The sequence below is a fragment of the Pseudarthrobacter xylosi genome, assembly GCF_055412765.1.
In genome coordinates, this window is the sequence record NZ_JBVAYT010000004.1 from 1 (window position 1) to 225360 (window position 225360).

218 protein-coding genes and 4 tRNA genes (1 of these 222 only partly in view) are annotated in these 225360 nt (G+C 64.4%); 138 read left to right on the top strand and 84 right to left on the bottom strand.

Annotation, left to right across the window (positions count from 1 at the left end):
- Positions 1-271: 271 nt before the first annotated feature.
- Positions 272-703: a CBS domain-containing protein gene (locus ACZY1F_RS10010; protein ID WP_463941576.1), complete on the top strand. Its 432-nt coding sequence runs from the start codon at positions 272-274 to the stop codon at positions 701-703.
- A 112-nt stretch (positions 704-815) separates the two neighbouring features.
- On the opposite strand, the gene ACZY1F_RS10015 is transcribed toward ACZY1F_RS10010, so the two are convergent.
- Positions 816-1817 carry a LysM peptidoglycan-binding domain-containing protein gene (locus ACZY1F_RS10015; RefSeq protein WP_463941577.1) on the bottom strand — a complete coding sequence of 334 codons (1002 nt, stop codon included), beginning with the start codon at positions 1815-1817 and terminating at the stop codon, positions 816-818.
- 382 nt (positions 1818-2199) lie between these two features.
- Positions 2200-2934, bottom strand: a complete 735-nt coding sequence (locus ACZY1F_RS10020) for a potassium channel family protein (protein WP_463941578.1) — start codon at positions 2932-2934, stop codon at positions 2200-2202.
- Between the two features lie 71 nt (positions 2935-3005).
- Between ACZY1F_RS10020 and ACZY1F_RS10025 the strand changes: the two genes are divergently transcribed.
- Positions 3006-3575 (top strand): acyl-CoA thioesterase, encoded by a 570-nt coding sequence (locus ACZY1F_RS10025; RefSeq protein ID WP_463941579.1) that lies wholly within the window; start codon positions 3006-3008, stop codon positions 3573-3575.
- A 42-nt stretch (positions 3576-3617) separates the two neighbouring features.
- Here the strand turns inward: ACZY1F_RS10025 and ACZY1F_RS10030 are convergent, their stop codons facing one another.
- Positions 3618-4421: an ABC transporter permease subunit gene (locus ACZY1F_RS10030; RefSeq protein ID WP_463941580.1), complete on the bottom strand. Its 804-nt coding sequence runs from the start codon at positions 4419-4421 to the stop codon at positions 3618-3620.
- Positions 4418-5371: an ABC transporter ATP-binding protein gene (locus tag ACZY1F_RS10035; RefSeq protein WP_463941581.1), complete on the bottom strand. Its 954-nt coding sequence runs from the start codon at positions 5369-5371 to the stop codon at positions 4418-4420. The genes ACZY1F_RS10030 and ACZY1F_RS10035 overlap by 4 nt, the downstream gene beginning before the upstream one ends.
- 161 nt (positions 5372-5532) lie before the next feature.
- Here ACZY1F_RS10035 and trxA point away from each other — a divergent pair, with 161 nt between their 5' ends.
- On the top strand, positions 5533-5979 hold the full coding sequence (gene trxA / locus ACZY1F_RS10040; protein ID WP_463941582.1) for a thioredoxin: 447 nt from the start codon (positions 5533-5535) through the stop codon (positions 5977-5979).
- Positions 5980-6126: 147 nt separating this feature from the next.
- Here trxA and ACZY1F_RS10045 read toward each other — a convergent pair whose 3' ends face one another.
- Positions 6127-6405, bottom strand: a complete 279-nt coding sequence (locus tag ACZY1F_RS10045; protein ID WP_463941583.1) for a putative quinol monooxygenase — start codon at positions 6403-6405, stop codon at positions 6127-6129.
- Positions 6406-6508: 103 nt separating this feature from the next.
- Between ACZY1F_RS10045 and ACZY1F_RS10050 the strand changes: the two genes are divergently transcribed.
- The gene (locus tag ACZY1F_RS10050) at positions 6509-8185 is read left to right on the top strand and encodes an AMP-binding protein (RefSeq protein WP_463941584.1); all 1677 of its coding nucleotides are present in this window, start codon (positions 6509-6511) and stop codon (positions 8183-8185) included.
- A gap of 27 nt (positions 8186-8212) precedes the next feature.
- Here ACZY1F_RS10050 and ACZY1F_RS10055 read toward each other — a convergent pair whose 3' ends face one another.
- The 5 genes from ACZY1F_RS10055 to ACZY1F_RS10075 all read right to left on the bottom strand — a co-directional run bounded on the left by ACZY1F_RS10055 (position 8213) and on the right by ACZY1F_RS10075 (position 13054).
- A complete protein-coding gene (locus ACZY1F_RS10055) occupies positions 8213-8530 on the bottom strand; it encodes a hypothetical protein (RefSeq protein ID WP_463941585.1) in 318 nt (105 codons plus the stop codon).
- A 119-nt stretch (positions 8531-8649) separates the two neighbouring features.
- Positions 8650-10128 carry a C2 family cysteine protease gene (locus tag ACZY1F_RS10060; protein WP_463941586.1) on the bottom strand — a complete coding sequence of 493 codons (1479 nt, stop codon included), beginning with the start codon at positions 10126-10128 and terminating at the stop codon, positions 8650-8652.
- 83 nt (positions 10129-10211) lie between these two features.
- Entirely contained in the window at positions 10212-11018 is an 807-nt protein-coding gene (locus ACZY1F_RS10065; protein WP_463941587.1) for an ABC transporter permease, read from the bottom strand.
- Positions 11018-11986: an ATP-binding cassette domain-containing protein gene (locus ACZY1F_RS10070; RefSeq protein WP_463941588.1), complete on the bottom strand. Its 969-nt coding sequence runs from the start codon at positions 11984-11986 to the stop codon at positions 11018-11020. Before ACZY1F_RS10070 ends, ACZY1F_RS10065 begins: the two co-directional genes overlap by 1 nt.
- Positions 11987-12082: 96 nt before the next feature.
- Positions 12083-13054, bottom strand: a complete 972-nt coding sequence (locus ACZY1F_RS10075; protein ID WP_463941589.1) for a DNA-3-methyladenine glycosylase family protein — start codon at positions 13052-13054, stop codon at positions 12083-12085.
- Positions 13055-13185: 131 nt separating this feature from the next.
- Between ACZY1F_RS10075 and ACZY1F_RS10080 the strand changes: the two genes are divergently transcribed.
- From ACZY1F_RS10080 to ACZY1F_RS10100, 5 genes are all read left to right on the top strand, one after another.
- Positions 13186-13578, top strand: coding sequence for a VOC family protein (locus ACZY1F_RS10080; RefSeq protein WP_463941590.1), 393 nt, complete (start codon positions 13186-13188; stop codon positions 13576-13578).
- A gap of 43 nt (positions 13579-13621) precedes the next feature.
- Positions 13622-15007, top strand: coding sequence for a cystathionine beta-synthase (locus ACZY1F_RS10085; protein ID WP_463941591.1), 1386 nt, complete (start codon positions 13622-13624; stop codon positions 15005-15007).
- A gap of 15 nt (positions 15008-15022) precedes the next feature.
- Positions 15023-16180, top strand: coding sequence for a cystathionine gamma-synthase (locus ACZY1F_RS10090; RefSeq protein ID WP_463941592.1), 1158 nt, complete (start codon positions 15023-15025; stop codon positions 16178-16180).
- A gap of 93 nt (positions 16181-16273) precedes the next feature.
- Positions 16274-16762, top strand: a complete 489-nt coding sequence (locus ACZY1F_RS10095; protein WP_463941593.1) for a winged helix-turn-helix transcriptional regulator — start codon at positions 16274-16276, stop codon at positions 16760-16762.
- Entirely contained in the window at positions 16759-18090 is a 1332-nt protein-coding gene (locus ACZY1F_RS10100; protein ID WP_463941595.1) for an MFS transporter, read from the top strand. The genes ACZY1F_RS10095 and ACZY1F_RS10100 overlap by 4 nt, the downstream gene beginning before the upstream one ends.
- 101 nt (positions 18091-18191) lie before the next feature.
- On the opposite strand, the gene ACZY1F_RS10105 is transcribed toward ACZY1F_RS10100, so the two are convergent.
- Positions 18192-21353, bottom strand: a complete 3162-nt coding sequence (locus tag ACZY1F_RS10105) for a glycoside hydrolase family 2 TIM barrel-domain containing protein (protein ID WP_463941596.1) — start codon at positions 21351-21353, stop codon at positions 18192-18194.
- Between the two features lie 172 nt (positions 21354-21525).
- On the opposite strand from ACZY1F_RS10105, the gene ACZY1F_RS10110 reads away from it, so the two are divergent.
- Positions 21526-22137: a TetR/AcrR family transcriptional regulator gene (locus ACZY1F_RS10110; RefSeq protein WP_463941597.1), complete on the top strand. Its 612-nt coding sequence runs from the start codon at positions 21526-21528 to the stop codon at positions 22135-22137.
- Positions 22138-22224: 87 nt separating this feature from the next.
- On the opposite strand, the gene ACZY1F_RS10115 is transcribed toward ACZY1F_RS10110, so the two are convergent.
- From ACZY1F_RS10115 to ACZY1F_RS10130, 4 genes are read right to left on the bottom strand one after another with little or no spacing between them, the layout of a single operon-like run.
- Positions 22225-23433: an acyl-CoA dehydrogenase family protein gene (locus ACZY1F_RS10115; protein ID WP_463941598.1), complete on the bottom strand. Its 1209-nt coding sequence runs from the start codon at positions 23431-23433 to the stop codon at positions 22225-22227.
- A 9-nt stretch (positions 23434-23442) separates the two neighbouring features.
- Positions 23443-24981: an APC family permease gene (locus ACZY1F_RS10120; RefSeq protein ID WP_463941599.1), complete on the bottom strand. Its 1539-nt coding sequence runs from the start codon at positions 24979-24981 to the stop codon at positions 23443-23445.
- Between the two features lie 31 nt (positions 24982-25012).
- Positions 25013-26242 (bottom strand): glutathionylspermidine synthase family protein, encoded by a 1230-nt coding sequence (locus ACZY1F_RS10125; protein ID WP_463941600.1) that lies wholly within the window; start codon positions 26240-26242, stop codon positions 25013-25015.
- Between the two features lie 2 nt (positions 26243-26244).
- Complete coding sequence (locus ACZY1F_RS10130) at positions 26245-26850, bottom strand: Tat pathway signal protein (protein ID WP_463941601.1); 606 nt, start codon at positions 26848-26850, stop codon at positions 26245-26247.
- Between the two features lie 170 nt (positions 26851-27020).
- Between ACZY1F_RS10130 and ACZY1F_RS10135 the strand changes: the two genes are divergently transcribed.
- From ACZY1F_RS10135 to ACZY1F_RS10180, 10 genes are all read left to right on the top strand, one after another.
- A complete protein-coding gene (locus tag ACZY1F_RS10135; RefSeq protein ID WP_463941602.1) occupies positions 27021-27677 on the top strand; it encodes an MOSC domain-containing protein in 657 nt (218 codons plus the stop codon).
- Between the two features lie 407 nt (positions 27678-28084).
- The gene (locus ACZY1F_RS10140; RefSeq protein ID WP_463941603.1) at positions 28085-30322 is read left to right on the top strand and encodes a DEAD/DEAH box helicase; all 2238 of its coding nucleotides are present in this window, start codon (positions 28085-28087) and stop codon (positions 30320-30322) included.
- 235 nt (positions 30323-30557) lie between these two features.
- A tRNA-Thr gene (locus ACZY1F_RS10145) sits at positions 30558-30629 on the top strand.
- Between the two features lie 62 nt (positions 30630-30691).
- Positions 30692-30765, top strand: a tRNA-Met gene (locus ACZY1F_RS10150).
- Between the two features lie 169 nt (positions 30766-30934).
- Positions 30935-31492, top strand: coding sequence for a dihydrofolate reductase family protein (locus ACZY1F_RS10155; RefSeq protein ID WP_463941604.1), 558 nt, complete (start codon positions 30935-30937; stop codon positions 31490-31492).
- A gap of 74 nt (positions 31493-31566) precedes the next feature.
- Entirely contained in the window at positions 31567-32223 is a 657-nt protein-coding gene (locus tag ACZY1F_RS10160; protein WP_463941605.1) for an SDR family oxidoreductase, read from the top strand.
- A gap of 104 nt (positions 32224-32327) precedes the next feature.
- On the top strand, positions 32328-32474 hold the full coding sequence (locus ACZY1F_RS10165; protein WP_463941606.1) for a hypothetical protein: 147 nt from the start codon (positions 32328-32330) through the stop codon (positions 32472-32474).
- On the top strand, positions 32462-32758 hold the full coding sequence (locus tag ACZY1F_RS10170) for a hypothetical protein (protein ID WP_463941607.1): 297 nt from the start codon (positions 32462-32464) through the stop codon (positions 32756-32758). Before ACZY1F_RS10165 ends, ACZY1F_RS10170 begins: the two co-directional genes overlap by 13 nt.
- Before the next feature lie 132 nt (positions 32759-32890).
- Positions 32891-34597 (top strand): glycoside hydrolase family 13 protein, encoded by a 1707-nt coding sequence (locus ACZY1F_RS10175; protein WP_463941608.1) that lies wholly within the window; start codon positions 32891-32893, stop codon positions 34595-34597.
- Complete coding sequence (locus tag ACZY1F_RS10180) at positions 34597-35538, top strand: aldo/keto reductase (protein ID WP_463941609.1); 942 nt, start codon at positions 34597-34599, stop codon at positions 35536-35538. Before ACZY1F_RS10175 ends, ACZY1F_RS10180 begins: the two co-directional genes overlap by 1 nt.
- A 74-nt stretch (positions 35539-35612) precedes the next feature.
- Here ACZY1F_RS10180 and ACZY1F_RS10185 read toward each other — a convergent pair whose 3' ends face one another.
- The 4 genes from ACZY1F_RS10185 to ACZY1F_RS10200 form a co-directional block, all read right to left on the bottom strand.
- Entirely contained in the window at positions 35613-35951 is a 339-nt protein-coding gene (locus ACZY1F_RS10185; protein ID WP_463941610.1) for a YnfA family protein, read from the bottom strand.
- A 115-nt stretch (positions 35952-36066) separates the two neighbouring features.
- Positions 36067-36591 carry a GNAT family N-acetyltransferase gene (locus ACZY1F_RS10190; RefSeq protein WP_463941611.1) on the bottom strand — a complete coding sequence of 175 codons (525 nt, stop codon included), beginning with the start codon at positions 36589-36591 and terminating at the stop codon, positions 36067-36069.
- Positions 36588-36938, bottom strand: a complete 351-nt coding sequence (locus ACZY1F_RS10195) for an ArsR/SmtB family transcription factor (RefSeq protein WP_463941612.1) — start codon at positions 36936-36938, stop codon at positions 36588-36590. Before ACZY1F_RS10195 ends, ACZY1F_RS10190 begins: the two co-directional genes overlap by 4 nt.
- 140 nt (positions 36939-37078) lie before the next feature.
- Complete coding sequence (locus tag ACZY1F_RS10200) at positions 37079-37819, bottom strand: aquaporin (protein WP_463941613.1); 741 nt, start codon at positions 37817-37819, stop codon at positions 37079-37081.
- Between the two features lie 45 nt (positions 37820-37864).
- On the opposite strand from ACZY1F_RS10200, the gene ACZY1F_RS10205 reads away from it, so the two are divergent.
- The 7 genes from ACZY1F_RS10205 to ACZY1F_RS10235 all read left to right on the top strand — a co-directional run bounded on the left by ACZY1F_RS10205 (position 37865) and on the right by ACZY1F_RS10235 (position 43122).
- The gene (locus ACZY1F_RS10205; RefSeq protein ID WP_463941614.1) at positions 37865-38539 is read left to right on the top strand and encodes an arsenate reductase/protein-tyrosine-phosphatase family protein; all 675 of its coding nucleotides are present in this window, start codon (positions 37865-37867) and stop codon (positions 38537-38539) included.
- Between the two features lie 86 nt (positions 38540-38625).
- Positions 38626-39048 carry an arsenate reductase ArsC gene (locus ACZY1F_RS10210; RefSeq protein ID WP_463941615.1) on the top strand — a complete coding sequence of 141 codons (423 nt, stop codon included), beginning with the start codon at positions 38626-38628 and terminating at the stop codon, positions 39046-39048.
- A complete protein-coding gene (locus tag ACZY1F_RS10215; protein WP_463941616.1) occupies positions 39048-40478 on the top strand; it encodes an FAD-dependent oxidoreductase in 1431 nt (476 codons plus the stop codon). The genes ACZY1F_RS10210 and ACZY1F_RS10215 overlap by 1 nt, the downstream gene beginning before the upstream one ends.
- Complete coding sequence (locus tag ACZY1F_RS10220) at positions 40475-40897, top strand: arsenate-mycothiol transferase ArsC (RefSeq protein WP_463941617.1); 423 nt, start codon at positions 40475-40477, stop codon at positions 40895-40897. Before ACZY1F_RS10215 ends, ACZY1F_RS10220 begins: the two co-directional genes overlap by 4 nt.
- A 139-nt stretch (positions 40898-41036) precedes the next feature.
- Positions 41037-41900 carry an HpcH/HpaI aldolase/citrate lyase family protein gene (locus ACZY1F_RS10225; RefSeq protein ID WP_463941618.1) on the top strand — a complete coding sequence of 288 codons (864 nt, stop codon included), beginning with the start codon at positions 41037-41039 and terminating at the stop codon, positions 41898-41900.
- Between the two features lie 33 nt (positions 41901-41933).
- The gene (locus ACZY1F_RS10230) at positions 41934-42875 is read left to right on the top strand and encodes a DUF2797 domain-containing protein (protein WP_463941619.1); all 942 of its coding nucleotides are present in this window, start codon (positions 41934-41936) and stop codon (positions 42873-42875) included.
- Positions 42876-42897: 22 nt separating this feature from the next.
- Entirely contained in the window at positions 42898-43122 is a 225-nt protein-coding gene (locus ACZY1F_RS10235) for a DUF3188 domain-containing protein (RefSeq protein WP_463941620.1), read from the top strand.
- On the opposite strand, the gene ACZY1F_RS10240 is transcribed toward ACZY1F_RS10235, so the two are convergent.
- Together ACZY1F_RS10240 and ACZY1F_RS10245 are read right to left on the bottom strand one after the other, a co-directional pair.
- Positions 43112-44773, bottom strand: coding sequence for a SulP family inorganic anion transporter (locus ACZY1F_RS10240; protein ID WP_463941621.1), 1662 nt, complete (start codon positions 44771-44773; stop codon positions 43112-43114). The genes ACZY1F_RS10235 and ACZY1F_RS10240 overlap by 11 nt on opposite strands.
- Entirely contained in the window at positions 44770-45147 is a 378-nt protein-coding gene (locus ACZY1F_RS10245) for an ArsR/SmtB family transcription factor (protein WP_463941622.1), read from the bottom strand. The genes ACZY1F_RS10240 and ACZY1F_RS10245 overlap by 4 nt, the downstream gene beginning before the upstream one ends.
- 102 nt (positions 45148-45249) lie before the next feature.
- On the opposite strand from ACZY1F_RS10245, the gene ACZY1F_RS10250 reads away from it, so the two are divergent.
- The 3 genes from ACZY1F_RS10250 (at position 45250) to ACZY1F_RS10260 (ending at position 47331) form a co-directional block, all read left to right on the top strand.
- Complete coding sequence (locus ACZY1F_RS10250; RefSeq protein ID WP_463941623.1) at positions 45250-45714, top strand: FAS1-like dehydratase domain-containing protein; 465 nt, start codon at positions 45250-45252, stop codon at positions 45712-45714.
- Between the two features lie 2 nt (positions 45715-45716).
- Complete coding sequence (locus ACZY1F_RS10255) at positions 45717-46154, top strand: MaoC family dehydratase (protein ID WP_463941624.1); 438 nt, start codon at positions 45717-45719, stop codon at positions 46152-46154.
- Positions 46155-46263: 109 nt separating this feature from the next.
- Entirely contained in the window at positions 46264-47331 is a 1068-nt protein-coding gene (locus ACZY1F_RS10260; protein ID WP_463941625.1) for a UDP-N-acetylmuramate dehydrogenase, read from the top strand.
- Here ACZY1F_RS10260 and ACZY1F_RS10265 read toward each other — a convergent pair.
- Positions 47312-47827 (bottom strand): hypothetical protein, encoded by a 516-nt coding sequence (locus ACZY1F_RS10265; RefSeq protein ID WP_463941626.1) that lies wholly within the window; start codon positions 47825-47827, stop codon positions 47312-47314. The two genes, ACZY1F_RS10260 and ACZY1F_RS10265, sit on opposite strands and share 20 nt — an antisense overlap.
- A gap of 37 nt (positions 47828-47864) precedes the next feature.
- Here ACZY1F_RS10265 and ACZY1F_RS10270 point away from each other — a divergent pair, with 37 nt between their 5' ends.
- Positions 47865-48962: a winged helix DNA-binding domain-containing protein gene (locus ACZY1F_RS10270; protein WP_463941627.1), complete on the top strand. Its 1098-nt coding sequence runs from the start codon at positions 47865-47867 to the stop codon at positions 48960-48962.
- 92 nt (positions 48963-49054) lie between these two features.
- Here the strand turns inward: ACZY1F_RS10270 and asd are convergent, their stop codons facing one another.
- The 10 genes from asd to ACZY1F_RS10320 form a co-directional block, all read right to left on the bottom strand.
- A complete protein-coding gene (gene asd, locus ACZY1F_RS10275) occupies positions 49055-50197 on the bottom strand; it encodes an aspartate-semialdehyde dehydrogenase (RefSeq protein WP_463941628.1) in 1143 nt (380 codons plus the stop codon).
- A 93-nt stretch (positions 50198-50290) separates the two neighbouring features.
- Positions 50291-50509, bottom strand: coding sequence for an NF038396 family protein (locus tag ACZY1F_RS10280; RefSeq protein WP_463941629.1), 219 nt, complete (start codon positions 50507-50509; stop codon positions 50291-50293).
- A 1-nt stretch (position 50510) separates the two neighbouring features.
- Entirely contained in the window at positions 50511-51095 is a 585-nt protein-coding gene (locus ACZY1F_RS10285) for a dihydrofolate reductase (RefSeq protein WP_463941630.1), read from the bottom strand.
- Positions 51092-51895, bottom strand: coding sequence for a thymidylate synthase (locus ACZY1F_RS10290; RefSeq protein WP_463941631.1), 804 nt, complete (start codon positions 51893-51895; stop codon positions 51092-51094). Before ACZY1F_RS10290 ends, ACZY1F_RS10285 begins: the two co-directional genes overlap by 4 nt.
- 85 nt (positions 51896-51980) lie before the next feature.
- The gene (locus ACZY1F_RS10295) at positions 51981-52370 is read right to left on the bottom strand and encodes a GntR family transcriptional regulator (RefSeq protein ID WP_463941632.1); all 390 of its coding nucleotides are present in this window, start codon (positions 52368-52370) and stop codon (positions 51981-51983) included.
- Positions 52367-54025, bottom strand: a complete 1659-nt coding sequence (locus ACZY1F_RS10300; protein WP_463941633.1) for a hypothetical protein — start codon at positions 54023-54025, stop codon at positions 52367-52369. Before ACZY1F_RS10300 ends, ACZY1F_RS10295 begins: the two co-directional genes overlap by 4 nt.
- A 96-nt stretch (positions 54026-54121) precedes the next feature.
- A complete protein-coding gene (locus ACZY1F_RS10305) occupies positions 54122-55090 on the bottom strand; it encodes an NUDIX hydrolase (protein ID WP_463941634.1) in 969 nt (322 codons plus the stop codon).
- A 10-nt stretch (positions 55091-55100) separates the two neighbouring features.
- On the bottom strand, positions 55101-57350 hold the full coding sequence (locus tag ACZY1F_RS10310; protein WP_463941635.1) for an RNA degradosome polyphosphate kinase: 2250 nt from the start codon (positions 57348-57350) through the stop codon (positions 55101-55103).
- Positions 57351-57498: 148 nt separating this feature from the next.
- Complete coding sequence (mshD, locus tag ACZY1F_RS10315; protein ID WP_463941636.1) at positions 57499-58470, bottom strand: mycothiol synthase; 972 nt, start codon at positions 58468-58470, stop codon at positions 57499-57501.
- A gap of 240 nt (positions 58471-58710) precedes the next feature.
- Positions 58711-59409, bottom strand: coding sequence for a winged helix-turn-helix transcriptional regulator (locus tag ACZY1F_RS10320; protein WP_056344481.1), 699 nt, complete (start codon positions 59407-59409; stop codon positions 58711-58713).
- Between the two features lie 348 nt (positions 59410-59757).
- On the opposite strand from ACZY1F_RS10320, the gene ACZY1F_RS10325 reads away from it, so the two are divergent.
- From ACZY1F_RS10325 to ACZY1F_RS10350, 6 genes are all read left to right on the top strand, one after another.
- The gene (locus ACZY1F_RS10325; RefSeq protein ID WP_463941896.1) at positions 59758-60525 is read left to right on the top strand and encodes a permease; all 768 of its coding nucleotides are present in this window, start codon (positions 59758-59760) and stop codon (positions 60523-60525) included.
- A 171-nt stretch (positions 60526-60696) separates the two neighbouring features.
- The gene (locus ACZY1F_RS10330) at positions 60697-61311 is read left to right on the top strand and encodes a nitrobindin family protein (protein ID WP_463941637.1); all 615 of its coding nucleotides are present in this window, start codon (positions 60697-60699) and stop codon (positions 61309-61311) included.
- Between the two features lie 74 nt (positions 61312-61385).
- Positions 61386-62108 (top strand): flavodoxin family protein, encoded by a 723-nt coding sequence (locus ACZY1F_RS10335; protein WP_463941638.1) that lies wholly within the window; start codon positions 61386-61388, stop codon positions 62106-62108.
- Between the two features lie 51 nt (positions 62109-62159).
- On the top strand, positions 62160-63242 hold the full coding sequence (ygfZ, locus tag ACZY1F_RS10340) for a CAF17-like 4Fe-4S cluster assembly/insertion protein YgfZ (protein ID WP_463941639.1): 1083 nt from the start codon (positions 62160-62162) through the stop codon (positions 63240-63242).
- Complete coding sequence (locus ACZY1F_RS10345; RefSeq protein ID WP_463941640.1) at positions 63242-63679, top strand: ankyrin repeat domain-containing protein; 438 nt, start codon at positions 63242-63244, stop codon at positions 63677-63679. Before ygfZ ends, ACZY1F_RS10345 begins: the two co-directional genes overlap by 1 nt.
- 51 nt (positions 63680-63730) lie before the next feature.
- Positions 63731-65239, top strand: coding sequence for a DHA2 family efflux MFS transporter permease subunit (locus ACZY1F_RS10350; RefSeq protein WP_463941641.1), 1509 nt, complete (start codon positions 63731-63733; stop codon positions 65237-65239).
- 48 nt (positions 65240-65287) lie between these two features.
- On the opposite strand, the gene ACZY1F_RS10355 is transcribed toward ACZY1F_RS10350, so the two are convergent.
- The 9 genes from ACZY1F_RS10355 to ACZY1F_RS10395 all read right to left on the bottom strand — a co-directional run bounded on the left by ACZY1F_RS10355 (position 65288) and on the right by ACZY1F_RS10395 (position 73293).
- Complete coding sequence (locus ACZY1F_RS10355; protein WP_463941642.1) at positions 65288-66010, bottom strand: GNAT family N-acetyltransferase; 723 nt, start codon at positions 66008-66010, stop codon at positions 65288-65290.
- A 90-nt stretch (positions 66011-66100) separates the two neighbouring features.
- Positions 66101-67126: an ATP-dependent 6-phosphofructokinase gene (locus ACZY1F_RS10360; protein ID WP_463941643.1), complete on the bottom strand. Its 1026-nt coding sequence runs from the start codon at positions 67124-67126 to the stop codon at positions 66101-66103.
- A 96-nt stretch (positions 67127-67222) separates the two neighbouring features.
- Positions 67223-67855 (bottom strand): response regulator, encoded by a 633-nt coding sequence (locus ACZY1F_RS10365; protein ID WP_463941644.1) that lies wholly within the window; start codon positions 67853-67855, stop codon positions 67223-67225.
- Positions 67852-69111, bottom strand: a complete 1260-nt coding sequence (locus ACZY1F_RS10370; RefSeq protein ID WP_463941645.1) for a sensor histidine kinase — start codon at positions 69109-69111, stop codon at positions 67852-67854. Before ACZY1F_RS10370 ends, ACZY1F_RS10365 begins: the two co-directional genes overlap by 4 nt.
- A 64-nt stretch (positions 69112-69175) precedes the next feature.
- On the bottom strand, positions 69176-70042 hold the full coding sequence (locus ACZY1F_RS10375) for an ABC transporter permease (protein ID WP_463941646.1): 867 nt from the start codon (positions 70040-70042) through the stop codon (positions 69176-69178).
- Positions 70039-71001, bottom strand: a complete 963-nt coding sequence (locus ACZY1F_RS10380; protein WP_463941647.1) for an ABC transporter ATP-binding protein — start codon at positions 70999-71001, stop codon at positions 70039-70041. Before ACZY1F_RS10380 ends, ACZY1F_RS10375 begins: the two co-directional genes overlap by 4 nt.
- 149 nt (positions 71002-71150) lie before the next feature.
- On the bottom strand, positions 71151-71402 hold the full coding sequence (locus tag ACZY1F_RS10385) for a PspC domain-containing protein (RefSeq protein ID WP_463915402.1): 252 nt from the start codon (positions 71400-71402) through the stop codon (positions 71151-71153).
- A 3-nt stretch (positions 71403-71405) separates the two neighbouring features.
- Positions 71406-71699: a hypothetical protein gene (locus ACZY1F_RS10390; protein WP_463941648.1), complete on the bottom strand. Its 294-nt coding sequence runs from the start codon at positions 71697-71699 to the stop codon at positions 71406-71408.
- A 1-nt stretch (position 71700) separates the two neighbouring features.
- On the bottom strand, positions 71701-73293 hold the full coding sequence (locus ACZY1F_RS10395) for a PspC domain-containing protein (protein ID WP_463941649.1): 1593 nt from the start codon (positions 73291-73293) through the stop codon (positions 71701-71703).
- Between the two features lie 124 nt (positions 73294-73417).
- Here ACZY1F_RS10395 and ACZY1F_RS10400 point away from each other — a divergent pair, with 124 nt between their 5' ends.
- Positions 73418-74851 carry an ATP-binding protein gene (locus ACZY1F_RS10400; protein ID WP_463941650.1) on the top strand — a complete coding sequence of 478 codons (1434 nt, stop codon included), beginning with the start codon at positions 73418-73420 and terminating at the stop codon, positions 74849-74851.
- Positions 74848-75531: a LuxR C-terminal-related transcriptional regulator gene (locus tag ACZY1F_RS10405; protein WP_463941651.1), complete on the top strand. Its 684-nt coding sequence runs from the start codon at positions 74848-74850 to the stop codon at positions 75529-75531. Before ACZY1F_RS10400 ends, ACZY1F_RS10405 begins: the two co-directional genes overlap by 4 nt.
- Positions 75532-75681: 150 nt before the next feature.
- On the opposite strand, the gene ACZY1F_RS10410 is transcribed toward ACZY1F_RS10405, so the two are convergent.
- Positions 75682-76899 (bottom strand): pyridoxal phosphate-dependent aminotransferase, encoded by a 1218-nt coding sequence (locus ACZY1F_RS10410; RefSeq protein WP_463941652.1) that lies wholly within the window; start codon positions 76897-76899, stop codon positions 75682-75684.
- 275 nt (positions 76900-77174) lie between these two features.
- Between ACZY1F_RS10410 and ACZY1F_RS10415 the strand changes: the two genes are divergently transcribed.
- The 9 genes from ACZY1F_RS10415 to rplL all read left to right on the top strand — a co-directional run bounded on the left by ACZY1F_RS10415 (position 77175) and on the right by rplL (position 83767).
- Positions 77175-77247: transfer RNA gene (locus ACZY1F_RS10415), tRNA-Trp, on the top strand.
- Between the two features lie 81 nt (positions 77248-77328).
- Positions 77329-77613 carry a preprotein translocase subunit SecE gene (gene secE, locus ACZY1F_RS10420; RefSeq protein ID WP_254747011.1) on the top strand — a complete coding sequence of 95 codons (285 nt, stop codon included), beginning with the start codon at positions 77329-77331 and terminating at the stop codon, positions 77611-77613.
- Between the two features lie 117 nt (positions 77614-77730).
- Complete coding sequence (gene nusG, locus ACZY1F_RS10425; RefSeq protein ID WP_463941653.1) at positions 77731-78597, top strand: transcription termination/antitermination protein NusG; 867 nt, start codon at positions 77731-77733, stop codon at positions 78595-78597.
- A gap of 130 nt (positions 78598-78727) precedes the next feature.
- Complete coding sequence (gene rplK / locus ACZY1F_RS10430; RefSeq protein WP_141141219.1) at positions 78728-79159, top strand: 50S ribosomal protein L11; 432 nt, start codon at positions 78728-78730, stop codon at positions 79157-79159.
- A 142-nt stretch (positions 79160-79301) separates the two neighbouring features.
- The gene (rplA, locus tag ACZY1F_RS10435) at positions 79302-80009 is read left to right on the top strand and encodes a 50S ribosomal protein L1 (protein WP_160673153.1); all 708 of its coding nucleotides are present in this window, start codon (positions 79302-79304) and stop codon (positions 80007-80009) included.
- Positions 80010-80159: 150 nt separating this feature from the next.
- On the top strand, positions 80160-81278 hold the full coding sequence (locus ACZY1F_RS10440; RefSeq protein WP_463941654.1) for a GNAT family N-acetyltransferase: 1119 nt from the start codon (positions 80160-80162) through the stop codon (positions 81276-81278).
- Between the two features lie 8 nt (positions 81279-81286).
- Positions 81287-82405, top strand: a complete 1119-nt coding sequence (locus tag ACZY1F_RS10445) for a GNAT family N-acetyltransferase (protein WP_463941897.1) — start codon at positions 81287-81289, stop codon at positions 82403-82405.
- A gap of 304 nt (positions 82406-82709) precedes the next feature.
- Positions 82710-83309: a 50S ribosomal protein L10 gene (rplJ, locus tag ACZY1F_RS10450; protein WP_058931710.1), complete on the top strand. Its 600-nt coding sequence runs from the start codon at positions 82710-82712 to the stop codon at positions 83307-83309.
- Between the two features lie 80 nt (positions 83310-83389).
- Positions 83390-83767, top strand: coding sequence for a 50S ribosomal protein L7/L12 (rplL, locus tag ACZY1F_RS10455; protein ID WP_056344416.1), 378 nt, complete (start codon positions 83390-83392; stop codon positions 83765-83767).
- Positions 83768-83891: 124 nt separating this feature from the next.
- Here the strand turns inward: rplL and ACZY1F_RS10460 are convergent, their stop codons facing one another.
- Together ACZY1F_RS10460 and ACZY1F_RS10465 are read right to left on the bottom strand one after the other, a co-directional pair.
- Entirely contained in the window at positions 83892-84389 is a 498-nt protein-coding gene (locus ACZY1F_RS10460) for an aminoacyl-tRNA deacylase (protein ID WP_463941655.1), read from the bottom strand.
- A 16-nt stretch (positions 84390-84405) separates the two neighbouring features.
- Complete coding sequence (locus ACZY1F_RS10465) at positions 84406-85605, bottom strand: acetyl-CoA C-acetyltransferase (RefSeq protein WP_463941656.1); 1200 nt, start codon at positions 85603-85605, stop codon at positions 84406-84408.
- 223 nt (positions 85606-85828) lie between these two features.
- On the opposite strand from ACZY1F_RS10465, the gene ACZY1F_RS10470 reads away from it, so the two are divergent.
- The 9 genes from ACZY1F_RS10470 to ACZY1F_RS10510 all read left to right on the top strand — a co-directional run bounded on the left by ACZY1F_RS10470 (position 85829) and on the right by ACZY1F_RS10510 (position 103458).
- A complete protein-coding gene (locus ACZY1F_RS10470; protein ID WP_463941657.1) occupies positions 85829-86299 on the top strand; it encodes a hypothetical protein in 471 nt (156 codons plus the stop codon).
- Between the two features lie 295 nt (positions 86300-86594).
- Positions 86595-90104: a DNA-directed RNA polymerase subunit beta gene (gene rpoB / locus ACZY1F_RS10475; protein WP_463915389.1), complete on the top strand. Its 3510-nt coding sequence runs from the start codon at positions 86595-86597 to the stop codon at positions 90102-90104.
- 118 nt (positions 90105-90222) lie between these two features.
- Positions 90223-94122 carry a DNA-directed RNA polymerase subunit beta' gene (locus ACZY1F_RS10480; protein WP_354222843.1) on the top strand — a complete coding sequence of 1300 codons (3900 nt, stop codon included), beginning with the start codon at positions 90223-90225 and terminating at the stop codon, positions 94120-94122.
- A 333-nt stretch (positions 94123-94455) separates the two neighbouring features.
- On the top strand, positions 94456-94830 hold the full coding sequence (gene rpsL, locus ACZY1F_RS10485; RefSeq protein WP_011692814.1) for a 30S ribosomal protein S12: 375 nt from the start codon (positions 94456-94458) through the stop codon (positions 94828-94830).
- Between the two features lies 1 nt (position 94831).
- Entirely contained in the window at positions 94832-95302 is a 471-nt protein-coding gene (gene rpsG, locus ACZY1F_RS10490; protein ID WP_011692813.1) for a 30S ribosomal protein S7, read from the top strand.
- A 69-nt stretch (positions 95303-95371) separates the two neighbouring features.
- On the top strand, positions 95372-97486 hold the full coding sequence (gene fusA / locus ACZY1F_RS10495) for an elongation factor G (RefSeq protein WP_463915388.1): 2115 nt from the start codon (positions 95372-95374) through the stop codon (positions 97484-97486).
- Between the two features lie 245 nt (positions 97487-97731).
- Complete coding sequence (gene tuf / locus ACZY1F_RS10500) at positions 97732-98922, top strand: elongation factor Tu (protein ID WP_141141214.1); 1191 nt, start codon at positions 97732-97734, stop codon at positions 98920-98922.
- 153 nt (positions 98923-99075) lie between these two features.
- Positions 99076-103302: a hypothetical protein gene (locus tag ACZY1F_RS10505; protein WP_463941658.1), complete on the top strand. Its 4227-nt coding sequence runs from the start codon at positions 99076-99078 to the stop codon at positions 103300-103302.
- Between the two features lie 30 nt (positions 103303-103332).
- Positions 103333-103458, top strand: a complete 126-nt coding sequence (locus ACZY1F_RS10510; protein ID WP_255527485.1) for a hypothetical protein — start codon at positions 103333-103335, stop codon at positions 103456-103458.
- A gap of 75 nt (positions 103459-103533) precedes the next feature.
- Here ACZY1F_RS10510 and ACZY1F_RS10515 read toward each other — a convergent pair whose 3' ends face one another.
- On the bottom strand, positions 103534-104985 hold the full coding sequence (locus ACZY1F_RS10515) for a GH1 family beta-glucosidase (RefSeq protein ID WP_463941659.1): 1452 nt from the start codon (positions 104983-104985) through the stop codon (positions 103534-103536).
- A 461-nt stretch (positions 104986-105446) separates the two neighbouring features.
- Between ACZY1F_RS10515 and rpsJ the strand changes: the two genes are divergently transcribed.
- From rpsJ to map, 23 genes are all read left to right on the top strand, one after another.
- Entirely contained in the window at positions 105447-105755 is a 309-nt protein-coding gene (gene rpsJ, locus ACZY1F_RS10520; RefSeq protein ID WP_038464699.1) for a 30S ribosomal protein S10, read from the top strand.
- Between the two features lie 17 nt (positions 105756-105772).
- The gene (gene rplC, locus ACZY1F_RS10525; protein ID WP_160673120.1) at positions 105773-106423 is read left to right on the top strand and encodes a 50S ribosomal protein L3; all 651 of its coding nucleotides are present in this window, start codon (positions 105773-105775) and stop codon (positions 106421-106423) included.
- A 4-nt stretch (positions 106424-106427) separates the two neighbouring features.
- Entirely contained in the window at positions 106428-107051 is a 624-nt protein-coding gene (gene rplD, locus ACZY1F_RS10530; protein WP_463915384.1) for a 50S ribosomal protein L4, read from the top strand.
- On the top strand, positions 107048-107353 hold the full coding sequence (rplW, locus tag ACZY1F_RS10535) for a 50S ribosomal protein L23 (protein ID WP_018773664.1): 306 nt from the start codon (positions 107048-107050) through the stop codon (positions 107351-107353). The genes rplD and rplW overlap by 4 nt, the downstream gene beginning before the upstream one ends.
- 29 nt (positions 107354-107382) lie before the next feature.
- Positions 107383-108222: a 50S ribosomal protein L2 gene (gene rplB / locus ACZY1F_RS10540; protein WP_056344386.1), complete on the top strand. Its 840-nt coding sequence runs from the start codon at positions 107383-107385 to the stop codon at positions 108220-108222.
- 12 nt (positions 108223-108234) lie between these two features.
- Positions 108235-108516, top strand: a complete 282-nt coding sequence (gene rpsS / locus ACZY1F_RS10545) for a 30S ribosomal protein S19 (RefSeq protein WP_011775591.1) — start codon at positions 108235-108237, stop codon at positions 108514-108516.
- Positions 108517-108554: 38 nt separating this feature from the next.
- Positions 108555-108920, top strand: coding sequence for a 50S ribosomal protein L22 (gene rplV / locus ACZY1F_RS10550; protein WP_056344381.1), 366 nt, complete (start codon positions 108555-108557; stop codon positions 108918-108920).
- Positions 108921-109763 (top strand): 30S ribosomal protein S3, encoded by an 843-nt coding sequence (gene rpsC / locus ACZY1F_RS10555; protein ID WP_354250550.1) that lies wholly within the window; start codon positions 108921-108923, stop codon positions 109761-109763.
- Positions 109764-110180, top strand: coding sequence for a 50S ribosomal protein L16 (rplP, locus tag ACZY1F_RS10560; protein WP_056344375.1), 417 nt, complete (start codon positions 109764-109766; stop codon positions 110178-110180).
- 2 nt (positions 110181-110182) lie between these two features.
- Positions 110183-110512: a 50S ribosomal protein L29 gene (gene rpmC, locus ACZY1F_RS10565; RefSeq protein WP_463941660.1), complete on the top strand. Its 330-nt coding sequence runs from the start codon at positions 110183-110185 to the stop codon at positions 110510-110512.
- Entirely contained in the window at positions 110509-110817 is a 309-nt protein-coding gene (gene rpsQ, locus ACZY1F_RS10570) for a 30S ribosomal protein S17 (RefSeq protein ID WP_275212245.1), read from the top strand. Before rpmC ends, rpsQ begins: the two co-directional genes overlap by 4 nt.
- Before the next feature lie 772 nt (positions 110818-111589).
- The gene (gene rplN, locus ACZY1F_RS10575; protein WP_024366126.1) at positions 111590-111958 is read left to right on the top strand and encodes a 50S ribosomal protein L14; all 369 of its coding nucleotides are present in this window, start codon (positions 111590-111592) and stop codon (positions 111956-111958) included.
- A gap of 3 nt (positions 111959-111961) precedes the next feature.
- Entirely contained in the window at positions 111962-112321 is a 360-nt protein-coding gene (gene rplX / locus ACZY1F_RS10580; RefSeq protein WP_185261221.1) for a 50S ribosomal protein L24, read from the top strand.
- Positions 112321-112902, top strand: a complete 582-nt coding sequence (gene rplE, locus ACZY1F_RS10585; RefSeq protein WP_141141211.1) for a 50S ribosomal protein L5 — start codon at positions 112321-112323, stop codon at positions 112900-112902. Before rplX ends, rplE begins: the two co-directional genes overlap by 1 nt.
- 91 nt (positions 112903-112993) lie before the next feature.
- The gene (rpsH, locus tag ACZY1F_RS10590) at positions 112994-113392 is read left to right on the top strand and encodes a 30S ribosomal protein S8 (RefSeq protein ID WP_056344363.1); all 399 of its coding nucleotides are present in this window, start codon (positions 112994-112996) and stop codon (positions 113390-113392) included.
- Positions 113393-113410: 18 nt separating this feature from the next.
- On the top strand, positions 113411-113947 hold the full coding sequence (gene rplF, locus ACZY1F_RS10595) for a 50S ribosomal protein L6 (RefSeq protein ID WP_463941661.1): 537 nt from the start codon (positions 113411-113413) through the stop codon (positions 113945-113947).
- A gap of 2 nt (positions 113948-113949) precedes the next feature.
- Positions 113950-114333 carry a 50S ribosomal protein L18 gene (rplR, locus tag ACZY1F_RS10600; protein ID WP_056344358.1) on the top strand — a complete coding sequence of 128 codons (384 nt, stop codon included), beginning with the start codon at positions 113950-113952 and terminating at the stop codon, positions 114331-114333.
- Positions 114330-115070, top strand: coding sequence for a 30S ribosomal protein S5 (rpsE, locus tag ACZY1F_RS10605; RefSeq protein WP_056344356.1), 741 nt, complete (start codon positions 114330-114332; stop codon positions 115068-115070). Before rplR ends, rpsE begins: the two co-directional genes overlap by 4 nt.
- Before the next feature lie 3 nt (positions 115071-115073).
- Positions 115074-115280 carry a 50S ribosomal protein L30 gene (rpmD, locus tag ACZY1F_RS10610; protein ID WP_463915380.1) on the top strand — a complete coding sequence of 69 codons (207 nt, stop codon included), beginning with the start codon at positions 115074-115076 and terminating at the stop codon, positions 115278-115280.
- On the top strand, positions 115280-115774 hold the full coding sequence (gene rplO / locus ACZY1F_RS10615) for a 50S ribosomal protein L15 (protein ID WP_056344350.1): 495 nt from the start codon (positions 115280-115282) through the stop codon (positions 115772-115774). The genes rpmD and rplO overlap by 1 nt, the downstream gene beginning before the upstream one ends.
- 219 nt (positions 115775-115993) lie before the next feature.
- Positions 115994-117304 (top strand): preprotein translocase subunit SecY, encoded by a 1311-nt coding sequence (secY, locus tag ACZY1F_RS10620; protein ID WP_463915378.1) that lies wholly within the window; start codon positions 115994-115996, stop codon positions 117302-117304.
- Positions 117305-117309: 5 nt separating this feature from the next.
- Positions 117310-117879, top strand: a complete 570-nt coding sequence (locus ACZY1F_RS10625) for an adenylate kinase (protein ID WP_181037244.1) — start codon at positions 117310-117312, stop codon at positions 117877-117879.
- Between the two features lie 71 nt (positions 117880-117950).
- The gene (gene map, locus ACZY1F_RS10630; RefSeq protein WP_463941662.1) at positions 117951-118778 is read left to right on the top strand and encodes a type I methionyl aminopeptidase; all 828 of its coding nucleotides are present in this window, start codon (positions 117951-117953) and stop codon (positions 118776-118778) included.
- A gap of 94 nt (positions 118779-118872) precedes the next feature.
- Here map and ACZY1F_RS10635 read toward each other — a convergent pair whose 3' ends face one another.
- From ACZY1F_RS10635 to ACZY1F_RS10645, 3 genes are all read right to left on the bottom strand, one after another.
- The gene (locus ACZY1F_RS10635) at positions 118873-120219 is read right to left on the bottom strand and encodes an ABC transporter substrate-binding protein (protein ID WP_463941663.1); all 1347 of its coding nucleotides are present in this window, start codon (positions 120217-120219) and stop codon (positions 118873-118875) included.
- Positions 120220-120330: 111 nt separating this feature from the next.
- Positions 120331-121236 carry a carbohydrate ABC transporter permease gene (locus ACZY1F_RS10640; protein WP_463941664.1) on the bottom strand — a complete coding sequence of 302 codons (906 nt, stop codon included), beginning with the start codon at positions 121234-121236 and terminating at the stop codon, positions 120331-120333.
- Positions 121233-122213 (bottom strand): carbohydrate ABC transporter permease, encoded by a 981-nt coding sequence (locus tag ACZY1F_RS10645; RefSeq protein ID WP_463941665.1) that lies wholly within the window; start codon positions 122211-122213, stop codon positions 121233-121235. Before ACZY1F_RS10645 ends, ACZY1F_RS10640 begins: the two co-directional genes overlap by 4 nt.
- A 201-nt stretch (positions 122214-122414) precedes the next feature.
- On the opposite strand from ACZY1F_RS10645, the gene ACZY1F_RS10650 reads away from it, so the two are divergent.
- The 9 genes from ACZY1F_RS10650 (at position 122415) to ACZY1F_RS10690 (ending at position 128986) form a co-directional block, all read left to right on the top strand.
- Positions 122415-123395 carry a P1 family peptidase gene (locus ACZY1F_RS10650; RefSeq protein ID WP_463941666.1) on the top strand — a complete coding sequence of 327 codons (981 nt, stop codon included), beginning with the start codon at positions 122415-122417 and terminating at the stop codon, positions 123393-123395.
- A 179-nt stretch (positions 123396-123574) separates the two neighbouring features.
- Positions 123575-123796, top strand: coding sequence for a translation initiation factor IF-1 (gene infA / locus ACZY1F_RS10655; RefSeq protein WP_009358723.1), 222 nt, complete (start codon positions 123575-123577; stop codon positions 123794-123796).
- A gap of 68 nt (positions 123797-123864) precedes the next feature.
- Entirely contained in the window at positions 123865-123978 is a 114-nt protein-coding gene (gene rpmJ, locus ACZY1F_RS10660) for a 50S ribosomal protein L36 (protein ID WP_009358722.1), read from the top strand.
- A 176-nt stretch (positions 123979-124154) separates the two neighbouring features.
- Entirely contained in the window at positions 124155-124529 is a 375-nt protein-coding gene (gene rpsM / locus ACZY1F_RS10665) for a 30S ribosomal protein S13 (RefSeq protein WP_028275004.1), read from the top strand.
- Positions 124530-124580: 51 nt separating this feature from the next.
- Positions 124581-124982, top strand: a complete 402-nt coding sequence (rpsK, locus tag ACZY1F_RS10670; RefSeq protein ID WP_018769149.1) for a 30S ribosomal protein S11 — start codon at positions 124581-124583, stop codon at positions 124980-124982.
- 132 nt (positions 124983-125114) lie between these two features.
- The gene (locus ACZY1F_RS10675) at positions 125115-126125 is read left to right on the top strand and encodes a DNA-directed RNA polymerase subunit alpha (protein WP_056344331.1); all 1011 of its coding nucleotides are present in this window, start codon (positions 125115-125117) and stop codon (positions 126123-126125) included.
- A 77-nt stretch (positions 126126-126202) separates the two neighbouring features.
- Entirely contained in the window at positions 126203-126895 is a 693-nt protein-coding gene (gene rplQ, locus ACZY1F_RS10680; RefSeq protein WP_463941667.1) for a 50S ribosomal protein L17, sunset domain variant, read from the top strand.
- A 32-nt stretch (positions 126896-126927) separates the two neighbouring features.
- Entirely contained in the window at positions 126928-127821 is an 894-nt protein-coding gene (locus ACZY1F_RS10685) for a tRNA pseudouridine synthase A (protein ID WP_463941668.1), read from the top strand.
- A gap of 361 nt (positions 127822-128182) precedes the next feature.
- Entirely contained in the window at positions 128183-128986 is an 804-nt protein-coding gene (locus ACZY1F_RS10690; RefSeq protein ID WP_463941669.1) for a response regulator transcription factor, read from the top strand.
- A gap of 5 nt (positions 128987-128991) precedes the next feature.
- On the opposite strand, the gene ACZY1F_RS10695 is transcribed toward ACZY1F_RS10690, so the two are convergent.
- From ACZY1F_RS10695 to ACZY1F_RS10785, 19 genes are all read right to left on the bottom strand, one after another.
- Entirely contained in the window at positions 128992-129456 is a 465-nt protein-coding gene (locus ACZY1F_RS10695) for an Hpt domain-containing protein (RefSeq protein WP_463941670.1), read from the bottom strand.
- 92 nt (positions 129457-129548) lie between these two features.
- The gene (locus tag ACZY1F_RS10700; protein WP_463941671.1) at positions 129549-130433 is read right to left on the bottom strand and encodes a type II secretion system F family protein; all 885 of its coding nucleotides are present in this window, start codon (positions 130431-130433) and stop codon (positions 129549-129551) included.
- 7 nt (positions 130434-130440) lie between these two features.
- Entirely contained in the window at positions 130441-131373 is a 933-nt protein-coding gene (locus tag ACZY1F_RS10705) for a type II secretion system F family protein (protein ID WP_463941672.1), read from the bottom strand.
- Between the two features lie 6 nt (positions 131374-131379).
- Entirely contained in the window at positions 131380-132918 is a 1539-nt protein-coding gene (locus tag ACZY1F_RS10710; protein ID WP_463941673.1) for a TadA family conjugal transfer-associated ATPase, read from the bottom strand.
- Entirely contained in the window at positions 132919-134121 is a 1203-nt protein-coding gene (locus tag ACZY1F_RS10715) for a CpaE/TadZ family protein (protein WP_463941674.1), read from the bottom strand.
- Positions 134118-134888: a Flp pilus assembly protein CpaB gene (gene cpaB, locus ACZY1F_RS10720; protein ID WP_463941675.1), complete on the bottom strand. Its 771-nt coding sequence runs from the start codon at positions 134886-134888 to the stop codon at positions 134118-134120. The genes ACZY1F_RS10715 and cpaB (ACZY1F_RS10720) overlap by 4 nt, the downstream gene beginning before the upstream one ends.
- A 27-nt stretch (positions 134889-134915) precedes the next feature.
- Complete coding sequence (locus ACZY1F_RS10725) at positions 134916-135890, bottom strand: pilus assembly protein TadG-related protein (protein ID WP_463941676.1); 975 nt, start codon at positions 135888-135890, stop codon at positions 134916-134918.
- Entirely contained in the window at positions 135878-136267 is a 390-nt protein-coding gene (locus ACZY1F_RS10730) for a TadE/TadG family type IV pilus assembly protein (protein WP_463941677.1), read from the bottom strand. Before ACZY1F_RS10730 ends, ACZY1F_RS10725 begins: the two co-directional genes overlap by 13 nt.
- 83 nt (positions 136268-136350) lie before the next feature.
- On the bottom strand, positions 136351-136596 hold the full coding sequence (locus tag ACZY1F_RS10735) for a Flp family type IVb pilin (protein ID WP_463941678.1): 246 nt from the start codon (positions 136594-136596) through the stop codon (positions 136351-136353).
- A 483-nt stretch (positions 136597-137079) separates the two neighbouring features.
- Entirely contained in the window at positions 137080-137955 is an 876-nt protein-coding gene (locus tag ACZY1F_RS10740; protein WP_463941679.1) for a type II secretion system F family protein, read from the bottom strand.
- A gap of 11 nt (positions 137956-137966) precedes the next feature.
- Entirely contained in the window at positions 137967-138743 is a 777-nt protein-coding gene (locus ACZY1F_RS10745; RefSeq protein ID WP_463941680.1) for a type II secretion system F family protein, read from the bottom strand.
- A 176-nt stretch (positions 138744-138919) separates the two neighbouring features.
- The gene (locus ACZY1F_RS10750) at positions 138920-140404 is read right to left on the bottom strand and encodes a TadA family conjugal transfer-associated ATPase (RefSeq protein ID WP_463941681.1); all 1485 of its coding nucleotides are present in this window, start codon (positions 140402-140404) and stop codon (positions 138920-138922) included.
- Complete coding sequence (locus ACZY1F_RS10755; protein ID WP_463941682.1) at positions 140401-141606, bottom strand: CpaE/TadZ family protein; 1206 nt, start codon at positions 141604-141606, stop codon at positions 140401-140403. The genes ACZY1F_RS10750 and ACZY1F_RS10755 overlap by 4 nt, the downstream gene beginning before the upstream one ends.
- Positions 141603-142427, bottom strand: a complete 825-nt coding sequence (gene cpaB / locus ACZY1F_RS10760) for a Flp pilus assembly protein CpaB (protein ID WP_463941683.1) — start codon at positions 142425-142427, stop codon at positions 141603-141605. The genes ACZY1F_RS10755 and cpaB (ACZY1F_RS10760) overlap by 4 nt, the downstream gene beginning before the upstream one ends.
- A complete protein-coding gene (locus ACZY1F_RS10765; RefSeq protein ID WP_463941684.1) occupies positions 142408-143424 on the bottom strand; it encodes a pilus assembly protein TadG-related protein in 1017 nt (338 codons plus the stop codon). The genes cpaB (ACZY1F_RS10760) and ACZY1F_RS10765 overlap by 20 nt, the downstream gene beginning before the upstream one ends.
- The gene (locus ACZY1F_RS10770; protein WP_463941685.1) at positions 143412-143861 is read right to left on the bottom strand and encodes a TadE/TadG family type IV pilus assembly protein; all 450 of its coding nucleotides are present in this window, start codon (positions 143859-143861) and stop codon (positions 143412-143414) included. The genes ACZY1F_RS10765 and ACZY1F_RS10770 overlap by 13 nt, the downstream gene beginning before the upstream one ends.
- Positions 143862-143878: 17 nt before the next feature.
- On the bottom strand, positions 143879-144079 hold the full coding sequence (locus ACZY1F_RS10775; protein WP_463941686.1) for a Flp family type IVb pilin: 201 nt from the start codon (positions 144077-144079) through the stop codon (positions 143879-143881).
- Between the two features lie 164 nt (positions 144080-144243).
- Positions 144244-144444 (bottom strand): Flp family type IVb pilin, encoded by a 201-nt coding sequence (locus ACZY1F_RS10780; RefSeq protein ID WP_463941687.1) that lies wholly within the window; start codon positions 144442-144444, stop codon positions 144244-144246.
- A 271-nt stretch (positions 144445-144715) separates the two neighbouring features.
- Positions 144716-145339: a prepilin peptidase gene (locus tag ACZY1F_RS10785; protein ID WP_463941688.1), complete on the bottom strand. Its 624-nt coding sequence runs from the start codon at positions 145337-145339 to the stop codon at positions 144716-144718.
- A 339-nt stretch (positions 145340-145678) separates the two neighbouring features.
- Between ACZY1F_RS10785 and rplM the strand changes: the two genes are divergently transcribed.
- Together rplM and rpsI are read left to right on the top strand one after the other, a co-directional pair.
- Positions 145679-146122 carry a 50S ribosomal protein L13 gene (rplM, locus tag ACZY1F_RS10790; protein WP_058931751.1) on the top strand — a complete coding sequence of 148 codons (444 nt, stop codon included), beginning with the start codon at positions 145679-145681 and terminating at the stop codon, positions 146120-146122.
- A gap of 38 nt (positions 146123-146160) precedes the next feature.
- Complete coding sequence (gene rpsI / locus ACZY1F_RS10795) at positions 146161-146667, top strand: 30S ribosomal protein S9 (protein ID WP_056344277.1); 507 nt, start codon at positions 146161-146163, stop codon at positions 146665-146667.
- A gap of 60 nt (positions 146668-146727) precedes the next feature.
- Here rpsI and ACZY1F_RS10800 read toward each other — a convergent pair whose 3' ends face one another.
- Positions 146728-148449: a glycosyltransferase family 39 protein gene (locus tag ACZY1F_RS10800; protein ID WP_463941689.1), complete on the bottom strand. Its 1722-nt coding sequence runs from the start codon at positions 148447-148449 to the stop codon at positions 146728-146730.
- A 646-nt stretch (positions 148450-149095) separates the two neighbouring features.
- A complete protein-coding gene (locus ACZY1F_RS10805) occupies positions 149096-150313 on the bottom strand; it encodes a bifunctional glycosyltransferase family 2/GtrA family protein (RefSeq protein ID WP_463941690.1) in 1218 nt (405 codons plus the stop codon).
- A gap of 206 nt (positions 150314-150519) precedes the next feature.
- On the opposite strand from ACZY1F_RS10805, the gene ACZY1F_RS10810 reads away from it, so the two are divergent.
- Together ACZY1F_RS10810 and glmM are read left to right on the top strand one after the other, a co-directional pair.
- Positions 150520-151632 (top strand): acyltransferase family protein, encoded by a 1113-nt coding sequence (locus ACZY1F_RS10810; RefSeq protein ID WP_463941691.1) that lies wholly within the window; start codon positions 150520-150522, stop codon positions 151630-151632.
- 70 nt (positions 151633-151702) lie between these two features.
- Positions 151703-153064, top strand: coding sequence for a phosphoglucosamine mutase (gene glmM, locus ACZY1F_RS10815; RefSeq protein ID WP_463941692.1), 1362 nt, complete (start codon positions 151703-151705; stop codon positions 153062-153064).
- 68 nt (positions 153065-153132) lie between these two features.
- Here glmM and mscL read toward each other — a convergent pair whose 3' ends face one another.
- From mscL to coaA, 3 genes are all read right to left on the bottom strand, one after another.
- Entirely contained in the window at positions 153133-153522 is a 390-nt protein-coding gene (mscL, locus tag ACZY1F_RS10820) for a large conductance mechanosensitive channel protein MscL (RefSeq protein ID WP_463941693.1), read from the bottom strand.
- 92 nt (positions 153523-153614) lie between these two features.
- Entirely contained in the window at positions 153615-154484 is an 870-nt protein-coding gene (locus tag ACZY1F_RS10825) for a M15 family metallopeptidase (RefSeq protein ID WP_463941694.1), read from the bottom strand.
- 5 nt (positions 154485-154489) lie between these two features.
- Positions 154490-155455 carry a type I pantothenate kinase gene (gene coaA, locus ACZY1F_RS10830; protein WP_463915338.1) on the bottom strand — a complete coding sequence of 322 codons (966 nt, stop codon included), beginning with the start codon at positions 155453-155455 and terminating at the stop codon, positions 154490-154492.
- Positions 155456-155542: 87 nt separating this feature from the next.
- On the opposite strand from coaA, the gene glmS reads away from it, so the two are divergent.
- From glmS to ACZY1F_RS10875, 9 genes are all read left to right on the top strand, one after another.
- Positions 155543-157435, top strand: coding sequence for a glutamine--fructose-6-phosphate transaminase (isomerizing) (gene glmS, locus ACZY1F_RS10835; protein WP_463941695.1), 1893 nt, complete (start codon positions 155543-155545; stop codon positions 157433-157435).
- 135 nt (positions 157436-157570) lie between these two features.
- A complete protein-coding gene (locus ACZY1F_RS10840) occupies positions 157571-157918 on the top strand; it encodes a holo-ACP synthase (RefSeq protein WP_131131341.1) in 348 nt (115 codons plus the stop codon).
- Positions 157919-157955: 37 nt separating this feature from the next.
- Positions 157956-159524, top strand: a complete 1569-nt coding sequence (locus ACZY1F_RS10845; protein ID WP_463941696.1) for an NAD(P)H-hydrate epimerase — start codon at positions 157956-157958, stop codon at positions 159522-159524.
- A 116-nt stretch (positions 159525-159640) separates the two neighbouring features.
- Positions 159641-161896, top strand: coding sequence for a glycogen debranching protein GlgX (gene glgX / locus ACZY1F_RS10850; protein WP_463941697.1), 2256 nt, complete (start codon positions 159641-159643; stop codon positions 161894-161896).
- Positions 161893-164238, top strand: coding sequence for a malto-oligosyltrehalose synthase (gene treY, locus ACZY1F_RS10855; protein ID WP_463941698.1), 2346 nt, complete (start codon positions 161893-161895; stop codon positions 164236-164238). The genes glgX and treY overlap by 4 nt, the downstream gene beginning before the upstream one ends.
- Positions 164235-166025 (top strand): malto-oligosyltrehalose trehalohydrolase, encoded by a 1791-nt coding sequence (gene treZ, locus ACZY1F_RS10860; RefSeq protein ID WP_463941699.1) that lies wholly within the window; start codon positions 164235-164237, stop codon positions 166023-166025. The genes treY and treZ overlap by 4 nt, the downstream gene beginning before the upstream one ends.
- Before the next feature lie 89 nt (positions 166026-166114).
- Positions 166115-168784 (top strand): hypothetical protein, encoded by a 2670-nt coding sequence (locus ACZY1F_RS10865; protein ID WP_463941700.1) that lies wholly within the window; start codon positions 166115-166117, stop codon positions 168782-168784.
- 50 nt (positions 168785-168834) lie between these two features.
- Complete coding sequence (gene mgrA / locus ACZY1F_RS10870) at positions 168835-169872, top strand: L-glyceraldehyde 3-phosphate reductase (protein ID WP_463941701.1); 1038 nt, start codon at positions 168835-168837, stop codon at positions 169870-169872.
- A 159-nt stretch (positions 169873-170031) separates the two neighbouring features.
- Positions 170032-171117, top strand: coding sequence for an inositol-3-phosphate synthase (locus ACZY1F_RS10875; RefSeq protein ID WP_056344223.1), 1086 nt, complete (start codon positions 170032-170034; stop codon positions 171115-171117).
- 127 nt (positions 171118-171244) lie between these two features.
- On the opposite strand, the gene ACZY1F_RS10880 is transcribed toward ACZY1F_RS10875, so the two are convergent.
- The 3 genes from ACZY1F_RS10880 to mshA all read right to left on the bottom strand — a co-directional run bounded on the left by ACZY1F_RS10880 (position 171245) and on the right by mshA (position 175400).
- Positions 171245-172204: a DUF559 domain-containing protein gene (locus ACZY1F_RS10880; RefSeq protein ID WP_463941702.1), complete on the bottom strand. Its 960-nt coding sequence runs from the start codon at positions 172202-172204 to the stop codon at positions 171245-171247.
- Between the two features lie 129 nt (positions 172205-172333).
- Positions 172334-174022 (bottom strand): formate--tetrahydrofolate ligase, encoded by a 1689-nt coding sequence (locus ACZY1F_RS10885; protein ID WP_463941703.1) that lies wholly within the window; start codon positions 174020-174022, stop codon positions 172334-172336.
- 112 nt (positions 174023-174134) lie between these two features.
- A complete protein-coding gene (gene mshA / locus ACZY1F_RS10890) occupies positions 174135-175400 on the bottom strand; it encodes a D-inositol-3-phosphate glycosyltransferase (protein WP_463941704.1) in 1266 nt (421 codons plus the stop codon).
- 120 nt (positions 175401-175520) lie between these two features.
- Here mshA and ACZY1F_RS10895 point away from each other — a divergent pair, with 120 nt between their 5' ends.
- The gene (locus ACZY1F_RS10895; protein ID WP_463941705.1) at positions 175521-176045 is read left to right on the top strand and encodes a GNAT family N-acetyltransferase; all 525 of its coding nucleotides are present in this window, start codon (positions 175521-175523) and stop codon (positions 176043-176045) included.
- Here the strand turns inward: ACZY1F_RS10895 and ACZY1F_RS10900 are convergent.
- Positions 176042-177469 (bottom strand): family 4 glycosyl hydrolase, encoded by a 1428-nt coding sequence (locus ACZY1F_RS10900; protein ID WP_463941706.1) that lies wholly within the window; start codon positions 177467-177469, stop codon positions 176042-176044. The two genes, ACZY1F_RS10895 and ACZY1F_RS10900, sit on opposite strands and share 4 nt — an antisense overlap.
- A gap of 70 nt (positions 177470-177539) precedes the next feature.
- On the opposite strand from ACZY1F_RS10900, the gene ACZY1F_RS10905 reads away from it, so the two are divergent.
- The 6 genes from ACZY1F_RS10905 (at position 177540) to tsaD (ending at position 183000) form a co-directional block, all read left to right on the top strand.
- On the top strand, positions 177540-178631 hold the full coding sequence (locus tag ACZY1F_RS10905; RefSeq protein ID WP_463941707.1) for a PfkB family carbohydrate kinase: 1092 nt from the start codon (positions 177540-177542) through the stop codon (positions 178629-178631).
- A gap of 116 nt (positions 178632-178747) precedes the next feature.
- On the top strand, positions 178748-179986 hold the full coding sequence (alr, locus tag ACZY1F_RS10910; protein WP_463941708.1) for an alanine racemase: 1239 nt from the start codon (positions 178748-178750) through the stop codon (positions 179984-179986).
- Between the two features lie 17 nt (positions 179987-180003).
- Positions 180004-180621, top strand: coding sequence for a tRNA (adenosine(37)-N6)-threonylcarbamoyltransferase complex ATPase subunit type 1 TsaE (gene tsaE / locus ACZY1F_RS10915; protein WP_463941898.1), 618 nt, complete (start codon positions 180004-180006; stop codon positions 180619-180621).
- Positions 180621-181292 (top strand): tRNA (adenosine(37)-N6)-threonylcarbamoyltransferase complex dimerization subunit type 1 TsaB, encoded by a 672-nt coding sequence (gene tsaB, locus ACZY1F_RS10920; RefSeq protein WP_463941709.1) that lies wholly within the window; start codon positions 180621-180623, stop codon positions 181290-181292. The genes tsaE and tsaB overlap by 1 nt, the downstream gene beginning before the upstream one ends.
- A gap of 2 nt (positions 181293-181294) precedes the next feature.
- Positions 181295-181867, top strand: a complete 573-nt coding sequence (gene rimI, locus ACZY1F_RS10925) for a ribosomal protein S18-alanine N-acetyltransferase (RefSeq protein WP_463941710.1) — start codon at positions 181295-181297, stop codon at positions 181865-181867.
- Entirely contained in the window at positions 181864-183000 is a 1137-nt protein-coding gene (gene tsaD / locus ACZY1F_RS10930; protein ID WP_463941711.1) for a tRNA (adenosine(37)-N6)-threonylcarbamoyltransferase complex transferase subunit TsaD, read from the top strand. Before rimI ends, tsaD begins: the two co-directional genes overlap by 4 nt.
- A gap of 117 nt (positions 183001-183117) precedes the next feature.
- Here tsaD and ACZY1F_RS10935 read toward each other — a convergent pair whose 3' ends face one another.
- Positions 183118-184269 (bottom strand): glutamate--cysteine ligase, encoded by a 1152-nt coding sequence (locus ACZY1F_RS10935; RefSeq protein ID WP_463941712.1) that lies wholly within the window; start codon positions 184267-184269, stop codon positions 183118-183120.
- A 341-nt stretch (positions 184270-184610) separates the two neighbouring features.
- Here ACZY1F_RS10935 and ACZY1F_RS10940 point away from each other — a divergent pair, with 341 nt between their 5' ends.
- Together ACZY1F_RS10940 and ACZY1F_RS10945 are read left to right on the top strand one after the other, a co-directional pair.
- Positions 184611-186062 (top strand): glycoside hydrolase family 3 N-terminal domain-containing protein, encoded by a 1452-nt coding sequence (locus tag ACZY1F_RS10940; protein ID WP_463941899.1) that lies wholly within the window; start codon positions 184611-184613, stop codon positions 186060-186062.
- A 96-nt stretch (positions 186063-186158) separates the two neighbouring features.
- The gene (locus tag ACZY1F_RS10945; protein WP_463941713.1) at positions 186159-186989 is read left to right on the top strand and encodes a shikimate 5-dehydrogenase; all 831 of its coding nucleotides are present in this window, start codon (positions 186159-186161) and stop codon (positions 186987-186989) included.
- Positions 186990-187016: 27 nt separating this feature from the next.
- Here ACZY1F_RS10945 and ACZY1F_RS10950 read toward each other — a convergent pair whose 3' ends face one another.
- On the bottom strand, positions 187017-188258 hold the full coding sequence (locus tag ACZY1F_RS10950; protein ID WP_463941714.1) for a class I SAM-dependent methyltransferase: 1242 nt from the start codon (positions 188256-188258) through the stop codon (positions 187017-187019).
- A gap of 55 nt (positions 188259-188313) precedes the next feature.
- Between ACZY1F_RS10950 and ACZY1F_RS10955 the strand changes: the two genes are divergently transcribed.
- From ACZY1F_RS10955 to groL, 3 genes are all read left to right on the top strand, one after another.
- Entirely contained in the window at positions 188314-188697 is a 384-nt protein-coding gene (locus ACZY1F_RS10955; RefSeq protein ID WP_463941715.1) for a hypothetical protein, read from the top strand.
- Positions 188698-188908: 211 nt separating this feature from the next.
- Positions 188909-189202 carry a co-chaperone GroES gene (gene groES / locus ACZY1F_RS10960; RefSeq protein WP_056344177.1) on the top strand — a complete coding sequence of 98 codons (294 nt, stop codon included), beginning with the start codon at positions 188909-188911 and terminating at the stop codon, positions 189200-189202.
- A 77-nt stretch (positions 189203-189279) separates the two neighbouring features.
- Positions 189280-190890 (top strand): chaperonin GroEL, encoded by a 1611-nt coding sequence (groL, locus tag ACZY1F_RS10965; RefSeq protein WP_463941716.1) that lies wholly within the window; start codon positions 189280-189282, stop codon positions 190888-190890.
- A gap of 125 nt (positions 190891-191015) precedes the next feature.
- Here the strand turns inward: groL and ACZY1F_RS10970 are convergent, their stop codons facing one another.
- On the bottom strand, positions 191016-191618 hold the full coding sequence (locus ACZY1F_RS10970) for a dihydrofolate reductase family protein (RefSeq protein ID WP_463941717.1): 603 nt from the start codon (positions 191616-191618) through the stop codon (positions 191016-191018).
- A 63-nt stretch (positions 191619-191681) separates the two neighbouring features.
- On the opposite strand from ACZY1F_RS10970, the gene ACZY1F_RS10975 reads away from it, so the two are divergent.
- From ACZY1F_RS10975 to ACZY1F_RS10990, 4 genes are all read left to right on the top strand, one after another.
- A complete protein-coding gene (locus tag ACZY1F_RS10975) occupies positions 191682-193205 on the top strand; it encodes an ATP-dependent DNA ligase (RefSeq protein ID WP_463941718.1) in 1524 nt (507 codons plus the stop codon).
- Positions 193206-193309: 104 nt separating this feature from the next.
- The gene (locus ACZY1F_RS10980) at positions 193310-194962 is read left to right on the top strand and encodes a LuxR C-terminal-related transcriptional regulator (protein ID WP_463941719.1); all 1653 of its coding nucleotides are present in this window, start codon (positions 193310-193312) and stop codon (positions 194960-194962) included.
- A gap of 118 nt (positions 194963-195080) precedes the next feature.
- Positions 195081-195428, top strand: a complete 348-nt coding sequence (locus tag ACZY1F_RS10985) for a hypothetical protein (RefSeq protein ID WP_463941720.1) — start codon at positions 195081-195083, stop codon at positions 195426-195428.
- Positions 195425-196531, top strand: a complete 1107-nt coding sequence (locus ACZY1F_RS10990) for a flavin-containing monooxygenase (RefSeq protein ID WP_463941721.1) — start codon at positions 195425-195427, stop codon at positions 196529-196531. Before ACZY1F_RS10985 ends, ACZY1F_RS10990 begins: the two co-directional genes overlap by 4 nt.
- Here ACZY1F_RS10990 and ACZY1F_RS10995 read toward each other — a convergent pair.
- Positions 196500-197468: a DUF389 domain-containing protein gene (locus tag ACZY1F_RS10995; protein ID WP_463941722.1), complete on the bottom strand. Its 969-nt coding sequence runs from the start codon at positions 197466-197468 to the stop codon at positions 196500-196502. The genes ACZY1F_RS10990 and ACZY1F_RS10995 overlap by 32 nt on opposite strands.
- A gap of 140 nt (positions 197469-197608) precedes the next feature.
- Here ACZY1F_RS10995 and ACZY1F_RS11000 point away from each other — a divergent pair, with 140 nt between their 5' ends.
- The 5 genes from ACZY1F_RS11000 (at position 197609) to ACZY1F_RS11020 (ending at position 205362) form a co-directional block, all read left to right on the top strand.
- Positions 197609-199678, top strand: coding sequence for an acyltransferase family protein (locus ACZY1F_RS11000; RefSeq protein ID WP_463941723.1), 2070 nt, complete (start codon positions 197609-197611; stop codon positions 199676-199678).
- A gap of 218 nt (positions 199679-199896) precedes the next feature.
- The gene (gene guaB, locus ACZY1F_RS11005; protein WP_111906560.1) at positions 199897-201408 is read left to right on the top strand and encodes an IMP dehydrogenase; all 1512 of its coding nucleotides are present in this window, start codon (positions 199897-199899) and stop codon (positions 201406-201408) included.
- A gap of 209 nt (positions 201409-201617) precedes the next feature.
- Positions 201618-202958: a hypothetical protein gene (locus tag ACZY1F_RS11010; protein ID WP_463941724.1), complete on the top strand. Its 1341-nt coding sequence runs from the start codon at positions 201618-201620 to the stop codon at positions 202956-202958.
- Positions 202955-203473 carry a hypothetical protein gene (locus ACZY1F_RS11015; RefSeq protein ID WP_463941725.1) on the top strand — a complete coding sequence of 173 codons (519 nt, stop codon included), beginning with the start codon at positions 202955-202957 and terminating at the stop codon, positions 203471-203473. The genes ACZY1F_RS11010 and ACZY1F_RS11015 overlap by 4 nt, the downstream gene beginning before the upstream one ends.
- Before the next feature lie 41 nt (positions 203474-203514).
- On the top strand, positions 203515-205362 hold the full coding sequence (locus tag ACZY1F_RS11020) for an ABC transporter ATP-binding protein (protein ID WP_463941726.1): 1848 nt from the start codon (positions 203515-203517) through the stop codon (positions 205360-205362).
- Here ACZY1F_RS11020 and ACZY1F_RS11025 read toward each other — a convergent pair.
- Positions 205359-206006 carry a hypothetical protein gene (locus ACZY1F_RS11025; RefSeq protein ID WP_463941727.1) on the bottom strand — a complete coding sequence of 216 codons (648 nt, stop codon included), beginning with the start codon at positions 206004-206006 and terminating at the stop codon, positions 205359-205361. The genes ACZY1F_RS11020 and ACZY1F_RS11025 overlap by 4 nt on opposite strands.
- 201 nt (positions 206007-206207) lie before the next feature.
- Between ACZY1F_RS11025 and ACZY1F_RS11030 the strand changes: the two genes are divergently transcribed.
- The 7 genes from ACZY1F_RS11030 (at position 206208) to ACZY1F_RS11060 (ending at position 217146) form a co-directional block, all read left to right on the top strand.
- Entirely contained in the window at positions 206208-207344 is a 1137-nt protein-coding gene (locus ACZY1F_RS11030) for a GuaB3 family IMP dehydrogenase-related protein (RefSeq protein ID WP_463941728.1), read from the top strand.
- A 136-nt stretch (positions 207345-207480) separates the two neighbouring features.
- Positions 207481-209220, top strand: a complete 1740-nt coding sequence (locus ACZY1F_RS11035) for a glycerol-3-phosphate dehydrogenase/oxidase (RefSeq protein WP_463941729.1) — start codon at positions 207481-207483, stop codon at positions 209218-209220.
- Between the two features lie 45 nt (positions 209221-209265).
- Positions 209266-209754: a PTS sugar transporter subunit IIA gene (locus ACZY1F_RS11040; RefSeq protein ID WP_193342065.1), complete on the top strand. Its 489-nt coding sequence runs from the start codon at positions 209266-209268 to the stop codon at positions 209752-209754.
- Positions 209755-209872: 118 nt separating this feature from the next.
- Positions 209873-210724: an SURF1 family protein gene (locus tag ACZY1F_RS11045; RefSeq protein ID WP_463941730.1), complete on the top strand. Its 852-nt coding sequence runs from the start codon at positions 209873-209875 to the stop codon at positions 210722-210724.
- Entirely contained in the window at positions 210721-211221 is a 501-nt protein-coding gene (locus ACZY1F_RS11050) for a DUF3817 domain-containing protein (protein WP_463915302.1), read from the top strand. Before ACZY1F_RS11045 ends, ACZY1F_RS11050 begins: the two co-directional genes overlap by 4 nt.
- A 102-nt stretch (positions 211222-211323) precedes the next feature.
- Positions 211324-212913, top strand: coding sequence for a glutamine-hydrolyzing GMP synthase (gene guaA / locus ACZY1F_RS11055; protein WP_185261161.1), 1590 nt, complete (start codon positions 211324-211326; stop codon positions 212911-212913).
- A gap of 129 nt (positions 212914-213042) precedes the next feature.
- Positions 213043-217146: an AAA family ATPase gene (locus tag ACZY1F_RS11060; protein ID WP_463941731.1), complete on the top strand. Its 4104-nt coding sequence runs from the start codon at positions 213043-213045 to the stop codon at positions 217144-217146.
- Positions 217147-217164: 18 nt separating this feature from the next.
- On the opposite strand, the gene cpaB (ACZY1F_RS11065) is transcribed toward ACZY1F_RS11060, so the two are convergent.
- From cpaB (ACZY1F_RS11065) to ACZY1F_RS11075, 3 genes are all read right to left on the bottom strand, one after another.
- Positions 217165-217911: a Flp pilus assembly protein CpaB gene (cpaB, locus tag ACZY1F_RS11065; protein ID WP_463941732.1), complete on the bottom strand. Its 747-nt coding sequence runs from the start codon at positions 217909-217911 to the stop codon at positions 217165-217167.
- 99 nt (positions 217912-218010) lie between these two features.
- Positions 218011-218268, bottom strand: a complete 258-nt coding sequence (locus ACZY1F_RS11070) for an FmdB family zinc ribbon protein (RefSeq protein ID WP_463941733.1) — start codon at positions 218266-218268, stop codon at positions 218011-218013.
- A 118-nt stretch (positions 218269-218386) separates the two neighbouring features.
- On the bottom strand, positions 218387-219007 hold the full coding sequence (locus ACZY1F_RS11075) for a 5-formyltetrahydrofolate cyclo-ligase (RefSeq protein WP_463941734.1): 621 nt from the start codon (positions 219005-219007) through the stop codon (positions 218387-218389).
- A gap of 107 nt (positions 219008-219114) precedes the next feature.
- On the opposite strand from ACZY1F_RS11075, the gene galU reads away from it, so the two are divergent.
- The 8 genes from galU to ACZY1F_RS11115 form a co-directional block, all read left to right on the top strand.
- Complete coding sequence (gene galU, locus ACZY1F_RS11080) at positions 219115-220020, top strand: UTP--glucose-1-phosphate uridylyltransferase GalU (RefSeq protein ID WP_463941735.1); 906 nt, start codon at positions 219115-219117, stop codon at positions 220018-220020.
- 5 nt (positions 220021-220025) lie between these two features.
- Entirely contained in the window at positions 220026-220643 is a 618-nt protein-coding gene (locus ACZY1F_RS11085) for a GNAT family N-acetyltransferase (protein ID WP_463941736.1), read from the top strand.
- A 147-nt stretch (positions 220644-220790) separates the two neighbouring features.
- The gene (locus tag ACZY1F_RS11090) at positions 220791-221693 is read left to right on the top strand and encodes a hypothetical protein (protein ID WP_463941900.1); all 903 of its coding nucleotides are present in this window, start codon (positions 220791-220793) and stop codon (positions 221691-221693) included.
- 137 nt (positions 221694-221830) lie between these two features.
- A tRNA-Ala gene (locus ACZY1F_RS11095) sits at positions 221831-221903 on the top strand.
- Between the two features lie 89 nt (positions 221904-221992).
- Positions 221993-222556 (top strand): MBL fold metallo-hydrolase, encoded by a 564-nt coding sequence (locus tag ACZY1F_RS11100; RefSeq protein WP_463941737.1) that lies wholly within the window; start codon positions 221993-221995, stop codon positions 222554-222556.
- A 41-nt stretch (positions 222557-222597) separates the two neighbouring features.
- Positions 222598-223140 carry a PadR family transcriptional regulator gene (locus ACZY1F_RS11105; protein ID WP_463941901.1) on the top strand — a complete coding sequence of 181 codons (543 nt, stop codon included), beginning with the start codon at positions 222598-222600 and terminating at the stop codon, positions 223138-223140.
- A gap of 5 nt (positions 223141-223145) precedes the next feature.
- Positions 223146-224852, top strand: coding sequence for an ABC1 kinase family protein (locus ACZY1F_RS11110; protein ID WP_463941738.1), 1707 nt, complete (start codon positions 223146-223148; stop codon positions 224850-224852).
- 56 nt (positions 224853-224908) lie between these two features.
- Positions 224909-225360 carry the start of an ABC-F family ATP-binding cassette domain-containing protein gene (locus ACZY1F_RS11115; protein WP_463941739.1) on the top strand. It continues 1144 nt past the right edge of the window, so 452 of the gene's 1596 nt are visible here — the first part of the coding sequence; its start codon is at positions 224909-224911; the stop codon falls past the right edge of the window.

The following is a 225360-nucleotide window of genomic DNA, read 5'->3' on the forward strand; positions in this document are numbered from 1 at the left end:
ATGACTGTGTGAACGATGTCCCGACTCACCGGTGAAGTGTCAACTGTGAACGATGTCCCGACTCACGTGTGAACTATGTCGTGAAACTAGACACCTCATCTGCCACCCAACGAAAAGCCTCCGGAACCACCAGGTTCCGGAGGCTTTTTTGTGCTCGAAATCGGATAGAAACCGTCGTCGACAGCAGCGTTAACCCCGGCGTAGGCTGGCACCATCGGCGCATATGTCCCCGATGCCTTGCGTCGATACATCACTCGATGAAGGAGAACCAATGAGCGTTGTACGTGAATTTATGACCACGGAAGCACAGTGTATTAAGGAGCATCAGTCCCTCGCTGATGCGGCTCGGATGATGCTGGATCTGGATTGTGGATCGCTGCCGATCTGCGGCGATGACGGCAAGTTGAAGGGCATGATCACCGACCGCGACATTGTGCTGAAGTGCGTTGCTGCCGGCCGTGATCCCCGCGAGATGCTGGCCAGCGAGCTGGCCACCGGCAAGCCCTACTGGGTTGACGCCGATGCCAGTGTTGACGCCGCCATCGAAATCATGGAGCGCCACCAAGTCCGGCGGCTCCCGGTCATTGTCGATCACAAACTGGTGGGCATCATCAGCCAGGGCGATATTGCGCGCAACTACACCGAGGAGCGCGTGGGCGAACTGGTGGAGCACATTTCCGAACGCCACCCGATGTCCGCATAGTCGGACTAATTCCCGCATGGCCTTGTTCGCGGCTCCTTGCCCTAAGGGTTCGGAACCGCGAACAAGCTTCTGAAATGCTGGACCGCGAACTCGACGGGGCCGGACCTGCCTATCAGTTGAGCGCGATCAGCAGCATTTGGTTGGTCCCGGGGATGCAGGTCTGCAGGATGGCCCGGGGGAACCCGCCGAAAACAGCTATGACGTCGTTGGTGGTTCCCGGGTTGGGAACCTGGCCCCTGGCTGTCGCGGTGTACGTCCCGTAGCCCGGGATGCTGATGGTCTCGCCCACGCCGATGCCGGAGAAGCGCGCCCACCCGCCGCAGAAGTCGTGCTCCGTGATGAAGAGCGAGTAGCCGTCGTTGGGCGTGAAGTGGATTGGCCCGATGCACGCGTCCACCATGGACTGTCCGCCAGCGCCCGCGACATAGATGGTGCGGACAGCGGGTGCGGCCTGGACCGGCGCCGGGGCAGGGACGTAGGCCGGTGGAGCTGCAACGGGTGAAGCCGCGGCCGGCGCCGGGGCTGGAGCGGAAACTTCGACGGCGGGTCCCGTCAGCTTCAGCGATTGGCCCGGGACGATGACGCTGTAGAGGCCCAGCCCGTTGGCGGCCAGCATCGCGTTTGTGTCAACGCCGTACCGGGCCGCAATCCCACCCACTGTGTCGCCGGGAGCCACTGTGTAGAGGTTGGGGTCGCCCGCGGGGGCAGGAGCAGGTTCGGGGGCTGGTGGTGGGGGAGCCGGAGCCGGAGCCGGGGCCGGGGCCGCGGGCGCCGCGGCTGCGACTTCCGGCTGCGCGGTGCCGGCTGCGGCACCGTCAAATTCAACGGCCCCAACATAGGGCGCATCCAGGGGCACTGCGGCCAAAGGCCGGGCAACGCGCACAACTGGAGAGGCCGCCGTCGTAATGGCCCCTGGTGGCACCGACAGCTCTGCCGTGGGGACGGGGCCGGCCAACGCGCCGACGCCGAAGGCGGAAATCACGGCGGCTGTGGCCATGCCCGCCCACAGCTTGTTGCTGATCGGGAGCCGGCCCGGTACGAGTTCGGCCCGAGGGACGTCGGTTTCGAAACGTCGGCGGGGTGGTTCGGGAATTTTTGGACTCAACTGGTACATGGGTAGCCCATCGCAGGTCGGCCCGGCAGAGGCGAGGCGGCAAGGCCGCCGCGAACTGCAGATGCGGGACGGATCGAGGTGTGATGCGCTACGCGGTCCCGGTCTCTGAACCGAACCGCGCACGGAAGCGCATGATGGGAGCGCCCGCATACCCAGAAGATACGGATGTTCCACTATGAAGCGGCATCATCCACCCCAGCTCGGAGGATGCGCCGGCAACTTTATTTGGCCCTACGAATTTCGAGTCTAGGAAGCTGCGGCAGGGGCTGCACCAGTAGGCATTACCTGATTTTTGCCGCCGAATACTTGGCCCCGGGAAAGCATCTACTCGCTGTTCTGGAGGGGCTACTCGGTGTCGAGCCGCCCGGCCCGCCGGGCATTTCTACAAGGTGGGTCGGTCCTTGAGTTCGGCCACTTCGCGCCGCAGCGCAGCGATCTCCCTGACCAGTCCGGCCAGTTCTGCCCGCAAGGGTTCCTCGATGGACTCCGCGGCAGCTTCCGTGGACTCCTCAACGCGCTGGACCAGCCAGGAAGCGATGGATGCCGTGACCACACCCAGCACAGCGATGCCGCTCATCATGAGGGCCGCGGCAACCATCCTGCCGATCGGCGTCACAGGGTACATATCGCCGTACCCAACGGTGGTGATGGTGGCGATGGCCCACCACAGGGCGTCGCCGAACGTCAGGATCTTGGCGTCCGGGGCCGACTGTTCAACGTCAAGCACCGCCAGCGAGCCAACGAGTACCAGGAGCGCCGCCGACCCGGCCACGTAGGTTACCACCCGGCCCCTGAGCGTTTCGCCGATGGTCCGGTGCAGGACCGAAAGCAGCGTGACGAGCCGGAGCAGGCGCAGCGGCCGGAAGAACGGAAGAGCCACGATCAGGAGTTCATGCAGGTTCCAGAGGAACCAGCGGCGGCGCTCCCTGGCCAGCCACAGGTTCGCGGCGTAATCCAGGGCGAAGATACCCCATGTCAGCCACATCAGCGTCTCAAGCCATTCCGCGCCGCTGCCCTCGACCCGGCCAATCACCTGCCACGCATAGGCCGCCAGGAAAACCAGTGCCGTCCCCATCAGCGGCCACTCGGCCAGGTCCCGGTAGCGTTGTTGCGTCATGCGCCACATCCTACGTGGCTGCCCTGTTACTGCGGACTTGCCAGCAAGTTACTGATGGGTAACATTGGAGCATGCACCTGCTTCTGCGAACCCTCCTGATGCTGTTCACGTCCGCCCGCCGCTCCGCACTGACCATTTGGGACCCGTCGTCCCTGCCGCTGCGTGTCCTGCCCACCGACATCGATATCGCCATGCACGTCAACAACGGCATGTACTTTTCCCTCATGGACCTGGGCCGCTTCGACCTGATGGTCCGCAGCGGCGTGTGGAAGACGATGCGCCGGCGCGGCTGGACCCCGGTGGCGGCGGGGGAGACCATCGCCTTCCGGAAGTCGCTGCAGCTGTGGCAGCAGTACACCATCGAAACAAAGATCATAGGCCTGGATGCTAAGGCCATCTACTTTGAGCAGCGCATGGTGTCCGACGGCGAGATTAGCGCGCGTGCCTACATCGCCACCCGCCTGGTCAGCAAGGGCAAGCCAGTGAGCCAAGAGGAGATCCTGCGCGAGTTCGGGCAGCCACCGGAAGATCTGGTGCTGCCCGAATGGATCCACGAATGGCGCGAGACTAACGCCCTGCCCGGCAGCCGGACGCCGGCTCCGCACCTTTGGGACAGCCTCACCCGGGATAAACGCGCCTGACTGGGGATCACGGCCGCGCCTGACCGCCGGCCACCCGCACAGCTACGTGCCGACGTCGCGCCTGTTCACGGCCACCGCGGCCAAGGCCACGAGAGCTGCCGAAATTCCCCAGAGCCACCCGGCCGCCGCCCAGTCCGCACCGTTGGCCACCGGGGAATTCCCGTAGGCCCAGTGGTAGGGGCTCAGGTCCAGCAGCCACTCCACGTCCGCACTCTGCCGGCCCACGGCGTTGAAGACGTAACCGAGAACGCCGACGGCGGCTCCCGCGGCCAGTCCGTATGTCCGCCTGCCGGACATGGCCCCGGCGCATAGCGCGGCCGTTCCGCTCAACAGTGCCAGCCCGGCAAACAGCACTGCTGCGCCGAAGAGGTTCTCGGGCCGGATGGCCAGCTGGGCCGAATCATTGAGCAGCCGGACCAGCACAAAGACCAGGGCCGCGAGCAGCACCACGCGCAGTAACAGCGAGAGTGCGCGTTCCAGCACCACCTGGACCCGGGTCACCCCGTGGGCGAGAGTCAGCTCAAGTTGGCCGGATTCCTCGTCGCCGCCCACAGCGGCCGCACCCCAGCCGACAGAAGCGATGGTCATCAGCAGGAAACCGATGAGCCCGAACAGTGTGGCCTGCGTATACCCGGGACCGGTGGCAATCTGGTCGTAGTTCAGGGCCTTGGTCATCTCGGCCGGGAGGGCATCGATCATGTCCTGCATCTGCGCGCTCCCGCCGATGGACGGGTACAGCGGCAGGTAGAGGAACGTGGCGCCGGCCAGTCCGGCGGCCCACGCCACCGTGGAGCGCCAGGAGTCAAAGAAGGCCCGGCGGAACAGCGGCAGGGTGGTGGTGCTCATCGCGCGGCCTTTGCCGGCCCGGATACTGCGGGGTTCGCTTCTGCGGGACTTGAATACATCTTGAGGACCGACTCTTCAAGATCCGGTTCCTCCAGCACCAGATCCGTCAGTTCCAGCGTTCCGAGGGCCCTGACCAGCGGCTGGATGGCCCCCTCCACGGTGGCTGAAAGGGTGATGCTGCCGCCGGACTCCAGCACCTCAACATGCCCGACGCCGGGCACCCCACCCAGCAGCGCGCCGGCGTCGTGCGCTGTTATTCCGTTCGCGGTGAACCGGACCCTGCGCACCGCGCCTTCCCGGAGCCCCGTCACGGACTCGACGGCGATGATCCGGCCATCCCGGAGGATCGCCACCGTGTCAGCCGTCTGCTGGACCTCGCTGAGGACGTGGGAGCTGAGGAAGATGGTCTGGCCCTTGTGCTGCGCCTCGCGGACCATCGCATGGAATTCCTGCTGGACCAGCGGATCCAGGCCGCTGGTGGGCTCATCGAGCACCAGGAGCTCCGGATCGTGCATAAACGCCTGGACCAGGCCCAGCTTCTGTTTGTTGCCCTTGGACAGCTTGCGCGTGTGGCGGTCCAGGTCCAGTCCAAGCCGTTCGGCCAGGCCATCGATCCTGCCCGGGGCCACCGGGCCGCTGATGGCCTGGTAGTGCGCCAGGAGCGTCCGGCCCGTGACGCGGCCCTCGAGGAACAGCTCGCCCGGGAGGTAACCGATCCGCCGGCGGAGCTCCGGGCCGCCCGCCCGGGGGTCCTCGCCGAGGACGCGGACCTCGCCGGAGTCGGGGCGGATGATGTCCAGCAGGCAGCGCATGGTGGTTGTCTTGCCCGCGCCGTTGGGGCCGATTACGCCGAACACGGAGCCTGCCTCGACGGCAAAATCCACCCCGTGGAGCACCTCGCGCCGGCCGAATTTCTTGGTCAGGGACTGGGTGGAGATTGCCTGGGTCATGAAACCTCCTGTTTTGCGGCAGCCAGCGGCTGATCACCCCAAGGGTAGGCCCCGCGATGCCCGGTGTACACGGTCCCGCGGCCCTGTTCCCGATGACGCGGGGAGCGAACAGCGCGCACCTGGCCGGGACATCGGGCGGCGCCTCGCGTACCGTTGAAGGCATGGCTACCGTTGATATCACAGGTGAACAGTTCGCATCGACCATCGAAGGCAACGACATTGTCCTGGTGGACTTCTGGGCTGAATGGTGCGGTCCCTGCAAGCAGTTCGGGCCCACGTACAAGGCCGTGTCCGAGAAGCATTCCGACGTCCTGTTCACGAAGGTGGACACCGAAGCGCAGCAGCAGCTCGCCGCCGAGGCCGGCATTACGTCCATCCCCACGCTGATGGCGTTCCGCGAAAAGGTCCTGGTCTTCTCCCAGCCGGGTGCCCTGAACGCCCAGCAGCTGGAGCAGGTTGTTGACGCGGTGAAGGCCCTGGACATGGACGAAGTCCACGCCCACGTGGCGCGCTCGCAGGCAGAAGCCGCAGCGGCTGCGGAAACTAACCCGGCCACCGCCGGAAAGACGTCGGGCCCCCAGGACGGCACGCAGATCCCGGACGCGTGATACTTACTTAAGAGCAACGTGGGCCCACGCCCGCAGGGTCCCCTGGCCGAGCCTGCGAGGCTAGGGAGCGGGTGGGGAGGGTCACTTCCCGCCCAAGAACTTCGATTCGTTGGGCAGGAAGTGACCCCGCGTTTTTTGTGAGAAGGGTTACAGGCGAACCAGCTGCGCAGGCTCGGCCAGCAGCGCGCTCAGGGATTCGTTCAGGTCCTGGACGGCGGTGCCCTTGGAGTGCTTCGCAAGCAGTTCCTCGGATTCCCACTGTTCGGTGAGGACCAGCTTTTCCTCGGTTGCCTCGGTCAGCTCGTAGCGGATGCAGCCGGCTTCGTTGACCACCTCGTCGATGGCGATTTCCAGGGCGAGCTTCACACGGAAGAACTCGCCGTCGTTGGGGATGAACGTTGCCTGCAGGTCGATGGGTGCACTCATGGATTTCACAATACCGGGACCGGCATGCAGGCCCGCCCTGTTTACGCGCGGACACCCTCCTGTTGCGCTTCTCTTGCCAGGCTCCTGTTGGTAGCGTGCCAGCGTGCGCGCTTACACAGCCGGGGACACTGACGTCCCGCTCCTCGAGGAAACCATCGGCCGGAACTTCGAGCGGGTGGTGGCCCGGTTCCCCTTCCACGACGCGCTGATCGAGGCCGCGCCGGTTCCGGGCGCTGACGCCCGCCGCTGGAGCTACACAAAAATGAACGACGACGTCGATCGCCTCGCGCGTGCCCTCCTCGCCTCGGGCGTGGCCCAGGGGGACCGGGTGGGCATCTGGAGCCCGAACTGCGCCGAGTGGACGCTGCTGCAGTACGCCACCGCCAAAGCCGGCGCCATCCTGGTCAACGTGAACCCGGCCTACCGGAGCCACGAGCTGGAGTTTGTGGTGAAGCAGAACGGCATGCGGATGCTGGTCACGGCACCGTCGGACCGGAACAGCGACTATGTGGGGATGGCACGCCGGGCGCTCGCAGGCTGCCCGGACCTGCGGGAACTGGTGTTCCTGCCGGATTACGGCATGGACGGGCTCGACGCCGGTGACCCCCAACGTGACGGGGAACTGACGTACGCCGAGCTGCTCAAGCGGGCTGACGCCGTCGGGCATTCCGGCCTGAAGGCGCGGATGGCGGAGCTGGACCCGCACGATCCCATCAACCTGCAGTACACGTCCGGGACCACGGGCTTCCCCAAGGGTGCAACGCTGACGCACCACAACATCCTGAACAACGGCTACTCCATCGGTGAACTGCTGGGCTACACCGAGCACGACCGGGTGGTGATTCCGGTGCCGTTCTATCACTGCTTCGGGATGGTGATCGGCAACCTGGCCGCCCTCAGCCACGGTGCGGCCACCATCATCCCCGGCCGCGGCTTCACACCGGCGGCCGCGCTGGAGGCGGTCCAAGACTTCGGCGGGACGTCGCTGTACGGCGTGCCCACCATGTTCATCGCCGAGCTGGCGCTGCCGGACTTTGCCTCCTACGACCTGGCCACGCTCCGGACCGGTGTCATGGCGGGATCGGTGTGCCCCATCGACGTGATGAAGCGGGTGATCTCGGAGATGCACATGGTGGATGTGGCCATTTGCTACGGCATGACGGAGACCTCCCCGGTGTCCACCATGACCCGGAACGGCGACACTCTGCAGCAGCGTACCGAGACCGTGGGCCGCAGCATGCCAAGCCTGGAGAGCCAGATCGTGAACCCTGGCACCGGCGAGGTGCTGGAGCGCGGCGAGATCGGCGAGCTGTGCACGCGGGGTTACGCCGTGATGGCCGGGTACTGGGCCCAGCCGGACAAGACCGCGGAAGCCATCGACGCCCACCGCTGGATGCACACCGGCGACCTCGCCCGGATGGACGACGAGGGCTACGTGGTGATCGAAGGCCGGATCAAGGACCTGGTGATCCGCGGCGGCGAAAACATCTACCCGCGCGAGATCGAGGAGTTCCTGTACAGCCACCCGTCCATCCAGGACGTGCAGGTGATCGGGGTGCCCGATGCCAGGTGCGGCGAGGAGTTGATGGCCTGCATCATCCTCAAACCGGGCGCCGAACCGCTGGACGCGGCTTCAATTGCGGATTTCTGCCGGGGGAAGCTGGCCCACTACAAGATCCCGCGTTACGTGGACGTCCGGGAGAGCTTTCCCATGACCGTTTCCGGGAAGATCCGCAAAGTGGAGATGCGCGAGGAAGCCGTGGCCCGGCTGGGGCTCTGACTCCGGACACCAAGTCCGGCTGGGCTCCTAGCCCGGCTGAGACACGACGTCGAAGAGTGCCTCCTTATCGCAGATCGACGTGATGGTGATCGTGTAACCGTCGAACGTCACTTCCTGGCCGACGGTTAGGCCACGGAATTCCTTGGATGCAGGCTCTCCAGTGGCGAAGATGGCCACCGACACATCCACGGTGGCTGGGTCATCGTTCACGTGCGTACTGGACAGCCGTACCAGCGGTGTGGAGTCGGCGCCCAAGGGTGATGCCGGGAGCAGCGGAAAGGAGCCGTTGGCAGAGGGGACTATCCGGTACGCTCCGGCGTTTGTGCAGCTGGCGTTTAATGACATGGCAGGTTCCTTAGTGGCTTCTTGACGTTCCGATTCTGGCAGGGAAGAGGCGCAGGCGCTGACGGCAAGGACAAGGGGAACGAAAGCTACTGCAGCGATCCGGCGCCAGGGCTGCGGCATCAACGGCTCACCGTCGCGTCGTTGAAGAGCCTGTCGAACTGGTCCTTTGAGATGGACATGAGGGGTTCCTGGGGGCCCCAAGGATTCTGCAGAATAATGTTTCCTCGCTCGTCTGTTCCGGTGACAAAGTAGGCATGGCCGGCGTGGTATCCCTCTGGTGCGCCTTCCGGGGTTTCGCCAAGCGTCGTCACCAACGATGGCCTGCCTTCGCTGGCGGCGCTCCAGAGGACGCCGGCGTCGGTGGTCTGTTCGACGTTAGGGCCCGCCACGTACTTGAATGCGTCGGGTCCCCAGTTTCCTTCGATCGCCCGATAGTTGCCGGGTCCATGGGCAATATCGGGAGGAGCGCCTTCTTTTGTGCCATCCCGGGCGTCATCCTCGGTGTACACCTGCGCGAGGGCCTTTTCAATGTAGGCAGGCCAGTTACCGTCCTGCCCGGGCTTGGCGCCCAGCTGACCGCCGTTTGTATTTTCAGGCAGGTCAGCAGTGACAGTAACCCATTGTTCCTGCCCGTTCTTGTCGTACAAGAGGACGGAAACGCTTCCGTTGCCGTTGTCCGTGACGTGGTCCGTGGCCCAGGTTGGATCTGCATTGATCATGGCGCCGGCGGCTGCCAGAACCACGCAGTCTCCGTACTGGCCCTGACGGACGTCGTCCTTGCTGGGCTGCTGGCCGATGACGGGGGCGCTGGGGTCCATCCACTGATTCGTGGTGCTGGGGTCCGTACCTCCCGGCCTGGCCGCATCACCCATTGCTTCGCCGTCTGGCTGCGCCCAGGGGATCAGGCTCTTGAGGCGGTCCACCTGTTCCGGGGACGCCTTGGACAGCATCTGGTCGAGGAGCCGGTGTTTCTCGAACGGGGTTGTTCCCTCCCAGTTGAAAAGTCCTTTGCCGTCAGAGGCGGACCCTTCGGCCAACTGCTTGAGCTCGTTGTCCGACAAGGTTTTCAGGAATTGGTCCAGCTGCGCAGGCTTCAGCGCGGCAAGAGCATCGCGGAGCTCGTTGACGTCCTGGTCGTTGCCCTCAAAGAAGTCGTTGTTTTCACTGGCGTCCCTGACGAGTCTTTTGAGCTTGTCCAGCTCCTCGGTGCTGAGGTTCGCCTGCCCCTGGTCCGGATGCCGCGGAACGGAATGATCTACGCGGTCGGGCAGCCTGTCGAAGGCCCCCGCGCCTCTGACTGTGCCGAGCCCAACGCCGTTCTCGCCGCCGGCACCACTGGCTTTTTCCTGCTCCTCCGCGTGAACGGCCACAGCCTTGGCGGCTGCTGCCAGTGCCTCTATGACTTTCGCCAACAGGGCGCTGTGTGTCCTTTCCCAGTCGCTGCGGAAGCCGTCCGCGTCGGCACCCTTCCAGGTTGCGGAACTGCGCACGTCCCGGGACAGTGAATTCTTAGTACCCAAGAGTCGGGCCGATGAGACACCCAAGTGCTTGCTGAGCGCCCGCAGCTGGACCACGTCCGCCCCATAAATGCCTGCCATCGTTCCCCCAATATGCCGTTGCGGCTTCTCAAGAAGCCTATGTCACGGCACCGACGCAACGGATGGGGAGAACTGCCCGCCGCTCAGCGGAGGTTGCGGTTGATGGCCCGCACGCCCACAACGAGCCCGACGGCGGCCGTCACCGATGCGGCGAGGAGGCCCAGGAGCGTGTCGTTCCCGACGCCGCCGGCGAACAGTTCCCGCTCGGCGTTGACCAGGTAGGTCAGGGGGTTGAACAGGCTGGCGGTCTTCATCCAGTCCGGCCCGGCCTCGATGGGCAGCATGATGCCGGACAGGATCATCAGCGGGAAGAGCAGCGTCTGCTGCACACCCCAGAAGATCCACTCCTTGTTCTGCGATACCAGGGCCAGCGCGTAGGAGAGGGCTCCCAGCCCGATGCCGAAAATGCCCAGGATGACCAGGCCGAACAGCACGTGCAGCGGGTAGAAGACAAAGCCGAACGGGATGCAGACCAGGGCGATCAACAGCCCCTGCACCACCAGCGGCGCCCACTCCTTCAGCGCCCGCCCGATCATCAGGGAAGAGCGGGACAGAGGCGTGGCCAGGATCCTTTCGTACGAACCGGTCATCAGTTCGTACTGGAGGTTGGAGCCGGTCATGGACGTGCCGAACAGGGCAATCATGACCACGACGCCGGGCAGGAACCACTGGAGGGTGGATTGGCCGCCAAATGCCGGCGCCCCCACCGCCGCGCCGAGCAAGGGGCCGAAGAGCCCCAGGAACACGAGCGGCTGGATCAGCGAGAAAACCAGCGAGAACGGGTCCCGCAACGGCAGCAGCATCTCACGCCAGAACACGTACTTCGTGTCGCGAAGGACCTGGCCGAGGCTGGGTTTCCTCAGGACGCCCGGAGGGCTTTGCACAGCCATCAGCGGTCTGCTCCTTCACGCAGGTTGCGGCCGGTCAGTTCCAGAAACACGTCGTCCAGGGTGGGCGGTTTCAGCTCCAGGGACTGGGCGGGAGCGCCAGCGTCGTGCATCTCCTTCAGAAGCGCCGGCGCCAGCCGGGCACCTTCGGTGAGCCGGAGACGGAAGCGGACCACGCCGTCGGACGCGTTTTCAGTGATCTCACCGCCCGCGGCGGCCCGCCCCAGCAGCCCGCGCACGCCGGGGGCCGAATCCGCCGCCACTTCGACAGCGAGAAGGTCGCCGGCCAGGTTGGCCTTCAGCCTGGCGGCAGTGTCATCGGCGATGATCTGGCCGTGGTCAATCACGATCACGCGCTCGGACATCAAATCCGCCTCGTCCATGTAGTGCGTGGTCAGGACGATGGTGGTGCCGTGCTCGGCCCGCATCCGCATGACGTGCTCCCACAGGTTGGCCCGGTTCTGCGGGTCCATGCCGGTGGACGGTTCATCGAGGAACAGCAGCCGTGGCGAGTGCATCAGGCCCAGGGCCACGTCCATCCGCCGCCGCTGCCCGCCGGACAGCTTGACGACGGTGCGTTTGGCGAGGTCGGCCAGGTCCAGGGATTTCAGCAGTTCCTGCGCCCGGGCGGCGGCATCCATGGAGTTCATGCCGTAGAAGCGGCCCTGCATGATCAGTTCGTCGATGACCCGGAAGCTGTGGCCGCCGCCGTTGCCCTGGCCGATGTAGCCGATCCGGGCTCGCACGCCGGCCGGGTCCGCGGAGACGTCCACCCCTGCCACTGTCGCCGTGCCCGAGGTTGGCCGCAGCAGCGTGGTCAGCATGCGGAGGGTGGTGGATTTGCCCGCGCCGTTCGGGCCAAGGAACGCTACAAGCTCGCCCGGGGCAACATCGATGTCGACTCCCTTGACGGCTTCTACCGTTTCCTTCTTGACGACGAAAGTTTTGGTCAGCTTGTCTGTGTGGATCATGGGTGACTCCAGAGAACTCGCCAATTCCGGGGTTCTGGTGCGGGCTCCATGGCGCCACGCTATACCCGATCCGTGGCCCGAGTCCACGGAAATGCGTCAGTGCCGGCGGTGGTCCTGGATGGTCATCCGCGGCCCGAACGTCGGTTTACGGAAGCCGCTCAGCCCGATCATCCGGACCACCCGCTGCCGGTGCCCGGTCCACGGTTCAAGCAGGGCCAGCATGCCGGCGTCGTCCGTCCGGCGGCCCGTGAGGGCGGCGCCCACATAGGCGGCGAGGTGGTAGTCGCCCACCGCGATGGAGTCCGGGCAGCCGTGGGTCCGCTGCACCACTTCGGCCGCGGTCCATACGCCGATACCGGGAATCACCTGCAGCTTTGCTGCCGCCTCCGCGGCCGGCGATGCCGCCAGCCGTTCAAGCGCGACGGCGGATCGCAGGGCCCGCATGACGGTCGCCGAACGCTGGGGTCCTACTCCGGCCTGGTGCCATTCCCAGGAGGGGATGCGCAGCCACTGCTCGGGAGTGGGCTGGAGGCGGAGCCCTTCCGGCGCGGAGGTTCCGGCTGCTGGAGCGGGTGAGCCGAACCGGTACATCAGGTAGCGGTAGCCGCGGCGGGCCTCAATGACTGTGACCTTCTGCTCGAGGATGGTGGGCACGAGGCAATCAACCACCCGTCCGGTGGAGGGCAGCCGGACAGCCAGGTTCCGGCGTCGGGCGTCACGGACCAGCCGGGGGAGCGTTGCCTGGAACGCGGGCTCGTCAAACGCCGACCAGTCGTCCCCGGCGCCCAGGAGCCTGGGCACCCCGGCGAGTCCGGCGGCGGAACCGGGACCCCAGGCCTGGGCATCAACAGCCCCGTCCGCCGCGGTGGTGAGGCGCAGCGTCACCGGGCCGTCCGGCGTCGTAAATGCCGTCCAGAACCAGCCCGGCCCGGACGAAAACGACGGGTCTCCGGTGCCGCGCAGGAGCGTGCCCAGCGTCTGGTGCAGGCTGTACGGGCCGTTCGGATGCCACCGCAGGGACGCATCCGCGGCGGCGGCAAGCCGGGCCGGAGCGTCAAGAATGGTCATGTATTCATGGTCCCACGGTGGGCTGACAACGCAGCTTCCGGAGCCCCTTTCAGACCGAAGGTGCCAGGACTAGACTCCATCGTGTGGCGCGGGGCGTCCGCGCCTTCCCGTCGCATTCAAAGGAGCATGCAGTGGCTGGAGTTGTGCATTTCGAGATCCCCACGGAAAACAAAGAACGCGCCAACACGTTCTACCAAACTGCGTTTAATTGGAACCTGATCCCCATGCAGGGGATGGACTACACCAGCGCCATCACCACGCCGTCGGACGATCAGACAGGCATGCCCAGCACGCCCGGAGCGATCAACGGTGCCCTCTTCCCGCGGACGGACAACCTCAAGACCCCCATCATCACCATCGACGTCGAGGACGTGGACGCCGCCCTCGTGCAGGTCGAATCAGCAGGCGGGTCGGTGGCCCAGGCCAAGGACGCCGTTCCCGGCATGGGCTACTACGCCTATTTCACGGACACCGAAGGCAACGTTCTGGGCCTGTGGCAGACAGATTCCTCGGCGGGCAGCTGAGCCCCGGGCAGGACCTGTGGCGGCAGGCGGTAACTTTGTATCTATGAAGTACGCGCAGTCCGTCCTGGACCTCATCGGAAACACGCCGCTCATCAAGCTCAACCACGTGACGGAAGGCCTCAAAGCCACTGTCCTGGTCAAGCTGGAATACATCAATCCCGGCGGCTCCATCAAGGACCGCATCGCGGTGAAAATGATCGAAGAGGCCGAACGGACCGGCAAGCTCCTGCCCGGCGGGACCATCATTGAGCCGACGTCCGGCAACACCGGGGTGGGGCTGGCGCTCGTGGCCCAGCAAAAGGGCTACAAATGCATCTTTGTGGTGCCGGACAAGGTGGGCGAGGACAAGCGCGCCGTGCTTCAGGCGTATGGCGCCGAAGTAGTGGTCACCCCCACGTCCGTGGCTCCGGACAGCCCGCAGAGCTACTACAGTGTCTCGGACCGCCTGGTCACGGAAATCCCGGGCGCCTACAAGCCTGACCAGTTCTCCAACCCGGCAGCCCCCGGCAGCCACTACGAGTCCACAGGACCGGAGATCTGGCAGGACACGGACGGCACCGTGACGCATTGCGTGATCGGCGCCGGCACCGGCGGCACCATCACCGGCACCGGCCGTTTCCTCAAGGAGATCTCGGCGGACCGTCCGGAGGCCGACGGCGGCCGGGTCAGGATCATCGGGGCGGACCCCGCAGGTTCGGTCTACTCCGGCGGCACCGGGCGCCCCTACTTCGTGGAGGGCGTCGGCGAGGACATGTGGCCGGCCAACTACGACAAATCCGTTCCGGACGCCGTCATCGCCGTCACCGATGCCGATTCTTTCGCCATGACCCGGCGCCTGGCCCGCGAGGAAGGGCTGCTGGTGGGCGGCTCGTCCGGCATGGCCGTGGTGGCTGCGCTGCAGACCGCCCGCGACCTCCCCGAAAGCGCCGTGGTGGTGGTCATCCTCCCGGACTCCGGCCGCGGCTACCTGGCCAAGATCTTCAACGACCAGTGGATGCGTTCCTACGGCTTCCTCTCCGGCGGCGAAGAAGCGTCAGTGGGCGAGGTCATCAAGTCCAAGACCGGCGAGTTGCCGGACCTGGTCCACATCCACCCCAACGAGACCGTCCGCGACGTCATCAACATCATGAACGAGTTCGGCGTCAGCCACATCCCGGTCCTCTCGCAGGAACCGCCCGTGGTGATGGGCGAGGTCCTGGGCGCCGTGGATGAGCGCAGCCTGACCTCCAAACTGTTCCGCGGCGAAGCCAAGCTGACAGACAAGATCTCCGAGCATATGGGCCCCCGCCTGCCGGTCATCGGCTCACTGGAAACCATCTCCGCAGCCCGCGAGCTGCTCTCCGACGTGGACACCGTGATGGTGACGTTCGTCGGCGCCCCGGTGGGAATCCTCACCCGCCACGACCTCCTCGCCTACCTCAGCAACTAGCTTCGAAGGAGCACCATGTCTGCAGAAAACCAGGGTTTCAACACGCGCGCCGTCCACGCCGGCCAGGCCTTCGAGCCCCGCACCGGCGCCGTGGTCCCGCCGGTGCACTTCAGCTCCACCTACGCCCAGGACGGCATCGGCGGGCTCCGTGACGGTTACGAATACGGCCGCGGCACCAACCCCACCCGTGACTCCCTGCAGGAGCAGCTCGCGGCCCTCGAAGGCGGCAGCCACGCCTACTCCTTCAGCTCCGGCCTCGCGGCGGAGGACTCCCTGATCCGGGCGCTGACCCGGCCCGGCGATCACATTGTGCTCGGCAACGACGCCTACGGCGGCACGTACCGGCTGATCAGCCGCGTGCTCGGCGACTGGGGGATCGGCAACACCCCCGTGGACATGGCGGACCTGGACGCCGTGCGCAAAGCCGTGGCCGCGAGCAAGACCCGCTTCGTCTGGGTGGAGACCCCCTCCAACCCGCTCATGAAGATCACCGATATTGAGGCGCTCGCCGCGATAGCTCACGACGCCGGGGCCCTCCTCGTGGTGGACAACACCTTCGCGTCGCCCTACCTGCAGAACCCGCTCGCCCTGGGTGCCGACGTCGTGGTCCACTCCACCACCAAGTACATCGGCGGACACTCCGATGTGGTGGGCGGCGCCATTGTGGTCAACGACGCGGAACTCGCGGAGAAGATCGGCTTTGTCCAGTTCGCCGTGGGTGCGGTGTCCGGCCCGATGGATGCGTTCCTGACCACCCGGGGCCTGAAGACGCTCGGCGTGCGGATGGACCGTCACAGCGACAACGGCCAGGCCGTGGCTGAATGGCTGCTCGAGCGCCCCGAGGTGGAGGCCGTCCTGTACCCGGGCCTGCCCTCCCACCCCGGCCACGAGCTGGCGAAGAAGCAGATGAAGAAGTTCGGCGGCATGGTGTCTGTCCAGTTCAAGGGCGGCGAGGCGGCGGCCCGCACGGTCGCGGAAAACACGTCAGTGTTCACGCTGGCGGAATCCCTGGGCGGCATCGAATCGCTGATGAACTATCCGTCGGAGATGACCCACGCATCGGTCAAGGGCACTGAACTGGCGGTTCCCGTCAACCTGATCCGGCTCTCCTGCGGCATCGAGGACGTGGAAGACCTCATCGCAGACCTGGAGCGGGCCTTCACGTTCCTCTAGTAGCACCGGGCTACCAGCACCGCGCTTTCCAACCACGGGCGCGAGCCAAAAGGCACCCTGGCTTTCTTCAAGGAAGTTAGCTAGGGTGCCTTTATGGTACTCCGCTCCGACTGGTCCCAGCGCAATTGCAGCATGGCACGCGGTCTCGACATTTTGGGTGACCCCTGGAGCATGCTGGTGCTCCGCGAGGTCTTTTTCGGCAACGGGCGTTTCGACGCCATGAAGTCCCGGCTGGCCGTGGCGGACTCGGTGCTCACCAGGCGCCTGGCGGGCCTCATGGAGTCGGGGCTGCTCGAGAAGCAGGCGTACGACGACGGCGGCCGCCCCCGCCAGGAGTACGTCCTGACCCCTATGGGTGCGGACGCCCTTCCCGTCCTGAACGCTGTGGTCATGTGGGCGGAAAAGCACCTCCCAGCGCCCTCGGACCAGGCCCACATGTATGTCATCCATTCCGGCTGCGGCCAGCGGACCAGCTCGGCGGACACGTGCACTGGCTGTGGGGAGCGGCTGACGGCCGCCAACACCAGCTGGCACAGCCTCACCCGGACGGACGCGCCTGTGCAACTGGCTACCGCCGCATGAGCGCTACCGAAACAACCCGCCGCCGGCGCCTGCATCCCGCCTGGATCGTTGCGGCCGTGGCCTTCCTGGCCCTCGTGGGAGCCGCCGGATTCCGTGCTGCCCCGGGCGTCCTGATGGTGCCGCTGCAGCAGGAGTTCGGCTGGTCCACCACCGTTCTGTCCGCAGCCGTCAGCATCAACCTGGTGCTGTTTGGCCTGACTGCCCCCTTCGCCGCGGCCCTGATGGAAAAGTTCGGGATCCGGGCCGTCACCGCCACCGCCCTGGTGCTGATCGGCGCGGGCAGCGCGCTTACGGTGCTGGTCAACGAGTCCTGGCAGATCCTCCTGACCTGGGGCCTGTTGATTGGGCTCGGCACAGGGTCCATGGCGCTTGTCTTCGCCGCCACCATCGCCAACACCTGGTTCTCCAAGAGCCGGGGCCTGGTGATCGGCATCCTCACCGCCGGCAGCGCCGCGGGCCAGCTGGTCTTCCTGCCCTTCATCGCCATGCTGGCCCAGGATCCTGGCTGGCGGCAGGCATCGCTGCTGATCGCCGCCGGCGCGCTGGCGGTAGTGCCGCTGGTGCTGAAGTTCCTCAAGAACTCACCGGCCGACGTCGGCGCCTTGCCTTACGGTGAAACGGCACCTGAGGAGGGAACGGCGGAGTCCGCTCCTGCGGCAGCGGACCCCACGGAAAGCGGGCGCAGCAGCAACGCCGCGGTGCGCGCCCTCCAGGTGCTCAAGCGGGCCAGCAAAGTGCGGACGTTCTGGGCGCTGGTGGCAGGCTTTGCGATCTGCGGCGCCACTACGAACGGCCTGATCGGCACCCACTTCATCCCTTCCGCCCACGACCACGGCATGCCCGAAACCACCGCGGCCGGGCTGCTCGCCGTCGTCGGGATCTTTGACATCGTGGGCACCATCGCCTCCGGCTGGCTGACCGACCGCTACAACCCCAAGATCCTGCTGGCCGTGTATTACCAGTTCCGGGGGATCGGCCTGCTGGTGCTGCCGCTGCTCCTGAGCGCCACTGTCCAGCCGAGCATGATTGTTTTTGTGGTGATCTATGGCCTGGACTGGGTGGCCACGGTGCCGCCCACCGCGGCAATCTGCCGGAAAACGTTCGGCGCGGACGGCAGCGTGGTGTTTGGCTGGGTGTTCGCGGCCCACCAGCTTGGCGCGGCTGCTGCTGCCCTCGGTGCCGGCGTCATCAGGGACGCCACCGGCCAGTACACCTACGCCTGGTTCGGGGCGGCGGCCATGTGCACCATCGCCGCCGTGATCAGCGCGACCATCCGCAAGGACAAGTCTGACAAGGACCCCGTTCCTGTCCCGGTGGCGGCAGCCTGACGCGCATCGCAGACCCAACTAGGTCGCAATAGATGTCGTTATGGAGGCTCAGAACGACATCTGCTGCGACCCAGTTGGGAATTTGTCCGCGCTCCTGGACGTTACCCGGCAGTCCCGATGCGCAGCGTCAGTGTGCGGGCCTCCGGTCGAAGCGCGAAGTCCGGCCAGACGTCCGGGCCGCAGGCCCGTGAACCCAACCCATGCTGGGCGGCGTCCAGGTAGAGGTAGCTGTGCTCACTTGGAGGCAAGTCGTGGGGATGGGCCGCGGCGCTGACCTCCTGCGCGGTGTGACGGGCCAGGGTGAAACCGGGCCGGCGTCCGCGGGCATCCGGCACTGTCTCGATCCTCAGCCACGGAGCACCCGAGTTGTTCAGCTCGAGTGAACGCACCGCACTGCGGTGCCCGCTCTCCTGGGGCTTTGCGTACGCAACGGTGAGGTCGTCGATTGCGGCCGAATACCGCCCGATCAGTGCCGCGTGCATGCTGTCCGGATACGATTCCCGGGGCCCCGCGCCAAACCAGGAGACGCCGTCCACGGAGCGGGGCAGCTCGAACCTCACCCCGATGCGCGGCCATATCATGTCCCAACCGGCACTGGGAACGATGTCCAGTCGCAGCCACAGCTCCCCATCCGCGAGCTGCCACTGCTCTTCAACCGTCACGGAGTCGGCGCTGTCGGCTGGCGCATAGCGCGTCCGTACCACTACGGATTCGTCGTTCGCCGCGATTTTTTCCACGCGGGCAGTCAGGCGGTCCAGGCCTGCGTCCCGCCACACAGAGGCCGACGTCGGGGCCGGCACCCCGTTGCCGTTGTTCAGCCAGGGGTCGCCGAGGTCGTAACTGCCGCGGCCCGCTCCGCCGTCGTTGTCCGTCGGTGCGCGCCAGAGCTCCAAACGGGGACCGGCTACCGACAAGCCGCCAAGCGACAGAAGGCGTCCCTCCTCGAAAACGGCGGGCCCGAGGTTCACCGTCGCGGTTCCGAAGGATTCGGCACCCGCAGACTCGGTCTTCAGGGAGCCGGTCCGGCCGACAGAAGCCAGCGGGCGCGGTGTCTGAACTGAGGGCGCAGGCGCCGAGAGATCCAGCTGGGCCGCTGAAATCACGTGCCCGGCCGGAGCCCAGTCGGTGTCCTTGCGGAGAACGGCTTCGACGGTGAGCCAGTACTCGCCGCTACCCGGGACGGCGAACTCCGGTAGCGCGAGGGTCACTGATTCGCCGGCCGCAAGAGCCTTGCCCGACGTGCCGGCCACTGCCAGTTCGCCCGAGTCGCTGCGGATGCCGTCCCCTTCCGTCCGCCATTGGAACACGACGTCGGACGCGTCCGCCGAGTGCCGCAGGTTGGCGACCGTGAAGAATCGCCGCGCATCGCCGTCGGACGCCGTTCCGACGGGCACCTCGGTGCCAAAGCTCAAACGGATCGGCGCGACAATCTGCTTGTATTCGAACAGCCCCGGACTCGGCGTCGAATCGGAGAGGACCATTCCGTCCATCACGAAGTTGCCGTCGTGGATGACCTCGTTGAAATCGCCGCCATAGGCGAAGAATTCGGTGCCGTCTTCCGTGCGGGTGCGGACGCCGTGGTCGCGCCATTCCCAGACGAAACCACCGTGCAGCCGCGGGTAGCGGTCAACGAGGTCCTCATACTGGTCGATGGCGCCGGGGCCGTTGCCCATCGCATGAACGTACTCGCACAGGATGAAGGGCTTGGTCCTTTGGCGTGCCGACTCGGCGGCGGAACAGCCCAACAGCAGCGAGCCGGAATCGTCGCGTCCGATCGCCTCGGTCTCGGGCACGGAGGAGTACATCCGCGAATAGACGTCCGTGTAGGCGCCGCTGTAATCGCCCTCATAGTGCACGGGGCGTCCGGTGTCACGGGCATGGGCCCACGCGGCCATGGCTGCGAGGTTGGCGCCCGTGCCGGCCTCGTTGCCCAGCGACCACATAACGATGGAGGGGTGGTTCTTGTCGCGCTCAACGGTGCGCTCGATGCGGTCCACAAAGGCCTCCCGCCAGGCGGCATCGTCGCTGGGATTGCCGGCCCACTGCTGAGCGGAGAAGCCGTGGGTTTCGAGGTCGCACTCAAGTACCACCCAGAAACCCATTTCATCGGCCAGGTCCAGAAGCCGCGGATGCGGGGGATAGTGGCTGGTGCGGATCGCATTGACGTTGAACTGCTTCATAAGGGCCAGATCGGCGCGGGCAGATTCTTCGTCGAAGACGCGGCCCCGGTCGGGATGGGTCTCATGCCGGTTCATGCCGTGGAACACCACCCGCCGGCCGTTCACCAGGAAGCGGTCGCCCACGATTTCCACCGTGCGGAACCCGAGGCGGAGCGAGACTGTCTCGGCAGCGCTCGCCACCGTCGCGTCGTACAGCCGCGGGATCTCGGCAGACCACGGCTCCACGGCGTCGATCACGATCGGGGCAACGTCCGCCGCCGAGTTCCACGTGACGTCCACGCCCAGCTCCGGCACGGACAGCGTCACCGGGAAGGCTTCGCTGGTAGCCGTGATTTCAGGGTCAATCGTGCCGGCGCCGGAATCACCGGAGCCGCTGAACGAGGTGCGCAGCCAGACGTCGTCGATGCCGCCCGCCGGCCGTGCCTGAAGCGTCACGTCGCGGAAGATGCCAGGCAGCCACCACTGGTCCTGGTCTTCGAGATAGCTCGACGCCGACCACTGGTGCACCCGCACGGCCAGCACGTTCGATCCCGGACGCACCGCGTCCGTGACGTCGAACTCCTGGGCCAGCCGGCTCCCGACGCCGACACCGATCGGAACGCCGTTGAGCCACACCTTGTAGCGCGATTCGACGCCGTCGAACCGCAGCAGGATCCGTTCGGCTTCGGTCCATGATTTCGGCAGTTCGAAGGTGCGCCGGTAGTCGCCGGTGGGATTCTCGTCGGGCACGTTGGGTGCATCGGTGGGGAAGGGAAAACGGACATTCGTATAGATGGGCCGCCCATAGCGCCCGTCTCCTTCCAACACCCAGTGGGCCGGGACGGCGATCTCGTCCCAGGGTGAGTCGTCGAACGCCTCCGCGGCGATGGCCTCCACAGCTTCGCCGGCGGGCAGGACGCCGCGGCCCCCGGGGGTTCCGGGTGCGCCGGGGAGGAGCCGGAAGCGCCAGTTGCCGTTGAGTGACTGGGTGGGAGCATCGCTGTGCAGCCAGGAACGGGCGGCTGTCCGCATGCCCGAGCCTGGTCCGCGGTCGATGATGTAGGAAACATCGGCGGTGCGCGCGGATGCTGTGGGCTGGGACATTACTTGACTGCTCCTTCTGTAAGCCCGAGCGCCGGAAACGCTGCAGGACCACCATGGCAAGTGTGTGAGGTCCAGCACATCCGGGACCGGTACGAGAAAGGCTAACACAAAATTCGAGTAATCACTCGAGTTTTGATCCTGTCCGCCAAATCCGCCTGTACACTGGCTTGCCATGACCACAAACGAGGTGAGTAGGCCGTCCCGGCGGGGACCATATGCGAAGTCGACGGAACGCCGGCACGCGATCCTGGTTGCCGCGCACGCCGTGTTTGCGGCCCACGGGTACCGCGGAGGCTCCTTGCAGGACGTTGCCGACCACGTCGGAATGAGCCAGACGAGCCTCTTGCATTACTTTCCGACGAAAAGTGATCTGCTGCTTGCCGTGCTCGATTGGCGCGACTCGATATCCGGGGATGGCACAACGCCTCCCGATCCCGAGGAAACGCTCGTGGACGCCGTGATCCGCCAGGCACGCTTCAACGAAGAGATCCCGGGCGTCATCGAGTTGTACACGGTGCTGTGCGCGGAATCCGTCACGGACGGCCATCCGGGGCGCGAATTCTTCACCGAACGATTTGAACGTCTGCGGCGTAGCTACGCCCAGCGGTTCACTCAGCTGGCCCAGGAAGGGCGGCTTCGCCCCGGCGTTGACCCGGAAGCCGCCGCGGCATCATTGATTGCCCTGTGGGACGGGATCCAGACACAGTGGCTGCTGGCGCCCGGCAGCGTCGACATGGCAGGGTGCCTGCGCGGCTACCTCGAGCTGGTTATCCTGCCCGAATGACCAAACGAATCCCCAAGTAGGTAGCAGCAGATGTCCTTTAGAGCCTTCAAAACGACACCTGCTGCTACCTAGCTGGGGAGGGGCGGGCTACCGGAACGCGCCGAGGCCCGTGATGTGCTGGCCCAGCACCAGCATGTGGACCTCGTCGGTGCCCTCGTAGGTGCGGACGGACTCCAGGTTGGCAGCGTGCCGGAGCGGTGAATAGTCCAGCGTGATGCCGTTGCCGCCGAGGATGGAGCGGGCTTCCCGGGCGATCTTGATGGCCTCGCGCACATTGTTCAGCTTGCCCAGCGAGATCTGCTCGGGCCGCAGTTTTCTTTCGTCTTTGAGGCGCCCCATGTAGTAGGCCAGCATGGTGCCCTTCTGGATCTCCAGCAGCATGTTCACCAGCTTCTCCTGCGTCAGCTGGTACCCGGCCAGCGGCTTGCCGAACTGCAGCCGGTCCTGCGAATACGCCAGGGCGGCCTCGTAGGAATCACGAGCGGCGCCCATGGCACCCCAGACGATCCCGTAGCGTGCCTCGTTCAGGCACGTAAACGGCCCGCGCAGGCCCATCGCCCCCGGCAGCATGGCCTCCGGACCCAGCCGGACGCCGTCGAACGTTATGTCGCACTGGATGGAAGCGCGCATGGAGAGCTTCTGCGAGATGGGCGTCGCGGTCACGCCGGGCGTACCGGCCGGAACCAGGAAGCCGCGGACGCCGTCGTCGGTTTTGGCCCACACCACCATCACCCCGGCCACGGACGCCAGCCCGATCCAGCGCTTAGCGCCGTCCAGGACCCAGCCGGCGTCGTCCCCGGTACCGTCCCGGCGGGCAAAAGTGGTCATCGAGGACGGATCGGAACCCGCCGTGGGTTCGGTCAGGGCGAAGCAGCCGATCACTTCGCCGGCAGCCATCCGGGGGAGCCACTCCTGCTTCTGGTCCTCCGAACCCCATGTGTGGATCGCCGTCATGGCCAGGGACCCCTGCACCGAGACGAAGGTCCGGATCCCGGAATCGCCGGCCTCAAGTTCCATCGCGGCCAGGCCGTATTCGACGGCGGAACGGCCGGGGCAGCCATACCCCTCAAGGTGCATCCCCAGGACGCCCAGCTCGCCGAGCTCGGGAGCGAGCTCCAGCGGAAAGACCGCATCGTCATACCAGCGGGCGATGTTTGGCTTGATCCGCTGGTCGGTGAAGTCGCGGATCCGCTGCCTGAGTGCACGCTCGCCAGCGCTCAACAGCGCATCAAGGGCCAGGATGTCCGAGGGGTCCGGTGCGGCAGGTACGTCGGCAGTGACATCAGCGTCGCTCATCTGAGTATCTTAGGCCGACGTCGATCTGGCGGACGCCGCCGCCGGCTTCCCGGTGAAGTACTCCCGCGTTGACGGCAGGAACCGGCAGACAACGGCAAGAACCACGCCCAGCGCCAGGAGCACCACGCCGCTGACAAACGCCCCGCCAACGCCGAAGATCTGAGTGTCACCGTAGGCCGGATCCCACATCTGGACGGCGGAAATGAAGAACGCAGCAGTGAGGATCAGGGCCCCGAGCAGCGGAAGGATGCCGCGGAACCAGAGGTTGCGGGCCGATTCCCTGAACGTGTCCCGGAAATACCAGAAGCACGCGAAGCCCGTGAGCGCGTAGTAGAACGCGATGAACAGGCTGATGGCGCTAATGGAATCGGAGAGCAGGTTCTCGCTGAGGAAGCTCATGGCCACGTAGTACACCACGGCCGCTGCGCCCATGACCTGGGTCGAGAATCCGGGGGTCTCGTTGCGGGTATGGACTTCGCCGAACTTCGGCGGCAGCGCGCCGTGCACACCCATCGACAGGGTGCCGCGGGCCGTTGGCAGGATAGTGGTCTGCGTGGACGACAGGACTGAAGCCAGCACGGCCACCACAATCAGCCAGCCCCATGGACCCAGGACCACGTCCTTCATGGCCAGGAAGACGTCGCTCTGGTTCGCTTCGTTGCCCAGGCCGATTCCCTCGGTCCCCACGGTGGCGTACATCATCACCAGGAGGGCTACCGAGACGTAGATGGCCACCAGGACAAAGGCTGAAATGACGGCGCCGCGCCCCGGCGTGGTGGTCGGGTTTTCGGTTTCCTCGTTTACTGCCAGGCAGGTGTCCCAGCCCCAGTAGATGAACAGCGCAAGAAGTGAACCGTGCACCACGGCACCCGGATCAGCAAAGGCGCCAGCCGGGTTGAACCACTCGACATCGAAGGCTTGGCCCTCTGGGGCCCCGCCCGCGATCCGCACAATGATGGCCAAGGCGAAGATTCCCAGCGATACGTACTGCACGTAGGTGAGGACCCGCTGGACGTGCTCACCCAGCCGGATGCCCCGGTAGTTCACCAGGGTCATAAACACGATGAACAGCACACCCGTTGCGGTGACCACCAGGCTGTTTTCTGCCAGTGAACCGTCGCCGATCAGCAGCCACAGGTACTGGCCTGCCACCTGCGCCAGGTTGGCCAGGACCACGATGCCGGCCAGGGCAACACCCCAGCCGCCCAGCCAGCCCGCCCAGGGGCCGAACGCCCGGCGGGACCAGGTGAATGTGGTGCCGCAGTCCGGCATGGCACTGTTGAGCTCCCGGAAGGCATAGGCGATGAACAGGACGGGGATGAACCCGAGGACCAGGATCAGGGGAGTGTAGTTTCCGTTAACGGCCACGATCAGGCCCAACGTGGCAGCCAGCGAATACACGGGCGCCGTGGAGGCTAGGCCCAGCATGACCGAGTCGCCGAGGTCCAGGATCCCCGCCCGGAGCCCCTTGGCGGGGACGGCACCACCGGCACCGCCGCCTGAATCGCCGCCGGAAGCGCCGCCCGCCGTCGTCGTCTCCGCACTCATACGGTCACCGGGCTCGGAGATGTCAGGGGGCTCATAGGGCGATACCTGCCTTGTTTGATTTGCTGGATGTGCTGGACAGGGCCGCCGCCGAAAGCGGCGCCGGGGCGTCGATGGTGTTGGGCACAAAACGGCAGAAGTAGTCGGTGATGGGGCCGTCCGATTCCCGGATCCCGCAACCCACGGACTCGCCATCAACCACCCAGAGGCCAAGGACGGGGTGGTTGCCGTCGAAGTCGGGCAGCGCGTGGAACTGCTGGTAGCACCAGCCCTCACGGCCGTACCCGCCGGGCTGCTCCAGGCTAATGCCCGGGGCGTGGATCTTGATGTTGTCGCCTTCGCGCCCGTGCAGCGGCTTGGCCACCCATTCCTTCAGGGGCCCGGGCTCGTTGAGGTATGCGGGCAACAGGTTGGGGTGGTCCGGGTACAGGTGCCACAGCGCGGCCAGCAAGGCTTTGTTGGAGAGCAGCATCTTCCACGCAGGCTCCACCCAGCGGGGATTGTGTGCGCGCTGCAGCAGCCGGTGCCCGAAAGGCTCCTTCATCATCAGCTCCCACGGATACAGCTTGAACATGGTGCTGATCATGAAGTTATCCATGTCCACAAAGCGGTTCAGGTTGGGATCCCAGCCAATATCGGACATGTTGATACCAATGGTGGTCCAGCCGGCCTGGCTGGCGACGTCCCGCATGTAACCGGCCGTCATCCAGTCCTCGCCGGACTCCTCAGCCTCCGAATGGGCAATGTGCAGCGTGCTCATGCCGGTGCGGTACTGCATTTTCTTCCACTGCCGGATCAGGGCCTCGTGGATGCCGTTCCACTGGTCTTTTTCGGGGAACACGTCCTGCAGCCAGAACCACTGCGCGACTGCGGCCTCGATCAGGCCCGTGGGAGTGTCGGCGTTGTACTCCAGCATCTTGGCGGGTCCGCCCTGGCCGTCATAGATGAAGTCGAAGCGCCCGTAGATATCCATGTCCGCGGCCTGCAACGACTCAGCGGCGAGCTCCAGCGCCTGCGGGCCAATGCCGATGTTCCCCATGGCGCCCGTGGCCAGGAACTTGGCCGCTTCCAGGCACATCTTGTGCATGTCCTCGGCCGTAACCTCAAGCGTCTCCACTTCATCCATGGTGAATTCGTAGTAGGCGGCCTCGTTCCAGTATTCGATCTTCTTGCCGTCGGGCATGGTGGTGGTGGAGAAGACCAGGCCCTGCTGTTCGATCTTCTGCTTCCAGTCAGGCCTGGGCTCCGATAACAACCGCTTCACGCCTAGCCCCCCGTGCTTCCGCCTTTGGAGCTGCTGCCAAAGCCGCCCCTGCTGACCGTTCCGCCCTTGGTGCTGTACCCGGTGGATGCCTTGGCGCCGCTGGGGACGGTGTTGGTGTAGCTCGGGTACGAGGACCGGTTCTGGCCCACCCCGGGAACGCTGGCGCCGCGGGAGTAGAAGTACCACGCGTAGAGTGCACCGCTTCGTCCGGCCGAACTGTTGCACTGCGTATCCTCTACGCGCTCGCCGGTTTCGTCGTTGAAACAGACCTGGGCGTAGTCGGCCTCGTCCTGGTTGCTGGCCACAACAGCGGTGATGGTGCCAGCAAGGAGGGCAGTGACTCCCAACCCCACCACAACTGTCCGCCGCTGGGAACGCTTCTTGCGCGCGGCCGCATCATGGGTCTGGCGCTCGCGGTCACGGGCGAAGGGATCAACCGTGGGAAGGGGTTCGTTCAGGAGTTCAGGGCGCAGTTCCGGCTTGGGAACCTGCCACGGCGGCGGCTTCGGCGCCCCCTGGTCCTTGCCTTGACCGGTGCCGGGGTCCTTGCCTTGGCCGTTGGCCTGGTCTTTGTCCGGACCGTTGCCTTGGTCCTTTTCCGGATCCATGACGTCCCCCCTTGGTAGTCCATGCTGAATGTGGGCGCAGCGGTGCGCCGGAAGCTCAATCCTAGGTTCAGCCTAGCCGCTGCCCCGGCCGGCTGCGACCGGAAACCGGGGGAGAAGTCCCCATCCTGCCGCCCAGTCCCAACACGGGCCCGGGAACCTAAACTTGAGCCATGGAAACCGCATCTGTGCTTGCCATCTGCCGCGTCCACCAGCTCCTCGCCACTGAGGGCAGTGTGGGGGTCACGGCCATCGACAAGCGCCCGGTGGAGGGCCCGGTCCGTGTCCACCGGCTGGGCCTGCACGGCGACGTGCAGGCGGACCGGATCAGCCATGGCGGGGAGGACCAGGCCATCTATGCCTACTCCCAGGACGACGCGGACTATTGGGCCGGCGAGCTCCAGCGGGATCTCCCACCCGGCATGTTCGGGGAGAATCTTCGCGTGGCCGGCATCGAAACCACCGGCGCCATCATCGGAGAGCGCTGGAAGATCGGGCTGGACGTGGAGCTGGAAGTCACTTCCCCGCGCACGCCCTGCGCCACGTTCCAACGGCGCCTGGACGAACCCCACTTCGTCAGACGCTTCACCGAGGCCGGGCGCGTGGGCGCCTACCTCAGGGTGATCCGCACCGGCAGCATCCAGGCTGGCGACCACATCCACCGCGTCTTTGTGCCCAACCACGGCATCACAGTGGGCAAGTGGTTCAGTGAGCCAGACCTGGAGTCCATGGAAGTCCTCCGGGACGCCGACGCCGACGGCGAGATCCGGCTGCAGCAGCCCGAATTCAGCCAGAAATTCGAAGCCCTGATCCGGAGGTCACGAGGGTAACGGCCCAGCTGGAGTGGCCGGCAGGGGAGCCATGTGCGCAAGCTCACCGCCGCCGTCGTACGCTCAATTAGCCGCAAAGCGGATCCGTACCCTACACTAGAAACATCCCCCACTCCGGAAATCCCTTATTCCTGCCCAATTTTTGAGGCAGGACTGGCAAGTGTTGGGGCCCGCTAATGTGATGCGGGCATTTTCATAGGGAGAGCCGGCTAAAGAAAACGCTGTACAGACTGCTGAGATAGCAGCCAAGAGATGCAGCGGGAAGTCCTGCCACGGGATTGCGAAAGCGCCGGACTTCTAAGTGACCGGCCGGTCAATGTATGCCCGGCACCCACGGCACATTGTACTGCGGCTCCGCTCACCTCGGGTTGTGCCGCCTGGCCCCCTATGGATGAGGAAATTTCCCTATGCCCGAAAATCAAAATGACGCCACCGTTGAAGCAGTAACTGTCGAAACCGTCGCCGTCGAATTCACCGAGGCCGTTGCCCCCGCAGCAGAGCCCGCCGTCACTGAAGCCGAAGCCCCCGCCGCTCCCGCTGAAGAAGCCCCCGCCAAGGTTGAAGAAGCGCCTGCTGCTCAGACCGAAGCGCCTGCTGCCAAGTTTGAAGAAGCTCCCGTAGCCAAGGCTGAGGAAGCTAAGAAGACGGAAGAAGCGCCCGCCAAGGCTGAGGAAGCCGAAGAAGAGGGCGTCAAGTTCGCCGATCTCGGCATCGATGCCCGCGTCCTCGCCGCACTGCAGGATGTCGGCTACGAAAAGCCTTCCCCGATCCAGGCAGCAACCATCCCGCTGCTGCTTGAAGGCCGCGACGTTGTGGGCCTCGCCCAGACCGGCACCGGTAAGACTGCAGCATTCGCAGTACCGGCACTGTCCCGTCTGGCCGAGCTCCACGACCTCAACGGCCCGTCACGCAAGACCCAGGCCCTGGTCCTGGCTCCGACCCGCGAGCTCGCACTCCAGGTTGCCGAGGCCTTCACCTCGTACGCCAAGCACATCGATGACTTCACCGTCCTCCCCGTCTACGGCGGCTCCGCTTACGGCCCCCAGCTCGCCGGCCTGCGCCGCGGTGCCCAGGTTGTTGTCGGTACTCCCGGCCGTGTGATCGACCACATCTCCAAGGGTTCCCTGGACCTGTCCGAGCTCCAGTACCTGGTGCTGGACGAGGCTGACGAAATGCTGCGCATGGGCTTCGCCGAAGACGTGGAGCAGATCTTCCAGCAGACCCCGTCGGACCGCCAGGTTGCGCTGTTCTCGGCCACCATGCCGAGCCAGATCCGCCGCATGTCCAAGCAGTACCTGAACAACCCTGCCGAGATCTCGGTCAAGTCCAAGACCACCACCGGCGCCAACACCCGCCAGCGGTACCTGCAGGTTATGGGCCCGCACAAGCTGGACGCCCTGACCCGCATCCTCGAGGTTGAAGAGTTCGACGGCGTCATCGCCTTCGTGCGCACCAAGATGGCTACCGAGGACCTGGCTGACAAGCTGAAGGCCCGCGGTTTCCAGGCTGCCGCCATCAACGGCGACATCCCGCAGCAGCAGCGCGAACGCACTGTCGAGGCGCTGAAGGAAGGCCGCATCGATATCCTGGTGGCCACCGACGTCGCGGCCCGTGGCCTTGACGTTGAGCGCATCAGCCACGTGGTCAACTACGACATCCCGCACGACACCGAGTCCTACGTCCACCGCATCGGCCGTACCGGCCGTGCAGGCCGTTCCGGCGACGCCATCCTGTTCATGACGCCGCGCGAGAAGTACCTGCTGCGTTCCATCGAGAAGGCCACCCGCCAGCCGGTGGAGCAGATGCACCTGCCCACGGCCGAGACCGTGAACACGCTGCGCCTGGGCAAGTTCGCTGAGCGCATCACGGAGACCCTCGAGTCCGAGGACGTTGCCGCATTCCGCGACCTCATCTCCTCCTACGAGGAAGAGCACAACGTGCCGGCCTCGGAGATTGCTGCTGCGCTGGCCGTGATGGCCCAGGGCGGTCAGCCTCTGCTCGTCAAGGAACTGGCTGCAGCTCCTGATTTCCAGAAGCGCGAGCGTTCCAAGGACGGCTTCGGCTCACGCGGCCCGACCCGTACGCTCACGGAAGGCAATGCCACCTACCGGATCGCCGTCGGACGCCGCCAGCGCGTTATGCCGGGCTCCATCGTGGGCGCCATTGCCAACGAAGGCGGCATCTCCTCGGCCAACATCGGCGGCATTGATATTCGGGCCGACCACTCCCTCGTGGAGCTCCCGGCAGACCTCAGCGCCGACCAGCTGAAGGCGCTGTCCCGCACCCGGATTGGCGGCGAGCTGATCCACCTCGAGCTGGATAACGGCCGCAAGCCCTCCGGCGACGGCGAGCGTGGCGGCTACCAGGGCAACCGTGGCGGCGGCGATCGCGGCGGTTACCAGGGCAACCGTGGTGGCGGCGATCGCGGCGGTTACTCCGGCGGTGGCGCCGGCGGCGGAGACCGAGGCGGCAACTTCAAGGGCAACGGCGGGTTCAAGAAGGAATTCCGCAAGACCGACGGCGAGCGTAGCTCCGCTGACCGTGGCGGCCGCTCCTTCAGCGACCGCAACGAGCGCGGCGTGGGCACGGACGCGGCACGCAAGCCGCGCACCGAAGGCGGCTTCAAGCCCCGCAACAAGTGGTAACCACTGCTTCCTAAAGTGAACTGAGAACGGGCCGGCTTTCTGCCGGCCCGTTCTGCTTTAACTTTGCCGCTTAAGTTCGCTTGGTCACATCTCCTCAGGGTTCCGTCTCCGGGCCGGTGCACGGTCCGCCCGAAGGCCTCAGAGAGCCCGTATTTCCGGCACTTTTGGCGCCTTTGACACCGTTCTGGAGCCGATTTGTTGGTGGCCAAATCTTCCGGTAGAGTATTTACTCGTTGCCCCCCTAGCTCAGTGGTAGAGCGCGTTCTTGGTAAGAACGAGGTCACCGGATCGATTCCGGTGGGGGGCTCTGGATGAGGGCCTGTGTCAAGGCGGTTTTTGACCGGCTTGGCGCAGGTTTTTCTCATTCGTGGCGGTGTAGCTCAGTTGGTTAGAGCGCACGACTCATAATCGTGAGGTCGGGAGATCGAGCCTCCCCACCGCTACAGGCTAAGCCCCCGGAATCCCCGAGATTCCGGGGGTTTTTCTGTTTCCGTGAGACCGTGTGGGTTATCTACTTGACCACCACCAACCTCTGGACCATGGCGCAACAGTTCGCCATCAAATAAGGGCTTCGCCTACCCAATACCCTCCGACGGCGGCACAATGGGCGGCATGGGCCAGCTCATCTACTCAGGCATCGCGTCCCTGGACGGCTACGTGGCGGACCGGGACGGCAACTTCAGCTGGAGCGCGCCGGACGAGGAGGTCCACACGTTTGTCAACGATCTCGAACGCGACGTAGGGACCTATCTCTACGGCCGCCGCATGTACCAGGTCATGTCGGCGTGGGAGACCTTCGATACCCCTGATCTGCCGGACTACATCCGGGACTTTGCGCGGATCTGGCAAGGGGCAGAGAAGGTTATCTACTCCACCACGCTCACCGCTGCCTCCACGGCCAACACCAGGATCGAGCGGACTTTTGTTCCCGACGCAGTCAGGGAATTGAAGGACGCCACCGAAGGAAACATCAGCATCAGCGGCCCCACCTTGGCCGAGGCCGCACTCCGGGCCGGGCTGGTGGACGAATGCCGCTTGTTCCTCAACCCGGTGGCCGTGGGGGGAGGCCTGCGCTTCCTGCCGGACGGGCTGGGCCTGCGGCTGGAACTCCTTGAACAGCACACGTTCGGAAACGGCGTGGTTTACCTCCGCTACCGCACGCTCTCCTGACGCCAGCCGGGACCGCTGTCCACATACGGCCGGCAAATGCGCGGGCCCGCCGCCGCGAGGGGCAGAATGGGGACATGACCAGCATCGTTATCATCGGCGGCCACGGCAAAGTGGCCCTCCGTCTGTCCGCGCTTCTTACCACCGAAGGTCACACCGTCACGTCGATCATCCGCAACCCGGACCATGCGGCAGACGTTGCTGCAACCGGAGCCACGCCGTCGGTCCTGGACGTTGAAAATTCGACGACGGCGGAAATCGCCGACGCCCTCAGGGACCATGACGCCGTGGTCTGGTCCGCCGGGGCCGGGGGAGGAAGCCCGGAACGCACTTATGCGGTGGACCGTGACGCAGCCATCCGGTCGATGGACGCGGCGGCGGCGGCCGGCGTCGGGCGGTACGTCATGGTGTCCTACCTCGGCGCGGGACCGGACCATGGAGTCCCGGTAGATAACAGCTTCTTTGCCTACGCAGACGCCAAAGCAGCGGCGGACGAATACCTGCGTGGCACCACACTGGCCTGGACCATCCTGGGCCCGGGAACGCTGACGGACCAGCCGGGGACCGGGCTCATCGAAGTGGACCCCGGCCGGGAAGGCAGCGGGGCAACCTCCCGCAGCAACACGGCCAGTGTGGCAGCAGCCGTGCTGGACCTGCCCGAAACGGCGGGGAAGACCATCGAATTCCGCGACGGCACCCTGCCTATCGCCGCGGCGCTTGAGCCGCAGCCATAGCCGAAGGGACCGGATCAGGGTGCTGGCCCCGATAAGCTGAAACAGGCGGCGGGCGCCTCCGGCCGGACGGCGGGACAGGTCGCCTCCGTTGGGGAAGCAGGCACATGGATCAGTTGGCACTCATCATCGGACTTCTGCTGGCCACCGTGGTGGCTGTCGGGCTGGGGGACCCTCCAACGACGGGGCTGAGGAGCGTGACGCCGCCCGTGTCCTGGCCCAGCGGGCTCAGGCTGCAGCGGTGGCTGCCCTGAAGGAGCACGACCTCATGAAGGACCTGCCGCCCGAAAAGGTGGCACTGGTGAAGGAGAAGATGGGCCGCCTGCACGCCGAACTCCTGGACGGCAGTCTCCGGAACGAAAGCGTGGCCGATCTCCGCGTCCGGGGCCGCGGCCTGGCCATCGCGGTCCAGACCATCGCCCTGGATGCCGCGCGGCAGGAAGTGGTGCTCGCCCGCAATGAACCTGACATGGACCCCGAAGTGGCGGACAGGGTGTTGCGCCAGCTGGACCTGCGGACCATGATCATGCCGGAATAGGCCTGCCGGACACGCGCCTTGGTGGTTTACATCTTGGCCCAACGTTGAGTACTGTCCGGAGTCATGCGCATGGCCATTACATAGAGATCAGTCCACCCAGCAGGACCTATCCACACAGAGAAGGATCATCCCTTGCATTCCACCGCCACGCTGGCAACCCTGTCCGATCCCGACCACATGAGCGATCCGAACTGGTGGCGCCAGGCCGCTGTTTATCAGATCTATCCGCGCAGCTTCTCCGATTCCAACGCCGACGGACTGGGTGACATCAGGGGCATCACCTCCAAGGTCCCGTACCTCAAGGCGCTGGGCATCGACGCCGTGTGGCTCAGTCCGTTCTACCCATCGGCCCTAGCTGATGGCGGCTACGACGTGGACGACTACCGCGACGTCGACCCCAAGCTCGGCACGCTGGCGGACTTCGACGAAATGGCCAAGGTGCTGCACGGCGCCGGGATCAAGCTGATCGCCGACATCGTCCCCAACCACTCCTCGAACCGGCACGCATGGTTCAAGGAGGCACTCGCATCGCCGAAGGGCTCCGCCGCGCGTGAGCGCTACATCTTCCGTGACGGCAAGGGCCCCAACGGCGAGGAGCCGCCGTCGGACTGGGACTCTGTTTTCGGCGGACCGGCCTGGGAGCGCATCACCGAACCTGACGGCACGCCCGGCCAGTGGTACATGCACATCTTCGCCAAGGAGCAGCCGGACCTTAACTGGTCCAGCAGAGAGGTCCGCGATGACTTCCTCAAGACGCTCCGCTTCTGGTCCGACCGCGGTGTGGACGGCTTCCGCGTGGACGTGGCCCACGCGCTGACCAAGGACCTGACCGAACCGTTGCTGTCCCAGCTGGAGCTCAGTGTGGCCAACACCGGCACGGACGGGTTCGACGACGGGACGCACCCGTTCTGGGACCGCGACGACGTCCACGACATCTACGTCGAATGGCGCGAGGTCTTCAACGAGTACAACCCGCCGCGCACGGCCGTGGCCGAAGCATGGGTCCACGCCACCCGCCGTGGCCGCTACGCCAGCCCCGAAGGCCTTGGCCAGGCCTTCAATTTCGATCTGCTCCAGGCCGCCTTTGATGCCGGGGAATACCGCGAAATCATCACACGTAACCTGGCCGAAGCCAAGGAGACCGGAGCCTCGTCCACGTGGGTATTCTCCAACCATGACGTCGTCCGGCACGCCACCCGTTATGGCCTCCCGCAGGGCACCGGCAAGCACGCCGGAAGCCAGGACGGCAAGGCCTGGCTGCTGGCCGGTGCCCCCGCCGAGGAACTGGACGTGGAGCTGGGGCTGAAGCGTGCGCGCGCGGCCACCTTGCTGATGCTCGCACTCCCGGGTTCGGCCTACCTCTACCAGGGCGAGGAACTGGGTCTGCAGGAGGTCACGGAAATCCCCGACGCCGAGCGCCAGGATCCGGCGTTCTTCCGCGACCGCGGTGTACAGATTGGCCGCGACGGCTGCCGCGTGCCGCTGCCGTGGAAGGTCGAGGGAACGTCGTTCGGTTTCGGCGACGGCGGCGCGCACCTGCCGCAGCCGGACTGGTTCAGCCAGTACGCGGTGGAGGCACAGGACGGTACCGAAAACTCCACCCTGGAGCTGTACCGCACAGCCCTCAAGCTGCGCCGGGAACTCCAGGCCGGGGAGGAGCTGGAATGGGTGGAGACCGGTACCCGTGACGTCCTGCACTTCCGCCGCCCCGGCGGTTGGCAGTCCGTTACCAACTTCGGGGACACCGCCGTCGAGCTGCCGGCAGGTACCGTCCTGGTGAGCAGTTCCCCGTTGGTGGACGGCAAGCTGGGCGCCAACAGCACCGTCTGGCTGCGCTGATGCAGGAACTCATCTACGGCTGCATGGGCCTGGGCGGCAGCTGGACCGATGAGCCGCATAACGTGCAACACGTGGATGAAGCCGCTGCCGCCGTCGAGGCCGCCCTGGCCGCCGGCATCACGCTGTTCGACCACGCGGACATCTACCGCAGCGGCAAGTCCGAGGCGGTGTTCGGCGAGGTCCTCGCGGCAACGCCGGGCTTGCGTGACCGGATCCGGCTTCAGACCAAGTGCGGGATCCGGCTCAACGAACGCGGGCTGGCCACCCACTATGACCTCAGCCGGCAATCCATCCTGGAACGGGTGGACGGCAGCCTGAAGCGGCTGCAGACGGACTACGTGGACGTCCTCCTGCTGCACCGCCCGGATCCCCTGACGGACCTGGCGGAGGTGGCGGCCGCCGTCGGGCAACTGCTGGCCGACGGCAAGGTGCGGGCGCTTGGGGTGTCCAACATGTCCGGCGCGCAGATCGAGGCGTTGCAGGAACGGCTGGAGGTGCCGGTGGTGGCCAACCAGCTGGAGATGAGCCTGCTGAAGCGGGCCTGGCTGGAGAGCCAGGTCCTGGTGAACCATCCGGAGTCGGCGGATTACAGCTTCCCGCACGGGACCCTTGCATACTGCGGCAACAACGGCGTCACCGTGCAGGCTTACGGTGCGCTGGCGCGGGGGCTGTACACCGGATCAGTTCCGGAAAGCCCGACGGCGGCGGAGACTGCCGCGGCCGCGTTGGTTGCGGAGCTTGCCGGGCAGTACGGCACCACGGGGGAGGCTGTCCTTCTGGGGTGGCTGATGAAGCATCCGGCCGGCATTTCGCCCGTGATCGGCACCGTGAATCCGGCGAGGATCGCGGCCTGCGCGGACGCGGGCCGGGCGGCGGAGGCACTGACCCGGGCCGACTGGTACGGGCTGTGGATCGCGGCGCGGGGCAGCAACCTCCCCTGAGCCCGATGGTTGAGCTTGTCGAAACCCGGCATCCCCACCCGACGGACCGACGGGTGGGGGGTGCCGGCGGGGATTCAGGCTGCGGTGCGCGGTGCGAACATGATCACGGCCACGCCAAGCAGGCAGATCACCGAGCCGGTGATATCCCACCGGTCGGGCCGGAACCCGTCGAAGATCATGCCCCAGACCAGCGACCCGGCCACGAACACGCCGCCGTAGGCAGCGAGGATCCGGCCAAAGTGGGCGTCCGGTTGGAGCGTCGCGGCGAAGCCGTAGATTCCCAGGGCCAGCACTCCCAGCCCGGCCCACCACCAGTCCTTGCCCTCGCGGACGGACTGCCAGACGAGCCAGGCTCCACCAATTTCAGCCGCTGCGGCGAGGATGAAGAGCAGAACGGTTTTAGCGATAGTCACGGATTCATCATCGCAGGGCCTGGCCATGTCATGTCTGGTTGGACCAGCGTCTCCCGCCGCCATTCAGTCTCGCCATTCAGTCTCGCCGTTCAGTCCCGCCATTCAGTCTCGCCGTTCACATGGCGGAGGAGCGGCGTTCGATCAAAATGGTGTCCCGCCACTGCCCGCTCAGCGGTCCGTGGGTCATCCTGGCGATGCGGTTTCTGCGCCCCACGACGACATAGCCGTTCGCGAGGTGGAGTTTGAGGCTGGCCTCGTTTTCGGGGAAAACGCTGGCCTGGATGGTCCAGATTCCGTCAGCTTCTGTGGATTCTGCCAAGGCACGCAGCAGCGCGGCTCCCAGGCCGAGCCCGCGGGCTTCGGCTGCGATATAGACGGAGTGTTCCACTACGCCGGAGTAGACGGGCCGGGCAGAGACAGGGGACACTGCAGCCCAGCCGAGGATCCTGCCTTCGACGGTTTCGGCGACGAGCCGGTGGCCGGGAAGTCTCGAGTCGTTGAACTGTTCCCAATCGGGTGCCTCCGATTCGAAGGTGGCGTGGCCGGTGGCGATTCCTTCACCGTAGATCCTTTGGACGTCCGGCCAATCGCCGTCGCGCATGGGACGTAGCGTGACGGCGGACCGTTCCGGCGCTGTCATAGGGTTGCCACGAGTCTGGCCGTCTCCTCCAGGGCTCCGGGTACCAGGGAGTAGTAGGCCCATGTGCCGCGCTTTTCGCGGTGCAGCAGACCGGCCTCGACCAGGATTTTCAGGTGGTGGGAGACCGTGGGCTGGCCCAGGTCCAGCGGTGCCGTCAGATCGCATACGCAGGTTTCACCGGAGGCCTCGGCCTTGACGATGGAGAGCAGCCGCAGCCGGTTCGGATCGGCCAGCGCCTTGAAGACCAGGGCTTTCTGCTTCGCCTCCTCGGCCCCCAGCGCAGGTGGCCCTGCGGGGGTGCAGCAGGCGTCGTCCGTGGCCTGGTCGAGTACGGGCATCAAGTTCATGTACCCATTATGCCCGAATATTGACCATCATCAATATATGAGCTGCGCGGTTCCGTCGCCGCCGCGCTGCCGCCGCGCCGCCGCCGCACCGCCGCCGCGCTGCCAGGACTGCCAGACGGGCCCGGCAGGAGGGCGAAGTTTTAGGACCTGGCCTTTTCCGAGGAGTGCGGCAGAACGACGTCGTCCGTATTGTTCGCGGCGGAGGGGAACAGGATGAGCAGCAGCCCCAGGCCGACGGCCGCTCCGATCAGCTGCGCCAGGACGAAGCCGGGAACGGATCCCGGTGCGATGCCGGCAAAAGTATCGCTAAAGATCCGGCCGACTGTCACGGCCGGGTTCGCGAACGACGTCGAGGACGTGAACCAGTACGCGGCGCCGATGTAGGCACCCACCGCCGGTGCTGCGAGGACTCCCCGCTTGGTGGCGGCCAGGGCGAAGATCAGCAGGACGAGGCCTGCGGTCGCGACCACTTCGCCCAGCAGGTGCCCGGTGGTGGCGCGGTCCTTGACCGAGATGGAGGTCCCCACCTCAAACATGGCGTTCGCCACCACACTGCCGCCGATGGCACCGACGGTCTGGGCAACCACATAGGTGCCTAGCTCCGGCAGGGTCAACCCGGTTCCGCCGCGCCGGCCCAGGACCCAGTCCACCAGCGAGACCACCGGGTTGAAGTGTGCGCCGCTGACGGGACCGAAGACAAGGATCAGCACCGTCAGGCCCAGGACCGTGGCGGTGCTGTTCTGGAGCAGTTGCAGGCCGACGTCATTGGGGGAGAGTTGCTGGGCGGCGATCCCGGAGCCGACAACGATCATCACGAGCAAACTGGAACCGAGCAGTTCGGCGACGGCGCGGCGCCACAACGGCGGCTGTTGAGAAGTCATGCCAACAGCTTGACGCAAGAAATTAACTCAGTCAAAATTGAACCAATGAATACTGACCCAGTTGAAGTCTTTCGGGCGCGGGTCGCCAAGCATGCGGCCCTGGCGGATCCCGCGCGGCTGCGCATCGTGGACCTGTTGACCCTGGGGGATCTTTCCCCCACGGAACTGCAGGCCGAGCTCGGGATGCCGTCGAACCTGCTGTCCCATCATCTGCGCACACTGGAAGGAGCGGGTCTGGCGACCCGCCACCGTTCAGAGGCGGACAGGCGCCGCAGCTATATCCAGCTCGCCGCCGGGGCGCTGGAAGGTCTGGCTCCCGGGCGCGAACACGGAGCCCGCCGCATCCTTTTTATCTGCACCCGGAACAGCGCCAGGTCCCAGCTGGCTGCCGCACTCTGGAGTCAGCTCAGTGAGATTCCCTCCACGTCGGCGGGCACCCATCCTGCGGACCACATAGCCCCAGGGGCCATTCATGTCGCCAGCCGCCACGGCGTTGCTCTGGCAGACCTTGCCCCGCGCCGGCTGGACTCGGTGGCGAGCGGTGAAGACTTCATTGTCACCGTGTGCGACAACGCCCATGAGGAACTCTCCAATCTGGGAGGGATCCACTGGTCCGTTCCGGATCCCCTGAGGCTGAACACGGAGGACGCCTTCGAGGACGCCTTCGCTGACATCGCCCGGCGCGTCGGCGACCTCGCACCCCGCCTGCACGCAGCCTAAGCACACCACGCCAAATATTGACAATCATCAATCTATTGTCTGATACTGCATACATCGACGCATATCAATGTTTCAGGGAGAATCACGTGAGCACCGAAACCGCCAAGAAGCCCTCCGTCCTGTTCGTCTGCGTCCACAACGCCGGGCGTTCGCAGATGGCCGCAGCCTTCCTCACCACGCTCTCCAAGGGCGGGATCGAGGTCCGCTCCGCCGGTTCCCAGCCTGCCGACAAGGTCAACCCGGCCGCCGTCGAGGCCATGGCGGAGCTTGGCATCGACATGTCTGCCGAGATCCCCAAGGTCCTCACCACGGAGGCCGTCAAGGAGTCCGACGTCGTGATCACCATGGGCTGCGGTGATGAATGCCCGTACTTCCCCGGGAAGCGCTACGAAGACTGGGTCCTGGAGGATCCGGCCGGCCAGGGTGTCGAATCTGTCCGCCCCATTCGAGACGAGATCAAGACCCGCATCGAAGGACTCATCGAGTCCCTGACGCCGGCGAACATCTGATGGAAACGACAGAACCTGACGGCGGCAAGGGCTCATTGAAGAACCTCCCCGTCGCAGTCATCGGCGCCGGCCCCATCGGACTGGCCACGGCGGCCCACCTGCTCGAACGAGGCCTCGAGCCGCTGATCTTCGAGGCCGGCCCGACGGCGGGATCCGCCATTGAGCAGTGGCGCCACATCCGGCTGTTCTCACCCTGGCGGTTCAACCTCGACGCCGCGGCCGTGCGTTTGCTGGAACGCACCGGCTGGGAGACCCCTCGCCTGACGGCGCTCCCTTACGGCGGGGAGCTGATCGATCACTACCTCGCCCCGCTGGCCGCGACACCGGAGATATCCTCCCGGCTCCAGACCAGTGCACGGGTCCTCGCAGTGACACGCCAGGGCATGGACAAAACCCACGTCCGGGACCGCGACGCCGCGCCCTTCATCGTCCGGGTCGAACACGGCGGCGGCGAAATCCGCGACCACACCGTGGCAGCCGTCATCGACGCATCCGGCACCTGGTCCACCCGCAACCCGCTGGGAACTTCCGGCCTGCCCGCCATCGGCGAGGACACAGCCGCGGCGCGGATCTCCTCTCCGCTGCCGGACGTCACGGGACGGGACCGCGCCTCCTTCGCGGACCACCGGGTGCTTGTGGTCGGCGCCGGCCACTCGGCCGCGAACACCCTGATCAATCTGGCAGACCTCGCCAAGGACGAACCCGGAACCATCATCCTGTGGGCCGTGCGCGGAGCTTCGGCGGAGAAGGTCTACGGCGGGGGTGATGCCGACGGACTGCCCGCCCGCGGCCAGCTCGGATCCCGGCTCCGCCGACTCGTTGAAGCCGGAACCATCGAACTGCACACCGGCTTCGGCATCTCCTCGCTGAAGACCCTGGACACGCACCTGAGCGTCGAGGCTGTCGACGGACGCACCCTGGAGGCGGACATCATCATCCCCTGCACGGGCTTCCGGCCGGATCTGGACATCCTGCGTGAACTCCGGCTCAATCTTGACCCCGCCGTCGAAGCACCCGTCGAGCTGGGCCCGCTGATTGACCCCGAATTCCACTCCTGCGGCACCGTCCAGCCGCACGGCGCCAAGCTGCTCGCCCACCCGGAGAAAGACTTCTACATCGTCGGCATGAAGTCCTATGGCCGTGCCCCGACCTTCCTGCTGGCCACTGGCTACGAACAGGTCAGGTCCGTCGCCGCGGCCCTCGCCGGCGACCAAGCCGCGGCGGACACTGTCCACCTGGAACTGCCCGAAACCGGGGTATGCTCCACCGACGGCGGCACCAGCTGCGACGTCCCCGCGGCCTCAACAGCGGACCGCGAGGGCTCGGCCGAGGGCGGCTGTTGCGCCGCACCGGAACCGGTCCTCGTTGGATTTCCCACGGGGCTGGTCCACGGCCGTTCCGCAGAACAGAAAGAAGCCAGCAACTCATGACCGAAACCACCAAGACTCCCCGCGTCCTGTTCGTGTGCAGCAAGAACGGCGGCAAGTCCCAACTGGCGGCCGGTCTCATGCGGGACCTCGCCGGGGACGGCGTCACCGTTCACTCGGCGGGCACCAAGCCGGGCAGCTGCCTGAACAAAGAGGCCGTGGACTCCCTGAACGAACTAGGCATCGACATTTCGGGGGAGCACCCCAAGCCCGTCACTGACGAGGTGCTTGATGCCGCCGACGTGGTCATCGTGCTGGGCACCGAAGCCAAACTTGAACCCCGCGATGGCACCCGCTTCGAAATCTGGGAAACCGACGAACCTTCCACCCGGGGCATCGAAGGCAAGGAACGTATGCGCCTCGTCCGCGACGACATCAACACCCGCGTCCGGAAGCTCTATGGGGAACTCACAGGGAACTGAGCCGGCCCGACCTCGTGGGGAGCGAAACCTGGGTCTCGACAGGCTCGACCACCGCCGCTGGCCTGTCGCATCTGTATTGTTCGGCACGTCCGGCACTTTTGCTTAGCGCTGGCGGTGCCCGGGCAGATACGGTAGTAGCATGACGTCACCCACCGCCACCGAGACCCTACGCCCCAAGCGCAACATCCCAGCAGAAATCGCCCGTTCGTGGCTTCTGGTCAACGCGATGAAAACCGACCTTTTTGACCAGTCGGCTGTTTCGCGCGCGGACTCGATCATCCTGGACATTGAGGACGCCGTGGACCCGTCGCAAAAGGACGAGGCACGCGGACACGTGATTGACTGGCTCAGCGGCGGCGGCCAGGCCTGGGTCCGCATCAACGATGCCACCAGCCCGTTCTGGGCCGATGACCTTGCAGGGCTTCGCGGTACTCCGGGGCTGCTCGGCGTGATGCTCGCGAAGACCGAATCAGCAGACCAGGTGACCGAAAGCTTCCACCGGATGGACGGCAAGACGCCCGTCATCCCGCTGGTGGAATCGGCGCTCGGCATCGAAGAAGCCAACAACATTGCCAAAGCCCAGGGTGCGTTCCGCCTGGCCTTCGGTTCCGGCGACTTCCGCCGCGACACCGGCATGGCCGCCACCGCGGAGGCCATGGCCTACCCGCGCGCGAAGCTGGTGGTTGCCAGCCGCGTCGGCAACCTCCCGGGCCCCATCGACGGCCCCACGGTCGGCACCAACCACCCCATCCTGCGCGAGCAGACCGGTATCACCGTGATGATGGGCATGACCGGCAAGCTGTGCCTGGCCATCGACCAGACCAACGTCATCAACGAGGTCATTAGCCCCAGGCCGTCGGACGTCGCCTGGGCCACGGACTTTATGTCCGACTTCGAGGCCAACGGCCGCGTCATCCGCGACGGCTCGGACCTGCCCCGCCTGGGCCGCGCCGAAAAGATCATGAAGCTCGCCGTAGCGTTCGGCGTGCAGCCGGCGCTGTAGCGCCACCCGTTTACGCAAAACACAGGAGACCCCGTGCCCGATACCCGCTATCTGGTTCACGGGGTCTTTTGGGATGGCGCCCCGGCGCAGACGGCAGGGCACGACGGCGGCACCCCGGTTCTGCGCCTCCAGTTATCTTCAGGGGATCTCCACGAGGTCAGCCTCGTGCCCGGCGCCAGGCTCGGTTTTGCGGTGGCCGATCACGGCAGGTTCTGCCTGGGGCACTATAAGGTCCACTCAGCCAGGAGCCGCGACCACATCCTGTGCCCGGCCAGCGCCCCGGCTGTGAAGGGCAAGCAGTGCGAACGCTGTTTTGTGCTGGACGATTCCCGCCTCATCCATGATTTCCACCGGGGCGGCCGCGTTCCGGACGGGCTGCGCACGTACCTTCTGCAGGATCACTGGCTTTACGTGGCCACGTTCGCCGGCGGGGCGAGCAAGGTGGGCACAGCGTCCCACCTGAGGAAATGGAACCGGCTCGCGGAACAGGGAGCGGTGGTGGCGCGGTACGTTGCCAGGGCGGAGGACGGCCGGGTGGTGCGGCTCCTTGAGGACATGGTGACTCGCGAGGCCGGGCTGGCGCAGCAGGTGCGCTCCGCCGCGAAGGCCGAAGCCCTCGCGGGCCCGTTGCCCGCGGCTGCGGTGGACTCCATGAATGAGCGGCATGCGGCCGCGGTCCGCGCGCTGCTGGGCCAGGCCGCCGTCGAAGGTTTCAGCATTGTGGACGAACTGTGGGTGCGGCCGGCGCAGGCGGCAGGGCTCTGTTCCCCAACGGCGCGCCACGCCTACCCCCATCCATTGGAGCAGGGAAAGCACGGCTTCGGGATCACCGCGCTGAGCGGGACCAACGCCCTCGCCAGCCTGGCCGGAACGGAGGCGGCGTTTGTGGTGAACCTTGGCCGTCTGACCGCTCGGACCATCGTTCTGGGGGACTTCGACTCGGAGGTGCCGGCCGTGCAGGAATCGCTGTTCTGAACCTGCTCGGTAGACTGTCACGGTGCTCAAAGAATTCTGGGAGTCAGCGCCCACCTCGTACAAAGTCCTGGTGTTCGGCGCCATGGGCCTCATCGGCGTCGGGATCATCCTGAACCTGATCGGCAACACCTCCGGAAACCAGGGCCTCGCCATGGCGTCCCTTGCCGTCATCGGTCTCGGCCTCCTCCTGCACATCGCCGGGATTGTGGTGCGGGGCCAGAGCATCCGGAAGAACCTCAAGCGTTAGCGGCCGCGTTCCGGACTACGTGGCTGCGGGCATGCTCCACAGCCTCGGGCAGGGACGTGAACAGGTGCTTATGATGCCGTAGCGAGCGGATGACGCCGACATTGGTCACAAGCTCGAGGTGTTGCGGCTGAAGGCCCTTCAGCAGGACTGTCACGCCGCGCAGTTCCAGCGCTGAGATCACCTCCACCAGCATGTGGGCTCCGGTGGCATCCAGCATCCGCACCTGGGACAGCCGGATTATTGCCACCTGGATGTCCCGGACCTGGCTGATTTCCTGCAGGACGCGTTCCGCGGCGCCGAAGAACATGGCCCCGTCCAGCGTGAAGACCGCGATGTGTCCGTCCCCCTCCTTACGCGGTCCCGGAATCTCTTCACGCTTGACGCTGCTGAGCGTGGCGAACTTCCGCAGCGTGAAGAGGGCCGCGGCGACAAGCCCGATCTCGATGGCCACGATCAGGTCGAAGGCCACGGTAATAAGTGCGGTGAGGACGAACACGAAGGCGTCGGCTCGGGTGGAGCGAATGATGGCGGTAACTGTGTGCCGCGAAACCATGCGGGTCGCCGTGACCATCAGGATCCCGGCCAGGACCGCCAGCGGGATCTTCCCTACGAGGCCGGCCGCCAGGTAGATGATGGCCAGCAGCACCAGCGCGTGAACAATCGCGGAGAGCCGGGTCTTCGCGCCGGAGCGTACGTTGACCGCGGTCCGGGCGATGGCGCCCGTGGCCGGCATGCCCCCGAAGAACCCCGCTGCCACGGAGGCGAGTCCCTGGCCCATAAGTTCCCGGTCCGGACTGTAAGCCCCCGAGGGCCTCCCGTCAGGGCCAACCATGCCGGCTGCCACGCGTGCCGAGAGCAGGGACTCGATTGCGGCAAGTGTCGCGATAGACACCGCGGGCATGAGCAGCCCGCCCAGCGCTGCCGGATCAATGGACGGCATCGACGGTGCGGACAGGGAATGGGGCAGGGCGCCGATCCGTGGAATGTCCAGCTGCAGCAGCTCGGCCGCCACGGTGGCCAGCAGTACTGCGATCAGGCTCGCGGGCAGGGCTTTGTTCAGCTTTGGGAGCAGGAGCATCACGGCGGCTACGCCCACCACGACGCCGAGCGTTTGAAGAACCGCGGGCAAGGTGGCCTGGGAGGCGCTCTCGAAGGCGGCCAGCAGGGTGTTGTGGCCCGGTATCCCCGCGGTGCCGGTGGCCATGGGGACCTGCTGCAGGAAGATGATCGCGGCGATCCCGAGCGTGAAGCCCTCCACCACCGGCCACGGGATGAAGGCAACCGCCCGGCCCAGCCCGCTGATGCCGAGGATGGCCACGAGCAGCCCTGCGATCAGGGAGACCAAAGCGATGCTGCCGACGCCGTGCGTAGCGACCACCGGTGCCAGCACCACGACCATCGCGCCGGTGGGGCCGGAGACTTGGACATGCGAGCCGCCCATGACCGCAGCCACCAGGCCGGCCACGACGGCGGTGATGAGTCCGGCTTCGGCGCCGACGCCCGAACTTACTCCGAATGCCAGGGCCAGCGGCAGGGCCACAATCCCCACGGTGATGCCGGCCAGCAGATCCGTTTTCCAGGACGAGCGCAGGCCGTCGTAGTCACGGCGGGACGGTAGGAGCCGGCTGAGGTGCGCCAAGGCGGCACTCATGAATTTGAACTATTCAGATGCTCGTTGGGCAGCCCCTGCGCGAGTCTGAGCTGTTCGTTGGAGTCGGCCAGGCTGTCGAGGAGGAAGACCCGGGAGATGGTGAGTAATTCGGCGATCTTCGGATGTGCCAGCCGGTAGGTCACGGAGTTGGCGGTCCGCACCGACGTGACCACTTTGTGCTTGCGCAGGGTGGCCAGGTGCTGGGAGAGGTGGGAGGCCTCAAGCCCGGTTTCTGCAAGCAGGTAGCTCACAGCCGCTGTGTTCTCCGGAGCCGCAGCCAACAGTTCCAGGATCCGGATCCGTGCCGGGTGGGCAAGGGCCTTGAACAGGTTGGCTTTGATCTCGTAGAGCGGAGCCTGGGCGGGGGACAACATGGGCGGCGCTCCTGGATGAACCACTTGATGGAATGATGAATTCATCATATCAAGGTGATGCAAGACCCTCCCCGACGCCTGGCAAACGATAGGCTTGAACCCATGACTATCAATCCGGACCTGCAGGGCCGCAGCTACCCCGCCGCAGAGGTTTACGACGTTGGCCGCGAGAAGATCCGCGAGTTCGCCCGCGCGGTCAAGGCCACGCACCCAGCCCATTTCGACGTCGAGTCCGCCAAGGCCCTGGGGCACCAGGACCTGGTGGCCCCACCCACGTTCGCCATCATCATCGCCCAGCGTGCCGATGCCCAGCTGATCGAGGATCCGGATGCCGGCATCGACTTCTCCCGGGTGGTCCATGCCGACCAGCGCTTCATCCACCACCGCCCCATCTTTGCCGGCGACCGCCTGGTTGCCGAACTGCACGTTGACGGTGTCCGTGCCATGGGCGGCGGGGCCATGATCACCACCCGCCAGGAAATTTTCGCCCTGACCGACGGCAACGGGTCGCGCGAGGCAGTCGCCACCACCACGTCATCCATTCTGGTCCGCGGAGAGGGACAGTAACCATGAGCCCCAGCTTCCACGAACTCAGCGCCGGGCAGGACATCGGCAGCCGCACCATCGAGGTCACCCGCACTGACCTGGTCAAGTACGCCGGCGCGTCCGGCGACTTCAACCCCATCCACTGGAACGAAGCCTTCGCCACCGGCGTGGAACTGCCCGGCGTCATCGCGCACGGCATGTTCACCATGGGTGCCGCCGTGCAGCTGGTGACCGACTGGGCAGGCGACCCCGCCGCCGTCGTCGATTTCCAGACCCGCTTCACCAAGCCGGTCCTGGTCACGGACACCACCGGAACCACGGAGCCCGGGGCCACTATCGAGGTCAGCGGCACCATTGGAAAGCTCGACGCCGATGCCGGCACCGCCCGCATTGACCTCACCGTGGTTGCCGCGGGTCAGAAAGTTCTGGTGAAGGCCCAGGCCGTCGTCAGGCTTTCATGATCCTTTGACCGTTGCTGCCGGCCGTGATGGTGATGCTGGTGGCCACCTTTCCTGCCCTTGCCGGTGGCCGGAAAGGTTGCCTGGCCTTCCCCTAAGTTAGGGTGGATAGGTGACTTCCACCTTGCTTTCTGCCCTGACCACGGCCGCCGTCGGAGGCCCCGCCGGCAAGTATATTGAGGCCAGAACCGAGGCTGAGATCATCGAGGCCGTCCGCATAGCTGACGCTGCCGGCGAACAGGTCCTCATCATCGGCGGCGGCTCCAACCTCCTGATTTCCGACGACGGATTCCCCGGTACCGTGGTCAGGATCGCCTCGCAAGGGTTCACCGTCAACGCCGAGGATTCCTGCGGCGGCGTGGCGGTGGTGGTCCAGGCCGGCCACAACTGGGACGCGCTGGTGGAACACTCTGTACTGCATGCCTGGTCAGGCCTTGAAGCACTCTCCGGCATCCCGGGAGCCACCGGCGCCACGCCCGTGCAGAACGTCGGAGCCTATGGATCTGACGTCTCCCAGACCATCGCGGCGGTGCGGACCTGGGACCGGAGCCGGAACTCGGTCCAGACCTTCACCAACTCCGAGTTGAAGTTCGGCTACCGCGACTCCATCCTCAAACAGACCACTGACGAGGGCTCACCCCGCTACGTGGTGCTGACCGTGGAATTCCAGCTGCCCCTGGGCCGGATGAGCGCGCCCATCCGCTACGCCGAACTGGCCCGCTCACTGGGCGTCCAGGCCGGTAAGCGGGCGTACTCCAACGATGTCCGCCGGGAAGTCCTGCGGTTGCGTGCCTCCAAGGGTATGGTGCTGGACCCGGCCGACAGGGACACCTATTCCACCGGTTCCTTCTTCACCAACCCGATAGTCCCCGTGGACGTGGCGGCAACGCTGCCCGAGTCCGCACCGCAGTACCCCGCCGGAGCGGACGGGCTGGTGAAGCTGTCCGCCGCGTGGCTGATCGACCAGGCAGGGTTCGGCAAGGGCTATGGCCTGGAGGAGGACAGCGCCTCCGGTGGGCGGGCCGCACTGTCAACGAAGCACACGCTGGCCATCACCAACCGCGGCTCCGCCAGCGCAAAGGACATGCTGGCCATCGCGCGCGAGGTGCGCGCCGGCGTCGTCGAACGCTTTGGCATTGAACTGCATCCGGAACCGCTGCTCATTGGGCTGGCTCTCTAGCGTCAGCCAGCTTGAGTGGCAGGCGCCCGTCAACGGCGCCCATCAGCCGGACGTTCGCGGCCATGCCCAGCAGGGCGGCGGCCCAGCCAGTGAGCGCCAAATATGGACCCATAAACAGCCAGACCATGAGTCCCGGAAGCGCCGGGTTCGTAGCGGCAGCGAGGACGCAGGCTACCAAACCGATCACGGCGGTGGCCTGGGCGAAGATCCAGAGCAGCCGGCCGCTGACGGGATAGAGCTTCCAATCGCGCAGGATGCGGACCCGGCCGCGGCCCACCCGGATGCCGGGAAACAGTACGGCGTACCCTCCGCCCAGCGACAGGAACAGGGAGGGCAATAAGAGTTCCAGGGGTGCCTCGGCGCCGCTTCCTGCGGGCAGGAAACCCATGGCCGGGGCCAGGCCGATGGCCACGCCGGCCAGGACCGAAAAGCTCCCTGCCACCAGCCATATCTGTGTTCCGCGCGCGAACAAGTGCCACAAACTCCCCAAAGTCATGCTCCTACCCTAACGGTCCAGGTTCTACGATGAGGACATGGCAGCGAACCGCGTAAACCGCAAGGAGCTGGGCAGGCTCCGGCTGGCCTCTCAAGGATTGCTTGGCCCCGGACTTGGCACAGCAGAGGACGCGGTTCGCTGGATGACGGCCACCCAGGCTCAGGACCTGCAGGCAGCGCTCTGGGCCATCGGACTCCGAGTTCCGGGCGCAGGGTTGACTGACGTGCGCGCTGCACTGCACAGCGGCACTGTGGTCCGGTCCTGGCCGATGCGCGGCACGCTGCACTTCGTGGCTCCGGAGGATCTGCGCTGGATGCTGGGTCTCACCACTGAACGGCTGAGCCGCAGCGTCGCCGGCCGGCACCGGGAACTGGACATCACGTGGGCGGACATCGAGAAATGCCGCGACGTGGCCCTGGAACGGATCGCGGCCGGAGGTCCCCTGAGCCGGGTCGAAGTCTTCAAGGTGTTTGAAGCGGCCGGGCAGCCCACCACCGGCCAGCGCGGGATCCACATCCTGGGGACGTTGTGCCGGCACGCCTGGCTGGTTCAAGGACCATTGGCCGGGAATCAGCAGCTGCTGGTGGCGTTCGCTGACTGGATCCCGGTGTCGCGGGACCTTGAACAGCAGGAAGCGATCGCCGAGTTCATGCTGCGTTACTTCCGCAGCCACGGCCCTGCTACCGTCCGCGACTTCGCGTGGTGGACGCAGATTCCGCTGACCGACGTGCGGGCGGCGTTTGAGCTGGTCAGCGGGCAACTGGTGGAGCTGGAATTCGGGGGTGCCAGCTATTGGATGTCACCGGAGACTGCGTCAATGCTCGACGACGGTGTGCCCGGACCGCGGTCAGTCCTTTTGCTGCCGGGCTTCGACGAGATTCTGCTGGGCTACCAGGACCGCAGTCTCGTATTGGAGCCGGAGCACGCCAACAAGATCGTCCCTGGCGGCAACGGAGTGTTCAAGAAGACTGTTGTGGCCGGGGGAGAAGTGATCGGCACATGGGCGCGGGCCGGCACCAGCCGCAGCGCCGCCGTCGTGCCTGAACTCTTTGACGACGCCAAGCAACTCGGGCCCGCTGCGCAGGTGGCGTTCAGCAAGGCCGCCGAACAGTACCTCGAGTTCCTCAACACGTGACATCACACAGCAACGCGGGGTCACTTACGGCCCTTCCGCGGGTGCGGAATGGGCCGTAAGTGACCCCGCGTTGCTGTCTTGGCGGAGGGGAGTTACAGGTACCCGGTGGCGATGTTGAGCATACGGCGCAGCGGCTCGGCGGCGCCCCAGAGCAGCTGGTCACCCACGGTGAAGGCGCTGATGTATTCCGGGCCCATTTCCATCTTGCGGATGCGGCCCACGGGGATGTCCAGCGTGCCGGATGCGGCCACGGGGGTCAGGCCTGCCATGGAGTCTTCCTTGGTGTTCGGGATGACCTTGGCCCACTCGTTGTCCTCGGCGAGGAGCTTCTCGATCTCGGCCACGGAGAGGTCCTCGCGGAGCTTGAGCGTCAGCGCCTGCGAGTGCGAACGCATCGCGCCGATCCGGATGCACAGGCCGTCCATGATGATCCGGTTTTCGTCCGACGTGCCCAGGATCTTGTTGGTCTCAACCCCGGCCTTCCACTCTTCCTTGGACTGGCCGTTGCCCAGGTCCGCGTCGATCCACGGGATGAGGGAACCTGCCAGCGGCACGCCGAACTGGGTGGCGTCGATGTCGGTGCGCTGGTGGGCCAGGACCTTGCGGTCAATCTCCAGGATGGCCGACGCCGGGTCGTCCAGTTCGGAGCTGACCTCGGCGTTGAGTGTGCCGAACTGGCTGAGCAGTTCGCGCATGTGCCGGGCGCCGCCGCCGGAGGCAGCCTGGTAGGTCATGGACGTGCCCCATTCGACGAGGCCCTTCTTGAACAGCCCGCCGAGGCCCATGAGCATGCAGGAAACAGTACAGTTGCCGCCGATGAAGTCCTTGGTCCCGTTGACCAGGCCTTTGTCGATGACGTCGCGGTTGATCGGGTCCAGCACGATGATCGAGTCGTCGTTCATGCGCAGCGTGGAGGCGGCGTCGATCCAGAGGCCGTCCCAGCCACGGCTGCGCAGCTCGGTGTGCACGCGCTTGGTGTAGTCCCCGCCTTGGGCGGTGACAATAATGGGCAGCTTAGCCAGCGTGTCGACGTCGAACGCGTCCTCTAGCTTGCCGGCCGTGCCGGCGGCAGCTCCGGCAAAAGCCGGGGCGGCACCTCCCGCGTTGGACGTGGAGAAGAACACCGGGTTGATGTTGGCGAAGTCGCCCTCGTCCTGCATTCGCTGCATCAGGACGGAGCCGACCATGCCGCGCCATCCGACCAGGCCGACGGAGGGGGTAGCTGCTGTAGTCATTCGAACAGTTTAGACGCCGGAACGGGCAGGGCGCAGTCGGTTACGTCACTGCCGTGAGGGACAAACGCACGCCGCCGGACGGCCGCCGGAAAGTCAGCCGCGTTTGGTTTCCTCCAGCACCGCAGCTTTGCGGAGCCGCAACGCGTAGAAGGCGCCGAAGGCGAACACCTGCGTGACCACCACCAGGATGATGGCCCCGGCGATCTTGTTCCCGCCCAGGATCATGGTCAGGCCAACGATCGCAGACAGCAGCGCGAGCAGCGGCAGGAGCATGTATCCCAGTACGAACAGTGTTTCCGGTTTCTTCAGCATCTCAGCCCTGCGTCCTAATCCATTTGGTAAACCTGTAGCGCGTTCCGTTGGCTGCCGTCAGCCACCCATCCGGCGGGACGGACGCGGCCGCCTCCCAGGTCTCATCGAGCTCGGGAGCGAAAGTATCGCCGTCGGCCTCCATATCGATGGTGGTGACCACGGCAACGTTGGCCAGTTCGGTGGACTGCCGGAAGACTTCGCCGCCGCCCAGGATCCACACTGTCTCGCCGCCGTCGACGAACTGAGACTCGAGGAGGGCATCATCCAGGGAAGGGACCACGACAGCGCCCTCCGCCTCAGGCGAATCGCCCCAGTTTTTCTGCCGCGTGATCACAAGGTTCGTCCGGCCCGGCAGGGGGCGGTACTTGTCCGGGAAGGAGAGCCACGTCTTGCGCCCCATGATCACAGGGTGCCCCATGGTGAGGCGGTTGAAGTGCTTCAGGTCTTCGGGCAGGTGCCAGGGCATGTCGCCGTTTTTGCCGATCACGCCGCCGGACGTTTGCGCCCACACCAGGCCGACGCCGGTCACGGAACCGGCAAGCTCCTGCGCGAAGGACTGGGGGTCAGCTGCGTTCCCGGTGCTCATACGGCGATCGGGGCCTTGATCGTGGGGTGGTGCCGGTAACCCACCACCTCGAAGTCCTCGAGCGTGTAGTCGAAGATCGAGGCCGGCTTCCGCGTGATCAACAGCTGCGGGTATTCATACGGTTCCCGGTCCAGCTGCTTCAGGACTTGGTCCATGTGGTTCTCGTAGATGTGGACGTCGCCACCTGTCCATACAAACTCGCCGGGCTCCAGCCCCACCTGCTGCGCAATCATGCAGGTTAGCAAGGCGTAGGAGGCGATGTTGAACGGCACGCCCAGGAACATGTCCGCCGAGCGCTGGTAGAGCTGGCAGGACAATTTGCCGTCAGCCACATAGAACTGGAAGAACGCGTGGCACGGAGGCAGCGCCATGTCCTTGAGCTCAGAGACGTTCCACGCGGACACGATGTGCCGGCGTGAATCCGGGTTGGTTTTGAGGTTCTGCACGAGCTCGGCGATCTGGTCAATATGGCCGCCGTCGGGGGTGGGCCAGCTGCGCCACTGGACGCCGTACACGGGACCCAGTTCGCCTTCCGCGTCAGCCCACTCATTCCAGATGCTCACGCCCTGGTCCTGCATCCATTTCACGTTCGATTCGCCGCGCAGGAACCACAACAGCTCCACCGCCACGGACTTGAAATGCACGCGTTTGGTGGTGATCAGCGGGAAGCTCCGGCCAAGGTCAAAGCGCAGTTGACGGCCGAAAACACTGGTGGTTCCGGTGCCCGTGCGGTCGGATTTGTGCGTGCCATGGGCCAGGACATCGCGGAGGAGGTCTTCATAAGGCGTCGGGATGCTCACGGCTAAAGTCTACCGGGCCAAGCCCTGCCGACCCCGCAATGGTCCCGCGGCTGGCCTCAGCGTTGACCGCCAGCCGCGCATCGGATCAGCCCTTCCTCAGCTTGCCGCGGACCAGATCCAGCAGGAGCTCATCGGTGAGCCGCGCGTCGCGCCCGGCATTGACCAAAAGGTCGACGGCGGCAGTCACCGCTTCGGGCACCGGCCTGCCTGCCTGGCTGGCGCCGCCCGGTGCCGGCTGCGCTACGACGGTGCCGTTCCGCCGTCGGGATTCAATGAGTCCGGCAGCCTCAAGTTCTTTGTAGGCGCGGCCCACCGTTCCGGCGGCGATGCCCAGATCGGCCGCCAGGTTGCGGACGGTGGGCAGCCGGCTTCCGGCGGTGAGTGATCCGGTGGCAATCAGGGAGCTGATCTGCGAGCGGATTTGCTCATACGGCGGCGTGGCCGAGCGCAGGTCCACGGAGATGCCGGCGTTCACGGTACCCGTTCCGGCAGGGACCTGGCCGGGGCAGCTGGAGTGCGGGCAAACCCCTTGACCGGGATAACGGCGATCACCACTCCGGCGGCCGCGAGCAGCGCCCCTGCATTGACTCCCGGCTGCCAGGCGGCGGACCAGGTTGCGGCCGGCAGACCCAGCAGCGGCGGCCAGGCCTGGCTTGCCGTCATCAACAGAAGGCCGCTCTGGGCTGTGCAGCAGGCGGCGATCGTGCGCACCACTCGATGCACCGTGATGGCCCGCAGGGCGGCGTCCAAGCCGGTGATGCGGCTGGAAATGCTGCGACGCCGCCGGGCCGCAACAACCGGCAGGCTTGCGATGGCCGCGACCGCCGCTGTCGCGATCCCTGCGATCACCCAGCCCCGGGATGCTCCGAGCCCGGCGTCGTGAAGTTTCGACTCACCGGCAGCAGTCAGCGCGGTGATCGCGGCGAAGAGTACGACGGCGACGATCGCCGTGGTGAGTAAGGTCGGGCTCACCGCCTGCCGCGGCCAAGTCCTGGGCGCTCCGGTGGAGCCATAGTTGCGTTGCAGCAGGAGCTCTCCTGCCGCTGCCACCACCAGCACGGTTGCCGCCATCAGCGCAACCAGTATCACCGGCTGCCCCGGAAGATTGGCACCCAGAAGAAAGAATCCCAGCGCGGCGGCGATCAGCGGGGCCAGCCCCATGGCTGGCCCAAGGGACGCAACGAGACGGGTTGCCGGATGTGCGGCGGCCGCAGATTTCGCCACCCCTGTGCCGGCGCCTCCCTCGTCCGTGCTGGGCAGCTTGGGCGGCGCCCACGCCCACATGGCCAGGAGTACCACGAACGCCGCGAATCCGGCCGGGTTGGTCCAGCCGCTGACGCCGGCGGAAGGATCGGGCCGTGCAGCGAAGTTTCCCGCCACCGCGGCGAGCCCCGCGGCTATGGTTGCGACAGTTCGCAGGAGCCTGTTCATGGCGATGGTCCGCAGCAGATCGTTCTCCACCGAATCCAGGGCCTCAAGCTGCCGCCGGCGGCTGATGAGTGTCAGCACCAGGACGGTGCCCAGGGCCAGCACCAGCCAGCCGGCGCCGAGACAGGCAGCCAGGACCGAACCTTGGATACGGCCGTCCCCGCCGGCCCGGCTGAAGCCTTGGTTCCCGTCCTCCTGGCCGGTAAATGGAACGGCTTCATAGCCGGGCAGGGTGGCCACCCAGCCAAGATGGACAGCTGCGCCCGCGAAGACCGCCACCACCGTCCAGGTGAGGGCGCGCGGCAAGAAGTCCCGGACACGGCGGACCTCCAACGAGGCCAGCCTGCGGGGGAGCCGGGGTCCGGGATAGCTCAGCTGCCCCACGGCATGGACAGCGAGGCAGCCCAGGACCGGCCACGCCAGGGCTCCGAGGATGCTTGTTGGCGTGGCCAGAGGGGGAGAGGTGCTCCCGGCGGGAAGGATGCCGGCAGTACCGGCGGCCTGCAGGGAGCTCGCCAACCACCCGATCACACCGATCCACAACGAATGCTGGGAAACCGTCACAGCGTTGGTCCCGCCGCCCGGGGCCCTGATCACCCACCGCAGCAGCAGGTACAGGCCAGCGGCCAACAGGAATGGCCACAGCAGGGCCATGGGCGGCACAGTGTGGACTGCGATTTCGAAACCGTCGACGCCAGGCACATCATCCCCCAGATTTTGCGCATCAATGTACTAAGTATTTGATACAAAGATCTTCGGGTCAACAGGGAGAGGGCCTGGCGGCGGGGCGCTGAAACCTCAGTCGTCGAAGGGCTTGAACTGCTCCACGGCCACGATGCGCTGCTTGTTGCCGACGGCCACGTGGCACACCACCATCTCGCCAGGGGAAAGGTAAGGGTCGGAGTCCGGCAGGAGCGCGCGCATACGGCCCGGCATGTGCTTGCCCAGCTGGCCCAAAACTGTGGGCAGTGCAGGTCGGTGCGTGCAGATGGCGACGGGCTGTGCCTTCTCCAGGAGCGACTCGATGATGGCAGCGGTTTTTTTGGGCGTCCGGGCGTGCTTATGTTCTGTCAGCGCCTCCACCAGTTTGACCTTGGCCCCGGTCGCCCTCAAGTACGGCGCCACCGTTGACACGCAGCGCTGCCAGGGACTCGTCACCACGCGCGGCGGCTTCCAGGCCTGCAGCAGCCGGCCCACGGCCTGCGCCTGCCTGATTCCCGTCGCGGCCAGTGGCCGTTCACCCTCGGCTTTGGACCAGGACGAGCGAGGCTTGGCCTTTGCGTGCCGCACCACAATCAGCGGCCACGTGTTGAGGTCACCTCGGTCATGCGCGGCCCGCAGATACTCCAAGGGAACGACGTCGGTCGGGTTTGTCAGCAGACCGGCGGCCGTTTCAGGGGCGCACCAGACCACACGGTCCACTTCCTTGCCGTCAGGAACGAGGCGGGCACCGATGACATGGACCGCCCAGTAGTGGACCACCTTCAGCCCGGACGCCACGTGGTAGTGGATGGGCGGCAGCGGGATGCCCAGGGGCGCGGCAAGTCCGATCTCCTCCTGCACCTCACGCGCCGCGCATTCGGGAATGGTCTCGCCGGGGTCGAGCTTGCCCTTGGGCCAGGACCAGTCGTCATACCGCGGACGGTGGATCAGCAGGACTTCAAGACCATCCGAGTTGATCCGCCAGGGCAGCGCTCCGGCCGCGACGACGGCAACTGCCTCGCCGGGATGGTCTGTTTGGTCTGCTACGAGGATGTCGCTCGCCAACGCCGTAGCCCTACCGCCGGCTCAGGGTGCGCTGGCGGGTACGCGATGCCAGCAGCCAGGACTGGATGTCGTCGAGGTGGCTGCCGTCGTCGGCAATGTGGTGCCGGTTCCACATGCCCTGGTTATCCAGGTGCCAGCTGGCCGTCTCCGGATCCATGTAGCGCCGCAGCAGGTCAAGGACGTAGCGGATGTCGTCAGGATTGGACAGCTGTACCAGGGCCTCCACCCTGCGGTCCAGGTTCCGGTGCATCATGTCGGCCGAGCCGATGTAAACCACGGGATCGCCGCCGTTGGCAAAGGCGAATACCCGGGAGTGTTCCAGGAAGCGGCCCAACACCGAGCGCACGGTGATGTTGTCGCTGAGGCCCGGGACGCCGGGACGCAGCGAGCAGATGCCGCGCACAATGACGTCCACCATTACGCCGGCCTGGGAGGCGCGGTAGAGGGAGTCGATGATGGCTTCGTCCACCATGGAGTTGACCTTGATCTGCACCCTGGCGGCCAGCCCGGCACGGGCGTTGCGGATCTCAGTCTCGATGCGGTCGATCAGTCCGGAGCGGACAGAGCGGGGAGCAACCAGGAGCCGCTTGAATGTGGACTTGGGCGCATAGCCGGAGAGCTGGTTGAACAGCTTGGAAAGGTCCTCGCCCACCTGGTCGTTGGCGGTCAGCAGGCCAAGGTCCTCGTAGTAGCGGGCCGTGCGGGGGTGGTAGTTGCCGGTGCCGATGTGGCAGTAGCGGCGCAGCCCGTCCACTTCCTGGCGGACCACCAGCGACAGCTTGCAATGCGTTTTCAGGCCAACGATGCCGTAGACCACATGGACGCCCGCCTGTTCCAGCTTGCGCGCCCAGGAGATGTTGGCCTGCTCATCGAACCTGGCTTTGATCTCCACGAGGGCCAGCACCTGTTTGCCGGCCTCGGCGGCGTCGATCAGGGCGTCAACGATGGGGGAGTCGCCCGAGGTCCGGTACAGGGTCTGCTTGATGGCCTGGACCTTGGGGTCCGCGGCCGCCTGTTCCAGGAACGCCTGCACCGAGGTGGAGAAGGAGTCGTACGGGTGGTGGAGCAGAATGTCGCGGCGACGCATCGCCGAGAAAACATTGGCGGCCTTGGACGTCTCGGACTCGTTGAGGAACCGGGACGTGTGCGGCAAGTGCTTGGGGTAATGAAGGTCGGCACGGTCAATTCCGGCAATGACGGACAACCCGCGGAGGTCCAACGGAGCCGGCAGCGAGTACACCTCGGACTCTTCCACGCCGAGCTCACGGATGAGCAGGGCCCGGATATTCGGGTTGATGTCGTGGGTGACCTCAAGCCGGACGGGAGGGCCAAACCGGCGGCGCAGCAGTTCCTTCTCCAACGCCTGCAGGAGGTTCTCGGCGTCGTCCTCTTCCACCTCGAGGTCCTCGTTACGGGTGACGCGGAAGATGTGGTGTTCCAGGACTTCCATGCCGGCGAAGAGCTTGTCCAGGTGGACGGCGATGACTTCCTCAAGCGCGATAAAACGCGCCACGCGTCCCGCGACAGCCCCGGCCCGCGGCCCGTCGATGGAGATCAGGCGGGGAAGCTGGTCCGGAACCTTGAGGCGGGCGAAGAGTTCCTTGTCGCTCACCGGGTTGCGCACCACCACGGCCAGGTTCAGGGACAGCCCCGAAATGTAGGGGAACGGGTGCGCCGGGTCCACGGCCAGGGGCGTCAGGATCGGGAAGACCTTTTCGGCGAACATGGCGCTGAGCTGCTGCTTGGCGGCGTCGTCCAGTTCGTCCCAGTGCATCAAGTGGATGTGCTCATAGGCCAAGGCAGGGCGGATTTGCTCGGCGTAGACCTGCGCATGGCGCTGCTGGAGGCGGTGGGCTTCGTCACCGATCTTCTCCAGGACCTCCACCGGGCTAAGGCCGGCAGGGGAGGGCACAGCGAGGTTCGTGGCGATGCGACGCTTCAGGCCTGCCACCCGGACCATAAAGAACTCGTCCAGGTTGGACGCGAAGATGGACAGGAATGCCACGCGTTCCAGCAGGTGGAGGGAGGGATCTTCGGCGAGTTCCAGGACGCGGGAGTTGAACGCCAGCCAGCTGAGCTCGCGGTCCAGGAAACGGTCCGGCCGGATGTCCCCTTCGGGCACCAGGTTGGGCGCAAACTCGGGGATGTCGATCCGGTCCTGTGTTGCACGCGAGGCAGGGACCTCAGACGAGCCGAAGCGCGCGCGCACCGGCACTGAAGCGCCCTCGGACGTGACTGTTCCGGCGGGTTCCGGTTTCATGGTCTCTCCTCTTACCTGGCGCTTGATGCTGGCCCTCGGCCGGCGCGGTTCTCTACCAACCTTACAATCATTCAGCGTCCGCGAGCCCTAGATTTCGGCCCATCCGAAGCCCTTAGTCACGCGAGTGGGCTATCTCACCCGGGCTACCTCAAGCGGAAGTCAGCGGGCCGTACATCACGTCCATATCCCAGCGTGTGAAGCCCAGGCCCCGGTACAGGGAAACAGCCGCGGTGTTGTCGGCATCTGTGTAGAGCATGACGGCGTGAAGCCCCAGGCCCTGCAGATGCCTGATGCCGGCCACTGTGAGCGCTTTGCCCAGGCCCATGCCCTGAGCCGCCGGTGTGACGCCCACCGCGTAGACCTCGCCGATCGCCGGGTGGGCGCCGTGGCGCGGATGCACCTTCGTCCAGTGGAATCCCAGCAGCCGGTCCTCGGTGTCCACCGCCAGCAGGAAGCCGGCCGGATCAAACCAGTCCTCGGCCATCCGGGCCTCCAGGTCTGCGCGGGACATGGAGCCCTGCTCGGGGTGGTGGGCAAAGGCGGCGCGGTTCGCAGCCAACCAGGCGTCCTCGTCTCTGCCCGGCACAAAGGCGCGGAGCGTGACGCCCTCCGGGAGGCCGGCGTCGGGCAGTTCCGCAGTGGCGGTAGTCATCCTCATTTTCCAGAGTTCGCGCACCGGACCGTAGCCGTAACGGGCGGCGAGGTCCGCGGCGGCCTCGTGGTTGCCGTGGGACCAGGCCTTCAGGCCGTCCAGGCCGCGCCCGGACTTGAGCGCGCTCACAAGGCGGTCCGCCACGCCCTGGTTGCGATAGCTCGGATGCACGGCAATCTCCAGCACGCCGCTGCCGTCCGCTTCCTCCACAACAACCGCAAACCCGGCCAGGTCCTGGCCAGAGGAGGGGTCGGAATCTTCGTCCGGCGCGTAGAGCGCCAGGGTCAGGAGGGAATGCTCTGCAGCGTCCCCTGCGCGGAGCGACACCACCGTCTGTTCGGACAGCGAGGGGTTGCCGTCAGATTCCTCGGCAGCGGCCAGGAGCGCCACGCAGTCCTTCAGCAGTTGTTCCTCCACGCCGCCGTGGACAACAAGGACGGGCCATTTTTCCGGGTGCGCAGGACTCATGAAGCTAGGCTATACGCCCCGGCCGGGAGGCGCTCCGATTTGATGGCCCACGGACAGGCACGTATAGTCGTTATCTCACCCGCCGGTCACGGCGGGAACGAGGGGGATCCACCAGTGGGGTGGCCTCGATACGTTCGACCCGTATGTCCTCCACCAAAAAAGCTTCACTAATACAGGAATAGCCCCGGACCACTGGTCCGGGGCTATTCCTGTATTAACGGATTCCAGGTTTGAACGGTGTCAGGCTTCCGTCAGCTCGTCTTCCTGCTGCCGCACCAGAGTCAGGCGGTAGCCCACGTTCCGGACCGTGCTGATCAGGTTTTCGTGGTCGGCGCCGAGCTTGGCACGCAGCCGCCGGACGTGGACATCCACGGTGCGCGTGCCGCCGTAGTAGTCATAGCCCCAAACCTCGGTGAGCAGCTGCTGGCGGGTGAAGACGCGGCCGGGGTGCTGGGCCAAATATTTGAGGAGTTCGAATTCCTTGAACGTCAGGTTCAGGGGCGCTCCGTTGACGCGGGCCGTGTAGCTCGCTTCATCGATGACCACGCCTGCCGCGCGGATCTCCGTGGGGGCGTCATCCTTGTCCGGAACGGCCCGCGCCACGGAGAGCCTGATGCGGGCTTCCACTTCGGCGGGACCGGCTGAATCGAGCACGATGTCATCCACGGCCCAGGCTGAGGAAACAGCAGCCATGCCGCCCTCGGTCAGGATCAGGACCAGGGGTGCGCTCAGGCCGGTGGCTTTCAGCAACTGCGTGAGGGAACGGGCGCCCACCAGGTCCTTGCGGGCGTCGAGAAGCACAATGTCACAGGGATCTGTCTCCAGAAGTGCTGTGGGTTCCGCGGCGAGGATGTGCACGCGGTGGTTCAGCAATTCCAGGGCAGGCAGAATGTCTACCGAAGAACCGGTGCTGTTCGTCAATAACAGGATGTGCGACATTGTTCCTCCAAGGGGCGTCCGCGCATCTTCGGGCGACTGAACCGGGTTTTCACCGGCCGGTACTATCTCACTGCAGCTGACTTGGCCGGCAAGGAATCTATCCGACGGGCATCCGCAGCAGGAAGCGTAGCTGAACTTTGAGTATACCCACCGGCCTGCCGCACGGCATGGATTTCGCCCGTGCAAACCTTCGCTTTGCGACATATCCGGGTCATATAAGGCAGGATTGAGCCGTGGGGCAGAACGCCCTGACGCGGTAGGCAGAGCCGCCGGGTCCACAGCCAGAATTGGATGCCACGAATTGAGTGCAGAGTCGAAGCCGCCGCGACCCGGCCGGCCGGGTCCCCGATGACCGCCGACGTACAGGCCCCGGCAAAGTCCCTGGGCTCATGGGTCATCGGTGTTGTCGGCGTGGCGGGTCTTGTGGCGATCATCGCCGGCGTCTACGCCTCACGCGAGGCACTGGTCGGCGTCGCCGCGGTGATAGCTGTGGCCGTCGGCATCGGCTGGCCCCACTTCCTCCGGATCCCCGCAAAGAAGACCCTGGCTGCCGTCATCGCGCTGCCCGGCGTCGGAGCTGCGCTCGCCGCCGGCTTCGTCCCTGCCCCGGGTTTCCTGGACTGGACGCCTGCGTTCATGGCGCTGGGCATGATGTCCGTGTTTGTGGTGCAGCTCATCCGAGGCACCGGCCAGGCTCAGCGGCTTGAATCCACCCTGGGCTGCTGCGCGGGGGTGCTCCTCTCTTGCTTGGGTGCAGGCTGGATCGCCGGCGCGCGCTTTAACGGCGTGCGGGAGATGCTCCTGGTGGCAGCCATCAGCGCCGCCGTGGCACTGGTGGCCGGCCTGATCCGCTGGCCGGACAGCATCGTGGCCCCCCTCGGCATCGTGATGGCAGGACTTGCCGGGCCGCTCGCCGGCCTGGTCTTCTCCGACATTGCTGTTCTGCCGGCGGCGATCTTCGGCGTTGTGGTGGGCGCCGTACTGGTCAGCTTCCGCCGCCTCGTAACACTCCGCGGCGGGCCGCTGAATCTTTTGGCTGCGGTTAGCATGGGGCTTGCACCGGTTTCGGCCGTGGGCTCCCTGGCTTACTTCATAGACAAACTTCTCATCTACTAACCGGTTAGGATGGCATCATGTCCGTACTTGCATTTGAAATCTTCTTCCTTGTCCTGCTCGGCATCGCCAGCCTGTCCATGGCCTGGTTCGCCGGCTTTGTGGTTTACCGCCTCTTCAAAGGCCAGAAGTAAACCCCGTTCAACGAGCTAGCATTTTCCTGAGGTAATTGTCGTGCCTATCGAAATTCCTACAGACCTGACACCGGAACTTGTTCCGCTTTCCTGGCTCATTGGTGAGTGGGAAGGCAGCGGCCGGCTCGGCAGCGGGGACGAGGACTCGGAACACTTCTTCCAGCATGTGTCTTTCTCGCACAACGGCCTGCCGTATCTTCAGTACCGCGCGGAGAGCTGGTTAACTGACGACGACGGCACGCGCCTGCGGCCGCTGACAGTGGAGACCGGTTTTTGGGCGCTGGAGCGCAAACAGCTTGATGCCGACGGCGGACCAGGCCTGATTCCGGCCGATATTGTTCCCGCCCTCAAGAGCGCCGATGAAGTCGAAGCGCAGCGCAATAAAGACGGCGGGTTCGACATCTCGGTGTCTATCTCACATCCGGGCGGGATCTCTGAGCTCTACTACGGGCAGATCAAGGGCCCGCAGGTCCACCTCACCACCGACATGGTGATGCGCGGCAGCCATTCCAAGGACTACAGCGCCGCCACCCGGATCTTCGGCCTGGTGGACGGCAACCTGCTCTGGCGCTGGGACGTGGCCACCGGCGGAACATCACAGCCTGGCAAGGGTCTCGAAGCGCACGCCTCGGCCTTCCTGAAAAAGGTTTCCTGACGCCCTGCTGCGCCACCGATTCTCAGTAGACTTGGCATCCTGGGCAACACCGGCGAGTGAATCAAGGGAGCGTCATGGCAGCACCGCAGGACTCCACGGATTACAGCGACCTGAAGGCTGTGTTCTTCAATGGGACCCTAAAACGGTCGCCGGAGACCAGCAACACCGAGGGCCTGATCAACGTCAGCCGCCTCATCATGGAGAAGCAGGGTGTCAGCACCCGTGTGATCAGGACTGTGGATCACGACATCGCCAGCGGTGTCTACCCCGATATGACCGAGCACGGCTGGCCGTCCGATGCGTGGCCGGAACTGTACCCGGCTGTTGAAGAAGCCGACATTGTGGTGGTTGCCGGTCCCATCTGGCTGGGCGACAACTCCTCCCAGACCAAGAAACTGATCGAACGGCTCTACGCCCACTCCGGGCAGCTCAACAGCAAGGGCCAATGGGCGTTCTACCCCAAGGTTGGCGGCTGCCTGATCACCGGCAACGAAGATGGCATCAAGCACTGTTCCATGAACGTCCTCTACAGCCTGCAGCACGTCGGCTTCACCATCCCTCCCCAGGCCGACGCCGGGTGGATCGGCCCGGTGGGCCCCGGCCCGAGCTATCTCGACGAAGGCTCCGGCGGCCCCGAATCCGACTTCACCAACCGCAACACCACGTTTATGACCTGGAACCTGTTGCATTTCGCCCGGATGCTGAAGGACGCCGGCGGGATCCCCGCCTACGGCAATCTTCCTGAAGAATGGAAAGCCGGGACGCGCTTCGACTTCGAGAACCCCGAATACCGCTGACCGGCTGCCCGAGACCGGAATACCTACCCACCTAAGGACGTTCCCCCAAGTATGACTACACCCAGCCCCCTACTGTCGCGCCCCGGCGCCGTCGAGGCTACCGGCGCGGACGCCGGCGTCGCATCCCACTACGGCGAGCCCCTGCGTGAGCAGCGCGCCCTCGCCGCCGGTACCGCCGTCGTCGACCTCTCCCACCGCGGCGTGGTGACGGTCAGCGGTCCGGACCGCTTGACCTGGCTGAACACCCTGTCTTCCCAGCAGGTCACCGGCTTGCAGCCGGGGGAGTCGAGCGAGCTGCTGTTGCTGAGTATCCAGGGCCGGATCGAGTTTGACGCCCGCGTAGTGGACGACGGCGGGACCACCTGGCTGGTTGTTGAGGCCGCCGAGGCTGCACCGCTGGCTGCGTGGCTGAACAAAATGAAGTTCATGCTGCGCGTCGAGATCACTGACGTCTCCGCAGACTGGTCTGTACTCGGGTCCACAACGACTGTGGAGGAATGGTCCGGACTGCTGGCCTGGCGGGATCCGTGGCCGCATGTCGGCGCCGGCGGTTACTCCTATGCGGTTGTTCCGGAAGAAGGGCACCCCGGGCTGGAGCGGCCCTGGATCGAGTATCTGGTGCCGGTCGCCGAACTTGAGGAAACCCTGGCCGACCGCCCACTCGCCGGTGTAATGGCGGCCGAAGCTCTCCGCATCGCTGCGTGGCGCCCCAGGCTGGGGGCCGAAACCGATGACAAAACCATTCCGCACGAACTGGACCTGCTCCGCACCGCCGTGCACCTCTCCAAGGGCTGCTACAAGGGACAGGAGACCATCGCCCGCGTGCACAACCTGGGCCATCCGCCGCGGCGCCTGGTGTTCCTGCAGCTGGACGGCTCGCAGCACACCATGCCAGCTCCCGGCAGCCAGGTCATGCTCGGCGAGCGGAGGGTGGGGACAGTGACGTCCGTTGCCCAGCACTACGAAATGGGCCCGGTGGCGCTGGCCGTCATCAAGCGGTCCGTCGCGCCGGATGAAATGCTGACAGTGCTGGACGGCGAGGAGCCTTACATCGCTGCCCAGGAAGTAATTGTTGCCCCCGATGCCGGCCAGGTAGTGGGGCGCCAGACTGGATTCCTGAGGGGGACCCGCTGATGACCGAGAACACCGCAACCGGCGCCGCTTCACCCGACGACGCCAAAGCCGACGCCTCAACGCCTGACGACGAGGCCGTGGCGTTGGCGCACCGTCTCTTCGAGGCGGCCCGGGAGGGGGACACCGGGCTGCTTCGTACCTATCTGGACGCCGGGGCTCCGGCCACGATGACCAACGCGGCGGGTGATTCCCTGCTGATGCTGGCCGCCTACCACGGGCACGCCGAGACGGTGCAGCTGATCCTGGAGCACGGCGGCGAAGCCAATACGGCCAACGACCGCGGCCAGACCCCCTTGGCCGGTGCCGCATTCAAGGGGTACGTGGACGTGTCCCGCGTGCTGCTGGACGCCGGTGCGGATCCCGACGCTGGCAGCCCCTCCGCCCGGGCTGCCGCGCAGATGTTCGCCCGCGCGGACATCCTCGATCTGCTGGGGTAGCGTTTCCACACTGAGTCACCATTGGCGCTCCACCATAATCAGAGGAATTGCATGGAAACTGTAGCCAAGCCTTGGCTGGCCTTATGGTCGTTGGTGGTGGGATTCTTTATGATCCTGATCGACACCACCATCGTGTTCGTGGCTAACCCCAGTATCGGAAAGGCGCTCGACGCCGACATCACGGCCGTTGTCTGGGTTACCAGCGCGTACCTGCTGTCCTACGCCGTGCTCCTGTTGATTGCCGGGCGTCTGGGGGACCGGTTCGGGCCGAAAAGGGTCTACATTGCGGGTCTGGCGGTATTTACACTCGCGTCCCTGTGGTGTGGGCTGTCCGGCGACATAGCGATCCTCATCCTGGCCCGGACCGTTCAGGGAGTGGGCGGTGCCCTGATGACGCCTCAGACCATGGCGGTGATTACCCGCATCTTCCCCCCGGACCGCCGTGGCGCGGCCATGGGGCTGTGGGGCGCCACAGCGGGCATGGCCATCCTGGTGGGGCCCATCCTCGGCGGTGTCCTGGTTGACTCCCTAGGCTGGGAGTGGATTTTCTTCATCAATGTGCCCATCGGCATCATGGCGTTCCTGCTGGTGATGCGTAACGTTCCGGAACTGAAAACGCACAGTCACTCCTTCGATGTGGTGGGGGTGCTCCTGAGCGCCGTTGCCATGTTCCTGATCGTCTTCGGGATACAGGAAGGCCAGACGTACAAGTGGGGGACCATTGATGGCGGCCCGTTCACGGTATGGGGCCTGATCATGGTCGGCGTTGTTGTGATGGCGGTTTTCATCGGCTGGCAGTGGTGGCTTGAACGGAGAGGCGGCGAACCCCTGCTGCCGCTTGGCCTGTTCCAGGACCGGAACTTCGCGCTGGGAAACGCGGGAATAACCGTTGTGGGATTTTCCATCACGGCCTACCCGTTGGCTTCCATGATTTTTTACCAGGTCGCATTGGGGCTGACTCCCACGCAGTCTGCCCTCCTGCTGATTCCGATGGCCGTCCTCACCGGTGCGCTGTCGCCCATAGTGGGCAAGCTGATTGACCGCGTCAATCCACGCTGGTTTGCAGTTGTCGGGATGCTGCTTTTCACCCTGGCCATCTACTGGACTTCGGTGCTCATGACGCCCGATACCCCTGTCTGGATGTTCCTTCTGCCGAGTGCGGTGCAAGGCCTGGGCATGGGCTGTATCTTCGGGCCGATCGCCAACGCCACCACGCGAAATCTCGCGCCACGCCAGGCGGGTGCCGGCTCGGGTGTTTTCAACACCAGCCGGCAGATCGGTTCGGTGCTGGGGGCGGCCGCCATGGCTGCATTGATTCAGGCCCGTATTGTGGCCGAATTCCCGCCTCTGCCGCCCGGACAGGCGGCGACCACTGACGGCTTTGGCGCGGCCCTGCCGCAGGCGCTGCACGCACCGTTCGCGACGGCGATGGGCCAGTCCGTCCTGTTGCCGGCGGCAGTGCTTCTTGTCGGCGCGCTGACAGTAGCGTTTTTCGCGAAGCCTCAGCCCATGCCCCAGCCCGGGAACGATGCTGAGGCGGAGGTCCCCGCGGCCGGCTGACAGGCAGGTCTTCTTTTCAGCTACTTGTCCCTGGCGACCCTGGCGACCCTAGCGGTGCGCCAGGTGCACGCTGGTCTGGATGCCGCCGGCGGACAGGCCCAGCTGCCGTGCCAGGGCCACCGCCCCGGTGTTGCTGACTTCGGCGCGCCACTGGACGGTGAGGCCCGCCGCGAGGGCCTCGTGGGCGGCGATGGATGCGGCGACGGAGCCCAGGCCGCGGCGCCGCCACTCGGGGTCCACCAGGACTCCCATCTGTGCGAGAAGTCCTTCCCATTCGCCGTAGGCGCCGCACGCCACCGGTAGGCGCCGCCCGTCCACCTCGTGGAGGATCGTGTACCGGTTCTCAAGGTCCGACAGGTGCACTTCGTTGACGTCATCCGGCGGGCAGAGGCCTTCGAGCTCGATCGCCTCCGGATTTCCGTGGGACACAGTGAGCTCTTCGGAGGGCTGGCGCAGGGGCAGGTCGTCGGCGAAGAACAACGCTGCCGCGCCGAGGCCGTGGCCTCCGTGGGACCGGGTCAGGGTCAGGAGCGTCACATGCTGGGCCATCTCCTCGTCCGGAATTTCCGCGGCCGCGTCAATGACCCATTGCGGTCCCACCAGCGCAGAACTTCCGAACAGCCTGACGAACTCCACAGTCTCTGCAGCGTCGTCCGCCCTGACCATCCGCTCGCCGGAACTCAGCGACGCAGCGAAAGCGCCGTCGTCGAGCCCCAAATGCCGGGCCCAAGCGAGCTGGATGATGGCGGCGGAACCGGGGTCAAGAGTCATGTCTCCAGCCTACCCAGCACGGGGAAGCGCGAACGGACACTTGGGGCCCCACAGCGGAGGGCCCCAAATGTCCGTTCGCGCTGAGACGGCTTAGCCGAAGAGGACCGCTGCCTCGTCGTAGCGCTTCTGCGGAACGGTCTTGAGCTGGCCCAGGGCCTTGTCGAAGCTCACGTGTTCAATGTCGGTGCCTTTGAGCGCCACCATGGTGCCCCAGTAGCCCTCCACGACGGAGTCGATCGCGGCCATGCCCAGGCGGGTGGCGAGCACACGGTCGAACGCGGACGGCACGCCGCCGCGCTGGATGTGGCCCAGGATGGTGGCGCGGGTTTCGATGCCGGTGCGGCGTTCAATCTCGGGGGCGAGCTGGTCCGCGATGCCGCCCAGCCGGGGCCGGCCGAATGTGTCCAGGCCGCGCTCGGAGTGCGGGGTTTCCATGTGGTCCGGCACAAAGCCCTCGGCCACCACAATCAGCGGTGCGCGGCCACGGTCGTGGGCTTCCTGGACCCACTCAGTGATCTGCTCGATGCTGACCTTCTGCTCGGGGATCAGGATGGCGTGCGCGCCGGCGGCCATGCCGGCATGCAGGGCAATCCAGCCCACATGGCGGCCCATGACCTCGGCGATCATGCAGCGGTGGTGGGACTCGCCCGTGGTCCGGAGCCGGTCGATGGCCTCGGTGGCGATCTGCACGGCGGTATCGAAACCGAAGGTGTAATCCGTGGCGTCCAGGTCGTTGTCCACGGTCTTGGGGACGCCCACGATCTTCAGGCCGGCATCCGTGAGGCGCTTCGCGGCGGCGAGGGTTCCTTCACCGCCGATCGCGATGATGGCGTCGATGCCGAGGCGGTCCATATGGGCCTTGATGACCTCCGGCCCGCCACCGTTTTCAAAGGGGTTGGTGCGGGAAGTGCCCAGGATGGTGCCGCCCTGCTTGGCGATGCCGCGGACCATGGTGCGGGGGATGTCGATGACGTCGCCTTCGACGACGCCCCGCCAGCCATCCAGGAACCCCACAAATTCGTGGCCGTGGATGGCGATGCCCTTGAGGACGGCTCCGCGGATGACAGCGTTCAGTCCGGGGCAGTCGCCACCGCTGGTAAGAATTCCAATTTTCATGTCTCGCTCAAATCCTGGTGTGAAGGTATACAGGCAGAGCGCCACGCTGAGCTCACCTAGATTGTAGTCGGCGGTGTGCGTTACGACACAAACCGGTTACAAAAGGCCCCGTTCCATGGCAAGGACCACGGCACGGGTCCTGTCGTCCACATCCAGTTTGTTGAAGACCCGCAGCAGGTGGGTCTTGACCGTCGCTTCGGCAATGTGGAGCGCCGTGGCCACCTCGGGATTGCTCAATCCCTGTGCCACGCAGCGGAGGACCTCCACCTCCCGGGCCGTCAGCCGCGGCAGTTCGGGCGCACGCATCCGCGAGACCAGGCGTGCCGCCACCGGCGGGGCGAGAACCGTCTCACCCCGCGCTGCAGCACGCACGGCCTCGATGATGCGGTCACCGGCGGTGTCCTTCAGGAGATAGCCCACCGCCCCGGACTCCACTGCGCGCATGATGTCGGAGTCGTCGTCGTACGTGGTCAGCACCAGCACCTTAGTGTCAGGAAACCTGTCGCGGATCTGCGCGGTGGCGCTGGCGCCGTCCAGGACGGGCATCCGCAAGTCCATGAGCACGACGGCGGGGCGCAGCCGGCTGACGGCGTCCACCGCCTCCTCGCCGTTGGCCGCGGCGGCCACCACGTCGATGCCGTCCGCCGTTTCCAGCAGGGCAGCGAGGCCGCTCCGCACCACGGGGTGGTCATCGGCGAGGACCACCGTCACAGTTTCGGGGGCGCTCATTCCGTGTCTCCGGGCATGATTGCCCCCGTGCCGCCGGGCCCTGTAGCAGCGGTGGGGACCTCCGCCACCAGCCGGGTGGCGCCGGGCGCGGACGTGACCTGGAGCCGGCCGCCGATTTCGTCCAGCCGGGCAGCCATCGATTTCAGGCCGAACCCCTGGTGGTCCGCCGCGACGTCGAAACCCTGGCCGTTGTCCGTGACTGTCAGCCGGAGCAGCGGCGGGTCGCCGGCGGGGATACCCATCAGTACCTCCGCCGCTGTGGCTCCGGAATGCCTGCGGACATTGTTCAGGGCCTCCTGGGCCGTCCGGAGCAGGGCCACCTGCTGCGTGGACGGCAGCGGGGGCAGGCTGCCGGGCATTGTGACTGTCAGCCGGATGCTGTCCAGGTGCAGGGTGTCAGGCAGCCGCGTCAGCGCCGCCAGGAGGTCGCCGCCCTGGACATCGGACGGGACGCCTGAGGCCACCAGGGCACGGGCTTCCGCCAGATTCTCCCGGGCCGTCCGCGAAATGGCGGTGAGGCTGCGCACGAGACCTGCGGGGGCTTCCGGTTGCGCCCTGAATTGGGCCTGCGCAGCTTCGGAAAGCATGGCGATGGATGTGAACCCTTGGGCCAGGGTGTCGTGGATTTCCCGGGCCATCCGCTCCCGCTCAGCCAAGGCACCGCGTGCCTGCTCGGCGTTGTTCAGTTCGTGGCGCGTGGCCTCGAGTTCGGCCAGCAGCTCGGCACGCTGTTCGCTTTGCTCAATGACTTTCGAGATCCAGAGCCCGATCATGCAGCTGGCAACAAACGAGGTCACCAGCTGGGCCGTGATGCCGTAGACCTCCGTGCCGGTGAGTCCCCAGCGGCTGATCTGGCCCGCGGCCACGCCGATGCACAACACGGCGGTGGCCACCACGCCCTGCCTCTGCGAGGACGTGAACATCCAGACCTGCGGGAAGGCCACAAAAAGCAGGACCCCGGCGCCGTCGTACACAAACGACAGGAACACCACCACCGCCACCAGCAGTGCAACGTAGATGCTGGGCTTCAGTGTCCTCAGATCCCTGGCCCGGGTGAGGAACGGGTAAGCGGCCCCCAGAAGCGCCAGAGAACCGACGACCAGGGATGTCCCGGGCCCGCGCTCGTTGCCGAAGAGGGCGAAATAGGACACGCTGGCCAGCGCAGCGTAGAAGCAGACGTGCCACCAGACCATGGAGGTTGTCCATACGGACCGTGCCGGCAGCAGCCGCTCGGTCCGTCCGCTCATATAGCTCATGGGTGCACCCTATCCGTGTGCCGCTGGGCCACCAAGATCCACGATCGGTGCGGCACGGAACCGGCTACTTCTGCGGCGGCCACTTGAACGCCACCCGGGCCAGCACCGCACCCGCGACCACCCAGAGGCCCAGCACCACGAATGTCAGCGGCAGGTTGTACGTGCCGCCGGGCTCAACGGCTTCAAAGCCGGCAGGCAGGAAAACAGACCTGAAGGCGCTCGCCGTCCAGCGCAACGGGAAGAAATTGGTCACGGACTGCAGCCAGTCCGGAAGCTGGGAGAACGGGAAGTACACGCCCGACGTGAAGGACAGGAGCAGTACCGGCAGGACCGCCAGCGTGGACGCGCTTTGTGCCGATTTGGGCAAGGCGGTGAAGGCGATGGCCACGGTGGCCCAGGCTGCCGTTGCCAGGAGCATCAGCAGCGCCACCAGGCCCCACTGCCCGGCATCCCGGGGGAGCGGGACGTCGAACATCACGGCTGCCGCGAGCAGCAGGAGAACAGTCTGCGCCACGATCAGGTAGAGCGTCTGGCCTGTTTTCCCGATGAAGTACGAGGCCGCGGGCAATGGCGTTCCGGCCAGCCGCTTCACCGTGCCGTTGAAACGCTCAGTGGCCACGTAGCTGCTGAGGTTCTGGAACCCGCTGAGAATGGTACTGAGCGCAAGCATGCCGGGCAGGTAGTAGTGCGCCGGGGTGATGCCGCCCTGCCCGTCCGGACCGGCCCCGAAGTCCGGCTCGTCACCGAAAACCGTCCCGAACAGGGACATCATCAGGATTGGGAAGAAGAGGACCAGGACCAGAGATAGCACGTCACGGTTAAATAGTTTGATCTCCAACAGGACCCGGCCAACTCCCAGGCCCAGGACTGATGGACGCCAGGCGGGACGGTCGGTGGCGGGAGAGGCGGTGGCGGGGACTGCTGCGCTCATCGGAGGGCCCCTGAAACGGACGGTGTTGCGTGGGAAGGTTCCTTGGACGGTTCGGCGCCGAGATCGGCGGAGTCGGCGGCGCCGATCAGCTGGAGGTAAATGTCTTCCAGGCCGGGACGGACGACGGCGAGCTCCGCCGGCTCGATTGCGCCGCCGTCGGACAGCGACGCGACCAGGGCAGCCGGCTGCTCGGTCACCACTTCCCGCAGGCCGGAAGCATCCCGCCACCTGACACGTGGCACGCGGAGGCCCGGGCCGCCGATGTCCTGCGGGCCGCCCTCGGCGATCAGCCGCCCGCTGTTGATGATGCCGATCCGGTCTGCCAATTGCTCGGCCTCGTCTAGGTAGTGCGTGGTGAGGACAATGGTGGTGCCGCCGCTGCTCAGCTGGCGGATGAGGTCCCAGAACTGCCGCCGGGCTTCGGGATCGAAGCCTGTAGTGGGTTCGTCCAGGAACAGGACTTCGGGGTTGCCGATGATCCCCAGCGCCACGTCCAGCCGGCGCCGCTGGCCACCCGAAAGGGTCGAGATCCGGACGCCGCCCTTGCCGCCCAGCCCTACGGCCTCAATGACCTCGTCCACCGGCCGGGGCGACGGGAAGCAGGAAGCAAGTGACCGCAGCGCCTCGGAAACCCTGAGTTCTCCGGAATCTGTGGCCTCCTGGAGCACAATGCCGATCCGGGCACGGAAGGACGGTGCCGCCTTCCAGGGGCGGGTTCCCAGAACCATGACCTGGCCGCTGTCCGGTTTCCGGTGACCTTCCAGGATTTCGATGGTGGTGGATTTGCCGGCGCCGTTGGGGCCAAGTAGGGCGTAGGTTTCGCCGGCGCGGATGGTCAGATCCAGCTGGTCCACGGCGGTGAGGGTCCCGCCTTTGGGCAGCCCGTACGTTTTGGTGAGGCCACGGACGGTGATGGCGTCAGCGGCTTGCCGCTGCCCGGGGCTGAGGGAAGTGTTCATGCTTCCAGCGTGGCAGTCCCGGGGTGCCAGCCAACAGGCCCGGCCGGTTGAACCTGTTGTCCACCGGCCGGTGGACAAGGGCAGCAGAAAGGCCCCCGCTCCCGGAACGATTCCCGGGGTGCGGGGGCCTGACGGTTCTGGCCTGGGTGTCAGCTGATGGAGCGGCGGTCCAGGAAGTTCTGCAGCGGAATGGAGTTCTGCTGGTCCGGAAGGACCAGCCACGCCGCGAGGTACAGGACCACTGCGGGACCTGGGAGGAGGCAGAAGACCAGGAAAGCGATCCGCACAAAGGCCACATCCACGTTGAGCTTTGCAGCGATTCCGCCGCACACGCCGCCTATCCAGCGTTGGGGTCCACGTTTCAGGCCGAAGCCCCTGACGATGCTGAAGAACTTGTCCATGGCTCAAGACTTCCCTGTTGTGGGTTCGTTGTCACGTTTCCGGGCCGAAAGCAGCCCGCCGATCACCAGGGCGGCGCCGGCGCCGATCATCAGGCCGATCAGGACGTAGGTGCCGTTCAGGGTCACCACGCCCAACTGGGCGATGATGATCAGGGCGGCCAGCGCCATCACGATGAGGCCCCAGACTATGGTGCCCACGCGGGCGGATGGCTGCTGAGGTGCGTCGGCTCCTGTGTGGCCCACCGCCGTCGTGCTTTCCGGAGTGTATGGATCTGGTGACGGATTGACGTTGCTCATGTCAGTTCCCTTCCTGGATGGTGACGTTGCTGAAGGTGCCGTCGATCTCCACGATCAGCTTGGCGCCGGGCTTGCCGGTGTTGTAGCTGCTCTCGCGTGTGGACATTCCGCTGCGGTGGTCGCTGCCTTCGGTGAGGTTGCCCATGGTCATGTCGGCCTTGACGTCCACGGGGACGTTGTCCGGGATGACCACCGTGACGTTGCTGGCGGTGATGTCCAAGGGAACGACGATGTCGGACGCCAGCGGTGCGGTGACGTTGAGCTCCGTGAGGTCAACAGTCCCGCGGCCTGCGGTGACGTCGAAGCCGTCCCTTGCCTGTTCGATGCTGACGGGGGCCCAGTCGACCTGGGTGAAGCGGACCCTGTCGCCGTTGCCCACAGCATTGAAGATGCCGCCGATCACCAGGGCAACCACGGCGAAGAAGCCGAGGATTCCGGACGTCCTGCCGCGCAAGCCGGCGATGAGGATGCCCAGGCCCAGGACGGCTGCGCCGCTGGCCCAGACGATCGCGTTGGTGGCGTCGCCGAGGTTGATCACGTTGCCGGCGTCCAGGGCTTTGAGTCCGCCACCCACCAGGAGCGCGGTTCCGGCAGCAATGGCTACTGCCGGGGCGCCGGGGCCGGAGGGGCGGAGCTTGGGTGTGCGGGCCGGGCCTTGCGGTGGCTGGTAGCCGCCGTAGGCACCGCCGTCGCTACCGCCGCCACCATAGCTGCCGCTGCCGTAGCTTCCGCCGCCGTAAGGCGGGTTGACGCCCGACGGCGGGACCGGAAGGTGAGGCGCGCTGCCGGGCGTGCCGGACGTGCGGGTCGAAGTGGAATCCGTGGCCGCAAACGGCGAGGCGTAGGGGGTTGTGGGGTAGGCGGCCGAATAACCGGAGCTTCCGCCGGCCGGCTGCGGTGTGGCGTTCATGGGTGCTCCATTCCGGGCCTTGCTGCGTTGGGTCAGGTAGTAGATGAAGTAGATGGCGCCGCCCACCCAGAAGACGGTCCAGAGGAATCCGCCGAAGCCGTTGCGGCTCCAGCCCCAGAATCCGCCGCCGAGCCCGGTGAGCCCCACCACGGTGGTGACCAGCGAGCCTGTCATGCCGCTGGACCAGCGGCCGGCGCCGGCTTCCTGGACGTGGATGCGCCCGTCGGGTTCGGGAAGGAATGCCCACGCCAGGCCGTAGAGCAGGACGCCGATTCCGGCGAAGAGGGTAAGGACAATGAAGATGCCGCGCACAATCAGCGGGTCGATGCCCATCCGGTGTGCAATGCCGCTGGAGACGCCGCCGATCCACCGGTCGCGTCCGCGCTGGATGCCGTGGCTCCGGACCCAGTTGAAGAAGTCATTTGACTGGCCCGGTGCTTTTGGGCCGGCATACGGACCGGGGTACTGGCCTGCAGACTGGCTGGAATAGGGGCCTGAATAGGAGCCTGAATAGGGGCCGGCATCGGGTCCGGCATTCGTGTCGCCGTAGGGACCGGCGGCCGGGGGGGTGTCCTGCGGGGAAGCCGGGGGCTGCAGCAGGGGTTCGGTTGGCTGGTCCGGGTCGCGTGGGGGAATCGGTTCCGTGGGCTGGCCATCATCGGGGGTAGGGGTCTGGGAGTTCATACTTCGATCCTGCCGTCCCGGGCGGCGCAGCTCTACTGGGGAACACCCTGACTCGCCCCTGAGTTACCCCCGGTTCAGGCCGGAATCGGGTCCGGGGAACCCTGATCCGTGCTTGGATTGACACATGACCACCGCCCTCACCCGCCCCCCGCTTGTCCGCAGCAGCGACCGTGTCATCGCGGGCGTATGCGCCGGCCTCGCGGCGCATCTGAGCTTGCCGGTGAAAAGCGTGCGGATCGGCATGGCGCTCGCAACCCTCGCCGGCGGCGCCGGGTTGGCCTTCTACGCGTGGCTGTGGATCATGGTCCCCACCGCCGACGAAAGCGCGCGGCGCAACGCCCGGCGTCCGGCGTCGCCCATTGCCCCCGCCGTCAGCCTGGACACGGCCTTCGGTGCCGAGCCTCTGTCCGCGTCGCAGTCGCCGGGTCTGCCCGCGGCTGCCCCCTGGTGGGGAAATCCCGACGCCGGTGCTTTCGCCCCCAGTTTCGCCCCCGGCGCTGTCTCCGGCGGCGGGCCCGCTGCCGGCTACCCCGCCGGTTACCCGGCCGTCGTGCGGCCGCCGTGGTTCCGGGTCCGTAGCATGCGCTACGGAAAGGAAATACTGTTGGGCGCCGGGCTCCTCCTGGTGGCGGGCATCATGATCGCCCGGCTCCTGGGCGTGGACGTGCCCCTGGGGACTCTCATCCCCGCTGCTGCCGTGCTGGGCGGTGCAGCCATCGCGTGGATGCAGCTCGACGAAACCCGCCGCGCGGGGCTCGTGGACAAGACCAAGGCCGATCAGGCAGGCGGCTGGGCGCGCCTGGCCGCGGGTTTGGCGCTGGTGGTCGCCGGCGTGCTGGTCATGGTGTCCGGCTCCGGATCCTGGGAGCAGACCTGGCTGGCCCTGCTGGCATCGGTGGCGGTGCTGGGCGGCGTGGTTCTGGTGCTCCTTCCGTGGGCCCTCAAATTCTGGCGGGACTTGGAAACGGAGCGTGCGGGGCGTATCCGCGAAACGGAGCGGGCCGAGATTGCTGCCCACTTGCACGACTCCGTCCTGCAGACCCTCGCCCTGATCCAGCGGCGGGCGGGAAACGAGCACGACGTCGTCCGGCTCGCCCGGGCCCAGGAACGCGAACTCAGGAGCTGGCTGTTCCAGGACCCCGGTAAGGAGGCAGGCCAGCTTTCGGACCGCATCAAGGCGGTGGCTGCCGAGGTGGAAGACTCCCTCGGCAACGCCGTGGAGGTGGTGAGCGTCGGGGACACAGCCATGACGGAATCCCACGAGGCGCTGCTCCAGGCCAGCCGTGAGGCCATGCTCAATGCGTCCCGTCACGGCGGTGGGACCGTCTCCGTCTACCTGGAAGTTTCCGACGGGCGCACAGAAATCTTCATCAAGGACAGAGGGCCGGGCTTTGACCTGCAGGATGTACCCGAAGACCGGCTGGGCGTCCGCGAATCCATCATCGGACGCATGAAACGCCACGGCGGGACCGCCGCCATCACCAGCACGCCGGACGGCACGGAGGTACGGCTGGGAATGCCGGCGCTCCAAACGGACAACGCGGAAGGGAAATCATGAACAACGTACAGGGGACCGGGCCCATCCGCCCCGCACAGCCGGTCCGGGTGGTGATCGTGGATGACCACGGCATCTTCCGCTCGGGGCTTAAGGCCGATCTCGATCAGAGCATCCACGTCGTCGGTGAGGCGGCCACCGTTGAGCAGGCCATCGCCGTGATCGCGCAGGAGCGCCCGGAAGTGGTACTCCTGGACGTGCACCTGCCCGGTGGCCTCGGCGGTGGCGGACGGGAAGTCATCGCTGGTTCCGCGGCGCTCCTGGGCACCACCAAGTTCCTGGCCCTGAGCGTCTCAGACGCCGCCGAGGACGTGGTGTCGGTCATCCGCGCCGGCGCCCGGGGGTATGTCACCAAGACCATCTCCGGTGCCGAAATCACCGATGCCGTGTTCCGCGTGGCCGGCGGCGACGCTGTGTTCTCACCCCGGCTGGCCGGCTTCGTGCTGGACGCCTTCGGCACCGCTCCCGCAGACATTGCCGACGACGAGCTGGACAGGCTTTCGGCCCGTGAGCTCGAAGTGATGCGCCTGATCGCCCGCGGCTACAGCTACAAGGAGGTGGCCAAGGAGCTGTTCATCAGCATCAAGACCGTGGAAACCCATGTGTCAGCCGTGCTGCGCAAACTCCAGCTTTCCAGCCGGCACGAGCTCACCAAGTGGGCCGCCGAACGCCGCCTCCTCTAACCAACCAGCCCCGCCCAAACGCTCTCTCACTTGATGTGGCTTTTTCCCCAACGCTCTCGCACTTGACTCGGCTTAAGCCGGAACGCTCTATCACTCTCCTAGAGAAAGTGATAGAGCGTTCGGTTTTTTCTTGCGTTAAGTGAGGGCGTCCTACTTGGCCTGGCCCAGGAAGTCCTGGAGCCGGGCGACGCCGGTGGCCAGGTCCTCGTCGCCCAGGGCGTAGGAGAGCCGCAGGTAGCCGGACGGGCCGAACGCCTCACCCGGCACCACGGCCACCTCAACCTCATCCAGGATCAAAGCAGCCAGTTCTGCGGAGGTGGACGGCGTCGCGGTGCCTGCCGCCGTCGGGAATTCCTTCCCCAGCAGCGCACGGACATCGGCGTAGACGTAGAACGCACCCTTCGGCGTCGGGCATTCAACACCGTCGATCGCGTTCAGGCCCGCCACGATCGCCTTGCGGCGGCGGTCAAACGCCACCTTCATCTCGTCGACGGCGGTCAGCGGTCCGGAAACGGCGGCGAGGGCTGCAATCTGCATGATGTTCGAAACATTGGAGGTGGCGTGCGACTGCAGGTTGGTGGCCGCCTTGATGACATCGGCCGGGCCGATCATCCAGCCGACGCGCCAGCCGGTCATTGCATAGGTCTTGGCCACGCCGTTGAGGATGACCACTTTGTCGCCGAGTTCCGGGGCTGCGGTGGCGATCGAGGTGAACGGGACGCCGTCGTAGGTCAGGTGCTCGTAGATCTCGTCGGTGACCACCCAGAGGCCCTTGGCGGCGGCCCATTTGCCGATCTCAGCCACCTGCTCCGGGCTGTAGACGGATCCTGTGGGGTTGGACGGCGAGACAAACAGCAGGATCTTGCTCTTGTCCGTCAAAGCGGCATCAAGCTGCTCAACGGTGACCAGGTAGTCCTGCTCAGGTCCGGCGAACACCTCAACAGGGACACCACCGGCAAGCCTGATGGCCTCCGGGTAGGTGGTCCAGAACGGCGTGGGGACAATCACTTCGTCGCCCGGATCCACCAGCGTGGCGAAGGTGTTGTACACGGCCTGCTTGCCGCCGTTCGTCACCAGGACCTGGGACGGATCCACGGCGTAGCCTGAGTCGCGGAGCGTCTTCTCAGCGATGGCCTTTTTGAGCTCCGGCAGGCCGGCGGCGGGGGAGTAGCGGTGGTACTTGGGCTGGCTGGCGGCCTCGATGCACGCCTTGACGATGTAGTCCGGAGTGGGGAAGTCCGGTTCGCCTGCCCCGAAGCCAATAACCGGCCGGCCGGCTGCCTTCAGCGCCTTGGCCTTGGCATCAACAGCCAGGGTTGCGGATTCGGCAATTGCGGAAATGCGCTTGGAAACGCGGGCGGCAGACATGGCAGGGTCCGTTCTTCGCTTGCAGCCCGGAAGGCTGAATGGTGGAATTCGACGTGATCTACTCTATGCTGTTCAGCGGATCGTTCGGGCTGCCGGCGTGGATGTGACTGCAGGTCAGCTCACCCACCAGGGCGGATTGGACGGTCCGGAATGAGGCTGGTTCGACGTAGACGAAGTTGTTGCGTAGACTGGTTCTCCGGTGTTGAAAACACGGATGATGACGTGCGCCCCAGTGCAAACTGCGGGAGTTTGTCAGGATGCTGTTTTCGATCCATAGGGTAGTGGCGCAATTGGTAGCGCAGCGGTCTCCAAAACCGCAGGTTGCAGGTTCGAGTCCTGTCTGCCCTGCGCAAGCTGTTCCGGCGGAATGCCGGAGCACGCGCAGCAACCATGGTTCTGATCAGGACCGGGTAATCCAACATTGCAAAGATGAGCGAGGACCAGGTGACCGAAACAGCTGCCAGCAGCTCCAAGGGCCGCCCAGCTAAGAAGGACGCCAAGGCTAACTTCTTCGCTCGTATTGCACTCTTCATGCGCCAGGTCATCGGCGAACTGAAGAAGGTTGTTGCACCAACCCGCAAGGAACTGATCAACTACACGCTCGTGGTGCTGGTGTTCGTGGCCATCATGATGGTGATCGTCAGCCTGCTGGACATCGGTTTTGGAACCGTGGTCAGCTGGGTCTTCGGCGGGATAGCTCCCGGGGACCGCTAAGGCATATCGTCCGCAGGCCGCGTGGCCTTGTCCGGGTAAAACCGGAAGAATCCACGCGGTGTGCGGAATTGAGCCATTTAAATAGGCATGTTAGGCAATGAGGAAGCAGGAGACCAAGTGTCTGAGCAGGAGCTCGAGGTAACCGAGACTGAGCTGGAAGAGTCCACGGACAACACGGCGGCCCCCACGGTTGAAGCCGGTGAAGAGTCCGAGGTTGAGTCCGCTGCGCCCGATTCCGCCGACGCCGATGCCGCCGACGATTCAGACGATTCAGAGGATGCCGATTCAGAGGGTGACGCCGTAGAAGGCGAACCTGCTGAGGGCGACTCAGAGGGCGACGACGCTGATGCAGACGCACTGGCAGCCGCGGCCGCCAAGGCCGAGGTTGACCCCGCCGACGAATTCAAAGCCAAGCTGCGCCGCCAGGAGGGTGACTGGTACGTCATCCACTCCTACGCCGGCTACGAAAACCGCGTCAAGGCCAACCTTGAGACCCGCATCCAGACCTTGGACATGGAAGATTACATCTTCGAAATCCAGGTGCCCATGGAAGAAGTCGTTGAGATCAAGAACGCTCAGCGCAAGGTCATCAACCGCGTCCGGATCCCCGGCTACGTCCTGGTCCGCATGGACCTGACGGATGCCTCCTGGGGCGCCGTCCGCCACACTCCCGGTGTTACCGGCTTCGTGGGCAACGCCCACAACCCGGTGCCGCTGCGCCTCGACGAGGTCTTCTCCATGCTCGCGCCGGTCTTCGAAGAAGAGCAGGCCGAAAAGGGTAAGCCCGTCAAGCACGCTGCCGCCCAGATCGACGTCGACTTCGAGGTGGGCGAATCGGTCATCGTCAAGGAAGGTCCGTTCGAGACCCTCCCCGCCACGATCTCCGAGATCAAGGTGGAATCCCAGACCCTCGTGGTGCTCGTGTCGATCTTCGAACGCGAAACCCCGGTCACGCTGGCATTCAACCAGGTCAGCAAGATCTAATAAACCGCACATAATTCGTTCCGGACTGCCCGCTTAGCAGCCCCGGAACGGCCGGTCGCCTCGCCATGGCGGCCAACAACCTGAGGCACGCTCCTGTGTCCCAGGAAGATATTGAGAGAAGGACCTTACATTGGCTCCCAAGAAGAAGGTCACCGGCCTCATCAAGCTGCAGATCCAGGCAGGCGCCGCTAACCCGGCCCCGCCGATCGGTCCTGCACTTGGCCAGCACGGTGTCAACATCATGGAATTCTGCAAGGCGTACAACGCTGCCACAGAAGCCCAGCGCGGAAACGTTATCCCCGTGGAAATCACGGTCTACGAAGACCGTTCCTTCACGTTCATCACCAAGACCCCGCCGGCTGCAGAGCTCATCAAGAAGGCTGCAGGCGTTGCCAAGGGTTCACCCACCCCGCACACCGTCAAGGTTGCCAAGCTGACCAAGGCCCAGGTCAACGAGATCGCCACCACCAAGATGGAAGATCTCAACGCCACCAGCCTCGAAGGCGCAGCGAAGATCATCGCCGGTACCGCCCGCTCCATGGGTATCACCGTAGAAGGCTAATAGCCTTCACCGTCGGGAAACCGGCACCACCGCCGGACAACCGGCACAAACCGTAACGCCGCAGGATCCATGCAGGATCCTCGGCTGTGGCAGGGCCCAGCGCGGTCCGCAGACCACAACTGCACAAGGAGAAATAAGCAGCATGGCAAAGCGCAGCAAAGCATATGAGGCAGCAGCCGCCAAGATCGACGCGGAGAACTTCTACGCGCCGTTCGAGGCAGTAACGCTCGCCAAGGACACCAACCCGTCCAAGTTCGACGCCACCGTTGAGGTTGCCTTCCGCCTGGGCGTTGACCCTCGCAAGGCTGACCAGATGGTCCGCGGCACCGTTATCCTGCCCCACGGCACCGGTAAGGTCTCCCGCGTCCTGGTCTTCGCAACGGGCGACAAGGCTGAAGCGGCAATCGCTGCCGGCGCCGACTTCGTTGGTTCCGATGACCTGATCGAAAAGATCGCGGCCGGCTGGACCGACTTCGATGCAGCCGTTGCCACCCCTGACCTCATGGGCAAGGTTGGCCGTCTTGGTAAGGTCCTGGGTCCCCGTAACCTGATGCCGAACCCGAAGACCGGCACCGTGACCGCAGATGTCGCCAAGGCTGTCAATGACATCAAGGGTGGCAAGATCGACTTCCGCGTTGACAAGCACTCGAACCTGCACTTCATCATCGGCAAGGTTTCCTTCGACGCCCTCAAGCTGGCCGAGAACTACGCAGCAGCGCTGGAAGAGGTGCTTCGTTTGAAGCCGTCCGCTTCCAAGGGTCGCTACATCCAGAAGGCCACCGTGGCCACCACGTTCGGTCCCGGCATCGCCGTCGACCCCAACGTCACGAAGGTTCTGACCGAGGTCTAGGCCTCAGCAGCACTTCCGCCGGACTATTCCGGCACGCCAAAGGACCGCCCGGCACTGCGCCGGGCGGTCCTTTGGTTTTAACTCCGACAGCCACGGACCAAATGGCGTCCGTCCCGCCCTCGACCAAACCGCGCGTGGTTAGGATGGGACATGACCGGCCAGCAGCTGAAGATCACCGCAGTCGCCATTCCGTCAGCGCTCGACGCCGGGACCAACCACGGTGCCGCCGGCACCGCAGGCGTCATGGACTTCCATGAGTGCCACGCCCTGCGCGAGAAACACGAGCTGGAGAAGTGGGGCGATCTGGATCGCTGCCCCACGGCCATGGAGAGCCTGGAATACTGGCGCGGCAATGAGTACGAAGATCGCCGGCTCTTCATCGCGCGGCTGGGCCAGCAAACCGTGGGAACCTGCTCCGTAACCCTCCCTCTTCGTGAAAACACGTCCACGGCAGGGATCCAGGTGGACGTGTCTGCACGCTTGCGGCGGCTGGGTTTGGGCCGCCGTCTGCTGGCACACGTCGAGGCGGTGGCCGCGGACGCCGGCCGGACTTCCCTGGATGCCTACTGTGAGCTGCCCGCCGGGGCGGTGGAGAACGCGGCCCGGCTGATCCCCGCCAAATCGGGCGCGGGCGGGCTCCCCGCAGATGACCCTGCCGTGGCCTTTGCGGCCCGGGCGGGTTACGAGCTAGAGCAGGTGGAGAGGGCCAGCCGGCTCACGCTGCCGGTCCCGGCGAACCAACTCGACGCCCTGGAGATGGAAGCGTCTTCACGGGCAACCGGCTACGCCTTGGTGGGCTGGTCTGACAGGTGTCCTGGCGAACTGGTAGCGGAATACGCAGTCCTCAAGAACCGGATGAGTACGGATGTCCCCATTGCCGGTCTGGACTGGGAAGCCGAGGACTGGGATCCGGCCAGGGTCCGGCAGGAGGAGCAGTCGAACAGCCGCGGCGGCCTGCAAAGCCAGGTGGCGGCAGCGCTGCACAGGCCTACCGGCAAGCTTGTGGCCTACACGGTCCTGAACTGGCGGGCGGGCATTCCTGCCACCATTGCCCAGCAGGACACCCTGGTCTCGTCCGAGCACCGCGGTAAGAGGCTGGGATTGCTGATCAAGGCGGCGAACCTTCGGGCCGCCCAGCATCGATGGCCCGCGGCGCGATCGGTGCTGACATGGAACGCCGTGGAAAACCGGCATATGCTGTCGATAAATAATTTGCTTGGATTCAAACCCGCTGGTTATGAGGGCGAATGGCAGAAACGGCTGGGATGACGCACCTGATGGCAGAAGACGTACGGATCGAGCAGCTGTGGATCCCGGACACCTTGGACACGCCTGACGCAACGGATTTTCTGGCTGCTGTGGAGGTGGGCCGCAAGGTACGGATGCAGACCTGGGGCAGCGATGACCTCGCGTACACAGCGCTCGAGAAGCTCCTGGAACTGGCCGATCCCTATGAGCGCCAGGTCATCCTGGTGGCCAAAGCCGGAGACCAGATCATCGGAGCGGTGGACATCGCCCTGCCGCTGACGGACAACCTGGACATGGCGGAGTTCACCCTTGACATACTGCCTGAATTCCAGCGCCAGGGTGTGGGCCGCAAGCTGCTCCTCGCCGCTGAACAGCTGGCGCGCAGCGAGGGCCGCACGCTGATCCTCGTTGACACCAACCATCCCGGCGCGTCCCTGCACGAATTCGAGGCTGCCCAGCTGGTGCCGGGTTCGGGCCAGGGCTTTGTGCCGCTGGACAGCCGGGAAGTCGAATTCGCGCGCCGGACGGGCTACACGCTGCAGCACATCGAACAGTTCAGCGCCTGTGCACTGCCCCTGGACACCAAACTCGTGGCCGATCTCCAGGCCGAGGCCGATGAAGCCAACAACGGGCGGTACCGGCTCCATCACTGGACTGACCGCTGCCCGGATGAGTGGCTGGAAGCCGTGGCCGTGCTCGAAAACCAGGCGGGCGCCGACGTCGACCCTTCCTTGGAGACCCCCGTTGAGCAGGACATGGTGTTCGACGGCAGCATCCTTCGCGAGGCGGAACAGGTCACCATCGCGCAGGGAAGGCGGACGGTGGTCACCGCCGTCGAGCACCTGGCCACCGGGGCCCTGGTGGGCCTGACCACCATCAGCGTCCTGGCGCACCGGCCCGATGTGGTGTTCCAGGACGACACCTTGGTCCTGCAGGAGCACCGCGGGAACAAGCTGGGGCTGCTGATCAAGGTGGCCAACATGGAGCGGCTCACCGAGCAGTTCCCCGACGCTCGGGTGATCTACACCTGGAATGCGCCGGAGAACAGGTACCTGCTGACGGTCAACCAGCAGCTTGGCTTCACCACGGCCGGCGTGACGGGCATATGGCAGAAAGAGCTTCCCTATCTGGGTACCAGTAAGAGCTGAGGCCGATTTCCACGATTTGGTAGAGGGGCAGCCCGTCCCGTAAGCTTGAACTACCAAAGACCGTCGGTTGTTGGAAATCCATTCTCCTGAACGCAGCTCAACTCTGAGTTGTGTGCGGGAGGCCAAATGTATTTCTGGACGAAGGACCCTGAACATAGGGCGGCCGGCGCAGGTGAACGAAGCAACGCTCCACAGCGAAAGCCGTGTCGAGCCAAGCCCCGTGCATCTGCGCGGGGCGTTTTTTAGTTTTAGCTCATCTGAGCGGGGACCGTCGCATACCGGCACTATCCCCGGAAGGAGGGTTATGGCAACGCCTACAAAGGTTTCAGCAGTAGCTGAGATCACTAACGATTTCAAGGAATCGAACGCCGCTGTCCTGACCGAATACCGTGGGCTCACCGTTGCACAGCTCAAGCAGCTGCGTGTTTCTCTCGGCCAGGACACCAAGTTCTCGGTCGTCAAGAACACCCTGACCGCAATTGCAGCCAAGGAAGCTGGTGTCGAAGCATTCAACGACCAGCTCTCCGGACCTACTGCAATCGCGTTCATCAAGGGTGACGCAGTTGCCGCTGCCAAGAGCCTGACGGATTTTGCCAAGGCCAACAAGCAGCTGGTTATCAAGACCGGTTACTTCGAGGGCAAGGCACTGAACGCGAGCGAAGTCGCTGCCCTGGCAGCACTCGAGTCCCGCGAGCTGCAGCTCGCAAAGGTTGCAGGCATCCTCAAGGCTCCTGCCGCCGCCGCTGCACGCACCATTGACGCACTGCGCCTCAAGCTCGAAGAAGCGAACGGTGCACCGGCAGCAGCCGAGGCTCCCGCCGCGGAAGAAGCTCCGGCCGCAGACGAAGCCCCCGAAGCAGCTGCAGAGGCTCCCGCCGAAGCACCCGCTGCCGAAGAGAACTAGTTTCTCTTCACCCACCAGATTCCGGTGTGAAGGCAATGGCCCAGGCCGCCAAGCACCACCTATAGGAAGGACGCCACACCATGGCGAAGCTCACCAACGAAGAGCTCATTGAAGCTTTCAAGGAACTGACCATCATCGAGCTCTCCGAGTTCGTCAAGCTCTTCGAAGAGACCTTCGAAGTTACTGCAGCTGCAGTTGCTGTTGCTGGCCCCGCCGGTGGCGGCGCAGCTGAAGAAGCTGAAGAGCAGACTGAATTCGACGTTATCCTCGAATCAGCTGGCGAAAAGAAGATCGCAGTGATCAAGGAAGTTCGCGCAATCACTTCCCTGGGTCTGAAGGAAGCTAAGGACGTTGTTGACAGCGCTCCGAAGGCTGTTCTCGAAGGCGTCACGAAGGAAGCTGCTGAGAAGGCTGTGGAGCAGCTCCAGGCTGCCGGCGCAACCGTTACCCTCAAGTAACTCACGCCGCTTCACGGAAACCCTGTCCACTTCGGTGGGCGGGGTTTCCTGCATTTAACCCCAACGCGGGGTCACATACGGCCCATGACATACCCACTGATGGGCCGTAGGTGACCCCGCGTTGCTAGTTCGGCTCGGAGATATCTGCGACGACGGCGCCGAGTGCTGCGGTGAGGGCGTCGGCGTCCACGAACGCACTGTAACCGTGTTCGCCGGCGCCCATGGAGATGCGCCGCCCGGCAATGGTGGCGTCCGCGTACACCGGCCAGGCGGTGGTGCTGCCGAGCGGAGTGATGGTGCCCCGTTCGTAGCCGGTCGCACCAAGCGCCACGTCTGCCGGCGGCAATGAGAGTTTGTTGACGCCCACCAAGGTCCGCAGTTTTGGCCAGGAGATTTGCCGGTCACCCGGAATCAGCGCGAACAGGAACGTTCCGTCCTTGTGTTTGACCACCAGGGACTTCACGATCTCCGCAGGCGTGATGCCCAGGATCCCGGCAGCCTCCTCGAGGCTCCGGGCGGCGAGGCGCTCCACAACCTGCACGGCCAGTCCGCGCGCGGCGGCGTCAGCAAGGAAGCGTTGACGTCCGACGGCGGCGCTTCCGTTGCCGGCCTGCCCCGACATCAGTTCCTGCCTAACATCAGTCGCGGTACAGCAGGAGGGCTTCGCCCTGACCGCCGCCGCCGCACAGGGAGACCGCGGCCTTGCCGCTGCCACGCCGTTTGAGTTCGTGGGCCGCGTGCAGCGCCAGCCGCGCACCGGACGCCCCGATCGGGTGGCCCAGCGCAATGGCGCCGCCGTGGATGTTGCACTTTTCCAGCGGGTAGTCCAGGTCCTTCAGCGACTGCACCGCGACCGAGCCGAAGGCTTCGTTAATTTCGATGAAGTCCAGGTCGGCGGTGCTCCATTCCGCCCGCTGCAGTGCGTTCATGATGGCGTGGGACGGCTGCGAATGCAGGGAGTTGTCCGGGCCGGCAACCTGGCCGGGCTTTCCCACCACAGCCAGGTATTCCAGGCCGTGCTGCTCGGCAAACTCGCGCGATGCCAGGACCAGTGCGGAGGCGCCGTCGGACAGGGGAGAGGAGTTGCCGGCCGTGATGGTTCCGTCGCTGACGAAGGCTGCCCGCAGCACGGCCAAGGACTCGACGGAGGTATTCGGGCGAACGCCTTCATCGGTGTCCACAACGATGGGATCTCCCTTGCGCTGTTTGACACTGATGGGTGCGATCTCGTCGTCGAAAATGCCGTTCTTCGCCGCCAGCGCCGCGCGCTGGTGCGATAGGGCGGCCACGTTGTCCTGCGAGCTCCGGTCGATGCCCAGCGTCAGGTTCTTGGTTTCGGTGGACAGCCCCATGGACTGGCCGTCGAACGCATCCGTGAGTCCGTCGTGCGCCGCGACATCCAGCGCCTGGATGGCGCCGTAGGTCCAACCCTGGCGCGAACCGGGCAGGAGGTGCGGCGCACGGGACATGGATTCCTGGCCACCGGCCACCACCACGGTGGCATCGCCGCTGCGGATCATCCGTGCGGCGTCGATCACGGCGGTCAGCCCGGAGAGACACACCTTGTTGATGGTAAGAGTGGGAACGTTCCAGCCGATCCCTGCACCAATGGCGCTCTGGCGCGCAGGGTTCTGCCCGGCACCGGCCTGCAGTACCTGTCCCATGATGACGGCATCCACCTGGCCGGCCTGCACGCCGCTCGCGGCAATAGCGGACCTGATCGCGTGCGCTCCGAGTTCGACGGCGGTGAAGCTCGCCAGTTGCCCGTTGAGCCGGCCCTGCGGTGTGCGCGCACCGGCCAGAATAACAACGTCAGTGGTGTCGTTGGAGTTGCCCATTGTGATCTCTTCCGCTCTGAATAGATGTACTTCCAAGGCTACCGTGAGGCATGTCACCCATGAATCCAAACGCCAAATGGGCACCGGTGATTCCAGTCGTGCCGGCCGCCTCCCATAGGGGAGAACTACCCATCCGCCGGATGTGCGCGTGGTCGCGGCGGTGCGTAGGGTGGACGGCGAAGACGAAAGCATCAGAGCAACACCAAAAACAGGGAGCAGCATCTTGAAGAAAATCCTCGCCGCGGCAGTCATGGCCAGCCTCGCCGGACTCACCGCCTGCAGCGTTGCCACTCCTGCGCCGGAGAGCTCTTCATCAACAGCAGCACCCACGGCGTCCACTTCCGCGCCCTCCACCGCGTCGCCGTCGCGCTCTTCCAGCCCGTCAGCCGCGCCTCAGGCCGGCGGCGTAAAAGGGGCGTGCGAGACCTTTAACTCCCTCTACGCCGACTACAAAGCGATCCAGGGCGATTCGAACGCCTACGAGGACATCTATTTAGCCGCGGACGACGCCCAAGACACGGTGACAGGGAACCTGGTGGGTCTGTTCGCGTCGCTGAAAGTCCTCGCCATCGATCACTCGTCTGCAGTTATTAAGGGCGCCGCGCCCGAGCAGGAATCGAAGGACGCTGTGCGTGACGCCGTGTTCGCCAACGCCGGCGAATGCACAGCAGCGGGCGTTACGCTGCGGCTCTGACGCCTCGTGCGGCACAAAAAATCAGTGCTTGCAATAAGTTCGGTTGTGGGGTAGACACGTAATTGGTTTTGCCGTATCGTAGATATTTGCGTCTTCCCTGTTTACCTTCAGCCTTCATATAGCGGTGGGCTTTGCCTGGCAGCTGACCATCAACGTGCCGTCAACAACGTCATTGTATGGAAAGCCCCGGCCCGGGTCATATAGCGGAACCGGATGGTAGCACTGCGGAGTCATTCCGCAGGGTGCACAGCGGGGGAGATCTGAAAACGCCTGAAGGTCTGTGGAAGGATCCCTCTTGGTCGCCTCGAGCACCTCTAATAACGAAACCGCTAACACCGCCGACAGCACTGATGGTGCCACTCGCCGGCTCTCATTCGCAAAGATTCACGAACCGCTGGACGTTCCGAATCTTCTTGCCCTGCAGACGGACAGCTTCGACTGGCTGGTCGGAAACGAACGCTGGCAGGCGCGCGTAGCGAAGGCCGTCGAAGAAAACGATCTCAGCGTCGCCACCTCGTCCGGACTGTCGGACATCTTTGAAGAGATCTCCCCGATCGAGGACTTCCAGGGCACCATGTCCCTGAGTTTCTCCGATCCGGAGTTCGCTGACCCGAAGTACACCATGGCCGAGTGCAAGGACCGGGACGCTACGTACTCGGCACCTCTGTACGTCAAGGCCGAGTTCATGAACAACAACACGGGCGAAATCAAGCAGCAGACCGTGTTCATGGGCGACTTCCCCCTCATGACGGAGAAGGGCACCTTCGTCGTCAACGGCACCGAGCGTGTGGTCGTCTCCCAGCTGGTCCGTTCACCGGGCGCCTACTTTGAGCGCACCGCCGACAAGACCAGTGACAAGGACATCTTCACTGCCAAGATCATCCCGTCCCGCGGTGCATGGTTTGAACTCGAGATCGACAAGCGCGACCAGGTCGGCGTTCGCCTCGACCGCAAGCGCAAGCAGTCCGTCACCGTTCTGCTGAAGGCCCTCGGCTGGACCGAAGGCCAGATCCTCGAAGAGTTCGGCCAGTACGACTCCATGCGCGCAACGCTGGAGAAGGACGCCACCGAGACCCGCGAAGACGCGTTGCTGGACATCTACCGGAAGCTGCGACCGGGCGAGCCGCCCACAGTCGAGGCTGCCCAGTCCCTCCTGGACAACCTGTACTTCAACTCCAAGCGCTACGATCTGGCCAAGGTCGGCCGTTACAAGATCAACCGCAAGCTTGGCATCGACCGCTCCCTTGGCGACAAGGAAGCTTCGGTCCTGCACGTTGAAGACATCGTGGCCATGATCAAGTTCCTGGTTGCCCTGCATGCCGGTGAGAAGACCCTCACCGGCAAGCGCGACGGCCAGGACCACGAACTGCGCGTCGATATCGATGACATCGACCACTTCGGCAACCGTCGTATCCGCGCCGTCGGCGAGCTCATCGAGAACCAGGTCCGCACCGGCCTGTCCCGTATGGAGCGCGTTGTCCGCGAGCGGATGACCACCCAGGACGTCGAGGCCATCACGCCGCAGACACTGATCAACATCCGCCCCGTGGTTGCAGCCATCAAGGAGTTCTTCGGAACGTCCCAGCTGTCACAGTTCATGGACCAGAACAACCCGCTCTCGGGTCTGACCCACAAGCGCCGTCTGTCCGCGCTTGGCCCGGGTGGTCTGTCCCGTGACCGCGCAGGCATGGAAGTTCGAGACGTTCACCCGTCCCACTACGGACGTATGTGCCCCATCGAAACCCCTGAAGGCCCGAACATTGGTCTGATCGGTTCGTTGGCATCCTACGGCCGCATCAACCCGTTCGGCTTCATCGAGACTCCTTACCGTCTCGTCGCTGAAGGCGTTGTCTCCGATGAGGTCCAGTACCTCACGGCCGACGACGAGGCAGAGGTCCTGATCGCTCAGGCCAACGCTCCGCTGGATGAGAACAAGAAGTTCGCCGAAGAGACCGTCCTGGTCCGCGCCCGTGGTGGTGGAGGCGAGCCTGTGCTCGTTCCCGCCGGCGAGGTCGAGTTCATGGACGTTTCCCCGCGCCAGATGGTGTCCGTGGCTACGGCCCTGATTCCGTTCCTCGAGCATGACGATGCTAACCGCGCACTCATGGGTGCCAACATGCAGCGCCAGGCCGTGCCGCTGGTCCGTTCCGAGGCCCCGTTCGTGGGCACCGGCATGGAGCGCGCCGCCGCCGTCGACGCCGGTGATGTCACCATCGCGAAAAAGGCCGGTGTGGTTACCGAGGTCTCCGCTGAGCTCGTCATCATGCTCAACGACGACGGTACGGAAACCAACTACCGCATCAACAAGTTCGCACGCTCCAACCAGGGCAACTGCTACAATAACCGTGTCCTGGTGAACGAAGGCCAGCGCCTCGAGGTCGGCGGCATCATCGCTGACGGTCCGGCAACGGACCAGGGCGAACTCGCCCTCGGTAAGAACCTGCTCGTGGCATTCATGTCATGGGAAGGCCACAACTTCGAGGACGCCATCATCCTCTCGCAGCGCATTGTTGCCGAGGACGTTCTTTCCTCCATCCACATCGAGGAGCACGAGATCGATGCCCGCGACACCAAGCTTGGTGCCGAGGAAATCACCCGTGACATCCCCAACGTGTCCGAGGAAGTCCTGGCAGGCCTGGACGAGCGCGGCATCATCCACATCGGTGCCGAGGTTGAAGCCGGCGACATCCTGGTCGGAAAGGTCACCCCGAAGGGCGAAACCGAACTGACCCCGGAAGAGCGCCTGCTGCGCGCCATCTTCGGTGAAAAGTCCCGCGAAGTGCGCGACACCTCCCTGAAGGTTCCGCACGGCGAGTCCGGCACCGTCATCGGCGTCCGCGTCTTCGACCGCGACAACGACGACGAACTGCCCCCGGGCGTGAACCAGCTGGTGCGCGTCTACGTGGCTGCCAAGCGCAAGATCACCGACGGCGACAAGCTCGCCGGCCGTCACGGCAACAAGGGTGTTATCTCCAAGATCCTCCCGATCGAGGACATGCCCTTCCTTGCCGACGGTACCCCCGTTGATATTGTCCTGAACCCGCTGGGTGTTCCGGGCCGTATGAACGTCGGCCAGGTTCTGGAAACGCACCTCGGCTGGGTTGCCAAGACCGGTTGGAAGATCGAAGGCGAGCCCGAGTGGATGAAGCAGCTGCCGAACCTGCCGCGCGAGAGTGGCTCAACCACTGTTGCAACGCCGGTGTTCGATGGTGCCCGTGAGGAAGAAATCACGGGTCTGCTGGACTCCACCAACGTCACCCGCGACGGCGACCGCCTGATCAACTCCTCAGGCAAGACCCGACTCTTTGACGGCCGCTCCGGCGAGCCGTTCCCGGATCCGATCTCGGTCGGCTACATGTACATCCTGAAGCTCCACCACCTGGTGGACGACAAGATCCACGCCCGTTCCACTGGCCCGTACTCCATGATCACGCAGCAGCCGCTGGGTGGTAAGGCACAGTTCGGTGGCCAGCGCTTCGGTGAGATGGAAGTGTGGGCGCTGGAAGCTTATGGCGCCGCGTACACCCTCCAGGAACTCCTCACCATCAAGTCGGATGATATCCACGGTCGTGTCAAGGTCTACGAAGCAATCGTCAAGGGCGAGAACATCCCCGAGCCGGGCGTTCCTGAGTCCTTCAAGGTCTTGATCAAGGAAATGCAGTCGCTGTGCCTGAACGTGGAAGTACTCTCCACGGACGGAACCACAATTGAAATGCGTGACTCTGATGACGCAGTCTTCACGGCTGCGGAAGAACTGGGCATCGATCTGTCTCGTGCAGAGCCCAGTTCCGTAGAAGAGGTTTAGCAGGGGACTTACCGGGAAAGGCAAGCGGCCCCGCCGCGCTGTCTTTCCCGGTAAGTCACCTCCCTCTTCCCGTAACCAAGACTTCAGAATTTAGAGAACAAGAGAGAACAGGGACCATATGTCCAGCGAATCCTCCTTCGGCCTCATGCAGATCGGCCTCGCCACCGCGGATGACATCCGTGGCTGGTCTTACGGCGAGGTTAAGAAGCCGGAAACCATCAACTACCGCACACTCAAGCCCGAGAAGGACGGCCTCTTCTGCGAGAAGATCTTCGGCCCTTCCCGCGACTGGGAATGCTACTGCGGTAAGTACAAGCGCGTGCGCTTCAAGGGCATCATCTGCGAGCGGTGTGGCGTTGAAGTCACCCGTGCAAAGGTCCGCCGTGAGCGCATGGGCCACATCGAGCTGGCCGCCCCGGTCACGCACATCTGGTACTTCAAGGGTGTTCCGTCCCGTCTGGGCTACCTCCTTGACCTGGCACCGAAGGACCTCGAAAAGGTCATTTACTTCGCTGCTTACATGATCACCAGCGTCGACGCCGACAGCCGCCACGAGGAACTGCCCAACCTGCAGGTTGAGCACGACATCGAGAAGAAGCAGCTGATCGACAACCGCGACTCCGACATCGCCACGATCGCCCGTGACCTCGAAAACGAGATCGCGCGCCTCGAAGGTGAAGGTGCCAAGGCTGCCGACAAGAAGAAGGCCCGCGACTCCGCGGACCGTCAGATGGCGAACGTGCGTAAGCGTGCCGATGCCGAGATCGAACGCCTCGAGCAGGTCTGGGACCGTTTCAAGAACCTCAAGGTCGCAGACCTCGAAGGCGACGAAGGCCTCTACCGCGAGCTGCGCGACCGCTACGGCATGTACTTCGAAGGCTCCATGGGTGCCGAAGCCATCAAGAAGCGTCTTGAGAACTTCGACATGCAGGCCGAGTCTGACCTGCTGCGCGACATCATTGCCAACGGCAAGGGCCAGCGCAAGACCCGTGCCCTGAAGCGCCTGAAGGTGGTCAACGCGTTCCTGACCACCAACAACAGCCCGCTCGGCATGGTCCTGGACGCCGTCCCGGTGATCCCGCCGGAACTGCGCCCGATGGTCCAGCTGGACGGTGGCCGCTTCGCGACCTCCGACCTCAACGACCTCTACCGTCGTGTGATCAACCGCAACAACCGCCTCAAGCGCCTGCTTGATCTCGGTGCCCCGGAGATCATCGTCAACAACGAGAAGCGCATGCTTCAGGAAGCTGTTGACAGCCTCTTCGACAACGGCCGTCGCGGCCGTCCGGTCACCGGTCCTGGCAACCGTCCACTGAAGTCCCTGAGCGACATGCTCAAGGGCAAGCAGGGTCGTTTCCGCCAGAACCTCCTCGGCAAGCGCGTTGACTACTCCGGCCGTTCGGTCATCGTCGTCGGCCCGCAGCTGAAGCTGCACCAGTGTGGCCTGCCCAAGCAGATGGCACTGGAGCTCTTCAAGCCGTTCGTGATGAAGCGCCTGGTTGACCTCAACCACGCACAGAACATCAAGTCGGCAAAGCGCATGGTCGAGCGTTACCGTCCGCAGGTCTGGGACGTGCTGGAAGAGATCATCACCGAACACCCGGTGCTGCTCAACCGTGCACCCACCCTGCACCGCCTCGGCATCCAGGCCTTCGAACCGCAGCTTGTTGAAGGTAAGGCAATCCAGCTCCACCCGCTGGTTTGTGGCGCCTTCAACGCTGACTTCGACGGTGACCAGATGGCAGTCCACCTGCCGCTGAGCCCCGAGGCCCAGGCTGAGGCACGCATCCTGATGCTGTCCTCGAACAACATCCTGAAGCCGTCTGACGGCCGCCCGGTCACCCTGCCTTCGCAGGATATGATCATCGGTCTCTACCACCTGACCACCAAGCGTGTCGGTTCAGCTGGCGAAGGCCGCGTCTTCTCCTCGGTTTCGGAAGCCATCATGGCCTACGACCTCCGCGAGCTGCACTTGAACTCGCAGGTCCGGATCCGTCTCGAAGGCTTCGTTCCGTACGCGGGCTGGGAAGCTCCGGAAGGCTGGGAAGCCGGCCAGCCGGTAATCGTCCAGACGTCCCTGGGACAGGTCATCTTCAACCAGACGCTGCCGGCGGATTACCCGTGGGTTGAGAACGTTGCGGACAAGGGCGAACTGTCCACGATCGTCAACGATCTCGCCGAGCGCTACCCGAAGGTGGTTACGGCGGCAACGCTGGACAACCTGAAGGACGCCGGTTTCTACTGGGCCACCCGCTCGGGCGTTACCGTCGCCATCTCGGACATCGAGGTACCCAAGGACAAGCCGCGGATCCTCGCCGGTTACGAGACCATGGCTGCCAAGATCCAGGGCCAGTACGACAAGGGCCTGATCGACGACGACGAGCGTCGCCAGGAACTGATCGAGATCTGGAACAAGGCAACCAACGAAATCGCGCAGGTGATGCGTGACAACCTGTCGCCGATGAACACCATCAACCGCATGGTGTCCTCCGGTGCACGTGGTAACTGGATGCAGGTCCGTCAGATCGCGGGTATCCGTGGCCTGGTGGCCAACCCTAAGGGTGAGATCATCCCGCGTCCCATCAAGTCCTCGTACCGCGAGGGCCTGTCGGTGCTGGAATACTTCATCGCCACGCACGGTGCCCGTAAGGGTCTGGCTGACACCGCGCTGCGTACCGCCAACTCGGGTTACCTGACCCGTCGTCTGGTGGACGTGTCGCAGGACGTCATCGTCCGCGAAGAGGACTGCGGCACCGAGCGCGGCCTGGTCACGGCAATCGCCGTGCCGGACGCCAACGGCGAGCTGGTCCTGGACGAGAACGTCGAGAACAGCGCCTACGCCCGCACGCTCGCTGTTGATGTTGTGGACTCCAAGGGCAATGTCCTTGCGGCCGGCGGCACCGACTGCGGCGACGTCGTGATCGCTGAACTGTTCGCAGCCGGCATCACCGAGGTCAAGGTCCGCTCCGTACTCACCTGTGAGTCCAGCGTCGGCACCTGCGCCCTGTGCTACGGCCGTTCACTGGCCACGGGCAAGACCGTGGACATCGGCGAGGCTGTCGGCATCATCGCCGCACAGTCCATCGGTGAGCCCGGTACCCAGCTGACCATGCGTACGTTCCACACCGGTGGTGCTGTTTCCGCCAGCGGTGGCGACGACATCACCCAGGGTCTGCCCCGTATCCAGGAGCTCTTCGAAGCCCGTACTCCGAAGGGTGTCGCACCGATTGCTGAAGCAGCCGGCCGCATCGCCATCGAAGAGTCCGAGCGTCAGATGCGTCTGGTCATCACCCCGGATGACGGCTCTGAAGAGATCGCCTACCCGGTACTGCGCCGTTCACGCCTCCTCATCGAGGATGGCGAGCACGTCACAGTAGGCCAGAAGCTCATCAACGGTCCGGTGGATCCCAAGCAGGTTCTGCGCATCATGGGTCCCCGTGCCGCGCAGAAGTTCCTGGTGGACGAGGTCCAGGGCGTGTACCGCAGCCAGGGCATCGGTATCCACGACAAGCACGTCGAGGTTATCGTCCGCCAGATGCTGCGCCGCGTCACGGTCATCGAGTCCGGCGAATCGGATCTGCTTCCCGGCGAGCTCGCCGAGCGCAGCCGCTTCGAGGAGGCCAACCGCCGCGTTGTGTCCGAGGGCAAGACGCCGGCTTCCGGACGTCCTGAGCTCATGGGCATCACCAAGGCGTCCCTGGCCACCGAGTCCTGGCTGTCGGCAGCTTCCTTCCAGGAGACCACCCGCGTCCTGACGCAGGCGGCCATGGAAGGCAAGAGCGACCCGCTGCTCGGCCTGAAGGAGAACGTCATCATCGGTAAGCTGATCCCGGCCGGCACGGGTCTCCCGCGCTACACCGAGGTCACCGTGGAGCCCACTGAAGAAGCAAAGGCCAACCTGTTCACCGGCCCCAGCGCATTCAGTGACTTCTCGTACGACTCGCTGGGCGGCGACGGAGCTCCCGAGTTCCACGCCATCCCGCTGGATGACTACGATCTCGGCAACGATTTCCGCTAGTCGATTGCGTTGAAAGGCCCCGCTTCCACTCCGTGGAGGCGGGGCCTTTCGTCTACACCCGGTTAAGGGCCCGGGTCCAGCCGTGCTAAACTTTGTGTAATTGTTCTGTGTGGCAGTGGATGAAGGCCGCCGCAGCATCATTTTGGTTTTGTTCTCATGATGCTGGGTGGAGCTTGTTTCCGGGTTGCGGGTAAGGTGCGCAACGAATGCCACGCTTTTGCACGCCTACGCAAGCTTCCAGAGCCGCAGCTGCAAGGAACAACGCCAAAACCATTGTGCTCAGGCTGGCGCCTGAGCGTGAAGGTAGAGATCAAACCAACGGAGAACACGAGAGTGCCTACGATTAACCAGCTGGTCCGCAAGGGCCGCACGCCTAAGGTCAAAAAGACCAAGGCTCCCGCGCTTAACGGCAGCCCGATGCGCCGCGGTGTTTGCACCCGCGTTTACACCACCACCCCCAAGAAGCCGAACTCGGCTCTTCGTAAGGTTGCACGTGTGCGCCTCAACGGTGGCGTTGAAGTTACCGCTTACATCCCCGGTGTAGGCCACAACCTGCAGGAGCACTCCATTGTGCTCGTTCGCGGCGGTCGCGTGAAGGACCTCCCCGGTGTCCGTTACAAGATCGTCCGTGGCGCCCTCGATACCCAGGGTGTGAAGAACCGTAAGCAGGCACGCAGCCGCTACGGCGCAAAGATGGAGAAGAAGTAATATGCCTCGCAAGGGTCCGGCCCCCAAGCGGCCGCTCGTACTAGATCCCGTTTACGGCTCCCCGCTGGTCACCCAGCTGATCAACAAGGTGCTGGTTGACGGTAAGAAGTCCACCGCAGAGCGCATTGTTTACGGTGCCCTCGAAGGCGCCCGCGCAAAGTCCGGCGGCGACCCCGTAGCAGCCCTCAAGAAGGCCATGGAGAACGTCAAGCCTTCCCTCGAGGTCCGCTCACGCCGCGTTGGTGGCGCCACCTACCAGGTTCCGGTTGAGGTCAAGCCGGGCCGCTCCACCGCCCTCGCCCTGCGTTGGCTGGTTGGCTACTCCAAGGCCCGCCGTGAAAAGACCATGACCGAGCGCCTCCAGAACGAAATCCTGGATGCCTCCAACGGTCTCGGTGCCGCTGTGAAGCGTCGCGAAGACACCCACAAGATGGCCGAGTCCAACAAGGCCTTCGCACACTACCGCTGGTAATACTTCCCGGACGCCGCCGGCTCGACTGAGCCGGCGGCGAACGCGTAGTCCATCCGAAAGGGAGACACCGTGGCACAGGACGTGCTTACAGACCTTAGTAAGGTCCGCAACATCGGCATCATGGCCCACATCGATGCCGGCAAGACCACCACCACCGAGCGCATTCTGTTCTACACAGGTGTGAACCACAAGATCGGCGAAACGCACGACGGCGCTTCGACGACTGACTGGATGGAACAGGAAAAGGAACGCGGCATCACCATCACGTCTGCCGCCGTGACCTGCTTCTGGGACAACAACCAGATCAACATCATTGACACCCCCGGCCACGTTGACTTCACCGTCGAGGTTGAGCGCTCACTGCGCGTCCTCGACGGCGCCGTTGCCGTGTTCGATGGTAAAGAGGGCGTCGAGCCTCAGTCTGAGACCGTTTGGCGCCAGGCTGACAAGTACAACGTTCCGCGTATCTGCTTCGTCAACAAGATGGACAAGCTCGGTGCTGATTTCTACTACACGGTAGATACCATCATCAGCCGCCTCGGTGCCAAGCCGCTCGTTATGCAGCTGCCGATCGGTGCCGAGAACGACTTCATCGGCGTTGTCGATATCCTGGAAATGCGCGCGTTGGTCTGGCCGGGCGACTCCAAGGGTGACGTCACCATGGGTGCCAAGTACGAGGTCCAGGAGATCCCCGCGGATCTGCTGGAGAAGGCCAAGGAATACCGGGCTGCCCTCGTTGAGACGGTGGCTGACGCTACCGAAGAGCTCATGGAGAAGTACCTCGAAGGTGAAGAACTCACCGTCGAGGAGCTCAAGGCCGGCATCCGCAAGATGACGATCAACTCTGAGCTCTACCCGGTCTTCTGTGGCTCCGCGTTCAAGAACCGCGGCGTTCAGCCGATGCTTGACGCCGTGGTTGACTACCTGCCCAACCCGCTCGACGTTCCGCCGATGATCGGTCACGATCCTCGCGACGAAGAGAAGGAACTCACGCGCGCGCCTTCCTCCGAGGAGCCGTTCTCGGCTCTGGCGTTCAAGATTGCTGCGCACCCGTTCTTCGGCCAGCTCACCTTCATCCGCGTGTACTCCGGTCACGTCGAAGCGGGTGCCCAGGTGGTCAACTCCACCAAGGGCAAGAAGGAGCGCATCGGCAAGCTGTTCCAGATGCACGCCAACAAGGAAATGCCCGTTGAGGGCGCTACCGCCGGCCACATCTACGCAGCGATCGGGCTGAAGGACACCACCACGGGCGACACGCTGTGTGACTCCGCCGCCCAGATCGTCCTCGAGTCCATGAGCTTCCCGGAGCCCGTGATCTCTGTTGCCATCGAACCGAACACGAAGGGTGACCAGGAGAAGCTCTCGCTGGCTATCCAGAAGCTCTCCGCTGAGGACCCGACCTTCCAGGTCTCCCTCAACGAAGACACCGGTCAGACCATCATCGCCGGCATGGGCGAGCTCCACCTGGACATCCTGGTGGACCGCATGCGCCGCGAGTTCAAGGTCGAGGCCAACGTCGGCAAGCCGCAGGTCGCTTACCGCGAAACCATCAAGAATGTTGTTGCGCGTCACGACTACACGCACAAGAAGCAGACCGGTGGTTCGGGTCAGTTCGCGAAGATCCAGATTGCCATTGGGCCGCTGGACACTTCCGAGGGCGAGCTGTACGAGTTCGAGAACAAGGTCACTGGTGGCCGTATTCCGCGCGAATACATCCCGTCGGTTGACGCCGGTATCCAGGATGCACTGAACGATGGCGTCCTGGCCGGTTACCCGGTTGTTGGCATCAAGGCGACGCTGATTGACGGCGCTTACCACGATGTTGACTCCTCGGAAATGGCGTTCAAGATCGCCGGCCGTATGGCTTTCAAGGAAGCCGCACGCAAGGCAAACCCCATCCTGCTCGAACCGCTGATGGATGTAGAGGTCCGCACCCCTGAGGAATACATGGGTGAAGTAATCGGTGACCTCAACTCCCGCCGTGGCCAGATGCAGTCCATGGAAGATGCACAGGGCGTCAAGGTCATCCGTGCGCACGTCCCGCTGTCCGGCATGTTCGGCTACATCGGTGACCTGCGCTCGAAGACCCAGGGCCGCGCTGTGTACTCCATGACGTTCCACAGCTACGCGGAGGTCCCCAAGGCATTTGCCGACGAGATCATCCAGAAGAACCGCGGCGAGTAGTCTTCGGACTTTCGCAGCAAAAACTCGGGTGCGTTTCCGGTTGAAGGAAGCTCACCTGGTGCAGGTGGCCGGGTCCGGTCATGCCGGGCCCCGGCCATCTGCACGAACAGGCTCGAGGGACTAGTATTAGTTCCTGAATCTGCAATTTCACCAATCCAAAGCCCCCCAAGTAGACTTGCTTGAGTTTCTGCCGCGATCAGCGCGGTTGAAGGGTAAGTCATTTGAAAACGTTCTAGGAGGAACCTGTGGCAAAGGCAAAGTTCGAGCGGACTAAGCCGCACGTCAACATCGGCACCATTGGTCACGTTGACCACGGTAAGACGACGCTGACTGCCGCCATTTCCAAGGTGCTGTACGACAAGTACCCGACTCTCAACGAGCAGCGCGACTTCGCGTCGATTGACTCTGCTCCGGAAGAGCGCCAGCGTGGTATCACGATCAACATTTCCCACGTTGAGTACCAGACCGAGAAGCGCCACTACGCACACGTAGACGCTCCGGGTCACGCTGACTACATCAAGAACATGATCACCGGTGCTGCACAGATGGACGGTGCAATCCTCGTGGTTGCCGCCACTGACGGCCCGATGGCTCAGACCCGCGAGCACGTTCTGCTTGCCCGCCAGGTTGGCGTTCCCTACCTGCTGGTCGCGCTGAACAAGTCCGACATGGTTGATGACGAAGAACTGCTGGACCTCGTTGAAATGGAAGTTCGTGAGCTGCTTTCGGCTCAGGGCTTCGATGGCGATGAAGCACCGGTTGTTCGCGTTTCCGGTCTGAAGGCTCTCGAAGGCGACCCGGTTTGGGTCAAGTCCGTCGAGGACCTCATGGCAGCTGTGGACGAGTCCGTTCCGGACCCCGTACGTGACCGTGACAAGCCGTTCCTGATGCCGATCGAAGATGTCTTCACGATCACCGGCCGTGGCACCGTTGTAACGGGCCGCGCCGAGCGTGGAACCCTCGCCATCAACTCTGAGGTCGAGATCGTCGGCATCCGCCCGGTCCAGAAGACCACGGTTACCGGTATCGAGATGTTCCACAAGCAGCTCGACGAAGCATGGGCCGGCGAGAACTGTGGCCTCCTGCTCCGCGGTCTGAAGCGTGATGACGTAGAGCGTGGCCAGGTTGTCGTCAAGCCGGGTTCCATCACCCCGCACACCGACTTCGAGGCCAACGTCTACATCCTCTCCAAGGATGAAGGCGGACGCCACAACCCGTTCTACTCGAACTACCGCCCGCAGTTCTACTTCCGCACCACGGACGTAACCGGCGTTATCACCCTGCCGGAAGGCACGGAAATGGTTATGCCTGGCGACAACACTGAGATGACCGTTGCGCTCATCCAGCCCATCGCCATGGAAGAGGGCCTCGGCTTCGCTATCCGCGAAGGCGGCCGCACCGTTGGTTCAGGACGCGTTACCAAGATCATCAAGTAATTACTTGTTGATTACTGAGCCGATGGCCGTCTGACGGCTTGAGGCAAAGTGTGGAACAGCCCCGTTGCTAGTGCAGCGGGGCTGTTCCTTGCTAAGATTAATCCAATCAATGGATGAACTGTGCAGGCAGGCCTGCCCTTTGGAGGGAATGCCGTGAGGGACGAATCTTATGAAGCGGGCTACCGTGCCGGTCACCTTCAGGGGTGGCTTGACGCCGTGGCCAAGCTCCAGGCGTCAAGCCAGCCAGGTCCGGGCGCGACGCCAGCGCCAGGGTCCGCAGGCGCAGACTCGCCGCTGAGGGCGGGCCCGGCTGCGCGGGGAGGTACGACGCCGGCAGCCAGCAACGTGCCTACGGCGGCTACATCAGTGCCCGCCGATGTCAGCATCCCGCTGGCGCCAGCGTTGCCTTCGGCGCCTGCTTCGCCTCCATCAAACCGCGCGCCAGTCCCGCCGCGGACTCCGCCGCAGTCTCCGGCGGCGTCGTTCAAGACATATCCAGAGACAGCGGCTGAGAGCCAGGCCCGACGTGAAAAGCGGGACCGGCAGAACATCAACATCACGCTGTACGTGGCCAGCCTGCTGCTGGTGGCTGCAGCAGCACTCTTCATCGGTACCAGCCTTCCGCCCATGTTGCGCTTTGCCGGTGTCTGCGCAGTCACGGCGCTGTTCTATGGAGCCGGATTTGTGCTGCATGCCCAGGTCCCGCGGCTGAAGCCAGCCGCCGTCGCATTCACCGGCACCGGACTCGCCCTGGTTCCTGTGACCGGCCTGGCACTGTACAACTTCGCATTGCCTCACGGCCCGTCGGTTTGGCTGATCACGTCGCTGATCGGCACGGCGGCATATGTTGCAGCGGCGGTACGGCTGGAGAGCAGGGTCCTCGTATACCTTTCCCTCACGTTCGTGGCGTCCACCGCGTTCTCCGGCGTTTCAGTCCTGGGCGGCGCGCTAGTCTGGTATTTCGCTGTGATCATAGCCGTGGCCGTTCTGCTGACGGGCCTTGCCCTCGCGCGACCGCGGTGGCTGCCGCCGGTGTATGTCAGGCCGCTGATGGTCCTGCACCCGTTGGTGGTTCCCGCCGTTGCCGTCGCCGCGACCTGCGTACCCTTACTCTTGGACAAAGCAGAGTACGCCCTGGTCATCGGGATGTGCAGTATCTATTTCGCCCTGATGGCTGCTGTTCCGGGGCGGTTCCGGCTGATCAACTTCTACGCAGCACGGGGTGCCGTCACCGTGGCTGCTGCCGTCGAAATTTGGCATTTGACCAGCCGGGGGAGCGATGCCCTCCTCGTTGTCGTCGTACTGTTCGGCGCGCAGGCATCGGGTCTGGCGCTTCTGTCGGCAAGGCTGACACTGTGGTTTCCCGAGCCACGGCAGGCTGAGTCGTCCGCCGCCCGTAACGGCACCGCTGCCACCGGAGCGCGCTGGCAGATTGATGCGCTGGCTACATTCGCTCTCCAACTTTGTGCCACGACTGCGTTCAGCGTTCAGAGGATGGCTGCTGGCTTCTTCGATGCTGTTCACGGCTACGGTTCAGTCGAAGCCGACGCATCCGTGCCGCTTTGGGTTCCGGTGGCCGTATCGCTGGCCACGGGCATGGTAATCGCCGCGACGTGGTCGGGCCGGGCAGAATGGGCGCCCGTTGCAGCGCTGGCATTGGCCGGCATCGCTTCTCCTTCGATGGGTGCGTGGCCATTGGCCGGCATGCTGTTCGCGGCGGCCGGCTTCTGGGCGATCCGCGGGGCCTTCGCCGCAGGTGATTTCCGGGGCAGGTTGGTTCTGGGGGCCCGGTTGGCCCTCACGGTTGCTGTTCCGGTATCGGTCGCGGCCGTGGTGGGTGACAGTCCAAGTCGGGCCGAGGCGTCAGTGTTCGCGCTGTTGCTGACCCTGGTGTGCCAGCAACTTCTTACGGCGCTGCTGGAACGCGCGGGGGTGCGGACGTTGGCGCCGGGGGCAACCTTGGGCGTCTTCGCTGCCGGGGGTGCGGTGGTCCTGGCCGGGCTGCAGGTCTTTGAGACCTCGCCGGACCACGGCCTGACGGCTGTCGGCCTGCTCATCCAGCTTGCTGCGGTGTTTGCCATAGGAGCTCTGATGGTTCCACGGCCGGCCACCGAAGCGGACTGGGTTGCAACGGTGTGGGAGGCCTTGCCGCTGGGTATGTCCGTGGTGGCCGCGACTCTCGCGTTCCAGGCCGTTTCCCAAGCCGCCGGAAACGTGGCGCTGCTTCTGGTGGTGGCGTATCTTCTCGTCACGGCGACGCGACTGCGCCTGCGCCAACACCGCTGGGCGTACTGGTGGTTCGCCCGGGCGGCAGCCACCGTCCTTGCCCTGACTGCTTTTCACCAGCTGGAGCAGGACGGCGGCCCGGTGGTTATCGCGGCCGAAGTGGTCCATCCGGCAACGGTCCTGCTGACCGTGCTGGCACTTCAGCTGTGCCTTCCGCTGGTGGCCTCCATCCGCCGTCGTGCTCCCCGCGGGATTCTTGCGGACGCGGGCGCCCTGATCCTTCTCCAACTGGCGGGCAGTGCCAGCCTTGCGCAGGCAGGTTCCGCCGACTGGCAGGGGACCTCAGCTGCAGGACTCGTGGCCCTCGGCGCCGCCGCCGCGGGGTACTTGCTCCGCCGCGAGAGGGCTGCCGCCTGGCTTGCCCCGGTTGCATTTGTTGTGCTGCTGGTCCTCGGCGTTGGCGATCCGCTTCGGGTGGAACTGATCCTGGGTGTCTTCGCGGTTTACTCCACGCTGATGGTGGTGGCCGAGCAGCGGCGGGCCAGGAAGGGCTGGTACTTTGTGGCGGCCCGGGTGCTGACCGCAGGCCTCGCCTTGGTCCTCAGCTACGACATCACCGCCTCGCCCACCGTGGTGTCGGTGACGTTTGCCCTCGTGCTCGCGGCCCAGCATGCCGTCCGATGGGTGATGCGCTCACGGCTGACGGACATCCCCTTCCAGCAGGCCGCAGTCTGGATCACCCTGGCGGGGCAGGCGTTGCTGCCGCTCGCGTACGTGACCAGGCTGGGTGGTGTCGGGCTGCTGGAGCAGGAGGACGACGGCGGACGCTGGGTAGTGCTGCTGGAACTCCTGATGCTGCTGGTGTCTGCTCTGGTGGCCAGGAGACTCTTCACTGCCCTGGGGGCCCGCTACTTCGCTGTGTATGCGGGGCTGTTCGGCGTGCTTGCCCTGGGCCCGCTGTTCACGTTCGGCGGGACATTCCTTGTGACCTCGGTCCTGAGCCACACCGGAACTGCCGTTGCTCTGATGGGTATTGCGCTGCTCGCGACCGCTGCTGGCATCCTGCGTCGGCGGCAGAACGCTGGCGCCGCGGATGTCGAGCACTGGCTCTGGCTGGTTACCGCCGGCTCGTTTGCCGGTGCCGGGCTGTTCATTTCGCCGGTGGCGGCTGGCTGGGTGACGGGGGCGGCTGTACTGGTCCTGTCAGCGGTGTGCTTTACCGCATCGCACGTCGAGGACCTGCCGGTCCTGTATCCGCCGGCAGCCTTGGCCGCGCTCGGCGGGTCCGTCGCCTTGGCGGCGGAGGCATATCAGGATGTCCCGGGCGCCTGGGGCGGATTCCTGCCGTGGCTGACGGGAGCGGGCGTGGCCTCGGCTGCCCTCTATGCGGTGCGGCTCGTGCGCAGCGGCCAGTTGCAGACTGAGCCGGTGCGTCGTTGGTCGCTGGCCGGCACGGCCTTCCTCGGCCTCGTCCTGGCGGTCTTCGTCGGAATCGGGCACGATGCAACGTCCTGGGCGGCCGCGGCCGTACTGGCTGCCGCCGTCGGAATCTCCTACCGAGAGGCACCAGCCAGGGCGCGACGGATCGCCCTGGAGGTGGGTGCGTTGCTAATGACCATGGCGGTCCAGCGTGCTGCCATCTTCGGACTGGACGCGCCGGGTGGCAGCGCAGGCCGGCTATTGACCGGCCTTCCCAGTCCGTTCTGGGTTGTTCAGTGGTACGTGCTCCTGGCCGCTGTCCTAGGTGGCCTGCGCTATTTCACCGGCAACCAAGCTGCCGGCCGGTTGTTGGTGGGCGCGGCGTCGGTGTTGCTCACCCTGAGCGGCCTCGGCGTAGTGTTCGGCGGCAACGGTGGGCAGCAGCTGTGGGTTCTGGTGCTTCTTGCGCTCCTGCTCACGGCAGGACTTGGCTTGGGGGAACGGCTGTTTGTCTGGTGGGGCGCGGCCGGGGTGGCCGCCTGCATTTTGTGGGCAATGCGGCAGTACACGTTCCTGCTGCTGGCGTTCATCGCCGTCGGGCTGATCGTCTTTGCCGTCTGGCGGTTGAACCGTGGAACGGCCGGTCAAGCGCCGGACGAGGAGCAGGAGATAACCCCTGGTCCTGAGTCCAACCGGCCGTCCCGCGAGGGTAGGGAACCGTCACGCCGGCACTGATACTGTTGCTGACAGCGAGAGGAGTACATCATGGGATGGCTGATTTTTCTGATCATCGCGGTAGCCGTGGTCGCCGGAGTTTTCTGGGCCAAGAAGCATTTCCGCACCGAGATTGACCGCGCCAAGCGCATCAACCGGGCAAACAAGGACAAGTAGCAAGGCCGGCCGGCGGGCGTCAGTGGGGCGTTCGCCGGCGTTCAGTCGGCTGCCAGCCAGTTCAGCCGAGCGGCTTCACGCCGGAGGGCCTTCGTTGGCCAGGGATTTCCGGGCCTGGCTGAGCGCCCGGTACCAGTAGAACGATTCCTTGGGTGTGCGCTCCAGTGTGTCGAAATCCACGTGCACCAGGCCGAAGCGCTGCGAATACCCTGCAGCCCATTCGAAGTTGTCCATAAAGGTCCAGACGTAGTAGCCGCGGAGGTCCACGTCGTGGGCGATTCCGCCCGGCGCCGTCGCTTCCAGCGCGTGCCGCAGGTGGTCCGCGATGTAATTGATCCGCTGCTGGTCCCGGATAGGGCCGCTTACATGGTCGGGTTCAGGGAAGCTGGCACCACTTTCCGTGATGTAGATCGGCGGCAAGGCATCCCGGTAGCGATCCTTCAGCTCGCGCAACAGGATGCCTAGGTGCTCGGGTGCCACCGGCCACCCGAAACCCGTGGTGCCGTATTCGGGAAACGTCTCCTGGTGGAACGGCACCCGCACCATGGCCTCGGCCGGACCCGTGGGGCTTTCGGCCGGACCTCGGCCGGCAGCCACCTTTGTCGGGTAGTAATAGTTCACGCCGTAGAAGTCCAAGGGCTGATGGATGGTGCGGAGGTCGGCGTCGGAGATTCTGCCGAAGGACCGGAACCACGGCTTGGCGATGAGCGGCGGGCGCGGGTACCGGCCCAGCAGGACCGGATCGGCATAGATACGGTTGAGCATCAGGTCGAACACCAGGGCGATGTACTTGTCCGTGATTTTCCGGGTTGCCGGCCGGACCGGGGAGTGGAGGTTGGTCACACCGATTCCGCCGCGGACCCCTGCTGCACGCAGCGCCTGGACGGCCATGCCGTGGGCAAGCAGCTGGTTGTGGACAGCAGGAAACGCGTCGAAGAGAAGATCCCGTCCGGGGGCATGGACACCCAGCGCGTAGCCGTTGAGCACCACCGAGGCTGGTTCATTGAGTGTGACCCACTGGTCCACGCGGTCACCAAAACGCCGGCCGGCCTCGCCCGCATACTCAGCGAAGCGTTCGGCGGTGGCCCTTTTCATCCAGCCGCCGCCGTGCTCCAAAGGCAGGGGAGTATCCCAGTGGTAGAGGGTGGCCATGGGGGAGATGCCGGCCTCGAGCAGTTGGTCGATCAGGCGGTCGTAGAAGTCCAGGCCCTGCTTATTGAACGCGCCGCGGCCGTCCGGCTGGATCCGCGGCCATGAGATGGAAAAGCGGTAGGAATCGACGCCGAGGTCCCGCATCAGAGCCACATCTTCGGGCGAGCGGTTGTAGTGGTCGCAGGCCACGGCGGGGGAGTGGCCATCGATGATGGCGCCGGGCTTTTCGGCGAAGGCGTCCCAGCCGGATGGACCCCGTCCGTCAGCGGAGAGGGCGCCTTCGATCTGGAAGGCGGCAGCGGCAACTCCCAGGGTGAACGAGCGGGGCAGACGTCCGGCCAGATCCTGGACGGAAACGTCATGTTCGACGGTCATTCCCCCATCATCCATTCGGATGTTGCCGAAGGCAATGACCCCTGACGGCGCAAGGTCCGGATGCGCAGTGTCCGAATGCGCAGTGTGCTGGCATGTCCGCTGTACTGGGAGGTGCCAGCCTGCAGATTCGCTTCTGGGCATAATATCCGGCATACTAGATGAGTTGTTCAAGCGCTTCTTCGTGTCCCGATCCGGATAATGCCGGGTGTCAGGGTCCAAGTGGAAGCCCAAACATAACCCACTCCCCATGGAACTGCGGATTTGTATGCGTGCTAAGCGCGACACGCCCGACCGCGGGGGTCGGTTACGTCGGCAGGTTGAGGAACCCGGATTCATCCGGATTCAGCTTGTGCGGCGGGTGGTAGTTCAGACTTCAAATGCTTCGGCAGCCACATGCAACAAGAAAGTGAACAGAGCAGCCCTCACTGGGAGCAGCACTAACTGAAAGAGAGTCAGGCGACATGGCGGGACAAAAAATCCGCATCCGGCTGAAGTCATATGACCACGAGGTCATTGACGTTTCAGCACGGAAGATCGTTGAGACGGTCACGCGCGCAGGCGCAACGGTAGTTGGCCCCGTGCCGCTGCCGACGGAGAAGAACATTTACTGTGTTATCCGCTCTCCGCACAAGTACAAGGACAGCCGCGAGCACTTTGAAATGCGCACGCACAAGCGTCTTATCGACATCATCGATCCCACGCCGAAGGCTGTTGATTCGCTTATGCGTCTCGACCTGCCGGCCGACGTGAACATCGAAATCAAGCTGTAGGGAGGTGCTGAGAGACTATGACCGCAACCCGTAACGTAAAGGGCCTGCTGGGCACGAAGCTCGGCATGACCCAGGTCTGGGATGAGAACAACAAGCTCATCCCCGTCACTGTGGTCCAGGCAGATTCGAACGTCATCACCCAGCTGCGCAACGCAGCCACTGATGGCTACGTAGCTGTTCAGATCGGCTACGGCCAGATCGATCCCCGCAAGGTCACCAAGCCGCTGGCTGGTCACTTTGAAAAGGCAGGCGTCACGCCTCGCCGCCACGTCGTCGAACTGCGCACTGCAGATGCTGACACTTACGAGCTGGGCCAGGAGCTTTCTGTTGAGCTCTTCGAAGCCGGCCAGAAGATCGACGTTATTGGCACCACCAAGGGTAAGGGCTTCGCCGGTGTTATGAAGCGTCACGGCTTCCACGGTGCTCCCGCCTCACACGGTGCTCACAAGAACCACCGTAAGCCCGGTTCAATCGGTGGCGCATCCACCCCGAGCCGCGTCTTCAAGGGCATGAAAATGGCCGGCCGCATGGGCGCCGTTCGTCACACCACGCTGAACCTCACGGTTCACGCAGTTGACGTCGAGAAGTCGCTGCTCCTCATCAAGGGTGCCGTCCCCGGCGCCCGCGGCCAGGTCGTACTCGTACGCACCGCCGTGAAGGGAGCCTAGTTCAATGACTAGCACTGTCAAGGTTGACCTGCCTGCAGAGATCTTCGACGTTCAGACCAACGTGCCGCTGCTGCACCAGGTCGTCGTAGCCCAGCTCGCTGCTGCTCGCCAGGGTACCCACAAAACCAAGACCCGCGCCGAGGTTTCCGGTGCAGGTCGCAAGCCGTTCAAGCAGAAGGGCACCGGCCGCGCCCGTCAGGGTTCAATCCGTGCTCCTCATATGACCGGTGGTGGCGTAGTCCACGGTCCCACACCGCGTGACTACAGCCAGCGCACCCCCAAGAAGATGATTGCTGCTGCACTGCGCGGCGCACTGTCTGACCGGGCACGCAACGGACGCATCCACGTTGTTGCCGAACTGGTGGAGGGCACCAAGCCGTCCGTCAAGAACGCACAGGCAACGCTGCGCGGAGTTTCCGAGCGCAAGAACCTGCTGGTTGTCATCGAGCGCGCCAACGATGTTGCAGCACTTTCCGTGCGCAACCTCGCCGGTGTTCACGTTCTGTACGCAGACCAGCTGAACACCTACGACGTACTCGTCTCTGACGACGTTGTCTTCACCAAGGCTGCCTACGAAGCATTCGTTGCTGACCGGGCAGTAGCAAAGAACGAGGAGGATGCCAAGTGAGTGCAGCCACCATCAAAGACCCGCGCGACGTCGTGCTTGCACCCGTCGTATCGGAAAAAAGCTACGGCCTGATCGATGAGGGCAAGTACACCTTCCTGGTGGACCCCCGCTCGAACAAGACCGAGATCAAGCTGGCCGTGGAGAAGATTTTCTCCGTCAAGGTCGAATCGATCAACACCATCAACCGTGCCGGTAAGCGCAAGCGAACCAAATTCGGATGGGGTACCCGCAAGAACACCAAGCGTGCAATTGTGAGCCTCAAAGAAGGCACCATCGACATCTTCGGCGGTCCGCTCTCGTAGCGGAGACCACTTTAACGAGGAAATAAATTATGGGAATCCGTAAGTACAAGCCGACTACCCCGGGCCGTCGTGGCTCGAGCGTAGCGGACTTCACCGAAATCACGCGGTCGACGCCGGAAAAGTCGTTGGTACGTCCGCTGCCCAAAAAGGGCGGCCGTAACAACTCCGGTAAGATCACGACCCGTCACAAGGGTGGTGGCCACAAGCGCCAGTACCGTCTGATCGACTTCCGTCGCCACGACAAAGACGGCGTCAACGCCCGCGTTGCCGAAATCGAGTACGATCCGAACCGCACGGCTCGCATCGCCCTCCTGCACTACGTTGATGGCACCAAGCGTTACATCATCGCCCCGAACAAGCTTTCCCAGGGTGACGTCGTTGAGGCAGGTTCCGGTGCTGACATCAAGCCCGGTAACAACCTGCCGCTGCTCAACATCCCGGTTGGTACCGTAATCCACGCAGTTGAACTGCGTCCGGGTGGCGGCGCCAAGATGGGCCGCTCCGCCGGCGCATCGATCCAGCTTGTTGCCAAGGAAGGCCGCTTCGCCCAGCTGCGTCTGCCTTCCGGCGAAATCCGCAACGTTGACGTGCGCTGCCGCGCAACCGTCGGCGAGGTCGGCAACGCCGAGCAGTCGAACATCAACTGGGGTAAGGCCGGCCGCATGCGGTGGAAGGGCGTTCGCCCGACCGTCCGTGGTGTCGCGATGAACCCGGTTGACCACCCGCACGGTGGTGGCGAGGGTAAGACGTCCGGTGGACGTCACCCCGTCAACCCGAACGGTAAGCGGGAAGGCCGCACCCGGCGTCCCAACAAAGAGAGCGACAAGCTTATTGTTCGTCGCCGTCGTACTGGCAAGAACAAGCGATAGGAGCCTGGACACATGCCACGCAGCCTGAAAAAAGGTCCTTTCGTTGACCAGCACCTCTTTGTAAAGGTAGCCAGGGAAAACGATAAGGGCACCAAGAACGTCATCAAGACCTGGTCCCGCCGTTCGATGATCATCCCCGACATGCTCGGGCACACGATCGCCGTACACGACGGACGCAAGCACATTCCGGTGTTTGTCACCGAGTCGATGGTCGGGCACAAGCTCGGCGAATTCGCTCCCACGCGGACATTCCGCGGCCATGTCAAGGACGACCGTAAGGGCAAGCGCCGCTAGGCGCCTGCACTTACGTCAAAGACGAGAGAAGGAAAGCAATGGAAGCCAAGGCAATTGCGCGTCACATCCGCGTAACGCCTATGAAGGCCCGGCGCGTCGTCAACCTTGTTCGTGGTAAGCAAGCGAATGAGGCTCTGGCAATTCTGAAGTTTGCCCCCCAGGCAGCTTCGGAGCCGGTATTCAAGGTAGTACAGTCGGCAATCGCAAACGCCCGGTCCCTCGCGGACCGCGACGGTGTTTCGTTTGACGAAAGCGACCTCATCATCAGCGAAATGTTCGTTGATGAAGGCCCGACTATGAAGCGGTTCCAGCCGCGTGCTCAGGGTCGTGCATTTCAGATCAAGAAGCGGACCAGCCACATCACTGTGGTAGTCGCTACACCTGAGAAAGAGGAGGCTCGCTAAGTGGGACAGAAAGTTAACCCGCACGGGTTCCGACTCGGCATCACCACCGATCACGTATCGCACTGGTTCGCTGACAGCACCAAGCCCGGACAGCGGTACAAGGACTTCGTTCGCGAAGACATCCGTATCCGCCAGCTCATGTCAGTTGGCATGGAGCGCGCCGGTATCGCCAAGGTTGAGATCGAGCGCACCCGTGACCGTGTCCGCGTGGATATCCACACGGCACGTCCCGGCATCGTTATCGGCCGCCGCGGCGCTGAAGCAGACCGCATCCGCGGCGAGCTTGAGAAGCTGACGGGCAAGCAGGTCCAGCTGAACATCCTCGAGGTCAAGAACCCCGAGATGGAAGCACAGCTTGTTGCCCAGGGCGTTGCTGAGCAGCTGACTTCCCGCGTGGCTTTCCGCCGTGCGATGAAGAAGGCAATGCAGTCCGCTCAGCGTGCAGGTGCCAAGGGCATCCGTATCGCTTGCTCCGGTCGACTGGGTGGCGCAGAAATGTCCCGCTCGGAGTTCTACCGCGAAGGCCGTGTGCCCCTGCACACCCTCCGTGCGAACATCGACTACGGCTTCTACGAGGCCAAGACCACCTTCGGCCGCATCGGCGTGAAGGTCTGGATCTACAAGGGTGACGTCACCGCCAAGGAACTGGCTCAGCAGGCAGCTGCTGCTCCGTCCCGTGGCCGCGGTGCCAGCGACCGTCCGGGCCGCCCGGGTGGCGCCGGCGGCGCTGACCGTGGTGACCGCCGTCGTCGTACCGACCGTCCGGCAGCAGAGGCAGCTCCGGCTGCCGTTGCTCCGGCAGTTGAGGCTGCACCTGCTGCAGTAGAAGGAGGACAGGCTTAAATGCTTATCCCACGTCGAGTCAAGCACCGTAAGCAGCACCACCCGGGTCGTTCCGGCGCTGCTACGGGCGGCACCAAGGTCTCCTTCGGTGAGTGGGGTATCCAGGCTCTGAGCCCGGCATACGTCACCAACCGTCAGATCGAGTCTGCCCGTATCGCGATGACCCGCCACATCAAGCGTGGCGGCAAGGTCTGGATCAACATCTATCCGGACCGTCCGATCACCAAGAAGCCTGCCGAAACCCGCATGGGTTCCGGTAAGGGTTCGCCGGAATGGTGGGTCTCAAACGTCAAGCCGGGTCGGGTTCTCTTTGAGATCTCCGGCGTCGAGGAATCGGTAGCTCGCGAGGCCCTGCGCCTGGCAATCCACAAGCTCCCGTTGAAGGCACGCATTTTGCGTCGCGAAGGTGGTGAATAGAAATGGCAGTAGGATCCAAGGAACTTGTCTCCGCACAGCTGGACACGTTCGACAACGAGCGCCTCGTTGAAGAACTCCGTAAGGCTAAGGAAGAGCTGTTCAACCTGCGTTTCCAGTCCGCCACCGGTCAGCTGGAGAACCACGGTCGTCTGCGCGCGGTAAAGAAGGACATCGCACGCATCTACACCGTTCTCCGTGAGCGCGAGCTGGGCATTCGTGCCGAGGTTGCCGCACCGGTTGTGGAAGCCAAGGAAGAGAAGAAGTCCAAGAAGGCTACAACCAAGAAAGCCGAAAAGGCTGACACGGTTGAGGCCGAGGAGGATGCCAAGTGAGTGAAAAGGACGAGAACGTGACGGAAACTGTTTCCGCGGCAGCTACCGCTGCCGAGCGCGGTGACCGTAAGACGAAGCGTGGCTACGTAGTCTCGGACAAGATGGAAAAGACCATCGTTGTCCAGGTAGAGGACCGCGTAAAGCACGCTTTGTACGGCAAAGTCATCCGCCGCAACACCAAGATCAAGGCTCACGACGAAGAGAACAGCGCCGGCATCGGCGACCTCGTTCTCCTCGCCGAGACCCGTCCGCTGTCCGCTACCAAGCGGTGGCGTCTGGTCGAGATCCTCGAAAAGGCCAAGTAACACCCCGCAGCCTGCCTGCAGGTACTGCACCGGAAACCCCCGTTCCCTTTTGGGAGCGGGGGTTTCCCGCATTTTGCGGCCGGTGGGCTGGCTGGGAGTGCCACGCGGACCAGGCTTTTTGGGGGACGGCCGACGGCGGGACGCCGGGTTTCCGGGGGGAGTGGCACCGGTGGTGGGCCGAAAGCGTGCCGTGCGTGACGCCGTCGTCCGCGTTCCCAGGACGCTCTCTCACTTAAGACAGGAAAAGCACCGACGCTCTCTCACTTTCCTGAAGAGAGTGAGAGAGCGTCGGTCAAGAACCCACATTAAGTGAGAGAGCGTCGGTTAAAACCCGCGCCAAGTGAGTGAGCGCCCGACGGCGGGACGCCGGGTTTCCGGGGGGAGGGGCACCGGTGGTGGGCCGAAAGCGTCCCGTGCGTGACGCCGTCGAGCGTTACCGGCTCTGCGGCGCTTACCGGTGGCCAATGGTTGTGCTCTGTAAGCCGCCGTGTGATATGGGAGATGGCCCCAACTGTGCTAGGATATTGAGTTTGTATGGCGCCCTCTGTGCGCCGTCATCAACCTCGTAAACAATCGTGCCACGGCATAGTGCCCCCTAGTGCCTCGGACCTGTCCGAATCCGCCTGGGAAGCAAATGTTTTTGGCACGGGAGTTTAGGCCTGGTCTGGCAAAATCCAGGCAGGTCAAGAGACACCCCGATCAACCGTTCCGCAAGGCTCATTCCGTAGGAAGATTTTCGGTCTGAGAACCGGCGCGACGCAAGGAGTAAATAGTGATTCAGCAGGAGTCGCGACTCAAGGTCGCCGACAACACGGGTGCTAAGGAAATCCTTACCATTCGCGTTCTCGGTGGATCAGGCCGTCGCTACGCAGGCATTGGCGACGTCATCGTCGCTACCGTCAAGGATGCAATTCCGGGCGGCAACGTAAAGAAGGGCGATGTTGTTAAGGCAGTCATCGTCCGTACCAAGAAGGAACGCCGCCGTGCGGATGGTTCCTACATCAAGTTTGACGAGAACGCAGCTGTGATCCTGAAGGCTGACGGTGACCCCCGCGGTACCCGTATCTTCGGACCGGTTGGTCGTGAACTTCGTGACAAGAAGTTCATGAAGATCGTTTCTCTGGCTCCGGAGGTGCTCTAGTCCATGGCTAAGATCAAAAAGGGTGACCTCGTTCAGGTCATCACTGGCGCCAAGGCTGAGCGCGGCGGCGACAAGGGTAAGCAGGGCAAGGTTCTGCGCGTATTCCCCGAAACCAACCGCTTGCTGGTTGAGGGCATTAACCGCGTAACCAAGCACACCAAGGCCGGTCAGTCGCAGCGCGGCACCAAGACCGGTGGCATCGAGGTCGTAGAAGCTTCGATCCACATCTCCAACGTGGCTCTGGTTGACCCGTCCACCAAGAAGCCCACCCGCGTCGGTTTCCGCACCGAGACCGTTGAGCGCGATGGCGTGAAGCGCGAAGTGCGTGTCCGCGTGGCCAAGAGCTCCGGGAAGGACATCTAATGACTGAGACTCTCGAGACTCCGGCAACGAAGATCGTTCCTCGTCTGAAGACAAAGTACGCCGATTCCATCAAGAGCACGCTCGTTGAGGAATTCAAGTACACCAACGTCAACCAGGTTCCCCGCCTGGTGAAGGTCGTTGTGAACATGGGTGTTGGAGATGCCGCTAAGGACTCCAAGCTGATCGACGGCGCTGTCCGCGATCTGACCCTGATCACCGGCCAGAAGCCGCAGGTAACCAAGGCCCGCAAGTCGATCGCACAGTTCAAGCTGCGCGAAGGCATGCCCATCGGCGCACACGCAACTCTGCGTGGAGACCGCATGTGGGAATTCCTGGATCGTCTGGTCACGCTGGCTCTGCCCCGTATCCGCGACTTCCGCGGCCTCAGTGGCAAGCAGTTCGACGGCAACGGCAACTACACCTTCGGTCTGACCGAGCAGGTTATGTTCCACGAAATCGACCAGGATTCCATCGACCGCGTACGCGGCATGGACATCACGGTTGTAACCACCGCCAAGACCAACGACGAAGGCCGCGCGCTGCTCAAGGCGCTTGGTTTCCCGTTCAAGGCCGAAGACTAATCTAACTACGTAACAGGTCCTTCGCTGAAGCACTGCCGTATGTGCAGAGGCCGAAGCGAGGAAACCGTTATGAGGAAGGGCAAGAGCCCAAATGACAATGACTGATCCGGTCGCAGACATGCTTACGCGTCTGCGCAATGCAAACTCGGCCTACCACGATTCCGTGTCCATGCCGTACAGCAAGCTCAAGGCACGCGTTGCCGACATCCTGAAGGCTGAAGGTTACATCGCCTCCTGGAAAGAAGAAGACGCAGAGGTTGGCAAGAAGCTGACCCTCGACCTTAAGTTCGGACCGAACCGCGAGCGTTCAATCGCTGGCGTTCGCCGTATTTCCAAGCCGGGCCTGCGTGTTTACGCAAAGTCCACCAACCTCCCGCACGTGCTCGGTGGCCTGGGTGTCGCAATCCTGTCCACCTCTTCCGGCCTCTTGACTGATAAGCAAGCCGGCAAGAAGGGCGTGGGCGGCGAAGTCCTCGCCTACGTCTGGTAACGGGAAAGGAAGAGAATAATGTCACGTATTGGACGTCTCCCCATCACCGTTCCTGCCGGCGTTGAGGTCAAGGTTGACGGCTCTGTCGTCAGCGTCAAGGGCACCAAAGGCGAGCTGAACCACACTGTGGCCAGCCCGATCGAGGTTTCCCTGGAAGCAGAGACCCTGACTGTCGCCCGCCCGAACGACGAGCGCGCCTCCCGTTCACTCCACGGCCTGACCCGCACCCTGATCTCCAACATGATCGAGGGCGTTACCAAGGGCTACGAGAAGAAGCTTGAAATCGTTGGTACTGGTTACCGCGTTCAGGCCAAGGGATCTGACCTTGAGTTCGCTCTCGGCTACAGCCACCCGGTAAATGTCACCGCACCGGACGGCATCACCTTTGCAGTTGAGACCCCGACCAAGCTCTCTGTTTCAGGTATCAACAAGCAGCAGGTCGGCGAGGTTGCTGCCAACATTCGCAAGCTGCGGAAGCCGGACCCCTACAAGGGCAAGGGCATCCGCTACGCAGGCGAAGTCATCCGCCGCAAGGTCGGAAAGGCTGGTAAGTAACCATGGCCATCTCAATTAACAAGAAGCGTACGAACAAGAGCAAGTCTGCTTCGCGCAGCCGCCGCCAGCTTCGTATCCGCAAGCGCATCTCCGGCACGGCTGTACGTCCTCGTCTGGTCGTCAACCGCTCCGCACGCCACGTATTCGTCCAGGTTGTCGATGACACCAAGGGCCTGACCGTAGCAAGCGCCTCCACACTGGAAGCCGACCTTCGTGCATTCGAAGGCGACAAGACTGCCAAGGCCAAGCGCGTTGGCGAGCTCGTTGCCGCTCGTGCCAAGGCTGCCGGTATCGAAGCAGTTGTCTTCGACCGCGGTGGTAACAAGTACCACGGCCGGATCGCCGCCGTCGCTGACGGTGCACGTGAAGGTGGGCTGTCACTGTGACGGAAGCAAACAAGGAAAAGGACACTGTGTCTGCAGATCAGAAGGCTACTGAAGCCGTAGCTGCTCCGGCCACTGAGACCACTGCGCCCGCAGCTGCTGCCGATGACCGCCGTGGTGGCGCTCGTCGTGGCGGCGAGCGTGGCGACCGTGCTCAGGGCGGTCGCGACGGCGGCCGTGGTGGCCGTGGTGGCCGCGATGGCGGCCGCGAAGCCGAGAAGAGCCAGTTCATTGAACGCGTTGTTACCATCAACCGCGTTTCCAAGGTGGTCAAGGGTGGTCGTCGCTTCAGCTTCACCGCTCTGGTCGTCGTTGGTGACGGTAACGGCATGGTCGGCGTGGGCTACGGCAAGGCTAAGGAAGTTCCCGCAGCAATCGCGAAGGGCGTTGAAGAGGCCAAGAAGTCCTTCTTCCGCGTTCCCCGCATTGGGAACACCATCCCGCACCGCGTTCAGGGTGAGGCCGCTGCAGGCGTCGTAATGCTGCGTCCGGCTTCCGCCGGTACCGGTGTTATCGCCGGTGGTCCGGTCCGCGCCATCTTGGAGTGCGTGGGCATCCACGACATCCTCTCCAAGTCGCTGGGTTCCTCCAACGCCATCAACATCGTTCACGCGACTGTTGCTGCGCTGAAGCAGCTCGAAGAGCCGGCAGCAGTGGCAGCACGCCGCGGCCTGCCGCTGGACGAGGTTGCTCCGCCGGCAATGGTGAAGGCAATCCTGAACCAGAAGGCGGGTGTCTAAGCCATGGCTAAGAACCTGATTCCCTCCGACGCTCAGTTGGAGATCACCCAGATCAAGGGCGTCATTGGCGCCAAGCAGAACCAGATTGCGACCCTTCGGTCCCTCGGCCTGAAGCGGATCGGACACACCGTTGTCCGCACCGCCGACGCCGTGACCGTGGGCATGCTCAACACGGTTCCGCACCTCGTGATTGTAGAGGAGGCGAAGTAATGGCCGAGAAGAAGACCGCCGAATCGGCACAGAGCGCGACTGCTGAGAAGCAGAACACGCTGAAGGTTCACCACCTGCGTCCCGCCCCGGGTGCCAAGACCGCCAAGACCCGAGTTGGTCGTGGTGAAGGTTCCAAGGGTAAGACCGCTGGTCGCGGTACCAAGGGTACAAAGGCCCGCTACCAGATCAAGGCTGGCTTTGCCGGCGGCCAGTTGCCGCTGCACATGCGCCTGCCGAAGCTGCGCGGCTTCAAGAACCCGTTCCGGGTTGAGTTCCAGGTTGTAAACCTGGACAAGCTCAATGAGCTGTTCCCGGAAGGTGGCACTGTCACCGTGGAGAACCTGGTCGAAAAGGGTGCCGTTCGCAAGAACCAGCCCGTCAAGGTGCTTGGCACCGGTGACATCACCGTCAAGGTTGACGTCACCGTCCACGCATTCTCGGCCAGCGCCGCAGAAAAGATTGCAGCAGCAGGCGGAAGCACCACCGCTCTCTAGTAGACGGTGGGCGAACGCCCGTTGTGAACTCCCGGTGTGCCAGGCCCCCAGGGCCTGGCACACCGGGAGTTTTTTCGCATCCGCCTGCCGACTATTTCGGCCCGTTCGCCGCAATCGCGGGTTCGCGGATTATTCGCATGGCCGATCCACCCGTTAGACTCGGTTGTTGGGATTATTGTCCCCCATCACACCACGCTTATAAACAACACAGGAGGACGCTTGCTTAGCGCATTTGGCCGGGCCTTTCGCACGCCTGATCTGCGACGCAAGTTGTTGTTCACGCTGGCAATCATCACAATCTTCCGCTTGGGTGCATTCATCCCCTCGCCTGGTGTGAACTACCAGAATGTCCAGCAATGCTTGCAGAACGGTCAGACCGCTGGCGGGCTTTATCAGCTCGTCAACCTGTTCAGCGGCGGTGCCTTGCTTCAGGTGTCCATCTTCGCGCTGGGCATCATGCCGTACATCACGGCCAGCATCATTGTGCAGCTGCTCCGGGTGGTCATTCCCCGGTTCCAGGAGCTGTACGAGGAGGGCGCCTCCGGGCAGTCCAAACTCACCCAGTACACGCGGTACCTCACCATTGCCCTGGGCCTGCTGAACGCCACGACGCTGGTGTCGCTGGCACGTTCAGGCCAGTTGCTTCCGGGCTGTGCCCTGCCGATCATTCCTGATGACAGCATCATCACCACGATCCTGCTGATCATCACGCTGACCGCCGGTACCGGGCTCATCATGTGGATGGGCGAACTCGTCACCGAAAAGGGTGTGGGCAACGGCATGTCGCTGCTCATCTTCACCTCCATCGCGGCAACGTTCCCCACGTCCTTGGGCGCCATCTGGAGCTCACAGGGCCCCGGTACGTTCTTTATGGTCCTTATCATCGGTCTGGTGACCGTTGCCCTGGTGGTCTTCGTCGAGCAATCCCAGCGCCGTGTCCCGGTGCAGTACGCCAAGCGGATGATCGGACGCCGGACCGTCGGCGGCACCAGCACCTACATCCCCATCAAGGTGAACATGGCAGGCGTGATCCCCGTGATCTTCGCATCGTCCATGCTCTACCTGCCGGGACTGATCTCACAGTTCAACCAGCCCAAAGCGGGCGAGGCTCTCGCGCCATGGGTTGAGTGGATCAACAACAACCTGACCCGAGGCGACCACCCGATCTATATGGCGCTGTACTTCGCCATGATCGTGTTCTTCACCTACTTCTACGTCGCGATCACCTTCAACCCTGAAGAGGTCTCCGACAACATGAAGAAGTACGGCGGTTTCATCCCGGGTATCCGTGCCGGAAAACCGACCGCGGATTACCTGCAGTACGTGCTCTCCCGGATCACGCTGCCCGGCGCCATGTACTTGGGCTTCGTGGCGCTGATTCCGCTGGTGGCATTGGTACTGATCAACGCAAACCAGAACTTCCCGTTCGGTGGCACCTCGATCCTGATCATGGTGGGCGTTGGCCTTGAAACCGTCAAGCAAATAGATGCGCAGCTACAGCAACGTCACTACGAAGGGCTTTTGCGATGACGAAAATGTTGATTATTGGACCCCCCGGTTCCGGAAAAGGAACACAAGCGGAACGCATTTCCGAGCGCCTCGGCGTCGTGGCGATCTCCACCGGTGATATCTTCCGCGCCAACGTGAAAGGCGAAACTCCTCTTGGCATCGAAGCCAAGAAGTACATGGACGCCGGGGACTTCGTTCCGGACAGCGTCACCAACAAAATGGTCCGTGACCGCCTCAGCGAGTCCGACGTCGAAAACGGCTTCCTCCTGGACGGCTACCCGCGCACCACGGCGCAGGTGGACTACCTGGACGGTATCCTCGCGAACAGCGAAGAAAAGCTCGACGTCGTCCTGCAGCTCACAGCCGATGACGAGGAACTCGTCTCCCGCCTGCTGGGCCGGGCCAAGGAAACCGGCCGGAGCGACGACAACGAAGCCGTTATCCGCCACCGCCTGGACCTGTACCACGAGCAGACCGAAGCCGTTGTGGCCAAGTATGCCGAACGCGGCATCCTGACCCAGGTTGACGGCATCGGCGGCATCGACGAGGTCACCGACCGCGTCATGCAGGCGATCAAGGCAGCGCAGGCCGCCTAAGCCAGGCATACCAGCTTTTCGAGGCTCCTCCCGGCATCCGGGAGGGGCCTCAGCCATTGAGAGGACACACCATGGCCTTCGGCCAGCCCCGTATCGAATACAAGACCAACGCCCAGATGCGCATCATGCACGACGCCGGGCTGGTGCTGAGCCGCGCGCTCGACGCCGCCGTGGCGGCCGCCGCTCCCGGCGTCACCACCAAGCAACTGGACGACGTCTTCGCCGCGGTGCTGAACGAGGCCGGCGCCAAGTCGAACTTCCTTGGCTACCACGGTTTCCCCGCCACCATCTGCACCTCCGTGAACGAGGAAGTGGTGCACGGCATCCCCGGTGGCAAAGTCCTCAACGACGGCGACATCATCTCGATCGACGGCGGCGCAATTGTTGACGGCTGGCACTCCGACTCTGCTCGCACCGTCATTGTGGGCAAGGTTGACCCTGAGGACCAGCGGCTCTCCGACGTCACCCAGGCCGCTATGTGGCGTGGCATCGCTGCGCTGGCCAGCGGCAGCCACGTGGGCGACATCGGCGCAGCCATCGACGACTACGTCTCGTCCGTACCGGGCAAGCCGCTGGGCATCCTGGAGGACTATGTGGGCCACGGGATCGGGTCCGAGATGCACATGGCCCCGGATGTCCTGAACTACCGCACTAGCCACCGCGGCCCCAAGATCAAGCCCGGACTGTGCCTGGCCATCGAGCCCATGCTGGTCCGCGGCAGCATCGACACCGCCGTGCTGGCGGACGACTGGACCGTGGTGACCACCGACGGCAAGCGCTCGTGCCAATGGGAGCACTCGGTTGCCGTCCACGAGAAGGGGATCTGGGTACTTTCGGCCCCCGACGGCGGAGCGGAGCACCTGGTGCCCCTCGGCGTCGTGCCTGTCCCGATCCCGTAGGGTTCGCCACGCAGATGCCCTGCCGACGCAGGTTTCGACAGGCTCAACCACCGGACGGACCGGTGATTAGCCTGTCGAAATCCGGGATGGAGCGTTAAGCCTTCAGTTTCGGCTTGACGTCCTTGGTGTATATGCCTTCGAGCGTCGCCTTCAGCTCGGTCAGAGTGGCCTTCACGTCGCCTTCCTGGGTGAGGATCTTGGCTGCAGCTTTGGCCATCTCCTGGTCGGCGCCGGGCAGGAACGCACGGGCGTTGTCCTGGACCTTGGTCACGGCCAGCTGGTCCATGGCGATCTTGATCTGCGGCGTCTTGGCCAGCACTGCTGTCATATCGGCGGAGGTCCGCGTGGGCATGTAGCCGGTCGCGGCCGAGAACGCCGCGGTGTTCTCGGGTTCGGTCATGAACTGCAGGAACATGGCGGCCGCAAGCTGCTCTTCCTTGCTGACACCGCTGGGGATGCCCAGGCCGGCGCCGCCTGTGGGGCACACGCCTGAGGTGACTTTGGAGCCGCCGGGCAGGAAGCCGACGCCCACGTTGAACTTGGCGGACTTCAGGATGCCGATCAGTGACCCCGTGGAAGACAACGTGGCCGAGGCGAGGCCCGCGGCAAAGTCGTCTGCTGATTCCTTGGAAGAAACGCCAGCCCAGGCATCCTTGTATACGGAATCCTGGGCCGCCTGCAGTGCCGCCACGGACTCGGCCGAATCACAGGTGATGTCCCAGTCCTTGGACCAGCCGCCGCCTTCGCCCCACAGGTTGTTCTGCAGGGTCCAGCCCGCGTAGCCGGCCAGTGCGGGGTGCATAAAGGCGTACTGGACTCCTGTTGCGGCCTTGAGTTTGGGGGCCCAGCCGGCGAATTCCTGCCACGTGGTGGGTGCCCGGTCCGGCAGGCCTGCGGCAGCGAAGTGGTCCTTGTTGTAGTAGAACAGGGGCGTGGACCGGCCGTAGGGGAGTGCCCACTGCTTTCCGTCGTACTTGTAGTCGTCCACCAGCGAGGTGCGGAAGTCGTCCAGCTTGACGTCCAACTGCTTGACCAGGGAATCGAGCGGGATGATGCTCTCGTTCAAGTAGTAGCGGAACCACCACACGTCAGAGAGGACCACCAGGGACGGCAGGCCGGACTTGGCGGCCTGGGCTGTCTGGAACTTCTGGGCGATTTCCTCGTAGTTCGCGCCGGCCGTCACCAGGTTGACCTTGATGTCCGGGTACTTGGCGTGGAACTTCTCGATGATGCTCTTTTCCACGTCCTGGGACTTGCCCGGGTGGTTGGACCAGAAGTCGATGGATGCCGCCGGCTTGACGCCGCTGAAGTCGATGTCGGCAACGGTTGTGGCCGCGGCTCCGGGTGTTGTTGACGGGCCGCCGCAGGCGGACAACGCTGCGGCGCCTGCCCCGGCGCCCGCCAGGGTGAGGAAGAACCGGCGATCAAGGGTAAAGGACATGATGTTGCCTTTCGTTGTGTGCCTCGGTAGTGCTGGATGCGCTAGATAGATGGATTAGATAGCTGCCGGAAATGCCCGGAGGGAATGCCCGACGGCGGTGCACGCCGGAGGTTAGCCCGTCACGCTGCCCTGGGTCAGGCCGGCGACGATATAGCGCTGGAGCATGGCGAAGATGACCAGGATGGGGACAATCACAAGGACGGCGCCGGCCATCATGATTCCCCAGCCTGCGCCGTTGCTCTCGGAGTTCTGCAGCAGGGTCAGGCCAACAGGCAGGGTCATGCTCTCGGGCTTGTCCGTGATGATCAGCGGCCAGATGTACTCGTTCCATTCGCTGACCACGGTGACCAGGGCAACCGTTGCAATGGACGGAACGGATACCGGAACCACGATCTGCCACAGCCGCCGCCAGTGGCCGGCGCCGTCGATCTCTGCGGATTCCAGGATGGAACCGGGCAGGGTGAGAAAATGCTGGCGCAGCAGGAACGTGCCGAACGCAGTGCCCAGGCCGGGCAGGATGATGCCCCACAGGGTGTTCTTCCCGCCCATTCCGGCGATCAGGATGTAGTTCGGCAGGATGGACACTTGTGCGGGAACCATCAGGGCCACCAGGATCAGGACGAAGATGAGGTTCTTGAAGGGAAAGCGCACAAACACCAGGGCGTAGGCGGTCAGCAGTGCAAGGATCACTTTGATACCGCCGCCCACCACAGTGACGATGGTGCTGTTGAGGAAGAACTGCCCGAACGGGACCGTGGTCATGGCAACCCGATAGTTCTCCGGGTCCAGAGCTGCCGGAAGTACCTTCAGGTCCAGGGTGACGATTTCGCCGGGCTGTTTGAAGGAGCTCAGCACCATCCAGAGCAGCGGGAGGAAGACCACCAGGACGGCGACGGCCAGCGGCGCATACCCGGCAGCGACTGTCCTGACCAGGTTGGCGCGGGAGAACGGCCGCTCGTGGGGAGGGGCGGCGTCGGACGTTAAAGGGTCCGGAATGACGGCGGCGGGAGCGCTCACGAGTAGTGCACCTTCTTTTCGATGAACCGCAGCTGCAGCACTGTGATGACCAGGAGGATGACAAAGAGGACCACCGAGATGGCGGCGGAATAGCCAGCGCGGTTGTAGGCGCCGAACGCTTGGAGGTACGCCTCGTAGATGAGGGTGCTGGTGCCGCTGCCCAGGGGCGTCATGATCCGGATGAGGTCGAACGCCTGGAGCGAGCTGAGCATGGTGGTGATCAGCAGGAAGAACGTGGTGGGCGAGAGCAGCGGCAGGGACATGCTGACGAAGCGGCGGAAACTGCTGGCGCCATCCAGGGACGCAGCCTCCATCACGTCCTGCGGCAGGGACTGCAGCCCGGCCAGGAACACCACCGCGCAGTAGCCCAGGTTTTTCCAGACGTACACAATGATGACCATCACCAGCGAGAGGTCCGGATCGTTGATCCACTGCGGACTCTGCTGTCCGAAGCCCCGCAGGATCCAGGCCAGCACACCGTAGCCGGGATCAAAGATGAACAGCCATACCAACCCCACGCCAACCCCGGACAGCACATACGGCGCGAAGACGGCCGAACGGGCAAAGGTGGTGCCGCGGACCTTCGAGTTCAGGGCCAGCGCCACCAGCAGGCCCAGCACCATGGAGCCGCCCACGGTTGCGGCCGTAAACACGGCGGTGGTGCCAAGGACCCGGCCGGCATCCGCGCTGGTGAAGAACGTGACGTAGTTGTCCAGCCCGACAACAACGGCCGAAGCGGAGCCTAGCGTCCAGTTCAGCGTGGAGTAGTAGAGGTTGTTGAACAGCGGAACGTATGTAAACACCGCGATGAGCAGCAGGTTCGGCAGTGCCAGCGCCAGGAACACAAAGAAGTCCGCGCGTTTCCGGCGCGACCAGCGGTTGCGGTTCCGTGGCAGAGCGCCGCCCTGGTCCTTTGCCCTGCCGGTGGCCGCCTGCGTGGGGGGAATGCCCGGCTTGGCAGTGAGCTGTGGAGTCATGGATCTCAATCGGAAGGCCTGCGATGGCAGGGGCTGGAACGGATTTGAGATCACTCCATCACATCGCACATGCCGGCCCGGACCAGATGCGGCCTCCCAGCGGATTGTTGTCCCAGGCTTCGGGGCCCGTTCATGGAACGTTTGGTTTCCCCGGTGATCTGGGCCCTCCGCCTGGCGGTGAACGCAAGGCAGAATGGTGCCATGGGAGCAATCACGGATGTGCCGGGGATCAGGGTTGGCCATGAGCATAAGGCTGACGACGGGTGGCTGACCGGTGTCACGGTGGTGCTGCCGCCGCCGGGCACCGTCGGGTCGGTGGACGTCCGGGGCGGGGGCCCGGGTACGCACGAGACTGACGCCCTGGATCCCACCACGCTGGTGTCCACCGTGGACGCAGTTGTCCTCACCGGCGGCAGCGCGTACGGGCTGGTTTCCGCTCACGGGGCCCAGCGCTGGTGCGAGGAGAACGGCCGGGGCTTCGCCGTCATCGGGGGAGTGGTGCCGATCGTTCCCGCCGCCGCCATTTTCGACCTGGGCCGGGGAGGCGACTTCTCAGCGCGCCCGACGGCGGACATGGGCTACGCGGCGACCGTTACGGCCGCTGCCGAAAAGGACGGGCACGACGTCGGACGCGGCAGTGTGGGTGCAGGCACCGGAGCGATGATCGGACGCGGACAGTTCAAAGGGGGAGTGGGTACGGCTTCGGTCACGCTCGAGAACGGCGTGGTTGTGGGGGCGCTGGCCGTGGTGAACGCGCTGGGGTTTCCGATTGTCGACGGGCGGCAGGAGCCGCAGCCCTCCGCGCGCTCGGTCGTGCCTCCCCACGAGCTCCCTAACCTCGCAAGCTCGGCCAGGGAACCCGGCTCGCGTGGGCCCACCTTAGACGCGCCACCTGCGTTGAACACGACACTTGTAGTTGTTGCTACGAACGCTGTCTTGGACCCTGCTGAATGCAAGAGGACTGCCTCGGCTGCGCATGCTGGTCTGGCTCGGGCGCTGAACCCTTCGCACACCCTTGCCGACGGGGATACCGTCTTCTGCCTCGCCACTGGCGGCGTGGCGCTGGACCGGAGTACTGAAACTGTCCGGCAGGTGAGTCTCATTACCCTGCAGAGTGCGGCAGCCGACGTCGTACGCCTGGCGATCCTGGACGGGATTTCGGCGAGCTCAATTTCGCGATAGGGTGTGTGCTTTCATTTTTGGTTTGGACTTTCTACCCACTTACAGTAAAGTGGTTTGTTGGTTGTCTGCCCAGCTGTGCCCTGTTTGGGGCCGGAGGTGATAACCGATCCAACAAAAATGTTCGTGGTCATGTCCGGTGCAATCCGGCAGGGCTGCGGCAACAACAGTTAGCGGAGGGTATGGCCAAGAAGGACGGGGTCATTGAGATCGAAGGCGTTGTGACTGAGGCGCTGCCTAACGCGATGTTTCGCGTTGAGCTGACCAACAAGCACATCGTACTCGCGCATATCTCAGGCAAGATGCGCCAGCACTACATCAGGATTCTCCCTGAGGACCGGGTAGTGGTGGAACTGAGCCCTTATGACCTCACTCGGGGTCGTATCGTCTACCGCTACAAGTAAATTCTGGGCGCCTCAGCGTGAGCTGACGGCTGCTCCAGTTGACCAACTGCCACACGCAAAGGAACGCCATGAAGGTCAAGCCGAGCGTCAAGCAGATCTGCGAAAAGTGCAAAGTGATCCGCCGTAATGGCCGGGTCATGGTGATCTGCGAGAACCCGCGCCACAAGCAGCGCCAGGGCTAATTTCCCTCCCGAGGGAAATCCTGGGTTGCTAACCCACGCAAGTAAATAAAAGGCAGCACAAGCTGAACTGGGACGTATGAGCCCGGACAGCTAACCCCCGGTCGGAGGCTGGGGCCGCACAGAACGTGCGGGTGTACTGCCTACGACCTCCGGTTTATTCAAGGAGCACTGCCTCTATGGCTCGTCTCGCTGGCGTAGACATTCCCCGCGAAAAGCGGTTGGAAATTGCGCTTACTTACATCTACGGCGTGGGCAAGACCCGTGCACACGAAACCCTGGCTGCCACTGGCATCAGCGCTGACGTCCGCGTTAAGGACCTCACCGATGCTCAGCTGGTAGAACTTCGTGACTACATTGAAGGCAACTACAAGGTTGAGGGTGACCTTCGCCGCGAAGTAGCAGCTGATATCCGCCGCAAGGTTGAAATCGGCAGCTACGAAGGTATTCGCCACCGCAAGGGCCTGCCAGTGCGCGGACAGCGTACGAAGACGAACGCACGTACCCGTAAGGGTCCGAAGCGCACCGTTGCAGGCAAGAAGAAGGCTCGTTAAATCCCTCGGGATTGACTCGTCTTCCCCCAATAACTTTCTGTAGGAGAAAAAATGCCCCCGAAGACTCGTGGCGCGGTTCGCAAGCCGCGTAAGAAGGACAAAAAGAATATCGCGCTGGGCCAGGCGCACATCAAGAGCACTTTTAACAACACCATCGTGTCCATCACGGACCCGAACGGCGCTGTTATCTCTTGGGCTTCCTCAGGTGAGGTTGGCTTCAAGGGCTCACGCAAGTCCACCCCGTTCGCAGCCCAGATGGCTGCCGAAGCTGCTGCCAAGCGTGCGCAGGAGCACGGCATGCGCAAGGTTGACGTTTTCGTCAAGGGACCGGGTTCAGGACGCGAAACCGCAATCCGCTCGCTGCAGGCCGCTGGCCTGGAGGTTGGCTCCATCCAGGACGTCACCCCCGCAGCGCACAACGGCTGCCGTCCGCCGAAGCGCCGCCGCGTCTAAGGCTTTTCCAGCAGCTTGAGCTTGCCCGGACCGTCAACGGTCCGGGCAAGCCCAGCCGCGTTAAGTCTTCAGACCGAATTTCCACCACCTGTGTTGCGTCATATAGCGGATGCTCGCCGAAAGGAAACCTAAGTGCTCATTGCACAGCGCCCCACCCTCTCCGAAGAGGTAGTCTCCGATAACCGCTCGCGTTTCATCATTGAACCGCTGGAACCGGGCTTCGGCTACACCCTCGGAAACTCCCTCCGCCGTACCCTGCTCTCCTCCATCCCCGGTGCTGCTGTAACCAGCATCCGGATCGATGGCGTGCTGCACGAGTTCACCACGGTTCCGGGTGTCAAGGAAGATGTCACTGAGATCATCCTGAACATCAAGAGCCTGTCGGTTTCCTCCGAGCACGACGAGCCGGTTGTGGCTTACCTGCGCAAGCAGGGCCCCGGAGTCGTCACCGCCGCGGACATCGCTCCGCCGGCTGGCGTCGAATTCCACAACCCGGATCTGCACATTGCCACGCTGAACTCGAAGGGCAAGTTCGAACTCGAACTGACCATCGAGCGCGGCCGCGGCTACGTTTCGGCAGCTCAGAACAAGTCCGGCGACTCCGAGATCGGCCGTATCCCGGTCGACTCGATCTACTCGCCGGTCCTGAAGGTTACTTTCCGCGTGGAAGCAACCCGTGTTGAGCAGCGCACCGACTTCGACAAGCTCATTGTCGACGTCGAGACCAAGCAGGCCATCGCCCCGCGCGATGCTGTTGCTTCCGCAGGTACCACCTTGGTGGAACTCTTCGGTCTGGCCCGCGAGCTGAACACCGCAGCTGAAGGTATCGAGATTGGCCCGTCGCCGACGGATGCTGCCCTGGCAGCAGACATGGCACTGCCGATCGAGGATCTGGACCTCACCGTCCGTTCCTACAACTGCCTCAAGCGTGAGGGCATCCACACCGTGGGTGAACTCGTTGCACGCTCCGAGGCTGACCTCATGGACATCCGTAACTTCGGTGCGAAGTCCATTGACGAGGTCAAGGCAAAGCTGGTTGAACTGGGCCTGTCCCTCAAGGACTCGCCTCCCGGTTTTGACCTCGCAGCACGCGCCGCAGCAATTGAAGAGGACGACGCCGCTTTCGGCGACGACGAACTCTAACAAACAGATCTTGGCCGGCTGGCTGGATGCACCACGGTGTGCGCAGCCCACTGGCTTCCATATGAGGAGAAACTATTATGCCTACCCCCGCTAAGGGTCCGCGCCTCGGAGGCGGAGCGGCTCACGAGCGTCTTATGCTCGCGAACCTGTCCGCCGCACTGTTCGAGCACAAGCGGATCACCACCACGGTGACCAAGGCCAAGCGACTGAAGCCGTACGCCGAGCGCCTGGTGACTTTCGCCAAGCGTGGCGACCTGGCTTCCCGCCGCCGTGTACTCGGCCTGATCAGCAACAAGGGCATCGTCCACGAGCTGTTCACCGACATTGCACAGGCAGTGGAGAACCGCAACGGCGGCTACACCCGCATCACCAAGATCGGCAACCGTAAGGGCGACAACGCTCCCATGGCTGTCATCGAACTGGTTCTCGAGCCGGTTTCCGCCAAGCAGGCCGTTGTGGCTGAGGCTACCCAGGCTGCCGCCAAGGCTGCTCCGGTTGCTGAAGAAGCTCCGGTTGTTAAGACCGAAGCTGCCGAGACCGAAGCTGCTGAAGCCAAGTACGCCGGCTCCAAGCCTGCTACGGCTGACAACGTTGCCCCTGAGGGCTTCGAGGTCAAAGGCAACGAGGACTCCATGAAGTACCACGTTCCCGGCTCACGCTGGTACGACGCCACGACTGCTGAAGTCTGGTTCGACTCTGCAGAGTCCGCCGCAGCCGCAGGCTTCGCGCCTGCCGGTGGCGAAGCTGCACAGGCCGTCGAAGCTGAGTAATCAGGCTCTGACGCTCCAGTAGACTTATGTCTATGAACGACCAAAAACCTGCTGCCCCCGTTTTGGGGGGCGGCGGGTTTTTGCGTGTCCGGTTTGATTTATCGTACGACGGCGGCCCCTTCAACGGATGGGCAGTGCAGCCGGGATTGCGCACCGTCCAGGGCATCCTGGAAGAGGCGCTGGCGTTGCTGATCCGCCGGCCTATCCGGGTCACCGTGGCGGGACGTACCGACGCCGGCGTGCACGCCCGCGGCCAGGTGGTCCACCTGGACCTGACCGAGGCCGAGTGGCTGAAGCTGCCGCGCGGGCACGAACTGGATCCCGCCGTCGCATTCTTACGGCGGATTCGTGGCGCCCTCAGCAGGGGGCTGGGGGACCTGTCCGGGTCTATCGAGGTCCACCTGGTGTCCTTGGCGCCAGTGGGATTCGATGCACGGTTTTCCGCTCTGTGGCGGCGGTACAGCTATCGCATCGCGGATGGACCTGCCCTGTGGGATCCGCTCGAACGGTACTTCACGCTCTGGCACCAGAGCCCCCTGGATGTGGACCTGCTGAACGCCGGTGCCTCGCAGCTGCTGGGGCTGCAAAACTTCCTGTCCTACTGCAAGCCGCGGGAGGGTGCCACCACCGTCCGTGAGCTGCAGCGCTTCGAGTTTCACCGCGGTGAGGACGGCGTCATTGTTGCCACCGTCCAGGCCGACGCGTTCTGCCACAACATGGTGCGGTCCCTGGTTGGCTCGGCCCTGTTCGTGGGCGAGGGCATCGAGGAGCCGGGTTGGCTGCATGAGAGGTTGCTGGCCAAGAAACGGGACGCCAAGTCCGTCCTGGCCGCGCCTCACCCGCTGGTCCTTGAAGAAGTGGCCTACCCGTCCGACGACGAGATGCTGGCCCGCGCCGAGCTCACGAGGGCAGTCCGCAAGCACTAGGTCCGGTGGTTGAGTTTCGACCCAAGCTGGCACAAGGCCACCTGCGTATGGGGACCGAGCTTCCTGAAGTAGAGGCCAACACCCCGGGGCGAGGGACGTCGAACCATCCGGTGTCTCCAACCTTTCCTGACGGCCCCCATTCCGTCCTTAATGAATTGATGCAGCAGAATATCTAGGGCTGAGGTAGTCAACCCTTCGAATCCTATTGTGCTGCGATGTCATGGTAATTGACTTTCCAAAACTAATCTCTAGAAGGCGTGTTATCTGCCGTTCATACTTGTACCGTGTAGAGAGTTGGAGTGGACGAGGGGATTAGCGCTGGGCTGATGGGGGCCTCGTCCACCTGGCAACAGGGATAGACATGGAAGATCTTGGAGTAGCAGTAGTCATTGAAGACGACGCCGACGTACGGAACCTCCTCGAGGGGATCCTGAGTCAGGCGGGCTTTGAGGTCCATACTGCCGCCGAGGGGCGCGCGGGCGTAGAGGTAGTACGACATAACAGGGCCCAGGTGGTCACGCTGGACATCGGCCTTCCGGACATCGACGGCTTCGAGGTCCTGCGGCGGATCCGGAATTTCAGCGATGCCTACGTGGTCATGCTGACCGGACGGAGCGAGGAACCGGATCTGCTCTCGGCACTCAACGCCGGGGCGGATGACTATATCGCCAAGCCGTTCCGGCCGCGCGAACTCCGGGCCAGGGTGGCCGCCATGATGCGCAGGCCGCGCCATGAGGTCACCAGTCCACCCCAGGCTGCTTCATGGGCTTCAACTCCGGCCGCGCCGGTCACCTTCACCCACACGGGTGTTATCGAGCACAACGGGCTCATTCTCAACTACCGGACCCGCACGGTGGTTATTGGTGAGGTGGACCTCGGGCTCACACGCAGCGAGTTCGACCTCCTGCACACTTTGCTCCGCGGCGAGGGGGCAGTATGCACGCGGTCCGATCTGGTGCGCGCGGTGCGGGGTGACCTCTATGAGGCCGATGCCTATATCAGCGAGGCTGACGAGCGGGCCGTGGAAGTCCACGTGGGTAACCTGCGCCGCAAGCTGCGGGAGGATCCGCATTCACCACGCTGGCTGCAGACCGTGCGGGGAGTGGGCTACCGGCTGGCACCGAACAGGACCGACCTGCCGGGCTGGCCGGGGGACATCCATTGAAATGGCTAGCCGTTTCTCAGGATGTAGTTCGCCTGGAGCTCTGTGACTGTACGCACGCCGTGGTCGGCCACGGTTGCCAGCAGTGCTTGGCCCTGGACGAAGTCGCTGCGGCGGACGGCGTCCTCCAGAGCTTGGGCCAGAACTGACAACCGGATCCCGCCCACCATGGCTGAGGCGATCCGCAGGCTGATGACGGCATCCAAAGCTCCGGGGCGGTCCTCGGTGTGTACCGCTGCGGCCAGACGGCCGAAGCGCTGGTCCCACAAAGACGCGTAATCGCGGGCGAATCCAAGGGCAAGTTCGGGGCCGTCCAGCTCTTCTTCCAGCTCCGCCAGGATGTCCGGTTCGACCCAGCGAGTTTGATCATCGCCTGTCGTTGGCAGGCCAGTTCCCACGTCCGCAGCAGCCCCTGCGGCCGACGGCTCGGCAGGGACACCCCCGCTGCTGGAGGTGAGTGGTGGACTATCCATCTTTCAAGGCTACTTCCTGTAGTAACGTGGGAGCCCATTTTCAGCTGATCCTGTGGAAACCTTGAGTCATCCTTGACTGGTGGTATCCGGCGTCATTGACCGCTGAATGTGACAACCGTGTTGATAACCGCTGGCCCCAGAATGGCAATGAAGAGCACGGGAAAGATAAAGAAAAGTAGGGGAAAGAGAATCATCACGGGGAGTTTCATGGCCTTTTCCTCGGCCCGCTGGCGGCGTTTTACCCGCATGACTTTGGCCTGGATGCGCAGGACGCGGCTGATGGCGATGCCGTATGCATCGGCCTGGACCACCGCCTGGACAAAGCTTCGCAGCTCGGGGATGCTGGTCCGCTCAGCCAGCGCCTGGTACGACTCACGCCGGCTGCGGCCCACCTGCATGTCCTGCAGGGTGCGGACCAGCTCGTCGGCCAGCGGGCCTTTGCCGTTTTCACCGGCCCGGGCCATCGCCCCTTCGAAGCCGAGGCCCGCCTCCACCGAGATCAGCATCTGGTCCAGGGTGTTGGCCAGTTCCAGCTGCATGGCCTTCTGCCGCTCCAGGCCTTTGCTGTAGAGCATCAAGTCCGGGATGAAATAGCCGAGGAAGAGCAGGAACAGGCCCGCGAGTTTCAGCATGGGCTGAGGGCTGCTCGTGCTGATCAGGACAAACAGCGAGGCTCCCACAAGACCCAGCGCAGGCTTGGCCATAAGGATTCGGCTCAGCGGCCAGCCATTGGGCCGCCCGGCCAGCGCCAGCAGTCTGTCCAGTTTGCGGACGTAGACCGGGGGCGTCAGGCGGTGCCCGATGCCGTCCAACAAACCTGTGGATTTCTTCTCAGGCGCCTCGGCAGACCGTCGGCCCCGGTTCAGGATAGCCACCGTGGCAGTCCGTGCCTTCCGGTCCACGGAGAGGACAGCCCAGGCCAGGTAGCCGATGGGCACGGAGACCAGCAGGAGCGAGGAAATTATCAGTGGACTCATCGTCGCCTCAGAACTTCAGATCGATGATTTTGCGCATCCACAGGCTGCCGATCGTCATCAGGACCACCGAAGCCCCGATCATGCCCCACCCCAGTGGATGGGTGAACATCGAGTTCATGTAACCGGGGTTTACCGTCATCAGCATCAGCACGATGCCGATGGGCATGGCGATGAGGATGTACGCGGAGAATTTGCCCTCCGCGGCAAGGGACTTGATATGGCCCTTGATCTCGCTGCGCTCGCGGATGGTCTCGTTCACCTGGTCCAGGACTTCCGCCAGATTTCCGCCTACTTCGCGGTTGATCTGGATTGCCTGGGCGATCCAGACGAAGTCCTCGTTCTGCATCCGCTCGGACGTGTCAGTCAGGGAATCCAGCAGGTCGCGGCCCAGGCTTGTCTCGGTGATGACGCGGCGCATCTCCTCGGAGGTGGGGCTCTGCGACTCGGCCGCCGCAGCGTCGACGGCACGAAGAATACTGTGCCCCGCGCGCAGGCCTCCGGAGAGGAGCTGAAGCGTATCGCCCAGCTGCTGATCGAACTTGGCCCGCCGTTTGCCGGCCAGGAACCCCAGCAGGACGTGCCCTACGACGGGGGCGAGGATGACCAACAGGAGAGAGACAAAGAATACGCCGATCACCAGCCCCACGAGAGCGCCCACAATGGCGCCGGCAAAAACCAGCACCATGAACTCAGCCTGGCTCATCCGGACCCCTGCAGTTTCGAGTGCGTCGCGGTTATAGAGCCGAACGTTCCTGGTTGCCAGGAACCTGTCCAGGGCTCCCACGGTGGCGCTTGTCAGCCGGGTAAGGCCCGACGCCGGCTCCGCCTCATACGGCCGGCGCCGGTCCAGCGCGATGTCGGGGGTTCGCGGCAGCACCAGCGCCATGCCCACCATGATAGGGGCGAGGAAGAGGAGTGCGGCTCCCAGAAAAATCAGCATCGCAGCCTAGCCTTTACCGTCGCCCGTGGTGGCGGCGCCCGCCGGAGTGGCGAACACTGCAGGTGAAACGTGGATCCCCAGGTCCTCGAAACGGTCGATGAACCGGGGCCGGATTCCTGTGGCCACCGGTCTGCCAAGGAAGCGCCCGTGGGCGTCCACGCCGGCAGAGTAATCGAAAACAAAGGCATCCTGGAGAGTCACAATGTCGCCTTCCATGCCCTGGACTTCGGTCACATGGGTGATGCGCCGGGACCCGTCGCGCAGGCGCGAGATCTGGACAATGAGGTTGACGGCAGAGGCGATCTGTTCCCGGATGGCCCGTAACGGTAGGTCCATGCCGGCCATGAGCACCAGGGTCTCCAGGCGGGCCACGGCGTCGCGCGGTGAGTTGGAGTGCACCGTCGAGAGCGAGCCGTCGTGCCCGGTGTTCATGGCCTGGAGCATGTCCAGCGATTCACCGCCGCGGACCTCACCCACCACGATGCGGTCCGGGCGCATACGCAGCGAGTTCCGGAGCAGTTCGCGGATGGTCACCTCACCTTTGCCCTCGGTGTTGGGCGGGCGGCTCTCTAGCCGGACCACGTGGTCCTGCTGGATCTGGAGTTCCACAGCATCCTCGATGGTCACGATCCGTTCGTTGGCCGGCAGGAAAGAAGACAGGACGTTCAGCAGCGTGGTTTTCCCGGTACCGGTTCCGCCGGACACGATGATGTTGAGTTTGGCTTTGACGCATGCGTTGAGCAGTTCCGCCATTTCCGGCGTCAGTGTGCCGAAATCGATGAGGTTACGGACGGTGAGAGGCACCTTGCTGAACTTACGAATGGTCAGCGATGATCCGCCAACGGCCAGGGGCGGGATCACGGCGTTGACACGCGAGCCGTCTTCCAGCCGGGCATCCACGAGGGGCGAGGACTCGTCGATGCGGCGGCCCACTTTAGACACGATGCGTTCGATGACCTTGCGCAGGTGCTCCTCGGAGCTGAACCGGGAATCCGCCAAGGTGAGGTGGCCTTTGCGCTCCACGTAGATCTGGTCCATGCGGTTGACCATGATTTCGGTGACCGCAGGATCATCCAGCAACCGCTGCAGCGGGCCGTAGCCCAGGACATCATCGGCCACGTCCTGGACCAGGCGCGTGCGTTCGTCGGGGGAGAGCGGCACCTGTTCGGCGTCGATGATCCGGGTGAGTTGGTCCTTGGCCGACGACTTCAGCTCCTGTTCCGTGATGGCTGAGTCGCTGAACCGGGCGCCGAGGTGCTCAAAAAGGGCGGTGGCAGCTCTCTCTTTGAGGGCGGCAAAAGCGTCCACCGGTTGTTGGGGTTTCACTCTCACCTCTTCCGGATGACCGGCGACGACGACGACGGCGGCAGGCGGTGCCGCCGTCGTCGTACGTTTTTCCGAACTCTCGTCAAACCACTTCACCCGCTGGGCGGAAAAGTCCGGACGCGGCAGTTCCAGGGTGGGAGACGAGGCCCTGACGGGAACCGCGTGTTGTCCGGTCTGGGTTTTCGCCTCGGCAGCGCTGATGCGCTCTGAAAGTTTCATCTAGACCACTACCCTTCGGTGCAGTTTGCGCTGGGACTTTGCCCGCCACGCGGGGTTGAACCGTTCCACGAGCTGGTGGAGCCCTTTGGTCGCAGGGTCTTTGACTTGCTCCTGGAGTACGGGGATACCCCGGTTCGTGGAAAGGGCCACCGCGCGGGACCGCGGGATGCTGACGTCAACGGGCGCGCCCATTGTCGATTCCAGGTCCTGGACCGTGAGGCCATTCTTGGCGTCCGCCATGTTCAGCACCACGTGCCGGGTCTCGGGAAGGATGTCCAGCCGGCGCAGGATATCCAGCCCGGCCCGCAGGCCACGCACGCTGGGGATGTCCATGCCGCTGACCCAGACCACATCGGTGCATTTTTCCATCGCCGCGAGCCCTATTTCCGGCAGCCCTGGCGCGGTGTCCACCACAACGTATTGGAATTGCTCGGACAGCTGTTCGAGCAGCCGGCTGATCTGGTCGGGTGTGATCTCGTCCGCGTCGATCGGTGTGGTCGGAGCACAGAGGGCGTAGATGCTGCCCGGGTGGACGGTCAGGAAGGCCTTGAGCACCAGGGAGTCCTGGCTGGCCGCGTGTGAGACCGCGTCCGTGACTGTGTGTTCGGGATCGAGGTAGAGGCCCGACGCGACGTCACCGAACTGGAGGTCCAGGTCCACGATGACGACGCTCATGGGCGCCACTTTGCCCAGCCCGATGGCGATGTTGGTGGCAATGGTGGTCTTGCCCACGCCCCCTTTGGGCGAGAAAACGCCGATGACCAGGCCCTTGCCGGATTCCGTTGCCTGCTGGGGCACCAGTGTACGGTGCCGGCTGGCGAACGACTGGCCGGCGCGTTCCAGGAACACACGGATCTGCGCCGCATCGGAGTCAGGGGGAACGATGTCCCGGATGCCTGCACGCATGGCATGAAGCAGGAAATTGGGATCGGGGTCCTGGTCGGCGGCCAGGATGACACTGAGATCCGGGAAACTGACGTTCAGTACCGTGGCGAGCCGGAGGGCATCGTCGACTGGCACTTCCGGTCCGAGGACCAGCACCTCGGGCTGCTCCTGGTTCAGGTGCGCGAACAGTTCATGAGGGTCCGATGGCAGCAGGCTGGTGGCGAACGTCTGCACGCCGCCCTGGAGGCCGCCGGCAACGGCCTGGCGGAGACGGGCGTCGAAGTCCACGTCAGGGGTGATGAGGACGAAGCGGCTCATTTGTAGACGTCCGGCCGGATCATGATGCGCGGTCCGCTGTCCTGTGCGTCGAGGGGCTCCCTGCTGAGCCAGATGGACGCGTACTCTGCGCCGAAGACGATTTTGCCGGCGTTGATGTCGTCCACCGCGACCGTGACCATCAGCGATCCGGTGGGAAGGTTCACGTCACGCGGGTCCGGTGCAGGTTCCGCGCTCGGCGACGGTGCTGGTTTTGCGGCTGCGCCTTCGGGCGCCCGCTGGACGGCGGTCACCAGCGCTTTGTGGATGGACAGCTGGACGGTTTCCTTGTCCGAATTTGCTTCTATGCCGCCGGTGGGCATGGAGATGAAGATCCCAACGTGGTCGCCTGGCGCTACGCGTCCACCGACGACGCGCTGCGGCTCCAGTTGGAAGGAGATTTCCTGTAGCCCCGCGGGCACTGGCACGGAGCCCGAGGACTTCAGTTCGTCTGGGGAGACGAGGCGTTCGGCCAGCAGTTGCTCGCCGGGGACAAGATCTGTGGCGGTGACCTTCGCGCCTGAGCCGTCCAGCGTGTTCAGAGCGGTCTTGGCAACGGCGGTCCCCGGTAGTTGCTGTAGCGCCACGGCTGCCTTCAACGTCTCTGCCGAAGAGCCGGCCGGCACGGCCTTAATGACCACCAGGACGCCAACCGGATTCAGGTCACGGACTGCCCGCTGGTCGGCGCCCTGTGCATAGGACACAACGATGACCGCCCCAACGATGGCCAGCAGGACTGCCACCACTCCTGCCAACAAGCGTGACTTCACTGAGTGCTCCTGTAGTTTCGGTTCTTGCTAGGGGGTGAGACGGACAACGGCTGTGCCGTAGTCGGGGGTGTTGCCGAGTTCGAAAGCTTGGGCCAGGGAAACGAACTTTACGAAGTAGCCCCTAATGGACTTGTTCGGTATGGTCCCTCCAGTGGTCCAGCTGATGCTCGGAAAGCGGTAGGCCGTGATGTGAAAGGCAGCGAAACCCTTGACGTAGTACTTGCCACTTGATCCGGTCCCTGTTGCGAGGTCGTAGAGGGGCAAAAGCACCGTCTGATCGTTCATTTGGCTGAAGTCTGCCGCCGTGCAAAGGGGAGGCGCGGGGGCTCCTGTGCTGCTGGAGAACCATATTCCGGTATTCGTTGATGCCCCGGCCGTGAGGGTCAGGCCGCACTTTGTGGCGCCTGGAGTCTCGATCCACCCGAAGCCGCCGGGAATCCCACCGCAATCATTTACGGCCTGTTGCAGCACCTGTACGGCGCCCGAGGGGGAACCGGCTGTCAGGTCCAGCTTGCAGTAGGCAATCGCCAGCGGCAGGATGACCGGTCCTTTGGAGGGTGTACCCCATTGCGCCGATGAACTGGCGGTGACTTCCGCAGTATTCATGCCAAGAACCCGGGCGAAGAACAGGGACACTTCATTGGGGGAGTGGCCAGCCTCCTGCGCGCCAGCGGTAACAGTTACGGTGTGTCCGGTCTTGTTGAGCACTGTGGACTGGATGTGGCTGAGACCATCGGTGGCGTTGCCGTTGGTGAGACCTGCCGCCAGGGATGAAGTAGTGGAGCAGTCCGCACTGGTCGGGTCGCGGCTGCATCTTTGGGCTATGGCCAGCGCGGCGGCGTCGGCTCCGTTGCGGACCTGGGTTTTTTCGGCGTACAGCATGCCCACGTCCACAGCCATGGCTCCGAATCCCAGGAGCACCACGAGCATCAGGGCCACGATCACACTGACGGCGCCGCGCTCGCCGTCGTCCGTTGGCGTCGATGGGGTCAGCCGCCGCATAGCATGGCTCCTTTGCCTGTCATGGGAAACGGGCCGGCTATGCCTGTCATGGTGGACAGGTTGTAGGTGATGGTGATGGTCATCCGGTTGCCCGGTGCGCAGACGGCGGTGCCTGTATCGAGGTTCTTGAAAGCGATGTCTGTGTCCGCCAGCCCCGGTTTCAGCGAAAGTGCCGTGTTCTTGGCTGCTGTTTTGGCAGTTGCCTGGATGTTGGAGATTGCCATGACCCGGACCCCTTCACGGGCGGCGGCGGAGAGTGTGGCCTGGGCGTTGTAGGCCCGGCTGAACTCCATGATGCCCAGGAGCAGCATGACCAGGAGGGGCGCCACGATCGCAAACTCGACCGCGACGGCTCCACGCTCGGATGCCCTGGACATGGTGGTGCCTTTCGCTGGTCGGCTCGACAAGAGAAAGGGCGGCGGAAGAAATCTGCTGCCGCCGCCCTTATCCGAAACAGAAGCTACTTGGAGCAACTACCCGGCACAGCTGCCGTACCACCTGAAGCCGCAACCGTACCGGTCCACGCCCCGCCCTTGACGCTGCAAGCAGTGCTGTTGAACATTTCGGTGAGGGTGGTTCCAAGAAGCGTGACGGCGATGATGATGGCGACGGCGATAAGTGCGACCATAATGCCGTATTCGACGGCAGTAGCGCCCTTTTCTTCACTACGAAGGCGGATCATAAGGTTGGTGTGGAGAGAAAGCATTTGGACTCCTGAGCGAGTTCGGGTGGCTGGTCCTGCACCAGCTCAAGCACGAAACTAGCAACGCTTGATGCGATGTTGATGGGAACTTGCAGCATCCTGCGCGAAGACTTCCTGGGCTGCGCGTTTCCTGCGGGTTCCCTACCCGAATCCTGTGCTGACCATGCGAAAAAGTGTTTAGCCACGCACACAAACGGACCCCCTCGGTTCTGGGTTCCGAGGGGGTCCGGCTTTTGGGGCGCCTAATGGCGCGGTGGGACGTTTAGGGGAGTCCGAGTGCCGTCTTGAGCGTGGTGGTCAGGCCAAGGTAGTGGAGGTTCAACGCTTGGCCGAACGCGGTTACTCCCAGAACTATGGCTAGCGCCAAGAATGAGAGCAGGATTCCATATTCGGTTGCTGTGGCTCCTCGTTGGTCGTGAACCATTGCGTTGATAGTTTCGGCCAAGCCCGCCACTAGATTGCGGAATTGATTGAACATCTGTCCCCCTAGGAAAATACGGCCATAATCTGAAGCACGGCCGGCCCCAGCAGTACGATGAACAGCGTCGGAAGGATAAAGAAGATCAGAGGAAAGAGCATCTTGACGGGCATCTTCATCGCATGTTCTTCAGCCCGCTGTCGCCGTTTGATCCTCATGTCCTTCGCTTGCGTCTTGAGCACCCCGGCGATGGCAATACCGTAGGTGTCCGCCTGGACTACAGCCCGGATGAATGTACGGACGTCGGGAACGTCCACCCTCTCGGCGAGCGACAAGTACGCTTCCTTACGGGACCGGCCCACTTGGATGTCCTGGAGGGTCCTGATCAGTTCGTCGGCGAGCGGACCGCGGCCATTTTCACCGGCCCGTCCCATAGCGGTTTCAAACCCCAGGCCGGCCTGAACTGAGATCAGCATCTGGTCCAGCGCGTTTGGAAGTTCGAGCCTGATTTCTTCCCGTCGTTTCTGTGCCCGATTTCGCAACAGGATGTCGGGGACGAAATACGCCAACGCCACGATCACGACACCCATTGCGACTCGTCCGGGGGACGGTGCGCCAAGGAAGACGAGGAGTCCCAGAATTGCTCCGCCGAAAGCCAGCATCGGCTTCACCATAATGATGCGTGCCAGCGGCCATTGCTTGGGCCTGCCCGCTCCTGCCAACTGCTTGTCCAGCCACGCTTCGTAGCTGCGGGGAGTGAGCCGCTTGGAAAGGAAAGCGATTTGCTCATTGACATTCAAGGACTGGGCAACCTGGCTGGGTCGGCGTCCAAGATTAGTTTGGATATTGCGGAGTCCGGCGCGATCGCCTGTGAAAGCCAGCCAGATCATGCCCGAAATCGGAAGAATGATGGCCAGAATTGCTGCCAATGCGATGGGTTGCATTTCGTCCCCTCCTAGTATTTCGGCTTAATGATTCGGCTGAGCCAAAGGCCGCCGACTGAGAGAAGCGCGATCGCGGCACCAAGCATGACGAACCCGATGAATGTCGTTGTAAACACTCGTGCATATGTCGGATTGAAGGTGACCAGGCCGATGAACATCAGAATCGGCAACGCCATCAGGACGAGCGCGGAGATGCGGCCTTCCGCACTCAGGGCCCGGACCTGTCCTCTTACTTGGTTCCTGTCGCGGATTGTTTCGCCAACATGGTCCAGGACCTCGGCGAGGTCGCCACCCACCTCCCGGTGAATCTCAATGGCTTGAGCAATCCAGTAGAAGTCTTCGCTGGCTGTCCTTCGGGAAACGTCAGCCAATGATTCACCCAGGTCACGTCCGATCCGAGTTTCGTTGACGATGCGGCTGAGCTCTTCAGCCATCGGTCCGTCGTTCTCCTGTGCCGCTGCGTCAATGGCTCTCAGAAGGCTGTGCCCGGCGCGAAGTCCTCCGGCGAACATTTGAAGCGTGTCCGGAACCTGGTTATCGAACTTCCGCCGACGTCGCGCGATGAGGGAGTTCAGAAGTACGAGCAGCAGAAACGGGGTGACCAGAATAGAGAGGATGCTGATGCCCACGCCTCCGAGGAGGAATCCGAGCACTCCGGACACCACGGTAATTGCTGAAGTCATCAGTAGGTAGTCACCAGGCTCCTTGTGTAGGCCAGCCTGCTCCAGTTTCTCGCGGTTGAATAAGCCGCTGGGCCGTTTCTTCAGACCGCGATTAAGAACGCCCACAGCCTGGTCCGTCAGCTTGGTGAGACCAGAGGAATACTGCACGGCATCCGGGCGTCGACGTGAGAGGGGTACGCCAGCCCGGCCTTTTAGGACAACTCCAAAGACGAGCCCTACGGATAGGTAGATTAGGAAAAGTCCTCCGATAAACATGCCTACTGGCATCTCGGCTGTCATGGCTATCGGCCTCTGGCGGGTTGAGCCCCAAAGACGTGGGGCGAGATGTGGATGCCGAGTTCAATGAACCTATCGGTGAACCGAGGTCTGACACCGGTTGGAATGGGCTTGCCCAGGAACCTGCCGCTTGCATCAACACCGGCAGAGTAGTCGAAGACGAATGCATCCTGAAGCGTGACTATGTCACCTTCCATGCCCTGAACCTCCGTAATGTGAGTAACCCGGCGGGTTCCGTCCCGGAGCCTTGATATATGGACGATGAGGTTGACAGCGGAAGCCACTTGCTCACGGACCGCCCGGAGCGGGAGGTCCATCCCGGCCATCAGGACAAGGGTCTCAAGCCGAGCGATAGCGTCCCGCGGTGAGTTTGCGTGGACAGTTGACAGAGAACCGTCGTGGCCTGTGTTCATGGCCTGCAACATGTCAAGACATTCGCCACCACGGACCTCACCGACGACGATGCGGTCAGGTCGCATACGGAGCGAGTTTCGCACGAGATCCCGGATGGCAACTTCACCCTTGCCCTCGATGTTCGCCGGACGGCTTTCCAACCTGACCACGTGGTCCTGCTGGAGTTGCAGTTCAACAGCATCCTCAATGGTGACGATGCGGTCAGAAGAAGGTATGAACGAGGAAAGGGCATTCAGCAGCGTGGTTTTGCCTGTGCCGGTACCCCCCGAGACGATGATGTTCATGCGGGCCAGGACACACGCCTGCAGCAGCTCAGCCATCTCCGGCGAAAGGCTGCCATAGCCGATCAGCTTCTGAACCGTCAGCGCATCGCCTCCGAATTTTCGGATGGTGAGTGCGGGTCCGTTTACGGCCAGCGGCGGAATGATTGCATTAACTCGCGACCCGTCGGCAAGTCGGGCATCCACTAAAGGAGACGACTCGTCGATCCGGCGACCGACCTTTGAAACGATGCGTTCGATGACCCGCCTTAAGGCGTCGTCCGAAGCAAACTTCGTGTCCGTCAAGGTGAGTTTGCCGGCGCGTTCCACGTAGACCTGGTCAAAGCGGTTCACCATGACTTCTGTGACTGACGGATCATCCAGGAACCGCTGGATTGGCCCGTGACCAAGTACGTCGTCGATGATCTCCCGGGTGAGTCGCTGGCGCTCGGTCGAAGTTAGCGGAACCTGTTCCTCATCGACAACGATTTTGAGTTCGTCTTTGACGTACTGATGGAGCTCGGCTTCTTCAAGGGACGAATCGGTGATGCGGGCGCCTAGTCGTTCATAAAGCGCCTGGCTGGCACGCTCCTTAAGGGCGCCAAGGGCGCCGCTGGCAACTGCCGCCGTCTGGGTAAGCTCAACCACATCCGCAGCGTGGGCGGTTTCTGCCGTTTTTGCCTCGTGAATTCTGCCCAAGGTTGCGGGCTCTGCGGGTCCAGCCTGCACCGCAAACGGGTTCATCTGGGCAGCCTCGACCAGCGCCGTCTGTGATTCTGTACCGCGCGCCTTTTCTAGTCTGCGTGAGAGATTCACTGGACTACCGCCCTTCTGTGCAGTTTCTTATGAGGTCTGGCTTCCCAATTCGGCTTGAAACGGTCCACTAACTGGCGGAGTCCTTTAGCTGCGGGGTCCCGGCTGCCGTCCTGAAGCACGGGGACTCCTTTGTTGGTGGAGAACGGAAGGCTCCTGGAACGGGGTAGGACAACGTCGACGGGTGCGCCGATGGTGGCTTCCACGTCCTGGAGAGTCAGCCCCGTCCGCCGGTCGGCCATGTTTAGGACCACATGGCGCCTTTCCGGCAGGAGGTTTAGTTCCGCGAGGATCTGGCTTCCGGTGCGTAGGCCTCTGATGCTGGGGATGTCCATTCCGCAGATCCACACTGCGTCCGATGCGAGGTCCAGAGTAGCGAGGACATGTTCACCCAGCCCGGGCGCGGTGTCGACAACGATGTACTGAAACTCCTGCTTCAGCTGGTTGAGCAGGTGGGTGATATTCTCCCCACTGATGCGGTCCATTTCCACCGGGTTCCGCGGTGCGCAAAGGGCATAAATTCCGGCAGGATGAACGCTGAGGTAAGTCTTGAGGACCATGGAGTCCTGACTGGCTGCTCCTACCACAGCGTCGCTGATGGTGTGCTCGGGTTCCAGCATGAGGCCGCTGGCAACGTCGCCAAATTGGAGATCCAAATCAACAATAACCACGCCCATCGGAGCGAACTGACCCAGGCCGACGGCGATGTTGGTCGCCACCGTAGTCTTGCCCACGCCGCCTTTAGGGGAGATAACGGCGATAATCCGCCCACCTTCAGCGTGCTCATGATGTTCGGAGCTGCTGGGGGCAAGGCCTCGACGGCGGCCGGCCGCGGCCAGGCTGGCGCGTTCCACGATAATCCGGATGTGATCAGCTTCAGCTGCGGGATCGAGGAGATCCCGTATACCCGCCCGCATTGCTTGGACCGCGACGTCTGAGGACTCGCCAGCAACCAGGATCATGCTGATTTCCGGATACTGCAGATCCATGACCGACGCGAATTTTAGAGCGTCGTCCTCCGGCAGCCCCGGGCCAAGAATCAGGACTTCCGGCGGCTCACCGAGGAGCTGCTTGAGCACCTCCTCCGGTCCTTGTGGGAGGTAGTCGGCTTGGAAGTATTGGAGTGACCCAGGCATGCTTGCGGTGGCCATCCGGACACGGCGTTCGAAATCGGTGTTAGGCGTGATGAGAACGAAGCGGCTCATCGGAATACCTTGGTCTTGTCCACTACACCGGTGTTTCCTTCAGTTGCCTCGGTCGGTTCTTTAGACAAGTAGATCTTGCCGAATTCAACCGCATATACGAGACGTTCTGCTTCAACTGAATTTCGGGCCACTGTGATCAGGTAGGTGCCGTCGCTCTGGTTGCTGCTTCCGGAACTCAGCGCGCCGTCGGATTCGCCTTCCTTGGCGGCATCAGGCTGAGCAGCGCTGCCGTTGCTGAACTGTGCGGCAGTAATCAGTACCTTGTGGAACGTGAGTTGCGTGCCTGAGGACTGTGTTGCCGTCTCGCCGGCGCTATTGGTCGAAGTTTCTTGCAGCGAGATAAAGATGCCGACGGTGTCGCCCGCCGTGATCTTTCCGCCTACTACCCGTTCGATAGGAAGCTTGATCGTAACTTCCTGCATTCCATCGGGCACGGCCACCCTTGAAGGTCCCAAGAAAGACTGTGGATCAACCATGCGGCTTGCGAGCAACTGTTCGCCGGGGACCAGGGAGACTGCGGTGACTTTGCTTCCGAGTTCCGCGAGGTCCTTGACGCTCCCCTCGGTGAGGGTGGACTTCTGGATGGGCTTCATGGCGACAGAGCCGCCGATTTCACCCGCCGGAGTCCCCGCGGGGATGGCTTTCTGGACGACGAGGACCTCGGAGGTCTCAGTGCCTGCCATTGCCCTTTGGTCTGCGCTTTGAACATATGTGATGAGAAGGACCGTGCCGATAATTGCAACAAGTAACGCGGCGATGCCTCCCAGTAGGCGTGTTTTCATTTTTGTCCCCTTATTGGTGCTAATTGATGAGATGGACATCCACGGTGCCCAGGTTGACCCCGGGAGTCCCACCGCCGGAACCGATGGTTACATACTTGACAAATTGGCCAATGATGCAGCGGTCGTTACCGCCTGCGCAGGCCAGGGAGCTGGTCATGCCGGGATCGCTGGCCTTGTTGCGAAATTCATAAACGCCGTTGTTGCCGAATTTCCAACCCCATATTTTGAAGGTTGCAAAGCCGATGATGTTGAAAGTGCCGTTTTGCCCCTGCCCGGTGGCGACGTCAAAAACGGGGAACGTAATCTTCAACTCACCTCCCCCATTGATCACGCTTATCCAGCCCGTGAGAACCTGAACGCATTCCGTTGGTTTGTTGTTGCCAGGGTCCGAACCCATGGTGTTGGTACCCAAGTGCGTGGTCGCCAGGCAGGGTGAACTTTGGTCCAACCAGCCCCAGCCGCCCGGTATTTGCGTTCCGGAGGGGCCAGTACAGGTTCCTCCCGGCTTATAGGCAATCTGCTGGACCTGAGCGCTGGCGCTGGCTCCCGAGAGGTTGTAGCAATCATCGGAGATGGCGAGCGGAAATGCTGAGCCGGATCCGGGAGCCGCAGCGCTGGCCGTCGCCTTCGCCCCCACGGTCACGGGCGGTGCGTTCAAGGCACTGGCAAACATCTTGCTCAGGAAGCCTGGCCCGGCGCTGCCCTGCCGCGTGGAAGTCACCACCGTTACTTGGTTCGCTACCGACAGATCGACGGGCAGGACAACATTGGATCCGCCGTCGAGGGAGTTTTCATTTGCGTACGAAATCGCAAGGGCATTGGCCTGCGCCTGTGTGCACGGTGCTTTGCTGCAGGCTTGCGCGACGGCGACGGAGGCCGCATCGGCGCCGTTCTGCAACTGAGCCCGCTCGGCATAGATTTGACCGGCATCTACCGCCAGCGACCCGGCTCCAATGAGCACGAGCATTATCAGGGCCACGAGGACGCCGGCGACCCCTCGCTCGTGAGATTCCGGCTGGGTGTTCATCCGCCGCATTGCATTGCTCCTACTCCGGTGAGAGTGACTGAACTTCCGAACAACCCCGTCATGGTCGGAGAGTTGTAGGAAATGGTGACCTTCATGGGCGTGTTGGGCGTGCATGCCGTTGGCGTGAATGTGTATCCGAAGGTCCCGGTTAGTCCGGGTGCTCCAGCCACTGCCGCCGCCTTGGCATCCGTTTGGTTGTTCTTGACGGCCATTGTTCGCGCCGCTTCACGCGCCGCCTGAGTCACCGAGATCTGTGCATTGTAGGCGTGGGCGAATTCGACGATTCCGGTGATTAGGGCCAGCAGCAGCGGCGCGACCAAAGCGAACTCCACGGCGACGGCGCCACGGCTCTTATGGTCCGTGCCTTCCTTGCGGGTCTTCTTCAACGGGTCCCCCGAGGGTTGTTGAAATTGATTGGGATGTGCCGCGCGATAAGGGCGGCACATCCCCTGGATAGTTGCGGTTACCAGGTGCCAACTTTGGTACCGAGCGTGGAAAACCAATCATTCAGCGCAGTGCCGAAAGCGGTGACGCCAATGATGATGAGCAGAGCAATGAACGCAACGAGGAGAGAGTACTCCGTTGCGGTTGCCCCCTTCTCGGCTGCGGCGCGCTCCCTCATGCCCGATACGAAGGCAATGATGGAGACCATGAGTGGAGTCATTTTTCGATTTCCTTTTTTGAGAGTGACCCGAAGGCGGCCCGGCCAATCTACCCAGGCGATCATGGGTGCCGGCTTCACGTTCTAATGGGAGTTGCCTATACGTTGGTCAGACAGTGTGCCGCGCCAAACCTTGGTAGGGCGCGGCACACTTTGATTTGGTTGGCCTACCAGGTGCCCACTTTGGTGCCGAGAGTTGTGAACCAGGTGTTCAGCGCAGTGCCGAAAGCGGTGACGCCAATGATGATGAGCAGAGCGATGAAAGCGACCAAGAGTGAGTATTCCGTCGCCGTTGCGCCCTTCTCGGAAGTGAAACGGTCCTTGACTCCGGAAACAAAAGCAAGAACGGAGACCATGAGTGCAGTCATTGTGGATTCCTTAATTCGGTGAAATTAATGTGGATTATTTCAACGAATTTCCAGCGGCCCCCATAATTCTTAGCTGCTGGACTTTCGCTAGCTAAAGAATTGCATCGCGCCAGTTAGCCAACAATGCGTAGTCGTACTCGAATTTCAGGAAGGCAGTGCCGCTCGGCACTCGGTGGCGCTATTTGAGTACTCAGTTTTCTGCGGTTGCCCTAGCGCCAACTACTTGGAGCGTGGCCTGAACCGGGGGTGGCATTACTGAAAATTTCGCTCGTCATCCAAGGACGAGGGAAACGGCAACCGTGGCCGCAAGCATCGAAGGCCCGTATGGCACCTCAGAAGGCTTTTTTCTCGCGGGTTTCCTGATCAGGAAAGCAGATGCAATGCCTCCAACGATGAAGCCCAGCAGTCCGCCGTAGAACAGTTGGCCCCAGCCTAGGTAGCCAAGGTAGAGACCTACGGGCGCCGCGAGCTTGACGTCTCCCATTCCGATGCCCTGGGGGGAGATTACCGCCAGAATCAAGTAGACGATGAAGAGGATTCCGGCGCTGGCCAGTGCGCGAACGAGGCTGGCCCATGATTCGTTGCCAAGGGCTGCCGTTATGAGACACAAAGCCCCTCCTGCTAATAGGGAGAGAACCAATGGGTTGGGCAGCACGTGGAGCGAGACATCAATTCTGGCGAGTTGCACGCCGAGAACGGCGAGAAGGATGAACGCCGGCATTTGGGGCTCGATCCCGAAGCGGAATGTGAACGCGGCACAGAGGAAGCCGGTAAGCGCCGCCGTCGTGATCCTGGCCCGCATGCCAGGCAGTGGACCTACTCGGGGGAGCAGCATGGCAATCAGCAGCTCGGCCAGCAGTGAGAGAATGAGTCCCAAGAGGCCGATGGCGGCCATGAACAGCGGTCCGGATGAGCCAGCGTCGCCCCAAGAAGTCACTGCATCCCCTGCTTACGTCGGGCCGGCGGATTGAAAGATGAGCGGCCGGCTACCCCATTTTGACCCTGAGGCCCGATTCAAGCTAACATTGGTAGTCGTTGTGCGTGTCCTTTCTCGATGATGCGTGCCCGCTTGAGAATCCGGTTGCAGGATAACTACTCAACGAGCACATTCGAGACCTGAGGATGACTGGTTACATAGAGCCCTCACCTCTGTTCCGGTAGCGCATAGATAGTAGGTGCACACGCTTGAGTGACACCTAAACAAGAACGCCAGAACAAGAACGAGGCAAAAACCGTGCGTACGTACACCCCGAAGCCCGGCGATATCAACCGCCAGTGGCACGTCATTGACGCCACAGACGTTGTCCTTGGTCGTCTTGCGAGCCAGACCGCAATCCTGCTGCGCGGCAAGCACAAGGCCACCTTTGCGTCCCACATGGACATGGGCGACTTCGTCATCATCATCAACGCTGAGAAGGTAGCCCTGACCGGCGCCAAGCTGGAACAGAAGCGCGCATACCGCCACTCCGGCTACCCGGGCGGCCTGACCTCCGTCAACTACGCGGAACTCCTGGAATCCAACCCGGTCCGCGCCGTTGAGAAGGCCATCAAGGGCATGCTCCCCAAGAACTCCCTCGCTGCACAGCAGCTGGGCAAGCTGAAGGTGTACCGCGGTGCAGAGCACCCCCACGCCGCCCAGCAGCCCAAGACGTTCGAAATTTCCCAGGTCGCCCAGTAGTCCTGGCCACCAAACAACTTATCTATACAAGGAGAATCGTGGCTCAGAACGAAGAGACCACCGAGGCCGTTGTGGCTGAGGAAAACCCGACCAGCTACACCTCGGAGAGCGGTCCTGCAGAAGCAGAAGCGCCGAAGAAGGAACGCCCGGCACTGACCGTTGCCGGCGCAGCTGTTGGCCGCCGCAAGGAAGCTGTTGCCCGCGTGCGCATCGTCCCCGGCACCGGCAAGTGGACCATCAACGGCCGCGCGCTGGACAACTACTTCCCGAACAAGCTGCACCAGCAGGACGTCAACGAGCCTTTCAAGATCCTCGATCTTGATGGTGCCTACGACGTCATCGCCCGCATCCACGGTGGCGGCATCTCCGGCCAGGCCGGTGCACTGCGCCTCGGTATCGCCCGTTCACTGAACGAGATCGACACCGAGAACAACCGCGCCACCCTGAAGAAGGCCGGTTACCTGCGCCGTGACGCACGCGTCATCGAGCGTAAGAAGGCCGGTCTCAAGAAGGCCCGTAAGGCTCAGCAGTACTCCAAGCGCTAAATCCGCTTACGCAAAAGCCCGTCCCGCCACTTGGTGGGGCGGGCTTTCGCGTTTCTGGGTCTACCGCGCAATTTCGTGTGCTGTTTCTTGCAGATCAAAAACGACCGACCCGTCGACTATTTCGGATTTGAAGTTATCCGTCACCCATTGAGATATCTTCATTAGTGCAGGGCTACGTCCAGGAACGTCTAAGTGGCTTTGCTGCCACACCAGGAAACAAATTTGACCGGAAGCGACCTCGTCCTGGAATTGCTGAAAAGTTGGGTTCGGATCGACGCCCATAAATCCAGACAAAGACATGACAGGCCTTTTCAACGAAAGCTGATATTTGGCCGCTGTTTGACCCGGGTATGTGGCGGCTGCCCACCGGCAGGATTCGGACTGTTGCAGGCGAGTGATCAAGCGGGGGCTGGGATCTAAACCGTACCCGAGTTCTTCAGCCCAAAGGGGGTCGCCCTGAGTAGCCTTAGCCAGGAAGTGGCTTATGGTGACGTCGCTTTTTGTAAGAGGGCCCGACAAAAGGTTTGAGCCGTTGTGAGGGGACGCTACGTTGTACCAAGATACCGCCACCGGCGGCGTAAGAAGTGCAAGAGCCAATAGGCTGATCGCAACCCTGTCAATTATTCGAAATGGTGGTTTTACGGCAACCAAGGCCGAACCAATGCAACCTGCGAATAATATTGACGGGACAAGGAAGCCGGGCCACCCCGCACCAAGATTCAGAATGGCCGCGGCGAATACCGTTCCGACGAGGCCGATGGCGCTTGCGGCAAGGCGCGTGCTTATCTTTTCGCGATCGTCCGTGAGCAGGTCTACGGCCAAGCCAATAGCGAGGGCCATGGGCGGCGCCAGGGTGACGGCGTAGTACGTATGTATTCCGTTCCCCATGAAGCTGAGCAACAGGTAGGTCGTTAGGAACCAGCCGACGATTATCACGGCGGATGCCAAGCGCCCAGGTGTTGCTGCCACCTTGCGCCATTTGAACCCGATCACTAGACAAGCAAGAAGCGCGACGATGAGTAGCCAAGAAGCTTCCTGTGAAAAGTTGCCATTGAACAGACGAAAGAATCCAACATCGCTCTCTTCAGATCGAAACTTTTCGGGGATGAGCTGGATGGTTGGATCCTCTTCTTTGCTAATGATGCGATCGATCCCGTTGTATCCAAGCGTCAGTTGAATGATGCTGTTGGTTGGGGATCCGCCAATAAATGGGCGCGCAGAGGCGGGGATCAACTCGACGATTAGCATCCACGCCAAACCCGAAACTGCCAATGCGCCGAGTCCTGAAAGTCCCACTTTGATTCTCTGCACCACTGGTGATTTGTAAGCCACCATAATGGCTAGGGCCACTGCAGGAACACAAAGTAGTGCCTGCAGCTGTTTTGTCATGAAGGCTAACCCAAGAACCAGGCCTGCCCAATATATGTAACGTCCCTTGTTAGTTTCGACACCAAGCACGACCAGGTAGACGGCCCCAACCATGAGCAGAAGCATCAAAGGATCGGGATTGTTGTACCGCGACAGCAGTGTGATTATCGGCGTAGTGAAGAAGACGACGGCGGCAGTAAGTGCTGCCGCTGGAGAGAAATTTCGTCGAAGTAGGCCATAGACCAAAAGTGTAGTCAGCACTCCCATCGCGGCCTGAGGTGCCATGATGCTTTCGGGCGAGAGACCAAAAATTCGGACAGAAGCTCCCATGATCCAGAGGCTCAGAGGTGGCTTATCAACGGAAATTGAATTGCCCCAATCCAGTGACCCGAAAAAGAAGGATTTCCAGTCCATTGAGCCAGCTTGCACCGCCGCACTGTAGTAGGCATTAGCCCACCCATTGATTCCTAGATTCCAGAAGTAAAGGGACGCGTTGAGAACCAGAACCAGTAGCAGGGTGGGTCGTTCCCAGACGGGGTCCTCAGGCCGCCCCTTCCAACTCCTGCTCAGGACTCGTCGGAGTCTGATGTTGTTCTCAACGCCGTAATTTGTAGATTGTGAGACCGTCAACGTTTTCCCCCTGAAGTAAAGCTGAACCCAATTTGTAATAGCAACAGCATCCCTTCCCAGCGGGACTTCGTCCACATCGTCCGGCCGCGAGCTAAGTAGGCAATTCGCCTAATATCGACGAGCGACCTGAAGTGTTGAAAAGTGGGTGCCGGCTCATCGCCAAGCCACCCCCTATCGCAATGTCGGACCGTTGTGAAGCGAGCTGGGACTGGGCGGCACTCTGCGCTGTGGACGTTGCACCAGCCCTGCCCTCGTCGTGTGTGCGCCGCTGCAGAGTAGTAAGGATTGGCCCAGCCGCTGCGGTCAAGGCCCCAAAGGAACGATTTGGCCGTGACCGCCAGGAGGACTGCCAGGCCAGTGTGCTCCCACGACAAGGGACGCAGGGCAGTAAGTTGTGCGGGAGCCATGACGCGGCTCGCCTGTTTGATTCTCAACGGATGGACTGTCCCGCCGGGCGCAACGCCAGCACCGACAAGTGTTCATTAGCGGAGCGAACTCGGAATACCCAGATTCGCAGGAGAACAAAACGCATGAGCGTGACGAAAATGTTGGCGGCCGTCAAGGTCAGGAGTTCCGAGCTCGGGGCTGCGTCCAAATTCACCCAGTGAAGTACAAACAGACACGACGACGTGATGCCCCATGCCAGAAGAAAGACGATGAGGCCTTGGAATTGTTGGGTAAACAACTTGGCTGGACCGCTGATGCCAAATGTAAACCGCCGGTTGGCAGCCGTGTTCCCGATGGCGGTCAGGAGAAGGGCCAGGAAATTTGCCTGCTGTGCGCCGAGGGGGCCTTGCAGAAGCAAGTAGACCAGAGCGAATGCCACGGTCGAGACCGCGCCAACAAGGCCGAACCGAATGACTTGGCCGAAAAAGCTTGGCCTGACCGGGGGCACGATGGGCCGACGGCCGAGTTCGGCATATATCGCCGCAACCGGAATAGAACCCTTGACGAGAGAGCTAGCCACGCGAACCATCCCACGTAGGTCATCAAGAGCGGTTTGTTTGATATTGACCCTGCTATCTGGGTCATCGATCCAATCGACAGGAATTTCGTGGATTCTCAACCCGGAACGTTCGGCGATGATCAGCAACTCTGTATCAAAGAACCATCCGTTGTCCTCAACATGGGGGAGCAGCCGCTGAGCCACGTCCGCTCGGATTGCCTTAAATCCGCATTGCGCGTCGGAAAAGCGCACCTGCATGGTCCGCCGCAGTAGGAAATTGTAAGAGCGCGAGATGAATTCCCGCTTTGGCCCCCGGCTGACGCGCGAGCTCAGCCCCAGTCTTGTGCCGATCGAAATATCTGAATGCCCGGAAAGCAGCGGGGCCACCAGAGGTGGTAGGGCCGCGAGATCAGTAGAGAGGTCCACGTCCAGGTAAGCAAGGACTTTCGCCTCGGAGGCGCCCCAGGCATCTCGAAGAGCTAACCCTCGCCCCTTGGCCTCAAGGCGGCGATATTCGACATTCGGCAGGTGCTTGCTGAGTCGAGCCGCGATCAGCGGAGTTCGATCGGTGCTCGCGTTGTCGGCGATGGTTATTTTCCACGTCGAAGGCATTTCGTGCGTCAGATATTCGGCGAGCCTTGAGATGCTGTTTTCGAGTACGGCTTCCTCATTGAAAACCGGTACTACAATTTCGAGCGCCAAGCCCCCATAGCTAGGTGTCATGTCTCACAGAGTAGGGGCGCACTTAGTCCGCTGGCGAGGCTTTTTTGCAAAGACACGTACCACCTCAAGAAACCAAGTAGTAAACACAATTCGGCGGTGCTTCGATGCAAGTAGCCGCTACTCGAGCCAAGGGATCTGCGTATTGGCTACAGTCGTTGGCCATGGGGCATACCAATGAAACTCGCATGTCTTCGCGCTTCAGCGCACTAGACGGGCTAAGGGGCCTGGCTGCGCTCGTAGTGGTCATACACCATTGCTTTCTGGTGTCCCCGCAACTCTCCTACGCCGTAGATAGCTACGGGATTGGTTCCTTCGACCCGTGGGTCTGGTGGACCACCTTCACACCCTTGCATCTCATATGGGCAGGTCAAGAAGCCGTGTTTGTGTTCTTCATATTGTCCGGCTTCGTCCTTACTCTTCCCTTTGTTGGCGCCGTTCAGCCAAGCTGGGCCGCCTACTATCCGAAGCGGATTGTGAGGATTTACTTACCAGTCTGGGCATCTCTTATTTTTGCGCTACTTATGGCGTGGACGGTGCCAAGGCTGGCAAGCCCCGAACTGAGTTCGTGGCTGATACTCCATGACGAGTCTTCGAATGTGTTTGCAGACGCTCTCCTGTTTGGTGGAGCCAGCTCACTTAACTCGCCCTTATGGTCGCTTCAATGGGAGATGCTGTTCTCCGCCTTGTTGCCCTTATATGTGGTCGTTGCCGTGAGACTTCGGCGTGCGTGGCTTCCCTGTCTCTTCGGGCTGTTCTTGTTGATCGCGGTGGGCACTATTGGGTACATGCCGCTTCCAGTGTATTTGTCCATGTTTGGAGTTGGCGTTCTAATGGCTGCGAAGCGGGAGGCCATAGAACGATGGGGATGCAAACTCGGGCGATTTCGATGGGCCGGTCTTATTGGTTCCTCGATGGTGCTCTTATGCTCGCGCTGGCTATTTCCGTTCCTACCCACGGCCATTTGCATGGCTTCCATCGGAGGAGCGCTCCTGGTCTACGCATTCATCGCGTGGCCGCCAACAATCAGCGCGGGAAACCACAACATCCTCCAATGGCTTGGCGCTAGATCCTTTAGCCTGTACTTGGTCCATGAACCAATCGTCGTGTCTGTTGGATTCGCCTGGCAAATGACAAATCCGTTTCAAGTCGTCGCGATCGCTTTACCATTGTCGATGCTGGCAACCGAGGTGTTTTTTCGAATTGTGGAAAAGCCGAGTCATCGGCTGTCCGGGCTGGTCGGCAGACTTGTCACCAACCGGGTCCCCCGGCAGCGCCAGGTCCTGATTGCCCGCCCCTAGACTGGCCGGCGTTCAAGGTCGGTGGCCTGTAAGGCGGTGCGTTTCGCGTCATCCTCTAGACTTGTCCACGATGTCTAGATTATTTGGAACAGATGGTGTCCGGGGCCTAGCTAACGGCCTGTTGACTGCCGAGCTGGCGATGAACCTGGCCCAGGCGGCCGCCGTCGTGCTTGGTCATGACCGCAATACGAACGGCACCCGGCCTCGCGCCGTGGTGGCGCGCGACCCGCGCGCCAGCGGTGAATTCATCGCTGCCGCCGTCGAGGCCGGCCTCTCCAGCTCCGGTATTGACGTCTACGACGCCGGTGTCCTTCCGACCCCGGCCGCGGCCTACCTCGTCGCGGACCTCGATGCTGACTTCGGCGTGATGATCTCTGCGTCCCACAATCCCGCACCGGACAACGGGATCAAGTTCTTCGCCCGCGGCGGCCAGAAGCTCCCCGACGACGTGGAGAACGCCATCGAGGAACAGATGAACAAGGAGCCCGTGCGGCCCGTCGGCAGCGACGTCGGCCGGATCCAGCGCTTCTCCGACGCCGAAGACCGCTACGTCGTCCACCTCCTGCAGACGCTCCCGCACCGCCTCGACGGACTGAAGGTTGTCCTCGACTGCGCCCACGGCGCGGCCAGCGGCTGCTCACCCCAGGTCTTCAAGGACGCCGGCGCTGACGTCATCGTCATCGGCGCCGACCCGGACGGCCACAACATCAACGACGGCGTGGGCTCCACCCACCTCGGCCCCCTTCAGGCCGCCGTGGTCAAGCACGGAGCGGACCTGGGCATCGCCCACGACGGCGACGCCGACCGCTGCCTCGCCGTGGACCACGAAGGCACGGAAGTGGACGGCGACCAGATCATGGCGATCCTGGCTGTGGCCCTTAAGGCGGCCGGCAAGCTGACCGACGACGTCCTCGTGGCTACCGTCATGAGCAACCTCGGCCTCAAGATCGCGCTCCGCGAAGCGGGCATCAGCATCCGCGAAACAGCAGTGGGGGACCGCTACGTCCTGGAAGGCATGCGCGACGGCGGGTTCAACCTCGGCGGCGAACAGTCCGGCCACGTAATCTTCGCCGACTACGCCACCACCGGCGACGGCGTCCTCACCGGTCTGCAGCTGGCGGCGCAGATCGCACTGACGGGCAAGACGCTGAAGGAGTTGGCCACCGTGATGACCAAGCTCCCGCAGGTACTTATCAACGTCAAGGGCGTTGACCGCAGCCGCGTTCACAGCTCGGACGTGCTCGCAGCGGCCGTGGCCGAGGCCGAAGCCGAACTGGGCGACACCGGACGTGTCCTGCTGCGCCCGTCGGGCACCGAGCCGGTAGTACGGGTCATGGTGGAAGCAGCCGATGAAGCGACGGCTGAGGATGTCGCCGAGCGCCTTGTCCAGGTGGTCCGCACGGAACTCGCGCTCGAGCTGGTCACCGACTAACTGATCCAAGACAAACAAAACGTGGCCCGCCTCCATCCGGAAGCGGGCCACACTTGGTTGTGGTGAAGTTACGGGGTGCGCTGCTTCAGCGAGTCGCGGATTTCGGTGAGCAGGGCGATCTGCGGGTCCTCTGCAGCCTCTTCCTTGACAGCCGGGTCGATGCCGAGCCGGCGGTTGCGGCGTTCGATCATGTGGTTCATCGGCATGATGACCACGAAGTAGATGGCCGCCGCCACCAGGACGAATGAAATGATGGAGGAGATGACGGATCCATACATGAATCCCTCCCACTGCATTTCTTCAATTCCCTTGGCACTGAACAGTCGTCCGATCAGCGGTGTGAGCAGGCCCTCGACAATTGAGGTCACGACGGCGCCGAAAGCGGCACCCATCACGACGGCGACGGCAAGGTCTACGACGTTGCCCTTCATGATGAAATTCTTGAATCCTGTCAACATAAGGACCAAGCTAGCGCACCAACGTGAGCCGGACATGACAGAACTGTAAATTCCTGACGGTGTGTCGGGAACTAAGCATGCGAAGCTTTCGTTTAGGGATATCCTGGTGCCGCATCCACGCCGAAGTACTCCTCCACGGTGCTAATGCCACGGGTCGCCATGTCGGTGGCGGCCTCAACACCGATGTACCGCAGGTGCCAGGGCTCGTAGTAGTAGCCGGTAATCGGGTGGAACATCCACGGGTACCGCACCACAAATCCGAAGCGGTGGCCGTTCGCCTTTGCCCATACCGCCGCCGGCTGATCTGCAAAGCAGGGCTGGAAGCCGCACGCCCCGCCGCCGTCGCCGATGTCGAACGACCAGCCGGTCTGATGCTCCGAGTAGCCGGGCCGGGCGCTGGCGGTGTCGGCATCGGCCTGGCCGCGGGCCGCCACATAGCCGTTGTACGTGGCCACCTGGGTGCCGTACGAGCGGTAACCGCTCGCCAGCGTCATGCTCACGCCGTCCTGCGCGGCCGCGGCGAACATCGCTTCCGCGGCCGCCGCCGTCGTGCTGTTCAGCAGGGCCGCCTCGCCGGAAACGGCCAGCGGGATGTTGGGTTGGACCAGATCTGCCGGAACGTAGTCCGCCGGCGCCAGCGGACGGTTCTTGTTGACCACAAGCCACGGGCTGGCCGGATCCGTCAGGGGGAACTGACGGGGCAGTGCTGCCGACGGCGGTACGGGGGCCTGCGGCGGCGGCTCAACTGCCGCCGTCGTGCTTTCCACTGAGGGGGCGGCCACAGCGGAGGGGGACGCAGAGGACACTGCAGGGGCAGCGGAGGACGACGACGGCGCCACTTCCGCCGGTGCCTCCGGCGTGCACGCTGCCACGACCGTCAGTCCGGCTCCGGCGGCGAGGAAGCGGGCGAAGGAGCGGCGGCTGGCCCCCGAGGGGCCGCCTGCAGCGCAGTTGTGGCACATGTGGGTTAAACCTTCCGCAGGAGCATGCGGCGGATGGAGTGGTCCGCGTCCTTGGACAGGACCAGCTGTGCCCGGCCTCGGGTAGGAAGGACGTTCTCCTCCAGGTTGGGCTCGTTGATGCGTTTCCAGATGTCCCGTGCAGTGCTCTCCGCCTCGGTGGGGGACAGCGAGGCGTAGCGGTGGAAGTAGGACTCCGGCTGCGCGAACGCGGTGCTCTGGAGCTTCCGGAACCGCTCCACGTACCACTCCTCGATGAAGGAGGTCTTGGCGTCCACATAGATGGAAAAATCGAAGAAATCGCTCAGCGCCAGCCCCTGCTTGCCGTCGTGGCGCGGACGGGCCGGGGCCAGCACGTTCAGGCCCTCCACAATCAGCACGTCCGGGCGACGGACTACCACTTCCTTCTCCGGCACGATGTCATACGTAACGTGCGAGTACCAGGGTGCCCGGACTTCCTCCGCGCCGCCCTTGATCTCGCTCACAAAACGCAGCAGCGCGCGCCGGTCGTAAGACTCGGGGAAGCCCTTGCGTTCCAGCAGCTGGCGGCGTTTGAGCTCGGCCAGGGGGTAGAGGAAGCCGTCCGTGGTGATCAGCTCAACGTTGGGCGTGCCTGGCCAGCGCCGCAGCATTTCCCGGAGCACGCGGGCAATGGTGGACTTGCCCACGGCCACCGAGCCGGCTACACCGATGACAAACGGAGTGCGCTGTGTCTTCTCGCCCAGGAAGGTGGTGGTGGCCGAATGCAGCTGGCCAGCGGCCTCCACGTACAGGTGCAAAAGCCGGGACAGGGGCAGGTAGACCTCGCGGATCTCCTTCATGTCCAGGGGATCGCCGAGTCCACGCAGGCGGACAATGTCCTCTTCGTTAAGGGGCTGCTCCATCTGGGCGCCGAGCCGGGACCAGGTCTGGCGGTCCAGCTCAACGAACGGGGAGACACCCTCACCGTTCGCTTCATTGCGTTGCAAAGTCACTTTAGAGATTCTGCCCCTCACGCGGCTGAGAGCGAAATGGAGCGCCGTAAGTTTAGATCTCAACCCGCTGCCGATAAGCTGGGGCGCATGTGTGGAATCGTGGGATATGTGGGCCATTCTGCTGACCGTGGGAATGCCGGTCACAGTGCGTTGGATGTAGTCCTTGAGGGATTGCGCCGCCTTGAGTACCGGGGTTACGACTCCGCGGGCGTGGCGGTGGTGTCCCACGGGTCCATCGAGTCCCGGAAGAAGTCCGGCAAGCTGAGCAACCTCCTCGCCGAGCTGGAGGAACACCCGTTGCCGGAGACGTTCACCGGTATCGGCCACACCCGCTGGGCCACGCACGGCGGCCCCACGGACCAGAACGCGCACCCGCACCTGGCCGACGGCGGCAAGCTGGCCGTGATCCACAACGGCATCATTGAAAACTTCGCCGAGCTCAAGCTGGAGCTGGTGAACAAGGGCTACGCGTTCGAGTCCGAAACGGACACCGAGGTCGCGGCCGTGCTGCTGGGCGATATCTTCCGCACGCAGCTCGATGGTGGGGCGTCCGACGGCGGGCTGACCACCGCGATGCAGCTCGCCTGCCAGCGCCTTGAGGGTGCGTTTACCCTCCTCGCCGTGCACGCTGACCAGCCGGACGTTGTGGTTGCGGCCCGACGCAACTCGCCGTTGGTGGTTGGCCTGGGCGAGGGCGAGAACTTCCTGGGCTCGGATGTTTCCGGGTTCATTGACTACACCCGCCGTGCCGTTGAGCTGGGCCAGGACCAGATCGTCACCATCACCGCAGACACAGTGGAAATCACCGACTTCTTCGGCGCCCCGGCCGAGGGCAAGGAATACAAGGTGGACTGGGATCCGGAATCCGCGGAAAAGGGCGGGTTCCCGTCCTTCATGGAGAAGGAAATCCATGACCAGCCCAACGCCGTGCTGCAGACCCTGTTGGGCCGCTCGGACATCGACGGGAAACTGACCCTCGATGAGCTGCGGATCGACCCGGAACTGCTCAAGCACGTGGACAAGATCATTGTCCTGGCCTGCGGCACGTCCGCGTACGCCGGGCAGGTGGCCAAGTACGCCATTGAGCGCTGGTGCCGGATCGCCACCGAGGTGGAGCTCTCGCACGAGTTCCGTTACCGCGATCCGATCGTGGACGCGAACACCCTGATCGTTTCGATCTCCCAGTCCGGGGAGACCATGGACACGCTGATGGCGGTCCGGTACGCCAAGGAACAGGGCGCCAAGACGGTCTCGATCTGCAACACCAACGGATCCACGATTCCGCGGGAATCCGACGCCGTGCTCTACACGCACGCCGGTCCGGAAATCGCGGTTGCTTCCACGAAGGCGTTCCTGGCGCAGATCACCGCCGCGTACCTGTTGGGCTTGTACCTGGCGCAGCTGCGCGGGAACAAGTTCCAGGGTGAGATCAAGGACATCCTGGCGGACCTGAACAAGATCCCCGCCAAGATCCAGACGATCCTGGACCACGAGGGCGAGATCAAGGACCTCGGCAAGTCCATGAAGGATGCCAAATCGGTGCTCTTCCTGGGCCGGCACGTGGGCTTCCCGGTTGCCATGGAAGGTGCGCTGAAGCTCAAGGAGCTCGCCTACATCCACGCCGAAGGATTCGCCGCCGGTGAGCTCAAGCACGGCCCCATCGCGCTGATCGAGGAAGGCCAGCCCGTGTTTGTGGTGGTCCCTTCCCCGCGCGGCCGCGACTCGCTGCACGCCAAGGTCGTCTCGAACATCCAGGAAGTCCGGGCCCGCGGCGCCAAGACCATCGTGATCGCCGAAGAAGGCGACGAGGCCGTGAAGGCCTACGCCGAGCACGTCTTTTACATCCCCGAGACCGACACGCTGCTGGCCCCGCTGCTCAGCACGGTCCCGCTGCAGATCTTCGCCCTGGCCCTCGCCTCGGCCAAGGGCTACGACGTGGACCAGCCCCGCAACCTCGCCAAGAGCGTCACCGTAGAGTAACCGCGGCCTGACCGGCCCTGCGCCGGTTAGCAGCCAGGGAAACAAAAGCCCCGAGCCTAAGGCTCGGGGCTTTTGTTGACTGACGCGCAGCGCGCTGTGCGCAGCAGGTCACGAGCGTCCCCGTAGAATAGCGCCATGATTGTTGGCATTGGCGTAGACGTTGTAGACATCGAGCGGTTCGGCCGCCAGCTTGAGCGCACCCCGGGGCTCCGGGACCGGCTGTTCGTGCCCGCGGAACGCGAACTGAACACCCGCTCGCTGGCCGCGAGGTTCGCCGCCAAGGAGGCCGTGGCCAAGGTCCTCGGCGCGCCGGCAGGCATGAACTGGCAGGACTGCTGGATCGGCCTGGACCAGCACGGCCCCACCATCCAGGTGAAAGGCACCGTCCTCGCGGTGGCCGAGGCCAAGGGCGTCAAACGCTGGCACGTCTCCATGAGCCACGACGGCGGGATCGCCACCGCCACGGTGTTGGCCGAAGGCTGAGCCACGCACTGCTCAACCCACCAGCGGACCTGACCCCATGATCAGCGCCTATACCGGTACCCAGATCAGGGCGGCCGAACAGCCTTTCCTGAATGCCGGGATGGGCGCTGTTCTGATGCAACGGGCCTCCCACGGGCTCGCCAACGCGGTGGTCCACGAGCTGAAGGCACTCGGCAGGCGGCTCTACGGCGCCAGCGTGGCCGTGGTGGCGGGCAAAGGCAACAACGGGGGAGACGGCCTCTTCGCCGCCTCGTTCCTGGCTGCCAGGGGAATGCGTACGACGGCGGTGCTCACCGCCGGAGCTGCCCACCCCGAGGCGCTGGCGGCTTTTGAGCGCGCTGGCGGCCGAGTGCACCTCCTCACCGAATCCAACTCCAGCCAGCTGGCGGCACACGTGGCGGGTGCCGACGTCGTGATTGACGCAATCCTGGGTACGGGCGCCAGCGGGGGCCTTCGCGGAGCGGCCGCCGACCTGATGAGGGGTCTTTCGGATGTGCGCCTGTCATCCGGGGAGCCGGGGCTTGTGGTGGCCTGCGATGTCCCCAGCGGCGTGGACGCCGACACCGGGGAAGCCCATGCGCCGGTGCTGTCCGCGGATGTGACCGTAACATTCGGGGCAGCCAAAGTGGGGCTTCTGGCCGACCCGGGCGCCGATCACGCCGGCCGCGTCCATGTTGTGCCCATCGGCATTGAAGAGGAACTGCCGTGGCCGGCGTTGCGCAGGTTTGAGCCGGCGGACCTGGCCCGGCTCCTGCCGCGGCCCGGGAGGCGCTCGCACAAGTACTCCCGCGGCGTCCTGGGCGTTGTGGCCGGATCCGCCGATTATCCGGGCGCCGCCGTGCTGGCCTGCCGGGGTGCGCTGGCTGCCGGCGCGGGCATGGTCCGCTACCTGGGCCCGCCCGAGGTAGCCAACCTGGTGCGGCAGTCCTGCCCGGAAGTGGTGTGCAGCGCTGGCTCCGTGGGGGACACACACGTCCAGGCGTGGCTGGTGGGTTCAGGCATGGGCCCCGGCGATACTGAACAGCTCCGGCGCGCCCGCGACGCCGTGGAATCCGGCCTGCCCGTGATTGCCGACGCCGGGGCGCTGCCTGCCCTGCCCGCGGTCCTGGGGCCGCAGGTGGTGCTGACGCCGCACGCCGGCGAACTGGCATCCCTCCTCCAGCGCCTCGGCTCGTCCCCGGACAGCCCAGACTTTGATCCCGCCCCGGACCGTGCCGCCGTTGAGGCTTCCACCCTTGGTGCTGCCCGGCATGCCGCGGTGCTGACCGAGGCCACAGTCCTGCTGAAAGGCGCCACCACGTTGGTCGCGTCGCCCTTCCAGGATTTCTACAGCCAGGCGGACGGCACGGCGTGGCTCGCCACCGCCGGAAGCGGCGACGTCCTGGCCGGGATCATCGGTGCGCTGCTCGCCCAGCTGGGGTCCGACGTCGGGCGATTCCGTGACGCGGGCATCGATCCGGACGAGCGCTGGGCAGCTATTGCTGCACTCGGCGCCAGCCTCCACGGCCTCGCGGGAGCGGCCGGCTCTGGCGGCGGCCCGCTGACGGCCGGCAGGATTGCGGATGCCATACCGGAGACTTGGGGTAAAGTCAGCATGCTTAGTTAATAGGTGGCCGGGAAACGTAATAGTCACAGCCACCCGTTACGGTAGGCATAGGTTCTGCACGGCAGCGTGGTCCGGAGTGTCCGGAGCGCGTTGGCGCACAACAATGAGGAGCATGCATGGAAATCTGGCCCGGATCGGCTTATCCGCTTGGAGCCACTTTTGATGGAACCGGCACCAACTTTGCGCTGTTCAGCGAACACGCCGAAAAAGTGGAGCTGTGCCTCTTCGATGACGACGGCGTGGAAACGCGCTTCGGGCTCGATGAAGTGGACGGCTACGTGTGGCACGGCTATGTCCCGCAGGTCCAGCCAGGCCAGAAGTACGGCTACCGCGTCCACGGGCCTTACGACCCGGACTCTGGCAGCCGCTTCAACCCCAACAAACTGCTCTTGGACCCGTACGCCAAGGCCGTGCACGGCCAGGTGGACTGGGACCCTGCACTCTTCTCTTACAACCTGGGCGAGCCGGACTCCATCAATAACGACGACTCCGCGCCGCACATGATGATGGGCGTGGTGATCAACCCGTTCTTCGACTGGGACGGCGACCACAACCTCCGGGTCCCGTACCACAAGTCAGTGATCTACGAGGCCCATGTGAAGGGCCTCACCCAGCTTCACCCCGAGATCCCCGAGGAGCAGCGCGGCACTTACGCTGGCGTGGCGCACCCCTCCGTCATCTCGCACCTGCAGAAGCTCGGCGTCACCGCCATTGAACTGATGCCGGTGCACCAGTTTGTCAATGACGGCACGCTGCAGGACCAGGGCCTGAACAACTACTGGGGCTACAACACCATCGGTTTTTTCGCGCCGCAGAACACCTACAGCTCCACGGGCGATACCGGCCAGCAAGTCCAGGACTTCAAGGCCATGGTCCGTTCCCTGCACCGGGCCGGCATCGAGGTGATCCTTGACGTGGTGTACAACCACACCGCCGAAGGCAACCACCTCGGCCCCACCCTGTCCTTCAAGGGCATCGACAACTCGTCGTACTACCGGCTGATGGAGGGCGACGAGAAGCACTACATGGATTACACGGGCACGGGCAACTCGCTGAACGTCCGCCAGCCGCACTCGCTGCAGCTGCTGATGGACTCGCTGCGGTACTGGGTCACGGAAATGCACGTGGACGGCTTCCGGTTCGACCTCGCCTCCACCCTGGCCCGTGAGTTCTACGACGTCGACAAGCTCTCCACATTCTTCGAACTCATCCAGCAGGACCCCGTGGTGTCCCAGGTCAAGCTCATCGCAGAACCCTGGGATGTTGGACCCGGCGGCTACCAGGTGGGCAACTTCCCGCCGCAGTGGACGGAATGGAACGGAAAGTACCGCGACACGGTCCGCGACTTCTGGCGCGGCGAGCCGGCCACCCTGGGCGAATTCGCCTCGCGCATCACCGGCTCCGCCGACCTCTACGAGCACTCGGGCCGCCGCCCCGTGGCCTCGATCAACTTCGTGACCGCCCACGACGGCTTCACCCTGGCGGACCTCGTGTCCTACAACGAGAAGCACAACGACGCCAACGGCGAAGGCAACAACGACGGCGAATCCCACAACCGGTCCTGGAACTGCGGGGCCGAAGGTCCCACCGACGATCCTGCTGTCCTGGGGCTGCGCGCCCGCCAGCAGCGGAACTTCATTGCCTCCTTGCTGCTGTCCCAAGGTGTGCCCATGCTGCTGCACGGTGACGAAATGGGCCGCACGCAGCAGGGCAACAACAACGGATATTGCCAGGACTCCGAGCTGACGTGGATCAACTGGGAGAACATCGACCAGCCCCTCGTAGAGTTCACGGCCGCCGTCAACGCGCTGCGGGCCAAACACCCCACTTTCCGTCGGAGCAGGTTCTTCGACGGGCGCCCCGTGCTGCGAGGCGAAGGCGAGCGGCTGCCGGACATCGTATGGCTTGACGTCGACGGCGACACCATGAAACCCGAGGACTGGGACAGCGGCTTCGGCCGTTCGGTGGGCATGTTCTTGAACGGTGACGGGATCCAAGGCAAGGATGTCCGCGGGCGCCGGATCACCGATGTGAACTTCCTGCTGTACTTCAACGCGCATGACGACATCGTGAAGTTCACCCTTCCTAATGACGAATACGCACCCGCGTGGGACATCATCATCGACACTGCCGGCCACAACGCTGACACTGCACCGGTGAAGGCTGGCCAGGCCATTCCTGTTGATTCCAAGTCCCTGGTGGTCCTTCGAGCCCACATGGTGGAGGAAGCCGAACCGGACCACTCAGTCGCTGCGTCCTTGGCGGCACTGACCCAGACGAGCACCAGCGAGACCGAAGCACTCAGCACGCCCACCGTGCCGGAGCCAAAGAAAACGAAGAAGGTCAGCAAGCCGAAAGACCAGGCCAAGTGAAGGCTCCGGCATCCACCTACCGGCTCCAGATCCGCAGCAGCTTCACGCTCTTTGATGCTGCCGCGACCGTTCCGTACCTGAAGTCACTGGGCGTGGATTGGGTCTACCTGTCTCCGATCCTGACGGCGGAACACGGTTCCGACCACGGCTATGACGTGACGGATCCGTCGTCGGTGGATCCGGAGCGTGGCGGTCCGGAAGGGCTGCTGGCACTCTCCGCAGCCGCGCGGGACCATGGCATGGGCGTGCTGGTGGACATCGTCCCCAACCATGTGGGCGTGGCCACGCCGGCCCAGAACCCGTGGTGGTGGTCGCTGCTCCAGGAAGGACGCGGCTCGCCGTACGCGGAAGCGTTCGACGTCGACTGGGACCTGGCAGGCGGGAAGATCCGTCTTCCCATGCTGGGATCGGATGCGGACCTGGACAAGCTCGAAGTCAAGGATGGCGAGCTCAGATACTACGACCACCGGTTTCCGCTGGCTGCAGGTAGCTACACGCCGGGGGATTCCCCGCAGGAGGTCCACAGCCGCCAGCACTATGAGCTGATGGACTGGCGCCGCGCGGATGCCGAACTGAACTATCGGCGCTTCTTCGCGGTCACCACCCTGGCGGGCATCCGGGTGGAGGACCCTTGGGTTTTCGACCAGGCTCATGCCGAGGTAAAGCGCTGGTTCGACGAAGGCCTGGTTGACGGGCTGCGCGTCGACCATCCTGATGGTCTGGCGGATCCGTCCGGGTACCTTCGCTGGCTCAAGGACCTCACCGGGGGTGGCTACGTCCTGGTCGAAAAGATCCTGGAGCCGGGGGAGGAGCTCCCGACGGAGTTCGCCTGCGAGGGCACCACGGGCTACGACGCCCTGTCCGACGTGGACCGGGTCCTGGTGGACCCGGCCGGCGAGGCGGCGCTCGACGAACTGGATGCGGCCCTGCGGGGTACGGATGTCCCCGCCGATTACGCGACGATGATCCGGGGTACCAAGAGGATGATTGCGGACGGCATCCTGCGCTCGGAGGTGCTGAGGCTGGCACGTCTGGTCCCCGCTTCCCAGGGGCTTTCCGTGGAGCAGGCTGCGGATGCCATCGCCGAGATCATCGCCTCGTTCCCGGTCTACCGCAGCTACCTTCCGCTAGGTTCCGAGGTGTTGAAGGAAGCCTGCGGGTCCGCGGCGGAACACCGTCCTGACCTTGCCCAGGCCGTGGGATCTCTCCTCCCGTTGCTTCTCGATCCTGCCAATCCCATTGCGGTGCGTTTCCAGCAAACCTCCGGGATGGTCATGGCCAAGGGTGTTGAGGACACGGCTTTCTATCGCTACACGCGGCTGGGCACGCTGACCGAGGTGGGAGCTGAACCCACCGAGTTCTCGGTGTCCGTTGAGGAATTCCACCACCGCATGCGGCGCCGGCAGGAGGAACTGCCACTCTCCATGACCACGCTGTCCACGCACGACACCAAACGCAGCGAGGACACCCGGGCACGGATCTCCGTGATCTCGGAGATCCCGGCTGAGTGGACTGCTACGCTGACCACCCTTCGGGAGTTGGCCCCGGTGCCTGACGGTCCGTTCGAGACCCTGCTGTGGCAGGCAGTCATCGGAGCGTGGCCGGCGTCCCGGGAACGGCTTCAGGGGTATGCCGAGAAGGCTGCCCGCGAGGCCGGCAATTCCACCACGTGGACCAACCCTGATACGGAGTTTGAATCACGCGTCAAGGCCGCCGTGGATGCAGCGTTCGACGACGCCAGGGTCGCCACGGTGATCGAGGACTTCGTCGCCCGGACGGATGCCTTGGCCGCAACCAACTCGCTGGCGGCCAAGATCATCCAGCTGACGATGCCTGGCGTCCCTGACGTGTACCAGGGCACCGAGTTCTGGGACCGGTCCTTGACAGACCCGGATAACCGGCGGCCCGTGGACTTTGAACGCCGCTTAGCTGCCCTGGCCGCACAGGATGCGGGCACACTCCCGGCAGACTTCCGGGAGGAGTCCACCAAGCTGCTGGTGACCTCTCGGGCGCTCCGGCTGCGCCGGGACCGGCCCGAACTGTTCCGGGGCCACCGTCCCGTTTTTGTTTCCGGCCCCGCCGCTGACCACCTGGTGGCGTTCGACCGTGGGGCGGACAGCAAGGGCACAGGCGGCACACCCGGCGCCTTGACCCTGGCAACTCGGCTTCCCTTCGGACTGGAACGCGCCGGCGGGTGGCGGGACACCGCCGTCGAACTTTCCACGGAAATGCGGGACGAACTGACCGGACGTACGCACGGCCCGGGCCCTGTGCCTGTGGCCGATATCCTCCAGCCTTACCCTGTGGCGCTGCTGGCGCCCGTGAACGGAGACAACGCATGAGCCTGACGCACCACGGTCCCGGCCGGTTCGATGTCTGGGCCCCGGACGCCTCGGCTGTCTCGTTGCTCGCCAACGGTCAGCAGTACCCCATGAAGCAGGTGTCCGGGGACTCCGGCGCAGATGGCTGGTGGTCCGCGCCTGACGCGCCGGCGGACGCAGACGTGGACTACGGCTACCTGCTCGACGGCGAAACGCACCCGCTGCCGGACCCCCGGTCCCGCCGCCTCCCGGACGGCGTCCATGCTCTCTCCCGCACCTTCGATCCCGGCTCATACGCCTGGCAGGACGCCGGCTGGGAGGGGAAGGAACTGCGTGGCTCGGTCATCTACGAACTCCACGTGGGAACCTTCACCCCCGAAGGAACTTTGGACGCCGCCGCGGACAAGCTCGGTTATCTCGCGGACCTGGGCATCGACTTCGTGGAGCTGCTGCCCGTCAACGGATTTAACGGCACCCACAACTGGGGATACGACGGCGTGCAGTGGTTCGCGGTCCACGAAGGCTACGGCGGGCCCGCGGCCTACCAGCGCTTTGTGGACGCCGCCCACGCCGCCGGGCTGGGCGTCATCCAGGACGTGGTCTACAACCACCTCGGACCCAGCGGCAACTACCTACCCAAGTTCGGCCCCTACCTCAAGCAGGGCGATGCCAACACATGGGGCGATTCGGTCAACCTCGACGGCCCGGGATCCGACGTCGTGCGTGAATACATCCTGGACAACGCGGCCCTGTGGCTGCGCGACTACCACGTGGACGGGCTGCGCCTGGACGCCGTCCATGCACTCCGCGATGAGCGGGCGGTGCACCTCCTGGAAGAGTTCGGCGCGCTGGGCGATGCCATCTCCACGGAGACAGGGCTTCCCAAAACACTCATCGCCGAATCGGACCTCAACAATCCGCGGCTGATCTACCCCCGCGATGCCAACGGCTACGGCCTTGCCGGGCAGTGGAGCGACGACTTCCACCACGCCGTGCACGTGAACGTCAGCGGCGAGACCGCAGGGTATTACGGCGATTTCGCGTCGCTCGGCGTCCTGGCGAAGGTCCTCAAGGACGGCTTCCTGCACGACGGCAGCTACTCCAGCTTCCGCGGACGCCATCACGGCCGGCCCATCAATACCTCGCTGGTCCACCCCGCGGCACTGGTGGTGTGCAGCCAGAACCACGACCAAATCGGCAACCGGGCCATCGGCGACAGACTGTCCCAGTCACTGCCGTACGGCCCGCTGGCCGTAACCGCAGTGCTGACGCTGACCTCGCCGTTCACGCCCATGCTGTTTATGGGCGAGGAATTCGGCGCGTCCACGCCGTGGCAGTTCTTCACCTCGCATCCCGAACCGGAACTGGGCAAGGCGACGGCGGAGGGCAGGATCCGCGAGTTCGAACGCATGGGGTGGGATCCCGCCGTCGTCCCGGATCCACAGGATCGCGAAACGTTCCGGCGCTCCAGGCTCAACTGGGAGGAGGCCGCTGAGGGTGACCACGCGCGGCTCCTCGCGCTCTACCGGGCGCTGACCGCACTGCGGCGCGCTTACCCCGAACTGGCCGGGCTGGGATTCGAGGAAACGGACGTGACGTTCGACGACGACGCCCGCTGGTTGCGCTTCCGGCGCGGGTCCGTTGAGGTACTGCTGAACTTCTCGGCGTCGCCGGTGCGGCTGGACGGTGTGGGGGGCACGGTGCTGCTGTCGACGGACGAGGCCACTCTGCTGGACGGCGATTCGTTCGTGTTGGCGGCGCACAGTGGGGCGGTTCTTACTGCTGGGGCGGAAGTAACCTCGAGATAACGTAGACACTGGAGTGACCCGGGCGTACTATTCGCGTACTGACCAGCCGTGACGGGCGGCTCGGAGGTGTACGGGCGATGGAGGCCGTCATGGGTGAACCAGCGAATAGTACGGTTCCTGCCACGCTTGAACTCCGGATCCACGGCATCCGCAACACGCCGCCGCACGAGCTCCTCCGATCGGGCAAGCGGTCACTCACGCCCGACGACGTCGAGCTGTCCTGGGGTGATGAGCTTGCTGGGTTCTACCGGGCCAAGTCCGGGACAGGAGCCGCTGCGGACTCCGGTGCGGGCGGTGCTGCGGGCGATGGCGCCGCTGCCCACGGTGGCAGCCCGCGCGTGGTGGAGGCGTATTCCTGGGGCCGGTTGGCACGCTTCACCGGGGTAGGAGTGGCCGGCAAAGTGGCCGACGCTGCGGTCCGGACGGCGTGGTTCCTGCTGATGCCGTTCGGACTGACTAATGCCGCGTACTGGAGCCGCCCGCTGCCCGCCGTGAAGCAGCAGGCGGTTACGGACCCGGTGTCCGGGCAGGAAGAACCGCACATCGACTACGCCGACGGAGTAGAGCACGGGGGCGACGGCGCGGGACGGATCCGGCTCTTCGCGCTGGTTCTGACCCTCTACTTTGTGGTGACGGCGGCCGTGGTCTCGATGGACCTCATCGCCGTCCAATGTTTTCCGGCCGACGTTCCGGACCAGGAACGCCGTGTCTGCTCCGCGCTGCCTGCGTTCCTGGACGGCCTGGCCGGCTGGACCCGCGGCCGTCGTGTCGCCTTGTTCGCACTGATACCCCTTGTGACCGTAGGCATCGTGGCTGCCATCGCATACTTGGCACGGACCCGGTTTCACCCCAGGCCGAACCTTCGGCCTGGCTCGCCCGTACCGCCCGAAACGGCAAGCGAAGAACCACAGGTCATCCCCAGCCTCATGATCCGGGACATATGGGTTGCACACGATATGGTCCGCTACAACGGTTGGCTGCATGTGTGGGCGTCGCTGGCCGCGGTTGCCGCCATCATCGGGTGGGATGGCTTCTGGACGCGAATCGACGCCGAGAACTGCGGAAGCCTGAAGACGCTCACGGCCTGCATCGCGAATCTGGCACCGGAGCGAATCTGGCCCTTCGGTTTCATCATGCTGGTGGTGTGGCTGGTTGCCGCCGGAACGGTGCTCGCCGCCGCGATCGAAACGGTCCGGCAGTCCTCGGAGAATCCCGATCTGCCCTCCCGGAACGGCGCGCCGTGGCTGTGGCCGATTGCCTGGGTCGCCGGTGCCACCACGCTCGCAGCGGTGGCAGTATCGGTTTTCAGCGGTGGCGTACCCGCCGGCACGGGGGCAAAAGTCATGCTGGGTCTTGGCTTGGCCCCTGCAGGGCTCATGTTGGTCATGCTGGCCTTGATCTTCAGCATGTGCCTTCTCGCGAGGAAGGGACACGACAGGCGCACGCTGGGCTGGCGGGGTAAAGGCTCGGCCGTCTTGGCGACGCTCGCACTGGGAACGGCCACCATCCTCAGCTGCGCGATTGTGGGAGCCGCCGCAACGCTGTTGCAGCGCAACTACGAACGGCGAAGCACCACTAACGATGAAATGTGGCGATTCGGACCCATCGCCGACGACGTCCTGGTTCCGCCGTCGGTCTTCACGGCCTTCAGCGGGCTGCTCCTGGCCGTGATTCTGGGGGCGGCCATCATCTGGATCCTGTGCTCGTGGAAAGCAGTGCGCTCGATGGCATGGAACACGGAGGCCAACGCAGTTGCGGACCTCCTCGGAGCCTATGGCGCCCTGCCGCCCCTGCCGCACCAGAAATCCGCCGCCCGGAAACTTGTCTCTGCACGGCGGACCGCTTCCCTCGCGCACCGTGCAGAAGCTGTGGTCTCGCTGCTGGCCATCCTCATATTCCTAGGACTACTTTTAGCCCTGGGTCTGGGGGCCCTAAAGGACTGGTTGGTCACCGGCTCGGCTGGTCTGTACGGGTTCCTCGAAGGGATGGGGGCCCTTGGACTTGCCGCTGCCGGCACAACGATTGCCGTTTTGGCCGTGATGTCGGCCAAACCGAACTCCCGGCCACTGGCACTCCTCTGGGACCTGATGTGCTTTATGCCCAAGACCGCGCACCCGTTCGGTCCGCCGAGTTATGGCGAGCGGGCGGTCCCCGAATTTGCCGCCAGGATCGCCGCCTGGCTGGACGGTACGGACGGCGCGCCGCCTGCCAAGACCGGCATGGTGGCGATCTCCGCGCACAGCCTGGGAGCGGTGATCGCCGTCAGCGCTCTGTTCCACCTCAAGTCCACACGGCCTGACCTGCCCTTTAACAGGATCGGCCTGCTGACCTACGGCACCCAACTGAGGTCCTATTTTGGCCGGTTCTTCCCGGAACTCCTGGGGCCGGCCGTGCTCGCCACGGCACCGGTGGGCCGGACAAAACTCACCGCGGCCGGAGGTCCGGACCATGAGCGCATCATCACGGGCCAACCGACGGTCCAGTTCGATGTGAATCTCAGCCACGTCCTCGGGCCCGGGCCGAATCGATGGGTGAATCTCTACCGGAAGACCGACTACCTCGGTTTCCCGGTTCTCTATCAGGGTCCGGGAGGTGCCGAGAACGCCGGGGCAGATCCCTATGCCCAGGAGATGGATCCGTTCACGTACCAGTTCCTCGTGGTCAGCCACAGCGACTACCTGCAGGCGCCCCAATACCAAAAGGCGATTGACGACGTCGTGGGTGGATTGCCTCAGGCCGGACCTCAGCTCCGGGCTTAATAGTTCGATTTTGTGCTGTTATGTGAGACATGGCTGGCAGGATGGTAGATATGACTTACACCGCTGCGGAGAACCGCTACGACACCATGCCCTACCGCCGCGTCGGCCGCAGCGGTCTGAAGCTCCCGGCCATTTCCCTCGGACTTTGGCACAACTTCGGCGACGACAAGCCCTTTGAAGTGCAGCGCGCCATCCTGCGCCGGGCCTTCGATCTGGGCGTCACCCACTTCGACCTCGCGAACAACTACGGTCCGCCCTACGGCGCCGCCGAGACCAATTTCGGCCGCCACTTCAAGGACGACTTCAAGCCGTACCGCGACGAACTCATTATCTCCAGCAAGGCCGGCTACGACATGTGGCCGGGCCCGTACGGCAACTTTGGCTCCCGCAAGTACCTGCTGGCCAGCCTGGACCAGTCCCTGGAGCGCATGGGCCTGGACTACGTGGACATCTTCTACAGCCACCGGCCGGACCCGGAAACGCCGATGGAAGAGACCATGGGCGCCCTGGACCACGCAGTCCGTTCGGGTAAGGCCCTGTATGCCGGCATCTCGTCCTACACCCCGGCCCAGACCCTCGAAGCGGCCCGGATCCTGAAGGAACTCGGTACGCCGCTTCTGATCCACCAGCCGAGCTATTCCATGCTGAACCGCTGGACCGAGAACGGCAGCCCCAACCTCTACCAGGCCTTGGAAGAGGTGGGCGCCGGTTCCATCGCTTTCTCTCCGCTGGCCCAGGGGATGCTCACGGGCCGCTACCTCAACGGCGTGCCCGCGGATTCCCGGGCAGCGCAGCAGAAGTCTTTGGACGAAGCCATGATCACGGACGAGAACCTGGACCGCGTGCGCGGGCTCAACCGGATCGCCGAGGGCCGGGGCCAGACCCTGGCGCAGATGGCGATCGGCTGGATCCTCCGCGATCAGGGCCAGGGCTCATCAGTGACCTCCGCACTCGTGGGCGCGTCCAGCGTCCGGCAGCTCGAAGACACCCTCTCCGCCGTCAACAACCTGGACTTCACCGCGGACGAGGTTAATGCCATCGACGAGTTCGCCGTGGAATCAGACATCAACCTGTGGAAGCAAAAGTAACCACGTAACGCTTCGACTGAAGGGGGCCGGGAACATTTCCGGCCCCCTCTTGGTTGGGTAAGATGAAATGGCGCCGAATGGCGCACTGCCAGCGTGCCGCCGTCGTACTCTTCCGGTACTGACCGTCCTGGCGGCTGAAGTTTTCTTCAAAGGAGTTCCGTGTCTGCAAATCCGATTCGTGTTGCCATTGTTGGTGTAGGTAACTGCGCCGCCTCGCTCGTCCAGGGCGTGCAGTATTACCGTGACGCCGATCCCCAGGCCACGATCCCGGGTCTGATGCACGTAGAGTTCGGCAAGTACCACGTCAACGATGTCCAGTTTGTTGCCGCTTTTGACGTTGATGGCAAGAAGGTGGGCGTGGACCTCGCCGACGCCATCCTGGCCAGCGAGAACAACACCATCAAGATCGCCGACGTGCCCCCTACCGGCGTGACCGTCCAGCGCGGCCACACCCTCGACGGCCTCGGCAAGTACTACCTCGAGACCATCGAACAGTCCGCCGAAGAGCCCGTTGACATCGTCGCCGCGCTCCGCGAATCCAAGGCCGACGTTATGGTCTGCTACCTCCCGGTTGGTTCCGAGGATGCTGCCCACTTCTACGCGCAGGCTGCCATCGACGCTGGCGTGGCGTTCGTCAACGCCCTCCCCGTGTTTATCGCCGGCACCAAGGAATGGGCCGACAAGTTCACCGCCGCCGGCGTCCCGATCGTGGGCGACGACATCAAGAGCCAGATCGGTGCCACCATCACGCACCGCGTCATGGCCAAGCTCTTCGAAGACCGCGGCGTCACCCTGGACCGCACGTACCAGCTGAACGTCGGCGGCAACATGGATTTCAAGAACATGCTGGAGCGCGACCGCCTCGAGTCCAAGAAGATCTCCAAGACCCAGGCCGTCACGTCCAACGTCGAAGCCGACATTGCACCGCGCAACGTCCACATCGGCCCGTCCGACTACGTCCAGTGGCTCGACGACCGCAAATGGGCGTTCGTCCGCCTCGAAGGCCGCAACTTCGGCGACGCCCCGGTGTCACTGGAATACAAGCTCGAAGTCTGGGACTCACCCAACTCCGCCGGCGTGATCATCGATGCCATCCGCGCAGCCAAGATCGGCCTGGACCGCGGCATCGGCGGCCCGCTGCTCTCCGCCTCGAGCTACTTCATGAAGTCCCCGCCGGAACAGTTCAACGACGACCTCGCCCGCGAAAAGGTCGAGGCCTTCATCCGCGGCGACCTCGAGCGCTAAACGCTCTCTCACCTTTGGTGGGTTTTGGACGGACGCTCTCTCACTTGATGGTGGGGGAGCGTCCGGCGTCTAACGCCCCGTGCGATGCTCCCTCACTTTTACGCCGTTTTTATCGGACGCTCTCTCACTACATCGAGCGCGCAAAGCCGGACCCGACGGCGGGATCCAACCAGGCTGACCGCAGTTCCCTTTTGATCATCCTGACGGCGCGTTCGAATCCGTCGGCCAGATCATCCTTATCGAAAGTGAGGACCGCCCAGCCAGCGGCTTCGAAGGCCTTGTCCCGTCGCCGATCGCTTAGCTGCTGTTTGGGCACGAGGTGGTGGCCTCCGTCGTACTGGATGGCCACGCGCCGGTGACGGTATCCCAGATCCGCCGACGGCGACAGCGGGTCTGCCTCACGCAGCCTGAGCTGAAGCTGGGGCTCGGGGACGCCGGCGTCGAGCAGTGCCAGCCGGAGCAGGGTCTCCGGGCCGGAATCAGCTCCCACCCGCATGAGTTCCAAGGCCTCGCGGGCGCGGACGATTCCCTGCAGGTTCTTGTGCCTGTTCGTCAGGGCGTGCAGTTCCTCAAGGGTGGCGAACGGTAGATCGCGGCCTTCAAACGCCTGCCGTGGCAGCCGGATCAATTCGTCGCCCAGGCAGACGAGGTCCTTCAGCGGCACTACCCGGGCCATGTCCAGCCACGTGCGCGGCCGCGTACTGATGCGGATTCCGTCAACTGATTCGACCTCGTCATCAGCCGCGGTCACCGTATGCCCGATCACGCCTTTACGGCGGACGCTCGGCAAGGAGCGCAGCTTGCTGAGATGCAGTTCCGTGGAGTCTGAGAGCCACGGTGGAAGGCATGAGCTGCGAAGGCGTGCCGCCGTCACGTGCGAGATCCAGGCACCCGGAGTGGCCGCCGAGAGCGCACGGGCGGCCGCCTCAAGTTCGAAATCCCAGTCAGCAGGACGGTACAGTCCCCGGCTGACGTGCTCGACGTCGGGCCGGAGGAGACGATCCCGAGGGACGCCTACTGTTCTCGCGTCGGTGAGTGTAAACGGGCCGGATGCCAATGTGGCGGGAAGCGCAGTCTGCGTTTGCATACCGGCATTGTTCCTCAGAGTAGCCGGCGTCCGCAGAAGTTATCCACAGGTGAGAGAGCGTTCGTAGGAATGGGCCCAAAGGTGAGAGAGCGTTCGTAGGAATGGGTCCAAAGGTGAGAGAGCGTTGGGTCAAAAGAGGCCGACCGGGTTGCCCTGCCCGTCTACGTCCATGCGCATCGCGGCGGGCTCCTTGGGCAGGCCGGGCATGGTCATCACGGCACCGGTCAGGGCCACGATGAAGCCTGCGCCGGTCTTGGGGATGAGGTCCCGGACGTGGATGGTGAAGCCTTTGGGAGCCCCAAGCCGGGAAGCCTCATCAGTGAAGGAGTACTGGGTCTTTGCCATGCACACGGGCATCCCGGCCCAGCCGTTCTTTTCGATGTCGGCCAGCCGCTTCAGGGCAGGCACGGAGAATTCCACGCCGTCGGCGCCGTATATCTCCTGGACGATCGTCCGGATCTTGTCCTCCACAGACAGGTTCAGGGGATACAGATACCGGAAGTCCGACGGCGCTGCCACCGCGGCAGCGACCTTCGCTGCCAGCTCATCGCCCCCGTCGCCCCCGCCGCCCCGGCCCCAGACATCAGCGACGGCCGCCTGCACACCCTGCTGCGCACACCAGGACAGCAGCCACTCCAGCTCCTCTGGCGTGTCCGTGGCGAACTTGTTGATGGCCACCACGGGCGCGATGCCGAACTTCTCGACGTTGTGTACGTGCCGCTTCAAGTTCCCAACGCCGGCGGCCAGCGCGTCGACGTTGGGCTCCGTGAGCTCGTGGTTCGGGACGCCGCCGTGCATCTTGAGCGCCCGGATCGTCGCCACCACCACGACGGCGGACGGTGCCACATCCGCGATGCGCGCCTTGATGTCCATGTACTTTTCGGCGCCGAGGTCCGCCCCGAAACCGGCTTCCGTGACGACGATGTCTGCCAACTGCTGCGCGGTTCTGGTGGCGATGAGGGAGTTGCAGCCATGCGCGATGTTGGCGAACGGGCCGCCGTGGACCAGGGCGGGCGTCCCCGCGATGGTCTGGACGAGGTTTGGTTTGAGGGCATCCTTGAGCAGCATGGTCAGGGCGCCTTGGACGCCCAGGTCCGCCACCGTGACCGGCCGGCGGTCGTAGCTGTAGCCGAAGGTAATTCGGCCCAGGCGCTCGCGAAGATCGTCGAGATCCGTGGCCAGGCAGAAGACGGCCATGATCTCGGAGGCCGCCGTAATGTCGAAACTGTCCTGGCGCGGCACGCCCTGCGCCGGCCCGCCAAGGCCGATGACCACCTCTCGGAGCGATCTGTCATTCATATCCAGGACTCGCTTGAAAGTCATCCGCCGGGGGTCGATGTTCAGCTCGTTGCCCTGGTAGATGTGGTTGTCCACGAGCGCCATGAGGGCGTTGTTGGCTGAGGTGATCGCGTGGAAGTCCCCAGTGAAATGCAGGTTGATCTCGTCCATGGGCAGGACCTGGGAATAGCCGCCGCCCGCTGCGCCACCCTTCATACCCAGAATGGGGCCCAGGGACGGTTCACGCAACGCGATCATGACCTTGTGGCCTGCGCGGGCCAAGGAGTCGGCGAGTCCCACGGTGGTGGTGGATTTCCCCTCGCCTGCGGGTGTGGGGGACATAGCCGAAACGAGGACCACTTTGCCCGCGGGCATTCCCGTCGGAAGCAGCAGCCGGGCCGGATCGATTTTCGCCTTGTAACGCCCGTACAGTTCCACGGCATCAGCATTGATTCCGGCTCGCTCGGCGATCTGCCCGATCGGCAGGATGGCGGCCTTTTGCGCGATCTCAAGATCGGTTCGGCCCTCGTTTTCAGACATCGATGTCCTTCGGCTCTGTGCGGAACTCTGTGCGCGACAATCTATCAGCCGACGAATCAGCGGTGAGGGAGGGTTGGGGAAAATCGGCTCAAAGGTGAGAGAGGGTTGGGAACTACGGTGCCGGCACCGCCGGAATCAGCCGGCCGGCCAGCTGCTGTTCGACGGCGGCGTGGTAGGTCTCAAGCGTGATGGCGGCAGTGCGGTTCCACCCCAGGTTCTCCGCGCGGATGGCCGCGGCCCGTCCCATGTCGGCGCGGGTGTCTGGATCGTCGTAAATCGCTTCAAGCGCGTCCGCCCAGTCCTTGGCGTGGTGCCCGTCCACCAGCAGCCCGGTCCGGCCATGGCAGATGGCGCGGGACAGTCCGCCCACGCGGGTGCCCAGCACGGGCGTCCCGCAGGCCTGTGCCTCGATGGCCACCAGCCCGAACGATTCGCTGTAGGAGGGCATCACCACAACGTCCGCCGCCCGGAACCAGGACGCGAGATCACTGGCGCTGACCGGGGGAAGGTGCGTGACGACGTCGTCAAGTCCAGACTCCGCGATCAGGTGCCGGAGGTTGAAATCCTTGTTGCCGCTGAGGGCGCCCAAAATGGTGAGCCGGAGATCGATCTCGGGCCGCCGGGCGCGAAGCAGGGCCGCGGCTTTGAGCAGGATCTGCGGGCCCTTCAGCCGCTGGATGCGGCCGGCGAAGAGCAGGTGGAACGTCTCCAGCGAAACACCGCGTTCGGTCCGGGACCGAGCGCGGAACGCGGGTGTAAAAGTGCTGAGGTCCACGCCGGGCGGCGCCACATCGATGCGGTCGTAATCAGCATCGTAATGGGACACCAGCTCTTCGGCTTCGGCGGTGGTGTTGGCGACCAGGCGGGCGGCGCCGTCGACAATCCGGTGCTCGCCCTCCTCGCGCCGCCGCGGCTCGGGCTGTTCGCCGGACTCCAGCAGGAGGTTTTTGACCTTGGCCATGGTGTGCATCGTGTGGACGAGCGGCACACCCCAGAGCTCCGCGAGCTCCAGGCCGGCGATCCCGGACACCCAATAGTGCGAATGGATGACGTCGTAGCGGCCGTGCGGCTGGCGCTGGCGGATCTGGTCGATCTCGGCCACCAGGTGGTGCAGCAGCTCCGGCAGTTCTTCCTTGGGGATCTTCCGCGGCGGCCCGGCCAGCACGTTGTGGACGCACACGCCGGGGTTCGGATGTTCGACGGCGGCCTGCTTGGCTGAGGTGGAGCGCGTGAAGATCTCCACTTGCACGCCGGTATCGGCCAGGGCCGAGGCCAGCTCCCGGATGTAGACGTTCATCCCCCCGGCGTCGCCGGAGCCTGGCTGCTCCATCGGGGAGGTGTGGAGGGAGAGCAACGCGACCCTGCGGATCAATGTCATGGCTTCTCCTTCCCACCGCTGGCGCGGCGGTGGGCCCGCTGTTGCCCACTCGGTAAAACACTACTCCAGCCGCTCCCGGGCGGCCCTCCCGGCACGTGAGCGGCTGCTAACGTGGCGCGTGTGAAAGCAGCCACAACTCCGCCCAGTTCCGCGGACTACTCGATCCGCCCCGCCACGGACGCCGACTGGCCCGGCATGTGGGCCGTTCTGGAGCCCGTCATCCGGTCCGGCGAGACGTTCACCTGGGACCGGGACACCACAGAGGCCGACGCCCGTGCCCGCTGGTTCAAGGACGCGCCCGGCCAGGCCTTTGTGGCCGTGACGGCCGACGGCGGCGTGATCGGCACCGGCGAGCTGCACCCCAACCAGGGCGGCGGCGGCAGCCACGTGGCAAACGCCGGCTACATGGTCCACAGCGGCCACGGCGGCAAGGGCGTGGCCCGGGCCCTGTGCGCCTACTCCCTGGCCGCGGCAGGGGATGCGGGCTTCCGGGCCATGCAATTCAACGCCGTGGTGGAAAGCAATGTCCGTGCGGTGACCGCGTGGCAGGGGATGGGCTTTGAAATCCTCGCCACCATCCCAGAGGCGTTCGACCATCCGACGCTCGGATACGTGGGCCTGCACGTGATGTACCGAAAGCTTTAGCCGCGCCAAAGCTCCAGCAGCGCCGGGAACGCTAGCTCGTAGCCGGCCAGCAGCTTGGCGCCCAGGGCGGGGGAGTCCACCAGGGGATGCCCGCTGAAAGCGTCGACGGCGGCCGCCCGGTCTCCGTGCGTCGCTGCCCGGATAGTGAGCCGCTCCATCTCCTTGACGCGCCGGAGCAGGGTGAGTTGCTCCGGCCCCGGAGCTGACTGTGGAAGCGGCACCGCGCCGTCGGCCGTTACGGTGCAGGGGACCTCGACGACGGCGTCCGCCGGCAGCCCCGGAATGGCTGGTTCCGGAGGGGCTGGTTCCGGAGGGCGGCCTCCGGGGGCGGCCGCCCCGCCAGGACCGGTCGGAAGCGTGTTGGCGGTGTTGAGGATGAGCCGGGCCTCCCCGGCCCCCGCCAGGGCCCGCATCACGGCAAGGGCGACGCGTTCGTAGCCGCCACCGGCAAGGTCGTCCTCGTCGCGCTGCTCTCCGTGGGTCCGTGCCTCGGCGAGGTAGCCTTCCTCCCGCGAGCGGCGGGCAGCGTCCCACAGAGCGTAGGCGTCCGGGCCGGCTGAGGCCAGCCGCGGGTACAGCTCAGCCTGCTGGTGGTGGATGGACTCGCCTCGGGTCTGGGCCATGGCGCGCATGGCCGCGGCGGCGCTGTCGCGCTGGTAGTAGTAATAGAGGTATTCGTTGGGAAGTGCGCCAAGCTCCGCGAGGAACGGCTGCGGGAACAGCCGGCCTTCCTCGAACGTGTGGAGGGCCACGGGGTCCGACAGCAGGCCGGGCAGCAGATCCTGGCCGCCGGACTCCAGCCGGTAGAGCCAGCCCAGGTGGTTCAGACCGTAATAGCCCACGCCGTCGAGCCGTCCGTCCGGCAGCGGCAGGCCGGCCGCGCGGGCCGCACGGTGCACCAGTCCGCCCGCCGAATCGCAGATCCCGATGACCTTCCTGCCGAGGACAGGCAGCAGGGCCTCGGTGACCATGCCGGCCGGGTTGGTGAAGTTGATCAGCCAGGCGTCCGGGCAGAACTCCCGCATCTGCAGGGCAAGTTCCAGCATCCGGGGAATGGTTCGGAGGGCATAGGAGATCCCGCCGGCTCCGGTGGTTTCCTGTCCCAGCAAGCCCAGCTCCTGCGCCACGCGTTCGTCCGCGATGCGTCCGGCCGTGCCGCCGGGGCGGATCGCGGCGAACACCATGTCCGTTCCGCGGAGCGCGTCCGGCAGTGATGTGGTTGTCTTGATCGCCGGGGGCCGGTCGCCTTCCCGGTCGGCGGACTCCGGCATGGCGCGCAGAACCGCGGTGATGGCACTGAGGCGGGCGGGGTCGACGTCGAACAGCACCAGTTCGCTGACCAACCCCGCGAAAGCGCCGGACGCCAGCGCCCGGTAAACAAGCGGCACGCGGAATCCGCCGCCGCCGGCAATCATTAGCCGCATAGTCAGCAGTCTAGGGGGCGGCCGGGCGCGCCCCTACCGTGGCGCCGCGGCAGGGCGTAGTCTGCCGGACATGGACGCCATCCCGGACCGCCGCTTCGATCCGCTCTCAACCGTCCGCACACCGTCGGACGGCGGGTTCGACCTGCTGCTGGCCGGCACGGTTTTCCAGGACATCATCTTCACAGGGCTGCCGCACGCGCCCGAGCCGGGCACGGAAATCTGGAGCGAGGGCATGGGCAGCTGCCCCGGCGGCGTCGCGAACCAGGCCATTGCCGCGGCGAGGTTGGGACTGCGCACGGGACTGGCAGCGGCCTTCGGGGACGACGGCTACGGGGACTACAACTGGAAAATACTGGCCGGGCAGGAACACGTTGACCTGAGCCTGTCGCGCCGCGTCGCGGGGTGGCATTCCCCGGTCACCGTCTCGCTCAGCGTCCACAACGACCGTTCCCTGGTGACGCATGGGCACCCGGCCCCGGTGACGTCGTCGGAACTGATCGGTTCGCCGCCCACTGCGCTCGCCGGCATCGCCGCGCTCGACGAGGAGATTGAACCGTGGGCCGTGGCCGCGCAGCAGGCCGGCGTGAAACTGTTCGGGGACGTGGGCTGGGACCCCAGCGGGAAGTGGTCACCGGTCCGGCTCGAGAACCTGCAGTATTTCCATGCCTTCCTGCCCAACCAGCGCGAGGCCATGGCCTTCACGGGGAAGGACAATCCGTGGTCCGCACTGTATGCGCTGGCGGACCGGGTGCCTGTGGCCGTGGTAACGCTCGGTGCGCAGGGTGCCATGGCCGTGGACTCGGAAACAGGGGAGGAGGAGTGGGTGCCGTCGCTGCCCGTGACTGCTTTCGATCCCACCGGGGCCGGCGACTGCTTTGACGCAGCCTTCATCGTGGGCAGCCTGGCGGGCTGGCCGCTGGGAAACCGGCTCCGTTTCGCCAATCTCTGCGCCTCCCTGGCGGTGCAGGAGGTGGGCGGTTCGCTGGCGGCCCCCGGCTGGGGCGACGTCGCCGACTGGTGGAAGCGGGCCAACGCCCGGCCGGAGCGCCAGAGCAGCCAATGGCTCCGCCGCTTCGGTTTCCTGGCGGACATTATCAGCGACGTCCCCCTGGCCGCGCAGCGCCGGGCCACCGCCACCATCGCGCACCTGTCCGACGCGTAGCGGCCGACGTCGGGGCGTTGCCTCAGTGCCACCGAATGTGGCGCTGAGGCGCCGGAACCCGCCGCGATTATCCCGCTGTGATTTGCGGCCAGGCCGCCCGCACTAGAATCACTAAGGTGACTTATCCCGTAATAACCGGTGACTTCCGTGCGGCCTCAGGACCTGACCCTCGGTACGAGCGGTCAGCCGTCATCGACCTGGACGCCATCCGCCACAACGTGCGTCGGCTGGCGGCCGCGGCCTCACCCGCCAAGGTCATGGCCGTGGTCAAGGCCGATGCTTACGGACACGGGGCGGTTCCGGTAGCCCGCGCCGCCCTCGAAGCCGGCGCATCCTGGCTCGGCGTCGCGCACATCTCCGAGGCGCTGGCACTGCGGGCGGCGGGCATCGAAGCCCCCCTGCTGGCCTGGCTGCACACGGCGGAAAGCAACTTCGCAGCAGCCGTGGCTGCCGGCGTCGACATCGGCTGCTCCGGCTGGGAACTGGACCGCATTGTGGCCGCCGCGCGTGACCAGGAGCGACCCGCACGGATCCACCTGAAAGTGGACACTGGCCTTGGGCGGAACGGCGTGGCGCTCGATGCCTGGGACCAACTGGTGGGCGAAGCCATCGAGTACCAGGACCAAGGCCTCCTGCGGGTGGTGGGCATCTTCTCCCACCTGTCCGTGGCGGATGAACCCGAACGGCCGGAAACCGATGAACAGCTGGCGGCCTTCCGCGAGGTGCTGGCCGTGGCCGAGGACGCCGGCGTGGACCCTGAAGTCCGCCACCTGGCCAACACCCCGGCCACGCTGTCCCGCCCCGATACTCACTTCGACATGGTCCGCGTGGGCCTGGGCATCTACGGCCTCTCACCCTTTGAAGGCCAGACGTCCGCCGAACTCGGCCTCCGTCCGGCCATGACGCTGCGCACCCTGGTATCCCAGTGCAAGCAGGTCCCCGACGGGCAGGGCGTCTCCTACGGCCTGCGCTACCGCACCAGTGGCCCCAGTACCCTGGCGCTGATCCCGCTGGGCTACGCCGACGGCGTGCCCCGGATCGCCACCGGCGGGCCCGTCCGGGTGGCCGGCCGGACCTACCCCGTGGTGGGCCGGATCGCCATGGACCAGATGGTCATCGACCTCGGCAACATCGGCCCCGGCGGCGCAGACCTTTTCGGCACCGAAGCGGTGCTGTTCGGCAACGGGGACGACGGCGGTCCCACGGCGGACGACTGGGCGGTCGCCGCCGGGACCAACAACTACGAGATCGTGACCCGGATCAGCCCGCGGGTGCCGCGCCGGGTCATTAACGAAAGTCCCGCCGTCGGCCGTCCTGCCGTGGGAAATCCCGACGCCGGGCAGGCGACACCGTGAGCGTGCCCCCGGCAGAGATGCCCCATTGGGAAGAGACTCTGAAAGTCACGACGGCGGACCAGACTCACGCGCTCGCCGCCGCTTTGGGGGCGGAGCTGCAGGCCGGGGACCTGTTGGTGCTGACCGGCGAGCTGGGCGCCGGGAAAACCACCTTCACGCAGGGACTCGGCGAAGGCCTCGGTGTGCGCGCGGGCATCATCTCGCCCACTTTTGTCCTGGTCCGCATCCACCCCAACCTGCCCGACGGTCCGCGGCCCGGTGGCCCGGACCTGGTGCACGTGGACGCGTACCGGCTGGGATCGGCGTCGGAAATCGACGACATTGACCTGGAAAACACGCTGGACTCGTCCGTGACCGTGGTGGAGTGGGGACGTGGCCGGGTGGAGCACCTGAGCGAGAGCCGGCTGGAAGTGGACCTGCACCGCGCGATCGGCATGGAACCCATCGGGCTGGCGCCGGTCGGGCTGGGCGGAGCGCCGGATCCGGCGGAACGGGAACCCAACCCCGCCCACACCGAAACCCTGGACTTTGACTCCGAGGACCTCGACGAACCCCGCACCATTGTGCTGCGCGGCTTCGGTCCCCGCTGGAGCACCAAGCCTGCCCTGGGCGGCGTCATCGAAGGGACACCCTGATGCTCATTCTCGCCATCGACACCTCCGCCGTGGCCAGCGCGGCCCTGGTCTCGGACGACGCCCTCGAAGGCGTGGTGGCCAGCTTCTCCACCGAGGACACCCGCAGCCACGCCGAGGTACTGGCCCCCGGCATCGAGGACCTGCTTTCCACGGCCGGGGTCACGGGCCCGGACATTGACGCGATCGTCGTAGGCGTGGGCCCTGGCCCGTTTACCGGCCTCCGCTCGGGGATCGCAACCGCCCGGACGCTCGCCTTCGTCTGGGACAAACCGCTGTACGGGCTGATGAGCCTGGACGCCGTGGCGCTGGAAGTCGCGGAGTCCACCGACGCCGCAGCCGAATTCCTGGTAGTCACGGACGCCCGGCGCAAAGAGGTCTACTGGGCGCGGTACAGCCTCGCCGACGGCCAGTTGCCGCAGCTCGAGGACGGCCCGCACGTCAGCTTCGCCGCTGACCTGCCGGACCTCCCTGCCTACGGCGCCGGCGCCGGACTCTACAGCGACGTGCTGCGCGCAGACCCCGGCTTCTGCAACGAGCAGCCCGACGCGCTCTACCTCGGACAGTTCGCCCTGGCCCGGCTCGCAGCCGGCGGCCAGCTGCTCGACTCCACACCCCTGTACCTCCGCGAATCCGACGCCCAGGTCCCCGGCCCACGGAAGCGGGCCCTGTGAACATGCCGACCAGCCCTGACCGTTCCAGCAACGACGGAGTGGTCTTCCGGGACATGACCCTGGACGACGTGCCCGCCGTGGACGCCCTCGAACAGCGGCTGTTCCCGGCCGACGCGTGGCCGCTGCACATGTTCCTGTCCGAACTGTCCCAGCACGAAACCCGCCGGTACCTGGTGGCGGAAAGCGGCGGGGACATTGTGGGCTACGCCGGCCTGATGTGCATCGAGCCCATCGCGGATGTCCAGACCATCGCCGTCGTGCCTGAATTCGAAGGCAAGGGCATCGGCTCAACGCTCCTGACCCGGCTGATCGACGAAGCCCGGCACCGCGGTGCCGCGGACGTCCTCCTGGAGGTCCGCGCGGACAATCCCCGGGCGCAGCAGCTGTACGTGCGGTTTGGCTTCGAACAGATCCACGTCCGCCGCGGGTATTACCGCGACGGCGTCGATGCCCTGATCATGCGGCTGCAGCTGGTCCCCGACGGCACAGCACACCACTCCGCAGCAGCCCCGGACCTCACACCGGCCGACCCGGAACCAGTCCCCGATCCCACAACAGAAGCAGGCAAGGCATGAACCGCTCGCAGCCCCTCGTGCTGGGCATCGAATCCTCCTGCGACGAAACCGGCGTCGGTATTGTCCGCGGCACCACGCTGCTGACCAACACGGTGTCCTCCTCGATGGACGAGCACGTCCGGTTCGGCGGTGTGATCCCCGAGATCGCCTCCCGCGCACACCTTGACGCCTTCGTGCCCACCCTGCGGCAGGCCCTGGCAGACGCCGACGTGACGCTGGAGGACGTGGACGCCATCGCCGTAACCTCCGGCCCGGGGCTCGCTGGCGCCCTGATGGTGGGGGTCTGCGCCGCGAAGGCCCTGGCCGTGGCCACCGGAAAGCCGCTGTATGCCATCAACCACCTGGTGGCGCATGTCGGCGTCGGGCTGCTGGACGGAAACCCCGACGGCGGTGCTGCCGCCGGCCGTGGGGCCGGTCCTGCCGCCGGGCTCGGCCACGGCGGCCGTCTCCCGGAGAACCTCGGCGCCCTGCTGGTCTCCGGCGGGCACACCGAGATCCTGAAGATCAACAGCATCACCAGCGACGTCCAGCTCCTCGGCTCCACCATCGACGACGCCGCCGGCGAAGCCTACGACAAGGTGGCCCGCATCCTGGGCCTCGGCTACCCGGGCGGCCCGGCCATCGACAAGCTGGCCCGCACCGGCAACCCCAAAGCCATCCGGTTCCCGCGCGGCCTCAGCCAGCCCAAGTACATGGGCACCGCCGAGCAGCCGGGGAAGCACCGCTACGACTGGTCCTTCAGCGGCCTGAAGACCGCCGTGGCACGATGTGTGGAGCAGTTCGAGGCCCGTGGCGAAGCGGTGCCGGTGGCCGACATCGCCGCGGCTTTCCAGGAAGCGGTGGTGGATGTGATCACGTCCAAGGCCGTCCTGGCCTGCCGCGAACACGGCATCAAAGACGTTCTTTTGGGCGGGGGAGTGGCGGCCAACTCCAGGCTGCGGGAACTCACCGGCCAGCGCTGTGCGTCTGCCGGAATCAAACTCCATGTGCCGCCGCTGGACCTGTGCACGGACAACGGAGCGATGGTGGCGGCCCTCGGCGCGCAGTTGGTGATGGCCGGGATCGGGCCCAGCGGCATCCGCTTCGCCCCGGACTCGTCGATGCCGGTCACCGCGGTCTCACTCCCCGCCTGACCCCGACTGCCCAAACCCCCGCCGAACCGTTGCGGGGCACTTTGGGCGTGTCGTCGTCGTAATTTACGATGGCGGCCGGCGTGTTCGTGTCAAAGTGCCCCGTTTCTGGGGTGGGATTTAGCCCGTCGGCCCGTTCCGCATCTGCTTCACCAGGTCCAGCACCACGGCCTGCAGGTCGCCGCCGTGCTCGGCAGCGATGCGGCGCTGCCGCTGGTACCCGGCGCCGCGGCGGATGATCTTTTCGACGTCCGCCAGTTCGTCGGGGCAGCCGAGCTTCGCGGCCACCGGCTCCAGCCGGTTCAAGGTCTCCAGCAGGTGGTCGGTGACCAGCTGTTCGTTGCCGGCGGCGTCGAGGATGATGATGGCCTCCATGCCGTAGCGGGCGGCACGCCACTTGTTCTCCTGGATGTGCCAGGGCGGCATAGTGGGGATGGTGCCGCCGTTGTCCAGGGTGGTCGAGAATTCGTCCACCAGGCACTGGGTGAGGGCTGCAATGGCGCCCACTTCCTCCAGCGTGGCCAGGCCGTCGCAGATGCGCATTTCGATGGTGCCGAGGTTGGGAACCGGGCGGATGTCCCAGCGGATCTCGGAGAGCGTGTCAATCACACCGGTGGTGAACATGTCCTGGACGTAGGACTCGTATTCGCCCCAGGACGGGAACTGGAAGGGAAGCCCCGCCGTCGGCAGTTGCTGGAACATCAGGGCACGGTGCGACGCGTAACCGGTATCCTCCCCGCCCCAGAACGGGCTCGACGCCGAGAGCGCCTGGAAATGCGGGAAGTAGTTGACCAGGCCGTCCAGCACGGGGAGTGCCTTTTCGCGCCGGTCCAGGCCCACGTGGACGTGCACGCCGTAGATGACCATCTGCCGGCCCCACCATTGGGTGCGGTCGATCAGCTTGGCGTACCGAGCCTTGTCCGTCACGGGCTGCAGCTGCGGCGGGCTGAACGGGTGGCTGCCTGCGCAGAAAACCTCCACGCCCATGGGATCGGTGATTTCGCGGACGGCGGCCAGGGACCTGCTGAGGTCTTCCTTGGCTTCGGCGGCAGTTTCGCAGATGCCGGTGACCAGCTCCACGGTGTTGAGCAGCAGTTCCTGCTTGATGTGCGGGTGCTCGTCGTCTTCGTTGAGTTCGGGGTGCTTGGCAACCACGCCGCTGAGCACTTCGTTGGCGACCGATGCCAGTTCGCCGGTCTGGCCGTCCACCAGGGCCAGCTCCCATTCCACACCAAGAGTTGATTGCTTCGATGAAGCGAAATCAATCTTCATGCGTTCCCCTAACTGTTCGGATATCACTGGGCACGCGCCGCGTTCAAGTCTAATGCAGGGGTAGCATCGACTTGATGGCCTTGTTCATATGGAGCCGTGAGTGTATTCACAAATCCACCCTCTTTTTCGCGGCCGCCGCCGTGGCCGCCATGACGGCCTGCACGGCGGTTCCCACCCCTACCCCGGCGACCTCCAGCCCCGCGCCGGCCTCGAGCCCGGAATCAGAGCGCCCGACGACGGCGCCCCCGCCCGCTTCCCCCTCACCTGACCCCGGGCTCCGTCCGCTGGGCTGGGGCCCCGAACAGCGGGACCAGGATGCCGCCGTAGCCGCCGTGGCGGCGATGTCGGTCGAGGAGAAGGCCGGCCAGGTGCTGATGCCGGTATATGCCGGCACCGATGCCGAAGCCCAGGCCGCAACCATTGAACGCCTCCATCTGGCCGGGTCCATCATCATGGGCGACAACGTCCCGCTTGACGCGCGCGGGCAGGCGGATCCGGCTGCCCTGGCAGCGGTCAACGCCCGGCTGGCGCAGGCCACGAAGGCCGATGGCAGACTCTGGCCAGGGCTTATCGGCGTGGACCAGGAGGGCGGCATCGTGTCGCGGCTCGGCGCACCCCTGACCGAATGGCCAACAGCCCTGAGCTACGGGGCCACCGGAAATGTGCCGCTCACCAAGGACGCCGGCCGGGCCCTGGCTGCGGAGATCGGGTCGCTGGGCTTCACCGTGGACTTCGCGCCCGTTGCGGACGTGACCATCGGTCCCGCGGATCCAACCATCGGTGCCCGGTCAATGTCCGGCAACCCGGATGCGGCGGGAGCGTTGGCCGTGGCGTTCTCTCAGGGCATGCAGGAAGCCGGCGTCCTGCCAGCCCTCAAACATTTTCCGGGCCACGGCTCCGTCACGGTTGACTCGCACCAAGACCTCCCGGTGCAGCCCGAGGGCATCGCGGAGCTTGAGGCCCGGGACTGGAAGCCGTTCCGGGCTGCCATCGCCGCCGGCGTGCCCATGGTTATGACCGGGCACATCGCCGTACCGGCCCTGGACCCCGGCGTCCCGGCGTCGTTGTCCGGCCCCACGTACGCTGCGTTGCGCGGCATGGGTTTCAAGGGTGTGGCCGTGACCGATGCCCTCAACATGGGGGCAGTCCAAAAGCAATACCCGGGCGGCTCCGCAGCCACGGCGGCGCTGGCTGCCGGTGCAGACCTGCTCCTGATGCCTACGGACGTGGGGCAGGCCCACACAGCCATCGTGAGCGCCGTGGCGGCCGGAACCCTGCCCGCGGCGCGCCTGGACGAAGCCGCCATCCGGGTGGCCACCATGATGACCTGGCGCGGCCGCGTCACGTCGCCACCTGCCGGCTCGGCCCCTGCCAGCGCCGCCCCCGGCAGCAACGTCGATATCTCGGCACGGGTCTCCGCGGCCGCAGTCACCGTGCTCTCCGGACACTGCGGCGCGCCAATCGTCCAGGGAACCATTCGGATCGCTGGAGGATCACCTCAGGACCGGGCACGGTTTGAGGCTGCCGCAGCGAAGGCCGGGCTCGGCACCGGGGCGGGCCCACTGGTCAGCCTCATCGGTTACGCCGGCCGTCCGGTCGGGGGCGATATCGCAGTCGCCTTGGATGCGCCATGGCCGCTGCAGGATTCCAGCGCGCCGGTGAAAATTGCGCTCTACGGCCGGACTCCGGGTGCCTTTGACGCAGTCGTTGCCGTGCTGGCAGGCAAGGCGGCTGCCCCGGGAAAGCTGCCCGCCGCCGTCGGAAGCTATCCGGCCGGGACGGGCTGCCCCTAACCGGCCCCTCCCCAACTGGGTCGCAGTAGATGTCGTTTTGAGCGGTCTTAACGACATCTACTGCGACCCAGTTGGGGGAACGCGTTTAATGGACAGGTGCCCATTCTGAATAAAGACATGACCTTGTGTATTTCGCTGTCGGCCCGGCCCAGCAACAACGGGACGCGGTTCCACAACCACCTCTACGACCAGCTGGACCTGAACTGGATCTACAAGGCCTTCGCCCCCACCGACCTGGCCCAGGCGATCGCCGGCGTCAGGGGCCTGGGCATCCGCGGCTGTGCGGTGTCCATGCCGTACAAGGAGGACGTGATGGCCCTCGTGGATGAGCTGGATCCGTCCGCCAAAGCCATCGATTCGGTCAACACCATCGTGAACACGGATGGGCACCTGAAGGCCTACAACACCGACTACACCGCCATCGAGCAGCTCCTCGCCGGCAACGCCGTACCCACGGACTACTCGGTGCTGGTCCAGGGCGCCGGCGGCATGGCCAAGGCCACCGTCGCGGCCCTGCGCGACGCCGGCTTCACGGACGTCACCGTCATCGCCCGGAACGAAGACACCGGCCGGGCGCTCGCTGAGCAGTACGGGTTCCAATGGCGGGCAACGCTCGACGGCGGCACGGCGGACCTGATCATCAACGTCACACCCATTGGTATGGCAGGCAGTATGGCAGGCGGCCCGGACGTGGACTCGCTGTCCTTCCCGGAAGATGCGATCGCGGCAGCCAACGTTGTGTTCGACGTTGTGGCGCTGCCGGCCGAGACGCCCCTGATCAAGGCGGCCCGCATCGCCGGGAAACAGGTGATCACGGGCGCCGAGGTGGCCACCATCCAGGCGCTCGAACAGTTTGTGCTCTACACCGGCGTGCGGCCCACCGACGAGCAGGTCCGGGCCGCCGAGGACTTTATGCGCGCACAGTAGGACAGGGTCTCAGGCCAGTTCGCTGTTTTAGACGGGTTCCACCGAGATGGCCACCCGGTCCTCGCCGATGCGGGTCAGGACCAGGGTGGCTGTTTTTTGTCCGGCCTTCTTCCCGGTGTTCTTGCTGGCGCTCTTGCTTCCGGCGAACAGCTGCTTGCGCAGTTCCTCCGGGGTTACCGAGGTGCCGCGCTTCTTGATGTCCAGCACCGTGATGCCGTTCTCCTTCACCCAGGCCTTGAGCGCCCTGACGTTGTACGGCATCACTTCCAGGACCTTGTACGCCCGGGCGAAGGGTGTGTCCACCAGTTCCGGAGCGCAGATATAGGCGATGTGCTCGTCCAGCAGGTGCCCGCCCAGTTGAAGCGCGACGTCGGCCACCAGGCCGGCGCGGATCACCGCACCATCGGGCTCATACAGGTAGCCCGCCGCCGGCCCCACTGGCGCCACCGGACCGCCGTCGAAATCGTCAGCGCTGGTCAGCTCGGCGGCACCCTGCGGGCCAAGCAGCAGCGCGGCCCGGCGGATTCCAGGCCGGCGCACGGAGTTGAACCACAGGGCCACCTCGGTGACGTCGCCGCCTACCGATACCCATTGCGCCTCACAGCCGGCGGGAACCGATTCGTGCGGCATGCCGGGGCCCATTTTGACGCCCACGGCGCGCCCGGTGGCTGCGAGCGATTCCACAAAGGACAGCGGCGGCGAAAACGCCTCAGGATCCCAGATCCGTTTCGTACCCGAGGTCGACGTGACCCGTCGTGCGGGATCCAGCCACACGCCGTCGACCCCTTCCAGGGGAACAGTGGTGGCGTCCGAATGCACCACGGTGGCGTTGGGGAAGGGGATTAGGTTAACCGTGGCGCAGGCGGCGGTAGTTTCGTCCATTTCCACGGCCGTGACCGTGATGTCCATCGAGGCCAGAGCCAGGGAGTCGGCGGCCAGTCCGCACCCAAGGTCCGCCACGTGCCGGACGCCGGCCTGCGCAAAGCGCTCGGCATGGCGAGCAGCAACAGTGAGACGCGTGGCCTGTTCCAGCCCGGCCTGCGTGAACAGCATGCTCCGGGCGAACTCGCCGAACTTCAGCTCAGCCTTGGTCCGGAGCCGGGACTGGGTGAGGACGGCGGAGACCAGTGCGGGGGAGTGGCCGGCCTTGCGGAGGGCCGCGTTGAGCTCGAAGGCCTTGTCCTCGCGGTACGGGCCCAGGGACGCAAGGAGCTCCCAGCCTTCGCTCGTGAGCAGTGGGGCGATCTGGTCCTGCGGTGCTTGAGCCATGGGTTCAAGCCTAGTGGAGGTGGCCCGGCGCCCAGATCCGGCTAGGGTTGAAGGCATGGAAGACAGCGCAGGCACCCAGCCGTCCGGACTACCCCAAGCCAGTACCCCGGACCTGGTGAAGTTCGCCCGCCCCGCGCTGATTGCAGGATCCGCGGTGGCCGTGGTCTGCGTCGCGCTGCTCGTGATCATCTTCTTTCTGGACACGTTCAACGCCACGGTCTACTCCGTGGGCGGCAAGAACATCCAGGACGCCACGGACGAGGCAGGGGAGATCCGCGGCCTCTACGCCGGGGCGCGCGTAGGCGGCATCATCTTGCTCGTGGTCTCACTGCTGGCTGCCGTGGGCGGAGCTGTGGTGCTGTATCTGGCGAGGGGCACCGTCAGTGAAGGGGACGACGGCGACGAGGACGTCGATTTTGAGGACCTCACCGACCGGTAAAGTCTGTTCGCCGGAGACATAATTCTGGCACTCGCCTTGACCGAGTGCTAACCAGTACATAGAGTCATCATTAGCACTCTCCCTAGGAGGGTGCTAATACACGAAGAGCTGCCAGCCAGGCTGCTGCCGGCACCGCGACGACGGTTTGCCAGCCACGGTGAAGCAGCTCAAATGTCCATGAATTTTTGCTGACGTAGAAGGAGAGGTCCGAGTGTCGGTCTCTATTAAGCCTCTTGAGGATCGTATTGTTGTCCGCCCGCTCGAAGCCGAGCAGACCACGGCTTCCGGCCTGGTTATCCCGGACTCCGCACAGGAGAAGCCGCAGGAGGGTGAGGTTGTTGCAGTAGGCCCCGGCCGCTTTGAAGACGGCAACCGCGTACCTGTCGACGTAGCCGTTGGCGACGTTGTTATCTACTCCAAGTACGGTGGAACCGAAGTCAAGACCGGTGGCAACGAGTACCTCGTGCTGTCCGCCCGCGACGTTCTGGCGATCGTCGTAAAGTAACTCTTTGGATCCCCGTACTGCTGTTCCGTCCCTGACTGAACAGCTGTGCGGGGTTCTGTCTTTGAAAGGACAAAACCATGGCAAAGCAGCTTGCGTTTAACGACGCTGCACGCCGGTCGCTTGAAGCCGGCATCGATAAGCTCGCCAACACTGTCAAGGTGACGCTCGGCCCCCGCGGCCGCAACGTTGTCCTCGACAAAAAGTGGGGGGCACCCACCATCACCAACGACGGCGTCACCATCGCGCGCGAAATTGAGCTTGATGACCCGTACGAAAACCTTGGCGCGCAGTTGGCCAAGGAAGTAGCCACCAAGACCAACGATGTTGCCGGCGACGGCACCACCACGGCCACCGTGCTCGCCCAGGCCCTGGTCAAGGAAGGCCTGCGCAACGTTGCGGCTGGCGCCGCTCCGGGCCAGATCAAGCGCGGCATCGAGGTTTCCGTAGAAGCCATTGCAGCCCGCCTGCTCGAGAACGCACGCCCCGTTGAAGGCACCCAGGTTGCCAGCGTGGCAGCCATCTCGGCCCAGAGCGATGAAATCGGCGAGCTCCTCGCCGAGGCATTCGGCAAGGTCGGCAAGGATGGTGTGATCACCATCGAAGAGTCCTCCACCACGCAGACCGAGCTGGTCCTCACCGAAGGCATGCAGTTCGACAAGGGCTACCTGTCCCCGTACTTCGTGACCGACTCCGAACGCCAGGAAGCCGTCCTCGAAGACGCCCTCATCCTGATCAACCAGGGCAAGATCTCCTCAGTCCAGGACTTCCTGCCGCTGCTGGAAAAGGCGCTGCAGAGCTCCAAGCCGCTGTTCATCATTGCTGAGGACGTTGAAGGCGAGGCCCTTTCCACCCTGATCGTCAACCGCATCCGTGGCACGCTGAACGTAGTTGCCGTCAAGGCTCCGGGCTTCGGCGACCGCCGCAAGGCCATGCTGCAGGACATTGCCACCCTCACCGGTGCGCAGGTCATCTCCGCGGAACTGGGCCTCAGCCTGGATTCGGTTGGCCTTGAGGTGCTGGGTACAGCCCGCCGCATCACGGTCACCAAGGACAACACCACCATCGTTGACGGCGCCGGTTCCGCAGAAGACGTCGCAGCCCGGGTTTCCCAGCTGCGCGCCGAGCTGACCCGCACCGACTCCGACTGGGACAAGGAAAAGCTCCAGGAGCGCCTGGCCAAGCTGGCCGGCGGCATCGGTGTCATCAAGGTCGGCGCAGCCACCGAAGTTGAGCTGAAGGAAAAGAAGCACCGCATCGAAGATGCAGTGTCCTCCACCCGCGCCGCCCTCGAAGAGGGCATCGTGGCCGGTGGCGGTTCCGCACTGATCCACGCACTGAAGGCCCTCGACGAGGATCCTGCAGTAAAGGCACTCGAAGGCGACGCCGCCGCTGCTGTGGGCATCGTCCGCCGCGCGCTGGTGCAGCCGCTGCGCTGGATCGCCCAGAACGCCGGCTTCGACGGCTACGTTGTCACCGCCAAGGTTGCCGAGCTCGAAACCAACAACGGCTTCAATGCCAAGACGGGCGAGTACGAGGACCTGATCGCGGCCGGTGTCATCGACCCGGTCAAGGTCACGCGTGCAGCACTGCGCAACGCGGCCTCCATCGCTGCGCTGGTTCTCACCACCGAGACCCTCGTAGTGGAGAAGCCCGCAAACGAAGACGAGCACGCAGGCCACAGCCACTAGTCCCCACCCACCGTCCCCCTCACCGCGCTTCGCGCGGTCAGGGAACCCTGACGGCGTGGGCCCAGAGCCTGACGCACAAAAAACCGGTCCAGCTTCGGCTGGGCCGGTTTTTTGTGCGCCCCGCCCTATGCGCCCGGCATGTCCAGGGTCTCGACGTCGCCCGCGCGCTCGTAGACCAGCGACACCGCGCCCTTCGGGAAGCTGCGAGCCGGCTCAACGAGCCGGAAGGAGGCGGGGATAGTGCCGGAATCGAAGAGGCGCTTGCCCTGCCCGAGGGTGATCGGATAGAGCCACAGGTGGAGGCGGTCGATCACGTCTGCCGCGAGCAATGAACGGATGAGGACGCCGCTGCCAAACATGTGGACCTGGTCATACGCCTCGCGGAGTCGGCCCGCCGCCTCAGCATCAGGCAGCACAGTAGTTCCGGACCACGTCGGAGCGGTCAGCGTGTTCGAGACCACGAACTTCGGCACCCGGTTGAGCGTAGCGCCGATGTCATCAGACTGGTGTGGCCAGAAGGCCGCGAAGATGTCGTAGGTCTTCCGGCCGAGAAGCAGAGCGTCGATGCGGTCGATCTCGGCGCTGATGGCCGCCCCGGCCTCGTCATCGGACACCGGCGCCTGCCAGCCACCGAACGCGAAACCGTCTTCGGTGTCCTCCTCGCGGCCGCCTGGGCCCTGGTAGACGCCATCGAGGGTGATGAACAGGTTCGCGACAATGATTCCCATGCGTCCAGTCTGGAACTACGTTCCTGCACTGTACAGAGTCAGCGGCCGTGGCAGACTGGTGCCATGCTGCTCGACGAGCTCGTGAAAACCACGGATGCCGTCGCGTCCACCCGCTCCCGGCTCGCGAAGGTCGACGCACTGGCCGATCTGCTGCGCCGGCTCGAGCCCGTGGACATCGCGGCGGCCGTTGGCTTGCTCATCGCCCAACCGCGGCAGGGCCGCGTAGGAGTCGGCTGGCGCGGCATGACTGCAGCCATGGGCGAGCCGGCCGCCGAGCCGAGCCTGACGGTGGCCGACCTCGACGCCGCGCTGGATCGGCTGCTTGCCACCGCAGGCGCTGGATCAGCCGCGGAGCGTGCCGCGACCCTCCGGTTGCTCACGGCGGCGGCCACCGAGCGCGAACAGGCCTTTATCGCCGGCGTGCTCCTCGGTGAACTGCGGACGGGTGCGCTTGAGGGCGTGCTGACGGATGCCGTGGCCCGCGCCGCCGATCGGCCCGTCGACGCCGTACGCCGCGCCGCGATGCTCTCCGGCAATCTCGGCGAAACCGCCCTGCTGGCCATCACGGGTACGGCAGCCGAGCTTGACGACGTGGGCCTTGTCGTCGGCCGTCCCGTGCAGCCCATGCTCGCCTCTACCGCGGCCAGTGCCAGCGCGGCGCTGGAGTTGACGGGGGAAGCATCTGTGGAATACAAGCTCGACGGCGCGCGCATCCAGGTGCACCGCGCCGGCAACGATGTTCGCATCTACACCCGCACCCTGGCTGAGGTGACCCACCGGCTGCCCGAGGTGGTGGAGGTGGTGCGCGGGCTGCCGGTACGCGATGTGATCCTCGACGGCGAGACCCTCGCCCTCGACGAGGACGGCCGCCCCCGACCCTTCCAGGAGACCATGTCGCGGTTCGGGGCGGATGCGGTGCGCGCTACAGTGCTGCATCCCTGGTTCTTCGACGTGCTGCACCTTGACGGGCGCGACCTGCTTGAGGAGCCACTGTCGACGCGCATCGGCGTGCTCGAGCACATCGCTCCCGGGTACCGGATCCCGGGGGAGATCACAGCGGATGCGGCCGTTGCCGAGAGAGTGTCGCGTGATGCGCTCTCCGCGGGCCATGAGGGTGTGGTGGTGAAAGCGGTCGGATCGGCCTATGCGGCCGGTCGGCGTGGGTCCAACTGGATCAAGGTGAAACCGGTGCTCACCTACGACCTGGTGGTGCTCGCCTGCGAGTGGGGGTCAGGACGCCGCACCGGGCTGCTGTCGAACCTGCACCTCGGGGCCCTCGACCCGACCGGCGAGTTCGGCGAACCCGGCGCCTACGTGATGGTGGGCAAGACCTTCAAAGGCCTTACCGACGCGCAGCTGCGCTGGCAGACCGAAAGGTTCCAGGAGCTTGAGGTGCGGCGAACGGCGGGCACCGTCTGGATTGAGCCCGTCACGGTGGTTGAGATCGCGATCGACGGCGTGCAGCAATCCTCGCGGTATCCGGGCGGAATCGCATTGAGGTTCGCACGCGTCAAGCGCTACCGCGACGACAAGATGGCCGCGGAGGCTGACACCATTCAGACGTTGCGTGCACTGCTGCGTTCGTAGGTTGTGCCGGTTCTTGAGCGGGCGTACCGTGGCGCTTAAGTGCCGTCACGCCCAGCGTGCGGCGGGCCAACTGCTTGGACGGTTGGTATCCGAAAAGGGGCCAGATGTCAGCTGAAACAGGCATTGACCGAGGCAGGTCAGCCTTCCAGGAACACCGCTGGACCGAGGCCAACCAGACCTTCCGTGAAGCCGATAAGCACGGCGGGCTGCCGGCTGGCGATCTCGAACGGCTCGCTACGGCCGAGATCCTGACCGGGGAAAGCACAACTGGGCTCGAGACCCTCACCCGGGCCCATGAGGAATACCTGGTTGTGGGCGACGTCGTTGGTGCCGCCCGGTGCGCCGGTTGGATGGGGATGCAGCTGATGTTCCTGGATGAGCCGGCTCGGGCCGGGGGGTGGTTTGCCCGCGGCCAGCGGCTCGTGGATGAACTGGCCGAGCCGGACGCGGTGCAGGGCCTCCTGCTCGTTCCGAGGGGCCTCGGCAAGCTCTATGGCGGTGATCCGGTAGCCGCCCTGACGGTCTTCTCCCAAGTTGCGGACTTCGGCCAAAGATTCCAGGACAAAGACCTGTCCGCGCTGGGCCTCCTCGGCACAGGGCAGGCCACCCTGATGCTTGGTCACCCTGACGAGGGACTCAGGATGTTCGACGAGGTCATGGTGGCCGTTACGGCAGGTGAACTCTCCCCGATCCCGTCAGGAATTATCTATTGCGCTGTCATTGGCAATTGCCACCTTGCCTTCGACCTGGAGCGGGCCCTGGAATGGACGGCTGCCCTGGATCGCTGGTGCAGTGCACGCCCCGACATGATGTCGTTCAGCGGCCAGTGCCAGTCACACCGTGCAGAACTCTTCATTCTCCACGGGGCCTGGGCCGAGGCGCTGATGGCGGCTGCGGCTGCCCAAGGACTTTCCATGAATGGGGACCCCCAGGCGCTTTACGGCGGCTACTACCAGCAGGGCGAAGTGGAACGGCTGAGTGGAAAACTGGACGACGCCGAAGCTTCCTATGCGCAGGCTGCCCGCTCTGGCTATGAGCCACAGCCTGGCCTCGCGCTCCTCTGGCTGGCCCGCGGAAATGCGCAGCAGGCACAAGCGATGATCCGGCGGGCAGCTGGTGCGGCGGACGAGGCTACCCGCCGGAACATGTTGCCGGCACTGGTGGAGATCGAGCTGGCCGCCTCCCACCTGGAAGCCGCGCGGCGAGGCGTTCAGGAGCTTGTTGCCCTGGCCCGCGAATGCCCTATGCCCATGGTCCGGGCCGTTGCCGGCCAGGCGGACGGCGCGGTCCGGCTGGCCGACGGCGACCCCTCCGCTGCGTTGAAACCGCTCCGGGAGGCGTGGAGACTGTGGCAGGAGCTCGGTGTACCGTTCGAAGCGGCACGCTGCCAGGCGCTGGCCGGCCGTGCCTGCCGCGTGCTCGGTGATGAGGCCTCGGCGCTCATGTACCTGGAGACGGCCCACGCTGTGCTCCTGGACCTGGGCGCAGCGCCGGCGGCAACCTGGGCCGCGACACTGCTGCACGAAGGCATGACGGACGCAGGACCCACGGCGCACACGGCGGGCTTCCTCACCCGCCGCGAACTAGAAATCCTTCAGTCGGTGGCCACGGGAAAGGGCAACCGGGCCATTGCCGGCGAACTGTACCTGAGCGAGAAGACGGTTGCCCGGCACATCAGCAACATCTTCCTGAAACTGGGCCTCTCCTCTCGGGCGGCCGCCACCAGCTACGCCTACGAACACGGGCTCGCAGGCTGACGTCCAAACTGCGGCGACACACGATCCCGGCCTACATAGAAATACCCAGCCGCGCCGTGACGCAAGTTGCATAATTCGGCCGACGCGGCCGCAAGGGGCCCGGCCATAACCTCAAAGCATGAACCTTCCAGTCCTCGCCGGCACACTTTCGACGGTGCTGTTCGCCGCCGGAATGCTGCCGATGCTGGTCAAGGCAGCCCGGACGAAGAACCTGGCGTCCTACAGCCTCGGGAACCTGCTGCTGACCAACGTCGCCAACGCCGTCCACTCCGTCTACGTCTTCAACCTCCCTGCCGGACCCATCTGGGCCCTGCACCTTGCCTACCTCCTGGCATCCGCGCTGATGCTGGCATGGTGGCTCCGGTACCGGGAAGGCGGACACGACGGGACGGACAGCACGCCGGCCGGCCTGCCGGAAAGTTTAGCCAAAGGTATCCCTTTCAATCACCAAGGAGCGCAGTCATGAACACCAACCATTCGACCGGCACGCTGGACACGCTGATCATCGGCGGCGGGCAAGCAGGCCTTGCCCTTGGCCACTACCTGAAAGAGCAGAACCGGACGTTCCTCATCCTGGACGCCAATCCAAGGACAGGTGACGCCTGGCGCCAGCGCTGGGATTCCCTCAGGGTCTTTACGCCCGCAAAGTATGACGGACTTCCGGGCGTTCCGTTCCCGGCGGATCCGCTGTCCTTTCCAACGAAGGACGACGTTGCCGGATACCTTGAGGGGTACGCCGCAAGGTTCGATCTGCCTGTGAATAACGGGGTCCGGATCGACCACCTGTGGCGGGAAGACAACCGCTTCGTCGCCGCTTCCAACGGCCGCCGCTGGGAGGCGCATAACGTCGTCGTCGCCACGGGTTGCAGCCAAGCGCCGAAAATACCGGATTTCGCCGCGGACCTGGACCCCGCGGTCGTCCAGCTCCATTCCAGCGAGTACCGGAACCTGGGGCAGCTGCAGGAAGGACCCGTCCTGGTTGTGGGGCTGGGGAACTCGGGAGCGGAGATCGGCCTGGAAGTGTCCCGCAGCCATCCCACCATCGTGGCCGGCAAGCCCGGCGGTGAGATTCCCGTGAAGCACGGCCCGACGGCGGCACGGTACTTCCTGCCGGTGGTGCGGTTTGCCGGGCTTCACGTCCTTACGCTCAACAACCCGATCGGCCGCAAAGCAGCACCCTCCTTCACCGCACACGCGGCGCCCCTGATCAGGACGAAGTCCAAGGACCTGGCCACCGCAGGCGTCAGGCTCGTGCCGCGAATCAGCGGAGTGGCGGACGGGATACCGGTACTGGCGGACGGGACCCGGCTGGAGGTTTCGAACGTGATCTGGTGCACCGGGTTCCGGGATAACTTCGGCTGGATGGATCAGGCAATGCTCGACGGCGGCGCGCTGCCCAGGCAGCGACGCGGCGTGGCACTTGATACCCCTGGGCTGTTCTTCCTGGGCCAGGAATTTCTGTACGCGGCGGCCTCGGCGACGCTTCCCGGTGTCAGGCGCGACGCCCGTTACCTGGCCGGAAAAATCCCGGTCCCCGTCAGCCGCGAGTCCGCCGCAACCTCCATCTGAGCTGGCGGGCTGTGGCCTCGGGCAACTGCCTGGTGACCAGCCGGTAGAAAACCAGCACGGCCACGGCAGCCGCAACGATTCCTACGAGGTTGACCAGCAGCTGCAGCGCCGAGCCCGCAGCCTTCTGGTATTCGCCGAGGACCAGCGCCACGGCCACGAATCCTGCTGCAGGCACCGTGGTCACCGAGATGAAGACGCCGATCAGGGCGGCCGAACGCCGGCTGATGACTGACAGCATTCCGGCCGCCCCCGCCAAAACGGCGACGATCAGCGAATACGGCCCCGGATGGTAAATGAACTCCACAGCCGAACCGCTGTCCAGGACGTCGGCGGGAAAGAGGCCCAGGGGCACCGACAGCCACGCACCCAAGGCAGCCAGCAGCATGGCAACCGGGAAACCAACCCCCAGGGCGACGGCGGCGTGCCGGCCCAGCCGCCATTTGCCCCGCGCCAGCGCGACGGCCAGGGCTGCCAGCGGGCCGAACTCCGGACCTACCGCCATGGCACCCACAATGGCGATGGTCGAGTCAGTCACGATGCCAATGGCGGCCAGCTGGGTGGCCAGGACCAGGAAGGCAAGGTAGCTCCAGGTCAGCCGTGAGTCCTCACCGGTCTGCCGGGTCACTTCGTCCCAGATCAGGGCATCCGCACCGTCGCCCGGTGCGGCCTGTTCCGCGGCGTCCGCACGCCGGGAGATCACCAGCTCGGGCGCTGAAATGGAGATGGATCCCGCTTCATGCACCCTGAGGACGTGCAATTTCTCCAACAGCTCCTCCACCGATTCGCGGGCGATCTGGATTTCGATGAGGTCGCCACGAGGCTCCACGGACGCTCCCTTCAGTACTGCCAGTTCTGCTGTTCCGGTCTGGTCCTCACAGCATTCCTGCACCACGTGGGAGAGTTCCTGGGGAACACATATGCGCATCTGGACAATCACGTCAGATCCCTTTCCTGGACTGGGGACAGCTTAGTTTCCGGCCGGCCCCGGCGCCCCTGACCTGCAGGCTCGGATTGGTCCTGGCCCCTGCCCACCCCGTAGGGTTGATGTTTTTCCGTGCCGGTCCCGAAAGGTCATTTGTGTCGATAGCGAGATTCAACGCTGTTTCGGACCGTGCACCGTACACCGGAAACGGTGGACGCAAGCCCTCGTTCCGTCCCGAAGTCCAAGGCCTCCGCGCGCTCGCCGTACTGATGGTGGTGACCTACCATGTGTGGCTGGGCCGGGTGTCCGGCGGGGTGGATATCTTCCTCCTGATCTCGGCCTTCCTGCTGACGCTGTCCTTCGTCCGGAAAGTGGAAGCGGGTACCTCCCTCAACCTCCTCCGGCATTGGCTGCACCTCTTCGAACGGCTGCTGCCGGCCGCCGTCGTGGTGATCCTCGGGGTCCTGGCAGGCACCTGGCTCATCCTCCCGCAAGGCCGCTGGCCCGTCATCCTGGACCAGGCCTGGGCGGCATTGCTGTACCGGCAGAACTGGCTGCTCGCGGACACCGCCGTGGACTACTACGCCCAGGACCACGCAGCGGCGAGCCCCCTGCAGCACTTCTGGTCCCTGTCCATCCAAGGGCAGGTCTTTATTCTGTGGCCGCTCGTCTTTGCCGCTTCCGCTGTAGTGTGGCGGCTCCTCCAGCACCGGTATAACGCCAGCTATCGGGCCGTGGTGGCAGCCGCGTTCGCCGGGATCCTCGTTGCCTCGCTCGCGTTCTCGATTGACCAGACGGCCACGAACCAGGCGTACGCCTACTTCGACACCCGGACACGGCTGTGGGAATTCGCGCTGGGCTCACTGCTGGCGCTTAGCCTGCCGCACCTGAAACCAGGGAAACTCTTGCGTGTGGTGCTCGGCTGGGCCGGCCTGGCGGCCATGGTCTCCTGCGGCCTGTTGCTCACCGTGGACCGGGCGTTCCCGGGTTTCGTGGCACTGTGGCCCACGCTGGCTGCCGCGGCGATCATCGTGGCTGGACAAAGCGGAAGCCGGTTTGGCGTGGACCGCCTCCTGAGCTGGAAGCCGCTGGTTTCCCTGGGAGATAACTCCTACGCCCTCTACCTGTGGCACTGGCCTGTACTGGTGTTGGCCCTGGCAGCAACCGGCGTCGAGGCACCCACCCTCATCCAGGGCGCGGCGATCATCGCCGCCTCGGTGGTCCTGGCCGTCCTCACCACCCGCTTTGTGGAAAAACCGCTCCGGGAGTGGCGCTGGCCGCAGGTGCGCGCCTGGCGCACCGCCGTCGTCGTGGTTGCCTGCTGTGCCCTGCTGGCCGGACCGGTGGCGGTCTGGCAGACGAGCCTCACCGCGGAGGAGGCTGCCACTGCCGCCCAGCCCCGCGAGCTGACGCCGGGCGCTGCCCTGCTGGCCCCGGGCAACGCCGGAGCGCCCGCACCGCAGGGGCGGATCATTCCTGGCCCCACAGCCCTGGACAACGACTGGGCCGGAATCAATGCGCCCTGTGTCGGTCCCAACGCCACCGAAGACCCTGTGCTGGAAGGGTGCCGGCAGGCGCTCCCTGACGCCGAACCCACCAAACGGATCGTTGTCTTGGGCGACTCCCATGCCCAGCAGTATCTGGCCGCCCTGGCTCCCATCGCGGAAACCCGCGGCTGGGAGCTGGTTACCTTGCTGATGCCGGCCTGCCGCTTCGGGGCCGAATCCGAGGCCCGGACCTCCGAGTGCAACGCCTACAACCGGGCCAGCGCAGCGTACGTGCTGGAACACCGGCCGGATGCCGTCTTCACCGTGGCCACCCTGACCCATGAGGAAGCCCCGTTCGAGACCGAGGTGCCCGCGTACCTCGAAGGCATCCAGCCCATCGCGGACGCCGGCATCGAGATCGTCGGCGTCCGGGACAACCCGCGCTTCACCATCAACATGCCCGAATGCGTCCAGCGCCACAGCGCGGACACCCCGGCCTGCAATCCGCCGCTAAACGAATCGCTGGTGGAGCCGTCACCGCTGGAGGGTTACCGCGGGAAGGTCGACGGACTGCACCTGATGGACCTAAGCGATTTCATCTGCGCCGGCGGCATTTGCCCGGCCGTGGTGGGCAACGTCTACGTGTACAAGGACGACAACCACCTCAGCCGGACCTATGTGGAAAGCATGATTCCCATGTTTGAGGAGCGGATGCTGGCGGCGACGGGCTGGAGCTGAGTCCTCGGGCGGGGACCGTGCCGTTGCTCACAATGGACTGCCGGAATAGGGGGATCGGCGTCGAGGTTCTAATATTTACTCAAAGCTTTCTGCGCGGTGACCGCGCCTGAGGCACCCGAAATAACTAAGGCCCTGCACGGACCAGTCCCGTAATGACGGGCTGGTCATTAGCTGCAACCCCTACCCGTGAACCCGTAACCAAGGTAAGAGGCGCACTCATGACCCAGCCCGAGCACAATCCTTTCGGCTTCATCGGCCTGACCTACGACGACGTCCTGCTCCTTCCGGGCCACACGGACGTTATCCCGTCCGAGGCTGACACATCCTCGCGGATTTCCAAGCGGATCACCGTTCACACACCGCTGCTGTCCGCCGCCATGGACACTGTCACCGAATCCCGGATGGCGATTGCCATGGCACGCCAGGGCGGCCTGGGTGTTATCCACCGCAACCTATCCATCCAGGACCAGGCGGACCAGGTGGACCGCGTGAAGCGCAGCGAGTCCGGGATGATCACCAACCCGCTGACCATCGGCCCCGAGGCTACGCTGGCAGAGCTGGATGAGATTTGTTCGCAGTACCGGGTTTCTGGCCTCCCCGTTGTGGACGAGGGCATGCGGCTCCTCGGTATCGTCACCAACCGCGACACCCGCTTTGTGCCGGAAGCCGACTTCCCGTTGCGGCTGGTCAGCGATGTGATGACCAAGATGCCGCTGATCACCGGGCATGTTGGCATCAGCCGTGAGGAAGCCTCCCACAAGCTGGCCACAAACAAGATTGAAAAGCTTCCGCTCGTTGACGAGCAGGGCCGGCTCAAGGGCCTCATCACCACCAAGGACTTCACTAAAGCCGAGCAGTACCCGCTGGCTACCAAGGACGACGAGGGCCGGCTCCGCGTCGGTGCCGCCATCGGCTTCTTCGGTGACGGCTGGGAACGCGCCATGGCACTTGTCGACGCCGGCGTGGACGCACTCTTCGTTGACACGGCCAACGGCCACTCCCAGGGTGTGCTGGACATGATCCGCCGCCTGAAGTCCGATCCCGTAACAGCACACGTGGACATCATCGGCGGCCAGGCTGCCACCCGCGAAGGTGCCCAGGCCCTGATCGACGCCGGTGCCGACGGCATCAAGGTGGGCGTGGGCCCCGGCTCCATCTGCACCACCCGCGTGGTGGCCGGCGTGGGCGTCCCGCAGATCACCGCCATTTACGAGTCCGCCAAGGCAGCCATCCCTGCCGGCGTACCGTTGATCGCCGACGGCGGCCTGCAGTACTCGGGCGACATCGGCAAGGCGCTGGTTGCCGGCGCCGACACCGTTATGCTGGGTTCGCTCCTGGCCGGTTGCGATGAGTCCCCGGGCGAGCTGATCTTTGTCAACGGCAAGCAGTTCAAGAGCTACCGCGGCATGGGCTCGCTGGGCGCCATGCAGTCCCGCGGCAAGAACACGTCCTACTCCAAGGACCGTTACTTCCAGGCGGACGTCTCCGGTGATGACAAGCTCATCCCCGAGGGCATCGAAGGCCGCGTCGCCTACCGCGGCCCGCTCGCCTCAGTGGCGTACCAGCTGGTGGGCGGCCTCCGCCAGACCATGTTCTACACCGGCGCGCCCACCATCCCGGAGCTCAAGGCCCGCGGCAAGTTCGTCCGCATCACCCCGGCCGGCCTCAAGGAATCGCACCCGCACGACATCCAGATGACCGTGGAGGCCCCGAACTACGGTTCGCGCTAGTCCTCCCCACCGGCACCCTAACCTCGCTTCGCTTCGGCCAGGGAACCCTGCCGGCGTGGGCCCACCCGGCACCCTCACCTCGCAAGCTCGGCCAGGGAAACCTGCCGGCGTGGGCCCACCCGGCTGTGGGGAGTTGTCCCCACAGCCAGAGCCCAATTCGCCATGTATATTCGATGGAGTAATTACCCGATCGAATGTGGGGGCGTGACGTGTCCAACGGTTTTTATGGCGCAGACGTCGGCCAGCTCAGGCATCTGGCGACGGCGATGCGGTCAGCAGGAACCACGTTGCAGATGCAGCTCAGCGATTTCAACGCTGGCGTCGCGTCCACCCGCTGGCCAGGCCCGGATGCAGAGCACTTCCGGCAGGACTGGAAGTCCGGCCACAGCCGTGTCCTCCAGGATGCCGTGGTGTTTCTCAACAGCGCGGCCGCAGAGCTGAGCAGGAACGCCAACGAGCAGGATGCGGCGAGTTCGGCCGACAGCCTCGGCTCCGCTTCGAGTCTGTCCGGTACTTCTGCCGGGGCTGCCCGGCCTGCGGACCTTAACGGTAAATCCGCAGCACAGATCCAGGCTTGGTGGTCCGGCCTGACGGCTGATCAGCAGCACGCGTTCATCCGTGAGTACCCGGCCGAAGCCGGCAACACGAATGGCATCCCGTTTGATTCGCGGGTGGAGGCGAACCGCGCAAACGCCCAGGATCGGATCGATTGGCTGAACAAAAATGATCCAGAGCCGGTATTCAACCCGCTGTTTATGGATGCAGGCTACCCGCAACGGTTCACCGCAGAACACGAAGCGTGGAAAGATCGTCTGACCTACCTTCAGAAGGTTGTCGACGGGAAGGTCCGGCTCGCAGCGTATGATCCCGCCGCGCAGTCCATCGTGGAACTCATCGGCACCTATGACGAGAATACGACGACTGTGATCACCTACGTTCCCGGCACCACCACCAATGAGGCATCGTTCTATGACGGTGGACCGCAACAGCTGCCAGCCCTCCTGGTCGCGGAGGACAAATCCGGCGAAACTGCGGCGTTCGTGTACAAAGGGTCGGAGTTTCCGGACGGTGACCCGGTCGAGGCCTTCCTGGTGGAGGCCAAAAGCGATGAGTTCGTAGCCGGCTCGGCGCCCGTCCTGCAGGCCTTCCAGGACGCTGTGGATCTTGAGCGGCCGGCTGGTGCCCTATCCGTGGGTATGGGCCACAGCTGGGGAGTCCGGAACCTCACCGGAGCGGAGATCGAAGGTGCCCACTTCGACAAGCTCCTCGCCCTGTCTGGTGCCGCGATGCCTCCTGGCTGGGTGCCCGATCCCGGCACTGAATATTCCAGTTTCACCTACCCCGACATCCTGCTGACCGCCGAAGCGAACGGGCTTGTGGGGGAGAACTACCCTATGAAGGAGCCGGCCTTTGAAAAGCACGTGTATGAGCCACCAGGAGGCAACGGATGGGCAGAGCTATACAGCATCGACAACCACAGCCTCATTGCGACCGCCGACGAGGAAAATGAGCAAGCTCTAAGGGACGTGCGCAAGGAGATTCACCAGTGATTAAGCAACGTAAGGCAGCCCGGGGAGCGTGGGTGCGCGCCGCCGCTGCCGTCAGCCTGGCCGTCAGCCTGGCATCGTGCGCAGTAGAGGAAGCGAATAAAGAGATGTCCAACATGACTCTGGACGAGGCAAAAACGAAACTGCTGACCCTCCAGCATCAAATAATTGAAATGGTTCCGGAGGAACTGGTGGTAACCGTCTTCGAGAACGACTCCTCAGGCCTGCTGAACTGCCGAGGGGACAAGAAAAAATGGACCGGCACCGGGCAGGTGGAGCTTCAGCCTGGCCTGGACAGGGACAAGTTCCTTGATCAGGTGCGTGACAGGACAAAGGACATTGAAGGTTGGACAGTCAAGGACGACTCGGACAGCGATGGGGCCCGCACAGTGGACATCCTGCATGATGACGGCACTCATTTGATCGTTGGTATCTGGGACGGGCCAGAAAGTCTCCAGATAGACAGCTTTAGCGCCTGTTTCGATTTCCCCGAGTATGAGTATGGGAAAAAGTACTAGCCGCAAGAGTCTGTAGCCAGGCATGGAACTAGGCTGAAGCCATGTCCCAACCACGCCATCCGGCCGAACTGAACCCAAAAAAGGACCCTCAGCGGCGGTTGGCCGTGAGGCCCTACGCCCGGGCCGTAGCGAAGGTGCTGCGCGTCAGCTTCCGGGCCTCGTCGGCCGCCGTCGTGATGAAGGTAGTCGGCTCGCTCATTTCGGCGACGCTGCCGCTGGTGACCACGTACTTCGCAGCGCTGACCACGACGGCGCTGGCGGCCGCCTACGCCGGGGATTCCGCGGCAGGCCAACAGGCCATTGTGTACGTTGTCATCACGGCTGCGCTGGGGCTCTTGTGGGGCGGCTTCAGCAGCGTGGACCGCTACATCCAGCAGCTCATGAGCTTCAAGGTAGGCGCCATCGTGGGTGACCAGATGTACGAGCGCTTCCTGGCCCTGGAGTTTTGGCGTTATGACGACAAACAAACCGTGGACCTTTACGACCGGGCCAAGCGCTTTTCCGATTCGTATGCCCGCGTGCTGGACCGGATCGCGGCGATCTTCACCCAGCTGGTCTCGGTAATCCTGGCCGTGGGGGCCCTGATGCTGGTCAGCTGGTGGATCGCCGTGATTGTCCTCGTGGCGATCGTGCCCAGCGTCTACCTGCAATTCAAACTCTCGCGCGAACAGATCGCGCACTGGAACACCCAGGTGGACTCCCGCCGGCAGCGGCGGATGATCGAGACCAACCTGCTTCGCCCGCAACACATCGCCGAGATGCGGCTCTACGGGATCGTGGGCTACCTGATGGATCTCCGTTCCCGGCTGCGCGACGCTGATGAGCGGCGCCGCCTGGACTTCCAGAAGCGCTACATTCCCAAGCAGCTCGCCGCCGATGCCTTGCAGTACGGCGCCGAGGTGATCTCCCTGATCTGGGTGGTGGGCCAGATCATCGCCCGCGCCCAGCCCGTTGGCCAGTTCCTCTATGTCCAGCAGATCGTCAGCCGCGCACTGTCCACAGCCAACAGCCTGGTCTCCTCCCTCAGCTCGATTGACGAGGACCTCGCCAACCTCAAGGACTACGAACTGTTTATGGCAATGCCGATGCATTCGGACCATTCGCCGCCGCTGCTCCAGGCACCCAAAACCGTGGAACTGCGGGACATCCGCTTCACCTATACGGGCAGCGACACCGAGGTGATCCGCGGCATTAACATGACTATCCGCGAGGGCCAACATGTCGCCGTAGTCGGTGAGAACGGGGCGGGAAAGTCCACCCTGATCCGAATCCTCGCGGGACTCTACCGGCCGGACTCAGGGCAGGTAATGCTCGACGGCGTCGATCTCGCCGCCGTCGACGTAAAGTCCTGGCACCGCCACCTGGCGGTGCTGAGCCAGGAATTCCTGAAGTATGAGTTCGCCTCTGCTGCCGACAACATCCGCTTTGGCGACGTCGAGTCGCCCCGGGATGATGAACGGATCCGCCGGGCGGCCAGCGACGCCGAAGCGTTGGAGTTCATCAACAAGCTGCCCAACGGCCTGGACAACTACGTCAGCAACTGGATGGAGGATCCGCGCGGCCGGAAGGGGAGCGGGCTCTCCGGCGGCCAGTGGCAGCGGCTCGCGATGGCCCGGAACTTCTACCGCAACGCCGCCTTCATGGTGATGGACGAGCCGACGTCCGCCATTGACGCGCTGGCCGAGCACCGGATCTTCACCCGGCTGTTCGCGGACCGCAGCAGCACCATCATTGCCATCAGCCACCGGCTCGCCACCATTGAGAAGGCGGATATCGTCTACATGCTCGAGGACGGCAAGATCGCCGAGCAGGGGACCCACACGGAGTTGGTGGCACTGCGCGGCCGCTACTTTCGGATGTTCGAGTCCCAGCTCAGCCTCGACGCTTAGAGCGGGCCATAACTCGCGTTGCCGTACGGGTCGCGCCACCTGGCCAGATCGTCTTCTACCGCCGTGCGGAGAACAGGGTCCGCCTCAACCCTTCGTCGGAAGGACTGACGGGCCCTGCCCAATACAACAGAAGGGACGAGGATGCAGGCAACCAGGAGAACCACTGTGAGAAGATAGGCGCCCATCAGCGCGAGGAACGTCGAGGTTCCCCGGGAAGCGATCCCGGGCAACGCCGTGGCCAGGATCCCGCCCAGGATGGTGGCGAGCACGGACACCATCACGATGCCGCCGCGGGCTGAGCCTGGGCCACGGCTGATCAGGAGCCGGTCAGTATTCGGCAGTGTGGCGCGCACCCGCCTCCAAGAAAATACTCCCAGGATGGCAAGAGCTGCGCCCATCAGACCGAGGACTAGGACCCCGGCGATGCTGCCCGACATGACCGAGACGAACCCGCCACCCAGGACCAGGACAGGTCCGCCGCCGATCGCGCTGCTCCAGGCGGCCGCCAGGGTGGCTTGGGCGTCAGCCAACTGCCGCAAACGGGAGGGGGCATTCGGCGGGCTGATCCAGGCAAGTTCCGGGGAGAGCCAGTAATCGAGAGGATGTGTGGGCTGGGCGGCCGGGAAGGGATTAGACGTCGGCATGCCGGCCTAGAGACCCAGACCCTCGCGCATGTCAGCACCGTAGATGCCTGGCGCCATGTTGTCCCCCGATGTTTTGTTCACCGGCAGTCTGTGCCGGTCCATTGCTGTCTTCAAAACTATTTCATGACGGCGCCGCCCGTTGTGCCGGCAACCACCGCAGGCCGTCCACGGTCCGGGCCCCGGCTGGGATAACCTAGAGCAGTGACTTACGAGATCGAGATCGGCCGTGGCAAGCGTGGGCGTCGTGCCTACTCCCTGGATGACATTGCGATTATCCCCAACCGTCGTACCCGCGACCCCAAGGACGTTTCCGTTTCCTGGCAGATCGATGCCTACAAGTTCGACATGCCCGTGATTGCCGCCCCGATGGATTCGGCCATGTCCCCGGAGACGGCCATCGCCTTGGGCCGGCTGGGCGGGCTCGGCGTGCTCGACCTTGAGGGCCTCTGGACCCGCTACGAGGACCCGCAGCCCATCCTCGACGAAATCGGCGCACTCGAAGATGAGGTCAACAGCCCCGCGGTGACCGGCCGGATGCAGGAGCTGTACCGCGCCCCCATCCAGCCGGAACTGATCACGTCCCGCCTCGCCGAGATCCGCGCCGCAGGCGTGACGGTGGCGGGCTCACTGACCCCGCAGCGCACCCAGGAACACTACAAAACCGTAGTGGCTGCCGGCGTCGACATCTTTGTCATCCGAGGGACCACCGTGTCAGCCGAGCATGTCTCGAAGGACCACGAACCCTTGAACCTCAAACAGTTCATCTACGAACTGGATGTCCCCGTGGTTGTGGGCGGCGCAGCCGGCTACACGCCCGCCCTGCACCTGATGCGCACCGGTGCCGCCGGCGTCCTGGTCGGCTTCGGCGGCGGTGCCACCGCCACCACACGGCGCGCCCTGGGGATCCACTCGCCCATGGCCTCCGCCATCTCCGACGTCGCTGCCGCCCGCCGTGACTACATGGATGAATCCGGCGGACGGTACGTCCATGTCATTGCCGACGGCGGCATGGGCACCTCGGGTGACATCGTCAAGGCAATTGCCATGGGCGCCGACGCCGTGATGCTGGGCAGCGCCCTCGCCCGCGCAGAAGAAGCCCCCGGCAAGGGCTGGCACTGGGGCCAGGAGGCCCACCATCTGGAGCTTCCCCGCGGTGACCGCGCCAACGTCGGCACTGTCGGACCGCTCAAAGAGGTGCTCTTCGGCCCCGGCCACCACACCAACGGCACATCCAACCTGATCGGCGCGCTCCGCCGTTCGATGGCGACCACCGGCTATTCGGACCTGAAGGAATTCCAGCGCGTCGACGTCGTCGTTTCTCCATACTCCGGTAACTGAGAACCTCAAGGTGAAATCGGCTGACTACCGCTGACGTCATCCGGAGCGCCTCCCTCGGTGGACCTGCCCTGCCCAACCGTGCGGCAAAGAAGTAGTGTGGATTAACTACCGGCAGCAGCGGCAAGGGAGGCGTTCAGTGAACACTGTTCCAAACGAAGGCGGGGTCCTTGGTCCCGCGGCCAGGGAAGCATCGATCGCCAGGTTCAGGGCAACCTCGGAGCCGGGCAACGAACTGGACATCCTGATCGTCGGCGGCGGCATCGTGGGCACGGGTGTGGCGCTGGACGCCGTGACCCGAGGCCTCAGCGTGGGGATAGTCGAGGCCAGCGACTGGGCGGCCGGCACGTCGTCCCGGTCATCCAAGCTGATCCACGGCGGCCTGCGCTACCTGGAGATGCTGGATTTCGGGCTGGTAAAGGAAGCGCTGCACGAGCGCGGCCTGATTCTTTCGGTCCTGGCCCCGCACCTGGCCCGGCCCGTGCCGTTCCTGTATCCGCTGACCAAACCGTTCCTGGAGCGGCCCTATGTGGGCGCCGGGATTGCACTCTATGACGCCATGTCCATTACCGGCGGGCACAGCCGCGGCGTACCGTTCCACAAACACCTCACCAGGCGGGGCACCCTCAGGGCCGCCCCCAGCCTGAAAAAAGACGCCTTTATCGGCTCCATCCGCTACTACGACGGCCAGGTGGATGACGCCAAGTACGTGGCCAACCTCGTCCGGACGGCAGCGCACTACGGCGCCAATGCCGTGAACCAGATGGCCGTGGTGGACTTCCTGCGTGAAGGTGAACGCGTGGTGGGGGCCAAAGTGGTCAACCATGAAGACGGTTCGCACTTCAACATCAGAGCCAAGCAGGTCATCAACGCCACCGGCGTGTGGACCGATGAAACCCAGGCCATGGTCACTGACCGCGGTCAGTTAAAGGTCCGGGCCTCCAAGGGCATCCACCTCGTAGTGCCCCGCGACCGGTTCCAGTCCACAGTGGGGCTTATCCTCCGCACGGAAAAATCCGTGCTCTTCGTCATTCCGTGGGGCCGGCACTGGATCATCGGCACCACGGACACCGACTGGAACCTCGACAAGGCTCACCCTGCAGCTTCCAGCAAGGACATCGACTACATCCTCGAACACGTCAACCGGGTCCTGAAACGCCCGCTGACCAGGGAGGACGTTGAAGGTGTCTACGCGGGACTGCGCCCCCTCCTGGCAGGGGAGAACGATTCCACGGCGAAACTGTCCCGCGAACACATCGTGGCCCACCCGGTACCAGGCCTGGTGGTGGTGGCCGGAGGCAAATGGACCACCTACCGGGTTATGGCCAAGGACGCCGTGGACGAGGCCACCCGCACCATGGACGAGCGCGTCCCGGCGAGCTGCACTGAAACCATCCCACTGCTCGGGGCTAGCGGATTCAAGGCCGCCTGGAACCGCAGGAGCAGGACGGCTGAAGAGTCCGGTGTGCACGTGGCCCGGGTGGAGCACCTGCTCAACCGCTACGGGTCCATGACTCCGGAGGTGCTGGACATCATCGCCCGGAATCCCGAATTGGCGGAGCCGTTGCCCGGCGCTGACGACTACCTGCAGGCCGAAGCCGTCTACGCCGCAACCCACGAGGGCGCCCGGCATGTCCATGACGTCCTGACCCGGCGGACGCGCATCTCCATCGAGTCCTGGGACCGTGGCGTGTCGGCCGTGCCGGTTGTCGCTAAACTGATGGGCGAAGTCCTTGGCTGGAGCGATGTACAACGCGAAAGCGAAATAAAGCACTACGTAGCACGCGTTGAAGCTGAACGGCTGAGCCAACAGCAGCCGGACGACGAATCCGCCGACGCCGCACGGCTGGGTGTGGAGGACATCGTCCCTTTGCGCTGAGGCGGCACCGCACACCAGCATTTCTCCTGACTGAAGGGACACGCCTTGGCGGAACCACTTGACCGGTACGATGCCGATCTCACCACCTCCGATCTGGTGATTCTGGAGTTGGAGGCAACGGGCAAGTCGGACGCCGCGGCGCAACTCGCAGAACGCCTCTTCGCCGCCGGGCGGGTCACCGACTTACCGCGGTTCCTGGAGCACGTCAACGCCCGCGAACACCAGCTCGCCACCGGCCTGCCGGGCGGGATCGGTCTCCCGCACGCCCGCAGCGAATTCGTCTCGCGGACGTCCATCGCCGTGGGCATCACCAAGTACGGCCACTCCCTGGACTTCGGTGCCGCCGACGGTCCGGCCACCGTTATCCTGCTGATCGCCACCCCCGCAAGCTCATTTTCCGATCACCTCGAAGTCCTGGCCACGCTGGCGCGCTCCCTGTCCAAGGAATCCTTCCGGGAGTCGCTGCGCCGGGCCTACGATGCCGAAGTCATCGCCGAGCTCATCAACTCCAGCCTCGTTTTCTTTGACCACTAAGATTGGGGCAGGCCCTTTCGGTCGACTCCGTCGCCACGTAGGGACCCGGCTGCCCCACTCTAGGGGCCGAACCCTGGTCGTTTAGTTGTTCTACAGAGGAACGAAGTACGGTTAACACGTGTGGAAAACAGCCCTTAAGCCCCGATGGATCGCAGGCCTTGTCCTTGCGATCGTAGTCTCCGGGGTGTTTGTCCTGCTCAGCCAGTGGCAGTTCGGGCGCTCCACGCAGCCCGAAGTCGCGGTGAATCCCGCCACCGAGGACGTCAGGGTGCTGACGGAGACGCTAGAGCCCGGGGTCTTTTTCCCCGGTTCAGTTTCAGACCAGATGGTCTCCGCCGACGGAACCTACGATCCCGCCAAACAGGTCCTGGTGCCGGGCCGCCTGAAGAATGGCGAGAGCGGTTACTGGGTGGTTTCCGCCTTCGCCGTGACCGGAGCGCCCGCGGTCACCGGCGTGGCTGCTTCCCCCGAGACCTGGATTCCAGTAGCCCGCGGCTGGGTGGTAGATCCCGACGACGCCGGCGCACCGCCGTCGGGCATTGTGAACCTGACCGGACGGCTACTGCCGTCAGAATCGCCGCTGCCGTCCACCGCACCGGACGCCGGACGTGCCTCCGCCGTGTCGGTGGCAGAACTCATCAACTCCTGGGACATCAGCATGTACCCGGGGTTCGTGGCCGCGACTTCGGAACTGGCGGCCGGGTCCGACCTGTCCGCGGCCGCCGTTGACGGCGCCCTGAAACCCTTGGAGATTGGTCCCCAGCCGCCCGCCCAGCAGGTCAACTGGCTCAATCTCTTTTACTCGCTCGAATGGGTAGTGTTCGCCGGCTTCGCCCTGTTTATCTGGTGGCGCCTGGTCAAGGATGACTACCGGCGGGACCTCGAAGAGGAGCTCGAGGACGATCCTCACCATGATGCTCCGCCCACCGCAGCAACTTCTGAACAGCCCCAACAAAAGGTAACGCCATGATAGAACCGAAACCGGCCGTCCAGCAGGGTCCTGCGCAGGGCAAGGGCAAGAAGCGCCGCTTCGGCGGTACCGAGCGTCAGATCCGTTCCGCCCTGAAGTTCTACAAAGTGCTGGCGTACCTCACCGGCGCCATGCTGCTGCTGCTCTGCGCCGAACTCATCGCACGGTACGCCTTTGGCCAGTACCTGTTTGCCGGTGGCACCAACGCCGTCACGGGCCAGCCGTTCGGCCTGGGTTTCGCCGATGCCGAGCCCAAGGGCGTGGAGGGCGGCGCGAACATCTCCGTCGCGGTGCTGATCGTCCACGGCTGGATGTATGTGGTGTACCTGATCTCCAACTTCCGCTTGTGGTCGCTGATGCGGTGGCCTTTTATGAAGCTGATCCTCCTGGCACTGGGCGGCGTGGTGCCTTTCCTGTCCTTTATCGTGGAGAAGAAGTTCCACGCCGAGGTGGAAGCCGAACTGGCCGCGAACCCGCAGGCCGCACAGCGGTACTGAGGCGGCGTAAACGGGAGTGCCGCCGGGACGGGGAGAGTCTGCTCCGTCACAGCGGGGCACGCCAAGGTGCGGCAGGGTGACGACGCAAAGTAGGCTAGTGCGGTGACTACTCCCACTGCATCCCAGACTTCCCAGAAGCCGGTGCTGGTTGTTGACTACGGTGCCCAGTACGCGCAGCTGATTGCCCGCCGCGTCCGGGAAGCGAATGTGTATTCGGAAGTGGTTCCGCATACCTTCACCACCGAGCAGCTCCTGGCCAAGGACCCCGCCGCCATCATCCTTTCCGGTGGCCCCTCCAGCGTTTACGCGGACGGGGCACCCGCCGTCGGCGCCGACCTGTTTGAGGCCGGAATTCCGGTCTTCGGCATCTGCTACGGCTTTCAGGCCATGGCCAACGCGCTGGGCGGGAAGGTCGACAAGACCGGCCTGCGCGAGTACGGCTCCACCGAAACCACCATCCTCGGCGAGGGCCGCTCGGTTCTCGAAGGGATGCCGCAGCACCAGAACACCTGGATGAGCCACGGCGACTCCGTGCACGAGGCCCCAGAAGGCTTCGAAGTGCTGGCGACGACGGCCGGCGCTGAAGTGGCTGCCTTCGCCAACGAAGAGAAGGCCCTCTATGGCGTGCAGTGGCACCCGGAAGTCAAGCACTCGGCCTATGGCCAGCAGGTGCTGGAAAACTTCCTGTTCAAGGGCGCAAAGCTGGAACCCAACTGGACCACGGGGAACATCCTCGAGGAGCAGGTGGACCGGATCCGCAAGCAGATCGGCGATGCCCGGGTTATCTGCGGTCTCTCCGGCGGCGTGGACTCCGCCGTTGCGGCGGCGCTCGTCCAGCGGGCCGTCGGCGACCAACTGACCTGTGTGTTCGTTGACCACGGCCTGCTGCGTGAAGGCGAAGCCGAGCAGGTGGAACGCGACTTCGTTGCTGCCACCGGCGTCAAGCTGTATGTAGCCAACGAGCAGGAGCGCTTCCTGTCGGCCCTGGCCGGCGTCAGCGATCCGGAAACCAAACGCAAGATCATCGGCCGCGAGTTCATCCGCGCGTTCGAAGAAGCCGAGCTGGCCATCATCGCCGAGGCCGCGGCCCACGGCGAGAAGATCAAGTTCCTGGTCCAGGGCACCCTGTACCCGGACGTCGTCGAATCCGGCGGCGGCGAAGGTGCCGCGAACATCAAGAGCCACCACAACGTCGGCGGCCTTCCCGAGGACCTGCAGTTCGAACTCGTGGAACCGCTCCGCGCACTGTTCAAGGACGAGGTCCGCGCCGTGGGCGCCCAGCTGGGCCTGCCGCAGGAAATCGTCGGACGCCAGCCGTTCCCCGGCCCCGGCCTGGGAATCCGCATTGTCGGCGACATCACCCAGGAGCGCCTGGACCTGCTCCGCAAAGCGGACGCCATCGCGCGTGCGGAGCTGACGGCGGCCGGGCTGGACAACGAGGTGTGGCAGATGCCTGTGGTCCTCCTGGCTGACGTCCGCAGTGTGGGCGTTATGGGTGACGGCCGCACCTACGGCCACCCGATTGTGCTCCGTCCCGTTTCATCCGAGGACGCCATGACGGCGGACTGGTCCCGCCTGCCGTACGATCTCCTGGCCCGGATTTCGAACCGGATCACCAATGAGGTGGAAGGCGTCAACCGGGTGGTGCTGGACGTGACCAGCAAGCCGCCGGGAACCATCGAGTGGGAATAGCAGCGTGAGTGGCCGGCCTCCGTCAGCGGAGGCTGGCCATTGCTATCATCCGTTGAAATCCGCCGCAATTTGGCCTGTTGCAGTGTTGCGGTCTCTCATCCCGGCTTCTTTGCGGCTACGCTCGAAAGTATGCCGGTATGGTCCAGGGCGTCACGTGCAAACGCAGAAAAGAAGGCAGTAGTGTCAGTTGGTCAAGGCCACCCGGAGGGTTCTGAGGAGCTCGAAAAATGGCTGTCCGGGCTTAAACCCGTCACCGGGGCAGACACCATGCTGCGTTTCACCAAGACCCCCGAAGGTTCCATTGACCTGACCCATGCGCACCCGTCCGGTCTTGCCCAGCTAATGGCCGGCCGCCGCACACGGCTGTCCACACTCATCCGCGACCACCAGCAGTATGTCGTCGCGGCGCGGGCATCACGGAACATCCGCTCCAAAATCTTCGAACTCGGAAATGACCGTGGGATTGATGCCGGTTACCTATCCGCAGGCACCGTTGTATGGACCTCCGCCGTCGGCGGCAAACCCCAACGGGTTTCCGCGCCGGTGATGCTCACCGCGATTTCGCTCACGGTGCGCCCAGGTGAGGACGACTACGAACTGCAGCTCACCGAGCAGGCCAACATCAACCCGGCCCTGGTCCGGCACCTGAAGACCATCCACGGCATCGTTTTTGACGTTAACGCCGTGACACGCCTTGCGTACAGCACCGCACGCTTCGATCCCCAGCCTGTCCTGGACAAGCTCGCAACCCTCATCCGGCCCATCCACGGCGCCGAAGCCCAGCACAATCTGCTGGTGTCCACTTTTGCGGACCTCTCCGGCAACCTGGACGATCCCTGGATCAATGAGGGCAACCCACTGGTCGCCGCCCTTGCCAAGGCCGCCGGTGGTGAGGTCATTGACGTGCCTGCGCCGGACCCCTCCCGCTTCCCGAGTGTGGACACGCGCCACCCGGACGACGAACTCCTCCTCCTCGACGCCGATCCGGACCAGCAGTACGTCATTGACGCCGCGCGCGCAGGAGACTCCCTGGTGGTCAGCAGCCCGCCGGGCACGGGACAGACCCAGACGGCCATCAACACCATCGGTGCCCTTGTGGATGCAGGCAAGTCAGTCCTGGTGGTGGGTGACCGCCGGGCCAGCCTGAACGAAGTGTCGGCACAACTGGAATCGCTTGGACTTGAATCCATCCTGTTCCAGCTGTCCGGCACAGCCACACCACAGCAGCTCAAGGCCCAGCTGGTGCGGGCCATCGTGCGGAACGAAAAATCACTCGAACCGCAGCTGGGAAACCTCCACCGGACCCTCACCGAGCACCGGCACGCGCTGATGGACCACGTGGCGTCACTGCATAACGTGCGCCAGCGCTGGGGCTGCTCGCCGTATCAGGCCATGCAGTCACTGGCCGAGCTGACGTCAATCCACCCGGCTCCCGCCACCACCGTGCGGCTCAAGCGCAGTGTGCTGGACAGCATCCGCGACCGCAACGAGCTCGCCGGCAGGCTCCGCCGCGCCGCCGAGCTTGGCAGCTTCAGCCGCGCGTCCACCGCAAGCCCGTGGCACGGCGCCCGGCTGCTCACCCGCAAGGAGACCGAAGAGGCCCAGGAGCTCGCCCGGTCCGTGGCGAAGAACCTCCCTGTCCTGCGCGATCGGATGAACAGCGTGGCCGAACATGCCGAAATCCGGCTAGGCACGTCCTTCTCGGAGTGGGGGGAGCAGCTCGAACTCCTCATGGCTGTCCGCGAAAGCCTCGACAAGTTCACGCCGGACATCTTCGACAGGCCGGTCAACGATCTCATCTCCGCTACGGCGTCCTCCGCCTGGCGCCGGGAGCGGAACGTCGACATGGCCTCCATGCAGCGTTCCCGCCTGCGCCGGGTCGCGAAAGAGTACGTCCGCCCGGGCGTCCACATCACCGATCTCCACAGCTCGCTGGTGCTGGTGCAGGAGCAGCGTGCCCTCTGGTCCGGGTACGCCACCTCCCAGCGCCATCCGGCGGTTCCCTCGGGCCTTGCCGAAATGAATGTGATGTACCGGTCGCTGGACCGGGAGCTGACCCAGCTGGGGGAGGCCCTCCGGCACACCCAGGCCGGTGGCTCGCTGGCAACTGCCCGCTATGAGGAACTCATGGAACGGCTGGAGCGGCTCGTGGCCGACACCCACACGCTCAAAACGCTTCCCGAGCGCACGCTACTCGTGGAGAACATGCGCGAGCACGGCCTCGGGGAGCTCCTCGCCGATCTTGCGGACCGTGAGGTTCCCGCAGGGTCCGTCGCAGCCGAGCTTGAACTGGCATGGTGGCAGTCCGCGCTGGAAGCGATGATCAGCGGCGACGACTACCTGGCCATGTCTGACGGGGACGCGCTCCGGCAGCTTGAAGCCGAATACCGGCTTGCGGATAACGCCCATATTGCCAGCGGCGCGGCGCGCCTGCGCTGGGACCTGTCCGAACGGTGGCGGGCCGCGCTTGCGGAACACCCGCGCCAGGCGCAGCTGCTCAGGAGCCTGCTAAAGGACGGCAGGGTTACCCTAGCGGCGCTGACGGCCCAGGCCGCCGAGCTGGTCCCCATGCTGGTGCCAGTCTGGTCGGTCAGCCCGTACCTCATGACCGGGCTCCTGCCGGCCGAACAGCACTTCGACGCCGTGGTCATCCTGGACGCCGAAGCGACGTCGCTGCAGGCTGTCCTGCCCGCCATCGCCCGGGCCGGGCAGGTCATTGCCTTCGGTGATGACAAGATTGCCAGCCCCCGGACTTTCACTGTGGGTGTTGAGCGGCTGGCCGCCGGTGAAGCTGCTCACCAACGCGTCGAAAGCGCGTATTCGGCGCTGTCTGCCGTATTGCCTGTCTGGCGGTTGAATTTTGTGTACCGCGCGGTTGACGAGGACCTGGTCCTGCAGCTGAGCAAGAACTGCTATGACGGCGGCCTTCGCAGGCTCCCGGAGGGGCAATCGGCCACAGGGCTGGACAGGGCGCTCCTGGTTGAGTACCTGCCCGACGGCACGGGGCTGCCCAGCGCCGACCACGAAGGCGTCGAATCCGTGGTGGCCGAGGTTAACCGCGTGGTCCAGCTGGTCTTTGAGCACGCCCGAACGCGGCCGCGCACATCGCTGGCAGTGGTCACCGCCAGCTTGCGCCATGCGGCCCGGATCGGTGAGTCCATTCGGCTTCAGCTCCCGAACCACCCGGGACTGGCCAGCTTTTTCAGCGCAGGATCCGAGTCGTTCCGGGTGGTTGACCTTGAACGTGCGCAGGGCCTGGTCCGTGACCACGTCATCTTCTCACCCGGTTTCGGCCGCACCCCGCATGGCCGGGCGCTGCACAACTTCGGACCTCTGTCGGCTGAGGGCGGGCGGGAAAAATTCGCTTTGGCCATGACCCGTGCCCGCCGTTCGCTCCACGTCCTGACGTGTTTCCAGCCCGAAGACCTTGATCACACGCGGCTGTCCCACGGGGCGGTGGACTTCTACGAGCTCCTGAACCGGGAGATTGCCGGGAAGACCGATCTCGGCACCCCGGCCTCGCGTGCGGCTGCCAGCGAGCAGGCGCTTGGGGCCGATCCGCTGGTGGCCGATCTTGGCGACCGGCTGCGTGCCCGCGGCGCCCGCGTCTGGCACCAGTACGACGGCGTGATTGACGTGGTGGCTGCAGCAGACCCACTCAGCACCATGGGTCAGGACGACGCCGAGATTCCGCGGCCGGTGGCCATTGAATCGGATGGCACGGAGCAGTACCGCACCATGAGTGTCCGTGAGCGGAGCAGGCTCCGCCCCCAGCTGCTGGAACGGATGGGCTGGCGGTACATGCCGCTATGGACCATCGAAGTCTTCACGGACCCGTCCGCCTGCGCAGACCGGATCGCGGGTTACCTGGGCCTGGAGAATGTTCTGCCGCCCGGACGAGGCACGGCCTCGGGCGGATTTTTTGACGAAGACATGGACCCGCTCGCGCTGGAAAATATAGGAAACGACAGGAACGAAGACCAGGCCGGACGCCTGGCCAGTGAGGAGGCTGTTGTGACGCCACGGAATGCCGATCAGGCCGATACACGCGGTAACGACCCGGCAGAAGACGCAGGAAACGGGACGGCCGCTGCGCCGGACCGCCAGTTGCCAGAGGCAGCAGGCATCCTGCCCAACAAGGCTGCGGAGGATGATCCGAAGCGCTGGGGCGATGGCCCCGACAACGATCACGACGCTTGGCTGAAGGAAAACAAGCCGCCGCACTGGGGCTGACCTCCAGGCTGCAACGCCTCACCCGGCCCCGCCGTCCGGTCCCACCAGGACGAAAAACAGCTTGCCCTGGGTGGACGCCCCGGCCAGCCGGGCAGCCTGCTCCGGGGCTGCCGCCACGACGATCAGCCCGTCGGTTTCGCCGGTGCCCAACCACTGACCCGTCTTGCCGCCCTGTCCTGACGTCCACAGGACGGGAACGGAGGAAGCCAGGACTTCTGAGGGGGACTGCTGATCGTAGCCGTTCGCCCCGGTCAGTACCACGTTGACCAGTTGCCCGGGCGATACCAGCTGGATGGAGGACGGATCGGCCATCCGCAAGGGCACGGCTGCGAAGCCTGGAGGTGTTCCGGTCAGGAGGCCGGGGCCCAGCAGCAGGGAGTCCGTCACGAGCTGGCCCTTCCGCAAAGGGGCTGCCAGTTGCTTTCCCGCGGCTTCACCGGTGCGGGACATAGCCCCGGCGGTCAGCATCCCCGGCGGGATCTTAGTTGCCGTCAGGTCCGTGGCCGACAAGGCCGTGCCTGCGGGGAGGTCCCGCGCCGCAGCCAACACAGAGACGGTATCGGCGGGCGGGGGAGTGAGCTGATGGACCGTGATCCCGGCAGCAAGGCAAAGCAGGAGGGCTATCGCAAGGCGCCGGTTCCGGCCCAGCCAGGACAATAGCCTGGGGCCACGAACGCCCGGAGTGCGTGCTGACCGGAGCGGACGGCGGACTTGGCGTCCCGGCGGGGCGGATCCGCGGCTGGAACGAAAGAGGGTAGCGGGCATGCGAACCACGCTACGTACCGGCAACCGAGTCCGACAGAAGCGAAGGTGCCTATGTGGACAACCGAGCCGCCGGCGTCGTACGTCTTGTTAGGCCGGAGGTCAGCTGGCGGCAGCGGCCGTGGCAGGCGCCGGTGCGGCCGCGGGGGCGGCAGGGGCAGCCGAAACGGTGCTTCCCTTGGCATCCCGGGAGTCAGTCCGGTAGAAACCGGAGCCCTTGAAGACCACACCCACGCTGTTGAACTTCTTGCGCAAGGCGCCCTCGCACTCCGGGCATGACGTCAGGGTGCTGTCGGTAAACGACTGGAAAACGTCGAAGGCGTGGCCGCAATCCTTGCAGGCGTAAGCATAAGTGGGCACTGGTGATCCTCCTCGGGGGCAAACGAGAGGTCCTGTGTGTTGCGCTGAACGCAAACCGTCCATTAGCAGTCGCAGGGCCTGAGTGCCAATTCTATCACCCCCGGAAAGTAGCCCTCCGTCAGGCGGGGTCCGGTAGCCGGATCAAACCTGACGGCGTCAGGGCAGCCGGAACCCTCCGGTCAAAGTCTTCGGCGGGAATGCTGCCGGCCGGGAGCACTTCGGAATCGAAGACGACGGCCGCAAACGGGATGTCAAGGCGGTCTCCGGCCAGTGAGCCCAGCAGGACGTCGTAGTAGCCGCCGCCCTGGCCGATGCGGTTGCCATCCCTGTCCACGGCCGTGGCAGGGATGAAGAGTGCGGCAACGGACGCCATGATGCCGAGGCCCAGGCGAGGTCCGGCCGGTTCCAGCACCGGTGCATAGCGGCTGCGGACAAACTCGACGCCGGGGCTCCAGTGCGTCCAACTGAGCTGGCGACCGGGCTCACAGACCGGGAGCAGGACCGCGTGGCCGCGCCGGTGGAGTTCAGTGATGAGGGCCAGGGTGGGCGGCTCGGGTGCTACGCCTAGGTAGGCGCAAAAGGTCGACGGTGTCCCATCGGTCAGCTGTTCGGCCCACGCGGCGCCGTGGGCGGCCAGTGCGGCACCGACCGCGTCACGCTGGGTGGGATCCGTCGCAGCGCGGCGCGCGCGGTGGCGTGCGCGGATCTCCGCCTTGGCTACGCTGCTGCCTTCGGACATGCTGCTCCTTCGTGCCGATTAATGTGGCTGGCGCAGCGTCTGCGGCGCGCCGACCGACGAGCAACCAATAATTACTGAATGATCGGCCCCTCCGTTAGATTAGTCCAGTGACTACCACTCAGCAGACAGTACGCAAGGCCGTTATTCCCGCTGCCGGACTCGGTACCAGGTTCCTGCCGGCCACAAAAGCCATGCCCAAGGAAATGCTCCCGGTGGTGGATAAGCCGGCCATCCAGTACGTGGTTGAAGAGGCCGTCAATGTTGGCCTGAACGACATCCTGATGATCACCGGACGTAACAAGCGTGCCCTGGAAGACCACTTCGACAGGGTTCCTTCGTTGGAGGACACCTTGGAAGCCAAGGGCGACCTCGCCAAACTTGAGTCCATCCAGGCAGCCAGCAACCTCGGAGACATCCACTACGTTCGCCAGGGTGACCCTAACGGCCTTGGCCACGCGGTACTGCGTGCAAAGCAGCACGTCGGCAACGAACCGTTTGCTGTCCTCCTGGGCGATGACCTTATCGATGCCCGGGACGAACTTCTGAGCACCATGATCGAAGTCCAGTCCAAGACCGGCGGATCCGTGGTGGCCCTCATTGAGGTGGAACCCTCCCAGATCAGTTCCTACGGTTGTGCCGATGTGCAAGAGATCGACGGTGAGGCCTACGTCAGGATCAACAAGCTCGTCGAAAAGCCCAGCGTGGAGGAGGCACCCTCCAACCTTGCCGTCATTGGCCGCTACGTCCTCCACCCGGCAGTTTTTGACGTGCTCGAGCGCACCGGCCCCGGAAGGGGCGGGGAAATCCAGCTGACGGACGCCCTGCAGGAACTGGCAGCCGGCGAGGGCGAGGGCTACGGAGTTTACGGAGTAGTCTTCCGCGGCCGCCGTTACGACACCGGTGACAAGCTCAGCTACCTCAAAGCCTGCGTCCAGCTCGCCATTGACAGCGACGACCTCGGCCCCGGCCTGCGGGAGTGGCTGCCGGGCTTCACGGCCGGCCTCACTAAATAGCTGCCGTGCGCCCCGGACCCATCTGGCCCGTAACCCTCGAATGCGGTGATCTGGTCCTGCGCCCCATCCGGCACCGGGACAAGAAGGAATGGACCCAAGTCCGGGGGCGCAACAGCGAGTGGCTGGCGCCTTGGGAGGCATCCAACCCGGCGCCTGGCGGTGCGTTGCCTGACTACCGGCAGATGGTGCGGTCCCTGAGAATCCAGGCCGCCCAGGGAACGGCCCTGCCGTTCCTGATCACTGAGCGCACACCCAGGTTGGCCGCCCCGGTCATCGTTGGCCAGTTGACTGTTTCCTCGATTGTGTGGGGTTCGGCCATGATGGCCACGCTAGGGTACTGGGTCGACCAGGCGCGCGCCGGTCATGGTATCGCGCCCACAGCCGTGGCCATGGCCACGGACCATTGCTTCCAGGCCCTCGGCCTGCACCGGATGGAGATCAACATCCGGCCCGAGAATGGCCCCAGCCTGCGCGTGGTTGAGAAACTGGGATTCCGCGACGAAGGCTACCGTCCACGCTTCCTCCACATCAACGGCGAGTGGGCGGACCACCGGACCTTCGCGATGACAGCTGAAGAGGTCCCGGAAGGGCTGCTCACGCGGTGGCTCGCGTCCCGGTCCTGACCCCCCGCCCGGTCCCCTCCATGGGCAGCTCCAGGGTCATAAATCCAATCAATTGCCACCTTGCCCGCGACACACCGTGGCTAATGCGGGGACGGCTGCCGTAATGCTCATACGGTTTTGATTGTGGACTTCCCCCTTAGCAGCTCAGTGATCCTTGTGGTTGCCGTTGTGCTCTGGATCGTATGGGTTGCGCCCTATGTTCTGCGGAACCGCCGGCACCAGGCCCAGGCCGCGGGTGACCTCCTGGTGGAACTACCAGCCATTGAATCATCGGAACCGAGAGCCGGGATAGTACTGAACATCACCGCCCAGCAGGAGACAGCCATGGAGATCAGGAAGAGCCCCGAGCCCGCAACGGAAACGTCCGGCGGTGCGGCGACGGGCGGCACGTTCCGGATCCGCTATGGCAGGACAGCGATTGCCGTCGTCGGTGTCCTGGCACTGCTGACCGCTTTTGTTTCTGGTGTTCTTCTGCCGTTCGGAATCGGAAGCGCGCTGCTGCCGGTTGCCGGCCTGGCCGTCACCGTCGCCGCTGTGGCGCTGCTCCGCTCCTTGGCCATTCGGGACCGCAAAGCGAAGGTGGACGCCGCGTTTCGCTCAGCCAGGAGTGCCCCCGTGCGGCGTCAGGGAGCTGTTGTCGCGGAGACCGCGGCTCGTCCCGCCGCCCGGCCGGAAAGCCGGCTCTTCGACGCCGAGGCCCACCAGCCCAAGCCGATGCGCAAGCCGCTGACAGCGATGGAACTCCGGGAAGCGGCGTTGGCTGTTGCCGTTGCCGCCGGCGATTCCAGCGCCGCCGCGTCTCTGGCGCCGGCCGACACCACCTGGGAACCGGTGGACGTGCCGAAGCCGGTGTACGTTGAGGCCGCGAAGGCCGAGCGCCCGGCTCCCCAGCCGCTTGACCTCCCCGAGGCGCCCAAAGCTGTCGGAAAGCCATCTCTGAAACAGGGCGTACCCGCAGCCACGCCCGCCGCGCCTGCCGCCAAGCCCCTCACCAAGGCGCAGAGCGCACTGAGCAACCTCGACGACGTCCTGCAGCGCCGCCGCGCCTGAGACCTCACTAAGGTAGCCAGAGCAGCCCACTGGGGTTGAAAGTCCGGGTGCGGAGTGTCAATTCGCAATGCGGGACGAAAATTTGTAGCCTAAGGTCACCGGTACCGCCGTTCCTTCCAAAGGACGCGGACTGTTCCGGGGCTATAGCTCAGTTGGTAGAGCGCTTCGTTCGCATCGAAGAGGTCAGGAGTTCGAATCTCCTTAGCTCCACAGCAAAAGCCTTCTGACCTGCCGAAACGTTGGGTTAGAGGGCTTTTCCCTTGCCTTGCGATGACTCAAGCACACGGAAACCACACACAGTGGGCCTGCCGTCGATTACCATCACCGGTCACGCCCAGAAAGAAGCGTGGCTGAACAAGGTGGTGCCGCCCGTGGAGAAGCTCGGCCGTGACGTGTGGTCCGTCCCCATCCCGTTCCCCGACAACCCTATGCGCTATACCCTGAGCTACTTGCTCTTGAGCGACGGCGACGCCGTCCTGAGCGATCCGGGCTGGGACAGTGACGCCGGTCTGGACCATCTAGCCGCCGGTCTAGGGCAGGCGGGCCTCGGCCTCACAGATCTGACGGGCATTGTGGTGATTCATTTCCACTCGGACCATCTGGGTATGGCCGGCCGCCTGCGGACGGCGTCCGGAGCGGCCCAGGACTGTCTGGGACATTGCCCGGCACCTGCCCTGGTCACGCGGCTGAGAGTCCCTGCAGGCCTTGTCGCTGCGCCTGGCGGTCTCCCACACAGCCAGCCACGTTGTGTACCTGCGCTCGCAGGGTCCATGACATCGATGTGCCCGTCGCCGAACCACGCCCAGTTGTTTCTCGATGACGGCAAGTTGATTGTCTTAGCTACCCTCAGGGCATATCGTTAGCTATCGTTTAGTATCGTTCGCGATCTACTAGTGAGGGCATGATGCATAATTCATTTCCTGCAGGCGGATTTATGGGCAACAATCTGGACGGCATGTGGCAGGCCGTTGAGGAGTTTCGCTCGCGGTTCGAGAAGCGCTCCGGCACCCGTGCGGGTCGAGGGGAGTTGCGGTCGGCAGTGCTGGCACTGCTCGCGGAGCGTCCCATGCACGGATACCAGATCATCCGTGAGATCGAGGAACGCAGCGGCGGCAGTTGGATACCCAGTGCCGGATCTGTCTACCCAACGCTGCAACTGCTCGCCGATGAAGGGTTCGTAAGCGCTGAGGAATCCAACGGCCGCAAAATCTACTCGTTGACAGAGGCCGGCCGGGAGGACGTCGCGAGTACCGAAACGTCTGCGCCCTGGGACGCCCTGGGTCAGCCGTCGGGGCCCGGGTTCGCGGCGCTGCCGAAGGCGGGGGTGGAGCTTGCCCAGGCCGCGGCCCAAGTGGGGCGCACCGGATCGTCGAAGCAGGTACAAGAGGCTGTGACAGTGCTCGAGGAGGCTCGCCGCCGGCTGTACTCGATCCTCGCCCAGGGCTGAGCCTAGTGACCTCAGTTCGCCGGGACCGCGAAAACCCGATACCCGGCACTGGGGATACCCGAGCCCGTTACCGTCGCATCTTGGGCTTCGCTGCGTGGCATCTTGCGCTGACCTGGTGGTTTGAGCTGTTCCTACCTCGAATCGGGCTAGTCAGGATTGCTGAACGCACCAGAACACGAAGGATGCGTCGCTTCGCACAGCGCTTCCATGTGCTCGCGATGGAGCTTGGCGGTCTAATGATCAAAGTGGGTCAGTTCCTGTCGTCGAGGCTCGATGTGCTCCCTCCGGAAATCACCGCTGAACTGGAAGGGCTTCAGGACGAGGTACCGCCCGTTGCGTTCCCTGCAATCCGTGCCCTTGCCGAGGCAGAACTGGGTGCGCCGCTGAATGCCGTGTTCACCTCAGTCGAGGAGGTGCCCATTGCTGCCGCATCCCTCGGGCAGGCGCACGGGGCGCAGCTTCTTCCTGGAAATGCCGCAGACACCGGGCTCGGAAATGTGGTGTTGAAGGTGCAGCGGCCTGGCATCCACACGATAGTCGACGTCGATCTGGCCGCCCTGCGCAAAGTGGGAGGCTGGCTCAGCCATGTGCGCTTCGTGTCCAACCGTGCCAACGTGCCTGCGCTGGTCGAGGAGTTCGCGAAGACCAGCCTCGAGGAGATCGACTATTTGAACGAGGCGGCGAACGCAGAACGCTTTGCCGCTGATTTCGCCGACGATGTGAGGGTCACTGTGCCCGGCGTCGTTTGGGAGCGGACCACCCGCCGGGTGCTCACCCTCGAAGATGTCACGGCGATCAAGATCACGGACGCGGAGGCGCTTTTTGCGGCGGGTATCGACCCGGCACAGGTTGCCCCGGTATTCGCGTCGGTCATGTTCGACCAGTTGTTTACGAATGGCTTCTTCCATGCCGATCCGCACCCGGGCAATATCTTTGTCACTCCGATGAAAGATTCATCCGTAGAGCATCCATGGAAGCTGACGTTCATCGACTTCGGCATGATGGGCGAGGTTCCGCCCAAGACGCGCAGCGGCCTGCGGAAGCTGCTGATCGCGGCAGCCTCGCGTGACGGGAAGGGTTTGGTGGCGGCGATCAGCGACGTCGGTGTGCTGGTGCCGTCTGCTGACACTGCCGGGCTTGAGCAGGCCATGACGCACCTCTTCGCCCGGTTCGGCGGGATGGGTTTTGCCGAGCTTCGCGAGGTGGACCCGCGGGAGTTCCGTGAATTTGGGCTGGAGTTCGGCGACGTCGTCCGCTCGCTGCCGTTCCAACTGCCAGAGAACTTCCTGCTCATCATCCGTGCGATGTCCCTCACCTCGGGAGTTTGCAGCTCGCTGGACGCAAAGTTCAATCTGTGGGATTCGGTGGAGCCATATGCAGCGCAGCTGCTGCGAGACGAGCGCGGCAATATCGTTCAGGATGTGGCCGCTCAGGCGCTGGATGCCGCGGGGGTGGCCTTGCGTCTTCCGAAACGCCTGGATGGGCTACTCACCCGAGTCGAGGACGGTTCACTGAAGGTGGCCAACCCGCGCCTCGAAAGGCAGCTGGCACGGCTTAGCCGCACGGCACAGCGAGCAGTATCGGTGCTGATATTCGGCGCACTATTGATCGCGGGTTCAGTGGTCCGGGCGGACGACACAGTGCTCGGCAACGTGCTGATGATCGGGTCGGTGCTTCCGTTGCTGCATGGGCTTTGGGTGGGGCGCGCCTAACGTAAACTTGTCCATCGGGGATCTGAAGTTACTAAGTACTGGATTGGACACCATCAATGAGTTTGATCCGGCTGAACGACGTCAACGTCAGCTTTGACAAAACCCAGGTTCTCCGTGAAGCCTTTTTCAAGCTTGAAGCAGGTGACAGGGTTGGCCTGATCGGCAAGAACGGTTCGGGCAAGTCCACCATCCTGAAGCTGATCCAGGGCCAGGTGGCCCCCGATTCCGGGACCGTGGCCGTCGAGCTTGGAACCAAGGCTGCCTACTTCTCGCAGTTCTCGGAGCTGAATGGTGAAGCCACCATCGCGGAGGTCCTGGACGGCCTGTTCGCGCACGTTAAAGAGATCGAGGCCGAGCTGGCCGGCATCGACGCGGCCATCGCCGCCGACTCCTCCGACGCAGCGCGGCTTGATGAACTGATCCACCGCCAGTCCGCACTCTTTGAGGCGATGGACCGGCTGGATGGCTGGGACTACCAGCGCGGAATCGACAAAGTACTCACCACGCT

What these genes read in the sequence shown, in the direction of transcription:
- ACZY1F_RS10935 (WP_463941712.1), bottom strand. Translation starts at nt 184,269, where the DNA reads ATGAAGATTGATTTCGCTTCATCGAAGCAATCAACTCTTGGTGTGGAA.
- ACZY1F_RS10730 (WP_463941677.1), bottom strand. Translation starts at nt 136,267, where the DNA reads ATGTCCAGGGCATCCGAGCGTGGAGCCGTCGCGGTCGAGTTTGCGATC.
- ACZY1F_RS10205 (WP_463941614.1), top strand. Translation starts at nt 37,865, where the DNA reads ATGAATACTGACCCAGTTGAAGTCTTTCGGGCGCGGGTCGCCAAGCAT.
- ACZY1F_RS10020 (WP_463941578.1), bottom strand. Translation starts at nt 2,934, where the DNA reads ATGACGCAACAACGCTACCGGGACCTGGCCGAGTGGCCGCTGATGGGG.
- ACZY1F_RS10225 (WP_463941618.1), top strand. Translation starts at nt 41,037, where the DNA reads ATGACGTCACCCACCGCCACCGAGACCCTACGCCCCAAGCGCAACATC.
- rpmJ (WP_009358722.1), top strand. Translation starts at nt 123,865, where the DNA reads ATGAAGGTCAAGCCGAGCGTCAAGCAGATCTGCGAAAAGTGCAAAGTG.
- ACZY1F_RS10990 (WP_463941721.1), top strand. Translation starts at nt 195,425, where the DNA reads ATGAACACCAACCATTCGACCGGCACGCTGGACACGCTGATCATCGGC.
- treZ (WP_463941699.1), top strand. Translation starts at nt 164,235, where the DNA reads ATGAGCCTGACGCACCACGGTCCCGGCCGGTTCGATGTCTGGGCCCCG.
- ACZY1F_RS10075 (WP_463941589.1), bottom strand. Translation starts at nt 13,054, where the DNA reads ATGACCATTCTTGACGCTCCGGCCCGGCTTGCCGCCGCCGCGGATGCG.
- ACZY1F_RS10840 (WP_131131341.1), top strand. Translation starts at nt 157,571, where the DNA reads ATGATTGTTGGCATTGGCGTAGACGTTGTAGACATCGAGCGGTTCGGC.
- ACZY1F_RS10770 (WP_463941685.1), bottom strand. Translation starts at nt 143,861, where the DNA reads ATGTGCCGCCCTTATCGCGCGGCACATCCCAATCAATTTCAACAACCC.
- ACZY1F_RS10345 (WP_463941640.1), top strand. Translation starts at nt 63,242, where the DNA reads ATGACCGAGAACACCGCAACCGGCGCCGCTTCACCCGACGACGCCAAA.
- tsaB (WP_463941709.1), top strand. Translation starts at nt 180,621, where the DNA reads ATGCTCATTCTCGCCATCGACACCTCCGCCGTGGCCAGCGCGGCCCTG.
- guaB (WP_111906560.1), top strand. Translation starts at nt 199,897, where the DNA reads ATGACCCAGCCCGAGCACAATCCTTTCGGCTTCATCGGCCTGACCTAC.
- ygfZ (WP_463941639.1), top strand. Translation starts at nt 62,160, where the DNA reads ATGACTACACCCAGCCCCCTACTGTCGCGCCCCGGCGCCGTCGAGGCT.
- ACZY1F_RS11060 (WP_463941731.1), top strand. Translation starts at nt 213,043, where the DNA reads ATGCCGGTATGGTCCAGGGCGTCACGTGCAAACGCAGAAAAGAAGGCA.
- ACZY1F_RS10510 (WP_255527485.1), top strand. Translation starts at nt 103,333, where the DNA reads ATGGGATGGCTGATTTTTCTGATCATCGCGGTAGCCGTGGTCGCCGGA.
- ACZY1F_RS10265 (WP_463941626.1), bottom strand. Translation starts at nt 47,827, where the DNA reads ATGACTTTGGGGAGTTTGTGGCACTTGTTCGCGCGCGGAACACAGATA.
- ACZY1F_RS10355 (WP_463941642.1), bottom strand. Translation starts at nt 66,010, where the DNA reads ATGACTCTTGACCCCGGTTCCGCCGCCATCATCCAGCTCGCTTGGGCC.
- rpsH (WP_056344363.1), top strand. Translation starts at nt 112,994, where the DNA reads ATGACAATGACTGATCCGGTCGCAGACATGCTTACGCGTCTGCGCAAT.
- trxA (WP_463941582.1), top strand. Translation starts at nt 5,533, where the DNA reads ATGGCTACCGTTGATATCACAGGTGAACAGTTCGCATCGACCATCGAA.
- ACZY1F_RS10035 (WP_463941581.1), bottom strand. Translation starts at nt 5,371, where the DNA reads ATGACCCAGGCAATCTCCACCCAGTCCCTGACCAAGAAATTCGGCCGG.
- ACZY1F_RS10095 (WP_463941593.1), top strand. Translation starts at nt 16,274, where the DNA reads ATGGTACTCCGCTCCGACTGGTCCCAGCGCAATTGCAGCATGGCACGC.
- ACZY1F_RS10650 (WP_463941666.1), top strand. Translation starts at nt 122,415, where the DNA reads ATGGGAGCAATCACGGATGTGCCGGGGATCAGGGTTGGCCATGAGCAT.
- ACZY1F_RS11050 (WP_463915302.1), top strand. Translation starts at nt 210,721, where the DNA reads ATGATAGAACCGAAACCGGCCGTCCAGCAGGGTCCTGCGCAGGGCAAG.
- rpmC (WP_463941660.1), top strand. Translation starts at nt 110,183, where the DNA reads ATGGCAGTAGGATCCAAGGAACTTGTCTCCGCACAGCTGGACACGTTC.
- glmM (WP_463941692.1), top strand. Translation starts at nt 151,703, where the DNA reads ATGTCTAGATTATTTGGAACAGATGGTGTCCGGGGCCTAGCTAACGGC.
- rplA (WP_160673153.1), top strand. Translation starts at nt 79,302, where the DNA reads ATGGCAAAGCGCAGCAAAGCATATGAGGCAGCAGCCGCCAAGATCGAC.
- ACZY1F_RS10880 (WP_463941702.1), bottom strand. Translation starts at nt 172,204, where the DNA reads ATGCAAACGCAGACTGCGCTTCCCGCCACATTGGCATCCGGCCCGTTT.
- ACZY1F_RS10030 (WP_463941580.1), bottom strand. Translation starts at nt 4,421, where the DNA reads ATGAGCACCACCACCCTGCCGCTGTTCCGCCGGGCCTTCTTTGACTCC.
- rpsK (WP_018769149.1), top strand. Translation starts at nt 124,581, where the DNA reads ATGCCCCCGAAGACTCGTGGCGCGGTTCGCAAGCCGCGTAAGAAGGAC.
- ACZY1F_RS10725 (WP_463941676.1), bottom strand. Translation starts at nt 135,890, where the DNA reads ATGCGGCGGCTGACCCCATCGACGCCAACGGACGACGGCGAGCGCGGC.
- ACZY1F_RS10705 (WP_463941672.1), bottom strand. Translation starts at nt 131,373, where the DNA reads ATGCTGATTTTTCTGGGAGCCGCACTCCTCTTCCTCGCCCCTATCATG.
- ACZY1F_RS10810 (WP_463941691.1), top strand. Translation starts at nt 150,520, where the DNA reads ATGTCTTCGCGCTTCAGCGCACTAGACGGGCTAAGGGGCCTGGCTGCG.
- rplO (WP_056344350.1), top strand. Translation starts at nt 115,280, where the DNA reads ATGGCCGAGAAGAAGACCGCCGAATCGGCACAGAGCGCGACTGCTGAG.
- ACZY1F_RS10335 (WP_463941638.1), top strand. Translation starts at nt 61,386, where the DNA reads ATGGCAGCACCGCAGGACTCCACGGATTACAGCGACCTGAAGGCTGTG.
- ACZY1F_RS10045 (WP_463941583.1), bottom strand. Translation starts at nt 6,405, where the DNA reads ATGAGTGCACCCATCGACCTGCAGGCAACGTTCATCCCCAACGACGGC.
- ACZY1F_RS10285 (WP_463941630.1), bottom strand. Translation starts at nt 51,095, where the DNA reads ATGAGCACCGGGAACGCAGCTGACCCCCAGTCCTTCGCGCAGGAGCTT.
- cpaB (WP_463941732.1), bottom strand. Translation starts at nt 217,911, where the DNA reads ATGCCCGCTACCCTCTTTCGTTCCAGCCGCGGATCCGCCCCGCCGGGA.
- ACZY1F_RS10955 (WP_463941715.1), top strand. Translation starts at nt 188,314, where the DNA reads ATGGAAGACAGCGCAGGCACCCAGCCGTCCGGACTACCCCAAGCCAGT.
- rpsS (WP_011775591.1), top strand. Translation starts at nt 108,235, where the DNA reads ATGCCACGCAGCCTGAAAAAAGGTCCTTTCGTTGACCAGCACCTCTTT.
- rplQ (WP_463941667.1), top strand. Translation starts at nt 126,203, where the DNA reads ATGCCTACCCCCGCTAAGGGTCCGCGCCTCGGAGGCGGAGCGGCTCAC.
- ACZY1F_RS10695 (WP_463941670.1), bottom strand. Translation starts at nt 129,456, where the DNA reads ATGGATAGTCCACCACTCACCTCCAGCAGCGGGGGTGTCCCTGCCGAG.
- rplX (WP_185261221.1), top strand. Translation starts at nt 111,962, where the DNA reads ATGGCTAAGATCAAAAAGGGTGACCTCGTTCAGGTCATCACTGGCGCC.
- ACZY1F_RS10905 (WP_463941707.1), top strand. Translation starts at nt 177,540, where the DNA reads ATGGACGCCATCCCGGACCGCCGCTTCGATCCGCTCTCAACCGTCCGC.
- ACZY1F_RS10765 (WP_463941684.1), bottom strand. Translation starts at nt 143,424, where the DNA reads ATGCGGCGGATGAACACCCAGCCGGAATCTCACGAGCGAGGGGTCGCC.
- ACZY1F_RS10710 (WP_463941673.1), bottom strand. Translation starts at nt 132,918, where the DNA reads ATGAAACTTTCAGAGCGCATCAGCGCTGCCGAGGCGAAAACCCAGACC.
- ACZY1F_RS10060 (WP_463941586.1), bottom strand. Translation starts at nt 10,128, where the DNA reads ATGGCAGGCATTTATGGGGCGGACGTGGTCCAGCTGCGGGCGCTCAGC.
- ACZY1F_RS10195 (WP_463941612.1), bottom strand. Translation starts at nt 36,938, where the DNA reads ATGAACTTGATGCCCGTACTCGACCAGGCCACGGACGACGCCTGCTGC.
- ACZY1F_RS10270 (WP_463941627.1), top strand. Translation starts at nt 47,865, where the DNA reads ATGGCAGCGAACCGCGTAAACCGCAAGGAGCTGGGCAGGCTCCGGCTG.
- ACZY1F_RS11105 (WP_463941901.1), top strand. Translation starts at nt 222,598, where the DNA reads ATGCATAATTCATTTCCTGCAGGCGGATTTATGGGCAACAATCTGGAC.
- ACZY1F_RS10110 (WP_463941597.1), top strand. Translation starts at nt 21,526, where the DNA reads ATGACCACAAACGAGGTGAGTAGGCCGTCCCGGCGGGGACCATATGCG.
- ACZY1F_RS10370 (WP_463941645.1), bottom strand. Translation starts at nt 69,111, where the DNA reads ATGAGCTATATGAGCGGACGGACCGAGCGGCTGCTGCCGGCACGGTCC.
- ACZY1F_RS10165 (WP_463941606.1), top strand. Translation starts at nt 32,328, where the DNA reads ATGGATCAGTTGGCACTCATCATCGGACTTCTGCTGGCCACCGTGGTG.
- ACZY1F_RS10395 (WP_463941649.1), bottom strand. Translation starts at nt 73,293, where the DNA reads ATGAACTCCCAGACCCCTACCCCCGATGATGGCCAGCCCACGGAACCG.
- rplC (WP_160673120.1), top strand. Translation starts at nt 105,773, where the DNA reads ATGACCGCAACCCGTAACGTAAAGGGCCTGCTGGGCACGAAGCTCGGC.
- rpmD (WP_463915380.1), top strand. Translation starts at nt 115,074, where the DNA reads ATGGCTAAGAACCTGATTCCCTCCGACGCTCAGTTGGAGATCACCCAG.
- ACZY1F_RS10735 (WP_463941678.1), bottom strand. Translation starts at nt 136,596, where the DNA reads ATGCTTTCTCTCCACACCAACCTTATGATCCGCCTTCGTAGTGAAGAA.
- ACZY1F_RS10385 (WP_463915402.1), bottom strand. Translation starts at nt 71,402, where the DNA reads ATGGACAAGTTCTTCAGCATCGTCAGGGGCTTCGGCCTGAAACGTGGA.
- mscL (WP_463941693.1), bottom strand. Translation starts at nt 153,522, where the DNA reads ATGTTGACAGGATTCAAGAATTTCATCATGAAGGGCAACGTCGTAGAC.
- ACZY1F_RS10100 (WP_463941595.1), top strand. Translation starts at nt 16,759, where the DNA reads ATGAGCGCTACCGAAACAACCCGCCGCCGGCGCCTGCATCCCGCCTGG.
- mshD (WP_463941636.1), bottom strand. Translation starts at nt 58,470, where the DNA reads ATGAGTCCTGCGCACCCGGAAAAATGGCCCGTCCTTGTTGTCCACGGC.
- ACZY1F_RS10685 (WP_463941668.1), top strand. Translation starts at nt 126,928, where the DNA reads ATGAACGACCAAAAACCTGCTGCCCCCGTTTTGGGGGGCGGCGGGTTT.
- ACZY1F_RS10220 (WP_463941617.1), top strand. Translation starts at nt 40,475, where the DNA reads ATGACCGAAACCACCAAGACTCCCCGCGTCCTGTTCGTGTGCAGCAAG.
- rplL (WP_056344416.1), top strand. Translation starts at nt 83,390, where the DNA reads ATGGCGAAGCTCACCAACGAAGAGCTCATTGAAGCTTTCAAGGAACTG.
- ACZY1F_RS10245 (WP_463941622.1), bottom strand. Translation starts at nt 45,147, where the DNA reads ATGTTGTCCCCCGCCCAGGCTCCGCTCTACGAGATCAAAGCCAACCTG.
- ACZY1F_RS10410 (WP_463941652.1), bottom strand. Translation starts at nt 76,899, where the DNA reads ATGTCTGCCGCCCGCGTTTCCAAGCGCATTTCCGCAATTGCCGAATCC.
- rpsJ (WP_038464699.1), top strand. Translation starts at nt 105,447, where the DNA reads ATGGCGGGACAAAAAATCCGCATCCGGCTGAAGTCATATGACCACGAG.
- ACZY1F_RS10215 (WP_463941616.1), top strand. Translation starts at nt 39,048, where the DNA reads ATGGAAACGACAGAACCTGACGGCGGCAAGGGCTCATTGAAGAACCTC.
- ACZY1F_RS10845 (WP_463941696.1), top strand. Translation starts at nt 157,956, where the DNA reads ATGATCAGCGCCTATACCGGTACCCAGATCAGGGCGGCCGAACAGCCT.
- tsaE (WP_463941898.1), top strand. Translation starts at nt 180,004, where the DNA reads ATGCCCCATTGGGAAGAGACTCTGAAAGTCACGACGGCGGACCAGACT.
- ACZY1F_RS10240 (WP_463941621.1), bottom strand. Translation starts at nt 44,773, where the DNA reads ATGAGTGCCGCCTTGGCGCACCTCAGCCGGCTCCTACCGTCCCGCCGT.
- ACZY1F_RS10025 (WP_463941579.1), top strand. Translation starts at nt 3,006, where the DNA reads ATGCACCTGCTTCTGCGAACCCTCCTGATGCTGTTCACGTCCGCCCGC.
- ACZY1F_RS10065 (WP_463941587.1), bottom strand. Translation starts at nt 11,018, where the DNA reads ATGGCTGTGCAAAGCCCTCCGGGCGTCCTGAGGAAACCCAGCCTCGGC.
- ACZY1F_RS10015 (WP_463941577.1), bottom strand. Translation starts at nt 1,817, where the DNA reads ATGTACCAGTTGAGTCCAAAAATTCCCGAACCACCCCGCCGACGTTTC.
- ACZY1F_RS10480 (WP_354222843.1), top strand. Translation starts at nt 90,223, where the DNA reads ATGTCCAGCGAATCCTCCTTCGGCCTCATGCAGATCGGCCTCGCCACC.
- ACZY1F_RS10310 (WP_463941635.1), bottom strand. Translation starts at nt 57,350, where the DNA reads ATGAAACCGGAACCCGCCGGAACAGTCACGTCCGAGGGCGCTTCAGTG.
- mgrA (WP_463941701.1), top strand. Translation starts at nt 168,835, where the DNA reads ATGACTTACACCGCTGCGGAGAACCGCTACGACACCATGCCCTACCGC.
- rplB (WP_056344386.1), top strand. Translation starts at nt 107,383, where the DNA reads ATGGGAATCCGTAAGTACAAGCCGACTACCCCGGGCCGTCGTGGCTCG.
- secE (WP_254747011.1), top strand. Translation starts at nt 77,329, where the DNA reads ATGAGCGAGGACCAGGTGACCGAAACAGCTGCCAGCAGCTCCAAGGGC.
- ACZY1F_RS10390 (WP_463941648.1), bottom strand. Translation starts at nt 71,699, where the DNA reads ATGAGCAACGTCAATCCGTCACCAGATCCATACACTCCGGAAAGCACG.
- glgX (WP_463941697.1), top strand. Translation starts at nt 159,641, where the DNA reads ATGGAAATCTGGCCCGGATCGGCTTATCCGCTTGGAGCCACTTTTGAT.
- ACZY1F_RS10115 (WP_463941598.1), bottom strand. Translation starts at nt 23,433, where the DNA reads ATGAGCGACGCTGATGTCACTGCCGACGTACCTGCCGCACCGGACCCC.
- ACZY1F_RS10120 (WP_463941599.1), bottom strand. Translation starts at nt 24,981, where the DNA reads ATGAGTGCGGAGACGACGACGGCGGGCGGCGCTTCCGGCGGCGATTCA.
- ACZY1F_RS10465 (WP_463941656.1), bottom strand. Translation starts at nt 85,605, where the DNA reads ATGGGCAACTCCAACGACACCACTGACGTTGTTATTCTGGCCGGTGCG.
- ACZY1F_RS10775 (WP_463941686.1), bottom strand. Translation starts at nt 144,079, where the DNA reads ATGACTCCACTCATGGTCTCCATCATTGCCTTCGTATCGGGCATGAGG.
- ACZY1F_RS10460 (WP_463941655.1), bottom strand. Translation starts at nt 84,389, where the DNA reads ATGTCGGGGCAGGCCGGCAACGGAAGCGCCGCCGTCGGACGTCAACGC.
- ACZY1F_RS10865 (WP_463941700.1), top strand. Translation starts at nt 166,115, where the DNA reads ATGGGTGAACCAGCGAATAGTACGGTTCCTGCCACGCTTGAACTCCGG.
- ACZY1F_RS10070 (WP_463941588.1), bottom strand. Translation starts at nt 11,986, where the DNA reads ATGATCCACACAGACAAGCTGACCAAAACTTTCGTCGTCAAGAAGGAA.
- ACZY1F_RS10130 (WP_463941601.1), bottom strand. Translation starts at nt 26,850, where the DNA reads ATGGATCCGGAAAAGGACCAAGGCAACGGTCCGGACAAAGACCAGGCC.
- ACZY1F_RS10625 (WP_181037244.1), top strand. Translation starts at nt 117,310, where the DNA reads ATGTTGATTATTGGACCCCCCGGTTCCGGAAAAGGAACACAAGCGGAA.
- ACZY1F_RS10055 (WP_463941585.1), bottom strand. Translation starts at nt 8,530, where the DNA reads ATGTCATTAAACGCCAGCTGCACAAACGCCGGAGCGTACCGGATAGTC.
- asd (WP_463941628.1), bottom strand. Translation starts at nt 50,197, where the DNA reads ATGACTACAGCAGCTACCCCCTCCGTCGGCCTGGTCGGATGGCGCGGC.
- ACZY1F_RS11020 (WP_463941726.1), top strand. Translation starts at nt 203,515, where the DNA reads ATGTCCCAACCACGCCATCCGGCCGAACTGAACCCAAAAAAGGACCCT.
- ACZY1F_RS10085 (WP_463941591.1), top strand. Translation starts at nt 13,622, where the DNA reads ATGAAGTACGCGCAGTCCGTCCTGGACCTCATCGGAAACACGCCGCTC.
- ACZY1F_RS10105 (WP_463941596.1), bottom strand. Translation starts at nt 21,353, where the DNA reads ATGTCCCAGCCCACAGCATCCGCGCGCACCGCCGATGTTTCCTACATC.
- ACZY1F_RS10365 (WP_463941644.1), bottom strand. Translation starts at nt 67,855, where the DNA reads ATGAGCGCCCCCGAAACTGTGACGGTGGTCCTCGCCGATGACCACCCC.
- map (WP_463941662.1), top strand. Translation starts at nt 117,951, where the DNA reads ATGGCCTTCGGCCAGCCCCGTATCGAATACAAGACCAACGCCCAGATG.
- ACZY1F_RS10090 (WP_463941592.1), top strand. Translation starts at nt 15,023, where the DNA reads ATGTCTGCAGAAAACCAGGGTTTCAACACGCGCGCCGTCCACGCCGGC.
- rpsM (WP_028275004.1), top strand. Translation starts at nt 124,155, where the DNA reads ATGGCTCGTCTCGCTGGCGTAGACATTCCCCGCGAAAAGCGGTTGGAA.
- ACZY1F_RS10970 (WP_463941717.1), bottom strand. Translation starts at nt 191,618, where the DNA reads ATGGGAATCATTGTCGCGAACCTGTTCATCACCCTCGATGGCGTCTAC.
- glmS (WP_463941695.1), top strand. Translation starts at nt 155,543, where the DNA reads ATGTGTGGAATCGTGGGATATGTGGGCCATTCTGCTGACCGTGGGAAT.
- rplR (WP_056344358.1), top strand. Translation starts at nt 113,950, where the DNA reads ATGGCCATCTCAATTAACAAGAAGCGTACGAACAAGAGCAAGTCTGCT.
- ACZY1F_RS10155 (WP_463941604.1), top strand. Translation starts at nt 30,935, where the DNA reads ATGGGCCAGCTCATCTACTCAGGCATCGCGTCCCTGGACGGCTACGTG.
- ACZY1F_RS10980 (WP_463941719.1), top strand. Translation starts at nt 193,310, where the DNA reads ATGTCAGCTGAAACAGGCATTGACCGAGGCAGGTCAGCCTTCCAGGAA.
- tsaD (WP_463941711.1), top strand. Translation starts at nt 181,864, where the DNA reads ATGAACCGCTCGCAGCCCCTCGTGCTGGGCATCGAATCCTCCTGCGAC.
- ACZY1F_RS10135 (WP_463941602.1), top strand. Translation starts at nt 27,021, where the DNA reads ATGGAAACCGCATCTGTGCTTGCCATCTGCCGCGTCCACCAGCTCCTC.
- ACZY1F_RS10375 (WP_463941646.1), bottom strand. Translation starts at nt 70,042, where the DNA reads ATGAGCGCAGCAGTCCCCGCCACCGCCTCTCCCGCCACCGACCGTCCC.
- ACZY1F_RS10405 (WP_463941651.1), top strand. Translation starts at nt 74,848, where the DNA reads ATGAACAACGTACAGGGGACCGGGCCCATCCGCCCCGCACAGCCGGTC.
- ACZY1F_RS10010 (WP_463941576.1), top strand. Translation starts at nt 272, where the DNA reads ATGAGCGTTGTACGTGAATTTATGACCACGGAAGCACAGTGTATTAAG.
- ACZY1F_RS10825 (WP_463941694.1), bottom strand. Translation starts at nt 154,484, where the DNA reads ATGTGCCACAACTGCGCTGCAGGCGGCCCCTCGGGGGCCAGCCGCCGC.
- ACZY1F_RS10645 (WP_463941665.1), bottom strand. Translation starts at nt 122,213, where the DNA reads ATGACTCCACAGCTCACTGCCAAGCCGGGCATTCCCCCCACGCAGGCG.
- ACZY1F_RS10255 (WP_463941624.1), top strand. Translation starts at nt 45,717, where the DNA reads ATGAGCCCCAGCTTCCACGAACTCAGCGCCGGGCAGGACATCGGCAGC.
- ACZY1F_RS10940 (WP_463941899.1), top strand. Translation starts at nt 184,611, where the DNA reads ATGTCGGTCGAGGAGAAGGCCGGCCAGGTGCTGATGCCGGTATATGCC.
- rimI (WP_463941710.1), top strand. Translation starts at nt 181,295, where the DNA reads ATGCCGACCAGCCCTGACCGTTCCAGCAACGACGGAGTGGTCTTCCGG.
- ACZY1F_RS10950 (WP_463941714.1), bottom strand. Translation starts at nt 188,258, where the DNA reads ATGGCTCAAGCACCGCAGGACCAGATCGCCCCACTGCTCACGAGCGAA.
- ACZY1F_RS10360 (WP_463941643.1), bottom strand. Translation starts at nt 67,126, where the DNA reads ATGAAAATTGGAATTCTTACCAGCGGTGGCGACTGCCCCGGACTGAAC.
- ACZY1F_RS10190 (WP_463941611.1), bottom strand. Translation starts at nt 36,591, where the DNA reads ATGACAGCGCCGGAACGGTCCGCCGTCACGCTACGTCCCATGCGCGAC.
- ACZY1F_RS10350 (WP_463941641.1), top strand. Translation starts at nt 63,731, where the DNA reads ATGGAAACTGTAGCCAAGCCTTGGCTGGCCTTATGGTCGTTGGTGGTG.
- infA (WP_009358723.1), top strand. Translation starts at nt 123,575, where the DNA reads ATGGCCAAGAAGGACGGGGTCATTGAGATCGAAGGCGTTGTGACTGAG.
- ACZY1F_RS10180 (WP_463941609.1), top strand. Translation starts at nt 34,597, where the DNA reads ATGCAGGAACTCATCTACGGCTGCATGGGCCTGGGCGGCAGCTGGACC.
- ACZY1F_RS10975 (WP_463941718.1), top strand. Translation starts at nt 191,682, where the DNA reads ATGCTGCTCGACGAGCTCGTGAAAACCACGGATGCCGTCGCGTCCACC.
- ACZY1F_RS10160 (WP_463941605.1), top strand. Translation starts at nt 31,567, where the DNA reads ATGACCAGCATCGTTATCATCGGCGGCCACGGCAAAGTGGCCCTCCGT.
- rplJ (WP_058931710.1), top strand. Translation starts at nt 82,710, where the DNA reads ATGGCAACGCCTACAAAGGTTTCAGCAGTAGCTGAGATCACTAACGAT.
- ACZY1F_RS10700 (WP_463941671.1), bottom strand. Translation starts at nt 130,433, where the DNA reads ATGAGTCCACTGATAATTTCCTCGCTCCTGCTGGTCTCCGTGCCCATC.
- ACZY1F_RS10690 (WP_463941669.1), top strand. Translation starts at nt 128,183, where the DNA reads ATGGAAGATCTTGGAGTAGCAGTAGTCATTGAAGACGACGCCGACGTA.
- ACZY1F_RS10515 (WP_463941659.1), bottom strand. Translation starts at nt 104,985, where the DNA reads ATGACCGTCGAACATGACGTTTCCGTCCAGGATCTGGCCGGACGTCTG.
- ACZY1F_RS10635 (WP_463941663.1), bottom strand. Translation starts at nt 120,219, where the DNA reads ATGTCCTTTACCCTTGATCGCCGGTTCTTCCTCACCCTGGCGGGCGCC.
- ACZY1F_RS10280 (WP_463941629.1), bottom strand. Translation starts at nt 50,509, where the DNA reads ATGCTGAAGAAACCGGAAACACTGTTCGTACTGGGATACATGCTCCTG.
- ACZY1F_RS10715 (WP_463941674.1), bottom strand. Translation starts at nt 134,121, where the DNA reads ATGAGCCGCTTCGTCCTCATCACCCCTGACGTGGACTTCGACGCCCGT.
- ACZY1F_RS10785 (WP_463941688.1), bottom strand. Translation starts at nt 145,339, where the DNA reads ATGGCCGCCATCGGCCTCTTGGGACTCATTCTCTCACTGCTGGCCGAG.
- ACZY1F_RS10400 (WP_463941650.1), top strand. Translation starts at nt 73,418, where the DNA reads ATGACCACCGCCCTCACCCGCCCCCCGCTTGTCCGCAGCAGCGACCGT.
- ACZY1F_RS10445 (WP_463941897.1), top strand. Translation starts at nt 81,287, where the DNA reads ATGGCAGAAGACGTACGGATCGAGCAGCTGTGGATCCCGGACACCTTG.
- ACZY1F_RS10440 (WP_463941654.1), top strand. Translation starts at nt 80,160, where the DNA reads ATGACCGGCCAGCAGCTGAAGATCACCGCAGTCGCCATTCCGTCAGCG.
- ACZY1F_RS10740 (WP_463941679.1), bottom strand. Translation starts at nt 137,955, where the DNA reads ATGCAACCCATCGCATTGGCAGCAATTCTGGCCATCATTCTTCCGATT.
- ACZY1F_RS10900 (WP_463941706.1), bottom strand. Translation starts at nt 177,469, where the DNA reads ATGCGGCTAATGATTGCCGGCGGCGGCGGATTCCGCGTGCCGCTTGTT.
- rplD (WP_463915384.1), top strand. Translation starts at nt 106,428, where the DNA reads ATGACTAGCACTGTCAAGGTTGACCTGCCTGCAGAGATCTTCGACGTT.
- groL (WP_463941716.1), top strand. Translation starts at nt 189,280, where the DNA reads ATGGCAAAGCAGCTTGCGTTTAACGACGCTGCACGCCGGTCGCTTGAA.
- rpsG (WP_011692813.1), top strand. Translation starts at nt 94,832, where the DNA reads ATGCCTCGCAAGGGTCCGGCCCCCAAGCGGCCGCTCGTACTAGATCCC.
- ACZY1F_RS10885 (WP_463941703.1), bottom strand. Translation starts at nt 174,022, where the DNA reads ATGTCTGAAAACGAGGGCCGAACCGATCTTGAGATCGCGCAAAAGGCC.
- rplP (WP_056344375.1), top strand. Translation starts at nt 109,764, where the DNA reads ATGCTTATCCCACGTCGAGTCAAGCACCGTAAGCAGCACCACCCGGGT.
- ACZY1F_RS10380 (WP_463941647.1), bottom strand. Translation starts at nt 71,001, where the DNA reads ATGAACACTTCCCTCAGCCCCGGGCAGCGGCAAGCCGCTGACGCCATC.
- ACZY1F_RS11075 (WP_463941734.1), bottom strand. Translation starts at nt 219,007, where the DNA reads ATGTCCGAAGGCAGCAGCGTAGCCAAGGCGGAGATCCGCGCACGCCAC.
- ACZY1F_RS10320 (WP_056344481.1), bottom strand. Translation starts at nt 59,409, where the DNA reads ATGTCGCACATCCTGTTATTGACGAACAGCACCGGTTCTTCGGTAGAC.
- ACZY1F_RS11025 (WP_463941727.1), bottom strand. Translation starts at nt 206,006, where the DNA reads ATGCCGACGTCTAATCCCTTCCCGGCCGCCCAGCCCACACATCCTCTC.
- cpaB (WP_463941683.1), bottom strand. Translation starts at nt 142,427, where the DNA reads ATGTCCATCTCATCAATTAGCACCAATAAGGGGACAAAAATGAAAACA.
- ACZY1F_RS10200 (WP_463941613.1), bottom strand. Translation starts at nt 37,819, where the DNA reads ATGACTTCTCAACAGCCGCCGTTGTGGCGCCGCGCCGTCGCCGAACTG.
- ACZY1F_RS10250 (WP_463941623.1), top strand. Translation starts at nt 45,250, where the DNA reads ATGACTATCAATCCGGACCTGCAGGGCCGCAGCTACCCCGCCGCAGAG.
- ACZY1F_RS10755 (WP_463941682.1), bottom strand. Translation starts at nt 141,606, where the DNA reads ATGAGCCGCTTCGTTCTCATCACGCCTAACACCGATTTCGAACGCCGT.
- ACZY1F_RS10140 (WP_463941603.1), top strand. Translation starts at nt 28,085, where the DNA reads ATGCCCGAAAATCAAAATGACGCCACCGTTGAAGCAGTAACTGTCGAA.
- ACZY1F_RS10985 (WP_463941720.1), top strand. Translation starts at nt 195,081, where the DNA reads ATGAACCTTCCAGTCCTCGCCGGCACACTTTCGACGGTGCTGTTCGCC.
- rplF (WP_463941661.1), top strand. Translation starts at nt 113,411, where the DNA reads ATGTCACGTATTGGACGTCTCCCCATCACCGTTCCTGCCGGCGTTGAG.
- rplV (WP_056344381.1), top strand. Translation starts at nt 108,555, where the DNA reads ATGGAAGCCAAGGCAATTGCGCGTCACATCCGCGTAACGCCTATGAAG.
- ACZY1F_RS10780 (WP_463941687.1), bottom strand. Translation starts at nt 144,444, where the DNA reads ATGACTGCACTCATGGTCTCCGTTCTTGCTTTTGTTTCCGGAGTCAAG.
- ACZY1F_RS10325 (WP_463941896.1), top strand. Translation starts at nt 59,758, where the DNA reads ATGACCGCCGACGTACAGGCCCCGGCAAAGTCCCTGGGCTCATGGGTC.
- mshA (WP_463941704.1), bottom strand. Translation starts at nt 175,400, where the DNA reads ATGACATTGATCCGCAGGGTCGCGTTGCTCTCCCTCCACACCTCCCCG.
- rplE (WP_141141211.1), top strand. Translation starts at nt 112,321, where the DNA reads ATGACTGAGACTCTCGAGACTCCGGCAACGAAGATCGTTCCTCGTCTG.
- ACZY1F_RS10800 (WP_463941689.1), bottom strand. Translation starts at nt 148,449, where the DNA reads ATGGACTGGAAATCCTTCTTTTTCGGGTCACTGGATTGGGGCAATTCA.